The sequence below is a fragment of the Mariniflexile sp. HMF6888 genome, from assembly GCF_044335535.1.
Classification (GTDB): Bacteria; Bacteroidota; Bacteroidia; order Flavobacteriales; family Flavobacteriaceae; genus Mariniflexile.
In genome coordinates this window covers 633,908-864,593 of sequence record NZ_JBIQVZ010000001.1, presented here as the reverse complement: position 1 = coordinate 864,593, position 230,686 = coordinate 633,908, and the positions used below count along the sequence as shown (strand labels likewise).

At 34.7% G+C, this 230,686-nt stretch carries 185 protein-coding genes, 3 tRNA genes, 2 pseudogenes and 1 riboswitch (2 of these 191 cut by a window edge); of the genes and pseudogenes, 128 read left to right on the top strand and 62 right to left on the bottom strand.

Translation table 11 applies throughout. From position 1 onward, the window contains the following. The 4 genes from rpsB to polA form a co-directional block, all read right to left on the bottom strand. On the bottom strand, positions 1-270 hold the start of the coding sequence (rpsB, locus tag ACGLWY_RS03975) for a 30S ribosomal protein S2 (RefSeq protein ID WP_396618361.1). The gene continues 510 nt to the left of window position 1, outside the view; 270 of the gene's 780 nt are visible here — the first part of the coding sequence; it begins with the start codon at positions 268-270; its stop codon lies off the left edge, out of view. Between the two features lie 210 nt (positions 271-480). Beyond that, the gene (gene rpsI, locus ACGLWY_RS03970) at positions 481-867 is read right to left on the bottom strand and encodes a 30S ribosomal protein S9 (RefSeq protein ID WP_117174698.1); all 387 of its coding nucleotides are present in this window, start codon (positions 865-867) and stop codon (positions 481-483) included. After that, positions 867-1,322 carry a 50S ribosomal protein L13 gene (rplM, locus tag ACGLWY_RS03965; RefSeq protein ID WP_117178882.1) on the bottom strand — a complete coding sequence of 152 codons (456 nt, stop codon included), beginning with the start codon at positions 1,320-1,322 and terminating at the stop codon, positions 867-869. Before rplM ends, rpsI begins: the two co-directional genes overlap by 1 nt. 723 nt (positions 1,323-2,045) lie before the next feature. Next, positions 2,046-4,895 (bottom strand): DNA polymerase I, encoded by a 2,850-nt coding sequence (polA, locus tag ACGLWY_RS03960; protein ID WP_396618360.1) that lies wholly within the window; start codon positions 4,893-4,895, stop codon positions 2,046-2,048. A gap of 424 nt (positions 4,896-5,319) precedes the next feature. Between polA and ACGLWY_RS03955 the strand changes: the two genes are divergently transcribed. Together ACGLWY_RS03955 and ACGLWY_RS03950 are read left to right on the top strand one after the other, a co-directional pair. Then, positions 5,320-6,555, top strand: coding sequence for a metallophosphoesterase (locus tag ACGLWY_RS03955; protein ID WP_396618359.1), 1,236 nt, complete (start codon positions 5,320-5,322; stop codon positions 6,553-6,555). Between the two features lie 130 nt (positions 6,556-6,685). Further along, positions 6,686-6,982 carry a thioredoxin family protein gene (locus ACGLWY_RS03950; protein WP_396618358.1) on the top strand — a complete coding sequence of 99 codons (297 nt, stop codon included), beginning with the start codon at positions 6,686-6,688 and terminating at the stop codon, positions 6,980-6,982. A 246-nt stretch (positions 6,983-7,228) separates the two neighbouring features. On the opposite strand, the gene ACGLWY_RS03945 is transcribed toward ACGLWY_RS03950, so the two are convergent. Both ACGLWY_RS03945 and ACGLWY_RS03940 read right to left on the bottom strand, forming a co-directional pair. After that, a complete protein-coding gene (locus ACGLWY_RS03945) occupies positions 7,229-7,882 on the bottom strand; it encodes a polysaccharide deacetylase family protein (protein ID WP_396618357.1) in 654 nt (217 codons plus the stop codon). A 3-nt stretch (positions 7,883-7,885) separates the two neighbouring features. Next, positions 7,886-11,197 carry a protein O-mannosyl-transferase family gene (locus tag ACGLWY_RS03940; RefSeq protein ID WP_396618356.1) on the bottom strand — a complete coding sequence of 1,104 codons (3,312 nt, stop codon included), beginning with the start codon at positions 11,195-11,197 and terminating at the stop codon, positions 7,886-7,888. A gap of 156 nt (positions 11,198-11,353) precedes the next feature. On the opposite strand from ACGLWY_RS03940, the gene ACGLWY_RS03935 reads away from it, so the two are divergent. Beyond that, positions 11,354-11,426: transfer RNA gene (locus ACGLWY_RS03935), tRNA-Gln, on the top strand. 71 nt (positions 11,427-11,497) lie between these two features. Here the strand turns inward: ACGLWY_RS03935 and ACGLWY_RS03930 are convergent. Further along, positions 11,498-12,322: a universal stress protein gene (locus tag ACGLWY_RS03930; protein ID WP_396618355.1), complete on the bottom strand. Its 825-nt coding sequence runs from the start codon at positions 12,320-12,322 to the stop codon at positions 11,498-11,500. Between the two features lie 134 nt (positions 12,323-12,456). Here ACGLWY_RS03930 and rimP point away from each other — a divergent pair, with 134 nt between their 5' ends. The 3 genes from rimP to infB are packed head-to-tail and all read left to right on the top strand — an operon-like array spanning position 12,457 to position 16,997. Beyond that, a complete protein-coding gene (gene rimP, locus ACGLWY_RS03925) occupies positions 12,457-12,918 on the top strand; it encodes a ribosome assembly cofactor RimP (RefSeq protein ID WP_396618354.1) in 462 nt (153 codons plus the stop codon). A gap of 13 nt (positions 12,919-12,931) precedes the next feature. Continuing rightward, entirely contained in the window at positions 12,932-14,164 is a 1,233-nt protein-coding gene (gene nusA, locus ACGLWY_RS03920) for a transcription termination factor NusA (protein WP_117174726.1), read from the top strand. A 28-nt stretch (positions 14,165-14,192) separates the two neighbouring features. Further along, the gene (infB, locus tag ACGLWY_RS03915) at positions 14,193-16,997 is read left to right on the top strand and encodes a translation initiation factor IF-2 (RefSeq protein ID WP_396618353.1); all 2,805 of its coding nucleotides are present in this window, start codon (positions 14,193-14,195) and stop codon (positions 16,995-16,997) included. A 525-nt stretch (positions 16,998-17,522) separates the two neighbouring features. Here infB and ACGLWY_RS03910 read toward each other — a convergent pair. Next, entirely contained in the window at positions 17,523-17,915 is a 393-nt protein-coding gene (locus tag ACGLWY_RS03910; RefSeq protein WP_396618352.1) for an SPOR domain-containing protein, read from the bottom strand. A 216-nt stretch (positions 17,916-18,131) separates the two neighbouring features. Between ACGLWY_RS03910 and ACGLWY_RS03905 the strand changes: the two genes are divergently transcribed. The 10 genes and pseudogenes from ACGLWY_RS03905 (at position 18,132) to queG (ending at position 31,622) form a co-directional block, all read left to right on the top strand. Continuing rightward, positions 18,132-19,424 carry a cytochrome c3 family protein gene (locus tag ACGLWY_RS03905; RefSeq protein WP_396618628.1) on the top strand — a complete coding sequence of 431 codons (1,293 nt, stop codon included), beginning with the start codon at positions 18,132-18,134 and terminating at the stop codon, positions 19,422-19,424. Positions 19,425-19,456: 32 nt separating this feature from the next. Further along, on the top strand, positions 19,457-22,549 hold the full coding sequence (locus ACGLWY_RS03900; RefSeq protein ID WP_396618351.1) for a TAT-variant-translocated molybdopterin oxidoreductase: 3,093 nt from the start codon (positions 19,457-19,459) through the stop codon (positions 22,547-22,549). Positions 22,550-22,576: 27 nt separating this feature from the next. Next, positions 22,577-23,998 (top strand): annotated as a pseudogene (gene nrfD / locus ACGLWY_RS03895) (NrfD/PsrC family molybdoenzyme membrane anchor subunit); the annotation flags it as partial. Between the two features lie 39 nt (positions 23,999-24,037). Further along, positions 24,038-24,568 (top strand): DUF3341 domain-containing protein, encoded by a 531-nt coding sequence (locus ACGLWY_RS03890; protein ID WP_396618350.1) that lies wholly within the window; start codon positions 24,038-24,040, stop codon positions 24,566-24,568. A 5-nt stretch (positions 24,569-24,573) separates the two neighbouring features. Then, on the top strand, positions 24,574-25,125 hold the full coding sequence (locus ACGLWY_RS03885) for a c-type cytochrome (protein WP_396618627.1): 552 nt from the start codon (positions 24,574-24,576) through the stop codon (positions 25,123-25,125). Between the two features lie 22 nt (positions 25,126-25,147). Then, on the top strand, positions 25,148-26,503 hold the full coding sequence (locus ACGLWY_RS03880; RefSeq protein ID WP_396618349.1) for a quinol:cytochrome C oxidoreductase: 1,356 nt from the start codon (positions 25,148-25,150) through the stop codon (positions 26,501-26,503). A gap of 30 nt (positions 26,504-26,533) precedes the next feature. Further along, complete coding sequence (locus ACGLWY_RS03875; RefSeq protein ID WP_396618348.1) at positions 26,534-27,601, top strand: cytochrome c oxidase subunit II; 1,068 nt, start codon at positions 26,534-26,536, stop codon at positions 27,599-27,601. Between the two features lie 28 nt (positions 27,602-27,629). Then, a complete protein-coding gene (locus ACGLWY_RS03870; protein WP_396618347.1) occupies positions 27,630-29,429 on the top strand; it encodes a cbb3-type cytochrome c oxidase subunit I in 1,800 nt (599 codons plus the stop codon). 154 nt (positions 29,430-29,583) lie between these two features. Continuing rightward, the gene (ruvB, locus tag ACGLWY_RS03865) at positions 29,584-30,609 is read left to right on the top strand and encodes a Holliday junction branch migration DNA helicase RuvB (protein WP_396618346.1); all 1,026 of its coding nucleotides are present in this window, start codon (positions 29,584-29,586) and stop codon (positions 30,607-30,609) included. Positions 30,610-30,659: 50 nt separating this feature from the next. Then, positions 30,660-31,622 (top strand): tRNA epoxyqueuosine(34) reductase QueG, encoded by a 963-nt coding sequence (queG, locus tag ACGLWY_RS03860; protein WP_396618345.1) that lies wholly within the window; start codon positions 30,660-30,662, stop codon positions 31,620-31,622. 9 nt (positions 31,623-31,631) lie between these two features. On the opposite strand, the gene ACGLWY_RS03855 is transcribed toward queG, so the two are convergent. Beyond that, the gene (locus ACGLWY_RS03855) at positions 31,632-32,648 is read right to left on the bottom strand and encodes a LacI family DNA-binding transcriptional regulator (protein WP_396618344.1); all 1,017 of its coding nucleotides are present in this window, start codon (positions 32,646-32,648) and stop codon (positions 31,632-31,634) included. 196 nt (positions 32,649-32,844) lie between these two features. On the opposite strand from ACGLWY_RS03855, the gene ACGLWY_RS03850 reads away from it, so the two are divergent. The 25 genes from ACGLWY_RS03850 (at position 32,845) to tsaB (ending at position 66,499) form a co-directional block, all read left to right on the top strand. Then, positions 32,845-35,469, top strand: a complete 2,625-nt coding sequence (locus ACGLWY_RS03850; RefSeq protein ID WP_396618343.1) for a TonB-dependent receptor — start codon at positions 32,845-32,847, stop codon at positions 35,467-35,469. A gap of 101 nt (positions 35,470-35,570) precedes the next feature. Continuing rightward, the gene (locus tag ACGLWY_RS03845) at positions 35,571-36,800 is read left to right on the top strand and encodes an MFS transporter (protein WP_396618342.1); all 1,230 of its coding nucleotides are present in this window, start codon (positions 35,571-35,573) and stop codon (positions 36,798-36,800) included. Next, positions 36,781-38,631, top strand: a complete 1,851-nt coding sequence (locus ACGLWY_RS03840; protein ID WP_396618341.1) for a trehalase family glycosidase — start codon at positions 36,781-36,783, stop codon at positions 38,629-38,631. The genes ACGLWY_RS03845 and ACGLWY_RS03840 overlap by 20 nt, the downstream gene beginning before the upstream one ends. Before the next feature lie 164 nt (positions 38,632-38,795). Next, a complete protein-coding gene (locus ACGLWY_RS03835; protein ID WP_396618340.1) occupies positions 38,796-41,096 on the top strand; it encodes an NADP-dependent malic enzyme in 2,301 nt (766 codons plus the stop codon). Positions 41,097-41,147: 51 nt separating this feature from the next. After that, positions 41,148-41,729: a Holliday junction branch migration protein RuvA gene (gene ruvA, locus ACGLWY_RS03830; protein ID WP_396618339.1), complete on the top strand. Its 582-nt coding sequence runs from the start codon at positions 41,148-41,150 to the stop codon at positions 41,727-41,729. A gap of 6 nt (positions 41,730-41,735) precedes the next feature. Beyond that, positions 41,736-49,100, top strand: a complete 7,365-nt coding sequence (sprA, locus tag ACGLWY_RS03825) for a cell surface protein SprA (RefSeq protein ID WP_396618338.1) — start codon at positions 41,736-41,738, stop codon at positions 49,098-49,100. 67 nt (positions 49,101-49,167) lie between these two features. After that, positions 49,168-49,548, top strand: coding sequence for a glycine cleavage system protein GcvH (gcvH, locus tag ACGLWY_RS03820; RefSeq protein ID WP_396618337.1), 381 nt, complete (start codon positions 49,168-49,170; stop codon positions 49,546-49,548). After that, positions 49,541-49,915: a VanZ family protein gene (locus tag ACGLWY_RS03815; protein ID WP_396618336.1), complete on the top strand. Its 375-nt coding sequence runs from the start codon at positions 49,541-49,543 to the stop codon at positions 49,913-49,915. The genes gcvH and ACGLWY_RS03815 overlap by 8 nt, the downstream gene beginning before the upstream one ends. Before the next feature lie 62 nt (positions 49,916-49,977). Beyond that, on the top strand, positions 49,978-50,700 hold the full coding sequence (locus ACGLWY_RS03810; protein ID WP_396618335.1) for an energy transducer TonB: 723 nt from the start codon (positions 49,978-49,980) through the stop codon (positions 50,698-50,700). A 125-nt stretch (positions 50,701-50,825) separates the two neighbouring features. Next, positions 50,826-51,611, top strand: coding sequence for an energy transducer TonB (locus ACGLWY_RS03805; RefSeq protein ID WP_396618334.1), 786 nt, complete (start codon positions 50,826-50,828; stop codon positions 51,609-51,611). Positions 51,612-51,729: 118 nt separating this feature from the next. Then, on the top strand, positions 51,730-53,829 hold the full coding sequence (locus ACGLWY_RS03800) for a gliding motility protein RemB (protein ID WP_396618333.1): 2,100 nt from the start codon (positions 51,730-51,732) through the stop codon (positions 53,827-53,829). 569 nt (positions 53,830-54,398) lie between these two features. Further along, positions 54,399-55,292, top strand: coding sequence for a heme o synthase (gene cyoE / locus ACGLWY_RS03795; RefSeq protein WP_396618332.1), 894 nt, complete (start codon positions 54,399-54,401; stop codon positions 55,290-55,292). A gap of 2 nt (positions 55,293-55,294) precedes the next feature. Then, positions 55,295-55,876, top strand: coding sequence for a heme-copper oxidase subunit III (locus ACGLWY_RS03790; protein ID WP_396618331.1), 582 nt, complete (start codon positions 55,295-55,297; stop codon positions 55,874-55,876). Between the two features lie 46 nt (positions 55,877-55,922). Continuing rightward, a complete protein-coding gene (locus tag ACGLWY_RS03785) occupies positions 55,923-56,903 on the top strand; it encodes a cytochrome c oxidase subunit 3 (RefSeq protein WP_396618330.1) in 981 nt (326 codons plus the stop codon). Positions 56,904-56,925: 22 nt separating this feature from the next. After that, positions 56,926-57,306, top strand: coding sequence for a cytochrome C oxidase subunit IV family protein (locus ACGLWY_RS03780; RefSeq protein ID WP_396618329.1), 381 nt, complete (start codon positions 56,926-56,928; stop codon positions 57,304-57,306). Positions 57,307-57,488: 182 nt separating this feature from the next. Further along, the gene (locus tag ACGLWY_RS03775) at positions 57,489-58,205 is read left to right on the top strand and encodes a hypothetical protein (RefSeq protein ID WP_396618328.1); all 717 of its coding nucleotides are present in this window, start codon (positions 57,489-57,491) and stop codon (positions 58,203-58,205) included. Positions 58,206-58,385: 180 nt separating this feature from the next. Beyond that, complete coding sequence (locus tag ACGLWY_RS03770) at positions 58,386-59,132, top strand: SCO family protein (protein WP_396618327.1); 747 nt, start codon at positions 58,386-58,388, stop codon at positions 59,130-59,132. After that, the gene (locus tag ACGLWY_RS03765; RefSeq protein ID WP_396618326.1) at positions 59,125-59,661 is read left to right on the top strand and encodes a DUF420 domain-containing protein; all 537 of its coding nucleotides are present in this window, start codon (positions 59,125-59,127) and stop codon (positions 59,659-59,661) included. Before ACGLWY_RS03770 ends, ACGLWY_RS03765 begins: the two co-directional genes overlap by 8 nt. A 1-nt stretch (position 59,662) precedes the next feature. Further along, entirely contained in the window at positions 59,663-59,881 is a 219-nt protein-coding gene (locus tag ACGLWY_RS03760) for a hypothetical protein (protein ID WP_396618325.1), read from the top strand. An 84-nt stretch (positions 59,882-59,965) separates the two neighbouring features. After that, the gene (locus ACGLWY_RS03755) at positions 59,966-60,667 is read left to right on the top strand and encodes an ABC transporter ATP-binding protein (protein WP_396618324.1); all 702 of its coding nucleotides are present in this window, start codon (positions 59,966-59,968) and stop codon (positions 60,665-60,667) included. Then, entirely contained in the window at positions 60,660-61,889 is a 1,230-nt protein-coding gene (locus ACGLWY_RS03750) for an ABC transporter permease (protein WP_396618323.1), read from the top strand. The genes ACGLWY_RS03755 and ACGLWY_RS03750 overlap by 8 nt, the downstream gene beginning before the upstream one ends. A gap of 2 nt (positions 61,890-61,891) precedes the next feature. Beyond that, a complete protein-coding gene (locus ACGLWY_RS03745; protein ID WP_396618322.1) occupies positions 61,892-63,136 on the top strand; it encodes an ABC transporter permease in 1,245 nt (414 codons plus the stop codon). Positions 63,137-63,243: 107 nt separating this feature from the next. Further along, the gene (locus ACGLWY_RS03740; RefSeq protein WP_396618321.1) at positions 63,244-64,365 is read left to right on the top strand and encodes an efflux RND transporter periplasmic adaptor subunit; all 1,122 of its coding nucleotides are present in this window, start codon (positions 63,244-63,246) and stop codon (positions 64,363-64,365) included. Continuing rightward, positions 64,346-65,821 (top strand): TolC family protein, encoded by a 1,476-nt coding sequence (locus tag ACGLWY_RS03735; RefSeq protein ID WP_396618320.1) that lies wholly within the window; start codon positions 64,346-64,348, stop codon positions 65,819-65,821. The genes ACGLWY_RS03740 and ACGLWY_RS03735 overlap by 20 nt, the downstream gene beginning before the upstream one ends. Before the next feature lie 3 nt (positions 65,822-65,824). Continuing rightward, positions 65,825-66,499, top strand: a complete 675-nt coding sequence (gene tsaB / locus ACGLWY_RS03730) for a tRNA (adenosine(37)-N6)-threonylcarbamoyltransferase complex dimerization subunit type 1 TsaB (RefSeq protein WP_396618319.1) — start codon at positions 65,825-65,827, stop codon at positions 66,497-66,499. Between the two features lie 141 nt (positions 66,500-66,640). On the opposite strand, the gene ACGLWY_RS03725 is transcribed toward tsaB, so the two are convergent. From ACGLWY_RS03725 to ACGLWY_RS03710, 4 genes are all read right to left on the bottom strand, one after another. Next, the gene (locus tag ACGLWY_RS03725) at positions 66,641-67,456 is read right to left on the bottom strand and encodes a mechanosensitive ion channel family protein (protein WP_396618318.1); all 816 of its coding nucleotides are present in this window, start codon (positions 67,454-67,456) and stop codon (positions 66,641-66,643) included. Positions 67,457-67,540: 84 nt separating this feature from the next. Beyond that, complete coding sequence (locus ACGLWY_RS03720) at positions 67,541-67,894, bottom strand: DUF1304 domain-containing protein (RefSeq protein WP_396618317.1); 354 nt, start codon at positions 67,892-67,894, stop codon at positions 67,541-67,543. A gap of 14 nt (positions 67,895-67,908) precedes the next feature. Next, positions 67,909-68,109: a dodecin family protein gene (locus ACGLWY_RS03715; protein WP_396618316.1), complete on the bottom strand. Its 201-nt coding sequence runs from the start codon at positions 68,107-68,109 to the stop codon at positions 67,909-67,911. Between the two features lie 49 nt (positions 68,110-68,158). Then, positions 68,159-69,061, bottom strand: coding sequence for a NifU family protein (locus ACGLWY_RS03710; RefSeq protein ID WP_396618315.1), 903 nt, complete (start codon positions 69,059-69,061; stop codon positions 68,159-68,161). A gap of 331 nt (positions 69,062-69,392) precedes the next feature. Between ACGLWY_RS03710 and ACGLWY_RS03705 the strand changes: the two genes are divergently transcribed. Beyond that, on the top strand, positions 69,393-70,394 hold the full coding sequence (locus tag ACGLWY_RS03705; RefSeq protein WP_396618314.1) for a type IX secretion system membrane protein PorP/SprF: 1,002 nt from the start codon (positions 69,393-69,395) through the stop codon (positions 70,392-70,394). A gap of 161 nt (positions 70,395-70,555) precedes the next feature. Here the strand turns inward: ACGLWY_RS03705 and ACGLWY_RS03700 are convergent, their stop codons facing one another. Further along, positions 70,556-71,713 (bottom strand): VWA domain-containing protein, encoded by a 1,158-nt coding sequence (locus tag ACGLWY_RS03700; RefSeq protein ID WP_396618313.1) that lies wholly within the window; start codon positions 71,711-71,713, stop codon positions 70,556-70,558. Between the two features lie 234 nt (positions 71,714-71,947). Between ACGLWY_RS03700 and ACGLWY_RS03695 the strand changes: the two genes are divergently transcribed. The 3 genes from ACGLWY_RS03695 (at position 71,948) to ACGLWY_RS03685 (ending at position 75,478) form a co-directional block, all read left to right on the top strand. Beyond that, the gene (locus ACGLWY_RS03695; protein ID WP_396618312.1) at positions 71,948-74,086 is read left to right on the top strand and encodes a histidine kinase; all 2,139 of its coding nucleotides are present in this window, start codon (positions 71,948-71,950) and stop codon (positions 74,084-74,086) included. A gap of 109 nt (positions 74,087-74,195) precedes the next feature. Beyond that, positions 74,196-74,930, top strand: a complete 735-nt coding sequence (locus ACGLWY_RS03690; RefSeq protein ID WP_396618311.1) for a LytR/AlgR family response regulator transcription factor — start codon at positions 74,196-74,198, stop codon at positions 74,928-74,930. A gap of 32 nt (positions 74,931-74,962) precedes the next feature. After that, positions 74,963-75,478 carry a gamma carbonic anhydrase family protein gene (locus ACGLWY_RS03685; protein ID WP_396618310.1) on the top strand — a complete coding sequence of 172 codons (516 nt, stop codon included), beginning with the start codon at positions 74,963-74,965 and terminating at the stop codon, positions 75,476-75,478. 126 nt (positions 75,479-75,604) lie between these two features. Here the strand turns inward: ACGLWY_RS03685 and ACGLWY_RS03680 are convergent, their stop codons facing one another. From ACGLWY_RS03680 to ACGLWY_RS03635, 10 genes are all read right to left on the bottom strand, one after another. After that, on the bottom strand, positions 75,605-76,696 hold the full coding sequence (locus ACGLWY_RS03680) for a hypothetical protein (RefSeq protein ID WP_396618309.1): 1,092 nt from the start codon (positions 76,694-76,696) through the stop codon (positions 75,605-75,607). 54 nt (positions 76,697-76,750) lie between these two features. Beyond that, complete coding sequence (murI, locus tag ACGLWY_RS03675) at positions 76,751-77,530, bottom strand: glutamate racemase (protein WP_396618308.1); 780 nt, start codon at positions 77,528-77,530, stop codon at positions 76,751-76,753. Between the two features lie 170 nt (positions 77,531-77,700). Further along, positions 77,701-78,489, bottom strand: a complete 789-nt coding sequence (locus tag ACGLWY_RS03670; RefSeq protein ID WP_396618307.1) for a hypothetical protein — start codon at positions 78,487-78,489, stop codon at positions 77,701-77,703. A gap of 168 nt (positions 78,490-78,657) precedes the next feature. After that, on the bottom strand, positions 78,658-79,164 hold the full coding sequence (locus tag ACGLWY_RS03665) for an OmpH family outer membrane protein (RefSeq protein ID WP_396618306.1): 507 nt from the start codon (positions 79,162-79,164) through the stop codon (positions 78,658-78,660). A gap of 30 nt (positions 79,165-79,194) precedes the next feature. After that, a complete protein-coding gene (locus ACGLWY_RS03660) occupies positions 79,195-80,202 on the bottom strand; it encodes an OmpH family outer membrane protein (RefSeq protein WP_396618305.1) in 1,008 nt (335 codons plus the stop codon). Between the two features lie 262 nt (positions 80,203-80,464). Further along, the gene (gene bamA / locus ACGLWY_RS03655; protein ID WP_396618304.1) at positions 80,465-83,128 is read right to left on the bottom strand and encodes an outer membrane protein assembly factor BamA; all 2,664 of its coding nucleotides are present in this window, start codon (positions 83,126-83,128) and stop codon (positions 80,465-80,467) included. Continuing rightward, positions 83,061-83,801, bottom strand: a complete 741-nt coding sequence (locus tag ACGLWY_RS03650; RefSeq protein ID WP_396618303.1) for an isoprenyl transferase — start codon at positions 83,799-83,801, stop codon at positions 83,061-83,063. The genes bamA and ACGLWY_RS03650 overlap by 68 nt, the downstream gene beginning before the upstream one ends. A 1-nt stretch (position 83,802) precedes the next feature. Then, on the bottom strand, positions 83,803-84,489 hold the full coding sequence (locus ACGLWY_RS03645) for a DUF6089 family protein (protein ID WP_396618302.1): 687 nt from the start codon (positions 84,487-84,489) through the stop codon (positions 83,803-83,805). Between the two features lie 99 nt (positions 84,490-84,588). Then, a complete protein-coding gene (locus ACGLWY_RS03640) occupies positions 84,589-85,473 on the bottom strand; it encodes an NAD kinase (protein ID WP_396618301.1) in 885 nt (294 codons plus the stop codon). Positions 85,474-85,637: 164 nt separating this feature from the next. Further along, positions 85,638-86,297, bottom strand: a complete 660-nt coding sequence (locus tag ACGLWY_RS03635) for an acetoin utilization protein acuB (RefSeq protein WP_396618300.1) — start codon at positions 86,295-86,297, stop codon at positions 85,638-85,640. Between the two features lie 180 nt (positions 86,298-86,477). On the opposite strand from ACGLWY_RS03635, the gene ACGLWY_RS03630 reads away from it, so the two are divergent. From ACGLWY_RS03630 to clpX, 6 genes are all read left to right on the top strand, one after another. Further along, on the top strand, positions 86,478-87,191 hold the full coding sequence (locus tag ACGLWY_RS03630; RefSeq protein WP_396618299.1) for a pyridoxine 5'-phosphate synthase: 714 nt from the start codon (positions 86,478-86,480) through the stop codon (positions 87,189-87,191). A gap of 78 nt (positions 87,192-87,269) precedes the next feature. Beyond that, positions 87,270-88,034 carry an alpha/beta fold hydrolase gene (locus ACGLWY_RS03625; protein WP_396618298.1) on the top strand — a complete coding sequence of 255 codons (765 nt, stop codon included), beginning with the start codon at positions 87,270-87,272 and terminating at the stop codon, positions 88,032-88,034. A gap of 121 nt (positions 88,035-88,155) precedes the next feature. After that, a complete protein-coding gene (locus ACGLWY_RS03620; protein WP_396618297.1) occupies positions 88,156-88,515 on the top strand; it encodes a phage holin family protein in 360 nt (119 codons plus the stop codon). A gap of 133 nt (positions 88,516-88,648) precedes the next feature. Continuing rightward, the gene (tig, locus tag ACGLWY_RS03615; RefSeq protein WP_396618296.1) at positions 88,649-89,977 is read left to right on the top strand and encodes a trigger factor; all 1,329 of its coding nucleotides are present in this window, start codon (positions 88,649-88,651) and stop codon (positions 89,975-89,977) included. 178 nt (positions 89,978-90,155) lie between these two features. Then, positions 90,156-90,830 (top strand): ATP-dependent Clp endopeptidase proteolytic subunit ClpP, encoded by a 675-nt coding sequence (clpP, locus tag ACGLWY_RS03610; protein WP_396618295.1) that lies wholly within the window; start codon positions 90,156-90,158, stop codon positions 90,828-90,830. Positions 90,831-90,903: 73 nt separating this feature from the next. Next, positions 90,904-92,136 carry an ATP-dependent Clp protease ATP-binding subunit ClpX gene (gene clpX / locus ACGLWY_RS03605; RefSeq protein WP_396618294.1) on the top strand — a complete coding sequence of 411 codons (1,233 nt, stop codon included), beginning with the start codon at positions 90,904-90,906 and terminating at the stop codon, positions 92,134-92,136. A gap of 354 nt (positions 92,137-92,490) precedes the next feature. Here clpX and ACGLWY_RS03600 read toward each other — a convergent pair whose 3' ends face one another. Beyond that, complete coding sequence (locus tag ACGLWY_RS03600; RefSeq protein ID WP_396618293.1) at positions 92,491-94,005, bottom strand: GH3 auxin-responsive promoter family protein; 1,515 nt, start codon at positions 94,003-94,005, stop codon at positions 92,491-92,493. A gap of 160 nt (positions 94,006-94,165) precedes the next feature. On the opposite strand from ACGLWY_RS03600, the gene ACGLWY_RS03595 reads away from it, so the two are divergent. Beyond that, a complete protein-coding gene (locus tag ACGLWY_RS03595) occupies positions 94,166-94,957 on the top strand; it encodes a DUF2797 domain-containing protein (RefSeq protein WP_396618292.1) in 792 nt (263 codons plus the stop codon). Positions 94,958-95,116: 159 nt separating this feature from the next. Here the strand turns inward: ACGLWY_RS03595 and rpsU are convergent, their stop codons facing one another. From rpsU to ACGLWY_RS03575, 4 genes are all read right to left on the bottom strand, one after another. Continuing rightward, positions 95,117-95,311, bottom strand: coding sequence for a 30S ribosomal protein S21 (gene rpsU, locus ACGLWY_RS03590; protein WP_117174857.1), 195 nt, complete (start codon positions 95,309-95,311; stop codon positions 95,117-95,119). 30 nt (positions 95,312-95,341) lie between these two features. Next, a complete protein-coding gene (locus tag ACGLWY_RS03585; RefSeq protein ID WP_396618291.1) occupies positions 95,342-96,205 on the bottom strand; it encodes an RNA polymerase sigma factor RpoD/SigA in 864 nt (287 codons plus the stop codon). Positions 96,206-96,597: 392 nt separating this feature from the next. Beyond that, positions 96,598-99,276, bottom strand: coding sequence for an AsmA-like C-terminal region-containing protein (locus tag ACGLWY_RS03580; RefSeq protein ID WP_396618290.1), 2,679 nt, complete (start codon positions 99,274-99,276; stop codon positions 96,598-96,600). Positions 99,277-99,357: 81 nt separating this feature from the next. After that, positions 99,358-100,062 carry a queuosine precursor transporter gene (locus ACGLWY_RS03575; RefSeq protein WP_396618289.1) on the bottom strand — a complete coding sequence of 235 codons (705 nt, stop codon included), beginning with the start codon at positions 100,060-100,062 and terminating at the stop codon, positions 99,358-99,360. 72 nt (positions 100,063-100,134) lie between these two features. Here ACGLWY_RS03575 and folK point away from each other — a divergent pair, with 72 nt between their 5' ends. Continuing rightward, entirely contained in the window at positions 100,135-101,262 is a 1,128-nt protein-coding gene (folK, locus tag ACGLWY_RS03570; RefSeq protein WP_396618288.1) for a 2-amino-4-hydroxy-6-hydroxymethyldihydropteridine diphosphokinase, read from the top strand. A gap of 153 nt (positions 101,263-101,415) precedes the next feature. Here folK and ACGLWY_RS03565 read toward each other — a convergent pair whose 3' ends face one another. From ACGLWY_RS03565 to ACGLWY_RS03555, 3 genes and pseudogenes are all read right to left on the bottom strand, one after another. Continuing rightward, positions 101,416-101,871: a VOC family protein gene (locus ACGLWY_RS03565; RefSeq protein WP_396618287.1), complete on the bottom strand. Its 456-nt coding sequence runs from the start codon at positions 101,869-101,871 to the stop codon at positions 101,416-101,418. A 175-nt stretch (positions 101,872-102,046) separates the two neighbouring features. Next, positions 102,047-102,553, bottom strand: coding sequence for an OsmC family protein (locus tag ACGLWY_RS03560; protein ID WP_396618286.1), 507 nt, complete (start codon positions 102,551-102,553; stop codon positions 102,047-102,049). Between the two features lie 198 nt (positions 102,554-102,751). Next, positions 102,752-102,863: pseudogene (locus ACGLWY_RS03555) on the bottom strand (TrmH family RNA methyltransferase); the annotation flags it as partial. 310 nt (positions 102,864-103,173) lie between these two features. Here ACGLWY_RS03555 and ACGLWY_RS03550 point away from each other — a divergent pair. Then, the gene (locus tag ACGLWY_RS03550; RefSeq protein WP_396618285.1) at positions 103,174-104,049 is read left to right on the top strand and encodes a hypothetical protein; all 876 of its coding nucleotides are present in this window, start codon (positions 103,174-103,176) and stop codon (positions 104,047-104,049) included. Between the two features lie 50 nt (positions 104,050-104,099). Next, positions 104,100-105,401, top strand: coding sequence for a hypothetical protein (locus ACGLWY_RS03545; RefSeq protein ID WP_396618284.1), 1,302 nt, complete (start codon positions 104,100-104,102; stop codon positions 105,399-105,401). A gap of 65 nt (positions 105,402-105,466) precedes the next feature. Here the strand turns inward: ACGLWY_RS03545 and ACGLWY_RS03540 are convergent, their stop codons facing one another. After that, on the bottom strand, positions 105,467-105,997 hold the full coding sequence (locus ACGLWY_RS03540; RefSeq protein WP_396618283.1) for an RNA methyltransferase: 531 nt from the start codon (positions 105,995-105,997) through the stop codon (positions 105,467-105,469). 180 nt (positions 105,998-106,177) lie between these two features. Here ACGLWY_RS03540 and mutS point away from each other — a divergent pair, with 180 nt between their 5' ends. From mutS to ACGLWY_RS03470, 14 genes are all read left to right on the top strand, one after another. After that, positions 106,178-108,757, top strand: a complete 2,580-nt coding sequence (mutS, locus tag ACGLWY_RS03535; protein WP_396618626.1) for a DNA mismatch repair protein MutS — start codon at positions 106,178-106,180, stop codon at positions 108,755-108,757. Between the two features lie 96 nt (positions 108,758-108,853). Continuing rightward, positions 108,854-108,925: transfer RNA gene (locus tag ACGLWY_RS03530), tRNA-Gly, on the top strand. A gap of 55 nt (positions 108,926-108,980) precedes the next feature. After that, positions 108,981-109,064: transfer RNA gene (locus ACGLWY_RS03525), tRNA-Leu, on the top strand. A gap of 309 nt (positions 109,065-109,373) precedes the next feature. Continuing rightward, positions 109,374-112,121: a substrate-binding domain-containing protein gene (locus ACGLWY_RS03520; protein ID WP_396618282.1), complete on the top strand. Its 2,748-nt coding sequence runs from the start codon at positions 109,374-109,376 to the stop codon at positions 112,119-112,121. 358 nt (positions 112,122-112,479) lie between these two features. After that, positions 112,480-113,796 carry a sugar porter family MFS transporter gene (locus ACGLWY_RS03515; RefSeq protein WP_396618281.1) on the top strand — a complete coding sequence of 439 codons (1,317 nt, stop codon included), beginning with the start codon at positions 112,480-112,482 and terminating at the stop codon, positions 113,794-113,796. Positions 113,797-113,806: 10 nt separating this feature from the next. Next, positions 113,807-115,420 carry a glycoside hydrolase family 32 protein gene (locus ACGLWY_RS03510; RefSeq protein ID WP_396618280.1) on the top strand — a complete coding sequence of 538 codons (1,614 nt, stop codon included), beginning with the start codon at positions 113,807-113,809 and terminating at the stop codon, positions 115,418-115,420. Positions 115,421-115,431: 11 nt separating this feature from the next. Then, entirely contained in the window at positions 115,432-118,593 is a 3,162-nt protein-coding gene (locus tag ACGLWY_RS03505) for a SusC/RagA family TonB-linked outer membrane protein (protein ID WP_396618279.1), read from the top strand. 11 nt (positions 118,594-118,604) lie between these two features. After that, positions 118,605-120,353 carry a RagB/SusD family nutrient uptake outer membrane protein gene (locus ACGLWY_RS03500; RefSeq protein ID WP_396618278.1) on the top strand — a complete coding sequence of 583 codons (1,749 nt, stop codon included), beginning with the start codon at positions 118,605-118,607 and terminating at the stop codon, positions 120,351-120,353. Positions 120,354-120,454: 101 nt separating this feature from the next. Further along, positions 120,455-121,339 carry a carbohydrate kinase family protein gene (locus tag ACGLWY_RS03495; protein WP_396618277.1) on the top strand — a complete coding sequence of 295 codons (885 nt, stop codon included), beginning with the start codon at positions 120,455-120,457 and terminating at the stop codon, positions 121,337-121,339. A 92-nt stretch (positions 121,340-121,431) separates the two neighbouring features. Beyond that, a complete protein-coding gene (locus tag ACGLWY_RS03490; RefSeq protein WP_396618276.1) occupies positions 121,432-123,624 on the top strand; it encodes an alpha-galactosidase in 2,193 nt (730 codons plus the stop codon). A gap of 709 nt (positions 123,625-124,333) precedes the next feature. Then, positions 124,334-125,320: a GntR family transcriptional regulator gene (locus tag ACGLWY_RS03485; RefSeq protein WP_396618275.1), complete on the top strand. Its 987-nt coding sequence runs from the start codon at positions 124,334-124,336 to the stop codon at positions 125,318-125,320. Positions 125,321-125,323: 3 nt separating this feature from the next. Then, positions 125,324-126,814, top strand: coding sequence for a xylulokinase (locus ACGLWY_RS03480; RefSeq protein ID WP_396618274.1), 1,491 nt, complete (start codon positions 125,324-125,326; stop codon positions 126,812-126,814). A 108-nt stretch (positions 126,815-126,922) separates the two neighbouring features. After that, entirely contained in the window at positions 126,923-128,248 is a 1,326-nt protein-coding gene (gene xylA, locus ACGLWY_RS03475) for a xylose isomerase (protein ID WP_394466007.1), read from the top strand. Between the two features lie 353 nt (positions 128,249-128,601). Next, the gene (locus ACGLWY_RS03470; RefSeq protein ID WP_396618273.1) at positions 128,602-130,275 is read left to right on the top strand and encodes a sodium:solute symporter; all 1,674 of its coding nucleotides are present in this window, start codon (positions 128,602-128,604) and stop codon (positions 130,273-130,275) included. A 96-nt stretch (positions 130,276-130,371) separates the two neighbouring features. Here the strand turns inward: ACGLWY_RS03470 and ACGLWY_RS03465 are convergent, their stop codons facing one another. Genes ACGLWY_RS03465 through ACGLWY_RS03455 form a run of 3 tightly spaced genes read right to left on the bottom strand, consistent with a single transcriptional unit; the run spans position 130,372 to position 130,981 of the window. Next, positions 130,372-130,536 carry a hypothetical protein gene (locus ACGLWY_RS03465; RefSeq protein WP_396618272.1) on the bottom strand — a complete coding sequence of 55 codons (165 nt, stop codon included), beginning with the start codon at positions 130,534-130,536 and terminating at the stop codon, positions 130,372-130,374. Between the two features lie 24 nt (positions 130,537-130,560). Beyond that, positions 130,561-130,761: a hypothetical protein gene (locus ACGLWY_RS03460; protein ID WP_396618271.1), complete on the bottom strand. Its 201-nt coding sequence runs from the start codon at positions 130,759-130,761 to the stop codon at positions 130,561-130,563. Then, positions 130,676-130,981 (bottom strand): family 43 glycosylhydrolase, encoded by a 306-nt coding sequence (locus ACGLWY_RS03455; RefSeq protein ID WP_396618625.1) that lies wholly within the window; start codon positions 130,979-130,981, stop codon positions 130,676-130,678. Before ACGLWY_RS03455 ends, ACGLWY_RS03460 begins: the two co-directional genes overlap by 86 nt. Positions 130,982-131,091: 110 nt before the next feature. Here ACGLWY_RS03455 and ACGLWY_RS03450 point away from each other — a divergent pair, with 110 nt between their 5' ends. Continuing rightward, positions 131,092-132,120, top strand: a complete 1,029-nt coding sequence (locus ACGLWY_RS03450) for a LacI family DNA-binding transcriptional regulator (protein ID WP_396618270.1) — start codon at positions 131,092-131,094, stop codon at positions 132,118-132,120. A gap of 1 nt (position 132,121) precedes the next feature. Here the strand turns inward: ACGLWY_RS03450 and ACGLWY_RS03445 are convergent, their stop codons facing one another. After that, entirely contained in the window at positions 132,122-134,059 is a 1,938-nt protein-coding gene (locus ACGLWY_RS03445) for a sialate O-acetylesterase (RefSeq protein WP_396618269.1), read from the bottom strand. A 2-nt stretch (positions 134,060-134,061) separates the two neighbouring features. Next, entirely contained in the window at positions 134,062-136,335 is a 2,274-nt protein-coding gene (locus tag ACGLWY_RS03440) for a glycoside hydrolase family 3 C-terminal domain-containing protein (protein ID WP_396618268.1), read from the bottom strand. A gap of 252 nt (positions 136,336-136,587) precedes the next feature. Between ACGLWY_RS03440 and ACGLWY_RS03435 the strand changes: the two genes are divergently transcribed. The 4 genes from ACGLWY_RS03435 (at position 136,588) to ACGLWY_RS03420 (ending at position 142,546) form a co-directional block, all read left to right on the top strand. Continuing rightward, entirely contained in the window at positions 136,588-138,744 is a 2,157-nt protein-coding gene (locus ACGLWY_RS03435) for an alpha-glucuronidase family glycosyl hydrolase (protein WP_396618267.1), read from the top strand. 185 nt (positions 138,745-138,929) lie between these two features. Then, positions 138,930-140,048 carry an endo-1,4-beta-xylanase gene (locus tag ACGLWY_RS03430; protein ID WP_396618266.1) on the top strand — a complete coding sequence of 373 codons (1,119 nt, stop codon included), beginning with the start codon at positions 138,930-138,932 and terminating at the stop codon, positions 140,046-140,048. 16 nt (positions 140,049-140,064) lie between these two features. Then, entirely contained in the window at positions 140,065-141,510 is a 1,446-nt protein-coding gene (locus ACGLWY_RS03425) for an MFS transporter (protein WP_396618265.1), read from the top strand. Between the two features lie 19 nt (positions 141,511-141,529). Beyond that, positions 141,530-142,546: a glycoside hydrolase family 43 protein gene (locus ACGLWY_RS03420; RefSeq protein WP_396618264.1), complete on the top strand. Its 1,017-nt coding sequence runs from the start codon at positions 141,530-141,532 to the stop codon at positions 142,544-142,546. Positions 142,547-142,635: 89 nt separating this feature from the next. On the opposite strand, the gene ACGLWY_RS03415 is transcribed toward ACGLWY_RS03420, so the two are convergent. Continuing rightward, entirely contained in the window at positions 142,636-143,256 is a 621-nt protein-coding gene (locus ACGLWY_RS03415) for an endo-1,4-beta-xylanase (protein WP_396618263.1), read from the bottom strand. A gap of 91 nt (positions 143,257-143,347) precedes the next feature. Next, positions 143,348-144,583 carry a 3-deoxy-D-manno-octulosonic acid transferase gene (locus ACGLWY_RS03410; RefSeq protein WP_396618262.1) on the bottom strand — a complete coding sequence of 412 codons (1,236 nt, stop codon included), beginning with the start codon at positions 144,581-144,583 and terminating at the stop codon, positions 143,348-143,350. 153 nt (positions 144,584-144,736) lie between these two features. Between ACGLWY_RS03410 and ACGLWY_RS03405 the strand changes: the two genes are divergently transcribed. Both ACGLWY_RS03405 and galE read left to right on the top strand, forming a co-directional pair. After that, entirely contained in the window at positions 144,737-145,870 is a 1,134-nt protein-coding gene (locus tag ACGLWY_RS03405) for a DegT/DnrJ/EryC1/StrS family aminotransferase (RefSeq protein ID WP_396618261.1), read from the top strand. Beyond that, the gene (galE, locus tag ACGLWY_RS03400) at positions 145,863-146,888 is read left to right on the top strand and encodes a UDP-glucose 4-epimerase GalE (RefSeq protein ID WP_396618260.1); all 1,026 of its coding nucleotides are present in this window, start codon (positions 145,863-145,865) and stop codon (positions 146,886-146,888) included. Before ACGLWY_RS03405 ends, galE begins: the two co-directional genes overlap by 8 nt. Before the next feature lie 157 nt (positions 146,889-147,045). Here galE and lspA read toward each other — a convergent pair whose 3' ends face one another. From lspA to ACGLWY_RS03370, 6 genes are all read right to left on the bottom strand, one after another. Beyond that, positions 147,046-147,576, bottom strand: coding sequence for a signal peptidase II (gene lspA, locus ACGLWY_RS03395; RefSeq protein WP_396618259.1), 531 nt, complete (start codon positions 147,574-147,576; stop codon positions 147,046-147,048). Beyond that, positions 147,576-148,457: an ACP S-malonyltransferase gene (gene fabD / locus ACGLWY_RS03390; RefSeq protein WP_396618258.1), complete on the bottom strand. Its 882-nt coding sequence runs from the start codon at positions 148,455-148,457 to the stop codon at positions 147,576-147,578. The genes lspA and fabD overlap by 1 nt, the downstream gene beginning before the upstream one ends. A gap of 48 nt (positions 148,458-148,505) precedes the next feature. After that, positions 148,506-150,062, bottom strand: coding sequence for an NAD(P)/FAD-dependent oxidoreductase (locus ACGLWY_RS03385; protein WP_396618257.1), 1,557 nt, complete (start codon positions 150,060-150,062; stop codon positions 148,506-148,508). Positions 150,063-150,559: 497 nt separating this feature from the next. Further along, positions 150,560-150,937 carry a hypothetical protein gene (locus tag ACGLWY_RS03380; RefSeq protein WP_396618256.1) on the bottom strand — a complete coding sequence of 126 codons (378 nt, stop codon included), beginning with the start codon at positions 150,935-150,937 and terminating at the stop codon, positions 150,560-150,562. Between the two features lie 209 nt (positions 150,938-151,146). Continuing rightward, complete coding sequence (locus ACGLWY_RS03375) at positions 151,147-151,458, bottom strand: hypothetical protein (protein WP_396618255.1); 312 nt, start codon at positions 151,456-151,458, stop codon at positions 151,147-151,149. 189 nt (positions 151,459-151,647) lie between these two features. Next, positions 151,648-152,544: a dihydrofolate reductase gene (locus tag ACGLWY_RS03370; RefSeq protein ID WP_396618254.1), complete on the bottom strand. Its 897-nt coding sequence runs from the start codon at positions 152,542-152,544 to the stop codon at positions 151,648-151,650. 301 nt (positions 152,545-152,845) lie between these two features. On the opposite strand from ACGLWY_RS03370, the gene ACGLWY_RS03365 reads away from it, so the two are divergent. After that, positions 152,846-153,145, top strand: a complete 300-nt coding sequence (locus ACGLWY_RS03365) for an isoamylase early set domain-containing protein (protein ID WP_396618253.1) — start codon at positions 152,846-152,848, stop codon at positions 153,143-153,145. 140 nt (positions 153,146-153,285) lie between these two features. On the opposite strand, the gene ACGLWY_RS03360 is transcribed toward ACGLWY_RS03365, so the two are convergent. From ACGLWY_RS03360 to ACGLWY_RS03335, 6 genes are all read right to left on the bottom strand, one after another. Further along, a complete protein-coding gene (locus tag ACGLWY_RS03360; protein ID WP_396618252.1) occupies positions 153,286-153,777 on the bottom strand; it encodes an energy transducer TonB in 492 nt (163 codons plus the stop codon). Positions 153,778-153,786: 9 nt separating this feature from the next. Further along, complete coding sequence (locus tag ACGLWY_RS03355; RefSeq protein WP_396618251.1) at positions 153,787-154,641, bottom strand: thymidylate synthase; 855 nt, start codon at positions 154,639-154,641, stop codon at positions 153,787-153,789. 380 nt (positions 154,642-155,021) lie between these two features. Beyond that, a complete protein-coding gene (locus ACGLWY_RS03350; RefSeq protein WP_396618624.1) occupies positions 155,022-156,350 on the bottom strand; it encodes a NupC/NupG family nucleoside CNT transporter in 1,329 nt (442 codons plus the stop codon). A gap of 218 nt (positions 156,351-156,568) precedes the next feature. After that, on the bottom strand, positions 156,569-157,192 hold the full coding sequence (locus tag ACGLWY_RS03345; protein ID WP_117174977.1) for a bifunctional nuclease family protein: 624 nt from the start codon (positions 157,190-157,192) through the stop codon (positions 156,569-156,571). Positions 157,193-157,312: 120 nt separating this feature from the next. Continuing rightward, entirely contained in the window at positions 157,313-158,272 is a 960-nt protein-coding gene (locus ACGLWY_RS03340) for an electron transfer flavoprotein subunit alpha/FixB family protein (RefSeq protein WP_396618250.1), read from the bottom strand. 121 nt (positions 158,273-158,393) lie between these two features. Continuing rightward, the gene (locus ACGLWY_RS03335; RefSeq protein WP_396618249.1) at positions 158,394-159,140 is read right to left on the bottom strand and encodes an electron transfer flavoprotein subunit beta/FixA family protein; all 747 of its coding nucleotides are present in this window, start codon (positions 159,138-159,140) and stop codon (positions 158,394-158,396) included. A 158-nt stretch (positions 159,141-159,298) separates the two neighbouring features. On the opposite strand from ACGLWY_RS03335, the gene ACGLWY_RS03330 reads away from it, so the two are divergent. Next, the gene (locus tag ACGLWY_RS03330) at positions 159,299-160,276 is read left to right on the top strand and encodes a pyruvate dehydrogenase complex E1 component subunit beta (RefSeq protein ID WP_396618248.1); all 978 of its coding nucleotides are present in this window, start codon (positions 159,299-159,301) and stop codon (positions 160,274-160,276) included. A gap of 62 nt (positions 160,277-160,338) precedes the next feature. Further along, positions 160,339-162,831, top strand: a complete 2,493-nt coding sequence (locus tag ACGLWY_RS03325; protein ID WP_396618247.1) for a DUF5686 family protein — start codon at positions 160,339-160,341, stop codon at positions 162,829-162,831. 73 nt (positions 162,832-162,904) lie between these two features. Here ACGLWY_RS03325 and metK read toward each other — a convergent pair whose 3' ends face one another. Then, entirely contained in the window at positions 162,905-164,158 is a 1,254-nt protein-coding gene (gene metK, locus ACGLWY_RS03320) for a methionine adenosyltransferase (RefSeq protein WP_396618246.1), read from the bottom strand. Between the two features lie 632 nt (positions 164,159-164,790). Here metK and ilvD point away from each other — a divergent pair. From ilvD to azu, 7 genes are all read left to right on the top strand, one after another. Further along, entirely contained in the window at positions 164,791-166,476 is a 1,686-nt protein-coding gene (gene ilvD, locus ACGLWY_RS03315; RefSeq protein ID WP_396618245.1) for a dihydroxy-acid dehydratase, read from the top strand. 109 nt (positions 166,477-166,585) lie between these two features. Then, the gene (gene ilvB / locus ACGLWY_RS03310) at positions 166,586-168,319 is read left to right on the top strand and encodes a biosynthetic-type acetolactate synthase large subunit (protein ID WP_396618244.1); all 1,734 of its coding nucleotides are present in this window, start codon (positions 166,586-166,588) and stop codon (positions 168,317-168,319) included. A 188-nt stretch (positions 168,320-168,507) separates the two neighbouring features. Then, positions 168,508-169,041: an acetolactate synthase small subunit gene (gene ilvN, locus ACGLWY_RS03305; RefSeq protein WP_396618243.1), complete on the top strand. Its 534-nt coding sequence runs from the start codon at positions 168,508-168,510 to the stop codon at positions 169,039-169,041. A gap of 15 nt (positions 169,042-169,056) precedes the next feature. Beyond that, the gene (gene ilvC, locus ACGLWY_RS03300) at positions 169,057-170,532 is read left to right on the top strand and encodes a ketol-acid reductoisomerase (protein WP_396618242.1); all 1,476 of its coding nucleotides are present in this window, start codon (positions 169,057-169,059) and stop codon (positions 170,530-170,532) included. A gap of 147 nt (positions 170,533-170,679) precedes the next feature. After that, complete coding sequence (gene ilvA, locus ACGLWY_RS03295; protein ID WP_396618241.1) at positions 170,680-171,945, top strand: threonine ammonia-lyase IlvA; 1,266 nt, start codon at positions 170,680-170,682, stop codon at positions 171,943-171,945. A gap of 341 nt (positions 171,946-172,286) precedes the next feature. Next, on the top strand, positions 172,287-173,879 hold the full coding sequence (locus ACGLWY_RS03290; protein ID WP_396618240.1) for an NADP-dependent glyceraldehyde-3-phosphate dehydrogenase: 1,593 nt from the start codon (positions 172,287-172,289) through the stop codon (positions 173,877-173,879). Between the two features lie 147 nt (positions 173,880-174,026). After that, entirely contained in the window at positions 174,027-174,548 is a 522-nt protein-coding gene (gene azu, locus ACGLWY_RS03285) for an azurin (RefSeq protein WP_396618239.1), read from the top strand. Positions 174,549-174,570: 22 nt separating this feature from the next. Here azu and ACGLWY_RS03280 read toward each other — a convergent pair whose 3' ends face one another. From ACGLWY_RS03280 to ACGLWY_RS03250, 7 genes are read right to left on the bottom strand one after another with little or no spacing between them, the layout of a single operon-like run. Further along, positions 174,571-175,368 carry a hypothetical protein gene (locus ACGLWY_RS03280; RefSeq protein ID WP_396618238.1) on the bottom strand — a complete coding sequence of 266 codons (798 nt, stop codon included), beginning with the start codon at positions 175,366-175,368 and terminating at the stop codon, positions 174,571-174,573. Between the two features lie 53 nt (positions 175,369-175,421). Further along, the gene (locus ACGLWY_RS03275) at positions 175,422-175,850 is read right to left on the bottom strand and encodes a Gfo/Idh/MocA family protein (protein WP_396618237.1); all 429 of its coding nucleotides are present in this window, start codon (positions 175,848-175,850) and stop codon (positions 175,422-175,424) included. Next, on the bottom strand, positions 175,813-175,998 hold the full coding sequence (locus tag ACGLWY_RS03270; protein ID WP_396618236.1) for a twin-arginine translocation signal domain-containing protein: 186 nt from the start codon (positions 175,996-175,998) through the stop codon (positions 175,813-175,815). Before ACGLWY_RS03270 ends, ACGLWY_RS03275 begins: the two co-directional genes overlap by 38 nt. Positions 175,999-176,016: 18 nt before the next feature. Then, complete coding sequence (locus ACGLWY_RS03265; protein ID WP_396618235.1) at positions 176,017-176,799, bottom strand: DUF1080 domain-containing protein; 783 nt, start codon at positions 176,797-176,799, stop codon at positions 176,017-176,019. Positions 176,800-176,823: 24 nt separating this feature from the next. Then, the gene (locus ACGLWY_RS03260; RefSeq protein WP_396618234.1) at positions 176,824-177,420 is read right to left on the bottom strand and encodes a gluconate 2-dehydrogenase subunit 3 family protein; all 597 of its coding nucleotides are present in this window, start codon (positions 177,418-177,420) and stop codon (positions 176,824-176,826) included. 10 nt (positions 177,421-177,430) lie between these two features. Continuing rightward, complete coding sequence (locus tag ACGLWY_RS03255; RefSeq protein WP_396618233.1) at positions 177,431-179,146, bottom strand: GMC oxidoreductase; 1,716 nt, start codon at positions 179,144-179,146, stop codon at positions 177,431-177,433. 34 nt (positions 179,147-179,180) lie between these two features. Next, the gene (locus tag ACGLWY_RS03250) at positions 179,181-180,905 is read right to left on the bottom strand and encodes a GMC oxidoreductase (RefSeq protein WP_396618232.1); all 1,725 of its coding nucleotides are present in this window, start codon (positions 180,903-180,905) and stop codon (positions 179,181-179,183) included. Between the two features lie 104 nt (positions 180,906-181,009). Here ACGLWY_RS03250 and ACGLWY_RS03245 point away from each other — a divergent pair, with 104 nt between their 5' ends. The 18 genes from ACGLWY_RS03245 (at position 181,010) to ACGLWY_RS03160 (ending at position 199,699) form a co-directional block, all read left to right on the top strand. Beyond that, complete coding sequence (locus ACGLWY_RS03245; protein ID WP_396618231.1) at positions 181,010-182,032, top strand: helix-turn-helix transcriptional regulator; 1,023 nt, start codon at positions 181,010-181,012, stop codon at positions 182,030-182,032. Positions 182,033-182,142: 110 nt separating this feature from the next. Continuing rightward, positions 182,143-183,141, top strand: coding sequence for a sugar phosphate isomerase/epimerase family protein (locus tag ACGLWY_RS03240; protein ID WP_396618230.1), 999 nt, complete (start codon positions 182,143-182,145; stop codon positions 183,139-183,141). A gap of 23 nt (positions 183,142-183,164) precedes the next feature. Continuing rightward, positions 183,165-184,394, top strand: coding sequence for a nucleoside permease (locus ACGLWY_RS03235; protein ID WP_396618229.1), 1,230 nt, complete (start codon positions 183,165-183,167; stop codon positions 184,392-184,394). A gap of 9 nt (positions 184,395-184,403) precedes the next feature. Then, positions 184,404-185,549: a Gfo/Idh/MocA family protein gene (locus tag ACGLWY_RS03230; RefSeq protein WP_396618228.1), complete on the top strand. Its 1,146-nt coding sequence runs from the start codon at positions 184,404-184,406 to the stop codon at positions 185,547-185,549. Beyond that, positions 185,549-186,604: a sugar phosphate isomerase/epimerase family protein gene (locus ACGLWY_RS03225; protein ID WP_396618227.1), complete on the top strand. Its 1,056-nt coding sequence runs from the start codon at positions 185,549-185,551 to the stop codon at positions 186,602-186,604. Before ACGLWY_RS03230 ends, ACGLWY_RS03225 begins: the two co-directional genes overlap by 1 nt. A gap of 21 nt (positions 186,605-186,625) precedes the next feature. Further along, positions 186,626-187,387: a DUF1080 domain-containing protein gene (locus tag ACGLWY_RS03220; RefSeq protein ID WP_396618226.1), complete on the top strand. Its 762-nt coding sequence runs from the start codon at positions 186,626-186,628 to the stop codon at positions 187,385-187,387. 425 nt (positions 187,388-187,812) lie between these two features. Continuing rightward, positions 187,813-188,430 carry a GNAT family N-acetyltransferase gene (locus ACGLWY_RS03215; protein ID WP_396618225.1) on the top strand — a complete coding sequence of 206 codons (618 nt, stop codon included), beginning with the start codon at positions 187,813-187,815 and terminating at the stop codon, positions 188,428-188,430. Positions 188,431-188,466: 36 nt separating this feature from the next. Beyond that, positions 188,467-189,642 carry an argininosuccinate synthase gene (locus ACGLWY_RS03210; RefSeq protein WP_396618224.1) on the top strand — a complete coding sequence of 392 codons (1,176 nt, stop codon included), beginning with the start codon at positions 188,467-188,469 and terminating at the stop codon, positions 189,640-189,642. A 3-nt stretch (positions 189,643-189,645) separates the two neighbouring features. After that, on the top strand, positions 189,646-190,623 hold the full coding sequence (gene argC / locus ACGLWY_RS03205; RefSeq protein ID WP_396618223.1) for an N-acetyl-gamma-glutamyl-phosphate reductase: 978 nt from the start codon (positions 189,646-189,648) through the stop codon (positions 190,621-190,623). Positions 190,624-190,736: 113 nt separating this feature from the next. Then, the gene (gene proC / locus ACGLWY_RS03200; protein WP_396618222.1) at positions 190,737-191,531 is read left to right on the top strand and encodes a pyrroline-5-carboxylate reductase; all 795 of its coding nucleotides are present in this window, start codon (positions 190,737-190,739) and stop codon (positions 191,529-191,531) included. Position 191,532: 1 nt separating this feature from the next. After that, positions 191,533-192,678, top strand: a complete 1,146-nt coding sequence (locus ACGLWY_RS03195) for an aspartate aminotransferase family protein (protein WP_396618221.1) — start codon at positions 191,533-191,535, stop codon at positions 192,676-192,678. Between the two features lie 153 nt (positions 192,679-192,831). After that, entirely contained in the window at positions 192,832-194,064 is a 1,233-nt protein-coding gene (locus tag ACGLWY_RS03190) for a glutamate-5-semialdehyde dehydrogenase (RefSeq protein WP_396618220.1), read from the top strand. Between the two features lie 2 nt (positions 194,065-194,066). Further along, positions 194,067-194,831, top strand: coding sequence for a glutamate 5-kinase (gene proB, locus ACGLWY_RS03185; protein ID WP_396618219.1), 765 nt, complete (start codon positions 194,067-194,069; stop codon positions 194,829-194,831). An 87-nt stretch (positions 194,832-194,918) separates the two neighbouring features. Then, entirely contained in the window at positions 194,919-195,857 is a 939-nt protein-coding gene (locus tag ACGLWY_RS03180; RefSeq protein ID WP_396618218.1) for an N-acetylornithine carbamoyltransferase, read from the top strand. A gap of 44 nt (positions 195,858-195,901) precedes the next feature. After that, positions 195,902-196,681 carry an acetylglutamate kinase gene (argB, locus tag ACGLWY_RS03175; RefSeq protein ID WP_396618217.1) on the top strand — a complete coding sequence of 260 codons (780 nt, stop codon included), beginning with the start codon at positions 195,902-195,904 and terminating at the stop codon, positions 196,679-196,681. A gap of 1 nt (position 196,682) precedes the next feature. Then, positions 196,683-197,756, top strand: a complete 1,074-nt coding sequence (locus tag ACGLWY_RS03170; RefSeq protein WP_396618216.1) for a M20 family metallo-hydrolase — start codon at positions 196,683-196,685, stop codon at positions 197,754-197,756. Positions 197,757-198,034: 278 nt separating this feature from the next. Next, positions 198,035-199,309 carry an argininosuccinate lyase gene (argH, locus tag ACGLWY_RS03165; protein ID WP_396618215.1) on the top strand — a complete coding sequence of 425 codons (1,275 nt, stop codon included), beginning with the start codon at positions 198,035-198,037 and terminating at the stop codon, positions 199,307-199,309. A gap of 24 nt (positions 199,310-199,333) precedes the next feature. Further along, positions 199,334-199,699, top strand: coding sequence for an SET domain-containing protein (locus ACGLWY_RS03160; RefSeq protein WP_396618214.1), 366 nt, complete (start codon positions 199,334-199,336; stop codon positions 199,697-199,699). A gap of 459 nt (positions 199,700-200,158) precedes the next feature. On the opposite strand, the gene leuB is transcribed toward ACGLWY_RS03160, so the two are convergent. Then, entirely contained in the window at positions 200,159-201,277 is a 1,119-nt protein-coding gene (leuB, locus tag ACGLWY_RS03155; RefSeq protein WP_396618213.1) for a 3-isopropylmalate dehydrogenase, read from the bottom strand. Positions 201,278-201,283: 6 nt separating this feature from the next. Next, a complete protein-coding gene (locus ACGLWY_RS03150) occupies positions 201,284-202,459 on the bottom strand; it encodes a 2-isopropylmalate synthase (RefSeq protein ID WP_396618212.1) in 1,176 nt (391 codons plus the stop codon). A gap of 148 nt (positions 202,460-202,607) precedes the next feature. On the opposite strand from ACGLWY_RS03150, the gene ACGLWY_RS03145 reads away from it, so the two are divergent. The 24 genes from ACGLWY_RS03145 to cysM form a co-directional block, all read left to right on the top strand. Beyond that, the gene (locus tag ACGLWY_RS03145) at positions 202,608-204,158 is read left to right on the top strand and encodes a hypothetical protein (RefSeq protein ID WP_396618211.1); all 1,551 of its coding nucleotides are present in this window, start codon (positions 202,608-202,610) and stop codon (positions 204,156-204,158) included. Positions 204,159-204,275: 117 nt separating this feature from the next. Further along, positions 204,276-204,375, top strand: a riboswitch (SAM riboswitch). A gap of 188 nt (positions 204,376-204,563) precedes the next feature. Beyond that, a complete protein-coding gene (locus ACGLWY_RS03140; RefSeq protein WP_396618210.1) occupies positions 204,564-205,841 on the top strand; it encodes an O-acetylhomoserine aminocarboxypropyltransferase/cysteine synthase family protein in 1,278 nt (425 codons plus the stop codon). Positions 205,842-205,850: 9 nt separating this feature from the next. Beyond that, on the top strand, positions 205,851-209,252 hold the full coding sequence (thrA, locus tag ACGLWY_RS03135) for a bifunctional aspartate kinase/homoserine dehydrogenase I (protein WP_396618209.1): 3,402 nt from the start codon (positions 205,851-205,853) through the stop codon (positions 209,250-209,252). A gap of 208 nt (positions 209,253-209,460) precedes the next feature. Next, positions 209,461-210,633: a trans-sulfuration enzyme family protein gene (locus tag ACGLWY_RS03130; RefSeq protein WP_396618208.1), complete on the top strand. Its 1,173-nt coding sequence runs from the start codon at positions 209,461-209,463 to the stop codon at positions 210,631-210,633. Between the two features lie 5 nt (positions 210,634-210,638). After that, entirely contained in the window at positions 210,639-211,439 is an 801-nt protein-coding gene (locus tag ACGLWY_RS03125; protein WP_396618207.1) for a PhzF family phenazine biosynthesis protein, read from the top strand. Positions 211,440-212,044: 605 nt separating this feature from the next. Further along, positions 212,045-212,722, top strand: a complete 678-nt coding sequence (locus ACGLWY_RS03120) for a response regulator (RefSeq protein ID WP_396618206.1) — start codon at positions 212,045-212,047, stop codon at positions 212,720-212,722. Between the two features lie 148 nt (positions 212,723-212,870). Next, positions 212,871-213,041: a hypothetical protein gene (locus ACGLWY_RS03115; RefSeq protein WP_396618205.1), complete on the top strand. Its 171-nt coding sequence runs from the start codon at positions 212,871-212,873 to the stop codon at positions 213,039-213,041. A gap of 53 nt (positions 213,042-213,094) precedes the next feature. After that, a complete protein-coding gene (locus tag ACGLWY_RS03110) occupies positions 213,095-213,754 on the top strand; it encodes a type II CAAX prenyl endopeptidase Rce1 family protein (RefSeq protein ID WP_396618204.1) in 660 nt (219 codons plus the stop codon). A 74-nt stretch (positions 213,755-213,828) separates the two neighbouring features. Next, positions 213,829-214,881, top strand: a complete 1,053-nt coding sequence (locus ACGLWY_RS03105) for a hypothetical protein (RefSeq protein WP_396618203.1) — start codon at positions 213,829-213,831, stop codon at positions 214,879-214,881. A 41-nt stretch (positions 214,882-214,922) separates the two neighbouring features. After that, a complete protein-coding gene (locus ACGLWY_RS03100; RefSeq protein ID WP_396618202.1) occupies positions 214,923-215,732 on the top strand; it encodes a tetratricopeptide repeat protein in 810 nt (269 codons plus the stop codon). Between the two features lie 43 nt (positions 215,733-215,775). Next, the gene (locus ACGLWY_RS03095) at positions 215,776-217,098 is read left to right on the top strand and encodes an amidohydrolase family protein (RefSeq protein WP_396618201.1); all 1,323 of its coding nucleotides are present in this window, start codon (positions 215,776-215,778) and stop codon (positions 217,096-217,098) included. Between the two features lies 1 nt (position 217,099). Then, a complete protein-coding gene (locus ACGLWY_RS03090; RefSeq protein ID WP_396618200.1) occupies positions 217,100-219,295 on the top strand; it encodes a peptidase domain-containing ABC transporter in 2,196 nt (731 codons plus the stop codon). Between the two features lie 11 nt (positions 219,296-219,306). Then, positions 219,307-220,590, top strand: coding sequence for an HlyD family secretion protein (locus ACGLWY_RS03085; RefSeq protein WP_396618199.1), 1,284 nt, complete (start codon positions 219,307-219,309; stop codon positions 220,588-220,590). Positions 220,591-220,644: 54 nt separating this feature from the next. After that, a complete protein-coding gene (locus tag ACGLWY_RS03080; RefSeq protein ID WP_396618623.1) occupies positions 220,645-221,058 on the top strand; it encodes an RrF2 family transcriptional regulator in 414 nt (137 codons plus the stop codon). 97 nt (positions 221,059-221,155) lie between these two features. After that, the gene (locus ACGLWY_RS03075; RefSeq protein ID WP_396618198.1) at positions 221,156-221,419 is read left to right on the top strand and encodes a DUF2061 domain-containing protein; all 264 of its coding nucleotides are present in this window, start codon (positions 221,156-221,158) and stop codon (positions 221,417-221,419) included. Positions 221,420-221,429: 10 nt separating this feature from the next. Next, positions 221,430-222,050: a phosphoadenosine phosphosulfate reductase family protein gene (locus ACGLWY_RS03070; RefSeq protein ID WP_396618197.1), complete on the top strand. Its 621-nt coding sequence runs from the start codon at positions 221,430-221,432 to the stop codon at positions 222,048-222,050. A gap of 144 nt (positions 222,051-222,194) precedes the next feature. Next, a complete protein-coding gene (cysD, locus tag ACGLWY_RS03065) occupies positions 222,195-223,100 on the top strand; it encodes a sulfate adenylyltransferase subunit CysD (RefSeq protein ID WP_117175043.1) in 906 nt (301 codons plus the stop codon). A 97-nt stretch (positions 223,101-223,197) separates the two neighbouring features. After that, positions 223,198-224,445, top strand: a complete 1,248-nt coding sequence (locus ACGLWY_RS03060) for a sulfate adenylyltransferase subunit 1 (RefSeq protein WP_396618196.1) — start codon at positions 223,198-223,200, stop codon at positions 224,443-224,445. 154 nt (positions 224,446-224,599) lie between these two features. Then, positions 224,600-226,702, top strand: coding sequence for a HEPN domain-containing protein (locus ACGLWY_RS03055; protein ID WP_396618195.1), 2,103 nt, complete (start codon positions 224,600-224,602; stop codon positions 226,700-226,702). Between the two features lie 62 nt (positions 226,703-226,764). Then, entirely contained in the window at positions 226,765-227,577 is an 813-nt protein-coding gene (cobA, locus tag ACGLWY_RS03050) for a uroporphyrinogen-III C-methyltransferase (RefSeq protein WP_396618194.1), read from the top strand. Between the two features lie 110 nt (positions 227,578-227,687). Beyond that, positions 227,688-228,335 (top strand): bifunctional precorrin-2 dehydrogenase/sirohydrochlorin ferrochelatase, encoded by a 648-nt coding sequence (locus ACGLWY_RS03045; protein WP_396618193.1) that lies wholly within the window; start codon positions 227,688-227,690, stop codon positions 228,333-228,335. Between the two features lie 13 nt (positions 228,336-228,348). Continuing rightward, positions 228,349-229,401: an NAD(P)/FAD-dependent oxidoreductase gene (locus tag ACGLWY_RS03040; protein WP_396618192.1), complete on the top strand. Its 1,053-nt coding sequence runs from the start codon at positions 228,349-228,351 to the stop codon at positions 229,399-229,401. A gap of 84 nt (positions 229,402-229,485) precedes the next feature. Further along, positions 229,486-230,256 carry a serine O-acetyltransferase EpsC gene (gene epsC / locus ACGLWY_RS03035; protein ID WP_396618191.1) on the top strand — a complete coding sequence of 257 codons (771 nt, stop codon included), beginning with the start codon at positions 229,486-229,488 and terminating at the stop codon, positions 230,254-230,256. Further along, on the top strand, positions 230,243-230,686 hold the beginning of the coding sequence (gene cysM / locus ACGLWY_RS03030; RefSeq protein ID WP_396618190.1) for a cysteine synthase CysM. Its footprint extends 444 nt past the window's final position; 444 of the gene's 888 nt are visible here — the first part of the coding sequence; it begins with the start codon at positions 230,243-230,245; the stop codon falls past the right edge of the window. Before epsC ends, cysM begins: the two co-directional genes overlap by 14 nt.

The window sequence follows — 230,686 nt, the reverse complement described above, 5'->3', positions numbered from 1 at the left end:
GTAAGGCATGTTAATAGTACCCGCTTTTTCAGCTACAATATCTTTTGCTTGTTTTTTTGTTGCAACGAATAAAATTTTACGACCTGATGCTGCAATTTTAGCTAATGCTTCTCCTGCTTCATCAATTTTTGCCGCTGTTTTATAAAGGTTTATAATATGGATGCCGTTGCGCTCCATATATACGTAAGGTGCCATGTTTGGATCCCACTTACGTGTAAGGTGACCGAAGTGTACACCTGCTTCAAGTAATTCTTTTACTTCTACTGCCATTTTGTAATAGTTTACGTTCTGTTGAATTAGCAATGTTCCTTTGGGCTTTAGGCTTTAGGCTTCATTTAGATGCTAAACTAAATCCTGTCTTTTGGACTAGGACAACAATAACTGAGTTAATTTTTAATAATGCTGAATTTATTTCAGCATCTGTTTAATTGAATTTGATAAAGGCATCTGATTGAAAGATCCTGTATCAAGTTCAGGATATTAACGTTTAGAGAACTGGAATTTCTTACGCGCTTTTTTCTGACCGAATTTTTTACGCTCTACCATTCTTGGGTCTCTTGTTAATAAGCCTTCTGGTTTAAGTGTTAGTCTGTTTTCTGCATCTACTTCGCACATAGCACGAGAGATAGCTAAACGAACAGCTTCTGCTTGACCAGTAATACCGCCACCTAATACATTTACTGTAATATCAAAGTTACCTTCGTTATTAGTCATAGCTAATGGTTGGTTTACTTTGTATTGTAACGTAGATGTAGTAAAGTAAGCGTTTAATTCTTTTTTGTTTACTGTGATGTTCCCTTTTCCTGGGGCAACATATACACGAGCAACTGCCGTTTTTCTACGGCCAATTTTGTGAATTACTTCCATTACTTGAATTCGTTTAAGTTAATTGTTTTTGGTTTTTGAGCTGCATGCGTATGCTCTGAACCAACAACAACGTTTAAATTACGGAATAAATCTGCACCTAATTTGTTTTTAGGTAACATTCCTTTTACTGATTTTTCTACTACTCTTGCAGGATCTTTTCCAAACAATTCGGTAGCAGTTAAACTTCTTTGACCACCTGGATACCCTGTGTGACGAATGTACGTTTTATCGTTCCACTTGTTTCCTGTTAAGTTGATTTTTTCTGAGTTGATAACAATTACGTTATCACCACAATCAACGTGTGGTGTGAAGCTAGGTTTATGTTTGCCTCTTAAAAGTTTTGCAACTTTTGAAGCTAAACGACCCAAAGATTGACCTTCAGCGTCAACTAAAACCCACTGCTTATCTACAGTTGCTTTGTTAGCTGAAATGGTTTTGTAGCTTAATGTGTCCACGTTATTAATTATTTTTATTAAACATTCCTCTCTCAAAAAGAGTTTGCAAATGTACGACAATCTATGTGATTACCAAATAGTAAACGGGAAATTTTATTTACCAAGTGTTCTGTTGAAAATTAGAGTCCTGTAGAACCCCTATTAGGAACACTCATACAGTTTATGGGTCTAAATAAAGTCAATACCATTGGAATTGATCAGGCCAATAAGTGCATGCAGCTTTCTGCTATTGCCTATAAACCTTAAAAAGTACCTGAAATTCATTGAGAAACACAGTAAGAGTGGCGTGGCAAGTCTACGTTCTCTATTTTATCGTTTTAAGGCTATTATAGACGCCATTATAAGCCCATATAGTCATCTTGAATTTAATTGTAATACCTATTTAAAAACAACAACCCCCCTTAAAATGGGCGTTTTAGTATTCTGTTTTTATGAAATTATGGGCTTGTGCAACAGTTACCGGCTTAAGTTTACAATCCACTATTTTAGAGGTGTTAACCAGAAAGAACAAAAAGAGAGAATTAAGGTTATTTTGTGTAAAGAGACTTTGATCTCGATTTTCTTGACAATCCCCTCTCTTTTCTACTATTATGGACTAGACACGCTTCAATTTTTGTCATGTACTAAAACAAAATTCAGGGGATTAGTATAGCTCTCCAACAAATTATTTGTTACGGATATACTTCTGCATTGTTCTTCTTAAAGAGCTTTTTTAGGGACTAATTAATGCGCCTCCAACCAATCATTACCAACACCCAAATCCACATCTAATGGCACTTCCAGTTTATAGGCATTTTCCATTTCGGTCTTAACCAACGTTTTGATGGTTTCCAATTCAGGTTTATACACATCAAAAACCAACTCATCATGCACCTGCAACAACATTTTTGTTTTAAAATTTCCAGTTTGGAGTTTCTCGTAAATCTTGATCATGGCTATTTTTATAATATCGGCAGCACTACCTTGTATAGGCGCATTTACCGCATTACGTTCGGCAGCACCTCTAACCACGGCGTTTCTGGAATTGATGTCGTTTAAATAGCGGCGTCTGCCCAAAACCGTTTGAACATAGCCGTTTTCACGTGCAAAATCGATTTGCTCACTTATAAAACTTCTAAGCTTTGGATAGGTCATATAATAAGTATCAATCAATTCTTTTGATTCGCTTCTGCTTAAATTGGTTTGGTTGCTTAACCCAAAAGCGGAAACGCCATATATAATTCCGAAATTCACGGTTTTAGCATTGCTACGTTGTTCGCGGGTGACTTCTTCAATAGGAACATTAAATACTTTTGAAGCGGTACTGGCATGAATATCTTCTCCATTTTTAAAGGCGTTAATCATGGTTTCTTCCTTGCTTAAAGCAGCAATAATGCGAAGTTCTATTTGCGAATAATCGGCAGCTAATAAGACATAGTCTTCGCTTCGCGGAATGAATGCTTTGCGTACTTGACGCCCGCGTTCGGTACGAATTGGAATGTTTTGAAGATTCGGGTTATTACTTGAAAGTCGCCCGGTAGCAGCTACAGTTTGCATATAATCGGTGTGGACACGCCCTGTTGAAGGTTCTACCTGTGTTGGTAAAGCATCCACATAAGTGCTTTTTAGTTTTGATAGCCCTCTAAAATCTAAGATATGCTGAATAATGGCATGGTCTTTTGCCAAATAGCTTAAAATATCTTCGGAAGTGGCATACTGTCCGGTTTTGGTTTTCTTTGGTTTATCGACCAATTTTAATTTGTCAAACAAGATATCGCCTAATTGTTTTGGTGATGCAATGTTGAATTCCTCACCTGCTTCTGCGTAAATTTTGGTTTCTAAAGATTTTATATCATTTTCAAGTTGTTCTGAAAGTGAATTCAAGAATTTTTCATCCAAATTAATGCCTTCCAATTCCATAGCGGCCAGCACACGAAGCAACGGAATTTCAATATCATCAAACAGTTTTTGGGTGTTGGCTTCACCTAATTCTTTTTCAAAATGTTCTTTAAGTTGCAGGGTGATATCGGCATCTTCAACAGCGTATTCGGTTTGTTTCTCTAATGGAACGTCGCGCATCGAAAGTTGGTTTTTGCCTTTTTTACCAATGAGTACTTCAATAGAAATTGGCGAATAATTTAAATAGGTTTCTGCCAACACGTCCATATTATGACGCATATCTGGATTAATTAAATAATGTGCCAACATGGTATCGAAGAGTTTTCCTTTTACTTCAATATTGTATTTGGCTAAAACCTTGATATCGTATTTTAAATTCTGCCCAATTTTCTCAATGTTTTCACTTTCAAAAAACGGACGTAATTGCTCTATAAGTTCTTGGGCTTCGTTTTGGTCTTCAGGAAACGGAAGATAAAACCCTTTTCCAACTTCCCACGAAAAAGCAATACCTACCAATTGTGCTGTTATGGGGTTTATATTGGTTGTTTCGGTGTCAAAGCAAACTGACGTTTGGTTCATTAAATTTTTAATGAATAGTTTGGTTGCCATACCAGAGGCTACACTTTGGTAAAAATGTGAGGTGGTTGCGGCTGTTTTCCGAGTGAATTCTGAAACAGTTTCTGTCTTTTCTGAAGTAGATATGTCGCCACCGAATAACGAAAACTGCCCAGCACCTGCAGAAGATGTCTCTTTGGGTGTCACTCTTGTTTCTATTTTATTTGAAGTTGAAGTTGTTTCGGTTGACGCTGCTTCCACAGCAAACGTTTTTTCAAAATTTGCAAGTAATTGACGAAACTCCAACTCTTGAAAAATTTCGGTAACTTTTGGAAGATCCGGTTGATCCAATTCAAAATCCTTGGCATGAAAAGTTACTGGAACATCTAGCATGATGGTTGCCAGCTTTTTTGAAAGTAAGCCCAATTCTTTAGCGCCTTCAATGTTTTCTTTCATTTTACCTTTTAGCTCGTGGGTATTGGCTAGTAGGTTTTCCATACTGCCATACTGCGCTAAAAATTTCTTAGCTGTTTTTTCGCCAACACCAGGTAACCCAGGAATGTTATCGCTAGAGTCGCCCATCATTCCAAGAAAATCAATCACTTGTAGAGGGTCGGTTACCTCGAATTTTTTTTGTACTTCGGGGATCCCCCAAGTTTCATAACCACCTCCAAAAACAGGGCGGTACATAAAAATGTTTTCGGACACCAATTGAGCAAAATCTTTATCGGGCGTTACCATAAAGGTTTTATAGCCTTCTTTTTCGGCTTGTTTAGAAAGGGTTCCTATGACATCGTCGGCTTCAAATCCTTCTTTTGTCATAATGGGTATGTGCATGGCCTTTAAAATGTCTTGAATATAAGGAATGGCAATTTTTATAGCTTCAGGTGTTGCGTCCCTATTGGCTTTATAGGCTTCAAATAGTTCAACTCTATCAACGCTTCCACCATTATCAAAGCATACGGCTAAATGGTCGGGGCGTTCGCGTTTAATGACATCTAAAAGGGAGTTCATAAAACCCATAATAGCAGACGTGTCAACACCTTTAGAATTGACTCTTGGGTTTTTTATAAAGGCATAATACCCACGGAAAATTAAAGCATAAGCATCAACTAAAAAAAGACGTTTTTGATCGGACATTGTTATTGAATATATTAAGAAACTGTTTAAATTTTATCTAAAAGCCATTTTTTGTTTCTTTTTAACCCATATTTCGTTGAATTTTTTTTCTAATAGCTCTGCTATTTGAAAAAAATCCGCCTCATTTGATCCAAAAATAATTCAAAAAAGCATCAATAAACAAAACTTAAACAGTTTCTAAGGTGAAACCATCTTGTCACCTCGAGCGCAGTCGAGAGGTTTTTTAATATTTTAAGGTGTTAAATGAGTTCTCGACTGCGCTCGAACAGACAAGAAACCAAAACTACGAAAAGTATTTTTGATTTAGGGTTTGCGATGTTACGATTGATGAAATTTTAACTTAGAAATTGAAATCAAACGTTTAACAGTTTCATAAGAAAATCAAAATACGAAATGAGTAACTTTACAACCTAATTTTGTAGTTATGCTTCGTTGGATTATTTTTCTTGTTATTTTCTTTATTCTGGATTTATATGCTTTTCAGGTATTTAAAACAATCTCAAAGAATAACTGGTTCCATTTATCGTATTGGGTTATTTCTATATTAGTTATTGGAAATTTTGTTTTTAACTATTATGGTTTTAACAGAAGTGATGGCTTTTCTCATGCTCATGCCTATGCTTTTGGATTTTTTATAGCGATTTTAATTCCCAAAATGATTCTTTTTTTAGGCATGTTTGCCGAAGATGTTTTTAGAGTGCCACAAGCTATTTATCGTTATTTTACCGAGGGAGATACTGCTAAAGGGAATTATTTTGCATCACGCAGGCAGTTTGTTAGTCAGATTGTATTTGGTATAGCGGCCATTCCGTTGGCATCTGTTTTATATGGTATTTATAAGGGCAAGTATAATTTTAAAGTTTTAAAATACACCTTAACTTTTGAAGATTTACCCAGTGCATTCGATGGCTATAAAATAACCCAGTTAAGCGATATCCATTCGGGAAGTTTTGATGATGTAGAGAAAGTTGAATATGCCGTGAGTTTGGTTAATGACCAACAAAGTGATGTCATTCTGTTTACGGGCGATATGGTAAACAATAAAGCTGAAGAAATGCATCCCTATCTAGACATTTTTAATAAGCTACATGCTAAAGACGGTAAGTTTTCGGTATTGGGAAACCATGATTATGGCGATTATGTGACTTGGAGTTCTGAAGCTGCTAAACATCAAAACTTGGAAGATTTAAAAGCCATTCAAAAGCAAATTGGTTTCGATTTATTATTGAATGAAAGCCGTTTTTTAGAAAAAGATGGCGAACGTATTGCTTTGGTTGGTGTTGAGAATTGGGGCACAGGTGGTTTTAAACAAGCGGGTGATTTACAGCAAGCTGCTTCTGGAATTAAAAAAGACGATTTTAAAATTTTAATGAGTCACGATCCAACCCATTGGGAAAAAGTTGTGATAGATGATGATTATCATTACCACTTAACACTAAGTGGTCATACCCATGGTATGCAGTTTGGTATTGAAATACCGGGTTGGTTTAAGTGGAGCCCCGTAAAATGGCGTTACAAATATTGGGCAGGCATTTACGAAGAAATGGGGCAGTACATCAATGTGAATAGAGGGTTTGGCTATTTGGCATTTCCAGGACGTGTGGGGATATGGCCCGAGATTACGGTAATTGAACTTAAAAAGGGGGCAAGTACGACCTAATATTTTAGGTTTTTATTATACAAAGTAATTGCTTAATTTTATAATAATGCATTATAAATACCGTGTTTATTGATATTTTCGAAAAATTGCGTAGGTTTGTATAGTACATTTGACTAATAAACAATAGAGTATGTCAAAATTTGGGGAACTAATTGATGTAGAAATTCCTGTTTTGTTAGAATTTTTCACGGATTGGAATGATCAATCTACAGCAATGCATGCCGTTTTAAGGGATGTGGCTGCTGCACTTGGCGATAAGGCTAAAGTGATTAAAATTGATGTTGAAAAAAACCAAGAGCTTGCCGAAGCGTTGCGTGTAAAAACATTACCAACATTAATTATTTATAAAGATGGCGAAATGAAATGGCGCCAAAGCGGTGAGCAAGATGCGAATACGCTTATTGGTATCATTCAAAAGTATGTTTAATTCCTGCGAAGGCAGGAATCTCTTTTTTTATATTTTTTAGGGCGTTCCCTAAAGGTCGGGCTTGTAGTTTACACTGAGCGCAGACGAAGGGCTACAAGTCCTCGCTCGTACCTCGCTGTGGGCTTTCCACTTCAAATGCATAGCATTCACGATTTCATCAATTTAAAATAATATGCATGAGTAATCCCTAACGCAAAACCAATTAGCATTAATTAGTTGCTTCTTTATTATATAAAAAACGAATAATCAAAATTCTAAAGATTTAAATACAAATCCTTTTTCACTATAATATTCCATTACTTTTGGTAATGCATATTGCATGTTTTTTGAGGCTTTTATACTATCATGAAATACTACGATACTTCCGTTGGTTGCATTTGAAGTCACATTTTTTAAGCACGTTTCTTTCGATACGTCTTTATCCCAATCAAAAGAGAGTACATCCCACATAATTATTTTGTAGTTTAATTCTAGGAGTTTTTTCCCTTGTTTGGGTGTTATCTGTCCGTAAGGTGGACGGAAAAAATTCTTAATTCTGAATTTCGAATCCTGAATTTGATTCGTTATAACATTTTCAGCTTCTAAAGTGTTTTCAAGGTAGTCTTTCGCCTTTGTTTTCCAGCCTTTAATATGGTTATTTGTGTGGTTGCCAATGGCATGTCCTTCGTTTAGAATATTTTGAAAGATTTCGGGATGTTTTTCAATATTGTTTCCAATGCAAAAAAAAGTAGCTTTTGCGTTGTATTCCTTTAAGGTATTTAATGTCCAATTGGTGATTTCCGGGGTGGGACCATCATCAAATGTAAGATACAAAACCTTATCATTAGTTGGGATGTCCCAAACATAGTTTGGGAACATCTTTTTGGCAACTAACGGTGTTTTTACTGGCGTTAAGGTCATCCCTTATTCAGTAGTTAAATCGATACTGCTATCGGAAATTGGTAAATCTATTTCAGTTTTTGGAACAGTATTTTGTTTTTCAGGTTGACCTCCGTAAAAGTGCTTAAATAGCATTAAATGATTGTTGAATACATCGCCTTCTTTTTCTGCAAAGGAGGGGTCGTATTTCACTAAAATATTTAATAGCCCTTTATAGCGCTCAATGTCTGTATAAATATCTTCAAAGAATCGCTCTTGATTAGCCCTTTTTAATGTACTATAATAGTATAAATTCTCTTGATATTTTTTAGCTACCTCTTTAAAGAGCTTTTGTGCTTTTTCTTTGTTGCCTACTTCGTAATAGGCACTAACATAAGGCTCTAACAGCGTGTAGTATCCAAAATACTCAACAGGCATGTTGGTCATGGCGATGTCTGCAATTTTTTCTGCCTTATCTAATTTTTTCTCAGTAAGCAATTGTTCAATTAATCGGGCTAAATTACCTCTGTAGGAAATGGAATTTTTGCGTGTTTCAGGGTCATGATATATATCTGGACTACCGCTATTGCCCCAATCCCATTTTTTTACTTTGTTATACATCAGGTCACTGTCAACGCGTCCCATATCAAACGGGTTTGATTTATTTATAGGGGTCTTTATAGGAACCAGTTTATAGCACATACCATCTAGTTGCAAGTAGTCTTTCATCCAAAGATAATCATCATCGCCAAAGCTTCCGCCGGTAAAGTAAATAGGGCGTTTCCAATTATTGTTAGCGACAATATCGAGCATTAATAATCGGTTTTTGTATAAAGCACCTCCACTTATTTTTATGTCAATATGCGGTACTATTTTATCGGCGTCTTTAGGGCTTACAATGCCAGATTTTAAGGCGTTTTCTTTATTTACCGGAATTCTTAAAAACTCGGTTGGTAAATAGCTCGCATCCAAATCTTGCTGTCTAACTTGCGAAATATCAACGCCTTTTTGTTCTAATATATATTTATATTTGGTTTTAGGGTTGTTACTTGCAATAAAATCTAAAAACTGTTTTAATTGTAAAGTGTCTTTCACAACGGGTTCAATAATAATATAATCATTGGTGCCGTATTTGTATAAATCGTGTGTTAGTTGTGAAGGAATCGGTTTGCTTTCATAGGCTTTACGTTTCATTTGGTCTATGTACCAATCCGTTTGAAACAAGCTGGTATTTACGACGCGAACATCGGTCCTGTAGCCTTCAATTTCCTGGGCGTACCAAAGCGCAAAGGTGTCGTTATCACCAATGGTGAATAGAATACCGTTTTCTTCACAAGAATCCAAATACATTTTTGCCATAGATCTGGCAGTGTATTTGTCTGATCGGTCATGGTCGTCCCAATTGTTTGCGGCTAAAATACCAGGGACTAATATTAAACAGATAACAGATATTATGGGAGCCAAAAGTTTAGGTGAAGCGTATTTCTTTAAGGCATCAAATAAGGCATATACCCCAAAGCCAATCCAAATGGCGAACACATAAAACGAGCCAACTACCGAGTAATCGCGCTCACGTGGTTCAAAAGGGCGTACGTTGGTATAAACCTGTATGGCGACTCCTGTAAAAAGAAAAAACACTAATAAGATCCAAAATAGTTTTTTGTCTATGTTGAATAAAAAGAAGAAGCCTATTAGACCCAAAATGAGCGGTAATAGGTAATATGTGTTTCTTGCCTTGTTATTTTTAACATCACTTGGCAAATTGTCTTGAGACAGCCCTAAAAGCTTTTCATCTAATGGTTTTATGCCCGTTATCCAATTTCCGTGATTGTCATACTTTCCTTGAATATCGTCTTGTCGTCCTGAAAAATTCCACATAAAATAACGCCAGTACATATAGCCTAATTGGTATTCGAACATGTAGGTTATGTTTTCCCAAAGACCCGGTTTTTCAATATCGATATAACTTTTAAAACGCTTTAAAAAGTTGTTGTAATCTTCATAATCGACCGCACCTTTAGCAGCTTCATTTTTAAAATTAGTGACAGTAGTTCGCAATTCGTTTTCCATTTGGTATTCTGGTTTTAGCTTAAAGTCTAAAAACCCAGAAAACATCATGTAGTTTTCGGCATGTTCTGCACTCCACATACGCGGAAGAATGGAAGCATGTTTGGAATTGTAGTTTTGCTTTGCATTTTTATAATTGTTTACAATAACGTATTTGCCTTTAGCTTCATCTTTTTCGTATTTAGGTTTGTCATCTACATACGGATTGTTTTCATCCAAATAAGCATATTGGTCGGTAAACTGTGGTCCGTAAAACAAGTGTGTTTCAGGATATTGTTCTAAATTATAATAGGCTAATAATTCCCTGGCACTCGATGGGTTGTTTTCATTAATAACCACGTTGGCATTGGCGCGTATGGGAAGTAATAACCATGTTGAGAACCCAACAATAATAAAGGTAACGCATAAAATGCCCGTATTGACATGCACCATGCCTTTTTTATGCGTATAATTTAATCCGTAATAAATAATGCCTACCAATAAAATACCCGCAATAATAGACCCCGAATTGAAAGGAAGCCCAATAGAGTTAACAAAGAAGATTTCAAAAACACTAAATATTTTAAGAATATTTGGTGCCAATAGTTTAAAAATGAATAATAATATAGCAACTGAAACCACATTGGCAACAATGAAGTTTTTAATGGTAATGGTTTTGTAATTTTTAAAGTAGTAAATAAGTCCGATAGCAGGTATGGTTAATAAGCCCATAAAATGCACCCCAAAAGAAAGTCCAATAATAAAGGCAATTAAAATAAGCCAACGGTTTCCTCTGGGTTTGTGCATGTCTTGTTCCCAACGTAGCCCAAGCCAAAACATAACTGCCATAATTAATGTAGCCATGGCATACACCTCAGTTTCTACAGCGTTAAACCAAAAGGAATCGGTAAATGTAAAAGCCAAACTTCCCACAACACCACTACCTAAAATAGCTATGGCTTTCTCTTTAGTGATGTCATTTTTATGTTCAATTATTTTTTTTAAAAGGAGGGTAATAGTCCAAAACATAAAAAGAATGGTGAAGGCACTAGATACGGCACTCATCATATTCATCATAAAACCAACTTGCGAGGGCTCTAAAGCAAACATAGAGAAAAAGGCGCCTAGCATTTGAAAGAAAGGTGCACCAGGTGGGTGTCCTACTTGTAATTTAGCCGAAGTTAAAATATATTCGCCAGCATCCCAAAAACTTACAGTGGGTTCTACTGTTAATCCGTATGTTACAAGAGCTATTAAAAAAGTGAACCATCCTAAATAGGTATTCCATTTTTTAAAATTAAAATTGGTCATAAAAAATTATTTGTATTTATTTACTGAGGCGAATTTAATAATAAATATGGTATTTAGTACGTTTTTTAGTAAACGTTAAGTATTGGTAATTATTTTTTCAAAAAAATGCTTGTGAAAATAAAACTTTGTACTAAATTTGCACCCTCAATTACACATTGGCTTATGGTGTAACTGGCAACACGTCTGGTTTTGGTCCAGAAGAGTCTAGGTTCGAGCCCTAGTAAGCCAACATAATTGTAAATCCTGATTCTGTTTTGAGTCAGGATTTTTTTTGTGGCGAAAGTTTAAAAATGATTGTTTTTAAATTTTGAATGTCATCACGGGTCGTTTGGCGTGGTTTACTAAATCCTCGCTAATGCTGCCGTTAAAGAAATGGGAAATGCCCCGTCTGCCATGGGTACTCATGCCAATAAAGTCTGCATTAATAGATTGCGAAAAGTTCATAATGCCCGTTTCAATAGTCACGTCATTGTAAATGTTAATAGAGTAATTGGGCATTTTGATATCTTTAATAAAATTTTGTATTCTACTTTGGGCATCGTGGGATGTAATAAAATGATTAGGCGTGTTCACCATAAGTAAGTGCATTTTAGAGCCAAAAAGATTGGCAAATGCCATGGCTTTTTTAAAAGGTGCTATGCTTTCCTCGTCAAAATCAGATGCAAAAACAAAGTGTTTGGTTTGGAATGTTTTATGCTCATTTTTAATAACAAGTACAGGTGTTTCAGAGGTACGAACCACTTTTTCGGTATTACTGCCAATAAGCATTTCCTTTAAACCACTTGCGCCGTTAGAACCCATAACAATCAAGTCTATTTGGTTTTTTTTACAAACATGAAAAACCCCCTTGAATATTTCATGAAACTCTACATGCTCGTGTATTACCAGGCCTTTTAAGTAGTCTTTCTCTTTTAATTCTTCAAATTGCTTGTGTGCTATTTTCATAAAAAACATGGCTTCAGGCAAGTCGTTATAAGAACTCATAGGGTCTACGGTTTGCAGTGGCGCTTCAAGAATATGCAGTAAATAAAGTTCACAATCATGCTTTTTGGCTAATTGTGCGGCTACCTTTAATGCGTTTTCAGCTTGAGTAGAAAAGTCGGTGGGGACAAGTATTTTTTTCATAATTTTATAAGTAAGATACTCCTAAATTTATGAAATATTACTTTAAAAATCAATAAAATATTATATATTTGCACCGTTGAAAGGCTAAAACTAAAGAAAGAGGGGACGGAAAGTCCCCTCTTTTCATAAAAAAAATGTTTAAAACTAACGTTAAAAATTTATTAGACGCTGCGTTAATAGAACGACCAGATTTGTTTTTAATTGATTTCTCAATTCAAGGGGATAATCATATTAATATTGTTATTGATGGCGATAACGGCGTTTTAGTTGAAGATTGCATGTTTATTAGCAGAGCTATAGAGCATAATTTGGATAGAGAAGAACACGATTTTTCTTTAGAAGTGATGTCGGCAGGAGCTGCATCACCCTTAATAAATAAAAGACAATATAGTAAGAATTTGAAAAGAGAGCTAACGGTAAGGACGGCTTCAGAAAAATTTGAAGGCGTACTTGCAAAAGCAACCGATACAAATATTACATTAGAGTGGAAAGTTAGAGAACCAAAGCCGATAGGTAAAGGGAAGGTAACAGTAAAGAAGCAAGCGGATATCGCTTACGAAGATATTGTAGAAGCAAAAGTTATGATTAAATTTTAATTCAATAGGAGTTATGGAGAATATCGCGTTAATTGAATCTTTTTCAGAATTCAAAGACGATAAGCTAATTGACAGAGTAACGTTAATGGCGATTTTAGAGGATGTGTTTAGAAGTGCCTTAAAAAAGAAGTATGGCGACGACGATAATTTCGATATTATTGTAAACCCTGATAAAGGTGATTTAGAAATTTGGAGAAATAGAGTTGTTGTTGCAGATGGTGAGGTTGAAGAACCAAACCAAGAAATTTCCTTGTCGGAAGCGCGTAAAATCGAGCCAGATTTTGAAGTAGGAGAAGAGGTGTCTGAAGAAGTGAAGCTTATTCATTTAGGAAGACGAGCTATTTTAGCATTACGTCAAAACCTTATTTCTAAAATTCATGAACACGATAACACCATCGTTTTTAAGCAATTTAAAGATTTAATTGGCGAAATTTACACAGCAGAGGTGCATCATATTCGTCACAGAGCTGTTATTTTATTGGATGATGAAGGTAACGAAATTGTGCTTCCTAAAGAAAAACAAATACCATCAGATTTCTTTAGAAAAGGAGATAATGTAAGAGGTGTTGTTGATAGCGTTGAGTTAAAAGGTGCTAAGCCAACCATCATCATGTCTAGAACCTCTCCCGCTTTCTTAGAAAAGCTTTTCGAACAAGAAATACCAGAGGTTTTCGACGGTTTAATCACTATTAAAAACGTCGTTAGAATACCTGGTGAAAAAGCAAAAGTAGCGGTAGATTCGTATGATGATAGAATTGACCCTGTGGGAGCATGTGTTGGTATGAAAGGTTCAAGAATTCATGGGATTGTACGTGAATTGGGTAACGAAAATATTGATGTAATTAATTATACAAATAATTTACAATTATACATAACAAGAGCGTTAAGTCCAGCTAGAGTTACTTCAATAAAAATTAACGAAGAGACAAAACGTGCTGAAGTTATTTTAAAACCAGAAGAAGTAAGTAAAGCCATTGGTAGAGGTGGTCATAACATTCGTTTGGCAGGTCAATTAACTGGTTATGAAATAGATGTATTTAGAGAAGGTGCAGAAGAAGATGTAGAGTTAAGAGAATTCTCTGACGAAATAGAGGGATGGATTATTGAAGAGTTTAGTAAAGCTGGATTGGATACTGCAAAAAGTATTTTAGAGCAAGATGTAAACGATTTAGTGAAAAGAACAGATTTAGAAGAAGAAACAATTAAAGACGTTATTAGAATTCTTAGGGAAGAATTTGAAGAATAACTATATTTGAGTATTTTAAAGGCAATTTATGGCTGACACAATTAGATTAAATAAAGTATTACGGGAACTCAATATTTCTATTGACCGCGCAGTTGATTTTTTAGAATCAAAAGGGGTTGATATTGAAAAAAGTCCGAATACTAAAATTTCAGAAGAAGTACATGTAATTCTTTCAAACGAATTTCAGACAGATGCTAATAAAAAAGTAGCATCTAAAGAAGTTGGTGAAGCAAAATTGAAAGAAAAAGAGGTGCTACGTGAGCAAAGAGAACGTGAAATTGAAGAAAAGCAAAAAGAATCAGCCAGAAAAGAAGAAATAATAAAAGCCTCTAAAATACTTTCTGGACCAAAACAGGTTGGGAAAATTGATTTAGATCCTAAAAAAACTGAAGAAACACCTGTTGCCGCAAAGCAAGAGGAGAAAGCGGTTGAGGTTCCTAAAGAAGAGGTTGTAGAAAAACCTGTTGAAAAAGAACCTGTAAAAGAAGAAGTTAAGCCTCAAGTTCCTGATGAGGCAAAGAAAGAAGTTAAACCAGAAACTTCTAAGCCTAAAGAGGAAGCTACACCTGAACCTAAAAAAGATGTTGAGCCCAAAAAACAGATAACGAACTCTGAAGGTGAATTAATTACTGAAGAAAGGGTAAAAACTAAATACCAAATACTTAGTGGTCCTAAAATAGCAGGTGATAAAATTGACTTATCTCAATTTAATAAGCCTAAGAAAAAGAAAGAAGAAAAGAAAGCCGACGCGAAACCTGGCGATGCTGGTGCTTCAGCTAATAAGAAAAAGCGAAGACGTATCAGTAAAGTTGGAGGTCCGCAACAAGGTGGTGACAATAGGGGTGGCGATGCTAGCAAACCAGGTAACGACCGCTTTAAAGGTAACAAACCAGGACAAGCAAGACGTCCTATTGTTAAAGAAGATCCTAGTGAAGAGGATGTTAAAAAACAAGTCCGTGAAACTTTAGAAAAACTTCAAGGAAAATCATCTAAAGGTAAAGGCGCTAAATATAGAAGAGACAAAAGAGATCTACATAGAGATCAAACGGAAAGAAATTTAGAGCAAGAAGCAGCAGAAAGTAAAATTCTTAAGGTTACTGAGTTTGTTACGGCAAGCGAAGTGGCAACCATGATGGATGTACCAGTTACCCAAATTATTTCGGCGTGTATGTCACTTGGAATGATGGTAACCATGAATCAGCGTTTAGATGCTGAAACACTATCAATTGTGGCAGAAGAATTCGGATATGAAGTAGAATTTGTAACCGCAGACATTGAAGAATCCATTGAGGTTTTTGAAGATAGCGAAGAAGATTTAAAACCAAGAGCGCCCATTGTAACCGTAATGGGTCACGTAGATCATGGTAAAACATCACTTTTAGATTACATTCGTAAAGAAAATGTGATTGCTGGAGAATCTGGAGGCATTACACAACATATTGGAGCCTATGGTGTTGAATTGGATAATGGACAGAAAATAGCCTTCTTAGATACACCGGGTCACGAAGCGTTTACCGCGATGCGTGCTCGTGGTGCACAAGTAACCGATATTGCGATTATTGTAGCAGCGGCAGATGATGATATCATGCCACAAACAAGAGAAGCTATTGCCCATGCACAAGCAGCAGGAGTTCCTATTGTTTTCGCCATAAATAAAATTGATAAACCAGCTGCAAATCCTGAAAAAATTAAAGAAGGATTGGCACAAATGAATTTGTTGGTAGAAGATTGGGGAGGAAAAATCCAATCGCACGATATTTCTGCAAAAGTAGGAACAGGTGTTAAAGAATTATTGGAAAAAGTATTGCTTGAAGCCGAATTATTAGAGCTTAGGGCAAACCCAAATAGACCGGCTTTAGGTACTGTTGTAGAAGCGTTTTTAGATAAAGGACGTGGTTATGTTGCAACTATTTTAGTGCAAGCAGGGACACTTAAAGTGGGAGACTATGTGTTGGCAGGAAAAAATAGTGGTAAAGTTAAAGCCATGCAGGACGAACGCGGTAATAGTGTAGTTGCTGCAGGACCTTCAACACCAGTGTCTATATTAGGTTTAGATGGCGCGCCACAAGCAGGTGATAAATTTAATGTATTTGAAGATGAGCGTGAAGCAAAACAAATTGCTTCAAAACGTGCACAATTACAACGCGAGCAATCGGTTAGAACACAACGTCATATTACCTTAGATGAAATTGGTCGTCGTATTGCATTAGGTGATTTCCAAGAATTGAATATCATTCTTAAAGGTGATGTGGATGGTTCTGTGGAAGCATTAACCGATTCGTTCCAAAAACTATCAACTGAAGAGATTCAAGTAAATATTTTACATAAAGGTGTTGGAGCCATTACTGAAAGTGATGTGTTATTAGCATCTGCTTCCGATGCGATTATTATTGGATTTAATGTACGTCCCGTTGGAAATGCAAGAAGTATTGCCGATAAAGAAGAAATTGATATCAGAACATACTCTATTATATATGATGCCATAAACGATCTTAAAGACGCTATGGAAGGTATGTTATCTCCAGAATTTAAAGAAGAGATTACAGGTACAGCAGAAATTAGGGAAATCTTTAAAGTTACTAAAATTGGTAGTATTGCAGGTTGTATGGTAACTAATGGAAAAATCCTAAGAAATTCTAAGGTTAGATTAATTAGAGATGGGGTTGTTGTGTTTACTGGAGAATTAGCGTCGTTAAAACGATTTAAAGATGATGCTAAAGAAGTAACCAAAGGTTTTGATTGTGGTATGCAAATTAAAAACTACAATGACATACAGGAAGGCGATATTATTGAAGCATTCCATGAGGTTGAGGTTAAAAAGAAACTTAAATAAGCAACTTTCATATTCCTATAAAATATAAAAAGCGACCAAATTGGTCGCTTTTTTGTTTTATAAATCATTGCTGTCAGACGAAACTTTTACAATTCATTGTAAACAAAGTGATAATGGCTTTTTTAAAGAGTTTACTAGTTTGTGGTCTAGCTTTTTGTAATAATTAACGTGAGTTTCGATATAATTCGATATAAATTTTAACGAAGTTAGATGTTTAAAGTTCAAAATTCAGAGTTTGTACCGAAGAAGTTTGTGATACACGATTCAACAATTACACGGTTAAACTGTTAAAAGTTACGTTTATCAACCTGAACTAAGGTTTAGTAATGATATCGCATTTTTATTTATTTAACTATTTAAACACTTGAATGTCAAATTGAATTTTAGCTAGTACTAAAACAGAAAAGTAAATCAGTTTGTCGTCTTTAGTCTATCTTTCTCTTGTCTCTTTTCTTTATTCTATTTTCTTTTAGCAAAGCGGTCTTGAATCTTTAATTGAACACGAATGTTTTTAAATATGTAAGGTTATTTTTTAGGCTTGAAAATAAAGGCATTTGGAAATTTACTTTTAATTTTTTTCAAGGCTCTATCAGCTTCTAAACGCGTTCTATAATTGCCTGCCCAAATTTTGAAATTTGGTGTTTCGTATTCAATGGAAGCTTTCCAATCGGCAAAATTTGAGTTAAATTCTCTTTGCGCAGCCTCGGCACTAGGACGATGATTTCCTGAGTATATCTGTATTTTATATCTGTCAGAATCGCTCTCGTTTTTATTCATTTCCTTTTTAACCTCTAGTAAAGTGGTTATTTTTTTGTCCTGATTTACAACAACAGTTCCTTGTTGTGCCAAACAATAGTTTGAAGCTGTAATAAAAGCTAAAATACTTAAAGCGCTAATTTTTAAATTCAATAATTTCATTTTCAAATATATTTATACAAATGTATACGTTATAAACTTAAATTAAGTTGTTTTTATTATTTAGAATCCCTCTAAATTACCAATTAACAGTTCTCTAACATTTCGCAAATCGACTTTAAGTATTACTTTTGCCAGAGATTTTTTTAACTGTATTTTTTTTCAATTTGTTAAATGAAAAAATCATACCAAAGTTTAGAAGTTAATTTGACCAACAATATGAGAAAGGTGATTCACCGTAGATTAAGCGTAAACATTCTTCGTGTTAGCTTAGTTTTATTATTAGCGTTTACAACCTCGCTTTCTGCTCAAGGAGATCCAGCAAAAGGGAAATCATTATTTAATGCCAATTGTGCAGCCTGTCATCAACTTGATAAGAAAATGACAGGGCCTGCTTTACGTAATGTAGAAGTGCGTTTAGCTGATGAGCAAGGTTTGGATAAGGAATGGATTTATAACTGGGTTCATAATAGTTCAGGACTTATCAAATCTGGAGACGCTTATGCAAACAAGGTGTATAATGAGTTTGGAGGAGCTGCTATGACAGCGTTTCCACAATTATCAAATGAAGATATTGATAATATTCTTGCTTATACTGCCGAGGTGAAAACCGAAGAACCTGCCAATGCTACAGGAGCTGCTGTACCTACAGAAACTACTTCTTCAACAGGAGGTATTTCAAACGAAATTATATTAGGTGCTTTAGCAATCCTATTCATATTATTAGCTGCTGGACTCTATTTAGTAAACAAAACATTGCGTCGTTTTGCTTCGGCACAGAATATTGAATTGCCAGAAGAAGCAAAGAGAACACCACTTTGGAAAGCATTTGTTCAGAACCAATTTTTAATGTTGGTTGTTGCCATATTCTTTTTATTGTCTAGTGCCTATTTTGTATATGGATATTTCATGCAAGTAGGAGTTGATCAAGGTTACCAACCGGTACAGCCTATTCATTTTTCACATAAAATTCATGCCGGGGATAATGGTATCGATTGTAAATACTGCCACTCCTCTGCAAGAACAAGTAAAACTTCAGGTATTCCGTCTTTAAATGTTTGTATGAACTGTCATAAATCAATTTATGAATACAATGGAGAAACAACTCCAGAACATTCCAAGGAATTTTATGATGGTGAGATTAAAAAACTGTACAAAGCAGCAGGTTGGGATGATGCTGAACAAAAATATACTGGGAATTCACAACCTGTGAAATGGGTTCGTATTCATAACTTGCCGGATTTTGTTTACTTTAACCACTCACAACACGTTACGGTTGCTGGTTTAGAGTGTCAAACCTGTCATGGTCCTATCCAAGAAATGGAAGTTGCTAGTCAATTTGCTCCGTTAACTATGGGATGGTGTATAGAATGCCACAGAACTACTAATGTTAATATGAAAGACAATGCTTATTATGAAAAAATTCATGAGCAATTGGCTAAGAAATATGGGGTTAAAGAAGTTACTGAGGCTCAAATGGGTGGTTTAGAATGTGGTAAATGCCACTATTAATAAATTAATAAGAAGTAATTCAATTATATAATATGTCATCAAACAAGAAATACTGGAAAAGTGTTGAAGAGCTAAACGAGAATAGTTCTATTGTTGAGACGCTAAAACAAAACGAGTTTGTAGAACAAATTCCTACTGATGAATTTTTAGGAGATAAAGATACATTGGAAGCAACCTCTACAACACGTCGCGATTTCTTAAAATATGTAGGTTTTAGTACAGCTGCTGCATCTTTAGCGGCTTGCGAAGGTCCTGTTGTTAAATCTATTCCTTACGTAGTTCAACCTCAAGAGATTATTCCTGGTGTAGCTAACTATTACGCAACAACGATTGCAGATGGATTTGATTTTGCTAGTGTTTTAGTAAAAACGCGTGAAGGTCGTCCCATTAAAATTGAAAACAACGCTTTAGCAGTTACCAATGGTAGTGCAAATGCTAGAGTAAATGCTTCGGTTTTAGGCTTGTACGATAGTTTAAGAGTTCAAGGCCCTAAAAAAGGAGATGCTTCTATTTCTTGGAGTACGTTTGATAAAGAAACCAATCAAAAATTAACCGATATAAAGGCAGCTGGTAAAGAAATTGTGTTACTAACACAAACTTTTGCGAGCCCTTCTACAAGTAAGTTAATTTCAGAATTTAAAGAAAAATATGGTAATGTTCGTCATGTAGTGTACGATGCTGTTTCTGAATCGGCTGCATTAGATGCGTACCAAGCTAAATATGGAGAACGCGGTTTAGCTAATTACGATTTATCTAAAGTGATGACCATTGTTTCTGTTGGTGCCGATTTCTTAGGTGATTGGCAAGGCGGTGGTTTTGATGCGGGATATTCAAAAAACAGAATTCCTCAAAACGGTAAGATGTCACGTCATATCCAGTTTGAGTCTAATATGTCTTTAACTGGAGCAAACGCTGATAAACGTGTGCCATTAACACCAAGTGAACAAAAAATAGCTTTAGCTAAATTATATAGTTATGTCGTTGGTGGTTCTGTTTCAGGAAGTTTACCAGCACATATAGAAGATGCCGTTAAAAAAGCAGCATCTCAATTAAAGAAAGCAGGTAGTGAAGGTGTTGTAGTTACAGGAATTCAAGATGTCAATGCACAAACTGTTGCTTTAGAAATAAATGCGTTTTTGGCGAGTAAAGCATTCGACCCAAAAACACCTATAAAAACAAGACAAGGTAGTGATCAAGCCGTTTTAGGTTTGGTTGCCGATATGAAAGCAGGCAAGGTTGGCGCCATCATCATGAGTGGTGTTAATCCAATCTACACGTTACCTAATGCGTCAGATTTTGCTGAAGGATTAAAGAAAACAGAATTATCAATTGCGTTTTCTCTTAAAGTTGATGAAACGTCTTCAGAAACGCAATACCTAGCAGCAGCTCCTCACTATTTAGAATCTTGGGGTGATGTTGAAATCAAAAAAGGGCATTACGCTTTAACGCAACCAGCTATTCGTCCGTTATTCAATACCAGACAATTTCAAGAGGCTTTATTAAAATGGACAGGAAACGATGTTTCTTACCATGATTATATTAAAGAAGCTTGGGGAACAACCATATTAGGAGGTAGCTCATTCAACCAAGCATTGCACGATGGTGTTTATGTTGGAACCATCGCTACTGAAATTGAAAATACTTCGGACGCTGAAACTTCAGCAGAAATGCCTTCAGGAAATGCTGCTAGTGCATTAGCTGCTTCAGCAAAAAAATCGGGTTTAGAATTAACATTATATACCAAAGTAGGTATGGGTGATGGACAACAAGCCAATAACCCATGGTTACAAGAGTTTCCAGATCCTATTACCAGAACGTCTTGGGATAACTATTTAACCATTTCAAAAGCCGATGCTGATGTATTAGGTTTAATGAACAAGCACGTAGCAAACGGTGCTTTAAATGGTAGTTATGCTAAAGTAACTGTAAACGGAACAGCCATAATTGCTCCAGTTATGATTCAACCAGGACAAGCTAAGGGTTCTGTTGGGTTAGCACTTGGTTACGGAAAAACAAAAGGTTTAAAAGAAGAAATGCAAACAGGTGTAAATGCCTATGCATTATATAAAAACTTTAATACGGTACAAAACGTGACTATTGAAGCTGCAGCTGGTGAGCATGAATTTGCATCAGTACAGTTACACAATACCTTAATGGGTCGTGGCGATATTATTAAAGAAACTTCTTTGGAAATCTTCAACACCAAAGATAAAAAACACTGGAATGCGGTTCCTGTTGTCTCTTTAAATCATAAAGAAACTCCAGTAACGTCGCCAGATGTAGATTTATGGGATGAATTTGACCGTTCTATTGGGCATCATTTCAACTTATCAATCGATTTAAATGCCTGTACAGGATGTGGCGCATGCGTTATTGCTTGTCACGCTGAAAATAATGTACCAGTAGTTGGAAAAACAGAAGTACGTCGTAGCCGTGACATGCACTGGTTACGTATCGATAGATATTACTCATCTGAAGAATCATTTGAAGGTGATAATGAGAAAAAAGAACATATTTCTGGTTTAGGAAGTTCGTTAAGTGAATTTGGTGAAATGGAGCATGCTTCTGTGAACCCACAAGTTGCTTTCCAACCGGTAATGTGCCAACATTGCAACCATGCACCTTGTGAAACGGTTTGTCCTGTGGCAGCAACATCACACGGTCGTCAAGGTCAAAACCATATGGCTTACAACCGTTGTGTTGGAACGAGATACTGTGCAAACAACTGCCCTTATAAAGTACGTCGTTTCAACTGGTTCTTATACAATGGTAATGATGAGTTTGATTATCATATGAATGATGATTTAGGTCGTATGGTATTAAATCCAGATGTTGTGGTTCGTTCTCGTGGTGTTATGGAAAAATGTTCTATGTGTATTCAAAAAACACAAAAAACCATTTTGGATGCAAAACGTGACGGACGAGAAATTAAAGATGGTGAATTCCAAACAGCATGTTCTGCAGCTTGTAGCAGTGGCGCCATGGTTTTTGGAGATATTAACGATAAAGAAAGTCAAGTTGCAAAACTTAAAGAAGATAACCGTATGTACCACTTGTTAGAGCACGTAGGCGTAAAACCAAACGTGATGTATCAAACAAAAGTGAGAAATACAACTGAAGCATAACCTAATTAAAGAATCAATTATATAATTATGGCGTCTCATTACGAAGCACCTATTAGAAGACCCTTAGTTACAGGCGAGAAATCATATCACGATGTTACTGTAGATGTGGCTAAACCAGTAGAAGGAAAAGCAAATAAACAATGGTGGATAGTTTTCTCTATAGCACTAGTAGCCTTTCTTTGGGGAATTGGATGTATTTTATATACCATATCAACAGGTATTGGAACTTGGGGTTTAAATAAAACTGTAGGTTGGGCTTGGGATATTACTAACTTCGTTTGGTGGGTTGGTATTGGTCACGCAGGAACACTTATCTCTGCGGTACTTTTATTATTCCGTCAAAAATGGAGAATGGCCATTAACCGTTCTGCAGAAGCGATGACCATCTTCTCGGTAGTTCAAGCAGGTTTATTTCCAATCATTCACATGGGTCGTCCTTGGTTAGGATACTGGGTGTTACCAATACCAAACCAATTTGGTTCGTTATGGGTAAACTTTAACTCACCATTACTTTGGGACGTGTTTGCGATTTCTACATACTTATCGGTATCATTAGTATTCTGGTGGACAGGTTTATTACCAGATTTTGCTATGCTACGTGATAGAGCTATAAAACCTTTTCAAAAGAAAATATATTCTTTGTTAAGTTTTGGTTGGTCTGGCCGTGCTAAAGATTGGCAACGTTTTGAAGAAGTATCTTTGGTACTTGCAGGTTTAGCAACGCCACTTGTACTTTCTGTACATACTATCGTATCGTTTGACTTCGCAACTTCGGTAATTCCAGGTTGGCATACGACCATATTCCCTCCGTACTTCGTTGCTGGAGCGGTATTCTCAGGATTTGCGATGGTAAATACACTTCTTATTATTATGAGAAAAGTGTGTAACCTTGAAGATTATATTACAGTACAGCACATCGAGTTAATGAACATTGTAATCATGATTACGGGTTCTATAGTAGGTGTAGCATATATAACTGAGTTATTTATTGCATGGTATTCTGGTGTTGAATACGAACAATATGCATTCTTAAACAGAGCAACAGGTCCTTACTGGTGGGCATATTGGGCGATGATGACCTGTAATGTATTCTCTCCACAATTTATGTGGTTTAAGAAATTAAGAACAAGTATCATGTTCTCATTCTTTATCTCAATCGTAGTAAATATAGGTATGTGGTTTGAGCGTTTTGTAATTATAGTAACCTCGTTACACCGCGATTACTTACCATCATCATGGACGATGTTCTCTCCAACATTTGTAGATATTGGAATTTTTATTGGAACTATAGGATTCTTCTTTGTATTATTCTTATTATACTCTAGAACATTCCCTGTAATTGCACAAGCAGAGGTGAAAACTATTTTAAAATCTTCAGGAGAACGATATAAAAAGATTAGAGAAGCAGGTGATAGTTTGGTAGGGACAGGAGCAGATGCAAGAACCTCTGGAGATAAAGTAACTAACAATAAAAACGAAGCGTAGGCAATGGAAGCATCTAAAGTAATTCACGCTATTTATACAGATGATGATGTATTGATGTCTGCTGTTAAAAAGGTTAAGGCAGAAAGATACCACATTGAAGAAATATATACACCATTTCCAGTTCACGGACTAGACAAAGCTATGGGGTTAGCACCAACACGTATAGCTATTACAGCTTTTATGTATGGTTTAGTAGGTTTAACGGTTGCAATTGTTATGATGAATTATATAATGATTGAAGATTGGCCTCAAAACATTGGTGGTAAACCAAGTTTTAGCTACATAGAGAATATGCCGGCATTCGTGCCAATTATGTTTGAGTTAACCGTATTTTTTGCGGCGCATTTAATGGTAATTACTTTTTACTTACGTAGTAGAATGTGGCCATTTAAAAATGCCGAAAATCCTGATCCAAGAACTACAGATGATCATTTTTTAATTGAAATTGCTGTAGATGGAAATGAGGAAGAGCTTGAGAGTTTGCTTAAAGAAACTGGAGCAGTTGAGATTAATTTAATTGATAAAGCGCATTAATAATGATGAAGAGCTTAATTAAAATATTAGTATTAGCAGTTATTTTAGTGGCTGTATCATGTAAAAAGGATACAGCACCAAACTACCAATTCATGCCAAACATGTATGAATCTGCTGGTTACGAAACCTATGGAGAAGCCGCATTTAAAGATGGTGTTGAAGCACAATTACCTGCCGAAGGATCTATAGCAAGAGGTTTTATTCCTTTTGATATTGAAAACTCTACAGAGGGTTACATGTTAGCTAAAGAAACTTTAAAAAGCCCATTAGATTCTACCAGCGTAGATTTAGAAAGAGGTAAAGCACTATACGATATATACTGTGGAATTTGTCATGGTAATAAAGGAGACGGACAAGGAAATTTAGTGAAACGCGAAAAAATTCTTGGTATTCCTAGTTATGATGATGCAGGAAGAGCTATAAACGAAGGCAGTATTTACCATACTATATATTACGGAAAAAATGCTATGGGTTCGTATGCTAACCAATTGAAAGAAGAAGAGCGTTGGCAAGTAGTTTCGTACGTACTGGAATTAAAGGCTAATTTAGAAAAGTAAGATAGACAAGATTATTATAGATATGTATACATTTTCAAATAAATTAAAGACATTTTCTTTCATTCTAATGATATTAGGAGCATTAGGTGTAGGATATGGTTTTATGACATCTCATAAATCTTTTGAAGAAGTTGAAACCTTACTTGCAGAAGAATCCCATCACGGTGGCGGTCATGCAGTAGAAGCTTCCCATGAGGCTCCAAGTCATGATGCACATGCCACTGAAAATATGCATGGAGAAGAAGCTCATGCTCAAGTAGATGAACACAAAGAACACATCGAGCATGTACAGCATCAAATAGCTAACAGACCATGGTCTGCACTATATGTCGCTGCATTTTTCTTTATGATGATTGCCTTAGGGATTTTAGCTTTTTATGCGATCCAAATTGCATCCCAAGCTGGATGGTCTCCAGTACTATTTAGAGTGATGGAAGGCATGACGGCTTATGTATTGCCTGGTGCTTTAATAGTTTTAGCTATCGCTGTAGCGTCTGGTACTATTGGTCATTACAATTTATTTGTTTGGATGGATCCAGAAGTAGTAGCCCACGATAAATTAATCCAAGGTAAATCGGGATGGTTAAGTATAGGATGGTTTGCATTTAGAGGTTTGGTATTTATTGCCGGTTGGAGTTTATACCGTCATTTTGCCCGTAAATTTTCTATTGCTCAAGATACGGCGGAAGATAAAAGTAACTTTAAAAAGTCTTTTAGAATTGCAGCAGGATTCTTAGTATTCTTTATTTATACAGAATCTATGATGTCTTGGGATTGGATTATGAGTGTAGATCCACACTGGTTCTCAACCTTATTTGGATGGTATGTATTTGCTAGTATGTTTGTAAGTGGTATTACTGTTTTAGCATTAATTACTATCTACTTAAAATCTAGAAATTATTTGGAGTTTGTTAACGAAAATCATTTACATGATGTTGCTAAATTCATGTTTGCTTTCAGTATTTTCTGGACTTACTTATGGTTCTCACAATTCATGCTTATTTGGTATTCAAACATTCCAGAAGAGGTCACTTATTTTATAGCGCGTTTTAACGATTACAAATTACCATTCTTAGGTATGGTGGTTATGAACTTTGTATTCCCAATTTTAATGTTGATGAATGCAGACTATAAACGTATTCCTTGGTTTGTTGTTATGGCAGGTCTTGTAATATTGGCGGGTCATTATATAGATATTTTCAATATGATAATGCCAGCTACAGTAGGGGACAGATGGTTTATTGGTATTCCTGAAATTAGTTCGATAGTGCTTTTTGCTGGATTATTCATATTTGTAGTATTTACAGCTTTAACAAAAGCACCATTGCTAGTAAAAGGATATCCTTTTAGAAAAGAAAGTGAAGATTTTCATTATTAATTAAGATACATATAAAGACGAACGATAACAATGACTGCTTTATTAACAATTATAGTTTTAGTATTTATTTTAGTTGCCATTTGGCAAATGGTAAAGATTTTCGATTTGGCTCAAGCTAAAAACGAAAATTCTCAAGTTGCCAACGACAAGGATAATACAATCAATGGATACTTAATGATGGGCTTCTTAGCGTTCATTTATGTAATTACCATTGTGTGTTTTGCAAAATGGGGCGATTTGCCATTATTGTCAAACTCTGCTTCAGAACATGGTCCAACTATTGATAATTTAATGATTGTATCATTAGTTATCATCTTTTTTGTACAGACCATTACGCAATTCCTATTACACTACTTTGCTTTTAAATATAAAGGAGAAAAGGGTAAAAAAGCGTTGTTTTTTGCAGATAACAATAAGTTGGAAGCAATTTGGACAATCATTCCAGTTATCGTTTTAGCGGGTTTAATTATTTACGGATTAAATACCTGGATAAATATCATGGGTGTTGATGAAAGTGACGACCCATTAGTTATAGAGTTATATGCTCAACAATTTAACTGGAAAGCGAGATATGCCGGTGCAGATAATACATTAGGAAAGGCTAACGTTCGTTTAATTGATATCGATCGCGCTAATATTTTAGGTTTAGATGAAGCTGACCCAAATGCACAAGATGATGTTATTACTACCGAATTGCATTTGCCGGTTGGTAAGCCAGTATTATTCAAAATGCGTTCACAAGATGTATTACATTCTGCTTACATGCCACATTTTAGAGCGCAGATGAACTGTGTACCAGGTATGATAACCCAATTTGGATTTACACCAAAAGTTACTACTTCAGAGATGAGACAAACACCAGAGATGGTTGAGAAAGTTGCAAACATTAATAATATAAGAGTTGAAAAAAGTCAGAAGTTAATTGCTGAAGGCGGTGAGGCTTTAGATAGATACGAATTTGATTATTTATTATTATGTAATAAAATTTGTGGAAAATCCCATTACAACATGCAAATGAAGATTGTAGTGGAAACTCAAGAAGAATATGATGCTTGGATGAAAGAGCAAAAAGAATTCAAAAACTCTCTAGTTAATTAATTAAAAAAGATAAATACGCTATAAGATTATGTCAGCACACGAAGATACTCACGCTCACGACGCTCATGACGACCACGGACATCATCATAAAGAGACCTTTGTAACTAAATATATATTTAGTCAGGATCATAAAATGATTGCTAAGCAGTACTTAGTTACTGGTACTATTATGGGGGTAATAGGTGTTTTAATGTCTATGATGTTCCGTATGCAAATTGCATGGCCAGAGGAACCTAACGTATTGTTTGAAGCATTATTAGGCAAATGGGCTCCAGAAGGTGTTATGGATGCCGATATTTATTTAGCGTTGGTAACCATTCATGGTACCATCATGGTATTCTTTGTACTAACTGCTGGATTAAGTGGAACATTTAGTAACTTATTAATTCCGTTGCAAATTGGAGCACGCGATATGGCTTCAGGATTTTTAAATATGATTTCTTATTGGTTATTCTTCCTTTCTAGTATAATCATGGTGACATCATTATTTGTTGAAGCTGGACCTGCTGCTGCTGGATGGACTATCTATCCACCATTAAGTGCTTTACCAATGGCTCAAGGAGGGTCTGGAATGGGTATGACACTATGGTTGGTGTCTATGGCTATCTTTATTGCGTCATCATTAATGGGATCGCTTAACTATGTAGTTACGGTAATTAACTTGCGTACTAAAGGGATGTCTATGACAAGATTACCTTTGACTATTTGGGCATTTTTTATTACTGCGGTTATTGGTATTATATCATTCCCAGTATTGTTATCTGCAGCATTATTATTAATAATGGATAGAAGTTTTGGAACGTCATTCTTTTTATCAGATATATTTATCCAAGGAGAAGTTTTACATTACCAAGGAGGGTCTCCTGTATTGTTTGAGCATTTATTTTGGTTCTTAGGCCACCCAGAGGTATATATCGTTATATTGCCAGCCATGGGATTAGTTTCCGAGATTATGGCATCAAATTCACGTAAACCTATTTTTGGTTACCGGGCTATGATAGCATCTATTTTGGCAATTGCATTCTTATCAACTATAGTTTGGGGACATCATATGTTTGTTTCTGGTATGAATCCTTTCTTAGGTTCTGTATTTACATTTACAACCTTATTAATAGCAATTCCTTCAGCAGTAAAAGCCTTTAACTGGATTACGACACTTTGGAAGGGTAATTTACAAATGAACCCGGCCATGTTATTTTCCATTGGATTTGTATCAACATTCATTACAGGAGGTTTAACAGGTATTATTCTTGGAGATAGTGCTTTAGATATTAATGTACACGATACGTACTTTGTAGTAGCCCACTTCCACTTAGTAATGGGTATATCGGCTCTTTACGGTATGTTTGCAGGTATTTACCATTGGTATCCAAAAATGTTTGGTCGTATGTTAAATAAAAACTTAGGATATATCCACTTCTGGATTACAGCAGTCTGTGCTTACGGGGTGTTTTTCCCAATGCATTTTATAGGTATGGCAGGTTTACCACGTCGTTATTATACAAATACTAATTTTCCATTATTTGATGATTTAGCAAACGTAAATGTTATCATTACCATATTTGCTTTAATTGGTGGTGTGGTTCAAATAGTATATCTATATAACTTTTTTAGTAGTATTTTCTATGGAAAGAAAGCCACTCAAAATCCATGGAAATCAACTACGCTTGAATGGACAACACCAGTGGAGCATATGCACGGTAACTGGCCAGGAGACATTCCACACGTATACCGTTGGGCGTATGATTATAGTAAACCAGGACATGATGTAGATTTTGTGCCTCAAAATATTCCATTAAAAGAAGGCGAAGAAGAACTTCAGCATTAACTTTATTGAATATAAAAATACAAAGGAGCCTTTCTGTTATCAGAGAGGCTTTTTCTTTATATTTGCTTTTATTGTTATTCCTGCAAATACAGGAATCCACTTTGTCGATATCTATAAGTAATAAAAAAGATTCCTGAGAAGACAGGAAATTGCTATGAACGAAAGCCTAGATCCAACAAACGAAAACTTTTCTCCAGAAGAATTAGACGTCGAAAAAAAGTTAAGACCCCTGTCTTTTGATGATTTTACGGGTCAAGACCAAGTGCTGGAAAACCTTCAGATATTTGTTCAAGCAGCCAATTTGCGTGATGAAGCATTAGACCATACCCTATTTCACGGCCCTCCGGGACTAGGTAAAACGACGCTTGCACACATTCTTGCAAATGAGCTAAATGTTGGTATAAAAATCACTTCGGGCCCTGTATTGGACAAACCTGGTGATTTAGCAGGGTTGCTCACGAATCTTGAAGAACGCGATGTGTTGTTTATTGATGAAATCCATCGGTTAAGTCCCATTGTAGAAGAGTATTTGTACTCCGCCATGGAAGATTACAAGATTGATATTATGATCGAATCAGGCCCGAATGCACGTTCTGTTCAAATCAATTTAAATCCGTTTACCTTGGTTGGTGCAACGACGCGTTCAGGCTTGTTAACTGCGCCTATGCGTGCACGTTTTGGCATTCAAAGCAGATTACAATATTATAACACCGAACTTTTAACAACGATTGTTCAACGTAGTGCTTCCATATTAAATGTTGCCATTACCATGGAGGCTGCCATAGAAATTGCCAGTAGAAGTAGAGGAACACCACGTATTGCCAATGCTTTGTTACGTCGTGTTCGAGATTTTGCCCAAATAAAAGGAAATGGTAGCATCGATATAAAAATCGCAAAATATGCATTAGAAGCATTGCATGTAGATGCTTTTGGTTTAGATGAAATGGACAACAAAATCTTAACCACGATAATTGATAAATTTAAAGGCGGACCAGTAGGAATTTCTACGTTGGCAACGGCAGTTAGTGAAAGTGCTGAAACTATAGAGGAAGTTTACGAACCCTTTTTAATACAACAAGGTTTTATTATGCGTACCCCGCGTGGGCGTGAAGTTACCGAATTAGCCTATAAACATTTAGGGAAAATAAAAGGATCCATTCAAGGTGGATTGTTCCCCTAAATCCCCAAAGGGGACTTTTACTAATAATTCCTTTAAGGGATAAAGTAAATATGGATAACAAGAGTAAAAGCAAGCTGAGTTCTCCCTCCCTTGGTGAGCGAGTTAGAGAGAGGGCTAATCTCATAAAAACCGAAGCCAAACGCCTCGGTTTTTTGTCTTGTGGCATTAGTAAAGCACAATTTTTAGAAGCAGAAGCACCACGACTGGAAAAATGGTTAAACAACAACATGCATGGGCAAATGCAGTACATGGAAAACCATTTTGACAAACGTTTAGATCCAACAAAACTGGTTGAAGCATCAAAATCCGTTATTTCTTTATTATTGAATTATTATCCTAAAGAAACCCAAACAAAAAATAGTTTTAAGATTTCTAAATATGCCTATGGAACCGATTATCATTTCGTTATAAAAGAAAAGCTTAAATCACTTCTAAATTTTATTCAAGAGGAAATTGGCGACGTTCACGGGCGTGCTTTTGTAGATTCCGCTCCCGTTTTAGATAAAGCTTGGGCAGCAAAATCGGGCTTGGGTTGGATTGGAAAGCATAGTAATTTACTAACCCAGCAAGTTGGATCGTTTTATTTTATTGCAGAATTGATTGTCGATTTAGAGTTGGAGTACGATTCGCAAACAACAGATCATTGTGGCACATGTACGGCATGTATTGATGCTTGCCCAACACAAGCCATCACCGAACCATATGTAGTTGATGGAAGCAAATGCATTTCATATTTCACCATCGAATTAAAAGAAAACATACCAACGGAATTTAAGGGAAAATTTGATGATTGGATGTTTGGTTGTGATGTATGTCAAGATGTATGTCCATGGAATCGATTTTCAAAACCGCATAACGAACCATTATTCAATCCACATCCAGAACTATTATCTATGTCAAAAAAAGATTGGGAAGAGATTACGGAAGATGTTTTTAAAAAAGTATTTAAAAATTCGGCAGTAAAACGAACCAAATTTTCAGGGTTGAAACGCAATATTGATTTTTTGAAATAATAGAAATTATTAGGTTGAGTTTCTTATTATAAGCCTAGTCTCTAATTCAATAGTTTTATGAACTATTTTTTTGTCTTTATGCTTTATTTCTTCGTATAAAAGTTTAAACGCTTTTTTTCCCATTTCAAAACCAGGTTGATCAACGGTAGTTAAAGATGGTGTGATAACTGAAGACATGAACCAATTACTAAAACCAATTATTGCAACATCATCAGGTATTTTAATATTATTATCGTTAAAATATTTTAATGCGCCAATAGCAACCATGTCAGTTATGGCAAAAATAGCATCAACATTGCTTTTGTGGATTTCTATTAGTTTTTTTGCGGATTCATACCCATCATTAAAATCGTCATTATTGTTACAGATATAAACTAATGAAGGGTCAAACTCTATATTGTTGTCTAAAAGTGCTTTTTTGTAACCCAAAAACCGGTCTATTGATACTTGTGGGTTTAAATCACCTCTAAAATGCGCAATACGTTTGTATCCTTTTTGTATTAAATAAGCGACAGCATCGTAAGCCGCTTTTTGGTCATTAATAACAACTTTTGAGCATTTTGTTATTTTAGAGATTTTATCAAATAGTACTAAAGGAATATCATGATTTTTAATTTTTTCAAGATGATTAAAATCTCTTGTGTTGTTTGATAATGAAATAAGAATACCATCTACACCTTTGCTAAGAAGTAAATCAACCGATTTTTTTTCTTGCATATCATCTTCTTCAGATTGCATTAAAATAACTAAATAGTTCTTCTTTTTTGCCGCTTTTATAATACCCTTTATTACTGTTGCAAAAAAATGATGAACAGTTGTAGGTACAATAACACCAATAATTTTAGTTTGTTGTGTTCTTAAATTTACTGCTGATGAGTTTGGTATATAGTTCAAATTTTCAGCTAGTGCCAATACTTTTTGTTTGGTATCCTTGCTAACATCAGGATAATCTTTAAGGGCTTTGGAAACTGTTGTTATAGAAATGTTTAGTGCTTCGGCTATTTGTTTTAGGGTTACATTTTTCATAAAATCTCAAAAACAACAACATTAAAATGCTAAAGTAATAATAATTAATACAAAATAATTAACAATTAAAAATTTACCTTTATAAGAAATCGAAAACGTTTTCGGTAAAATCGAAAACGTTTTCGATAAAACTTTTGATCTTTAAATTAGTTGAAAAATTACTTTTGAGTAACTAAACAAATAAAAACATTAAATTATGTTACAACAAATTACAACTTTTAAAAGGCTTTGTTTCGCCATTTTGCTTTTTATTTCAGGTATAGCAATGGCCCAAAACGGAAGCATATCAGGAACTGTGACCGATACTAATGGCGCACCTTTGCCTGGAGTGAATGTTTTAATTCAAAACACAAGCAAAGGATCAGTTACCGATTTTGATGGGAATTATAGCATTAGTGAGTTAGCTAATGGAAATTATGTGATTGAAGTATCTTACATAGGATTTAAAAAACAGCAGTTACCTTTTATAATTAAAGGTGGTGGTGTAAAACTAAATGTAGTACTTCAAGAAGATTTAATGTCATTAAGCGAGGTGGTTGTTACAGGTTCAGGGAATCCTAGGAAAAAGATAGAATCAAGTGTTGCCATTACAACCTTGGGATCAAAACAAATAGAAGATCAAGCACCACAAAGTACGGCAGATTTATTACAAGCTATACCAGGGTTTTTGGTTGAAACATCTGGTGGTGAAACAGGGAATAATTTATTTGCCAGAGGTATACCAACTGCTGGGGCTTATGAGTATGTTCAATTTCAGGAAGATGGTATGCCAGTTTTTGAAGATGGTGCATTACAGTTTGCTAACATCGATAACTTTCAAAGAGTAGATAAAACTGTAAAAACATTAGAAGCTGTAAAAGGTGGCACGGCAGCTATTTATGCTTCTGGTGCTCCAGGTGGTATTATTAACTTTATCTCAAATACAGGTCAGAATGAATTTAAAGGGACTACTAAATTAACCGTTGGAGATTATGGTTTGTTTAGAACAGATTTTAACTTAGGTGGAGCTTTTGTAGAAGATAAAATATTTTATAATGTAGGTGGTTTTTACAGAGTAGATGATGGTATTAGAGACCCAGGATATAAAGCCAACAACGGTGGTCAAGTTAAATTCAACATGACTTATAAGTTTGACAAAGGATATGCGCGTATTTATTTTAAAAATTTAAATGATAGAACCATTTTTTACCAATCTACCCCGTTTGTTAAAGATGGCAATAAAGTAAAAGAATACAAAGGCTTCGATGCTAATTATGGTACGTTTGCCAATAAAGAAATGGCATACATTAATGTGCCTCAAGGTGGTGGTGGATTTTTTACTGCTAACTTGGAAGATGGTATTCATCCAAAAACGACGGCTATTGGCGGTGAATTTAAGTATGATTTATCTGATGTTGTTACAGTGAAAAACAGTTTTAAAAATACAGATATAGATTTAGATTACAACGCCATTTTCGCAGCTGCTTGGATGGGAGATGTAACAAGCCAAAACGATTACGCAACTGGTTTAGGAATTGATCCTGCTGACGCTGTTTTTACTTACAATAATGGTGGTTCAGCTTTACCATCAAACAGAAACCTAAAAAGAGCCGATTTTTGGAATATCAGAAAGCAAATGAACAATTTTGCTAATAATTTAACTTTCAACTTCAACTGGGACAAAGTTAATTTGAATCTTGGCTATTACTATTCAAACTGGAAATCGCATCAAAATTGGAACTGGAGTAGTTTTTTAACAAGTGTTGAAGATGAAGGACGCTTAGTAAATTTAACAGATACTAATTCAGGTACAGATTACACATACCATGGTATTTCTGGCATCTCTTGGTTACAGCGTGAATCTCAAATTACAGGAACTGTAAACGCTATTTTTGTTGATACCGAAATTAAAGCAAGTGATGATTTAACATTAAATCTTGGTTTTAGATACGATAATGATAAATATGAAGGCATTGGAGATCACGGAACTTGGGGAAATGATATAGGTGTGTTGCCTAATAATAATGCAGACAATGGCGTAAATATTTTAACAGGAAACTACATTAATTGGGATTATAAAGTAAGCGAATTATCATATTCTGCCGCAGGAAACTATAAGTTTAATGATAATATGGCAACCTATTTAAGATACAGTAAAAGTTTTAGAGCTCCTATTGAAGAAGCGTTTTATGTAGCAGTTGAGTCTGGTTTAGGAAACGCAGCGCTTGATGAATTAGAACCAACAAAAGTGAATCAAACAGAATTAGGCTTTAAATATTCAGCTGATAAAATAGCGGTGTTCGCCAACTTGTTCCATATGAAATTAGACAACGTAACATACCAAGATATAGGTGTAGGTGGAGTGTCTGAAAGAAAATTTGCAAACGTAAAAAATACAGGTATTGAACTTGAAACTATTTTAAAATTAGGAAAATTAAATGCAACAGTAAACGGTACACTTCAAAACCCAGAGTATAGTGGTTATGAAGGCTCTCAAGCCGCTTTAAATGGAAATTTAGCAAGACGTATTTCTAAATTCTATTTCAATGTCAGACCAGATTATAACATTACTGATAAGTTAAATGTATACGCTAAGTACTCCTATTTTGGAAAAAAATACCACGATATAGAGAATACATTTGAATTGCCAGCATTTGGTGTGGTAAACGCAGGTGCTTCTTATAAAGTGAATAACTTAAGATTCGGATTAGATGCTTCAAACATATTTAACACTATTGGTCTAACAGAAGGTGATGGTGCAGCACCAGCAAATGGAGATGTGTTCTTAGGAAGATCAATTTTGGGGAGTGCTGTAAAATTATCGGTTGCAATTAACTTTTAGTTATCGCCATAAAAATTAGGATTGTTTAATTAGTAGTAAGTTTGGTTTTAATGCCGCTAAATAATTACTATTGGGCGGCATTTTTTTAACATTGTTTAGATATGAATAATTCAGGAATTAAAATTGCTTTATATATAAACTATTTTGTATTTGCAATACTGCTAAATAGTGTAGGTATTGTAATTAAACAATCTATTGATAATTATAACGTAGCCGAAACGAGTGCCAGTATTTTAGAAGCTTTTAAAGATTTGCCAATTGCTTTTGTTTCTTTTTTTGTAGCCTCTTTTTTACCAAAAATTGGTTATAAAAAAAGCATGCTATTTGCACTTGCTTTAGTGTTTTTTGGATGCCTGTATATGTACTATGGTAATACATTTGCAAGTACAAAAGTGCTGTTTTTAACTATAGGTGTTGCTTTTGCTTTTATAAAAGTATCGGTCTATTCCATGATAGGTTTGTTAACCAACACACCGCAAGAGCACAGTAGTTTTATGAGCTCTATTGAAGGGTTTTTTATGGTTGGCATAGCTGCAGCTTATTTTATTTTCCCAGTATTTTTTGATGAGTCTAATCCCGATGCTTGGTTACGTGTTTATTTATTTTTGTCAGGATTAATAGCGGTTTCGTTTGTTATACTTCTGTTTTCCAAAATTAATGTAAAAGCAGAAGTTTCAAATAAACCAATATCTAGGGATTTTATAGATATGATAAAATTAATAGCTTCACCATTAGTTATCTTTTTCATTTTAAGTGCATTCTTGTTTGTTATGGTAGAACAAGGTATCATGACATGGTTGCCTACCTTCAATAAAACCGTACTGTCTTTAAACAATTCACTAAGTGTTCAAATGGCAAGTATTCTAGCCATTTCATTAGCTGTAGGCAGGTTAGTTGCTGGTTTTGTTGTCAAAAAAGTTTCTTGGTTAGTTATTGCAATAGTTTGTATCACAATATCTATGAGTATTGTGGGTTTTGTGCTGCCTTCTGTATTCAATTTAGAATCTGTTACAATCGAAAAAGTTACCGATATTCCTTTTATTGGTTTTATATTCCCTATAATTGGGCTGTTTATTGCGCCTATTTATCCACTAATTAACTCTGTAGTATTATCGTCTTTACCAAAAAGAATGCATAGTTCTATGACGGGGTTAATAGTTATTTTCTCAGCACTTGGTGGTACTTTTGGGTCTAGAATTATTGGCTATCTTTTTGAACATATTGGTGGGCAAAAAGCTTTTTTCTTTATGCTAATACCTATGTTAATCCTAATTCTTTCCCTTTTTATGTTGAATAAAAATATTAAAAAAGATGAAGTTTATAGTTCATAAGTCCCAATTATTAGAACAATTAATTAAACAGGAAGATACTACGGGTAGCTATACTATTACAACTGAGGATGCTGGTAAAAAGGAGTTTAATATTGAAAATGAAAACGGGAACACCATAAAAATTGAAGGCACTTATTTTTTGTCAAATTTATTGCAAGAAGTAGCACTTTTAAAAACAGAAACAGGAATCATAGAATTACATCATATTCAAGAAGAACCTGTAACCAGAATTTCTAGAGTTATTAAAGATTATTATTGGGAAAAGCTAACAAGAAGTTTTGATGATGAAACTTTATTGGAAGTTTTGGAGGATGAAAAAATGCAAGGTGATGTTTTAAGACTATATGTTCCAGAATCTGATACCGAAGCATTCGAATTTTATAAGCAAAAAGAAATAGTGTTTAAAAATGTAAAGGTAGAAACCATACAAGAGCATATTTCAAACGAAGCTATTATAGCTTTAAACAAAAAGCCAGGTATTTTGGCATTAGGCTATTCCAAAGAAAAAGGAAAAAGTGTTCCGTTTGTAGTGCCAGGAGGTCGATTTAACGAAATGTATGGGTGGGATAGCTATTTTATTGGATTAGGTTTGATAATTGATGATAAGTTTGAACTTGCACGAGGCATGATTGATAATTTAGAATATCAAATTATTCATTACGGAAAAATTTTAAATGCCAACAGAAGTTATTATTTAACAAGGTCGCAACCCCCATTTTTTACATCGTTTGTTAAAGAGTTTTATGAGACCTATTCAAGCAAATTATCTATAAAATGGTTACAGCAAAAACTCACCACTGCTATTACAGAGTATTTTGATGTTTGGATGACCGAAGGCATAAGGCTAACCAACAATGGTTTAAATCGTTATTTTGGTGAAGGTACTGGTGTGCCAAATGAAACAGAACCCGAACATTTTGATGCTATTTTTGAAGCATTTGCAAAAAAGCACCACATGACACTTTCGGAATTTAAACAGAAGTATAAAAATGGGTTGCTAAAAGATGCTGCATTAGATGATTATTTTATTCACGATAGGAGTATGCGCGAAAGTGGGCATGATACTACAAACCGATTGGATAATTGTTCAGCAAACCTTAATACAGTCGATTTAAATAGTTTGCTTTTTAAATTTGAAAACGACATAGCGTATTTTATAGCCACCCATTTTAATGATGAGTTTACATATAGTGGTAACGTGTATACTTCAGCAAATTGGACAGAAAGAGCAAACAATCGTAAAAAAAGCATGTTTGAACTCATGTGGAATGAAACTGCAGGTTCATTTTTTGACTATAATTTTAAAACACAACAACAACAACCTTATGTGGCGGCATCAAACCTGTATCCGTTGTGGGCAAAATTATGTACACAGTCCCAGGCAGAAATAATGCTTAAAAAACAGTTACCGTTAATACTTTGTAAAGGAGGTGTAGCATCAACATCAAGCTTAGAATCTACAGATGAAAACGGACCTGATCGCCAATGGGATTTTCCGTATGGTTGGGCGCCCCATCAAATGTTACTTTGGGAAGGTGTTTCAAATTATGGGTTTAAAGAAAAAAGTCAAGAGCTTATTTATAGATGGTTATGGCTAATAGTTAAAACCGTGGTAAATTATAATGGTTTAATACCCGAAAAATTTGATGTAAATAATTGTACCCATATTTTGGATGTTGAATATGGTAATGTAGGAGCTAATTTTAAGTATGTTACCGATGGTGGTTTTGGCTGGACAAATGCTTCATTTAAATTAGGTATCAAGCTTTTGGATGAGAAATTTATAAACAAGTTAAATACACTCACCAGTCCAGAAGAACTCTTTCATTAACTTACTCAAAAAACATCATCTGTATACAAGGTTTGTACAGATGATGTCTTTTGAGCAATTTAATACATGTTTTGGTTAAAAAAGTACCATCAAAAACTTTAAAGATTAAGACATTCATTCAATAGGTTTATTATCTTTGTTCGATTAGTTAACTAATTATTCCTATGAGCGAAGAAAGTAAACGTAGAGAAGCCCTTATATACCACGCAAAGCCTACTCCAGGTAAAATTAAAGTGGTTCCAACCAAAAAATATTCAACCCAACGCGATTTAGCACTAGCCTATTCACCAGGTGTAGCGGCACCATGCTTGGAAATTGAAAAAGATAAAAACAATGCCTATAAATACACGGCCAAAGGTAATCTGGTTGCCGTAATATCAAACGGTACGGCTGTTTTGGGTTTGGGAAATATTGGACCAGAAGCCTCAAAGCCAGTAATGGAAGGTAAAGGTTTATTATTTAAAATTTTTGCCGATATCGATGTGTTTGATATTGAGGTTGATACCGAAAATGTTGAAGAATTTATTGCCACTGTAAAAAATATAGCACCCACTTTTGGAGGTATTAATCTAGAAGATATCAAAGCGCCAGAAGCATTCGAAATAGAAAGACGTTTAAAAGAAGAGCTTGATATTCCTGTAATGCACGACGACCAGCATGGTACAGCTATTATATCGGCGGCAGCTTTAATTAATGCGGTTGAAATTGCAAAGAAGAAACTAGATGAAGTTAAGATCGTAATAAGTGGTGCAGGTGCTGCAGCGATATCTTGTTCGCGTTTGTACCAGGCATGTGGTGCCAAACGAGAAAACATGGTGATGCTAGATAGCAAAGGCGTTATTAGGGACGATAGGGAAAATTTGTCATCTGAAAAAGCCGAATACGCTACCCATAGAAGAATAGATACGCTTGATGAAGCCATGGTAGATGCCGATGTGTTTATTGGCTTGTCTATGGCAAACATCGTGTCTCCAGAAATGTTACTGTCAATGGCTAAAAACCCAATCGTGTTTGCTATGGCAAACCCAGATCCAGAGATAAAATATGACATAGCCATTGCTACACGTAAAGATATTATTATGGCTACGGGTAGAAGTGACCATCCTAATCAAGTAAACAATGTCCTTGGATTTCCATTTATATTTCGTGGTGCACTAGATGTGCGTGCAACCAAAATTAATGAGGAAATGAAAATGGCGGCAGTAAAAGCATTGGCAAGATTGGCTAAAGAATCTGTGCCAGAGCAAGTCAATATTGCCTATGGAGAAACTAGGTTAACATTTGGTAAAGAATATATCATACCAAAACCTTTCGATCCCCGTTTAATTGCCGAAGTACCACCAGCTGTAGCAAAAGCGGCTATGGAAAGTGGTGTTGCCCAAGAACCCATTCTAGATTGGGAAAAATATAAAGACGAATTAAGAGAGCGCTTAGGGAATGATAACAAACTTATAAGGTTGTTGTTTAACCGTGCAAAACTGGATCCTAAACGTGTTGTTTTTGCCGAAGCAGACCAGCTTGCAGTTATAAAAGCAGCTCAGATAGTTTATGAAGAAGGCATTGCGATTCCCATTTTATTAGGGAGAGTTGAAACCATTAAAGAATTGATGGCCGAAATTGAATTTGATGCTGAAGACATACTTATAATAGATCCAAAAACCGAAGAAGAAAACGATAGGAAGAACAAGTATGCCAAAGTGTATTGGGAACAGCGCAAACGTCGTGGTGTAACTTATTATTCGGCACAACGTTTAATGCGGGAGCGTAACTATTTTGCGGCGATGATGGTAAATGAAGGCGATGCAGATGCCTTAATATCAGGATATTCCAGAAATTACCCATCGGTTGTAAAGCCTATGTTAGAGCTTATAGGTATGGCAAAAGGCACATCACGTGTGGCAACTACCAATGTCATGATGACCAAGCGAGGCCCCATGTTTTTAAGTGATACGTCTATAAATATAAACCCAACTTCTAGAGAATTAACCAAGATTGCACAAATGACCTCTCAAGTAGTTAAAATGTTTGGGATGGATCCAGTTATGGCAATGATTTCTTATTCAAATTTTGGTTCATCTTCCTACGAAAATGCAACAAAAGTACGTGATGCCGTTGCACATTTGCACCGTTATTATCCCGATATGGTTGTAGATGGCGAATTACAAACAGACTTTGCTTTAAATGCTGAAATGCTTCAAGAAAAGTTTCCGTTTTCAAAATTGGTTGGTAAAAAAGTAAATACCTTAATATTCCCAAATTTAGATTCGGCAAATATCACCTATAAATTATTAAAAGAACTAAACGAAGCGGTATCTATTGGACCCATCATGATGGGTATGCGTAAACCAGTGCACATTCTTCAATTGGGTGCTAATGTAGATGAAATAGTGAACATGACAGCCATTGCAGTAATTGATGCACAGCAAAAGGAAAAGTTAGAATTGGAAAAGGGAAACTCTAAGTAATTCTGTTGAAAATAAATTTATTACATTTGGTCGATTAACGAATTGCTATAGATGATCACACATATTCAAGGAAAACTTGTAGAGAAAAATCCAACAGATGTTGTTATCGATTGTAATGGTGTTGGCTACATGCTAAATATTTCGTTGCATACTTACTCTCAAATTACTGATAATGAACATTTAAAATTATTTACACATCTTCAGGTTAAAGAAGATTCACACACGCTTTATGGTTTTTCATCATTAGCAGAACGTGAAATTTTCAGGTTATTAATTTCAGTCAGTGGTATTGGCGCTAGTATTGCACGCACCATGCTATCTTCATTAACGCCAAAACAAGTTATAGAAGGTATTGCTAGTAGTGATGTGGCTTTAATACAGGGTATTAAAGGTATTGGCGCAAAAACAGCACAGCGAGTTATTATAGATTTAAAAGATAAAGTTTTGAAGATTTATGATATTGATGAAGTTTCTGTTTCTAAAGGCAATACGAATAAAGATGAAGCGTTATCTGCTTTAGAAGTGCTTGGTTTTGTGAGAAAACAAGCAGAACGGGCTGTGGAAAAAATCATTGTGGCACAACCAGACGCCACTGTAGAGACCATTATAAAACAAGCATTAAAAAATTTATAATAGATTTTGAATATAACCAACCTTAATTTTTATAAATCCATTAAAAAATGTCATGCTGAGCGCAGTCGAAGCACGTTTTTAATTCTTGTGTTTTTATTTTCTGTAGCAGCTTGGTCACAAGAACCTACAGCCCAAGATTCGGTTAAAACAGGGTTTGATTTAGGAAGTATTAAAACACCGGATCCTAATAGTATTGAGTCTAAATATACGTATGACGCTACAACAAATCGTTATATTTATACCGAAAAAATAGGTAGTTTTAATATCAATTATCCCGTTATTTTGACGCCTAAAGAATATTACGAATTAGTAGCAAGAGAAAGTGTAAAAGAATATTATAAAGAAAAAATAAGTGCTTTTGATGGCAAAAAGGATGGCGCCGATGATGCTCAAAAAAACCTATTGCCCGAGTTTTATGTAAAATCTGATTTTTTTGAATCTATTTTTGGAGGCAATACCATTGAAGTCGTGCCACAAGGATCTGTGGAAATGGATTTAGGGATGCTGTTTTCAAAGCAAGACAACCCATCATTTTCACCAAGGAACCGAAGCAATTTTACCTTCGATTTTGACCAACGTATCAGTTTAAGTTTATTAGGTAAAGTAGGTACACGACTGCAAGTAACAGCCAACTACGACACGCAATCTACCTTCGATTTTCAAAATCTTATAAAGTTAGAATACACACCAACTGAAGACGATATCATTCAAAAAATAGAAGTTGGTAACGTAAGCATGCCGTTAAACAGCAGTTTAATTACAGGTGCGCAAAGTTTATTTGGTGTAAAAGCCCAATTACAATTTGGTAAAACAACCGTAACAGGCGTATTTTCCGAACAAAAATCACAAGCCAATACCGTAGTGGCGCAAGGTGGTGGTACTTTAGAAGAATTTGAATTGTTTATTAGGGATTATGATGAAAATCGCCATTTCTTCCTAGCGCAATATTTTAGGGATACTTATGATAAAGCCTTATCGACCTATCCGTATCTTAATAATGGTGGACTTCAAATAACAAGACTTGAAGTTTGGGTTACCAACAGAAGCAACAAAACCGAAAATGTTAGAAACGTAGTGGCGTTGCAAGATATAGGTGAGTCCAACCCAGAAAAAGTAGGTTCTGCTGTTGCCATTTTTGCAGCACCAACAGCATATCCCAACAATAAAAATAATGCCTTCGACCCCACCAATATAGGAGGTGCAGGGTCTCAACTTACAGATGCTATTAGAGATGTGGCTACCGTACAAAATGGTATAACCGTACCAAATGTGCGAGAAGGCTTTGATTATGCCAAGTTAGAAAACGCCCGAAAATTAATAAACGGACAAGAATATATTTTAAACACCCAATTAGGGTATATTTCGTTAAACCAACGATTGAATAACGACGAGGTTTTAGCCGTGGCATTTCAATATACCTTAGGCGGGCAGGTGTACCAAGTAGGTGAGTTTGCCAATGATGGCGTTGATGCAACCAATGTAACAACCAATGGGTCGGGGCAAGTAACCAATGTAGTTAATAGCAATTTAATCTTAAAGTTATTGAAAAGTAGTATCACAAATGTGACACAGCCTGTTTGGGATTTGATGATGAAAAACATTTACGATACAGGTGCATACAACTTGAGTTCAGATGATTTTAAGCTGAATATTTTTTACAACGAAGCATCGCCTTTAAATTATATAAAGCCTGTAGGTTCTACAGCGTTTCCAACGCCAGGACCTAATGAAGACCCGTTACAAGAAACACCTTTATTAAGAGTGTTTAGTTTAGATAAATTAAATTTCAACAACGACCCACAATCTAACGGAGATGGTTTTTTTGATTATGTAGAAGGCATTACGGTACTATCGCAAAGCGGAAAAATTATATTCCCAAGTGCAGAACCTTTTGGTGAATACTTATTTAATAAATTATCACTTAATGCCAGTGAAGATTATGATAACAATGCCACATACAACGAAAACCAAGTAAAGTATGTGTACGATGTGCTTTATAGCAGTACCAAAACGGCCGCTTTAGAAGCCGTTGAAAAAAACAAATTCAAACTAAAAGGGCGTTATAAGTCCAGTGGAAGTGATGGCATTCCTATTGGGTCGTTTAATGTACCTCGAGGTTCAGTTCGTGTTACTGCGGGTGGTCGCGTGTTGGTAGAAGGCATTGATTACACCGTAAATTACCAATTAGGGCGTGTTCAAATTTTGGATGAAGCATTAAAAGCGTCCAATACCCCTATTGAAGTTTCAACCGAAAATAATGCGGTATTTGGTCAGCAAACAAGACGCTTCACAGGTATTAATGTAGAACATAAGTTTAACGAGAACTTTGTATTGGGCGGAACGCTTTTAAATTTAAATGAACGTCCGATTACACAAAAAGCAAATTATGGCACCGAACCTATTAATAACACCATTTTTGGAATAAATGGTAATTACTCAACCAAAGTACCATTCTTAACCCGATTAGCTAACGCATTACCCAATATTGATACCGATGCAGAATCGAATGTATCATTACGAGGGGAGTTCGCCTATTTAGCACCGGGATCTCCAAAAGGCACCAGCTTAAAAGGTGAAGCTACTTCCTATGTGGATGATTTTGAAGGCACTCAAAATGCCATCGATTTAAAATCGCAACAGTCTTGGTTTTTATCAAGCAGACCGATAGAATTAGGAAAAACATATGCAGGTTTTGATAATGAAGATGAAAATGGAATTCAAAATGGTTTTGGTAGAGCCATGTTAAACTGGTACAATATTGACCCCATTTTTTATACGAGCCAAAGACCAAACGGTATATCTGATAACGATTTATCCAGTTTATATACCAGTCGTGTTTTTATAAAAGAATTATTTCCCGATAGAGATTTGGTGCAAGGACAAAATACGGTTTTAAATACCTTAGATTTAGCTTACTACCCAACTGAAAGAGGGCCTTATAATTTTGATCCTACAGCCGCCGATGGCATTAGTTCAACAGAAGCTTTTAATAATTGGGCAGGTATCACACGCCAATTAACTTCAACCGATTTTGAACAACAAAATGTGGAGTACATCGAGTTTTGGTTACAAGATCCGTTTCAAGAAAACCCATCAAATAATGGAGGAAAGTTAGTATTTAATTTAGGTAATATTTCAGAAGACATTATTAAGGACGGTAAAAAACTATATGAAAATGGCTTGCCTAAAGACGGTGATATAAGCATTTTACAAGCACAACAAACAGATGCTTCAATTAGAACGGTGGTGCCTTTAAATCAATCTTTGGTGTATGCATTTGATTCAACTGGACAAGAACGCACCAACCAAGATGTTGGATATGATGGGTATGACGATTCTGAAGAAGGTTTCATTTCTACTGATTATGCTGGATTGTCTGATCCTTCAAATGATAACTATACTTATTTTTTAAACGCCGACGGCAATATTTTCGATCGCTATAAAAAATATAATGGTGTAGAAGGCAATACGCCCGACACTTTTTCAAATACCGATCGAGGTGCTAACACCCAACCCGATGTAGAAGATATTAATCGTGATAATACCATGAACACGATTGACAGTTATTACGAATATGAATTGCCAATTACGAGACAAAATTTACCAACATCAAAATCGGATTTTGATAATCTTCCTGACAGCAATCCTTTAAAAGAATTCTTAGTAGATTTTAAAGACCGACCTCGTGCACTTCCTAACGGGCAGAATCCAAATGTAAGATGGTATTTATTTAGAATTCCAGTACAAGGTAGTCTTGCAAAGCCTGTTGGAGGGATTACCGATTTACGTTCGGTGCGTTTTACACGTATGTTTCTTAAAGAGTTTACAGAATCCACCGTTTTCCGTTTTGGAACCTTGGATTTAGTACGTAGCGAATGGAGACGTTATACACAAACCTTACAAGTTGATAAAGATAATCCTGCCGATGACAATACAGAGTTTTCAGTAGGTGTTATTGGTACGCTGGAAAACGAAGGTAGTTATCAAAGACCACCAGGTATTGACCCTGAAGAATTATATAATAATAATACAGTGGTTGAACAAAACGAACAATCATTGCTGGTTAATGTATGTAATTTAGAATCGCAAGATTCCAGAGGGGTTTATAAAAACATTAATTTAGATATGCGCCAGTATAAGCGTATGCGTATGTTTATGCACCTTCAAGAAGAAGGTACAGGCATACCTACTAACAGTACAGTTGTTGGTTTTGTACGTATGGGTAACGACCTTACTGAGAATTACTATCAAATAGAAATTCCATTAAAAGTATCTGAATCTGCATCAAGAGAAGGACTTTGGCCAGAAGAAAACGAAATTAATTTACCCATAGACATTCTAGGGAAAATTAAAGCCTTGGAAATCGCCAACCCAACTTTGCCTTCAGAATCTCAAAAGTTTTATGATGTTATTGACGGTAAATTGGTAGACACACCAGTTGATGAGTTTTCTACCTATACCATTGGTCAACATCGTGTGACTATAAAAGGTAATCCTAATTTTGGAGATATTAGAACCTTAATGGTGGGGGTGAAAAATCGTGTTCAAAATGGTTTAAATGATATGCCCCCACCTACATCACCGGTTTGTGCCGAGGTTTGGTTTAACGAACTTCGCTTATCCGATATGGATAACGAAGGTGGTTGGGCAGCCGTGGTAAGTTTAGATACCAATATTGCCGACTTTATGAACATCAGTGCTACAGGTAGACAAAGTACCTCTGGTTTTGGTAGCCTTGAGCAAGGCCCTAGCCAACGTAGTTTGGAAGATGTAAAACAATACGATGTGGTGACCAATATTAATGTTGGGCAATTGTTACCAAAAAAATGGGGCATTCAAGTACCATTTAATTATGGACAAAGTGAAGAATTGATTACCCCAAAGTATGATGCGTATTATAAGGATTTGACTTTGGAGTCTCGTTTAGATGCAGCCGATACCAATGCCGATCGTGAAACTATAAAAGAACAATCTGAAGATTATACAAAACGACAAAGCATCAACTTTATAGGTGTTAGAAAAACCAGAACTACCGAAGCAAAACCTCGTTTTTATGATGTGGAGAATGTTACTTTAAACTATTCGTACAACAAAGTAGAACACCGGGATTTTGAAATTGAAAACGCGGTTAACAAAACAGTACGTGTTGGGGCAAATTATGCGTTCAATTTTAACCCTCTAAAAGTAGAACCTTTTAAAAAGAACGACTCCTTATTTACGGGCAAGTACTGGAAGCTTTTAAAAGATTTGAACTTTAATTTATTACCATCAAGCTTTACTGTAAACTCGGATATTAACAGACAATTCAACAGACAGAAGTTTAGGGAAGTAGAACTTGGCGGCGGCAATATTGGTATTGAAGAATTATTTAGAAGAAATTATACCTTCGATTTTCAATACACCATTAATTATAATTTAACAGAATCGTTGAGTTTAAACTTTACAGCGGCAAACAATAATATTGTTAGAAATTATTTTAAGGACAATATTATTAATGGCGAGCAAGATGAAACCTTAGACGTTTGGGACGGCTTTTTCGATTTTGGAGACCCTAACAGACAATCGCAAGACTTAGGTATTAACTACCAGTTGCCAATTAATAAAATTCCAACCTTTAGTTTTGTGAATGCTACGTATCAATATAGTGGCAATTTCCAATGGCAAAAAGGCTCTGATTTATATGGTGAATTAGTGTTTGAAGATGAAAATGGCATCGAAAGTGGTCCTTACGATTTAGGAAATACCATTCAAAATGCCAACACCCACAATATCAATACAACCTTAGATATGAATAGGTTCTATAGGTACATAGGGTTGGTTAAAAAGCCAATTTCAAGAGCAAGAGCAAGAACCGCACCAACAACACCAAATGCGAATCAAAATAATACCAATCAACCAAAAGTTAAAAACCAGTCGGTGACTAAGTTGTTAAACGCAGGGGTTGATATTTTGACGAGTATTAAAAGAATTCAGCTTAATTACTCAGAAAATAATGGTACATTTTTACCGGGTTATTTACAAACGCCTGGGTTTATTGGTACTTTAAAACCAACAACTGGTTTTACGTTTGGTAGCCAAAGTGATATACGTGATTTAGCTGCAAGACGTGGTTGGTTAACTTTGTTCCCGGATTTTAATCAGCAGTACACAACAACAAACACGAAACAATTGGACGTGTCGGCTAGTTTGGAACCTGTAAGTGATTTGAAAATTGATATTGTTGGAAACAGAACCTACTATGAAAATTATACAGAAAATTTTAGAGTTGAAGACTACAAAGATGCTGATGGGAATTTAGTTTCAGATGGATTTTCACCAGATGGAGTATTAGATTATAATAGGTTAACCCCCAATACCTTTGGTAATTTCAATATTTCAACACTTTTAATTAAAACCGCTTTTAGTAAAAGTGACGAAACGGCTTCGGGTGCGTTTAACGATTTTAGAGCTAACAGATTAAAGATTGCTGATAGACTTGCCGAAGATTTTTACGGAAACACAACCTATGCTAGAGATGCCGAAGGCTATCCATTAGGTTTTGGAAAAAACAATCAAAAAGTATTGTTGCCAGCGTTTTTAGCGGCCTACTCAGGGCAGGACGCCAATAAAATTAAAACAAGTGCCTTTAGAGATGTACCCATTCCAAACTGGGATTTAAAATATACAGGCTTTATGAAATATGCTTGGTTTAAAAAGAACTTTAAACGTTTTTCATTAACACACGGCTATCGTTCAACCTATACTATCAATCAGTTTAACACTAATTTAAATCTAAATTTAAAACCAGAAGATAATGAAGCACCTGTCCCTGGTTTAGATTATGCAAGTCAGCCACAAGAAGCATTAGACCAATCAGGGAACTATAAAAACAAAACCTTGTTCAGTAATATTAACTTAACTGAAATGTTCAGTCCGTTAGTTAGAATAGATTTCGAAATGCAGAATTCGGTTAAAATATTAACGGAAATTAAAAAAGACCGTCTGTTGTCACTTAGTTTCGATAATAATTTAATGACCGAAGTACAAGGTATGGAATATATATTGGGCTTGGGTTATAGAATTAAAGATTTACGTATCAATTCCAATTTGGCAGGACCAAGTAAGCGTATTGTAAGCGATTTGAATATGAAAGCTGATATATCCATTAGAGATAATAAAACCATTATCAGATATTTAGATTTAGAAAACAATCAAGTAACTTCGGGTCAAACCATTTGGGGTATAAAATATACGGCCGATTATGCCTTTAGTAAAAACCTAACAGGCATCTTTTATTTCGATTATACGTTCTCAGAATATGCTATTTCAACAGCATTTCCACAAACAACCATTAGATCTGGTTTTACTATTAGATATAATTTTGGGAATTAACATATAATCTATTTGAATTTAACGTTTGAATAAATACATTTGCCCAATACTAACTTAAAATAATAAAATGAATATTCCATCAGAATTAAAATACACAAAAGATCACGAATGGGTGCGTATTGAAGGCGATATAGCAACCGTTGGTATTACAGATTTTGCACAAAGTGAATTAGGTGATATTGTATATGTTGAAGTAGAAACGGTTGACGAAACATTAGACGCCGAGGAGATTTTCGGAACCGTTGAAGCCGTAAAAACAGTATCCGATTTGTTTTTGCCATTAACAGGTGAGATCATTGAGTTTAATAGCGCTTTAGAAGATGAGCCAGAAAAAGTAAACTCCGACCCTTATGGTGACGGTTGGATGATAAAGTTGAAGTGTTCAGATTTGTCGCAAGTAGAACATCTCTTGTCTGCTGATGCATACAAAACCTTGATAGGTGCGTAAAAAGCTATTTCTTTTAATAGGCATACTTTATACAGTGGTATTGGCTACGGTATGCTTAATTAAAATTAAAAAGCTTCCAGAGATAGGCGTGTCTTTTGGTGATAAAGTATTTCATTTTTTAGCATATATGGTGTTAGCCTTTTTATGGTTTAACATTTTTGTAGATACATTTAAACTTAAAGAAAAGAAGGCTTTAATCTATGCTGCGCTTTTTTCAATAGTATTTGGTATAATTATTGAGGTATTACAAGGAACAATTACAACATCACGATCATCTGATGTTTATGATGTTATGGCAAATACAATGGGGGTGTTTCTTACGGTAATAATCGTATTCATTAGAAATTTGATTACTATTAAAAAATAATAAACACTTGCTTATTTGATAAATAAATAGTTATTTTAGCAATCTTGAAAAACAATAAAATTATGGAACCTAAAAAAAATCCTAAAGCAAATGTTGGACGTAACAGTTCACTTTATTTCGCTATTGGTTTAGCGTTAATGTTATTTCTAACAAATTTCGCTATCAATTTCAAAACATACGATAAAGCAAATGTCGATATAGGTATGGTAAGTATGGAAGAAGAATTAGAAGAAGAAATTCCATTAACTCAGCAATTACAAACTCCGCCACCACCGCCACCGCCACCAGCAGCTCCAGAAGTTATTGAGATTGTAGAAGATGAAGTTGAAGTTGAAGAAACAGTTATAGAATCTACAGAATCTAATCAAGAACAAAAAATTGTAAAGGTAGAAGCTGTAAAAGTAGCACCTGCAATTGAAGAAGATGTTGAGGTTCCTTTTGCTGTTATTGAAAACGTACCGGTATTTCCAGGTTGTGAAGGAGGCGATAACGCTGCTAAAAGAGACTGTATGTCTAAAAAAATACAGGAGTTTGTAAACAAAAAATTCAACACCGATTTGGCTGGAGAATTAGGTTTGTCAGGAAGACAACGTATTAATGTGATCTTTAAAATCGACAAGACGGGAACTGTAACAGGTATTCGTGCAAGAGCACCACACCCAGGTTTAGAAAAAGAAGCTGCTCGTGTGATTGGATTACTTCCAAAAATGCAACCAGGAAAACAACGTGGTAAAGCGGTAACTGTACCCTATTCATTACCAATCGTTTTTCAAGTACAAGATTAATTTTCTTAATATAAAAGAAGGCATTTTAAAATATAAAATCCCGTTACAAATTTTGTAACGGGATTTCTTTTTTGGTACGCTTATTGAGACTTTATCATAATATTAACATTTAAACTATAATTATTATGAGCAATTCAAAGAAAACTCACGAACCCATTCGGCAAAATGGGGAAATCGTGAAAAAGTCACAAAAGCATGATGCAAATTTACGAAAAAACTCGAGCCTTTATTTTCAAATTGGCTTAATTGTTTGTTTACTCACAGCCTATGGGCTGTTAGAGATGAAGTTTGAAAAAGCCATTCCTCAGGTTGTTGAGATGCTGCCACCAGACGAAATATTTATTGAGCATGTTCCAGTTTTTAGACCCGAAGTTACTGCTTCAGAAGAACCTGTTAAGCAAAAACCAAATGAGTCAACAGATAATTATAAGGAGGTTCCCGATACAGCTTCCGATGATTTTATTGATAAACCAGAAAAACCAACGATATCAGTTGTGCAACCTCTTGATCCTGGAGATATGACTGTGGCAGATAAACCAGTAGATGATGAACCTGTCTCTTTTGAGGTTATAGAACACGTACCAGTTTATCCAGGATGTGAAAAGAAAAAAACAAATGACGAAAAACGTAAATGTATGTCCGATAAAATTACCCAATTAATTCAGAAAAAGTTTAATACTAATTTGGGGAGTGAATTAGGTTTATCTGGCAAACAAGTCATTCGAACACAATTTAAAATTGATAAAACAGGGCATGTTAACGATATTCAAGTTAGGGGAACGCATCCCGATTTAGAAAAAGAAGCAGAACGTGTTATCAATATCATCCCAGAAATGACTCCAGGTAAACAACGCGATAAAAATGTTGGGGTTATTTATACCTTACCAATCGTATTTCAAGTTCAAGATTAGATTAGTTATAACTTAAAAATACCAAAAGCCGTTATCAAATCCTCGATAATGGCTTTTTTAATAAGCGATTATTAAAAATATAGTATCTTTCGATTCTAAATCCAAGTTAACAAAAACCATGAAGCAATTCGTTGTTCTATTCCTACTTTTTACAAGCCTTACAATGTATTCCCAAAACAAGGCTTATAATGAAAAACCTCCTGTATTTCCTAGTTGCGATAGCTTAACCATAGATAAACTGCAAACATGTTTTGATACGAATGTTTACAATCATGTTTTCGATAATTTTAAAGTGCCTGAACAAGTTACAAAAGAGCATTATAAAGGGGATGTCATTGTACTTTTTGAGGTTGATACGACGGGACAATTTAAAGTGCTTTATGTCGAGGCGATGTACGATGAGTTGAAAACCGAAGTAAAACGGGTGTTTTCGTTATTTCCTAAGGTAACACCGGCAACGTACAATGGTCGAAAAACCTATAAGCAATATACCATTCCCATCCGCATACCTTTGGTTGATCAAACAGCAATACCCCAAGATATAACCAAAGAAAAAGAGCTGTCTAAACTAGAGCAACAGGCCAAAGCAGAATTTGATAGTGTGAATACGTCTTTAAAAGCATTCGAAAATAAAGCGTATTCCAGTCAGTTAAACATACCGTTTACGCATAGTGATTATGCGAGGTTTGACAGGAATATGAATATAGTTGGCACCAACAGTCATACCGCATCCAAACCATTTATTTACGAAGACGTTTCGAGATATTACGATTTTAAAGCTGAAAAAGGCAAGTTGCTAAAGGAAACTGATACTTGGGTAGGAAGAAAACTTTGGAACGAACATTTGGTGCAATTACAAGGGAATGATTATTGGTTTACCATCGATCCTATTTTTGATTTGGAAACAGGAACAGATGCCAATGCCGATTTTAATTCCACTTATAATAATACGCGTGGGTTTTTAGTGCAAGGAGGTTTAGGTGATAAGTTAAGTTTTTATGCTTCGGTTTTTGAAAGCCAAGGCAGATTTGCCCAATATGTAAACGAGTATGCCGAAAGTTTAAAAGCCTTTGGTCCAGATCCGGCTATTATTCCGGGACGTGGTATTGCAAAGCTTTTTAAAACGGATTCTTATGATTATCCCGTGGCGGAAGCCTATTTGTCGTATAAGCCAGCTAAGTTTATTAACATCCAATTCGGGCATGGTAAAAACTTTATAGGTGATGGCTATCGTTCGTTATTATTGAGTGATGTGGCGAGTCCTCACCCATTTTTAAAATTAAACACGTCTTTTTGGAAAATAAAGTACACCAATACGTGGATGTGGTTAAAAGATGTGCGTCCAGAAGTAGAAAATGACAAAGCGTTTTTAAGCAAATACATCGCTAATCACTATTTAAGTTGGAACGTTTCCAAAAAATTGAATATCGGATTGTTTGAATCGGTGTTGTGGACCAATAGTAACGATAGAGGTTTTGATGTGAATTATTTAAACCCGATTATATTCTACAGAGCTATTGAATTTGAAACGGGCCAAGGTGCCGGAAATGCATTGCTTGGAGCTTCGGCTAAATATAAGTTTAATGATAACGTTAATGTTTATAGTCAGTTTATTTTAGACGAGTTTTCATTAAGTGATATAAAAGGAGGCGAAAAAAGTTGGAAAAACAAATATGGCTATCAACTTGGTCTTAAGTATTACAATGCCTTTAAAGTTGAAAATTTATTGTTACAGTTTGAATACAACCGCATGCGTCCATATACCTATTCGCATAATACTATTGTGCTTAATTATGGACATAACAACCAATCAATGGCGCATCTATGGGGAGCCAACTTTAGTGAAGCTATTTTAATTGGGCGTTACCATTATAAACGCTGGTTTGCTGATGCTAAACTTATTTTTGGAGTTCGCGGATTGGATTTTAATGATGGAACGGATGATTTTAGTTATGGTGGCGCTATTTATAGAGATTATAACGACCGGCCTTTTGATACCGGTGTAGAAGTAGGGCAAGGCAACAAAACAAAAACCTTTAATGGCAATTTACAAGCGGGTTATGTCATAAACCCAGCATCAAACTTGAAGATTTTCACCGATATAACCGTTAGAAATTTTAATCCTGAAGCGGAAACAGTCACTACATTTAAAAACAATACCGTTTGGTTTAACTTTGGAATTAGAACCGATTTGTTTAATTGGTATTTTGATTTTTAACACAGCTTGTTTTAGTTCGTTTTATTTCCTTTCTCTTTCTTAAATTTATGAAAACAAATCTAAAGGAACTTGTCGAAGCTGTATGTCGGGGTGTTAGGGATTGGACTTCGACAGGCTCAGTCTGACAAGGGAATTGTAAAAGTAAGTGGGTGAAAAAGTTTGTCACACTGAGCTTGTCGAAGTGCTTTTAGAAGAAGGTTTCGACAAGCTCCTGACAAATTAAATGTAAAGGACTTTTAAACTGTTTCCACTTGATTAATATAGAGAATGTTAGAATGTTAATCGGTTGGAAATTTTATGCTAAGGAATCTTAAGTTTTTAATATAAGCTTTCATTTGAATCTCCCCCTGCGTGAGGGATGGCAGTGAAAATCCTTTTTGTGAGGCACGAGCAAAAAGATTGTAATGAACAGCCCGACCTAGTTCCTGAACTTGTTTCAGGATATAGGGCACGCCCAAATAAATCAAAAGGTTTTTTTCAAAATAAATTACCAATAAAAAGCATTGCTAAAAATGCTTTAATAAAGTATCTTTGCACTCGCTATATTAAGCGGTTAAGTAAATATACTATTGGGCAATTCAAAAACGTCGGTAACAGCACCTTCTATAATTTCAGATTTTAAGGAAATCACTAAAATGCGATTGGCATTAAGTGTGGTGTTTTCATCGCTTGCAGGTTATTTATTGGGTGTTGAAACAGTCGATTTTAAAACCTTGGTTTTATTGGCACTTGGTGGCTATTTTATGGTAGGTGCGTCCAATGCATTCAATCAAATTATTGAAAAAGATTTGGATGCTTTAATGGAGCGTACCAAGAATAGACCCATTCCTGCGGGTCGGATGTCGGTAACCACCGCATTTATAATTGCATCTATTTTTACGATATTGGGTATTATTATTTTATACACCATCAATAAGCAAACGGCTATGTTTGGTGCGATATCCATTTTTTTATACACCTGTGTTTATACACCCTTAAAAACGAAAACTCCTTTGTCGGTTTTTGTTGGAGCGATACCGGGTGCGATTCCTTTTATGCTAGGTTGGGTAGCGGCAACCGATGATTTTGGTATAGAACCAGGTACATTGTTTGCCTTACAGTTTTTTTGGCAGTTTCCCCATTTTTGGGCTATTGGTTGGTTTTTGTTTGAAGATTATAAAAAAGGCGGGTTCTTTATGTTGCCAACAGGCAAACAAGATAAAGGCACTGCGGTACAAACCATTATGTACACTATTTGGACGCTTTTGGTGTCTATTATCCCGGTTTTTGGTTTTACAGGTAGTTTAGAACTTTCTATCGTAGCAGCCATTTTGGTTTTTATATTAGGTTTGGGAATGTTATATTTTGCCATTCGATTATTTAAAGAAATGACCGAAAAAGCAGCTAAACAGCTGATGCTGGCAAGTGTTTCATATATAACATTGGTGCAAATAGTTTACGTCATAGATAAATTTATAAGATAACCATGGATTTAACACAAGGTACTTTAGAAGAAAAAAATAACAGAGCAAAAAAAATGATGCTTTGGTTTGGTATCATTTCGCTTATCATGTCGTTTGCAGGGTGGACGAGCGCCTTTGTAGTAAGCAGTTCCAGACCCGATTGGTTAAAAGATTTTCAATTGCCTAATGCTTTTATAATCAGTACGATTATAATTATGTTGAGTAGTGTGTCGTTCATTTTAGCCAAAAGGGCTTTAAAAAGCAACCATAGTAAGACCACCATGCTTTGGTTATTTATCACGCTTATTTTAGGTGTTGTCTTTGTTTTTTATCAATTTTTGGGCTTTCAACAAATTATTGATTTAGGTTACAATTTCACGGGTCCAACTAGTAATGTCACCATGTCTTACATCTATTTAATAGCAATTGTGCATATTTTGCACGTTGTTGTAGGGCTAGTTTGTTTATTGGTGGTAATTTATAATCATTTTAAACAAAAGTATAAACCAACAAAAATGCTTGGTTTTGAACTTGCAGCAACCTTTTGGCATTTTATAGACATCCTATGGGTGTATCTCTTTTTATTTTTATATTTTATAAGATAAATAAATTGATTATTTTTGTCCAACTTTTAAAAAACAACCAACATATATGAGTACTACAGTTGCAAACGCTGGAACAGAAGTTAAAACTTGGGGAGGAGGTAACGAGCCTTTAAAAGCAAGTTATGGTAAAATGATGATGTGGTTTTTCATCGTTTCAGATGCTTTGACCTTTTCAGGTTTTTTAGCAGCCTACGGATTTTCAAGATTTAAATTTATTGATGCATGGCCAATTGCCGATGAGGTGTTTACACACGTACCATTTTTACACGGGCAAGAGTTGCCAATGATTTATGTGGCGTTTATGACGTTCATACTTATCATGTCGTCTGTAACCATGGTGTTGGCGGTAGATGCTGGTCATCATTTAAATAAAGCGAAAGTAACCCTATATATGTTTTTAACCATTATTGGTGGTTTGATATTCGTTGGATCTCAAGCTTGGGAATGGGCAACATTTATAAAAGGCGATTTTGGTGCTGTTCAAACAAAAGGAGGAAACATTCTTCAGTTTGTTGATGCAGAAGGTCATCGTGTAGCATTACGCGACTTTGTGGTTGCAGGAGAGCATGAACGTGTACAACAAGAGCGTAAAGATGGTATTTGGTTTGTAAATGAAGGAACTTTGCCAACATATACCGTCGAAGAGGTTATGCATGGTTTAGAGACACATGATAATGTTTTGGTAAGAACGCAGTTGTTAGATGCACATGGTCATAAAACAGTTTTATCTAGAGAAGAATCTTTAAAACAGTTAAAGCAAAATGGTAAAGTAGTGGTTGAGGGTGCTAATTTACATGTTAACGAATATGGTTCGCCTTTATTTGCTGATTTCTTTTTCTTTATAACAGGGTTTCATGGATTTCACGTATTTTCTGGAGTGATAATTAATATCATTATTTTCTTCAATGTGGTATTGGGAACTTACGAAAGACGTAAAAGCTACGAAATGGTTGAAAAAGTTGGTTTATACTGGCACTTTGTAGATTTGGTTTGGGTATTTGTATTTACATTCTTCTACCTAGTTTAATAAGTAAAAATATTAGTTTAAAATGGCACACGCACATAAATTAGAAATATTTAGAGGTTTAATTAAGTTTAAATCGAACACCCAAAAAATTTGGGGAGTTTTAATCTTCTTAACGATAGTTACCACTATAGAGGTAGTATTAGGTATTTACAAACCAGAATCTTTAAAGGGCCAAGTATTAGGAATGAAAGGTCTTAACTGGATATTTATTATACTTACTTTAGTAAAAGCATATTATATTACTTGGGATTTTATGCACATGCGAGATGAAACCAAAGCATTAAGGCGTATGGTTGTATGGACGGCTATTTTTTTAATTCTGTATTTAATATTTATTTTATTGCAAGAAGGTGGCTACGTTTTTAATGTATACGATAAAGGTTATATAAAAAGGGATTTTTAACTAATTAAAATTTAAAATAGTTAAATAGATATATAAAGGCGGTTTTTAAACCGCCTTTTTTTATTTTTGCGTTTTGAATTGAAACATTCATAACGATATTTCGAAACACAAGGGAACAATTATATGAATGTTCTATGTGCCATTAAGAAAATAAAAAGGCACACATAAAAAACAGGTTTTTGATGAATTATAAAAAAGCAGGACGGTATTTGATTTTAGGAATTTTATTCTTTCTTCCTGTTACTTTTTTGCTGTTTTTATATCCAGCAACCCATAACTATACGCCGCTTGATATCATAAACCAATCGGTTTTGGAAATTAATCAATTTCATTCAAATTCCGAAGAAAACATTGTTTTGGAAGACCACATTACCATACTTGGGTTTTTAGGGTCAAACCCTATAGATAATAGTATTGTGGCGTCTAATTTAAAGGAATTGGTTTACGATAAATTTAAAGGTTTTAAAAAGTTTCAAATAGTTATTTTGATGCCTAAAGGCACTGAAACAGCTGTTGAAAAACTAAAAGCTGAAATTAGTGGTTATGAAGATTTAAGATTTTGGCATTTTGCTTTTGGTGAACCTGATGCTATTAAAAATGTATTTACTAGTTTAAAAAGTAAAACAGGTTTAACTGGTGATTTAGCTACGAACGATGTGTTTATAATTGATAAAGATTTAAACCAAAGAGGTCGATTGGATGACAGAACGGATAACGAAATATCAAAGAAAGTGCCTTCTTACATATTGAGTACTTACAATTGCATTGAAGTAGCCGAAATAAAAAATAAGATGAGCGACGATTTACGTATATTGTTTACAGAATACAGACAAATAAGAAAAGGCGAATTTGATTCTTCAACAAGAAGAGCAAACGATTTAAACCCTGAAAATAACTAGCATGTGTCAGTTTGATGTATCATTTTTATTCTAAAAAAAGCAAGATAAAATGACGTTTAGTTTGTCAGATTGAGCTTGTCGAAGTCCTAATTTTAAAACACACCATTGGTAGCCTTTCGAATAGGCTCAAGATAAACTAAAGTCGAAACCTTACGGGTTAATGAATTGAATATAAAAACAATGAGCAAAAAAACTAATTATTCATATATAGGTATAGCATTTATTATTCTCGTTTTTGGTATTATTTTCATTCCAAAAATTATAGATAGAATTTCTAATAATGATATCATCAGAAACGAAAGCAGAAGTGATTTTTCCAAGGAAAATAAAGTAACACTTTCCGATTTGGCTTTTATGGAAATTAATGGAGAAGCAAAAAAAGTTCCATCATTTTCTTTTACAAATCAAGATGGAAAAACCATAACCAATAAGGATTATGAAGGCAAGGTGTATGTCATTGAATTTTTCTTTACTACTTGCCCAACCATTTGCCCAAGAATGAATGCCAATCTTATTCAGATTCAAAATGCATTTAAAGGATTTGAAAATTTTGGAGTGGCATCTTTCACTATAAATCCAGACTATGATACCCCAGAAATTCTTAAAGCCTATGCAGCGCATTATGGCGTAACCAATCCTAATTGGCATTTAATGACAGGTGATAAAGAGGCTATTTATAAACTGTCAAACGAAGGGTTTAATCTTTACACAGCACAAGATGAAGATGCTATAGGAGGTTTTGAACATTCCGGAAATTTTGCTTTAATCGATAAAAACGGATTTATTCGTTCTAGAAAAGATGCGTTTGGCAACCCAATTATTTACTACAAAGGGATTGTTTCAGAATCTGAAAAAGTAGATGATGATGGTACACCTGAAGAAATTAGTGCATTAAAAGAAGACATTAAAAAATTGCTTAATGAATAACGAACAAGAAATTTTAGACGATAAAAAATACAATAAATTAATTGTAGTATTATCGATAGTGATACCAATAGCAGTCGCTATTTTATTTGGTGTAAGAATACCTAATGTAGAACCTTTATCTTTTTTACCACCTATCTATGCTACTATAAATGGATTGACAGCTGTTATTTTAGTAATTGCTTTTTTTGCCATTAAAAACAAAAATGTAGTACTTCATGAAAATTTAATGACAACCGCCATTTGGTGTTCGGCTTTATTTTTGGTTATGTACGTAGCCTACCACATGACGAGTGATTCTACAGAGTTTGGAGGCGAAGGCACTATTAAATATGTGTATTATTTCATCTTATTAACTCATATTTTACTGTCTATTGTTATTATTCCGTTTGTGTTAATCACGTACGTTAGAGCGATAACCAATAACATAGAAAAGCATAAAAAAATAGCAAAAATCACCTTTCCGTTATGGTTATATGTTGCGGTAACAGGGGTTATTGTTTATATTATGATTTCACCATATTACGCTTAAAATGAAACGAAAAGTTGTCTTAATTCTTTTATCTCTTTTCTTTTTTCTAGAAACCAATGCCCAATGTGCTATGTGTCGCGCTGTTTTAGAAAGTGAAGAAGGACAAACAGCAGCAGAAGGCATTAACGATGGGATTGTTTATTTAATGGCCATCCCATACATCTTGATTGGAGGTATTGGCTTCTTTATTTATAAGAAATACAAGACGTTAAAAAAGTAATAAAAAGTTTTTAGTCTGTAATATGTAACATTACTTTGTATTGATAGTCTAATTATAAAGCTTCGCGCCTAATCAATCAAAAAAATGTTAGAAATACGTCAATTACACAAATCCTACCCTATAGGAGATTCCAGTTTACATGTATTAAAAGGTATTGATCTTGCTGTTGAACAAGGCGAAATGGTTGCCATTATGGGGTCTTCGGGCTCTGGAAAATCCACTTTATTAAATATCATAGGGATGTTGGACGAAGCAGATTCTGGAGATTATATTCTAGACGGATTACCTATTAAGGATCTTACCGAAAAGAAAGCAGCTGTTTACAGAAACAAGTTTTTAGGATTCATTTTCCAATCGTTCAATCTTATTAATTATAAAAATGCCCTTGAAAATGTAGCGTTGCCTTTGTACTATCAAGGCATGAAACGTAAAGAACGTCAAGAGTTGGCCATGTTTCATCTAGAAAAAGTAGGGTTGGCTAATTGGGCAAACCATTTACCGAAAGAATTATCGGGAGGTCAGAACCAACGTGTTGCCATCGCCAGAGCCTTAGCTGCAAATCCTAAATTATTATTGGCCGATGAGCCAACAGGTGCTTTAGATTCGTCGACTTCACACGAAATTATGGCGTTTATTCAGCAATTAAACGATGAAGGTAAAACCATTTTAATGGTAACGCATGAAGAAGATATTGCCAATATGTGTAAACGAATTGTACGCCTACGCGATGGCGTCATTATGGAAGACAAAAAAGTAACACAGGTAAGAGCCCAACAGTATGTTTGATTTAGACCTTTGGCGAGAAATATTTCAAAGTATCAATAAAAATAGAACCAGAAGTTTATTGTCTGGGTTTACCGTCGCATTTGCTATTTTGTTATTCACCATTCTTTTTGGTATCGCCAACGGGCTACAAAACACTTTTTCCGAAGCTTTTGTCGATGATGCTACCAATTCTATATTTATAAATTCCGGTCGTACAACAAAGGCAAATAAAGGGTTTCAGGCAGGTAGGCAAATTCAATTCAAGAACGAAGATTTCAATTATATAAAAGAAGAATTTGGAAACAAGGTAGAATACATTACCGCCAGAATCTATAACAACATACAGGCCTCTTTTAGAAACGAACAAGGGAGTTACAGTTTAAGGGGTGTTCATCCAGACCATCAGTTTTTAGAAAAAACCCAAGTACAGGAAGGACGTTACATAAACCAAAACGATTTAATTAATAGAACCAAAGTTGTGGTTATTGGAAAGAAAATCGAAGAAGATTTATTTTTAAAAACAACAGCTTTAGGAAAGTATATAAATCTTAGTGGTATCCCATATAAAGTCATTGGTATTTTTACCGACGATGGAGGCGATTATGAAGAAAGGATCATATATATGCCCGTTACAACTTCGCAACAGGTATACGGAAATAATGATTATATAGATCAAATAAACCTAACCTACAATCCAGAATTGAATTATGACGAAGCTTTAGCGTTTAGTAATACACTTAGCAAAAAACTTAAAGAACGGTTTTCGGTAGCAAGTAGCGATCAACGTGCGGTAAGGGTTCAAAACATGGCAGAAGGCACCAAAGCAGTTAGCCAAATGACGTTTGGCTTAACGGTTATTATACTTGTAATAGGATTTGGAACCTTAATAGCTGGTATTGTTGGTATAAGCAATATCATGATTTTTATAGTAAAAGAACGCACCAAAGAAATAGGTATTCGTAAAGCATTAGGGGCATCTCCAAAATCAATTATATCCATTATTTTAATAGAATCTATAATAATAACCGCCATTGCAGGTTATGTTGGCTTGCTAATAGGTGTTGGGGTTGTTGAGTTAGCAGAACCTGTTTTAAAAGATTATTTTATTAAAGACCCAGGAGTTAGTAACAGTTTGGTAATAGGCGCTACTATTACACTGATATCCGCAGGTGCTATAGCGGGCTATTTACCAGCAAAAAAAGCATCACAAATTAAACCAATTGTAGCATTAAGAAACGACTAAGCATGTTTAAATTTTTATTTGAAAGAGATACGTGGCAAGAAGTTTTTGATAGCTTTAGTAAAAACAAGCTAAGGTCAATACTTACTATGGTAGGTGTTTGGTGGGGTATTTTATTATTAATAGGATTGTTAGGTTCTGCAAGGGGATTGGAAAATTCATTTAACCGATTATTTGGTAGTTTTGCAACCAATAGTGTATTTGTTTGGGGCCAAAATACCAGCAAACCTTTCAAAGGGTTTCAAGAAGGAAAGCAAGTAAGGTTAACATTGTCCGATGCCAAAAAAGTTAAAAAAAACGTAGAAGGCATCGAGTTCGTCCTTCCAAGGAGCCAACAATCAGCAAATGTTACAAGAAACTTTCTTTCAGGAAGTTTTCAAATGGCTGGCGATTATCCGTTGCTAGACCAATTGCAAAAGAAAAAACTTATTCATGGAAGATTTATCAATCAAAATGATATTGATGATAATAAAAAAACAGCCGTCATATCTGAAGATGCCTACAAGCAATTGTTTGATAAAGGTGAAGATGCCATTGGCAACTATATAGATATTAATGGTATAAACTTTACGGTTATTGGCATTTTTGAAGTTAGTAATATGAATATGGGACCATCGCAAGACATTCACATTCCATTTACAACGTTTCAACAAATATACAATCAAGGCGATAGAATTGGTTGGATGATGATTACCGGAAAGCCAGAATACGATATCAAACAAATTGAAGAAGACACAAAATTATTGCTTAAAAACTTAAATAATATCCACCCAGAAGACACACGTGCCTTTGGAAGTTTTAACCTAGGAAAAGAATTTGCGAAAGTTACGGGGTTTTTAATAGGTATGCAGTTTTTAACATGGTTTGTGGGCATCGCTACCCTCATAGCTGGGGTTTTTGCCATTGGGAATATATTATTAATAACGGTAAGGGAACGTACCAAAGAAATTGGGGTACGTCGTGCCTTGGGCGCCACACCGTTTGAAATTAAAAGGCAAATAGTAGTTGAAGCCATTTTTTTAACATTGGTGGCAGGTGTTTTTGGAATAATTTCCGGAGGTTGGATTCTAATTGGATTGGATGCCGCTTTTGGTCAAGGACCCGATGCCGCCATAGTTAACGCATCGGTATCTATAGCGGTGGTGTTTATTGCCCTTGTTATATTAGTAGCATTAGGCACTTTAATAGGGTTGATTCCAGCATTTAAAGCAACCAGTATAAAACCAATAGAAGCATTAAGAGAAGAATAAATAATAACAATAACCAAATGAACCTTCTATAACGTTAATATTATTTTTTATACCAAACTTGATATAGAAGCACCATTTGACAAATCAGAAACAATAATAAAAACCAAATGAACAAAACATTAAAAATCAGTTTAATATTAGTTGTCATCATACTATTAGCATTTGTATTAAAGTATTTTAAAGACGCGAACTCTAAGACCATTGAAGATTTTAAAGTTGAAGAACCTTTTTATACATCCATAAGCACCAAGGCGGTAGCAACAGGAAAACTAAATCCTGAAGAAGAAATTGAGCTAAAACCTCAGATTTCAGGTATTGTTGATGACATTCTTATTGAAGAAGGCGATGTGGTTAAAAAAGGCGATTTAATAGCAAAGATTCGAGTCGTTCCCAACGAGCAAAGTTTGGTAAGTGCCAACAGCCGCATTTCTTCAACTAAGTTGTCGTATGATAATGCGAAAGTATTATATGAAAGAAACAAATCACTTTTTGAAAAAGGCGTCATTTCAAAACAAGATTTTGAAAACAGCGAATTGGCATTTAATCAAGCTAAGGAAACGCTCCACCAAGCACAAAACGATTATCAAATTATAAAACGCGGATCTATTTCTGGCGGAAGTTCGGCAAATACCAATATTATAGCGCAAATTGCAGGAACTATTTTAGAAATTCCTGTGCGTGAAGGCGACCAAGTAATTCAAAGTAACAATTTCAATGCAGGAACAACCATTGCCATAATTGCCGATATGAGTCACATGATTTTTGAAGGTAAAGTTGATGAAGCCGAAGTTGGTAAATTAAAAGAAGGCAAAGAGATAAAAGTTATTTTAGGAGCCATCAACGAAAAAGAATTTCCTGCAAAACTAACTTTTGTTGCTCCCAGAGGTGTTGAAGAAAATGGTGCTGTTCAATTTACTGTTAAAGCCAATGTCACTTTAGATAAAACCACCAATATTAGAGCAGGATACAGCGCCAATGCCGAGATTGATATAGAAAGCAAAGACAGTGTTTTAGCTATAAGAGAAGCGTTATTACAATACAACCGAATTACCGAAAAGCCTTTTGTTGAAATATTGGAAAGTGAAGGTAAGTATAAAAAGCAAAATGTCACCTTGGGATTGTCCGATGGCATCAACGTAGAGATTACCGAAGGCGTTAAAAAAGGCGATAAAATTAAAGTGTGGAACAAAGCTTCAAAAGATAATGAAGATGAAGGACAAGGAAGATAAAATGATGCCTATTTATACATTTAAAATGAAAAACAGATTTCTTATACTAGCACTTTTGGTTTTTACAGCCTCTTTTTCACAAAGTAAAAAATGGACATTAGAAGATTGTGTAAACCATGCGCTAGAAAATAATATTACGATACAACAAGGTGAATTGGATTTACAACAAAGTGAACTTAATAAAAGTGATGCCATTGGTAATTTTATACCTTCATTAAATGGTTCGGCTTCGCATTCTTGGAACATAGGTCTCAATCAAAATATTACAACAGGTTTACTAGAAAGCCAAACAACGCAATTTTCATCTTTAGGTTTGTCTTCAAATGTAATTATTTATGGAGGTTTAAAAAACATTAATCAGTTGCATAAATCGAATCTAGAAATTTTAGCAAGTCAATATAAACTTTCAAATATGAAAGATGACATTTCTTTATTTGTTGCCAACTCTTTTCTACAAATATTATTCAACAAAGAACAATTAAAGATTCAGAAGGCTCAGTTTGAGGTAGCAAAACAAGATTTGAATAGAGCAATTGAGTTAATTGATGCTGGAGTTATTCCCGAAGGTGATGCTTTGGAACTAAAAGCTACACTTGCTTCTCAAGAACAACAAATTGTGAATATTGAAAATTCGATATTGTTATCGAAGATAAGTCTAGCTCAAACATTGCTTATTGATGATTATCAAAATTTTGATATTGTTGATGTGCAATATGATGTGCCATTGACCGATATATTAAACGAGTCCCCAAAAAGGATCATAGAGAAGGCAAAAGAAACTAGATATGATATTAAAATTGCTGAAACAAATATAGAATTAGCCGAATATGATTTAAAATTAGCAAAAGGAAGTTTCCAGCCGACGCTTTCAGGTTTCTACGGTTATAATACCAGAGCTTCTTATAGTGATCGAGTTATTGGGGTAAATCGTGTTCCAGATGGCACCAATACGACCATTGGTTTTGTTGAAAATACAGGAGAAACGGTAGTGACACCTAATTTTACTTCTACACCTATCATTGGTGGGCCAGATTCAGTATTTGACCAATTTAGTTTAAATGATGGTCATTCATTTGGATTTAATTTAAGAGTGCCCATATTCAATGGTTTTTCGGTCAAGAACAATGTTAAAAGGAGCCGTATAAACTTGCAGCGCTCTAAAATTCAGTTAGCACAGGCAAGTTTAGATCTTGAAACCAAAGTGTACCAAGCTTTGAACGATGCAAAGGGTGCGTTAAAAGCTTACGAAGCAGCGTTAAAAACTATGGAGTCTAGACAACAAGCTTTTGATTATTCCAAAGAACGCTATAATATTGGATTGTTAAATTCGTTCGATTACAGTCAATCTCAAGCTAGATATGAACAAGCACAAAGTGAAGTAATTCGTACTAAATACGACTATATTTTCAAATTGAAAGTCCTTGAATTTTATTTTGGGATTCCAATAATGAATTAAATTATGAATTATATATTAAGCATAGAAACAGCAACAACCAATTGTTCGGTTTCACTTTCTAAAGAAGGAAAAACAATATTTTTAAAGGAAGATAACAGTAAAAACTATTCGCATGCCGAAAGTTTGCATGTGTTCATTGATGCTGTTTTAAAAGAATCAGGCATCACTTCAAAAGCGTTGGATGCGATAGCTATTAGTAAAGGTCCTGGTTCTTATACGGGATTGCGTATCGGTGTATCGGCAGCTAAAGGACTTTGTTTTGCCTTAGATATACCCTTGATTGCTGTACCAACTTTAGAAGCCTTAGCACATCAAGTAGACTGTAATGATGGCGTTATAGTCCCCATGTTAGATGCCAGACGTTTGGAAGTATATGCAGCTATTTTTAATTCAGATTATAAAGAAATTAGAGAAACCGAAGCGCAAATTTTAGATGAAAACGCTTTCGCAGAATATTTAGATAAAAGCAACGTGTATTTTGTCGGCAATGGCGTTGAAAAAACAAAAGCCTTAATCAATCACCCCAATGCTGTTTTTATTGAAAATAAGTTACCAACGGCGAGGGAGATGGGTATGTTGGCTTATAATAAATACAAAATAAGCGACTTTGAAGATGTCGCTTATTTTGAGCCTTATTATTTAAAAGATTTTGTGGCTTTAAAATCCAGTAAGAGCTAAAGAGTCATAAAAGTCCTTTAAATTTAATTTGTCAGGTTGAGCTTATCGAAACCGATGTGGATTACCGGTAAGTCAAAATACTTCAACAAGTTCAATATAAACATAGAACTAGGCTTTTTAGACAATCTCTTTAGAGATGGATTAAGCATTCTTTTTAATTTCGACTTGATGTGGGTACGGAATTTCAATACCAGCAGCATCAAGGGCTCCTTTTACGTTTTCGGTCACTTCAAAGTAAACGGTCCAATAGTCTTCGGCATTGCACCAAGGTCTTACAGCGAAATTTACCGAGCTATCAGCCAGAGCTAATACATTTACAGTAGGTTCTGGGGTTTGTAATACTTTAGGATGTGACGTTAAAACAGTCATTAAAACCTCTTTGGTTATCTTAATATTGGACTCATAACCAACACCAAAAACTAGATCGACACGACGTGTTCCTTCAGTAGTATAATTAATAATATTGCCGTTAGAAAGTGCACCATTAGGTATTATAATTTCTCTATTTGATAAGCCAGTTAATTTAGTTGTGAAAATTTCTATTTGTTTAACGGTGCCCATTTCTCCTTGTGCTTCAATTAAATCGCCAATTTTGAAAGGTTTGAAAATCATAATTAAAACACCACCAGCAAAATTTCCTAAAGAACCTTGAAGCGCCAAACCAACAGCCAAACCTGCTGCGGCAATAATGGCAGCAAACGAGGTTGTTGGCACACCTAAAGTACCTAGAAGGGTTATGATTAGCAATATTTTTAATCCCCAACTAAGAAGGTTTATTAAAAATTTCTGAAGGCTTTCCTCATAACTGCTTTTTGTCATTACTTTTCGGGTGGCCTTCAGGATTTTTTTAATAATCCACGAGCCAATAACCCAAATAGCAATGGCGCCAACTATTTTGAGTCCGTATTCAGTTGCTAATTCAATCCACTTTTCAGTCTCAATGTTTTCAAATTTCATAATTGTATTTATAATTTATTTAAAATGTAAAGTTTAAAGTTAAAAACTTTACATGCAAACAGGCGTAAAGTCAAGATGAGTTCCTTATATAAAACAGCTAATTAAAGCGATGATGGCAGGAACTGCTTGCGCATAAAATAGTTTTATTTGCTTTGTAGAATAAGACCCATAAATGCCTGCGATAGTCACGCAAATTAGAAAAAAAATAGCTATTTGGATGTCTTTTTGAATGATTGAAAATACTAAACCAGCGGACAAAAAACCATTGTATAAACCTTGGTTGGCTGCCAATACTTTGGTGTCATTGGCAAAATTTTTAGATTTTAATCCGAAGGTTTTAATGCCTTTTGGTGTAGTCCATAAAAACATTTCCAATATTAAAAAATAGAAGTGTTCTAAAGCTACGAAAACAATTAAAAGGATTGTTAAAAGTGTCATTTTTTTATTAAAATTTAACTTACTTCAAAAGTAATTTTTAGGGTTACTCTAAACTCTGTTATTTCACCATTTGAAACACTAGCGCTTTGGTCCTGAACATATACAGAACGAATATTTTTAACGCTTTTAGAGGCATGTTTTACAGCTTTTCTAGCTGCATCTTCCCAACTTTCGGTGGAGTTGGATAAAATTTCAATAACTTTCAATACAGACATAATTTTAAAAATTTAAGTGAAAAACCTAAAGTTAATAAAATTTATGCAATTAACCGTTTATGGCATCGACTGTTTCAACCTTACCTTTTAGCATTTCCTTTAGCATATTTTCAATACCACTTTTTAGGGTATAAGTTGAAGATGGACAACCACTACAAGCACCTTGCAGCATTACACTTACGTTTTTACTTTCGGCATCATACGATATGAATTGAATATTGCCACCATCACTCGCAACAGCGGGTTTAACATATTCTTCTAAAATATTAATGATTTCTTTAGAAGTGTCATCCAACGATTCATATTGCGTATCTAATTGTGTAGTCGATTTTTTTAAAGTTTCTGCAGCATTTGGTAATACGACATCTTTGCCGTTTTCAATATAACTTCTAATAAACTCACGTAGTTCGATAGTAATATCTTGCCATTCCGCCATATCATATTTAGTTATAGACACATAATTTTCGTCAATAAAAACACTTTTTACAAACGGAAAATGAAATAGCTCTGTAGCCAATGGCGATAATTTGGCTTCATCTATAGATGTGAATTCAAAAAGAGCCGTTACTATCTTTTTATTAGCCACAAACTTCATTACCGAAGGGTTTGGTGTACTTTCGGCATAAACGGTAACGGGTACTTTCTTAGCTTGGGCAGTTTCTTCAATCACAATGCCACCATCGTTTAAGTAGGCTTCAATTTGTTCGGCCACTTCGTCTTGAACATCGCTCCATTCTACAATGCCGTAGCGCTCTACTGCAATAAAATTTCCAGAGATATATACCTTTTTTACAAAAGGCAGGTAAAATAATTGTTGCGCTAAAGGTGATGCTTTAGCTTCATCTATGTTGTTAAATTCAAAACTTTGATGCTTGGTTATAAAAGCATTTAGTTCAAATTTAATTATGGCGTTATTTGATGTTTCCCGCACAGAAACCTTGAAAGTATTCATTTCAGCTAATTTTTTACAAAAATACTAAAAGAAAACTTTAGATATCCATATATTTGAGTTTTGTTGCCTCTTTTTAAGAGATTGAAGTGCAAAGTTTACGCTTTGTTTTTTTATGATTTTTTAGAGATTGTTTAAATTTTGTTTTTGGAATGTTTTATAGGGTAATTTTTTGTCAGACGAAGGTATTTTGAGATTTATAGCCGTAGCTATGGATCGAAAAATAGCTGAAGTATGGCAGAAAAAGGCACATGAAAGAGCCAAAGGATAAAACTTAAACAGTCTCTTTATAACCAAAGCGTTTGTACAATAGCAAATCAACTTGAGTGAACTTATGAAGTTAAAGAATATTTTCATGGTAGCAGTTAGCGTTTTGTTCGCTCATATTGCAAATTCGCAAGAAGGCTTACCGATATATACCGATTACCTTACCGACAATTATTATTTAATTCATCCGTCGATGGCGGGTATTGCTAACTGTTCTAAAGTTAGACTAACGGCACGCCAGCAATGGTTTGGACATGAAGATGCGCCCAAGCTTTTAACATTAAGTATGAATGGACGCATTGGAGATTCGCCCTCTGCCATTGGAGGTATTTTGTATACCGATAACAACGGGTACCATTCGCAATCTGGTGCTTATGCAACCTATGCACATCACATTATGTTTTCTAGAACGGAAACCGATTTGAATATGCTCTCTTTTGGGTTGAGTGCCGGGTTTATTCAGTATAAATTAGATGAAACTTCTTTTTTGTTTGATGGACCAGACCCTATAATAGATGGCGTTGTGCAGAACGAGACTAACTTCAATATAGACTTAGGAGTGTCATACCATTTTTTAGATTTTTATGTACATGGTACCGTGAAAAATGTGTTGAAGAATGCTGGAATAAATAAAGATGTTAATATTACCAGTAATTTAAGACGCTATTTAATATCTACTGGTTATGTGTTTAGTAAATACGGAAGCGAATGGAGTTACGAACCTTCGTTGATGTTTCAGTACAGAGATGAAACTAAAGAGCCTTCTCTTGATGTAAATGCGAAAGTATATAAGGATGTAGAATTTGGTAAAATTTGGGGTGGCTTATCATATAGAAATAGTTTTGACGGTGCAGAATATACCCAATCTGATGCTGTAAATAGTCAACGCTTACAACAAATAACCCCAATTTTAGGAGTGAATTATAGTGACTTTATGTTTGCTTATACTTATACCTATCAATCTAATTCGGTGGTGTTTGCCAATGGCGGTTTTCATCAATTAACATTAGGCTACAATTTTAATTGCAGGCGCGAACGTTACGATTGTAAATGTCCTGCGGTGAATTAAAAGTGGTAGATTTAGTTGAGGATTCGTCAAACTGAACTTGTTTATTCATTTATATTTATTTTTTATTGGTATTTATGAATCTTTGATTTCAGTTTCTCATTATAATTGAAAAACTTCATCCTGTGATTCTGAAATAAATTCAGAATGACGCCTCAATCTCGTTAATTCCAAGTATATTTCTTCTTTTTTGCCTGTTCTTTAATAGCGTTGGTCATGGCATTTTCCAACCCATTTTTGGTATCTGTTTTTTGTTCTGAAATATAGATTTTGCGTTTTGCGTTTAATTCTTGAATTTTATTTTGAATTTGTTCGCGCTCTTTCTTTTTTTCTGAAACATATTTTTTGATTTCAGCAGCCGATTTCCCCTTTAATTCTTCAGGTAAAGCATCATCTTTTAAGGTTTCAACCGAAACTTCTTTTAATTCAACAGCATCCACCAAATCCCAAGTTTCATTTTTATATAAATGCGAACTTTTGCTAACGGTTCTGCTAACGGCATTGGCTTTACTGTAACCTTGTGCATTGCTGTCCTGCTCAGCTTGTAATGCTATTTTTTGTTTTCCTATTTTGCCGTAAATCACGTAGGTTTTGTTTAATTTCTGATTGAGTATAAGAATCTCATCATCATAAGGTGACACAATATGAACTGTAGTTTTATTTTGATTAATAGCCATATAATCACCATTTGTTAATGCTGCGCCATCTTTCCATGATGTTGAAATGCCCTGGTTGTAATCACCACAAAAAATAGTATTTATGGTGATGCCTTTTTCTTTAGCATTAACCGAAACATCTTTATAATTTACTTTTCCTTGTGTGAAGGGTTCGTTGCCCGCAATAAAAATGAGTTTTAAATCATCTGGATTTTTACCCCAGTTTAGTTGATTTAAAGAGGTTTGAATTACTTGTCCGCAGTATTCCTCACCGCCATTTGTGGTTAACGAAAAAAGCTCTTTCGAGATTTCATCTAAATCAGTACTAAATGCCAAAACCTGCCGTATATAACCTTCAGCACTGTTCAATCCATCATTGCCATATTCGTATAAAGCGATTTCTAGATTAGGTTTGTTACTGCCACATTTTGCGTATGATAGTTCATTTACAATATCCCAAAGTTGTGCTTTCGCTTGGTCTATTAATCCGTCCATGCTATTGCTGGTATCTAATAAAAGGGCGACTTTAATAAATTGTTTATTGATTTCATGTTTTGCTATTTCAGTTTGAGCATAGTTAGCAGGTTGTTTTTTGTTATTGGCGTTACAAGCTGTAAATCCAATTAGAGCAATGCTGAATACGAGTGTTTTAAAATGTGTTTTCATAATTTTTTGTTTTTTGATTAACACCATAAATCTATAATCAACTTTTTTCTTAAAAAACTAAGAATGAGTAAGGGCAAGCGATGAATGAGCCAGTTTAGTATATAAATGCGTAAACACATCCATTCTGAATAATAATTACATCTTTTTGTAAAATCTTCATTTTATTTTATCAAGTAAAGTGCGTAAGTTTATCTCATAATGAAGTCGTCACTAAAATATATATGGTTTGTATGCATGATGTTGTGCACAACGGTTTTGTTGGCTCAAGAAAATGACAAAAGCTTAAATAATCAACCAACATTTACGGTTCGAGGTTCTGTGATTGAAAGTGATACTAAAAACCCGATTCCGAATGTCAATATTGAAGTGAATGGGGGTTCTTATACAACGACCGATTTAGGAGGTAATTTTAGAATTGAAGCTAGAAAAGGCGATGAACTCACCATAAAACATAAAGATTTTGAAACGGTTTATTATAGTATCCAAAGCAATGAACGTATTAAAGTGGAGGTACAGCCTAGTATTGAAGATGTTCAATATTCTAAAAAAAAGTATTCAAGAATCAACCCCGAATTGTTTAAATCTCTTATAGATTCTGCTGAAACGCATTTAAAAAAAGATGCTAAAAAGAGTATCCAATTTATTGAGAAAGCACTGGGAGCTAGTAATTCTTCAAAAGAAAACAGCGAAGCCTATGAGGTTTTAGGTGATATTTATTTGTATTGGAAACAGTATGATTTAGCGGTTTCAAACTACCGAATTAGCATTCAGAGCATCAATACGAATGTCGTTAAGTTAAAATTGGCTTCCGCCTATAAACAAAACAAGAACTATCAAGAAAGTCTTCAAATTTATAATGGCATTAACAAAAAGGAATTGTCTAATTGGCAATTGGTAGAATTATACGAAGGACTTGGTGATGTCTATCTGCTGACAAAATCGTATCAATCGGCCATTAATGCATATAACGATGGTTTAAAAGTAGCACAAAAGCATTTAATATCTCCAAAAGTAACCGATTTAAACTCTAAAATAGCACAGGTTTATAATGCTAAAGGTGAAATCCAAAAAGCAGAAGGGTTTTTTAATGAATCTTTAAAGCTCGCCAATACTCAAAACAAAAAGCGTGCTGTTGAAGAAAAAATTAAAGTCGCCGATTTTAAAAATGAGACAAACAATTATTCAAGTGAAATTCAACTTAGAAAAGAAGCCTTAAAACAAATAAAAGATATCCAAAAAGATTCTATTTTAAATAATGAAAGTGCGTTAACCCCGCAAAAACAAAATTATAAAATAGGGAATGCCTATGCTTCTCAAAGAGATTATGTTAATGCGATACCTTATTTGAAGAAAAGTATAGAGGAAGCTGATGATAAAGAAGATTTAATCGTTCAAAAAGATGCTACCAGAAAACTTTCGGAAGTGTATAGAGAAGCCGGGGAATTTGATAAAGCACTTGTAGCCTACCAAAGTTATGTAGATTTAGTAGATCAATTATATTCATTAAAAGAACAGGAAATATCGCAAGCCGCTAGGTTTAGTAAAGAAATTGTTGCAAAACAAAATAGAATTTTAAGTTTAGAAAGCGATAGAGCATTATCCGAAAGTAAATACGAGCTTAATTTAGAACAAGCCAAACGCCAAAAGGTTATTATTTACTCATTAATAGGTGGTGTTATATTATTGTTGGTAGCTGGTTTTTTAATGTTTAAGTACATCAAACAACAGCGGTTGGCAAACAATTTGTTAGCGTTAAAAAGTTTACGAAGTCAAATGAATCCGCACTTTATTTTTAATGCCCTAAATTCGGTAAATAGTTTTATAGCATCAAATGATGAAAGAACAGCTAACAAATACCTGACAGACTTTTCATTATTAATGCGAGCCGTTTTAGAAAATAGTGAAGAGGATTTTATTCCTCTGGAAAAAGAGATTGAGCTTTTAGAACTATACACCAAGTTGGAACATTTTAGGTTTCAAGATAAGTTCGATTATAACATAACAATCGATGAAAATATTAATACAAGCGAGTTTGTTATTCCGCCCATGTTGTTGCAACCCTACATTGAAAATGCTGTTTGGCACGGATTGCGGTACAAAAAAACAAAAGGGAGGCTGGACATTAGCATTTCACAAAGTAATCCTGAAGAAATTAAAATAACCATTACAGATGATGGTATTGGACGCCAAAAATCGAAAGCCCTAAAAACCGAAAATCAGAAAAAACAAAATTCAAAAGGCATGGGTAATATTCAAAAGCGTGTGTCTATTTTAAATGCCATGTATAAAGATAAAGTCGATGTGTTTGTAAATGATTTTACAGATGAAGAGGATAGAGGAACCAAAGTGGTTGTAACTTTGAAAAAAGATTAACAATTAACAATTAACAATTTTGAACTTAGTCCACAAGCCAATTAAAAGTTAAAATGTCACGCTGAGCTTGTCGAAGCGCAAATAATAATAAAGAATAAAAAATATTTTGATGAAACTAACGGCCATAATCGTAGAAGACGAAGAAACAAGCAGAGACATTCTTAAAAATTATCTCAAAAAATACTGTCCTAACGTAATCGTTTTAGGCGAAGCTGCAAATGTAGAAGAGGCTTTGGTATTAATCCGAAATAACGATTTAGACTTAGTGTTTTTAGATGTAGAAATGCCCTATGGAAACGCTTTTGATTTACTCGACAGGGTTGGCGATATTAATTTCGAAACCATCTTTGTAACCGCCTATAATCACTATGCTATTGATGCCTTAAACGCCCATGCGTCATATTATTTAATGAAACCCATTTCCATAGACGAACTTATTAAAGCAGTCGATTATGTAACCGAAATCAAAACCAAAGAAAACGCACTTCAAGACCAAGTGCTTGTTCCTAAAACCAATAATGTTCATGGTAAAATAACCATTCCGCAATTAGATGGTTTCGAGGTTCTGAATACTTCGGATATTTTATATTGTAAAGCCGATGACAATTACACCGAGATTCATTTAAACACCAACAAGAAAAAAATAGTAAGTAAAACATTGAAATATTTTGAAGATATATTGATTGATGGTAGCTTTGCTAGAGTACATAAATCGTATTTAGTAAACGTTAATGAAGTCGTAAAATATGTAAAAGGAAAGGGCGGAAGCGTCGTGTTAAGCAACGGAAAGGAAATTATGGTTTCTGCCTCTAGAAAGTCCGAACTTTTATCGTATTTTCAATAGTAAATAATAAATAGACAATAATCAATATCCAAATGCCAATAATAAAATCAGTAAACGGAAAGTCACCACAATTCCCAAACGATTGCTACATAGCCGAAAACGCCACCATTGTAGGAGATGTCGTAGCAGGTTCTCAATGCAGTATTTGGTTTAATGCCGTGGTTCGTGGTGATGTCAATTACATAAAAATGGGCAATAAAGTCAATGTGCAAGACGGTGCTGTTATACACGCTACTTATCTAACCGCTCCAACCAATATAGGCAACAACGTATCTATTGGGCATAACGCTATAGTACACGGTTGCACCATACATGACAATGTTTTGGTGGGTATGGGAAGCATTATTATGGACAATTGCGTGATTGAAAGCAACAGCATTATTGCAGCAGGCGCTGTAGTAACCCAGAACACCAGAGTGGAATCGGGGAGTATTTATGCAGGTGTACCGGCCGTAAAAATAAAAGATATAAGCCAAGAGTTAATTTCTGGACAAATAGACCGCATAGCTAATAATTATATAAAGTATTCCAGTTGGTTTAAAGAGTGAATGCCTTTGAAGAAAGGAATCTTATTAAGTGTTTGGGCGTTACCACAAGGGTCGGGCTATACGTTGCAATCTTTTTTGCTCGTGCCTCACAAAAAGGATTTCCACTACTATCCCTAACGCAAACCCCTACTTCAATTCAAATACAGATTTTAATTGACTTTTATTGATTTTTTTCAATTGGATAGATTGTGTTGAGTTTTTACTAACTCTAACAGACTTTTTATAAATGTAAAACGTTTCATCTTTTATGGCAAATGAAATAATATAAAAACTTCTGTTTATAGGTATTTCTACCTCATTGGTGTAAACGTTTAAGATAGTATTGTCTTTTTCATCAGCTATATAGGTTTGTATGGCATCAAAATTATCAGGATAATCAAATTTAAGAGTTGCTTTTGGCAATTCTGGAGCAAATTTGTCAATATTTACCCAACCCAATTTAGAAGTTTCAATGGTGTTATAATAAGTGTCATATAGTTTTGAATTATAAGTATTTCGGGCTAAATGGTCGTAATTTTTCCAAGATTTTAAATTGGATAAGGTGTCATTTTCTATATAAAGACTGTCTTCTTTAGGATATTTTAATTTGTATTCATTTAGAGTTTTGAACCCAAGTATGTCTGCGATAAAATAGTCTTCATAAATATCAATACCAAATCTTCTGGCTGATTCTGTATCCATCCTACTAGCTAACGTATAATAAATCGAGAAATATTTCCTTTCTTCTAAATTGATGTTAGACTCTTTCCAGTCCATAAAATTATTTTCATCTCTTTTCCCATAAAATAGTTGCATATTATTTACATCAGAAGTTTTAGGAAACGTTATAGAAATGTTTTTGCCACTTTTCAACTTTAAAGCTTCACCATTGCTATATATTTCAATTTTAAAAGCACCACCAGAAATCAACCATTTATTATCTGATTTTGTTTGAGCATTTGCCATTAATAAATCTTGTTTTGAGGTTAGCTCTATAAGATTTATATAAATCGAATCCTTTATGTTTGGACCATTTAAAATACCTTCTAGGTCTTCAATTTTAAAAGTAATTTTAGTCCCTTTTTTTCCAGTTATGCTAATAATTGAATCTGGGGCTAAATGAAATTGTTGTGTTAGGTCATTTTCAAAATTCAATTCATTTTTCAATCGAATTAATTGTGTGTCATCTTTACAACCAAATGTAAATACCAAGATAGAAATTATAATAATGCGATACATGCTTATAGATTTAATTTAAGAAAGGACTTGATTTTTACAGATATTTACACGTTGTTAAAAATCTAAAAATTCAACTTCAAAATTCGTGCCTAAAAGCGATGCCAAAACTTCGGTTTTTCCGTTCGTAAAAAATTGACAGTTCCCTTTTGCTACACTTGTGTTCAGTAAATCGTTTTTCTCTAAAATAGCTTTTGTTTGTCTAGCCACAGCTTCACCGGAATCTATAATTTTAACATGGTTTGGAAGCAATTCAATCAATAAAGGCATCAAATAAGAGTAGTGTGTACAACCCAACACCAAATAATCAATATTGGCATCAATCATAGGTTGTAAATACAGTTTCAGCAAGTTTCTCATGGCATCCGAATACAGCTGTCCACTTTCAATAAGTTCTACAATGCCTTCGCCAATACGCTCAATAACGGTAATGTTGCTGGCAAACAAATCGGTTGTTTTATGAAACAACTCGCTAGAAAGTGTGCCTTTGGTAGCCAAAATACCCACGGCCTTGGTTTGGGTATTAAGTGCCGCTGGTTTTATAGCGGGTTCTATGCCAATAATGGGAATGTTATAAATTTCTCTAAGTAGGTAAATGGCATTGGTTGTAGCAGTGTTGCAGGCGACCACTATAATTTTACAACCTTGGTCGATAAGGTACTCAACATTTTTAATGCTTAAACTTATAATGGTTTCTTTGGTTTTTAAACCATAAGGCGCATTAGCACTATCGGCTAAATAGATGGTATTCTCATTTGGTAAAAGCATGTTGATTTCTTTCCAAATAGAAGTACCACCAACACCAGAATCGAAAATACCAATAGGTTGTTTGCTCATAAATAAAACTCTAAACTTTGATTAGTAAAACTATTGAGTATTTTGTTTTGGTATTAATTTTAATTAAAACAATTTATATAAAAAAATGTTTACTAATTTAAGCAAAAATACACTAATCTGCCTGGTTAAAAAGCAACTTAGTGTATTTTCAATATATGATTAAAATTTATTTAGAAATTGAAATTTTTAATACCATCTCCTCTTGCTTTTACAGAAGATATTCTATCATTCCAACTTTTACTGCAAAGCCACCCACAATAATAAGAGCTACTACTGGAGCCATTATAAATCGTAAATGAAGTCAATTTGGCATCTCTTAAATTTGATATTACAGTGTTATAATTATAACTGTCAATTATTAATAAATAACCACTAAAGTCAAATCCATGCCAAAAACCTACATATGCATTTGTCACTTCTATAGACGACACAGTGTTATCACCCACAGGTGTATTGCTAAAATTAGAATTCTTATAAATAGATAGGCTGTTTAGGAAAGAGAACGATGTACCTCCTTTATTACTGTCTTTATAAACCGTAACATTTGGAGTTGCTCCATACACAGGGCCTTCGTTAGTCTTAGATTGATATGTATTTTGAAATGGAGTAATATCAGATTTATATTTATCTTTTAAAGATTTTACTCTAGCTTTGTCATTTATGAATGTTGAATAGCTGTTATAATCCTCAAATAATACTAAATCTTCTATTTCTGGATTATAATAGAAGACTGATTTTTCATTTTCAAAAATTGATTGAATTATTTTTGATTCGTCAGTTTCAATAACAATTGGGTCATCCTCATTAGTAATGTCTATTGTTATACTGTATTTTTCATCATTAACTATGTAAGATAATTTTTCATAAACTTTTTCTTTAGAATTTTCATTTGGAGTTGTGTTTTCACTGGTACAGGATAAAATTAGAGCAAATATGCTCAGTGTAAGTAATTTTCTCATTTAAATTTAAATTTATAGGTTCATAGCTACAAATATAAGATTTAAATTTAATTAACAAAGATTTTTCTTATTTATATTGTCAAATATAAAACAGTTTATGTAGTAAAAATTATAAAAAAAATAAGCTGTTTTAAAAAAACAGCTTATTAGAAATTAAAAAAATAATAGTTATATACCTAATTCTTTTTTAACATCGTCTAATAAGTTTTTACCATCAGCTAAAATAGTAACGCCTTGAGACGAATCTAAAACGTAATCAAAACCTTGGGTGCGACCAACTTTTAAAATAGCTGCTTTTGCTTTTTCGGTAATTGGTTGTAACAAATCCATTTCTTTTTTCTGTAAATCTTTTTGAGCATCGGCTTGAAATTGTTGGATACGTTGTTGTTTTTCTTGGATCTCTTGCCCTCTTTTAGCGTTTTCTTCTTCTGTTTTAGTAGCAGCTTCTGCTTCGTATTGTTTTAACAACGTTTGAAACTCGGTAACAGAACTTTGAATATCTGTTTGATAGGTTTTACTTAATGTTTCCAGTTGCTTTTGGGCTTCTTTCATTTCTGGCATAGCCGTAATTAATTCTTGGGTGTTTATATGAGCAATTTTGCTTTGGGCGTTAGAGAAACTAACAGTTCCAATGCATAATAAAGTTGCTAATAAAAGGGTTTTTAATTGTTTCATTTTTAAATAGTGTTAATGTGTTATAAATTGTTATTTGTTGTTTATACTGTCTTTAGCTTTTTGACGTTCTTCAAGAATTTTCTTTTTTCTTTCTTCCAATTCTTTTTTTCTGGCTTCTCTTTCTGCTAATTTTTTTTGTCTGTTTTCCTCAATAAGTTGCGCCTGTGTTTTAGTTTCTTCAACTTTTGGTTTTTCTTCGGTTTTTGTTTCAACCGATTTAGAGGTTTCTTCTGCTTTCACTTCTGGCTCGCCGGTCGCTTTTCTATCATCTAACTTTTCTTGTTTTGCTTTTTCGCGTTCCTCTAATATCTTTTGACGTCTTTCTTCTGCTTCTTTTACTTTTGCAGCACGTGCGTCTAATTTTTCTTGTCTAGCTTTTTCAATAGCACTTTCACGTTCGACTTTTTTCTCTTCCAACGCTTTTTCGCGTGCTTCCAATTCATAATTGATTTCTGGTACTAATTCTTCAGCTTCTGCAGCTTTTCGTTCTGCTTTCGATTCTGCTTGTGTGCGTTTAGCGGTTCTTGTAATACTCCTTATTACTATATCGCTTAAATCGTATTGTTTTGCTGAATATAACATCACAGTTTCAGATTTATCCAAAATAATATCGTACTTTTTTGTTGCTGCCATATCTTGAACTGCTGCAAAAATTTGGTCTTGTATAGGCTGCATCAATTGTTTTTTTTGAATAAACAAATCACCATTGGGTCCAAAACGTTTTTGCTGATAGTCTAAAATTTCCTTTTCTTCAAAAGCAATGTCTTCTTCGCGCTCGTCAATAAGTTCTTTTGTTAAAAGTGCTTTTTCGTTGCTTAAATCTTTTCGCTTTTGTTCAATGGCACTTAATTTGGCGTCAATTTCGTTTTTCCATTTATTAGCCTTTTCGTTTAATTGTGTGGTAGCTTCTTGGTATTCAGGTATATTTTCTAAAATAAATTCCGTATCAATATATCCAATTCTTACACCACGTTGCGCATTAACTGAAAAGGGTATCATAAAAACCAATATCAGTAAAAAAAGAACGTTATTTTTCATCTGTTTGTTTTTTTAATATTTTAATTGCTTATAAATTCTAAAAACCGACAGATGATTTATTGCTACTTCTGCCATCTTTTGAATTATCCATTCATCTGATTGTTTTAATTGTTTTTTATTGTCAGATGCAATTCGCAAAATAAACATTTTCATTGATTATAAAAATTTTAGATTGCTCATTTCAAAATTAACGAAATATAATCTTAAAAATTTTAATTCTCATTTAAATCATCAAAGTGTTATTAGAAAAAACCATGCCAAATTAAAATTGTTGTCCAATTATGAAGTGTGTTTCCCATCCATGTTTTTTAGTTTCACCTAAAGATTCTAAAGGATCAAACCCATGTCCAAAGTCAATTCCTAACAAACCAAACGCTGGCATAAAGATGCGAATGCCCAAACCTGCAGAGCGTTTAATGTCAAATGGGTTGTAATCTCTAAATTTAGTAAATGATGCACCACCTTCTATAAAGCCTAAGGCATAAATTTTTGCAGATGCTTTTAATGTAATGGGGTAACGAAGCTCTAATGAGAATTTATTATAAATAGTACCGCCATCATTATCGGATAATGATTGGTTTGGATAGCCACGTAATGCAATAGCTTCTCTACCATCTAAACTATAGGTGCCTAAACCATCGCCTCCCAAGTAGTAACGTTCGAAAGGAATCACGCCTCTATCGTTATTATAGGCGCCTAAAAAACCAAATTCTGTGCTTGGTCTCAATACTAAATCTTTTGCTATTTGAGTGTACCACTCGCCTTTAAAGCTTACTTTATAGAATTCCAGCCATTTAAAACGTTCTTGGTCTATCTTACCTATTTCTTCATTGGCTGCAATATAAACAGGATCTGTTATACTTGCAGCACTTGATCTTTTTAATACCTCCGCATTACGCTTATCTTTTAGTGCATTATAATCAACACCATCAAATAAGGAGTAAGGAATCGTTAATTTGGCATTAACTCCAAAACTCGAACCGGCGGTTGGGTAAATAGGGTCTACACTGGTGTTGTTCCTACTCAAACCTACAGAATAATATAAGTTATTTGAATAACCATCACCAAAAGTAAACAATCCTGTATTGTAATTATTTAAATCGTAACGTTGATAACCAATGGCTTGTGATAACACAAAGAAATCATCCGGAACCTGCAAGCGTTTTGCTAAACCAAAAGTAATACCTGTAATGTTAAAACTTTTGGATTTATCTGCGTTTCCAGTTATCCGATTATACTGAAATTGTTTTGTATGTGATATCGATGTTGAAAATTGTACAGGACGTTTACCACCCAACCAAGGCTCGGAAAATGAAAAGCTATACGTTTGGTAAAAACGGCTGGCCTGTAAACGCAATGCCAGTTTTTGGCCATCACCCATAGGGATTGGTTTGTATGCACCTTTTTTGAAAATGTCTTTAATAGAGAAGTTGTTAAACGATAATCCTAAAGTACCTATAAAGCCACCACCACCGTAACCACCTTGTAATTCTATTTGACTAGACCCTGTTTCTTTAACCGAGTACTCCATATCTATGGTGCCTTCGTTAGGGTTTGGATTAATAAAGTTAGGCGATATTTCTTGGGCATCGAAAAAGCCCAATTGACCAAGCTCTCTAACAGTACGTACCACATTGGCTTTACTATATAATTGTCCTGGGCGTGTTCTAATTTCGCGGTAAATTACGTGGTCGTTTGTTTTGTCGTTTCCAACCACCGAAACATTATTGAAATAAGCAGGCTTCCCTTCCGATATTCTAATTTCCAAATCAATAACATTGTTGGCAGCACTTACTTCAACAGGGTTTATGCTTGAAAATAAATAACCGTTGTTTTGATATAAGTTTGTTATATCGTCACCATCTGGTTTGGAATTGTCTGCTATACGCTTTTGTAATAGTACACCATTATAAGTGTCGCCCTTTCTAATGCGTAACATTCTTGTTAACTGCTCGTTTGAGTAAACGGTGTTACCTATAAATGTAATGTCTCCAAAGGTGTATTGAGTGCCTTCGTTAACCCCTATTTGTAAAGAAACGGTTTTGTCGTCGTTATAAATAATGCTGTCCGATACAATACGGGCATCTCTATAACCATTTTCTTTGTACTTTTCTACAACATTTGATAAGTCGGCTTGATATGCAGAATCAATAAATTTCGAGCGTTTTAATATGCGAAGGCGATTTATTTTTTTTGTGCCTTTCATGCTTTTGCGAAGATGTTTATCGCTTAATACTTCGTTGCCTGTAAATACAATATCTTTTATTTTTACCTTTTCGCCTTTATCAATATTAACAACCATGTTAACTCTGGCAGTTGGTGTGGAATCTTTAACTTCAATAGTATTGATATGTACTTTTGTGTTTAAATAACCTTCCTTTTTGTATTTTTTAGTTAGGAAATTTTTTGTGGTAGTAATAAGGTTTTCGGTAACTTTTACACCTTTATTTAATTTGGTGTCTTTAACAATGCCTTCAACTTTTCCTTTTTTTATACCATTAATTTTTAATTCGTTAAGTTGTGGTAGGTCAGACAGTCTAATTTGTAAGTAAGCAACATTACCTTCTATATGGGTTATATAAACTTCTATATCGCTAAATAATTTGGAGTTCCAAAGTTTTTTTATAGCATCGCCAATATCTTCGCCAGGGATAGACATTTCTTTTCCTTTGCTTAATCCGGAATAGGTAATTATGGTTTGTTCGCTAAATGAGGTGTTTCCAGATACAGAAACCTCTCCTAAAATGTATTTTTTACCATTACTGTATGGTAAATCTTGAGCTTGAATGCTATTAATGCCACTTATAAAAAGTAATAAAGCAAAACAGTTTTTTAAAAATGTTGTCAAATGTAAATTATTAGCTAAGTTGTTCACTTGTTTTCCCAAATCGTCGTTCTCTTTTTTGATATTCAATAATAGCTTCATACAAATGCTGCTTTGTAAAATCTGGCCATAATACGCTAGTAAAATACAATTCGGCATAAGCAATTTGCCAAAGTAAAAAGTTGCTTATACGTTGTTCCCCACTGGTTCTAATAAGCAAATCTACGTCTGGTAAATTTCGCGTGTAAAGATGCTCATTTATAATTGATTCATCAATTTTTTCGAGCGAAATTATATTATTTTTAACTTTAATACTAATCTCTTTAACAGTATTTAGCAATTCTTCGCGAGAACCATAGCTTAAAGCTAAGGTTAAAGTCATTCGGGTATTGACTTTTGTTTGTTCTATAACTTCGTGAAGTTCTTTGAAAACTTTTTTAGGTAAGCTGTTTAAATTGCCTATGGCAGAGAGTTTTATGTTGTTGTCTTGAAGCGTTTTAATTTCTTTTTTTAATGAAGTTACTAAAAGCTTCATAAGCGTTTGAACCTCAAGTTTTGGACGGTTCCAGTTTTCGGTAGAAAAAGCATAAAGCGTTAAATTTTCGACACCAAGTTCGGCGCAAGCTTCAACGGTTTGTTTAACAGCTTTTGTGCCATTTTCATGACCAAAAACCCGCACCATACCTTGTTGTTTAGCCCAACGCCCATTGCCATCCATAATAATAGCAATGTGTTTTGGTAAGTTTTTGCTTTGTACTGTTTCCTTTAAATTCATTTTAATTTACACAATAACATGGGTTTTCGCCAAATGTATAGGTTAAGGTAATGCCCGAAAACACATACCAGTCGTTATTATTAATGTTGCCAAATCGGTTTTGAAAATGGTTTGCATCGTCAGGAAGGCTTCCATCCAACTCATCTGAAAATGTATAACGGGCGCCAACTTCAATACCTAAAATAAGATTGCCCAGAAAATTTGTTTTAAATCCTAATGCCATAGGAATCCCGTATGCCCAACTAGAATTGTTTTCGTCGGTTTGCACACCGTTTAAAAAATAAGAATTATCGTGGTGTGCCACACTTATTCCAGTATATAAATAAGGTGTTGCTATTTTTCGGCCTGAATGAAGGTTGAAATCGATAAAGGTAAATTCCATTCCTGCCGAAATTTCGGTTATTTTAGTTGAAAACTCATAGCCTCTTTGGATACGTCTTGGGTCATCTGAATTTATATCGATACCTTCTAAATCACTAAAAATTAAAGAAACACGGTATGAGTGTCTTTTACTTCTGTTCCATTTATAAATACCCCCAATGGCAAATTGATTGGGTGAAATATAGTCGGTAGCACCTACGTCGCCAATAAAATTACTGCCTCCTACAAAAACACCTAATTCGTTAATTTGGGAATGGCTTAGTTGAGCGATTAAAATGCTTAATATCAATATGGTTAAATGCCTCATAAATATTCAAAAGTTTGCAAATATAATAAATAAGAAATGTCTATTACAATTTGAGCTAAATTGTATTAGTGTAAAACAGCATTTCTTTAAAAATATTGCCTAATTTCGTTTGTCTTCGCCCCAAAGTAGTTTTTTTCGAAGCGTGTCTAAAAAGCTTTCATCTAAAAGATCAATCATTTTAATTTTAAAATCGGCTTTTTTAATTTTAATGATAGTGCCATTTTCTAAAGTAGCGATTCTGGAATCCAAAGATATTAAATGGCTTTCTTCTCTGCCTGAAACTTTTAGTTGAATTTCAGTAGAATCTGGGATGATGAGTGGGCGTGCACTTAAATTATGAGGTGCAATGGGTGCTAAAACAAAACTATTGGTATCTGGTGTTATTACGGGACCACCACAACTTAATGAGTAGCCTGTTGAACCTGTTGGTGTTGAAACTATGAGACCATCGCTCCAATACGAGGTTAAGAATTCACCGTTTAAATAGGTTTCAACGGTAATCATGGAGGTGGTATTTTTTCGGCTTACCGCTATTTCGTTCAATGCGAAGTTTAGCGATTTTATATCCTTGTTTTCAGGTGATGTTTCAATAGATAATAAACTACGTTCTGAAATTCTGTACTTACCATCTATAATATTTTGAATGGCTGTTTCTATTTGGTTAACTTGTATCGTGGCTAAAAAACCTAAACGTCCTGTGTTGATTCCTATAATTGGAATGTCCATATCTTTTACAAAAATAATGGCGCGTAAAATAGTACCATCACCACCAACACTTACTAGAAAATCAAACGATTTGTCTAAAGTATCAAATGTTTTAAAAGATTTATAAGCATCAAAATTAGGGTATTCACTTTTTATAAGATTGAAAAACTCGGTTTCAATGTAGGCATCGGCGTTTTTCTTTAGTAAATAATCAAATAAGCGTTCTACGGAAGTTGTAGTGGTTTCGTTGTAAAATCGTCCAAAAACGGCAACTTTCATATGTTAATTTTTTTATTGTTTTTATAGGTCATGCTTCGATAAGCTTCACTTGCTACCTTCGCTGCAAAATATACTTTGTATCTCGCTAATGTTCAGCACAGGCTTGCTGTATCCATATAATCATTTTGTTATGAAACCAACTTTGGTAATAGGTGGTTCTTGTATTATATATTTAAATATTTATTCAAATAGTTCGATCGTTCTTTTAAACTTTCCAGATAACTGTCTTCTTCATGCCCAGATATAATATTATAACTGTAGCGACGAAAGGTTTGAATAATTTCATTAAGCCCTGTGTTGCTTATTTTTAGGGTGACTTGAACCAAATCGGGTTTCATTTTGGACATAAAAGCTCCTAGTAATTTACCGTTGTTAGATTCTACTATTTGGCTAATTTCGCTAAAGGAATAATCGTTTATGCCTTTTTCAATCACTAAAATGCCGCCAGGTTCAGAGAAAAATGGAGACTCTTTAAATAAACTAATAACCTCTTTTAATTCATAATAGCCCAAATACATGTTTTGGTGATTCAAAACAGGCATAATATTAGTAGAATTTACAGCAAAAGCTTCTAATACATCGAGCCAAAGTGTCGAGTCGCGCACAAAAAAATTTTCAATAGCATATTTGTAGTCGTTAACCGTTTTGTCGCTTTCAAAACAGTGTGCGTCGTTTTCAGAAAAGCTTCCTAAATAGATTTTATTATCATCTTGAATAGGAATATGCGAATAAGTTAACTGATTAAATAGGTGCTGCAAATCGCTTATTTTGCTATTGCTATTTAACGGTTTTATATCGTTTATAATAAATTCTGATAGTTTCATCTGTTCGTTTTTATTCTTAAATTTTGTCAGATGCAATTTGCTAATTGTTTGTTTGGGTTATTCTCAAATTTATATTTAACGCTCATTTCATTATCCTAAATAATAGGAATGCAAATTAATCAAAAAAAAAGTATATAAGCCTGTTCTACTTTGTATTTTTGTCTTTAAAAATAGTGATACATGACAAAGTTAAGTGTAAATATTAACAAGATAGCAACTTTAAGGAATTCTAGAGGAGGCGATGTACCTAATGTGGTTCAGTTTGCAAAAGATGTACAGCGTTTTGGTGCTGAAGGTGTAACTATACATCCCAGACCTGACGAACGCCACATTCGCTATCAAGATGCACGTGATTTAAAACCGATAGTGTATACCGAATATAATATTGAAGGCAACCCTGTAGAGTCGTTTTTAAAATTAGTTTTAGAAGTAAAGCCAACTCAAGTTACGTTAGTGCCAGATGCCGAAGACGCCATTACCAGTAATGCTGGTTGGGACACCATAAAGCATAAGGGTTTTTTAGTTGATGTCATTAAGGAATTCCAACAAAATGGTATTAGAACCTCTATTTTTGTCGACCCCATTTTAAAACAGATTGAAGGTGCTAAAGCTACAGGAACCGATAGAATAGAGTTGTACACTGAAGCCTTTGCGCACCAATACGGTTTAGGAAATAAAGAGGCTATAAAACCGTATGTCGAAAGTGCTGAATTGGCTCATAATTTAGGTTTAGGTGTTAATGCAGGTCATGATTTATCGTTAGACAACATCAAGTTTTTTAAAGAAAACATGCCTAATTTATTAGAGGTATCCATAGGGCATGCCTTAATTGCCGAAAGTTTATATTTGGGTATTGAAAATGTTATTCAAATGTATCTTCAGAAGCTTAAGTGAATCGTGGGTCGTGAAACGGGAGTCGTAAATCGTGAAACGGAAGTCGTAAATCAAAAATCGTAAATCGTAAATCAAAAAATGCTTTTACATTCAAATATAGTAGGCGAAGGCCAGCCATTTGTTATCCTTCATGGGTTTTTAGGAATGAGTGATAATTGGAAAACACTCGGAATTCAATTTAGTGAACAAAATTTTCAGGTGCATTTGGTCGATCAACGCAATCATGGACATAGCTTTCAGGACAATCAATTTAACTATGAAGTTTTAGTTGAAGATTTAAAGCATTACTGTGATGAGCATCAACTTGAAAATATTATATTATTAGGGCATTCCATGGGAGGAAAAACAGCCATGTTGTTCGCTGCAAAATATCCTGAATTGGTTTCAAAATTAATAGTAGCCGATATTTCACCACGTTTTTACCCTGTGCATCACGATGGTATTTTAAATGGCTTGAGTGCTTTAAATTTTGATGTTTTAAAAAGCAGAGGTGAAGCCGATAAGGTTTTAAGTGGCTATGTGTCCGATTTAGGAACGCGTCAATTTTTACTAAAAAACCTATACTGGGTTGAAAAAGGAAAATTGGGGTTGCGAATGAATTTGGAAGTTTTAAAAGAAGAAGTAGCCGAAGTGGGTGAGCCGTTGCCATCTCAAGCAACTTTTGAAAAAGACACTCTGTTTTTGCGTGGCGATCGTTCGGAATATATAGGTGTTGAGGATGAAGCTATTATTTTAAATCACTTTCCAAAAGCAAAAATCATTACCATTTCTAACGCAGGGCATTGGTTGCATGCCGAAAACCCAAAAGACTTTTTTGATGCTGTGATGGCGTTTGTTAAGTAATTTATTTTGTATTTTTATTGAAAATAATAACTTATGAAATCGCCATCAACAACAAGTTTGTTGCAAACACCAATAAGAATAAGGCGATTCCATATGGACTAAAAAACAATACCATATACCTATGAATCTAATCCTAAAACTTCTGTTATCGGCACTAGCCGTATTTATTTTGGCCTATTTTTTGCCAGGGGTCACATTATCGGGCGATGCCTTTGTTAGTGCTATTATTGTAGCCATAGTTTTGTCTGTTCTTAACCTATTGGTAAAACCTGTTTTGGTTATTTTAACCTTGCCCATTACCATTGTTACTTTAGGACTGTTTTTATTAATAATAAATGCCCTAATAATCTTGCTGGCCGATAAATTAATAGATGGGTTTTCGGTAAGTGGTATCTGGACCGCTATACTATTTAGTATCCTACTTTCCTTGCTTCAATCCTTTCTACATTCGCTTTTAAAAGAAGATAAAAAACCGCTTTAAATCAAGCGGTTAAAAACTTTGTCGGGTTGCAAAAATGTTATATTTTTGCAACCCGATTTTGATTAAATAAATTTGGTTAAAAAAATTAATAGTATTTGTTAAATGCCTATTAGAAGGCTTCATATCATTTAAAATGAATATTACAAGAGAAAACGTTGATGCATTAAATGCTGTAGTAAAAGTAGATATCGCTAAAGAAGATTATAGCGCTAAAGTGGAAAAAATCTTAACAGATTACCGTAAAACAGCTAACATTCCTGGTTTTAGAAAAGGGCACGTGCCAATGGGAATGGTTAAAAAACAATACGGAAAAGCAGTGTTGGTTGATGAAGTAAATAAGTTATTGCAAGATGCATTAAACAAATATCTTACTGAAGAAAAGTTGGATGTTTTAGGACAACCATTGCCTAAACCACAAGATACTATAAATTGGGATGCCGATACGCTTTCATTTGAATTTGAATTAGGTTTAGCACCAGAGTTTGAAGTTGATTTAAAAGCCAAAGATGCTATTACGCAATACCATATTATTGCCGATGATAAAATGATTAACGAGCAAATAGAGCGTATTCAAAAGCAATACGGGAAATTAATTTCTCAAACGGCAGTAGAAAAAAATAGCGAAATTACTGGCACATTTAAAAATGAAGAGCGCGATATTGAAAATAAAGTGACTTTAACATTAGATAAATTTAAAGGAAAAGCAACCGAGAAACAATTCATTGGTGCTAAAGTTGGTGATGTCATTACATTACAAACCAAAGGTCTTTATGACGATGACCATGAATTAATGCACGCTTTAAAATTAGGGCATGACGATGTACATGGTTTAGATATTGAAGTAAGTTTTACAATTGCTGAAATTAATACTCGTGAACTTGCCGATTTAGACCAAGAGTTGTTTGATAAACTATTTGGTAAAGATGCTGTAACATCGGTTACTGAATTAAAAGATAAAATTAAAGAAGATGCCGAAAAACAATTTGCACAACAGGCCGACCAAAAACTTTTAAACGATGTTACCGAATATTTGGTTGAAAATACAAAATTCGATTTGCCTGCAGATTTTTTACAAAAATGGATGCAAACTGCTGGTGAGCAGCCATTAGATAGAGATCAAGCTAAAGAAGAATATGAAAAATCTGAAAAAAGCTTACGCTACCAATTGATTGAAGGAAAATTAATTACAGATAACAACATTCAGGTAACTATGGATGATATTAAAAATCATTCAAGAGAAATGATAAAAGCACAAATGGCACAATTTGGACAAATGAACCCTTCCGATAAAGAATTGGATGATATTGCTGCACGTATTTTATCAAACCAAGACGAAGCGCGTCGTATTTCAGAGCAGTTAATCAGTCAAAAATTATTGGCTCTTTACAAAGAAAAAGTGAATCTTAAAGTAAAAGAATTAAGTTACGAAAACTTTGTTAAAGAAGTTTACGGACATAAATAATAAGGTGCCTTTAAAGAATAATTCATTATATTTAGGCGCTATAATTAACAAGTTATAGCGCCTAATTTGTTGAGTACGTTTAGCATTATAAAGATTGAAAATTAGTTTTTAATTTTTATTTATAGATCACTCAATTGATAATTAAGGATTTAACCTAAAATAACAACAAGAAACAACTATGGATTACGCAAAAGAATTTGAAAAATTCGCGATAAAAGATCAAGGCATAAGCAGTACATATTACAACAAAATTATCAGTAGTATGTATCCAACAAGCTTAACACCCAATATTATTGAAGAGCGTCAAATGAACATCGCCATTTTCGATGTGTTTTCTCGTTTAATGATGGATCGTATCATTTTTATGGGAACAGCCATTAATGACCAAGTAGCAAATATTATTCAGGCGCAACTATTATTTTTAGAAAGTACCGATTCATCAAAAGATATTCAAATCTATATTAATTCACCAGGTGGAGGTGTGTATGCAGGTTTAGGTATTTACGATACTATGCAGTTTATAAAACCAGATGTAGCTACTATTTGTACAGGTATGGCAGCCTCTATGGGCGCTGTATTATTATGTGCTGGTACTAAAGGAAAACGTAGTGGTTTAACGCATTCCCGTGTTATGATTCATCAGCCGTTAGGCGGTGCTCAAGGTCAAGCAAGTGATATTGAAATTACGGCAAGAGAAATACTTATTTTAAAAGAAGAACTTTATAAAATTATTAGTAAGCATACTGGACAAGATTACGACAAAGTGTATGCTGACAGTGATAGAGATTATTGGATGAAATCCGATAAGGCTAAGGAATATGGTATGATTGATGAAATTTTAGCTCGTAATTAAATAAAAATTTGTAATTTTAAAGAATTGTTATAGAGGGATTTATAATGATTTTTTCCTGAAAACATAAGGATTAATGGCAAAAGAAGAATTGGAATGTTCGTTTTGTGGTCGTAAAAAACCCGAAACAAATTTATTAATAGCAGGCTTAGATGCTCATATATGCGACAGATGTATTGAGCAAGCGCACGGTATTGTGCTAGAAGAATCTAAGCAAAGTGACAGTGGTGATTTATCGACAGAATTAAAACTACGCAAACCACAACAAATTAAAGCATTTTTAGACGAATATATTATAGGGCAAAGCATGACCAAAAAAGTCATGTCGGTAGCTGTATACAATCATTATAAACGTTTATTGCAACCGGTAACAAAAGATGATATTGATATTCAGAAAAGTAATATCATTATGGTTGGACAAACAGGTACAGGTAAAACCTTAGTAGCAAAAACAATAGCAAGAATGCTTAATGTGCCTTTGGCAATTGTTGATGCAACCGTTTTAACCGAAGCTGGTTATGTAGGTGAAGACGTAGAAAGCATTTTAACGCGTTTATTGCAAGCAGCCGATTATAATCTGGAAAAGGCAGAAAAAGGCATTGTTTTTATTGATGAAATTGATAAGATTGCTCGTAAAAGTGATAATCCATCCATTACCAGAGATGTGTCTGGCGAAGGTGTGCAACAAGCACTTTTAAAACTTTTAGAAGGTACCGTTGTAAATGTACCACCAAAAGGAGGACGTAAGCACCCGGATCAAAAATTCATTGAAGTGAATACCGAAAATATTTTATTCATTGCTGGTGGTGCTTTTGATGGTATTGAGCGTCATATTTCAAAGCGATTAAATATGCAAGCCGTAGGTTACAGTGCATCTATTTCAGATAATGTAGTCGATCAAAATAATTTACTTCAGTATATCATCCCAAAAGATTTAAAAGATTTTGGTTTAATTCCTGAAATTATTGGCAGATTACCAGTGCTGACTTATATGGATCCTTTAGATGCCGAAACTCTTAGGGCTATACTTACCGAACCAAAAAATGCCATTATAAAACAGTATCAAAAATTGTTCTCAATGGATGATGTTGATTTTACCATTACCGATGGTGCTTTAGATTATATAGTAGATAAAGCTATTGAATATAAATTAGGAGCTAGAGGATTGCGTTCGCTTTGTGAAGAAATCCTAACTGATGCTATGTTTGAATTACCTAGTAGCAACGATAAAAAGTTGAATGTAACTAAAACGTATGTTGAAGATAAATTGGTCAAAACCACTTTAAAGAAACTAAAGGCCGTTTCATAAAAAGACAACGCATAATTATAAAAAAAACCACGCTAATTAGCGTGGTTTTTTATTTTTTTATGGATGTTAATTAATAAAGGACATTATGGGGATTTTCATATGGTTTTTAAAAACTTTGTTAAAAGTATATTTATTTTAATTTCTCACAATGCTTTCTTTGTAGCTTTTAGATGATAAGACGAAATACTCGTTTAAAGTACTTTTTGACATGCATTTAATCGATATTGTTAATTTAAGACAGTAAACCCAACATGTCTTTTGGTCTGTAGGTTATCATTAGTATAATTGCTTGTACAATCAACTAATACCATTTAAGCTTTGGAATGACTACAGAAAAGCATGCAAAATGACCTATTAAGAGTTTAATTTTATTAAGTCGTCTAAATACAAGCGTGTATTAGAAAGTCTAGGGACTTTATGTTGCCCGCCTAATTTATTGTTCTGTTTTAACCAATCGTAAAACAAATTTTTACGTGCTATATTAATTTTAGGTTTATTAAGTGTGATGTTGTTGTAACGTTTGGCTTCGTAATCGGAGTTTAGGGCTTTTAGGGCATTGTCCAACAATTCATTAAAGTAATGAATATCTTTAGGAGGTGTTTTAAATTCAATCAGCCATTCATGAGCGCCTTTTTCTTTGCCTTCCATAAAAATAGGAGCAGCGGTGTATTCTACAATTTCGGATTTTGTTTTTTTACATACTTTTTTTAGGGCTTCTTCGGCATTTTCTATAATAAGTTCTTCGCCAAAAACATTTATAAAATGCTTAGTTCTACCAGAAACCTTAATTCTGTAGGGACTTAACGAAGTGAACTTAACAGTATCTCCAATTTTGTAGCGCCATAAACCAGCATTGGTGGTAATAATAACGGCATAATTTTGATTCAATTTTACCTCGCTTAAAGGAATGGCTTTTTCAGCGTCGGTGGCATAAATATCCATAGGGATGAATTCGTAGAAAATGCCATAATCTAACATTAATAATAATTCGTTAGAATTGTTTTGATCTTGAATTGCAAAAAAGCCTTCGGAAGCATTATAGATCTCATAATATTTAAAATCTTTTTTAGGCAATATTTTTTTGTACTGGTCTTTGTATGGTGTAAAGCTTACTCCACCATGAAAGTAGACTTCCAAATTTGGCCAAACATCATGCAGGTTTTGTTTTCCTGTGGTTTCTAAAACGTTATTAAGTAGTACAAGCATCCATGATGGTACACCCGCAAGACTCGTTACGTTTTCGTTCATGGTTTCATTTACAATGGCTTGCATTTTGTGTTCCCAATCGCACATTAAAGATACTTTATTGCTGGGTGTGCTACTAAATTCTGCCCAAAAGGGCATATTGTCAATTAAAATAGCCGATAAATCGCCAAACACGGTGCCGTTTTCTTTATATAACTGCTTGCTTCCGCCTAAGCGTAAACTTTTGCCTATAAATAATTGCGATTCTTCGTTGTTGTTAAGGTACATGCACAATAAATCTTTGCTGGCGGCATAATGGCAATCTTCAAGAGAATCTTCGCTTACGGGAATAAATTTACTTTTGGCACGTGTGGTACCACTAGATTTTGCAAACCATTTTATGGGTGTTGGCCAAAACAGGTTGGTTTCCCCTTTCATAGCACGCTCTATTACATCTTGCCAACCATCATAATTTTTTATAGGGATGCGCTCGGCAAACATTCTATAGTTTTTTATAGAAGCAAAATCGTATTCTTTACCAATTTCTGTGTCTTTAGCGATGTCTAAAAGCTGTAACAGTAATTCGTTTTGAACTTCGTTGGGGTATTTTAAGAACAATTCAATTTGATGGAACCGCTTTTTTAAGAACCAAGAAGCAATGGAATTTACTATAGTGATTGGCATATTTGTTTTATATTTATTCCTTAAAAATAATACTTTTTTTTATGAAATGAGTTTCAAAATTTAACATTTACATTTAGTGTTTAAATGCTTATAATTTTGGAACGAATTACTTAATATGGTGAATTTTTTATTGCATTTTAACAATTAAAATTTTAAACAGATGACCTATCAAGGTGTTTTAACAAAAATGGAAACAGAGTTTTCAAGTCCTATTTCATACTATTTGGTATTTGAAAACGATTTTTTAAACATGAATCAATTATTGGGAAAAACCATTACCATGCAATTTGTTAAATACCAATGTCTAAACTGCGGATTGGATAAACCAATTTACCGCCAAGGGTTTTGTAAAAGTTGTTTTTTTGAAATACCTCAAGCAGCCGATTGGATTATGCGTCCAGAACTCAGTACGGCACATTTAGATAAAGAAGATCGTGATTTAGAATACGAAAAGAAAGTACAGCTGCAACCGCATATTGTGTATTTGGCAAATTCCAGTAACGTCAAAGTGGGCGTAACCAGAAAAAGCCAAGTACCAACACGTTGGATAGACCAAGGGGCGCATGAAGCTATAGAAATTGTTGAAGTGCCAAACCGCTATTTAGCAGGCATTACTGAGGTCGCTTTAAAAGACCATGTGAGTGACAAAACCAATTGGCGTACCATGTTAAAAAATGATATAGTAGATGAAGATTTGGTAGTATGGCGTGAGCGTTTGAAACCATACATTCCAGATGAAGCAAAAGATTATTTTATAGAAACCAATACCGAAACCAATATGGAGTTTCCTGTTGAGAAATATCCAAAAAAGCCAAATAGTTTAAACCTAATTAAAGCACAAGCTTATACAGGAAAACTCACGGGTATAAAAGGGCAGTACCTTATTTTTGAAGACGATACCGTTTTTAATGTACGTGCGAATGAAGGTTTGGTGGTTGCTATTAGTTTGTAAATGGTTGATTTATATATTGTTCAAGAATAACACAAAAAAATCCCATCAACACTTTTTGTGGTCAATGGGATTTTTTTTCTTTCTAACGTCTAACGTCTAACGTCTAACGTCTAACGTCTAACGTCTAACGTCTAACGTCTAACGTCTAACGTCTAACGTCTAAATATCCTCTTGATCTCTTAAGTTTTGAATGTATGATGCTTTTTGTACTTGGCGTCTTCTTTTAACAGATGGTTTTGTAAAAAACTGCGCCTCTCTTAAATTTTGCATGACTTTAATATTACGGTGTTTTCTTTTATAACGTTTTAAGGCACGTTCTATATTTTCGCCATCTTTGATAATAATTTTTAACATGTATAGTTTTTAATTGTTTGTGTTTTAGGATTATCCTAAATACGTTTTTAATACTTTGCTTTTTGATGTATGTCTTAATCGACGAATGCCTTTTTCCTTTATTTGCCTAACGCGTTCGCGTGTTAATCCAAAAGCTACACCTATTTCTTCAAGGCTCATGGGTTGTCTGTCACTAATGCCGTAGAAATTCCGAATCACTTCGGCTTCTTTGTCAGAAAGCATGTTTAGGGCGCGATTAATTTCGGTGGTTAAAGAATCCTTCATCAAATTAGAATCAGGTCTGGGCGATTCTTGAAAATTTACAACATCATAAAGTGTTGAAGTTTCACCATCTTTTAAAGGGGCATCCATAGACACATGCCTGCCCGAAATTTTCATAGATTGCTTTACATCGTTAATTGTTAGTTCAAGGTTAGATGCAATTTCTTCGACACTTGGTGGTCGTTCATGTGTTTGTTCTAAAAAAGAATAGGCTTTGTTTATTTTATTAATAGACCCAATTTTGTTTAAGGGCAACCTAACTATTCGAGATTGTTCAGCCAACGCCTGAAGAATGGCTTGTCGAATCCACCAAACAGCATACGATATAAATTTAAAACCTCGGGTTTCGTCAAAACGTTTTGCAGCCTTAACCAAACCAGCATTACCTTCGTTTATTAAATCGGGCAATGTTAAACCTTGGTTTTGATACTGTTTTGATACTGAAACTACAAAACGTAAGTTAGCAGTGGTGAGTTTATCTAAAGCCTTTTGATCGCCTTGTCGTATGCGTTGTGCTAATTCTACCTCTTCTTCAGCAGTTATTAATTGTATTTTGCTAATGTCCTGAAGGTATTTGTCAAGCGACTTTGATTCTCGGTTGGTAACTTGTTTCGTGATTTTTAATTGCCTCATTATTATTTTTAAGTTATAGACTATTTATAACCCACAACTTAACTTTTTTATTGAGATAACCTAATGAACTTGTTTAAACTTTTCACAATTGGCTAAAAAATTGTCCTTTTGCGTTCTCTTTTTGCCTTTTCTTCCTTCCATAGCTTTTCCAACGCGACAAGCTGGCTCCTTCTCTAAAAAGGTTTACTAAACCTTTTCTTTACGCTCGGCCCTAACTCAAAAAAGCCTTCAACCGAACAAAGGACAGAGCGTAAAAAAATAACCCAGTGGGTTATTTTAGCGAACGAGCCAGCTAGCGTAGGGTTAAATTTTCACTTCAATCAAAAAAGTTTAAACGAGTTCAATAATTACGGTATTTTATTAATAGAATGCCCAAAAAAGAAAAGATATGACTACTTAACCGTGTCTTTTTGTTTTTTCTTGTTTAATAAGCCGCCCAAAACATTTTTAACGGCGTCTTTGGTTGTGTTGGTTTTGGTAGAATCGGTGGTGGTTGTTTTGTCACCTCCAACAATACCGCCAAGCACCTCTTTAACGGCGTTATTTTGGCTTGTAGTAGCTGAGTCTTTTTTTGTTTTATTACCCGCTATCAAATCACCAAGCATGCCGCTTACTTTGTCTTTGCCTTGGTTAAGCAGTTTTTGTTTTTGGATTTCAACCAACTGTTTGGTTAAGTTGGAAACGCCACTTGTTAAATCGGTTTTTACGGTAGGGTTTGTATAAGAGCCCCCAATAGTTGCTGTAATTGGAACAGTAATATTTTTTGCTGAAGCATCGTCAATTTTAGCAATAAGACTAGTAACCTCACTGCCTAAATATTTTGCAGGTACATTAAATACTGCATTATAAGCCATGGTTTTATCAAAACTATGCGAACCAGCGATTTCAATTTCAATATCTTCATAAGATACTTTAAATGGTTTAACGCTTACTTTACCATTGTTAAAGTCAAACCTTGTTTTTAAGTCATTTAAATTTAGCTTTTTGAAATCGATGAAATTTAAAGAACTCCCTAATTTATTTAAAACTTCGGCATTGGAAGGATTGATGGTTGACGATAGTATTTCGGCTAAAGCATCACCCGATAAGCTGCTTAAGTTTGGCGTAAAATCGTCGGTTAAATTACCTTTTAAATTAAGTGTCGTGTTTAATTTACCTTGTATGACTTTCATTAACGGCGCTAATTTTTGAAACAGCTCCATACCTTGAAACGATTTAGCAATATCAAAACTATTAATGCCCAAATCCATATTAAAAGTTGGCGTATCGGTTTTTGTTGAAACAAATCCCGATAAAGCTAGTTGACCATCAAATAAATTGGTAGTGAAATTTTGTAATTGTACTTGTTCGTCTTTAATAATTAAAGCGCCTTTTGCATTTTTAAGCTGTAAATTATCGTAAATAACGGTGTTGGCTTGGGCGTTTATAGTACAGTCCAAAAACGCTGGGATTTTTATAGACTCTGTTTTACTTGCTGGTTTTTTATCGCTTTCTGTTGAGGTTGGTACGTCATCACTCATAAAATCGTTTACCGCAAAGGTGTTGGAATTCAAATTAAAATTGCCCTGTAAGGTTTTGTTGCTAAGCATAAACCCTAACAGATTTTTAATGGTTCCTGTGGCGTTTAAATCGGTTTTGCCAGTTTGTGCTTTAAAAGTGTTTAATGAAACCGTTTCTGGGTTGAACGTCATGGTAGCATCCGAAATTTGAAGCGGATTTTTAAAATCTTCCGAGGCGTATTTAAAATTGCTTAAGCTCATGCTTCCACTGTTTTTTATACGTTCGTAAGCATTTTTTTCAATGGCATCCATATCAAAAGCTGTGTTTAGCTTAGCTTTTAAAATACCGCTTAAATCCATTTTAAAATCTACCGGATATACTTTTGCAATGTTTCCTAAGTTTATAACGCCATCTATATTGGCATCAACAAGCATATTGCCCGTAATGTTTTTTATGGTAGCAGACGATTTAAAAACATCCTGGTCTATTTTAAAATTTAGGGTTTTTATAGCAACATAGGTATCTTCGGTTTTGCCTGTGGTGTTTTTAATTTCGGTATCAATAATAATATTTTCAACACGTTTTGGCAAGTCAGGATATTTAAATGAGGCGTTGTTCGATTTAATGCTAATATCTAATGTTGGAATGGTTTCATCGGTTACCAAGCCTTTTATGATGCCTTTAATTTTGAAATCACCTGTAGTTTCAACAGTTTCTATGTTTTTGGAATACGCTTCAGGGATGACCGCCAAAAAGTTTTTAAAGGACGATTCGGGGTTTTCAAAGGTAATGTCAACATCTTGTCCTGCTTCAAGTAATTGCACAAACCCGTGAAACTCAATAGGTAATTTATTGATAAACCCTTTGTTTTCTTTAAAGGTGTATTTGCTGTTTTCTAAATCCAATCCAATTAAGGCGTCCAGTTTTATTGGGTTGTTGTTTAGGTAATTCGTACTATCCATAGTAAAGCTTATTTTGGCTTCACTTTTGGTGTCTAACTCCGATTTTTCAGAAGAAAACGTTCCTTTACCTTCATGGTTAAGTTCGGAAATACTTAACGCTATTTTAGATTCGTCATTGACGCTTAAATAATTGATCGTGCTGTTTTTAATTTGATAGTCTTGAATATCGAAAGCAAAACTGCTGCTTTCGGTAGATGCATTTTCTTTTTCTTTGGTAATATCGTAATTGGCAGCACCCGATGCGTTGGTTTTTAAATTCAACAAAACAGTGTCTGCATTTATGGATTTTACAATAATGGATTCGTCGGCTTTTTTAAACAGCTCTTTGATAGACATGGTAAACGCTATTTTTTTTGCACTAACCAGCGTATCACCTTTAAAAGGTTCGAAATTGGTAATAGCCAAATCGTCTACACTGACGTGCGCTTGCGGAAAACTTTTTATAAAACTTAAGCTGATGTCGCTAAATTCTACTTTGGCATTTAGGTTTTCGTTAATAAAACGCTTCACCATGTCTTTTATTTGCGATTGAAATATAAATGGGCTAGCAATTAAAAGTGCTATAATGATAAGTAGGGAAATTCCGGTGATTTTTAGAGCTTTTTTCATTGGGAGATTTTATGAAATATACGAACAAAAGTAACCAAAAGCTTAGCGAAAACCGAAAATTTAACAACCATTTATATTTTTTTAAAGAAGTTGGATCTCTTCATACGCTTTAAGTTTGAAACGTTTTTTGAATAAAAACACACCCAAATACAAAAAAGGAGTATCACAAATAGCAATTAATACTTTAAATAAAAACCCACTAATTAGCAAGCCTTTAAACATATGCCAAGGGAGCACCTCAAAAAAGCATAGTAAGAGAACGACCGAAAAAGTATCCACAAATTGCGATAAAAAGGTTGAAAAATTATTACGTAGCCATAAGTGTTTCCCTTTGGTTGCCCGTTTCCAGAAATGATAGATTTGAATGTCTACAAACTGTGCAAAGAGGTAGGCAGTCATACTCGCTCCAACAGCTAAAATGGTGCGTCCAAAAACATTATTAAACACCGAATTGTCAACAGGTGAATTTGAAACCGCAGGGACTATATCGGCAACATAAACAATTAAAACAGAAAACAGCGAGGCAAAAATACCAGTCACCACGACTTGGTTGGCACGTTTTTTTCCGTAAATTTCGCTAATTAAATCGGTTATTAAGAACGTAATGGGGTAAGGCAAAATACCCACCGAAACAATAAACAGTTTGGTTCCAAAAACCTCCATATCTAAAGGGTGCCAATAGAAAAATTTTTGAAATATAAGATTTGAAACTACCAACGATGTTATAAAAAGTGCACCTAAAAGCATGTATATTTGTTGGGCAGCAAGTTTGTCTTTTGAAGTCATTTATAATTGTGAATAAATAGGTCTTGTAAATATAAAGGAATAAAATTTGTTTTACTTATTTTGCCGTTACTTATGATACAACCAACAACGTTTTACATAGCATTGGGCAGTAATAAAGGGGATAAATTTAAAAACCTTCAAGATGCCATTGATTTAATTCATGTCAAAATCGGGAATATTATCCGCATTTCAAAAGTTTATAAATCGTCGGCATTTGGTTTTGAAAGTGACGATTTTTTTAATGCCTGTTTGGTTTTGGAAAGTCATTTAGAACCCGAAACCCTGCTTCAGGAACTGTTGGGTATTGAAATCAGTTTGGGGCGTATAAGAACCCAATTAAATAAATACGAAGCCCGAACTATAGATTTAGATATTATTTTGGTTGAAGATGCTGTTGTAAACACAAAAACACTGCAAGTACCACACCCCGAAATGCAAAAGCGTAAGTTTGTATTGTTGCCGTTACACGATGTGGCAGCTAAAGTAAAACACCCCATATTGCATAAAGACGTTGCTGTTTTATTAGCTGAATGCGAGGATGATAGCGTTTTGGAACCCATTAATATTTGGTTGAAAAACCCCAGTAAAGACTACTCTTTTTCAAAGTATAATTTCATAGCCATTGAAGGCAATATAGGTGCAGGAAAAACCAGTTTGGCGACCAAAATTGCACACGATTTTAATGCCAAACTTATTTTGGAACGCTTTGCCGACAACCCATTTTTACCCAAATTTTATAGCGATACACAGCGGTACGCCTTTCCTTTGGAAATGAGTTTTTTGGCAGACCGTTACCAACAAATTAGCGACGATTTATCGCAGCTCGATTTGTTTAAGGATTTTATTGTAAGCGATTACGATGTGTTTAAATCGCTAATATTTTCTAAAATAACCTTGCAAGAAGATGAGTTTAAGCTCTACCGCAAACTTTTTTACTTAATGTACAAAGACTTGCGTAAACCCGATTTGTATGTGTATTTATATCAAAATACCGCACAATTGCAAGAGAACATTAAAAAACGCGGGCGTGATTATGAACAACAGATTACCAACGATTATCTTGAAAAAATAAATACGGGTTATTTAGAGTTTTTAAAAAGCCAAACCGACTTTAATGTCAAAATCATTGATATTTCCGATAGGGATTTTATTGAAAATAGAAGTGATTATTTGTGGGTTTTGGGAGAGGTTTGTGGGTGAAAATGAGTTAAAAGTGCCAAGCTAGAAGTGGAGGTCTTTTGATGTGTACCGCCACTAAGCGGAGCTTAGCGGGAACAGGGAATTTAAATATTTAAAGCTTAAAAAACTAGCAAAACTATAAGCTAAATTTATCCCTTCGAATAAGATTATTTTTCAAGAATTATTGCCGAGTTCTTCCGCTAGTCCGATAAGGATGCCTTCGATTCCGCGGATATAGCATAACCGATACACGTTTTCATATTGAACTATTTCGCCAACGAGTTGAGCACCATGCTTGTTAAGTCTTGAGAGCGCCTCATCAAGATCGTCTACGGTAAACATAACACGTAGATAGCCGAGAGCGTTCACAGGTGCCATGCGGTGATCTGAGATGGTAGGTGGGGTGAGAAATCGCGAAATCTCGAGTCGGCTATGGCCATCCGGTGTAACCATCATAGCGATCTCTACGTTCTGAGTGCCGAGTCCCGTAACACGACCAGCCCATGCGCCTTCAACCATGGCGCGCCCTTCGAGCTTCAAACCTAGCTCGGTAAAAAAAGAGATGGCGTCATCGAGGGATTCTACAACGATGCCTACATTGTGCATTGTGGGTAAATTAGTCTTTGTCATAGTTTTATCTTTTTATGAATAAAAAATTATGATTACGATATAAAGCTTTATCAATTAAGTAGCGCATAAAGATTTGGATGAATTATCGTTTTTTACATTTAGAATCAAGCTGACATATATTTTACAACGTTATACCATTTACTGCGGGGTTTGTCGTGCTTTATGTTGGTGATATTCAAAGTTTATTAAATGATGTTTCAACCTGAACGCCCTTTGCCAATGTTTGATAAACGACACAATACCTTTCTGTAAGTTTAGTAAGTGATTGCATTTGTTCTTCGGTTGCATTTGTTTCAAGAATAAAAGAAAGGCGAATGTTTTTGAAGCCCACAGGAACTTCTTTTGAAACACCTAAAGTCCCACGAAAATCTAAATCACCTTCGGCTTTTACTGTTCCATTCTTTATATCAACTTCAATGGCTGTCGCAACGGCAGTGAGTGTAACCCCAGCACAAGCAACCAATGCTTCTAAAAGTAAATCGCCCGAACAAGCTAACATTCCAGTACCGCCTGTTGCTTTGTGAAGCCCCGCTTCAACTATGGCTTTTCCCGTTTCCACTTTGCACGAAATGCCTTTGCCAATTTTCCCGTGAGCTTCCAAAGTGATGATTGCGGCATCGGGCTGTTCACGATACTTTTCTTTAATTGGTGCTTGAATATTTTTTAGCTGTTCTGAATTCATTTTCAATATGTTTATGAGGTGGATGCGCTATTTTACTTGACGCTACAACACTCGTTTTTAGTATTTTTTTTATCTGTAAAATTTTTTCAACATCTGATATTTCTTGGTTTTTAAGGTGGAACAAGTGGAAATCAGTAACAATAAATTTAAAAATAATTTTTTTGTTTTAGGTGATTTAAATGTTAATAATCAGGACTACTATTTGGTTGTTTTCAACTTCGGAAATACATCCCAAATAACCACTCCGGCACTTACCGAAATGTTTAACGAATGCTTGGTGCCATTGAGGGATTTCAACCATCACATCACTTATTGCTAAACCAATTTAAATAGCTCCTATTAATTTATTGTCAACAAGAAAGTGTAGGTTTTTGCTGTTAAAGTGTACAGTTGTTTGGTTTGATAGTTTACCACCATTAATTAAATATTATGGTATCGTTTTAGTTCTTCCTAGAATATGTGAATTCATATTATTTAGTCGATTTATAATGTCTAAATATGTGATTATGAGCTATTAAAACTATTAAAACTGTACTTAATCGAATTTTTTTGAGTGTATAATAGGTTGGTATTTACATTTGATAACCCTCATTTACTTTATTGAACCTAATTTATTAATTATGAAGACTACATTCTTATTGCCAATTCTTGCATTCTTAGCAGTGTATAATACACATTCTCAAGAAAAGGATTTTGAATTTAACAGGCTTAATACTAGAAAACAAACAATTAAAGGACAATCTGCTTCGGAAATCTATAGCGTTTCTTACGCTGAAATAGAGGAATCAATAAATCCTGAATACATTAAATTAAAAAGTGAGTTAGAAAAGATAATAGCCGATAGTATTTCTAAAAAGGCAAATTACTACAAGGCTCTTGCTAGAATTAATGATATATCGACTATTAAAAATAAAGTCATAGCTTTTAATAACTCAAGTAAACCTTTTGGAAATAAAGTAATACTATTAAAAGAAGCACAAATTCTAGCTTCAAAGCATAACATTACAGACCTTTTTTATTCAGACAACGAAATAAATAAAAAAATGAAGGCTGGATTTTTGCTTTTAACTTTAAATTTTGAGGATTTGAAAGTTCATTTAGATAAGATCTTATTGAAATTAGATAATAAAATCAAAGTTCCAGAGACACCTACGTATATCTCTACTATTGCTTTAAGAGAGAAAATATCTAATACAAAGAAAAAACAGGCTAAAGATCCAAAGGGTGAAAACGGTTATATGTTACAGAATAGCATAGTGCCCCCAGAGGATTTAGCAGGAAATTTTGTGGTTGTAAATAGCTATTATGTGTTAAGCATGCCAACTGATGGGTTTTTAAAAAATCAATTAGTATCAAAAAAAGCTGTTTTAAATTTAGGTATAACTAGTGAAGAATTATACTCCAATAAAGAAAAAATGCTAATTCAAAATAAACGAACTAAAGAAATGTACTTAGTTGATAATAGTTTTTTAAACAATTTTTCTGTAAAAAGTTAAAAGGTTCAATTCGGTTTAATAAAGTTTGTTTAAATAATAAATATACTATCATGAAAAATTTTACTAAAATATTATGGTTGCTAGTAGTTGTTTCAGGAAGTGTTAGCGCCCAACAAGAAAGAGGTATAATAGGAACCAATAACTGGCTAAATATCTGGACAGAATTTATGCCGAATAGAGTCGATTATGGAGAAAACACCCATATATTATCTGGCAATATAACAGAAGATACTATACTGTATAAAAAATATACTTATTTGTTATTAGGGAATGTTTTTGTTACAAATAACGCCATTCTTAGTATAGAGCCAGGAACAGTAATTAAGGGAGATTACGAATCTAAAGCAACACTTACTATTACTGTAGGTGCTGCTATAATTGCCGAAGGGACTGTAACCGATCCTATCGTTTTCACTTCAAATAAAACCACCAAAAGAGCTGGAGACTGGGGAGGCGTAATTATACTTGGAGATGGTCATACTAATAAATTCGGAAAAAATTCTGTAGCTTCTTTTTATACAGATCTTAAAACTTCAGACTCTATAAACACTAATTTTGGTGGAGAAAAACTAAAAGACAATTCTGGATTTATATCGTATGTGAGAATAGAATATGCAGGAGGGAAATTGAAAAAATCGGATATTTCCAATGCTTTATTATTAGCAGGAGTAGGTGCGAAAACAACAATAAATAATGTCATGGTAAGCTATTCGGCTGGCAATTCCTTTAACGTTATTGGTGGAGAAGTTGATATGGACCAAATGGTTTCATATAAAGCTAAAGGGAATGATTATAATTTTAATTATGGGGCAGCTTGTAATATATACAACTCATTGGCTGTTCGCTCCCCTTATATATCATCAAGTGAATCTAGATGTATTGACGTGGTCTCTTATGATAATGCTAGTGAAGTTGCTCTTGCTAGAAAAGGAACAACAGTAGTAGCAGAAAACATGACACTTTTAACAGATACTGAAAACTTAGATTATGATATTAAAGTGGGTTTAATAGAGGAATCTATATACATCGGTGAAAATACAGATTTTAGTATCAACAGAAGTGTAATATCTGGTTTTAATAAAGCAGTACTACTTGATGAAAATATAAAAATTAATGCTGCTAGTTTGGCTAGGATAGATTTTAAAAATGTATATTTTAACAATTGTAATGAAAATATCTCTTCAAAATTTAAAGAAGATAATGAAGATTTAGAAAATTGGTATGGAAACTCTTATTTTTTCAACGTCTATTCTAAAACTAATCATTCAGAATTGTTCATTGATTTAAACTCAAGTAAAAAACCAGATTACAGATTAAGCATAAACAAAATATTAGCCATGAATAAAGGTTGAAAAACAGCTAATAATCAATTTGTTGTAATTTTTCAATGTGTAATCAAAACTGAAATCTCGCGAGATTATTTATTCAGCTTAGAAAACAAATCCCAAATAACGACCCCGCAACTTACCGAAATATTTAATGAATGTTTGGTGCCGTATTGCGGAATTTCAATCACCAAATCACTAGCACTCACCACCTCTTGGGCAACGCCTTTTACTTCATTGCCAAAAACCAAGGCATAAGTTGTGTGTGGATTGGGTGTGAAGTCGTTTAACATAGTGGCGTTTTCTGCCTGTTCGATGGAACAGATTTTTATGCCTTCAGCTTTTAACTTGTCCACCAATGCTTTTGTGTTTTCAACATACTCCCAAGCAACGGTTTCGGTACTTCCCAAGGCGGTTTTATGAATGTCTTTATGCGGTGGTGTAGCGGTGATGCCACACAAATAAATCTTTTCAATTAAAAACGCATCGCTGGTACGGAATACCGAGCCAATATTGTTCAAACTTCTTATATTATCGAGAATGATGATAAGTGGTGTTTTTTCGACCTGCTTAAAGTCGTTGACACTCAATCGGTCTAATTCGCTGTTTTTAAGTTTTCGCATAAAAAAGGATATTCGTATTCGTACCTATTCCAAAATCAATAGATTGTTAATAATTGTAAATAACTTCTATTATTTCAATTTCAAAAAAAATCAAAATAATGCTACATTAGCATTCTTGCATTTTTAGCAAAAATAACACTAAAAAATCACTTGACCTTGGCAAAAAAAGAAACCCCGTTAATGAAACAATACAATGCTATTAAAGCAAAGTACCCGGATGCTTTACTGTTGTTTCGTGTGGGCGATTTTTACGAAACCTTTGGGGAAGACGCTGTGAAGGCAGCTGGTATTTTGGGCATTATTTTAACCAAGCGCGGTGCTGGTAGCGAGAGTGAAATTGAGTTGGCAGGTTTTCCGCACCACTCTATAAACACCTATTTGCCAAAACTGGTTAAAGCGGGTGCGCGTGTTGCTATTTGCGACCAATTGGAAGACCCGAAACAAACAAAAACCATTGTAAAACGTGGGGTTACCGAATTGGTGACACCTGGGGTAGCGTTTAATGATGAGGTGTTGGTGTCAAAATCCAATAACTTTTTATGTTCGGTTTATTTTGATAAAAAACACATAGGTATTTCATTTTTGGATATTTCTACAGGCGAGTTTTTGACGTCGCAAGGGAATGCCGAATATATTGATAAGTTACTGCAGAATTTCAACCCGAGTGAGGTGTTGGTTTCCAAACAAAAACGAACGCTTTTTAACGATACCTTTGGAAAAGATTTCCATACGTTCTATATGGAAGATTGGGTGTATCAAACCGATTATGCTTATGAAACGCTTATAAAACATTTCAATACAAAAACGCTTAAAGGCTTTGGTATTGAAGATTTGTACGAGGGCATTATTGCATCGGGCTCCATTCTTCATTATTTAGGGGAAACGCAGCATAATAAACTTCAGCATATAACCTCAATATCTAGAATTTCTGAAGAAGCTTATGTGTGGATGGATAAATTCACCATTAGGAATTTAGAACTTTATAATTCTACCAATAACAATGCGGTAACGCTATTAAATATTATCGATAGAACCATATCTCCTATGGGTGGGCGCTTACTAAAACGTTGGTTGGCATTGCCTCTAAAAAGTATCGATAAAATAAAGCAGCGTCACGAAGTGGTTCATTTTTTAACGAAAGAAAATAGCACGCTTCAAAAAGTCCAAAACCATATCAAGCATATTGGTGATTTGGAACGGTTGATTTCTAAAGTAGCGACGGCTAAAGTAAATCCACGTGAGGTTATTCAGCTTAAAAATTCGTTGGAAGCTATTGTGCCCATAAAGTCTTTGGCGAGCCATTGTGATAATGAATCCTTAAAAAGGATTGGCGATACGCTTCAAGGTTGTGATGAGCTAAGGGCGAAAATTAAAGAAATGCTTAATGAGGATGCACCTGTTAATGTGTTAAAAGGACATACCATTGCAGCGGGGTTTTCTTCAGAATTGGATGAATTAAGAGGCTTGTCAAAATCCGGAAAAGAGTATCTAGATAAGATGCTACAACGGGAAAGCGAACGCACGGGCATCACCTCTTTAAAAATAGATTCCAATAATGTATTTGGTTATTATATTGAAGTGCGCAATACGCATAAAGATAAAGTGCCTGAAAGCTGGATACGAAAGCAAACACTGGTTAGTGCAGAACGTTATATTACCGAAGAACTTAAAGAATACGAAACTAAAATTCTAGGCGCCGAAGATAAAATATTGGCGATAGAGCAGCAGTTGTTTGCAGAATTGGTTACTTGGATGAACCAATACATAAAACCAGTGCAACAAAATGCCTATTTAATTGGGCAGCTAGATTGCTTGTGTGGGTTTGCCCAGTTGGCGACAGATAATAATTATGTGTATCCTGTTATTGATGAATCGCACGATTTAGAGATAAAAGACGGACGCCATCCCGTCATAGAGAAACAATTACCTATTGGCGAAGCGTATATAGCCAATGATGTATTTTTAGATAGAACCCATCAGCAAATCATCATGATTACGGGGCCAAATATGTCTGGTAAATCGGCTATATTACGTCAAACCGCTCTTATTGTGTTGTTGGCTCAAATGGGAAGTTTTGTACCGGCAAGAGAAGCTAGAATAGGTTTGGTTGATAAAATTTTCACTAGAGTAGGAGCCAGTGATAATATTTCGATGGGCGAATCGACTTTTATGGTGGAAATGAATGAAACCGCTTCTATTTTGAATAATATTTCCGATAGAAGTTTGGTGCTGCTTGATGAAATTGGCCGTGGCACCAGTACCTATGATGGTATTTCCATTGCGTGGGCCATAAGCGAGTATTTGCACGAGCATCCGGCAAAACCAAAAACATTGTTTGCGACCCATTACCACGAACTTAATGAAATGACCGAAACGTTTGGCCGTATTAAAAACTATAATGTTTCGGTAAAAGAACTGAAAGATAATGTGCTTTTTATTAGAAAATTGGTTGAAGGTGGCAGTGCGCATAGTTTTGGTATCCATGTCGCAAAAATGGCAGGCATGCCACAGCAAGTTCTGCATCGTGCCTATGCTATTTTGAAGAAATTAGAGAAATCACATTCCAGTGAAGAACTTACCGATAAGGTGAAAACACTCACTGATGACATGCAGCTAAGCTTTTTTAACTTAGACGATCCGCTGCTTGAAAACATAAAAGATGAGATCTTGCATATTGATATTGATACACTTACGCCTGTTGAAGCTTTAATGAAGCTGAACGAAATTAAACGTATGCTGGTAAAGAAAAAACGAGCTTAAAAATAATTTTATTTATTTTAATAAAAGGCTTTGGTTTTAGAAGAAATATTTTAAATTTGCATCCGCAATAGCGATATTGCACGTTCTTAAAAAATTGCGAAAGTAGCTCAGGGGTAGAGCATCACCTTGCCAAGGTGAGGGTCGCGGGTTCAAATCCCGTCTTTCGCTCTGAAACTTTCTTAAAAATATACCAAGTAGATGTGCTTAGCGCCATCGAAAGTATGCTGAGGTGGTGGAATTGGTAGACACGTTGGACTTAAAATCCAATGGCCATTAGGCTGTACGGGTTCAAGTCCCGTCCTCAGTACAAAGCCTTTACAAGATTTCTTGTAGAGGCTTTTTTTATTATGTTACATGCTCTTTTTGAGAGTGATAATCTACACAGCACATTAATTCCACAATTAAATCAAGCTCTGTTTTTTTAAATTAAAATCTTATAGGGATATCGAGCGAAGTCATTTTGTTTGTGTTTATCAAATAAAAAACTCCAATGGTCATTCTGCCAAAACGCTTATAAATATGCCATTAACGAAATCTGGATCATAAATATTCTAGGTAAAATCCGCTATGTATTTAAAAAAATTATAACTTCGAAAATTGTCCAATAATATAAGAAATGATAAAGGTTAATATTATAGATATCTTTAAGTGTATTGTTATAATAAACTTATTTTTTGTTTTTGGATGCTCAAATGTTTCTGAAACAAAAAAATACACTATAGGATTTTCCCAAACAGGAATTAATGATGAATGGCGGAGGTCTATGAACCAAGCCATGGAAATCCAAGTAGGATTTTATCCTGAAATAACGCTTAAGATTCTTGATAGTGAAGATGATATAGGCAACCAGATTGAAGATATAGAGCAACTGATCTCTGAAAAAGTTGATCTATTAATAGTTTCTCCAATAAAATCCAAACCCATTACACCCATTGTTGAAAAAGCATTCAAAAGTGGTATTCCTGTTTTAATAGTTGATAGAAAAACGGACGGTGAAAATTACACAGCCTATTTAGGAGGTGATAATTATGAAGTTGGCACCAATGCGGCCAATTATTTAGCCTCTTTATCTACGGAGCCCAAAAAAATAATCGAAATTAAAGGGTTGTCAGGTTCTTCACCTGCTTTAGAACGTAGCCTAGGCTTTAATGATGTGATCAATTCAACTAAAAATTTGGAAGTTGTTAAAGCCATTGAAGGAAATTGGGAAAGTTATTCCATAAAAGACAGCTTGCGAGACGTATTGAATGGTATAAAAAACGTCGATTATATATTTGTTCATAATGATAGAATGGCTTTAGGCGCTTGGGAAATTGTTAAAGAGAAAAGACTTCAAAATCAGATTAAAATTATTGGTGTTGATGGCTTAAATGGCCCAAATGGAGGTGTGCAATTGGTTAAAGAAGGCAAATTAATGGCGACCATATTATATCCAACTGGAGGTGATGAAGCCATTCGGTTAGCATTAAAAATATTGAATGGCGAACGTGTTGCTAAAAACAATGGATTAAGCACAACGGTAATAGATTCTCGTAACGCCGATATTATGAGTAAACAATTTGATAAAATATACCAACAACAACAAGATATTGATTCTCAACAAATCAAGCTAAAGAAACAGGAAGAGAGATATACGACGCAAAAAAACACATTACAGTTGCTTTTGGTATTATTAATTATTAGTGTCGTTTTAGTAGTCTATAGTATTTATACCAGTAATAAAGTTAGAAAGAAAAAGCGTGAACTTGAATTACGAAATAAAAAAATTACTATTCAACGAAATCAAATTAAAAAAATAGCCGAAGAAGTTAAAGTTAGTAACGAAGCCAAGGTTAATTTTTTTACAGGCTTGTCACATGAGTTTAAAACACCCATAACGCTTATTCTATCATCAATCGAATCGTTAACGGAAAACAAAGTCATACGAGATAATAAATTATTGAATGAAGTGGGGTTGATTTATAACAACTCTAAACGGTTATTACGGTTAATTAATCAGCTACTTGATTTTAGAAAAGTTGAAGATCGTAAGTTTATCTTGAAAGCGTCAAAAACTAATTTATACCAGTTTTCTGTTTTAATATTTAAGGATTTTGAACGAGAAGCACAAAAAAGGAATATCAATTTTACCATTACGACCAATAACGAAGACCTATCGCTTTTTTTAGATAGAAATTTAATGGATAAAGTATATTTTAATTTGCTATCAAACGCTTTTAAGTTTACTCCAAACAATGGAGCCATTTCAATAGATATTGTAGATGAAGCAGAAAGCAATTTTGTAAAAATCCATTTTAAGGATTCAGGAATCGGCATCCCGAAAAAAGAGATAGATAATGTTTTTCAAGCTTTTTTTCAAGGATCAAATAACAATAAAGCAAGTTCAGGAATCGGGTTGCATCTCACTAAGGAATTTATTGAAATGCACAAAGGAAGCATTGAAGTTTATTCAAAATATGGTACGGAATTTATAATTACACTGTACAAGGATAAGGTTCATTTAAATTCGGATGAGATAATATATGAACCAGATATTATTGATGGCACCATTTTACATACTAGTTTGGAGTATGAAGACGATACGTTTTACAAACCATTAGTTCTAAATGATGATGAGCATTATTCTGTTTTGATGATTGAAGACAATCTCGATTTGGTGAACTATTTAAAAGGTAAACTAGCTTCAGAATATAGTGTGCATGTATCAGACGGTAGTGATGGTATAGAAAGGGCATTAGAACTTATTCCGGATATCATTATTTGTGATATAAGCCTCCCTAATAAAACAGGTTTCGAAATATGTAACACTTTAAAGAAGGACTTAAGAACTTCCCACATTCCCATAATTATTTTAACTGCTTTAAACAATAAAGAAAGTTATATTAAGGGCTTGGAATCAGGGGCAGATATATTCTTAACGAAACCATTTAGTTTCGCCATTTTATCACAATCAATAAAAACCCTTATCTATAATAGAGAAAAACTACGCTATTATTTTATTAATAATGTTCATAATATAGATGCTACTAACAATTTTGGATCTCTGGAACAAGAGTTTATTTCGAATGTGAATGAAATAATTAATGATAATCTTGATAACTCTAAATTTTCTGTTGAAAATTTAGCCAGTCAGCTTAATATCTCCAGAATTCAACTTTATAGAAAAATGAAGGCAATTATGGATGTAAACGTTAGTGATTATATTCAAAACACCCGACTTGATAAAGCTAAAATCTTGTTGCAGGATTCGCATTTAACAATTTCTGAAATAGCTTATGCTACTGGCTTTTCATCACCAAATTATTTTTCTACCAGTTTTAAAGGGAAATTCAATAAATCGCCTAAAGCTTTTAGAGAGGAGTAAATTTACACCTAAAAGCATCTTTTTTGATTGATGTTTTCGTAAATTTTAGCTGTCTTTTTTACTAAATAATCTTTTTCATGCCTAATTTTTTGCTTAGTTAAGCAATTTAATAACTTTTTTTTTGTCAATTCAATAAATTGAGCGCTTCTTCTATGTAACAATTTTGAACAAATCTTGTTACAATTTTGAAACATCTTTATTTTTATTAAATGAATTATTCTTCTAAATGATTGATATATAGGTAATTATATATTAATTAACATACGCTTAACAATTTTGTAGTCATTTGATACAAATCGAAAATACCGCAGCGGATGTTTAAGGTAACTTGGCAAGACTAAACTAAATACACCACCACATGAACAGAAAGATACTTATCTGGTCCATTACTGCTGCTTTGGCAGGTTTCCTATTTGGCTTTGACACCGTAGTTATCTCGGGCGCTGAAAAAAAACTACAACTATTATGGGGCTCTTCCGATATGTTTCATGGCGTTGTCGTTATAGGTATGGCACTTTGGGGCACGGTCGTAGGTGCCTTTTTCGGTGGAATCCCTACCAATAGAATAGGACGGAAAAAAACTCTGGTATGGATAGGCGTACTATATACCATATCCGCAGTAGGATCCGCTTTTGCCAATGACCCCATAATATTTGCGTTCTTTAGGTTCATTGGGGGATTAGGAGTTGGCGCATCAACAATCGCAGCTCCTGCATATATTTCAGAAATTGCTCCTGCAAAAGACAGAGGTAAGCTAGTTGGTCTTTACCAGTTCAACATCGTATTTGGAATCCTTATAGCCTTTTTATCAAACTACCTGTTAAATGACATAGGAGAGAACGCATGGCGCTGGATGGTAGGCGTGGAGGCCTTTCCTGCCGCTATTTATACCGTGTTCGCATTGACCATTCCAAAAAGCCCGAGATGGCTGCTTACCAAATTTAGAAACAGTGAGGCCAAAGGGGTGCTCCAAATTATAAGCCCAGATGAAGATCCGGAAAAACTCATGCTGGAGATCAAGGACGAAATGGAAAACACGGTACCCAATGAAAACATATTCCTAAAAAAATATAGATTTCCTCTGATTTTGGCATTCCTAATGGCATTTTTCAATCAGTTATCGGGGATAAATGCATTACTTTATTATGCACCCAGGATTTTAACGGAAGCGGGGCTAGCGGAAAGCTCAGCACTATTGAGCAGTATAGGCGTTGGGGTCACCAACATGCTCTTTACGCTTTTGGGCATTTTCCTGATCGACAGGTTGGGAAGAAAACAACTGATGTATATCTGTTCCTTTGGTTACATCATATCCCTATCATTGGTTTCGGCAGCATTTTTCTTTCATTGGGAAGGAAGCTCCATGCCCATATTCCTGTTCATGTTCATAGCCGCACATGCCATTGGGCAGGGCACCGTTATATGGGTGTTCATTTCAGAGATTTTCCCAAACCATTTACGGGGCTATGGGCAATCATTTGGTAGCTCGGTGCATTGGGTATTGGCAGCCGTCGTACCTTCTTTAGTTCCTATATTATTTTCCACAATAGGAGCAGGTATGGTATTTCTATTCTTTACCATAATGATGGTGCTCCAATTGCTGTTTGTGATTTTTATGATGCCGGAAACCAAGGGCATACCCCTAGAAGAATTAAGCAAAAAACTAATCAAATAAGACAACCAAAATGAAAACCTTAAGAAAAACCAATTCCATTCTAATGTTTATGCTTATGGTCCTGTTCTTACTTACTGGATGTAAGGATAAAGTCCAAAACAATCAAAATACGGATAGTACTGTAAATGTATCCTATTCGGAAGAAGATCTGTACCGTCCAAACTTTCATTTTACACCTAAAGAGGCATGGATGAACGATCCAAACGGTATGTTTTACTACAATGGGTATTACCACTTATATTTTCAGTACCATCCAGAAAGTAATGTTTGGGGCCCCATGCATTGGGGGCATGCTATAAGTGCCGATATGATTACTTGGAAGGAACAGCCCATAGCCATTTACCCAGATGAATTAGGTACCATATTTTCAGGAAGCGCAGTCGTTGATATTACCAATAGTTCTGGTTTTGGTGAAGTTAGTAATGCAGTGCCAATTGTAGCCATATATACCAATTCAAAAAAATTGGAAGGTGACGATAACTGGAAGCAAACACAAAGTATTGCATATAGCAATGACGAAGGGAAAACCTTTACTAAATATGAGAATAATCCAGTTATAGATAATGATAAATTAAAAGATTTTAGAGACCCAAAAGTAACGTGGGATGAAAAAAGAAATAAGTGGGTCATGGTACTTGCTGCAGGCGATAAAATCATGTTTTATGATTCCAAAGACTTGAAAAAATGGAATTTGCTTTCAGATTTCGGACAAGGTATTGGTGGTCATGGTGGTGTTTGGGAGTGTCCGGATTTATTTCAACTACCCGTTTTAGGGACTGACGAATCTAAGTGGGTACTTTTTGTAAGTATCAACCCAGGTGGTCCAAATGGAGGAAGTGCTACCCAATATTTTATAGGGGATTTTGATGGTACGACATTTAAAATGGATCAGGACTTTTCATTAGCACTCAATAAAGAACACAATTACTGGATTGATTTTGGCAGGGATAATTATGCTGGTGTGTCATGGTCTAATGCTAGAACAAAAGATGGAAGTATCCTTATGTTGGGATGGATGTCCAATTGGGATTATGCCCAAAAAGTTCCAACCGAAGCTTGGAGAAGTTCAATGACTATCGCTAGGAAAGTACAGCTCCAAAAAAACGATAATGGGTATAGGTTATTAATTAACCCTGTAAAGGAACTTGCTGGTTATAGAAGTACAAAATATAAGAAGGAAAATATAGCAATTAAAGGGGGGACAAAAATTATAGATTCTGATGCTATTGATTTAGCTAGCGCTGAAGTAAACTTTAATATTTCAGATTTAAAAGATAAAGGCTTCACTTTTAAACTTACCAATAAACAAGGCGACACTTTAGCCTTTGGATATAATAACAGCGATAAAAACTTTTTTGTAGATAGAAGAAAGTCTGGTAAAACAGCATTTTCGGAAAAATTTGCCAGTCATGTTTCCAAGGCTAAAAGAACATCATTAAGCCCAGATTTGACAGGTACTATTATTCTCGATAAAACATCCATCGAACTATTTTTTGATAATGGCGAAACCGTCATGACAGAAATATTTTTTCCGAACGCACCATTCGATAAACTAAGTATTGAACCTAAAGACCAAGAACTCGTTCTTGGTAACATTGAAATCCACAAACTAAATATTAACTAAATTAAATTAAAATGAAATTAAAACAACTTTTATTTCTGCCCGTATTTGCTTTTGTAAGCATTTGGGCGCAAGCACAGGTAAGAGGTACAGTTACCTCCCAAGAAGATGGGATGCCTTTACCTGGTGTATCTGTAATTGTATCGGGCACAACCCAGGGTACTGCAACAGATTTTGACGGTAACTATGTACTGGAAAATGTTGGTAAAAATGCCACATTGGTATTTAGCTACATTGGTTTCAAAACCCAACAAACACAAATTAATGGGCGTTCAGTAGTAGACGTCGTTTTGGTAGTAGATGCCGCTGCACTTGATGAAATTGTAGTTACAGGATATTCTAGAGAAAGAAAAGTAGACGTAACTGGAGCGATTACGGTTGTTGAATTAGGACCGACAGAAGGTACTAGTTTAAGTTCTGGTAGTGCGGTTCAAGGATTGCAAGGGCGTGTGCCGGGGTTATTTATAGAGAAAAATGGTGACCCAACAGGAACAAGTAATAACGTTTTAATTCGTGGGGCAACTACTTTAGGTAATAATGATCCTTTGTATGTTATAGATGGTGTGCCAACGGTTAGACAAGAGGTCTTCGCAAGTATGAACCCTAGCACCATAGAATCTGTTCAAGTACTAAAAGATGCTTCTGCTTCTTCACTTTATGGAGCACGTGCAGGTAACGGTGTTATTATTGTTACAACAAAAAATAGTGCCAAAGCTGCTGGTGGTGAAAAGTTTAATGTTAGCATAAACTCCAATATTTCAGTGCTTTCTGAAAAAAAACAGCGCTATGATATGTTAAACGCCCAACAAAGAGGTGAAGTATTATGGCAAGCTTCTGTTAACGATGGTGCAGACCCTAATGGAGGCTATGGAGAAATCTATGATTTTGACTGGAATGGTGATTTTAATAATCCGGTTTTGAATAGCGTAACTGTTCAGCCTTTTGTGGGTGGTGATACCAATGTGCCAGCAGGAGACACCGATTGGCAAGACGAAACTTATGATACTGGTTACGTATACAACAATGAAGTATCTGTGTCTGGAGGTACCGATAATTCATTTCATTTATTTAATATCGGACATTTAAGAAATACGGGTATTTTAAAATATACCGGTTACGAAAGAATTACCGCAAAATTAAACTCTAATTTTAATTTATTTGATAATAGACTGAGAATAGGTGTTAATACACAAATGTCGACATCTGATGAGACCTTGGCTTCAAGAGATGTTGGTAGCGCTTGGATACCAAGTTTAGCAATTACGATGGTCCCAACTATACCGGTTTACGATGCCAACGGAGAATTTGCCGGACCATTGGGCTCTGGGTATTCCGATAGAAATAACCCATTACTCATGCAGTATTTAAACCGTTGGGATAATATAGACAGAACCACCATTTTTGGTAATGTTTATGGTGAATTTGATATCATGGAAAACTTAACATTCAGAACCAGTTTAGGTTTGGATTTTGGGGATTATAAAAGAAAAGATATTGAAAGGAAAGTTAGTAATGGATCTGTTAATAGAGATAATAATAGGTTGATTATAGGGACCAATAAATTTACTAGTGTGGTGTTTACCAATACTTTAAATTACCAATTAGAAATAAACGAGAAGCACAAAATAGGTGTCTTATTGGGGACAGAATCAATAAAAGATGATTTTGATACCGTATTATCACAAGCAAATGGGTTTTCAATTGAAACTGAAGAATATTTTGTACTAAAAGAAGCAACGGGTGCTAGAAGCAATACTGGGTCATCAACTGGTAGCAGATTGTTATCTCAATTTGGAAAAATTAATTACGGATTTGATGATCGCTATTTAGCATCATTTACCCTACGTCGTGATGGATCGTCTAGATTTGGTGCGGAAAACAGATATGGTATATTCCCTGCAGGTACTGTTGGTTGGAGACTTAGTAATGAAGATTTTTGGAAAGACAATGATATTGTAAGCTCATTGAAATTAAGGGCTGGTTATGGTGAAGTAGGTAATCAATCTATTGGAGATGTGGCGCGTTTTGGTTTGTTTGAATCTAGATATGGAGCTAACCAGTTACAAGCTACAGGAGATAATAATTTCTTTAATACCTATTGGAATGTAGGTACAGCATACGATTTAGAAGGTGTCAATACAGGTAATTTGCCATCAGGCTTTGCGTCTATACAAGCAGGAAACTCTGGGTTGAAATGGGAAACTACAAAAGAAATAAATGTGGGGGTCGATTTTAGCATGTTTAATAATGATTTAGTTGGTTCGTTTGATTATTTCACAAGAAAAACCAGTGATATCTTAACGACTCCTCCAATTGCTTCGGTAAATGGTGAAGGACAACAACAGGTATTAAATGGTGCGACCACAAAAACTAAGGGTTGGGAGTTGGCTTTAGCATATTCAAAAACTTTAGACAATGGGCTGTCATTTTCAGTAACAACAAACTTTGGGTCATTTAAAGATGAAATTACGGCATTACCAGAAGAGGTTGTGTCTTCGTATCCTGGAACCTTAGATAATTCTATTATTGGACACTCTCAATTTTCGATTTTTGGTTACAAAACAGACGGATTGTTCCAAAGTCAAGCAGATATAGATGCAAGTCCGACTCAAGTTGGTGCGAGACCTGGAGGTTTAAAATTCCAAGATTTAGATGGCAATGGAAGTATTGGTGCTGAGGACAGGGATTTCATAGGAACTACATTACCAGACTTAGAATATGGTATTAGAATCGATTTGAACTATAAGAATTTTGATTTTTCAGTGTTTGGGTCAGGGGTGACCGGAAGAATAGGGCAAGACCCTTATATTTTCTGGAATAACTTTGTACAAGGTAGAGAAAATGCGGGGCTTGGTGTGTTAGATGCATGGACCCCTAATAACACAGGGTCTTCTATTCCATCGTTGTCACTAGCTTTTAACGATCAGAGAATTTCAGATTATCTATATAGAAAGAATTCATATTTCAAATTAAGAAATCTTCAATTTGGTTATTCATTGCCAGAAGAGATGATTAGTAAATGGGCAGGTATGACAGGTTTTAGAATTTACTTTCAAGGCGAGAATTTATTTTGGATAACACCCAACGATTATATTGGTTCAGATCCAGAGAGAACAAACGTTGATAATATTCCAGTGCCTACCATCCTTTCTATTGGACTTAACATAAACTTTTAAAATTTGTAAAGATGAAAAATATTAAAACACTCTTAATAGGAATGATGGCTACAGTTTTTGTAGTAGGATGTTCCAAAGACTTTTTAGAATATGAACCAGAAGGGTTCTTGTCTGCAGAAGATGCGGCAACGGCAGAAAACGCAGAAGCTCTAGTCGTCGCTGCATATGCTGGAATAGCAAATGACGATATGATTGGGCCTTTAACACATATGTGGGTATTTGGTAGTGTGCGTTCCGATGATGCCTACAAAGGCGGTGGCGGACGTAGTGACGTTGATATTGTTGATCGCTACGAGCAATACAACTTAACCATTGCAGATGATCCATCAGATTGGATGGGACCAAGAACTTGGACAAACTATTACAAAGCCATATCAAGAGCTAATTTTGCATTATCAGTAATCAATGATATTCCTGATGCAGATTATGCAAACAAAACTTTAAGACAAGCTGAACTACGTTTTTTAAGAGCACATTCTCATTTCATGCTTAAATTATTGTTCAAAAAAATACCTTACATCACTGAAGGGCTGTCTAAAGAAGAGCTTTTGCAAATTTCGAATGATGTAGATAATGACGCTTTATGGAATACTATTGCTGATGATTTCTTATTTGCATACAACAACTTGCCACAAGCGCAAGGACAAGTTGGTAGAGCCGATAAAAATGCGGCGGCGGCATACTTGGCTAAATTACGTTTGTATCAAGCTTATGAGCAAAACGATACGCATCAGGTAACCAATATCAATGCAGCAAGATTACAAGAAGTGATTGATTATGCCGATGATGTTACAGGAGCTTTGGAAGCAGACTATGGGAACAACTTTTTAGACGGATTTGATAATGGTGCAGAGTCTATTTGGGCGGCACAGTTTTCAATAAATGATGGAACAACAGTAAGTAGAGTAAGTTTTGTTACAGGATTAAATTCGCCTCACGGAACAGGGCTTTATGGCTGTTGTGGTTTCCACTTAGCAAGTCATAATATGGTGAATGCATTTAAAACCGATGTGGTTACTGGGTTGCCTCTATTAGATACATTTAATGATAGTAATATTTTTAATATTGTTGACGGGAATGGGGAAACGCCATTGGCAGTAGGCATCACTTTAGATCCGAGAATTGACCATACGGTTGGTATTCCCGGTCGCCCATTTAAATATCGCAATACAGTTAAAGCTGAGGGTGACATGATTTACAATTTTAGTTGGGCAAGAGACCCAGGAGTGTATGGGTATTTTGGAAACATGAAAGAGCAACAAGCGCCAGATTGTTCATGCTACGTAAAAGAAGGGCCCTTTATAGGTACTTCTAAAAATGTTGATTTTATACGTTATGCCGATGTGTTATTATTTAAAGCAGAAGCATTAATTCAATTAAATCAAATTGACGAAGGTGTCACAATTATTAATCAAATTAGAGCACGTGCAGCAGCAAGTACCCAAAGACAAATTAGTGCAGGAGCTTCAGACGTTTATAATGTTGGCATGTACCCCATGGGAATGTCTAAGGCAGATGCGTTTAAAGCGTTAATGTTTGAAAGACGATTGGAGTTTGGTATGGAAGGACCAAGATTCTTTGATTTAGTAAGATGGGGCATGGCAGAATCTGTACTTAATGCGTATTTGGCGGTTGAAAGAACAAGGAAAGATTTTCTTGCTAATGCTCAGTTTACTGCAGGACGCGATGAGTATTATCCAATACCACAAAGAGAGATTGATTTTACAGGAGGTTTATATGAACAAAACCCTGGATATTAATTTTAATCATAAAATTGTTTAGTTTTTTGAGTTGGTTTTTTTAAATTAAGAGGGTGTTTATGTTTGATTAAACACCCTTTTAAACTTTTAAATCGAATAATATGTCTAAAATAACATGTTTTGGAGAAGTCTTATGGGATGTCTTTCCTACCCATAAGAAAATTGGTGGCGCCCCTTTAAATGTTGCCAGCAGATTACAATCATTTAATCATGATGTAACGATGGTAAGTGCTATTGGGCAAGGAGAAAGTGGATCTAAAATTATGCAATACCTTAAAGACTGTGGTATAGATACAAGTTGTGTTCAAGTACATAATGAGTATAAAACCGGGAAGGTTAAAGTCATGCTAAATGAGAAAGGATCTGCATCTTACGATATTAAATACCCTAGAGCTTGGGACAAAATAAGGTTGACGGAAATAAATAAAAAGGCTGTGGAAAACTCAGATGCTTTTATTTTTGGGAGTTTGGTGGCAAGAGACGACAGTTCTAGAAAGACCTTATATGAATTAATAGAACGTGCCAAATACAAGATTTTTGATCTCAATTTAAGACCGCCTTACTACACTAAAGACGTTTTGTTCTATTTAATGGATAAAGCAGATTTTATAAAATTTAACGATGTTGAGCTTTATGAAGTAAGTAAATATATGGGCTCTAAATATCATTCGTTGGAGCAAAACCTCATGTTTGTTGCTGAAAAAACAAACACAAAACAGATATGTGTCACCAAAGGGGAACATGGCGCTGTTTTATTATACAATGGCAAACTTTTTTATAATAGTGGGTTTCTTATAAAAGTGATTGATACCGTAGGTGCTGGAGATTCTTTCTTAGGGGCTTTAATTAGTCAATTGCTCAATAAAGTCGAACCACAGGAAGCCATTGATTTTGCATGTGCTGTGGGCGCTTTAGTTGCCCAAAGCGAAGGTGCAAATCCAAAAATAACACCATCTGAAATAGATGCTTTTATGAACCCGTATTAGTAATGAAGATTTTTTTTTTTTTTTGAATGAGTTATCCATAAAGCCTTAATAAAATAGCCTGGCGGCATCAATATTAACATAAAAATAAAGTAATGAAAATTAGATATACAGCATCAATAATTTTGTTCTTGGTAATTTCTTATTGTAGGGCACAAACTATAATTCCTATAGAAACTAAAGATTTTGCAATGGTTTTTCAGACGGACAGCCAGAACCGGCTATGGAATGTTTACTTCGGAAAAAAATTAGATAATAAATCAGATTATCAACAAATTGATAAACACTATTATTTTCCCAGTTCAAACGCGGGTATGTATAATGCAGCGTACACGCCGTCAGGAACTTGGAACTTGTCAGAACCTGCCTTACAGGTAAAGCATTTTGATGGAAATTTATCTACCGAATTACATTTTGTCAACGTTGAGACCCAAATAAAGAATGAAGAAACCATCACAAAAATTGAGTTAACCGATCCGGTTTATAAATTAACAGTGGTTTTAAACTATAAAGTTTGGTCGAACCTAAATGTGGTAGAACAATGGACAGACATTACCAATAATGAAAATGGCACTATTGAACTTGGCAAATACGCTTCTGCAAATTTATATTTTACTAATAAAGATTTTTATTTGACCCATTTTCAAGGCGAGTATTTAAAAGAAATGCAGCCTACTGAAGAAAAGCTCACGCAAGGTATCAAAACAATCGAGTCTAAGTTAGGTACTCGTGCCATGTTACTGGGAACTCCTAATTTTATTGTTTCATTTGAAAGTCCTCAAGACGAAGATAATGGATTGGTATTGCTAGGTCAATTGGCGTGGAGCGGAAATTATAAAATAGATTTTGAAATTGATTCATATAAAAATCTAAGATTAATAGCGGGCATTAACCCTTATGAATCCAATTATTCATTAAAAAAGGAAGAAACGTTTAAAACACCTTCTCTTATATATTCCATTTCCAATAAAGGTACGGGGCTTGCATCTAGGCAATTACAATCTTGGGCAAAAAAATATAGAGTATTAGATGGCGAAGGCGATAGATTGACTCTTTTAAATAATTGGGAAGCGACCTATTTTGATTTTAATGAAAGTAAACTTTCTAAATTATTTAAAGATACAAAAGATTTAGGGTTGGATTTATTTCTGCTAGATGATGGTTGGTTCGGAAATAAATATCCTAGAAATAATGATGATGCCGGTTTGGGTGATTGGCAAGAAAACAGAAAAAAATTACCTAATGGTTTAGGCTATTTGGTAAAAGAAGCTAAAAAAAACAAAGTTAAATTTGGAATTTGGATTGAGCCGGAAATGGTTAATCCGGAAAGTGAATTATTTAAAAACCATCCAGAATGGGTTATTAAACAACCAGAGCGTCCTGCGAAATTATACCGTAATCAGATGGTGTTGGATTTAACAAATCCCGAAGTGCAAAATTTTGTGTTTAATATTGTAGATACTTTGTTTACTCAAAATCCTGAAATAGCTTTTATAAAATGGGATTGTAATGCGGTAATTTATAATGCATATTCTGTCTACCAGCAACAGAACGGTATTCCACAAACACATCTTTATGTAGACTATGTATTGGGATTGTATAAAGTACTTGAAAGAATTCGTGAAAAATACCCTAAAGTTCCTATGATGCTATGTTCTGGCGGTGGTGGTAGAGCCGATTATGAATTTTTGAAATATTTTACTGAATTTTGGCCAAGTGATGATACCGATCCTATTGAACGGATTTTTCTTCAATGGAATTATTCATATTTCTTTCCAGCTATAACCATGGATTGTCATGTAACGAATTGGGGGAACCAACCCGTCAAACTTAAGGTCGATGTAGCTAGTATGGGTAAATTAGGGTTTGATGTAGATGTGAGCCATATGGATGGGAAAGATTTGGACTTTACCAAACGCGCCATTAAAAATTATAACGGCTTTAAACATATGGTACTTCACGGCGAACAATACCGTTTGGCTAGTCCGTATGAAAACCCGTTTGCTGCTTTAATGTATGTAGAAGAAAATCAATCTCAAGCCATAATGTTTAATTATCTCAGTTCAAATAGGTTCATGGAAAGGGTAACCAAAAGACCTATTAAATTGAAGGGCTTGCATAACGATAAAAAGTATAGGGTTAAAGAAATAAATCTATATCCAGACACAAAATCAACTATAGATGAAACGGCTGTTTATTCCGGGAATTTTTTAATGACGGTCGGTATAAATCCAGAGATAGACGTTAAACGAACAAGTGTCGTGCTATTGATCAATGAGGTGGAATAACATGTTTTAACCTGAGTTATAAATTTTAACGAAGTTAGATGTTAAAAGTACAATGTTAGAAGGACAAAGTTCAGAGTTAAAAGTCAGGTCAAACACATTAAAAATCTAAGCGTCTGATTATCAATAATTTTTAATGTTATTTTATAACTCTGTGTTGCTCTGTGTTTCTCCGTGAAACTCTGTGTAACAGCTATAACACGGAGAAGCGCAGAGATTTACACAGAGATACACGGAGATGTTGAATTGCGTATTATTTTTTAGTGCGTTTGCCTAGTTAAAAGCTTGATGTACCGATGAAGTTTGTGATATACGATTCAACGATTACACGGTTAAACAATTAAAAATTATAGAATATGTTTATCAACCTGAATCAAAACTTTTGTAACGATATCGTTTTTTGTTTATTCGACTATTTAAATATTTGAATATCAGGATTCATCACATCGAACTCACGTTATTTTAAATCCATTCTGAGAAACTTTCCACATTGAATTAAATTACCTAATACCGCTTTATGAAACAGGATTTTTATAGACTTCTTAAAAAGTAAAGCAACTTTATTTTTCATTCTATAGTTTCCCGTTCTTCTTTCTGTTTATTTTTTATGCTATAAGAGTAATAAACAAATGTTTATAAAAAAAGCAAAGACCAATTCTTGCTATTAAAAAGAATTGCTATATTTGCAAACCAGAACAGAACAGAACGGTTAATGTTTTTTGATTTAAATTTTAATAGCGAGATACCTAAGTATCAACAATTAGTGAATGCTATCAATGATGCGCTTGCTAATAATACGCTGTCTAGTGGCGATGCATTGCCTTCGGTTAATGCTATTTGCAGCGACTATAAATTATCTAGAGATACCGTTTTTAAAGCCTATTCTATTTTAAAAGAAAATGGAGTTGTGGAATCTGTGCCTAATAAAGGGTATTTTGTAGCTAATGATACCAGAAAGGTGCTTTTGGTTTTAGATACATTTAAAGCCTATAAAGAGGTTTTGTACCATGCATTTGTTAATAATTTACCCAAAAAGGTTATTGTAGATGTGCAATTCCATCATTATAACATCAACAATTTCAAAACCATTTTAAATAACAGCAAAGGGAAGTATTTTAAGTATGTAGTGATGACTTTCGACCATAAAGAGGTGCCAAGTGTATTGTCAGATTTTGATAACGACAAGCTGTTGTTAATCGATTGGAATGTCTATTCGAAAGCATCCAACAATTATGTGTTTCAAGATTTTGGAAGTGCATTTTACGATGCCTTAAAAGAAGCTGTTGAATCTTTTAAAAAATATAAAAAACTGGTTTTTGTATATCCAACATTCACCAAGCATCCAACAGAATCGGTTACTTACTTTAAACAATTTTGTGAAACCAAAAAGTTTAAATATAAAATAGTCACAGATCCTGCTGATTTTAATGTTGTAAAAGGAGAGGCCTACATAAGTGTGAGTGATAGAATACTCGGAACTTTTTTAGAACAATGCAGAGCCAACAATTTTGAACCAGGTACCGATGTAGGCTTCTTATCTTATAACGAAACCCCGATGAAAAAATTCATTTATAAAGGCATTTCGGTAGTTTCAACCGATTTTAAGGCACTGGGAGCTAAAGCAGCAGAGTTTATTAACCAAGAAACTTCAATACAAACATATATACCAACTAAATTAATATTAAGAGAATCATTATAAATCATGTACTATTTAGGATTAGACATAGGAAGTTCTTCTATAAAAGCAGCACTTGTTGAGGTGGCATCAGGCAAAAGCTTGGGAGTTGTGCAAGAACCCGAACAAGAAATGAGTATGTTCGCCCAAAAAAATGGGTGGGCAGAACAAAAGCCAGACGATTGGTGGCAACACGCCTGTAAAGCCATAGCCAAATTAAAAAAGCAGCATAACGTCACCAGAACCCAAATAAAAGGTATTGGTATTTCATACCAAATGCATGGTTTGGTTATTGTTGATAAAGATGGAAGTCCACTTCGCAAAAGTATTATTTGGTGCGATAGTAGGGCCGTAGAAACAGGAAATAAAGCTTTTCAAGAATTAGGAGAAGACACATGTGCTTCAAACCTATTAAATTCTCCCGCCAATTTTACAGCTTCAAAATTAAAATGGGTCAAAGATAACGAACCGGATATTTATAAAAACATTTATAAGTTCATGCTACCCGGCGATTATATTGCTTATAAATTTTCAAATAAAATAAACACCACCATTTCAGGACTGTCAGAAGGCATTTTTTGGGATTTCAAAAAAGATAATATTGCAGATTTCCTTTTAGAATATTACGGTATCGATAAAACCTTAGTGCCCGATATTGTAGATACATTCGGCGTACAATCGGTAGTCGATGCAAAAGGTGAAGAAGAAAGTGGCGTAGCGGCAGGAACACCTATTTATTATAGGGCAGGCGACCAGCCGAACAATGCGCTGTCGTTAAACGTGTTTAACCCAGGTGAAGTAGCCGCAACAGGTGGTACATCAGGTGTGTTTTATGCTGTAACCAATAGCTTATCGGCTAAAGAAAGTGCGCGTGTAAACAATTTTGCTCATGTAAATTATACCAAAGGAGCCGATGCAAGAATAGGGAAATTGCTATGTATCAATGGCGCAGGTATCCAATACCGTTGGTTGCTCAATAATTTAGCGGTTAGTTCTTATGAAGAAATGAATTCGTTGGCTTCAGAAATTCCTATTGGATCAGATGGTGTTTGTTTAATTCCATTCGGAAATGGTGCCGAACGCATGCTTAACAACAAAGAGGTTGGCACTAGAATAGTTAATCTCAATCTAAACAACCACCACAAAGGACATATGTGTCGAGCTGCTTTAGAAGGTATTGCTTTTTCGTTTGTATATGGTATGGAAATTTTGAAATCCGATGGCATCAAACCTACCGTTATTCGTGCAGGAAACGACAATTTGTTCCGTTCAGAAATATTCGCCAATACTGTGGCAACCCTTATAGAGCAAGAGATTGAAATTTATAACACCACAGGAGCCATTGGTGCAGCACGTGCCGCCAATTTGCACAAGGGCGATTTCGAAAACTTTGGAAAGGCAATTATTGATAACGATCATGTGATGACTTTTATGCCGTTTAAAGATAAAACAGCTTATCAAGAAGCCTATAACAACTGGAAAACTGAATTGCAAATCATTCTATTTAATAGGCAATAGACAATAGACAATAGACAATAGATAATAGATAATGAGTAATCCCTAATGCAAAAAGTAACACCAAATAAACAAATCAACGAATCAACAGATTAACAAAAAATAAAAACAATGGCATTAATAGGAAACAAAGAATACTACAAAGGTATTGGAGAAATCAAGTTTGAAGGCAAAGAATCAGACAACCCATTAGCATTTAAATACTACAACCCAGACCAAGTGGTTGCAGGTAAAACCATGAGCGAATGGTTTAAATTTTCGGTAGCGTATTGGCATACGTTCTGCGGACAAGGAAGCGACCCATTTGGGCCAGGAACTCAAAGTTTTGAATGGGACAAATCTTCAGACGCAGTTCAAGCAGCAAAAGACAAAGCCGATGCCGCGTTCGAATTCATTACAAAAATGGGATTTGGATACTACTGCTTCCACGATTTCGATTTGATAAGAGAAGGTGCAACATTTGCTGAATCAGAATCTAGATTGGCAACCATAACAGATTATTTAAAGCAAAAACAAGCAGACTCTGGTGTAAAATTACTTTGGGGAACAGCAAATTGTTTTTCAAACCCACGCTACATGAACGGTGCTTCAACCAATCCAGATTTTAATGTGGTTGCAAGAGCAGGAGGGCAAATAAAATTAGCGTTAGATGCTACGATGGCATTAAACGGGGAAAACTATGTATTCTGGGGTGGTCGTGAAGGTTATATGACGCTTTTAAATACCGATATGGGTCGTGAGTTAGACCACATGGGACAGTTTTTAGCTATGTGTAGAGATTATGCACGTGCAAATGGGTTTAAAGGAAACTTCTTTATCGAGCCAAAACCCATGGAACCATCAAAACACCAATATGATTTTGATACAGCTACAGCAATCGGTTTCTTAAAAGAATATGGTTTAGATAAAGACTTTAAAATAAATATTGAAGTAAATCACGCTACATTGGCACAACACACTTTTCAGCATGAAATTGAAACTGCAGCAAAAGCAGGTATGTTAGGAAGTTTGGATGCCAACCGTGGCGATTACCAAAACGGATGGGATACCGACCAGTTTCCTAACAACATCCAAGAAACTACCGAAGCGATGTTAGTGTTTCTTAAAGCAGGTGGATTACAAGGTGGCGGTGTTAATTTTGATGCTAAAATCAGAAGAAATTCTACCGATTTAGAAGATGTGTTTTTAGCACATATTGGCGGTGCAGATACATTTGCTAGAGCGTTGTTAATTGCAGATAAAATCATCACATCTTCACCTTATGAAAAATTAAGAACAGCACGTTATGCATCATTCGATTCTGGTAAAGGAAAAGATTTTGAAAATGGTAAGTTAAGCTTACAGGATTTATATAAAATAGCACAAGAAAATGGCGAGTTGCCATTAACAAGTGGGAAACAAGAGTTATTTGAAAATATAATTAACCAATATATTTAATAACCTGTTGTGCATTTTGGTTTATGTTTAATCACGCAAATTTAAAATGCACAATATTTTTTCAATGAACTCATCTTGACTTTTTTGATTGAAGCGAAAAATGGAGATTTTGGTTCCAGATTTTAGCTTTTTAGCACTTCATAGCAGCGCTACGGAGTAAAAAAAATAGGTGAAATATGGGGCGAAAAGATTATTTTACAGCCAATTGAAAAAAGTCAAGATGAGTTCAATACTTGATTATTACCAACTAAACTAAATATTTATGAAACACCCATGAGAATGGCATTCATACACACAAGGATGATTATTCAGGGTGTTCCATTTGACCAAATTAAAACAATAAATATTAACAGATGAAACATTACTTTTTAGCTATGCAACAATCGGTTTTGGAAAACCTGGATTGGGCTGTTTTAGGAATTTATTTCCTTGCACTTATTGCGGTGGCCGTTTGGGTTGTTCTTCAAAAAAACAAAAACACCGAAGATTATTTTTTAGCAGGTAGAAACGTAGGATGGTTTGTAATTGGGGCATCGATTTTCGCTTCCAATATCGGGTCCGAACATGTTGTAGGACTTGCAGGAACTGGTTTCGAATCGGGTACACCTATGGCTCATTACGAACTACATGCTTGGATAGTTTTGCTTTTAGGATGGCTGTTTTTGCCATTTTATATTAGAAGTGGTGCTTTTACCATGCCTGAGTTTTTAGAAAAACGATTTGATAGCCGGTCTCGATGGTTCTTATCATTGTTCTCATTAGTAGCTTATGTACTTACAAAAGTATCGGTAACTATTTATGCAGGTGGTATTGTGGTTTCAGAGCTTTTAGGCATTCCGTTTTGGTACGGTGCTATTGGAATCGTAATTTTTACAGGTATTTATACCGTTATAGGAGGGATGAAAGCCGTAATTTATACCGAAACGCTTCAAACTGTTATTTTAATTTTTGGTTCGGTTGTTATTACCTATTTAGGATTGCAAGAAGTGGGAGGTTGGGCACAATTAAGAGACACTGTTACTGCGGTAAGTCCGGAACATTTTAATATGTGGCGTCCTATGAACGATCCGCAATTTCCATGGACAGGCTTGCTAATAGGCGGAACGATTGTAGGTATTTGGTATTGGTGTACCGACCAATATATTGTACAACGTACATTGGCAGCCAATAATATTAAAATAGGCAGGCGTGGAGCCATTTTTGGCGCTTATTTAAAATTACTTCCTATATTAATTTTCTTGGTACCTGGTATTATTGCATTTGCTTTAACCATACAAAATCCAGAGGTGTTTTCAGTTGAAAAAGCCGATAGAGCTTTCCCCATGTTAGTTAAAACACTATTACCTGTTGGTCTAAAAGGTTTGGTAGCTGGCGGATTAATGGCAGCTTTAATGAGTTCTTTGGCCTCGGTTTTCAACTCATGTTCAACTATTTTTACTATTGATATTTATAAAAAACTGTATCCAGAAAAAACTGAAAACGTGTTGGTAAGAACAGGTAAAATAGCAACTGGTTTTATTGTGGTTTTAGGTATTATTTGGATACCAATTATGGAAAAAATTGGTGGTGGTGTTATGTACCAGTACCTTCAAAATGTACAATCGTATATCGCGCCTCCTGTAACAGCGGTATTTTTGTTGGGTATTATTTGGAAACGCGTTAATTCAACAGCGGCAATTACCACTTTGTTAACAGGGTTGGTGCTTTTAATTTTAAGGTTAGGAAGTGAAATATACTATCAACCTCAAATTGTAGCAGGTGAATCGGTAGAAGGTATTGCCTATGCATTTGCAACCATTAATTTTGCGCATATGGCTATATTTATGTTTGTTTTTTCGGTGTTTATTTGTATTTCAGTTAGTATGATGTCGCAAGCACCTAATTATGAAACTATAAAAGGATTAGCATTTGGAACGCTTTCTGAAGAACAAAAAGCAGCTAATAAAGGTAGTTATGATACTATAGATGTTGTTTTGTCTATACTACTGGTTCTTATAGTTGTTGGCGTCCTAACATACTTTACATAGAATATATTAAGCCTGGTAGGGTTCCAAACCTACATCCTTAAAATAAATAGCTCTGGCAGGGTTTTAAACCCTGCCAGAGTTAACCTTAAAAATGATTTAGTGAGGCAATATGTCCAAATAAGTACCAACAAAACCTTTGGCTTCTTTGGTGCTTAAAACAGAAGCATCAACTTTGTCTACTAAAAGAATCCATTCCGATTTTTCTGAAGTTTTATAATAAAAATTATATAAACCTTTGTAGCTTCCTATTCTTAAAAACAAATCGGAATATTTTGTGCTTAAAATCTATCTAGCTATAATAGTTGGCTGACTTTCGTTTAGAGATGTGTTACTTTTTTTAACAAAAATATCTTCTTTTTTATCTTTATTTAATCGTTTGCCAATTAATAAATAATTTTTTTCATTTTGAAAAGCGACCAAACCTACTGTGTGTAATGTATCTATAAAATTGCCAGTTATTGGCACTATTTTTTCTTTTGAAGCCATTAGTACAAATAACATAGAATGTACCATTGTTATATCGAATAGTTGGTGCAAATATGCCTTTAGAAACACCTTGACTAAAAAAAACTCCTTGTTTTTTTCTTGTTATACCATGCCCAATTTGTTTCCGGCTTATTAGATCTGTACTTTCAAACACAGGTATTCCTGAAAAGTAGGTAAATAAAGATGTGATTAAGTGAAATTTCCCGTTTACTGTACATATACTTGGATCTGGATAAAAGCCTGCTAGAATTGGGTTTAAATTGGTGTATTAAATATAAAATATAATTTGTTTAAAAAATGTATATTTGATTTAATTATTTTGATAAAAGGATGAAAGAGTACACCGAAGTTACTATCTACGACATAGCAGATAAGTTAAATTTAGCAACTTCAACTATTTCCAGAGCGTTAAAAGACCATCATAGTATTAGTAAAAAAACGATTGAAAAGGTTAAGAAAACGGCTAAGGAAATGGGGTATCGCCCCAATAATTTAGCGGCTAGCTTACGAAGTAAAAAAACAAAAACCATAGGTGTTTTATTGCCAACTATTACGCAACCCTTCTTATCTTCCTTAATTAGTGGTATAGAAATAGCAGCTCAAAAAGCAGGTTACAATGTAGTTATTATGCAATCTCACGATTCTTACGAGCAAGAAGTGAGTATGACCCAATCTTTATATAATAACAGGGTAAGTGGTGTTATCTGCTCGTTGGCTATGGAAACCCAGGACACCTCTCATTTTCAGTTATTTATGGATAGTAATACACCATTGGTTTTTGTAGATAGGGTGCCAAAAACCTTTAATACGTTTCGTGTGGTAATTGATAACTATGCAGCAGGCTATAAAGCAACAAAGCATCTTATTTCACAGGGATGTAAACGAATAGCCCATCTTACGGCTGGTTCTGAGTTTAGCATCTATTATGAAAGAAAAAAGGGGTATTTAGACGCTTTAAAGGAAGCTAACCTTCCTATTGAAGACGACCTAATTATTAAACTTAAAGCAGTAACATACGAAGAAGCAGAAAAAGCAACCAATAAACTTCTTGATTTAAAGAATCCGCCCGATGGTATTTTTGCTCCAGGTGATATTTTAGGAGTGAGTGCCATTCAATGTGCTAAAAAAAGAGGTATTAAAGTACCTGAAGAATTGGCGGTAATAGGTTTTAACAACGACCCAATTTCACATATTATTGACCCTAATTTATCAACCATTACACATCCTGCTGAAAAAATGGGACAAGCTTCTGCCGAAATTATTTTGAAAAATTTAAAGTCTTCTAAAAGGGATGAGGTTAAAGAAATTACCTTTTTAAATACCGAAGTGTTGGTTCGGGAATCTTCAAAAAGAAATTAGATTACCTAGTTGTCTTTTTTATTTCAAAAGGTGTAGATGGCAATCCCGCTTTTGAATATAAATTAGCATTATCAGGATTGTCTGCCCAAGCATATCTAACAACCGTTGGGTTTTTTACGTTTTCGTTCCAAACTTCAACCTTATTGTTTTTAATAATAGCTTTTGCCCAAACAAAGTTCGCACCATCATCTGAAATTGAAAAGCCTTTTAAATCATCTTCACCTTTAATTATTAAGTCACTTCCTTTGTTTTCAAATGAAATAATCACCTTGTGTTCATTAAATGTCGCTTTATATGGTAACGGACTGGATGCCTGAATGGTTTTTTCGTCATAAACCATTTTTCGTGCCAATAGTGCTAAACGCTTACCAACATCTTCTTTATTTAAAGGATGGATATCGTTCCATTCACCTAAGTCTATTGTGACGGCCATACCTGTATTTGGAACTTTCAATGATTCTAGTTGCGATTGTCTTAATTGTGCCCAATTACTTTCTGTTGGTTCTGGGTTAGTTTCCATGAAGTTTGTTAGTTGCACAAAAAGAAAAGGGAATTTTCCTTGATGCCATTTATTTCTCCAATCGGCTATAAGTGCAGGAAGCGTTTTTGCATAGTGTTCCGGATTATGGGTATTTGACTCACCTTGATACCACAGAACGCCTTTTATTTTTAAGTTAATTAGAGGGGCTATCATGGCGTTGTATAAACCTTCTGGTTTCCAACGGATAAATGTCGGTTCTAGTAATGGTTGCATCGTGGTTCCTAATTTATATTTCCATGTGCCTTTTAAATCGATGGTATCATTATCTACAGCTAAATAATAAGGTTTATCCAAAACAAATCCACCTCTTCCCATATTATTAATAACCCGAATTGAAATAGTGTTTTTCCCTTCTTTTAAAATAGTTGGTTTTACCTCATATCTCCGCGGTGGATATTGGTAGCCTGTGGTTCCAACAAATTCACCATTTATATAAGCATAATCTTGGTCAACAATCCGACCTAAAAATAGTTTTGCAGATTTTCCAAGCATCGATTTTGGTACAATTATATCTTTGCTAAACCAAACAACACCATTGACGTTTCCAAGAGCGGAATCTGCCCAATAACCGGGTATTTCCATGTCATCCCAATCACTAAAATCGATACCTGAAGGTAAATCCCAGTGATTGTAAAGACCTTTGTCTTTTGAATTTAAAAGCGTATACCAATCATCACTTCTTTTTTTATCGCTAGTCTCAATATATTCTATAAAGGTGTCATTTTTATATTTTTGTACTTCTTCATAAGACTCAGGGAAAGCCTTAAGCGCATCATCACTCAACCAAGATTCAATTGGGGAACCACCTAAAGCAGAATTGATTATTCCAATAGGAATTTGGTGCTTTTCATAAATTTCCTTAGCAAAAAAATAGGCGACACCAGAAAATTCAAGAACTGTACTTGGTGTTGCTGAAACCCAACTACCATCTTTAAAATCTTTTTGAGGTTTTTTAAAATTATAAGTGTCTGGAACTAAAAATTGACGAATATAGGTATTGGCAGCATTTTTTATTATAGCGTCATATTTTTCTTTTAAACGTTCCATAGGCAGTTCCATATTTGATTGTCCGGAACAGACCCAAACATCGCCAAATAAAATATCTTGAATTGTTATTTCGTTGCTTGCTATAAAAACCATTTCAAATGGTCCGCCAGCTTTTTGCTCAGGTAACATTATATGCCAGTTGCCACTATTATCTGCTTCTGTATTATAGGTTTTGGTTTTGAAAATCAACTTGATTTTTTCATTTGGAGCGGCCCAACCCCAAACCTTTACTTTTTCGTCTCTCTGTAGAATAACACCATCGCTTATTAACTTAGGAAGCTTTATTTGCCCAATTAAATTTGTGGATTGAATAATAAGGAAAATGCTAATTAAAATTTTTAGTTTTTTCATTTTTATTTAACTGCAATTATAGTTTCAGACATATTTTGTGCTCCCAATTCAAAGCTTCGTTTCATGGGGCTAGAACCACCAACGTAAATTTTAAATTCGCCAGCTTCAATGGTTCTTGTGCCATCGTTTTTAACAATTTCGAAATCTTTGGGAGTTAATTCGAATTCTAAAGTTTTAGATTCATTGGACTTTAAGTTGATTCGTTCTGTTTTAATAAGCTGAAAATTAGGGACTATAACAGATGCTTCTATATCTGAAATATACATTTGAACCACTTCATCTGAAGTTGTTTTCCCCGAATTGGTAATGGTAACTTTTAGTTTTAAGTTGTCTTTTTTTGAAATAGTTGGCGTTGTGGTTTGAATTTTTCCATAAGAGAAAGTAGTGTAACTTAAACCAAAACCAAAAGGGTACATAGGGTCTAGATTCATGTATTTATAGGTTCTTCCTTTCATAGAGTAATCATTGTAATCGGGTAATTGATCTAACGACTTTGGAAACGTAATTGGTAAACGACCTGAAGGTGATACATTGCCAAAAAGAATATCGGCTACGGCTGTTCCACCTTCTTCACCAGGATACCAAACAAGTAAAACAGCATCGGCAAGTTCATGCACTTCGGCTAAGTTCATGGGGCTGCCACCCGTAATAATGGCTACAATTGGTTTTTTGTCTTCGGGGTTTTTATCTGCGGCTTTTCGTAATTTTCTTAAATAATCCAATTGGCTTTCAGGTAAATTGTAATCCAGTCTATCACCCGCAGTTGCTGATGCTAAAGATTCGCCTTCTTCGCCTTCCAATAAACTGGAAATTCCTAATACAGCCAACGTAACATCGCTATTACCTGCGTTTCCACTAGCCCAATCTATGGGATTTTTAGGCATTTCGCTTAGCATACAACCCAATCTATATTGTATTTGGCTAGCAGGATTTATAGCGTTTGCAATGCCTTCTAAAATGGTAACAAGTTTAGGATTAACACCATAATAATTTCCTAAAAGAATATCAATATTTGCTGCATTTGGACCTGTAACGAAATACTTTGACAGGTCGTTTTTAAGAGGTAAAACACCATTATTTTTTAGTAAAACCATGCTTTTAACAGCAACTTCTTTTGCTAAGGCTCTATGGGTTTCACTATTTACAACATCTATTGAAATAGCATCATAAGGATTACTGCCCTTGGGGTCAAAAAGACCTAATTTAAAGCGTGTGCGTAATAATTTAGCTAGTTGCGAGTCTATCTCTTTTTCAGTAATTAAACCTGTTTTAATGGCTTCGGGTAAGTAGCTGTAAATACTTCCGCAATTTAAACTTATGCCACTTTTAACCGCCAAAGCAGCTGCCTCGGCTGGAGTTTTTACAATACCGTGACCGCCTTCGCTGGGTTGTTTGTAAAAGTCTTCCAAGGCACCACAATCGGTTAGAACATGTCCTTTAAATTGCCATTTATCTAACAGTACTTCCGAAATTAAAAATTTGTTAGCACAACAAGGTTCGCCATTTGTACTATTGTAGGCACACATAATAGATTCTACTTTGGCATCAACTAACGCCTCAAATGCGGGTAAATAGGTTTCCCATAAATCTTTTTGATTAGACTCGGCATTAAATTCGTGTCTTAGTTTTTCAGGGCCACTATGTACAGCATAGTGTTTGGCACAAGCAGCAGTTTTTAAATAGTTTGGATGGTCACCCTGTAAACCTTTAACAAAAGAAGCTCCAATAATGCTTATTAAATAAGGGTCTTCGCCATAAGTTTCCTGTCCGCGTCCCCAACGAGGGTCTCTAAAAATATTAATGTTAGGAGTCCAAAATGTTAAGCCACCATATTTTTTATAATATCCTTTTTCACTAGCAGTATTGTATAAAGCCCTTGCTTCATCTGAAATAGCCGAAGATATCCTGTATGTTAAATTGGTGTCAAAAGTAGCTCCTATACCTATTGCTTGCGGAAAAACGGTAGCAACACAAGATCGACCAACCCCATGCAGTGCTTCGTTCCAATAATCGTAAGGAGGGATTTTTAGGCGATCAATTTTAGAAGTAGAATTCATCATTTGGTTTGTCTTTTCTTCTAATGTTAATCTAGACATTAAATCTTGTACACGTTCATCAATAGAAAGTGAGGGATTATAAAAAGGAAACTCAAAATTTGTTGTTGGAAATTTATTGTCAACAGTGCTTATTGTCTCTGAATTGTCATTTTTACATGATACTAAAATTAGTAAAATGAAAACTGACTTATTAATAAAATTGAAAACTGTCTTTATCATGGTCGTTGGCTATTTAATTAAGTTTAAGTCGCGAGATTCAATAAAAGTACTTAAAATTATTTTTTATAAGATTATCCATTTAATTTACGCAACCGGTTGCAAATTAAAAAAAATATTTATCTTTACACTAAATTAGTGTAGATATTATGAATTGTACATTTATAGGAATTGTGAAAAGTTTAAATAAATTCTATATTAATTAAGACTAGTGATATGTTTAGAATGAATAATTTTTGCTTCATAATAAAGTCAATGTTAAAAAAGTATGGTCTAATACTGGTGTTGCAATTTCTGGTTTGTTTTAAATCTTATTCGAACAATGGATATCGGTTATGGTTACAATACAGTTATATTGAAAATGAACAAATACGATCAAGTTATCAATCAAATATTAAAAGAATAATTCCTTTAGGAGATTCTGAAACAATAAAAGTTGGCTTAAAAGAACTTGAATTGGGATTGAATGGCATGCTTGGTTCTGGATTTTTAGCTGATACAGAAAATATGGTAGCTAACTCCTTAATGTTTGGATCTAGAACATCTTTAAATGAGGATATTACACGCCAATTTGGAAATGCTTTTAATGAAATAAATAATGAAGGTTTCATAATTAAAACCATTTTAATTAATGGTGAAAAGCATATCGTTATTACCGGAAAAACGGATGTTGGTGTACTGTATGGTGTTTATAATTTTTTACAATTGCTACAAGCCAATAAATCCATAGAAAAGTTAAACATTATCGATTCACCAAAACTAAAAATCCGTATACTAAACCACTGGGATAATTTAGATAGAACTGTAGAAAGAGGTTATGCAGGTTCCTCCATTTGGGATTGGCATCGTTTGCCGGATTATATAGACCAACGGTATATAGATTATGCCCGAGCCAATGCATCCATAGGGATTAATGGAACAGTTTTAAATAATGTAAATGCCAATGCTCTTATTCTAGCGCCACAATATTTAGAAAAAGTAGAAGCATTAGCGACTATTTTTAGACCTTACGGAATAAAAGTATATCTAACAGCACGTTTTTCGGCACCTATTGAAATTGGTGGATTAGAAACAGCCGATCCTTATGCTCCAGAAGTCATTAAATGGTGGAGTAATAAAACCAAGGAAATTTACAATCGGATTCCTGATTTTGGGGGTTTTTTGGTTAAAGCAAATTCTGAAGGACAACCAGGGCCGCAAAATTACAATAGAAACCATGTAGATGGTGCCAATATGCTAGCAGCTGCGTTGGAACCATTTGGAGGTATTGTTATGTGGCGTGCCTTTGTGTATTCAGAACACGATGCTACAGATAGGGCTAAACAGGCTTTTTCTGAGTTTGTGCCTTATGATGGACAGTTTAAAGACAATGTGCTTATTCAAGTTAAAAACGGTGCGATAGATTTTCAACCTCGCGAACCATTTCATCCTATGTTTGGTTCAATGCCCAAAACACCATTAATGATGGAGTTTCAAATTACCCAAGAATATTTAGGTTTTAGTACCCATTCTATATTTCTAACAAAATTATTTGAAGAAGTTTTAAAATCAGATACCTATAGAAAAGGCAAAGGATCTACTGTTGCCAAGGATATTGATGGATCGCTTCATAACAAAAAATTAACCGGCATTGCTGGGGTTAGCAATATTGGTAATGCTATTAATTGGACAGGGAATCCAATGCTTCAGGCCAATTGGTATGGCTTTGGAAGACTTGCCTGGAATCCTTATTTAACTTCAGAAGCCATAGCCGACTCATGGTTACGATTAACATTTTCTAACAACGAGAATTTTGTGAACCCTGTTAAAAATATGATGCTAAACTCTAGAGAAGCTGTAGTGAATTACATGACGCCTTTGGGCTTGCACCATATTATGGATACTGGACATCATTATGGTCCTGGGCCTTGGGTATCCAATCTTTCGCGCCCCGAATGGAATCCGGTATATTATCATAAAGCGGATTCTTTAGGAATTGGTTTTGATCGCACATCTACAGGAAGTAATGCAACCGCACAATATGCACCCGAAGTGGCTTCAAAATTTAATAATATTAAAACCTGTCCAGAAGAAGATCTACTCTGGTTTCATCATGTGTCATGGGATTATAAACTAAAAAACGGAGAAACACTTTGGAATGGTATGGCATTAAAATATCAAGAAGGTGTTAATCAAGTAGCAGCCATGATAAACACTTGGGAAGATATGGAATCGTATGTTGATGAAGGACGATTTAATGATGTTAAAATGTTGTTACATATTCAATATAAAGAAGCGAAATGGTGGCGAGATGCTTGTTTGTTGTATTTCCAGCAGTTTTCGGGTAAAGAATTGCCAGAAGGTGTTGAAAAACCAACGGAAACTTTAGACTATTTTCAATCATTAAAATTCCCCTTTGCACCGGGAAACTAATTAGTGAAATAAAATAAATAAATATGAAACACCCATGAGAATTGTATTCACACACATAAGGATGATTAGTTAGGGTGTTCCAAGTCTGTGCTGAGCATTGGCGAGATGCAAAATATATTTTGTAGCGAAGTTAGCAAGTGAAGCTTGTCGAAGCATGACCAAATTAAAACAATAAATTAAAACAGATGAAAAACTATGCATATGTTATGGCTATATTACTTTTAATAGTAAACTGTAAAGATATAAATGAGATTAAGCCGGTAAATTCTCTTAAAAGTACTTTAAAAGACAATTTCTATATAGGAACCGCAATGAACGAAAGTCAAATAGAGGAGGAAAACCCTGTTGTTACTGCATTAATTTCAAAAGAATTTAATAGCATAACCGCCGAAAACATCATGAAATCAATGTTTATTCATCCAGCAAAAGCCAGCTTTGATTTTAAATTAACCGACAAGTTTGTCGCTTTAGGAGAAAAAAATAACATGTTCATTCACGGCCATACCTTAATATGGCACAGTCAATTAGCTCCTTGGTTTACAGAAATAAAAGATAGTACAGAACTAGCCAATGCTATAGAACATCATATAAAAACTATTGTAGGTAGGTACAAAGGGAAAATAAATTCTTGGGATGTTGTAAATGAAGCTTTAAATGAAGATGGCACTTTAAGAAAAACTGTTTTTTTGGATGTTTTAGGTGAAGACTATTTACCAATGGCATTCAAATTTGCGTTTGAAGCAGATGCGAATACAGAGTTGTATTATAACGATTATAATATGACCCATGAAGAAAAGAGAAATGGGGCTATTAGAATGATAAAACGTATACAAGAAAAAGGAATAAAAGTAGATGGCATAGGGATGCAAGGTCACTGGGGTTTAGAAAAACCAAGTATTGAAGACATTGAAAAAAGCATTTTAGACTATGCCTCTTTAGGTGTCAAAGTGGCTATTACAGAACTGGATATAAATGTATTGCCAAGTCCATGGGATTTGGTTGGTGCCGATGTGAACCAAAACTTTGAAAGTAGCAAAAAAATGAATCCTTATCCTGAAAATTTACCGGATTCCATTCAAACAAAATTCGCAAAACGATATCAAGATATATTTAAACTATTCTTAAAGCATCAAGATAAAATTGGTAGAGTAACCTTTTGGGGTGTAAACGATGGGCAATCTTGGCTTAACGATTGGCCAATAAAAGGAAGAACAAACTACCCGTTACTTTTCGATAGGGAATTGAAGCCTAAAGCAGCTTATGATAGCATTATTGCTTTAAAATTAAAACAAAGATCCAACTAAAAATATATAATAACTAATGAATTTCATTTCGCAAAAATTATCCATCAAGGAAAAGATAGGATATAGTTTAGGTGACCTTGCTGCAAACTTGGTATTTCAAACGTTGATAACGTATTTGGCTTATTTTTATACAGACATATATGGATTATCTCCGACACATTCATCCATAATTATGCTAGTCGTTGGATTGGTGGCAGCCTTTATCTTTAACCCAATTGTAGGAGCCATTGCCGATAGAACAAATACAAGATGGGGAAAGTTTCGTCCTTGGATTTTGTGGACAGCAGTACCACTTGGCATTGTTGCTATTTTGGCATTTTCTACACCTGATTTTTCGTATAAAGGTAAAGTTATATATGCCGTAGTAACTTATACACTATTATTGATATTGTATGCTGCAAACAACCTCCCTTATTCGGCACTTAGTGGTGTTATTACAGGTAATATGGCAGAAAGAAACAGTTTGTCATCTTATAGATTTGTAGCTGTTATGTTTGCTCAATTTTTTGTGCAAGTATTTATGCTAGGGATTATAAAAAGTGCAGGAGGTGGCGATAAAGCCATAGGAATAGAAAAAGTAATGACTGTATTGGCCATTGTTGGTACTATTATGCTAATTATAACCTTTTTAACAACAAAAGAACGTGTTGTTCCAAAACCTGAACAAAAATCAAGTATTAAAGAAGATTTAAGCGATTTAGTCAAAAATAAACCGTGGCTAATTATGCTATCACTTACTATGCTTGTGTTTGTGACACTAGCCATGAAAGGTGGTGCTTATGTTTATTATTTTGAGAACTATGTAGACAGAAAACAACTAGCCATGGTTATTCAGCCCATTTTAGATTTTCTATTATCAATAGGGATGGATCATTTTGGAGAAGACCCAATTTCTGCGGGATTTGGATTATTTAATGCTGGTGGCATCATTTTTATGATAGTAGGAATTACGTTGTCTAAAAAACTCGCTGATACATATGGCAAAAGAGACGTGTTTGCAACATTCCTTTTTATTTCAACTTTGTTTATTCTTGCCTTTTATTTTTTTCCATCAACATCAATAACACTCATGTTCGTATCTCAAATATTTCATGGGTTTTTCTACGGAATCACTATCCCAATTCTTTGGGCCATGATTGCTGATGTAGCCGATTATTCGGAATGGAAAAATAACCGTCGAGCAACAGCCATCATATTTTCTGCCATGATGGTAGGTTTAAAAGCGGGTTTAAGTATTGGGGGTGCTTTAACTACATGGTTTTTAGGTTTTTTTAAGTATGTACCCAATTCACTAGAACAGCCTGATTCCGCCATTAACGGCATTAAATTATTGGTCAGTGTTTTTCCTTCTATCCCATTTTTGATTGGTGTTGGGTTATTGTTTTTCTATGAAATTAATAAAAAAATGGAGATTGAATTAGAATCTGATTTAAAGGAAAGAAGATTAATTGTCGTTAAATAACAAATATAAAAATATTATAATGCCAGATAAAAGTACAGAACATATTGATTTTGAAAGTTTAAGTAAAAATGCCATCTCTCAGCCTTTGGTATCCCATATATATACTGCCGATCCATCTGCCCATGTTTTTAATAACAAGATATATATATATCCTTCTCATGACATAGATGCGGGTGTTCCTTTTAATGATAACGGAGACCATTTTGGAATGGAAGATTATCATGTGATATCCATGGATACTATAAATGCCAAAGCAGTTGATAACGGTGTTGCATTACACGTAGATGATGTGCCTTGGGCAGAAAGACAAATGTGGGCACCTGATGCCGCTCATAAAAACGGGAAATACTATTTGTTTTTTCCTGCTAAGAATAAAGAAGGGATTTTTCAAATAGGCGTTGCAATAAGTGATTTTCCTATGGGGCCATTTAAAGCAGAACCAAACCCTATAGTAGGCAGTTATAGTATAGATCCAGCCGTTTTTGAAGATGAAGATGGTAGTTATTACATATATTTTGGGGGAATTTGGGGCGGACAACTTCAAAAGTACCGGAACAATATTTATAACGAAGCTAATGAACTTCCTAAGCCAAATGAGCCTGCTTTATTACCTATTGTAGCAAAACTTACAGAGGATATGTTACAGTTTTCTGAAGCACCTAAGGAAATTAAAATCCTTGATGAAAAAGGAAATCTTCTTTTAGAGGGTGATAATGAACGTCGTTTTTTTGAGGCGTCATGGGTGCATAAATATAAAGGTAAATATTATTTTTCCTATTCTACTGGAGATACGCATTTTATCTGTTATGCCATAGGCGATTGTCCTTATGGACCATTTATGTATAAAGGACGCATTTTAAACCCTGTAATAGGTTGGACGTCCCATCACTCAATTTGTGAGGTAGAAGGCAAGTGGTATTTGTTTTACCATGATTCTAGCTTATCTCAAGGTGTGACGCATTTAAGGTCTATTAAGGTTTCTGAGATAACTTATAATGAAGATGGCACTATAAATACGTTAAATCCTTATAATTAAAATCCGTTTATAGGTAAGCAAAAAGTTATATTATAAAAAACTCCCAATTACAAAGTAGTTGGGAGTTTTTAATTTGTTATTGAAAAAAGTTAATCTATAATAAGTTCTCCAGAGAAATCTTCACTTACATCGCGTCCTGCTAACCCATCAGCTACACCCTTGTAAGCATGTTTACGTTGGTAGTTTGCATTCCACAGGTTAGGAGATTCATCAGGCAACCAAAACTCGTGTTCTTTTTCATTATCTGAAATACCCCAAATAGTAATACCATACTGTTGAATAGCAGGTATGATTTCTTTGTATTTGTCAATCACAAATTGATATATCTCCGATTGTTGTGCCATTTGTTCGTTTGTAGGTGCGTTAGTACCCAATCTAACATCTAATTCGGAAATTTTGATTAGTTTTCCACTAGCTGCTAACTTTTGGAACATTTCAACAATTTTATCTTTGTCGTTATTTAGCGAAATATGCATTTGTGTTCCAATACCATCAACAGTAGCACCTTGGTTTTCAATATAGGTTACATACTCTATTAAGCCATCGCACTTAGCTAGGCTGGATTCTAGATTATAATCATTAATAAACAGTTTGTCTATTGCATTGCCATACTGTCTAGCTAATTCGGATTTTATATAGAAAGAAACTTCATAGTTATATATTTTTAGTATGTAGTTTGTTAATAGAAGTTGGCTTGTATTATGAAACATCCATGAGAACCACATTCACACATACGAGGATGATTATAAAGGGAGTTCCATCTGACAATTAAAAAATAATTGTAAACAGAAGAAAATAAAACTAAAAACCCAAATACCGTACTATTGTAGTAACGGCTCCCTTGTTCTTTTTAATGTATTGTAAATTGTTGTTTCCCGAAAGTGTACGTTTTTCGGTGTTTTGAATTAGTTCCTTTAGAATAGAATCAAATGCTTCTTGGGTTGCTATAGAAAACATCCCAGCATTATCAATCATTTCTTTGGCCTCTGGAAATTTTTCATGGTGGTTTCCAATAATAATAGGGACTCCAAAAACAGCAGGTTCTAAAGTATTATGTAATCCTGTGTTTCCCATAGCGCCACCAACATAGGCAATATCTGCATAACTGTAAATTTTTGAAAGAATGCCAATGATGTCAATAATAAAAACCTGTGCGGTTTCAAGTTGTTTGTTATCTTTTTCAGAAAATAGAACACTTTCAGCCCTTAGTTTTTCTTGAATGTTTTTTATTTGATTCGACTTAATATTATGAGGCGCAATAATAAATTTCACATCTTTTGAAGCTTCCGAATTAATGAAGTTTATAAGCAATGTGTCGTCTTCTGGCCAAGTGCTACCCGCAACCACGCAAAGTTTGTCCTGTTTAAAAATTTCAACAAAATCTAAAGTATTATCAATTTCCAATTGGCTGGAAACACGATCAAAACGCGTGTCGCCTGTTACGGTAACGTTTTTATAGTTTATGGATTCAAGTAAATTTTTAGAACGCTCGTTTTGGGTAAAAATATGTTCGAAAGCAAATAAAGCCTTTCTTAATTGGTTTCCATAAAACTTAAAGAACGATTGATTTTCTCTAAATGCAGCCGAAATTAAAATAGCCCGTAATTGTCTTCTTTTTAGTTCATCTAAAAAATTTGGCCAAATATCGTACTTAACAAAAATGGTTAGCTCTGGGTTTATAATATCTAAAAAACGTTTCGCATTTGCTTTGGTGTCCAACGGCAAATAAACCACTATATCTGCAATGGGTGTGTTTTTTCGAATGTCATAACCCGATGGCGAAAAAAAGCTAAGTACAATCTTATGATTTTTATAATGACTTCTTAAAACTTTAAAAACGGGAAGTCCTTGTTCATATTCGCCTAAAGAAGCACAATGAAACCAAAGCGTTTGGTCGTTTGGATTTAAATTGTCATGTAGAGTTTTAAAAGTGTTTTGTCTGCCAATAACACCAGTTTTGATTTTTTCGTTAAATAACGATACGCATTTCAAACCAAAATGTGCTGCATGAATGCCAATATTGTAAATAAAACCCAAATCTTTTTTATTTGACGCTAAAATACATTTCTTTAAAATAATTTCATTGGTTACCGTGTACTAATTTTGTAATTTCGTGGCTCATTAAATTATAGTATAGAAGATTTTTCCATACATGTTTATAAATACTATAATAGTTATATTTTTTTTTAGATGAAAAAAATTCAAATGGTTGACCTTAAAGGTCAATATGACGACATTAAAGACCTTGTAAATACGTCTATTCAAGAAGTTTTAGAAACCACCACATTTATAAACGGCCCAAAAGTTCATCAATTTCAAAAGAATTTAGAACATTATTTAGGCGTAAAACATGTCATTCCATGTGCCAATGGAACCGATGCGTTACAGATTGCTATGATGGGATTGGGTTTAAAACCCGGTGATGAGGTTATTACTGCCGATTTCACCTTTGCTGCAACCGTTGAAGTTATTGCTTTATTGCAACTAACACCCGTTTTGGTTGATGTGAATGAAGATGACTTCAATATTAATATTGAAGCCATTAAAAAGGCTATTACACCAAAAACCAAAGCCATTGTGCCCGTTCATTTATTTGGACAATGTGCTAATATGGAGGCTATTATGGAAATTGCCAAAGCGTATAATCTATATGTAATTGAAGATAATGCCCAAGCTATTGGGGCAAATTACACGTTTAAAGATGGTAAAAAAGCACAGGCAGGCACCATAGGACATGTAGCATCCACGTCATTTTTCCCATCAAAAAATTTAGGCTGCTATGGTGATGGTGGTGCTATTTTTACAAACGATGACGCTTTAGCTCATACCATTCGAGGTATTGTAAACCATGGCATGTACGAGCGTTACCATCATGATGTGGTTGGTGTAAATTCGCGTTTGGATAGTGTTCAAGCTGCGGTTTTAGATGCTAAATTGCCACACTTGGATATTTACAACAAAAAAAGACGTGAAGCGGCCAATAAGTATGACAACGCTTTTAAAAATATTTCAAGTATCGTAACTCCCCATAGAAATGGAGGTGAAGACGCTCATGTTTTCCACCAATATACATTACGGGTAAAAGGTGTAGATAGAGACGCTTTGGTGAAACATTTAAATGAAAAATCGATTCCTTGTGGTGTGTATTACCCAATTCCGCTTCATAAACAAAAGGCATATTCAGATTCAAGATATAAAGAAGCCGATTTTCCTGTTACCAATCAATTGGTGAAAGACGTTATTTCATTGCCAATGCATACAGAACTGGATGATGAACAAATAGAATTTATTACATCAACAATTATAAACTTTATAAATGGATAAAATATTAGTTACTGGCGGTTTGGGCTTTATTGGCTCGCATACCGTTGTAGAATTACAAAACGAAGGTTACGAAGTTGTTATTATTGACGACTTATCAAACTCATCAATAAGCGTATTAGACGGTATTACAGCCATTACTGGAAAAAAACCACTTTTTGAAAAACTTGATTTAAAAGATAAAGCAGGTGTAGAAGCGTTTTTTGCAAAGCATAACGATATAAAAGGTGTTATTCATTTTGCTGCCAGTAAAGCGGTAGGTGAAAGTGTAAAAGAACCATTATTATATTATGAAAACAATATTAGCACTCTGGTTTATATTCTTAAAGAATTAAAAAAACTACCAGAAACTAGTTTTATTTTTAGCTCGTCTTGTACGGTTTACGGGCAAGCAGACGAATTGCCAATCACCGAAAACGCACCAGTAAAACAAGCAGAATCGCCTTATGGAAATACCAAACAAATTGGTGAGGAAATTATTAGCGACACCTGCAAAGTAACACCAAGTCTTAAAGCGATTGCGTTACGTTATTTTAATCCGGTAGGGGCACACGAGTCGGTTAATATTGGTGAATTACCAATTGGCGTTCCGCAAAATTTAGTGCCATTTATTACGCAAACAGCGATAGGCTTACGCCAAGAACTTTCTATTTTTGGAGACGATTATCCAACGCCAGATGGTACTTGCATTCGCGATTACATTCATGTGGTCGATTTAGCCAAAGCCCACGTAGTAGCTCTGGGTCGTTTGTTGAAAAACAAAAACAAATCTAATTATGAAACGTTTAATCTTGGAACAGGAAAAGGAAGCTCGGTGCTGGAAGTTGTGAAATCTTTTGAAAAAGTTTCAGGCAAAAAGCTGAATTATAAAATTGTAGGCAGAAGAGAAGGTGATATCATTTCAGCTTATGCCGATACTACAAAGGCAAACGATGAATTGGGTTGGAAAACAAAATTATCGTTAGATGATGCGATGCGTTCTGCATGGAATTGGGAACAAAAAGTAAGGGGAAATAAATAGTTTATACGATTTAATCTTTGGAATTATAAAGAGAAAAGGCTGCAAATTTAATTTTGCAGCCTTTTTATTTTTAACAATATGAAGTTTAAAATTAAAAACGTTTAAAATACTGTTATAGACCTCAACAGGTTTTTAAAACCTGTGAGGTCTGGTTTTTTTAAGCAGCCTTTTCTATGTTTTCATTTTTCTTTTTCTTTCTAAAACTAACAAATACCAATATAATCATACCAGTTGTTACCGACAGATCTGCCATATTAAAAATACCGGTTCTAAAAATACCACCTAAATCAATAAAGAAAAAATCGGTTACAGAACCATAAACAATGCGGTCATAAACATTCGCAATACCACCACCAATAATACTGGCAAAAGCAAAAAGCGACCATTTATCAATGGAGGTGTCTTTTAAAATATGACGCAAAACAAATCCTAAAACAAGTATGGGTAAAATAAGTAATAAGATGATTCTAAGCGTTGGGTTTAAATCACTACCCATCCCTAAAAAAGCACCCGTATTTTCAACATTCATCATAACAAAAGCATCACCAATTAACGAAATGCGTTTACCAGGATGTATGTCGGTGTGTTCTTGAATATGTGTTCTGACCAGTATTTTTGAAATTTGGTCGATTGCAATTGTAACAACAATTACTAATATAATGTATATAGTGCGTTTAGTTAACTTCATTATAAACTTGCTGAGGCTGTTTGCGCTTCTCTATTGATCTTTTTGACCAAACCTTGTAAAACATTTCCAGGACCCACCTCGGTGAATAAGGTAGCACCATCTGTAATCATTTGTTGAACAGATTGCGTCCAACGAACAGGCGCCGTTAATTGTGATATTAAATTTGCTTTTATAACAGCTTCATCAATTACAGCTTTTGCGGTTACATTTTGATAAATAGGGCAGTTGGGTTTGCTAAAAGTGGTGTTTTCAATAGCAGCTGCTAGTTCCTCACGAGCAGGTTCCATTAAAGGGGAGTGAAATGCACCTCCAACAGGTAATACCAAAGCACGTTTGGCACCTGCTGCTTTCATAGCTTCACAAGCTCTATTAATAGCATCTACCTCACCGGAAATCACTAATTGCCCAGGACAATTATAATTAGCAGCAACCACAACACCTTCAGTTTCGTTGCAAACTTTTTCTACAATAGCGTCATCTAACCCTAAAACGGCAGCCATGGTGCTTGGTTGCAATTCACAAGCTTTTTGCATAGCTAAAGCACGTTGCGACACTAATTTCAAACCATCTTCGAAATTTAAAGTACCATTAGCGACTAATGCCGAAAATTCACCTAACGAGTGGCCAGCAACCATATCGGGTTTAAAACTAGTACCTAGGGTTTTAGCTAAAATTACCGAGTGTAAAAATATGGCAGGCTGTGTTACTTTGGTTTCTTTTAAAGCTTCAGGAGTTCCTTCAAACATAATGTCTGTAATGTTGAAGCCTAAAATAGTATTTGCTTTTTTGAATAATTCTTGAGCCAAAGGCGCGTTCTCGTAAAGGTTTAAACCCATTCCTGTAAATTGTGCGCCCTGACCAGGGAATATATATGCATTCATAGTTAGTTCATTTTTTTAGTGATGCAAAAATAGGAATAATATTAATATTTATAAGTCTTTAATAGCAGCTTCGGCACAACGCTCGCCATCCATAGCTGCAGAAACAATACCACCTGCATAACCGCCGCCTTCACCACAAGGGAATAAACCTTTAATTTGTGGGTGTTCTAATTGGGCGTTTCTAGGGATGCAAACGGGCGATGAGGTTCTTGATTCTACGCCAACAATATTAGCTTCGGACGTATAATAACCCTTCATTTTTTGTCCGAAAGCCTCAAAACCTTTTCGCAATCTGCTACCAATTAATTTAGGTAAAAGGGAATGTAATGGTGCTGAATTTAAACCCGGTTGGTAGGACGTAGGATTCAAATTAGGAGATAATCGCCCTTCAACAAAATCGGTTAGGCGTTGTGCAGGCGCTACCTGACTTCGACCACCAGCAGTATATGCCATACGTTCCAAGTTTTTTTGGTATTCCAAACCTTTTAGTGCGCCAAAGTGTTCGTATTTAGGTAAATCCCTATGGACATCGATTTCAACGACAATACCCGAATTCGCAAATAAGTTATTTCGTTTTGAAGGTGACATACCGTTCACAACGACTTCACCATTGGCTGTTGCTGCAGGGACAATAAATCCGCCTGGGCACATACAAAACGAATACACACCACGTTCGTTCACTTGCTGCACCAAACTATAGGAAGCTGCGGGTAACAACTCATGGCGTTCCCCACTGCAGTGGTATTGAATGGCATCGATAATATGTTGCGGATGTTCCACACGAACCCCCATAGCAAACGATTTGGCTTCTAAAGCGATTTCTTTTTTATGAAGTAGGTAAAAGATATCACGAGCTGAATGACCAGTTGCTAAAATAACACGGTTAGCTGGCATGTCATCGCTATTGTTTAATTGAATGGCTTGAATTTTATTGTTTTTTATAATGAAATCGGTAACACGTGTTTCAAAATGAATCTCGCCACCATATTTTAAAATAGTCTCTCTTATATTTTGAACAACTTTAGGCAATTTATTGGTACCGATATGTGGATGGGCATCAACCAAAATTTGGTCGGTAGCGCCATGAAACACCAAGTTTTCAAAAATTCGGCGTACATCGCCACGTTTTAAACTTCGGGTGTATAACTTTCCATCGCTGTACGTGCCTGCTCCTCCTTCGCCAAAGCAATAATTAGAATCTTCATTAACAAAGTGGTCTTGATTGATGGCTCTTAAATCTCGACGGCGGTCTTTTACATTTTTGCCCCTTTCCAAAACAATGGGTTTAAAACCAAGTTCAATACAGCGTAAAGCGGCGTACATACCCGCAGGTCCGAAACCAATAATGTGGACAGCTTTTGATTTTGAAACATCTTTATAGTCGAATTGGTATTCGGATGTTTTGGGTAATACTTCTCGAATGTAAACAGCTACTTTATAGTTAAAGATGATTTTAGGCTTTCGTGCATCAATAGATTTACGAAGTACTTTAACCCCTGTAATATCTTCTTTGTCAATATCAAGGATATGAGATGCTTTTTGTACCAAAATATCGCTGCGTTCTTCTTCTTTAAGTGAAATACGAAGCTGAAGTTCTTTTATCATGTGGCAAAATTAGTGAAATTTGAGGCACTAGATAAAAAGAATTTATCAGTAATATTTTGTTGGCTCTTAGAGATTGTTTAAGTTTTACCCTTTGGTTCTTTTATGTGCCTTTTTCTAAAAAACAGAAAAAGGCAAGATGAGTTCTATGTTTAATTCAACATTATATTCTTGCACAACAATTGTGTTATTAGTTCCTGATTTTGAAAATGACTCTGAAACAAAAGATTTATTTATTCTTTTAACTGCAATTCAATAGTAACAAGGATGATTTTTAGTGCTTTTATGATACAAGTCTAAAAAAGACTTAATCAAGGTTTTTCCCTCTTTAAAGCCATTATAGGCCATGCTTTATTGTGCTATAATCGCCTTGAACTTAGATTGCAATAACTTCCATAAAAAACAAACGTCTTTAAAAGGGCGCATTTATATCCTGCTTTTATAAAATTATGGGCTAGTGCAGCTGTTGTTATACACAGGCTTTTTTCTACGTGTAGTTATTATTCAATTCGCTTAGCAGTTTTACCTATTTTTATTATTTTGTATAAGGACAAATTTTGAGTAGGATCCGATGGGTTTGGGTCTTTAATCATTTTAATATCTCCATTTTTATCAAGAGCTAGATTATACTGTCCATCCCAATACCAAAGATTTAGAATTCCTCTTGCTAATTGCCCTTCATGGCTTTCTCGGTCTTGTGTTTTTATAATAAAAAATGGATAATCTTTATCTGGTATTTCATTTTTAAATTCAATTGTCATTATTCCGTATGGTTTTTCAGGATTTTCCCATTTTCCAACAAATCTGTCTCCGATATTAGTTTTTTTTGCGCAGGAAAGGAAAATTGTAAACAAAATTAAAGTGGTGAATCTTCTCATGGTTGTCAGTTTAATCTTGTGTATGACTATCTATAACAGTCAGTTATGGGTTTAGTTAATGTTTTCTGTTAAGCACTGACGTTAGCAATTACGGCGGATTCGGACGTAGTCGAATCCACCGTAATTGCGGTTATCCCCAACAATTTTTCTGCGTATTTTATTCAATTCCGCTATTTTCTGTTCGTCCGATTTGTCCGTGAAAAAGATAACTATTTCTCGATTCTGTCCGTTATACTCAACTTTTGCCTTAAATATTTATGTTCGCCATTAGTTCCAGTCGATTGTATTTTGAATTCAGTCAATTCGGTTTCAAAGTCAGTTGTTTTCCCAAATAAACTCCAATGGTTTTCAAAACTGTCTCGACTTATTTCTATTGTCTCGAAATGACCTTTAAAATCCGCCAATAACAAATTGTTATCAGTCCAATAGCCATAGTTATTTTTGAATGGCATTTTTACAATTATTCGCCCGTCTTTATCCATTCCGATTTCACGTTCTGGAATTCCAGTTTCGTCGTCCAATTCTACCAGCCAAGTTTCTACAGAATCAATTTTGTTTTCAAAATCAGGATTTGCTTTAGGGATTAGTGAATTTAAAATTCCAACAATTGCTTTTTTAATATTCCGTTTTACAACTCCGTCTGATTTAGAATTGTGTTCGTTTTTTGGAACTTTAAATTGTATGTATGTCGTTTTTTTTAAAATAATAGTTTATGCTCTTACATACGTTAAAAATGTAAAATCGAATTCATTTTTGTCATCTTTTTTATGAAAAACTGAATTTGTTTTTTTCCAAATCGTGGCGTCTATTTCAGGGAAAAAGGTGTCGGCAGGAAATGATTCATGAACGCGAGTTAGTTCAATTTTATCAGCAACTAAAATAGCTTGCTTGTAAATTTCACCACCGCCAATAACATATGGTTGCGGGTCGTTTGCGGAAACTTTAATAGCCTCTTCCAACGTATGGACCAATACAACGCCTTCTGGAACTTTGTAATTTGAATTTCTGGTTATTACAACATGTGTTCTATTTGGTAATGGATTAGGGAAGCTTTCAAATGTTTTACGCCCCATAATAATATGATGCCCACTGGTTAGGTTCTTAAACCGTTTTAAATCGTCACTTATGTGCCAAATTAATTTATTGTGCTTGCCAATGGCATCGTTTTCGGCGGCTGCCACAATTATTGTCAGTTCTTGTTTTGGAACATTAGAAATTTCTTTTTTTTGTACTGAAGGTATGTCTTTAGGGAGTTCTTGTTTAAGTTTTTCAATACGATCTTGTTGTTTGGCAACTAATTTATTAAGTTGTTGTTGTTCCCAAGCCTTACCCATAAATTTATGGGTAATAAAGACACTAAATAAGTGATAAACAAATAAAAATAGCCAAATAAGAATGGCATAAACAAACCAATTTAGGTCAAATAACTTGAAATTCTCACCAATACCTAAAAGGGTATTCGCAATTATTAAAAATACGGAGCCTATTAAAAACACAACAAAATGAATGTATAACCGCTTTTTTTGTTTGATGCGTTTTTGCGCATTTTGAATAAGTTCTAACTGGTCTTTATCTATTTGTGGGATGTCTTTCTTTTTACCGAACATAATACTTGAAAATATTTGTAAAGTTAATGCTTTTTCATGATTCTTAAATGATATATTCAGAATCTTAATAGGACTGAATTATATAAAACGTTTTTGGTTAAAAGTAGCTGAAAATCAACAATAAACAGGTATTTTGTATTGATAATAATACAATTAATGTGCTTTGAATATTGTTAACTTTAAATTTTTATGAATTGATATTATTAAATTGATAATTCTTTGTTGTTTAGTGTATTAAAAGCCCTTACCTGAGTAATTGTTTTATAAATTTGCAGTATAAACAACACAAAAAATATTAATTATGGCTATTACAAAACAATATTTAAAAAGTAAACCAGTTTGCAAAGTAACGTTTTCTATACTGGCAGAAGATGCTGAAAAGGTATCGGTTGTAGGAAGTTTTAATGAATGGGATGCAGAAGCAACACCGTTAAAAAAACTAAAAAATGGAATTTTTAAAACTACTTTAGATTTAGATAAAGATAGTTCTTATGAATTTAAATATTTAATAGACGAAACAGTATACGCTAACGATGATGCTGCTGATGCTTACGTGTGGAACGATTTTGCTTCTGCCGATAACAGCGTAATAAATGTTTAGTTAAATCCCTAAATCAAATAAAAGAGGCAGTCTAAAAAATCTAGTTCTATGCCATATTGAGCTTGTTGGATATTTTAACTTACTGGTAATCAATATTAACCTGACAAATTAAATTTAAAGAACTTTTTAGACAGCCTCTTTTATTTTCTTGCTTTTGGTACTCTTTTTGGGTTTTTAATATTGAAAACAATAGGTAATGAATAAGGTACAGTTACAGGTTTTCCTCTTTGATAACCAGGTTTGTCCATTTTAGGAATTAATTGAATAACTCTTGTGGCTTCTTCTTCTAATACGGGATGCATTGCTCTTGATCTAATATCAACAATATTGCCTTCCTTATTTATTTTGAAAATCACGTTAATTCTAACTTTGCCATCCGGTATGCCTAAACCGTTAGTAATTTTAGTGTTAAAATTTCTTGCGATATGTTTTGATATTGATGTTGACATGCAGTTTCTAAGTTCTGTATTGGTCATAGAATCATCACAACCTTTATAAACAGGAACATGTTCAATGACACTAAAAGCTACTGTGCCAGAATTGTTGTCTTTATTTAAACTATCAATTTCCTTTTCTTGAGAAAGTGAAGTTGCGCTTACGATTAGTGCAAACAGAACTAAAGTTTTCTTCATAAATGATAGTTAAATAGCAACAATGCCTTTTATATGTGGGTGTGGGTTATAATCAACCAAAGTAAAATCTTCAAAAGTAAAATCAAAAATGTCCTTAACGTTTGGGTTTAATATCATTTTAGGAAGTGGTCTTATATCTCTAGAGAGTTGCAATTCCAATTGCTGATAGTGATTACTATAAATATGGGCATCTCCGAAAGTATGAATAAATTCTCCTGCTTCATAGCCGCAAACCTGTGCCACCATCATGGTGAATAAAGCATACGATGCAATATTAAAAGGCACTCCAAGAAAAATGTCGGCACTACGTTGATAGAGTTGCAAAGATAATTTTGGTTTAGCATTTGCACCTGCCTCGGGAGCTGGAGGGCTTACATAAAACTGAAAAAATGCATGGCATGGGGGTAATGCTGCTTTGCCATTAGCTACATTTTCACTAAACGATTTAGACGTATCTGGCAATACCGATGGATTCCAAGCCGAAACCAACATGCGCCGGCTGTTTGGGTTTTTCTTTAAAGTGTCGATGACCTCTTTAATCTGGTCAATCTCATCACTATTCCAATTACGCCATTGGTGACCGTAAACGGGTCCTAAATTACCATGTTCATCAGCCCATTCATTCCAAATACGTACACCATTTTCGGTTAAATATTTAATGTTCGTATCGCCTTTTAAAAACCAAAGTAGTTCGTAAACGATCGATTTTAAATGCAGTTTTTTGGTAGTAACCATGGGGAACCCTTCACTTAAATCAAATCGCATTTGGTATCCAAAAACACTTTTAGTACCAGTACCTGTGCGGTCTCCTTTTTCATTGCCGTTCTCTAAAACGTGTTTTACTAAGTCATGATATTGCTTCATAATACTTCCTGCGAAAGCAGGAATCTTTTTTAAAATTCAACTAAATTATACAAAAAATAAAAATATAAAAAAGCTTCAAATCAAAATAATTGAAGTCCCATTATATATAAAAAGTTATTAACTAAGATTGAACTCATTTAAAGTTTTTCAATTTGCTAAAAAATTGCTGATTTCAGCTCTGTTTTTGCCTTTTTTTCCATCCGTAGCTTTTCCAACGCGACAAGCTGGCTCCTTCTCTAAAAAGGTTTACTAAACTTTTTCTTTACGCTCGGCCCTAACTCAAAAAAGCCTTCAACAGAACTAAACCCCTAATTTTCGCTTAATTTCAAAAACTTTAAATGAGTTTCATTAATAAGATTCCTGCCTCCGCAGGAATTAGGCTATCCAATAATCATGCCTGCAATAGTGGCCGAAACTAAAGACGCAATGGTACCACCAAGCAATGCTTTCATGCCAAATTGCGATAAGGTTTTGCGTTGTCCTGGTGCTAAGGAACCAATACCGCCAATTTGAATGCCTATAGAAGCAAAGTTAGCAAAGCCACATAGCATATAAGTAGCCATGATTACAGATTTTTCGTAGTTTAAATGTGTGGCATTAGCAATGTCTTTTAAATCTCGAAGTTGAATGTAGCCTATAAATTCACTAGCAGCTATTTTTATGCCAAGTAGTTGTCCCATCATCATCATATCTTCTTTGGCTACTCCTATAAGCCACATTAATGGAGCAAAAGCATAACCTAAAATAAGTTCTATCGAAAGATTTTGATATCCCGTATTATTTAGGATCCATTCATTTATGGTAGAAATATCACCTATCCAACCTAGAATACCATTGAACATGGCTATAAATGCAACAAAAACCAAAAGCATGGCACCAACATTTACAGCTAGTTTTAAACCTTCGGTAGTTCCATTAGCAATGGCGTCTAAAAAGTTAGAGCCAATTTTTTCTTGAGAAACTGTTACATCAGTATTTATATCTTCTGTTTGGGGATATAATATTTTAGAAACAATAATAGCTCCAGGTGCCGCCATAACCGATGCTGCTAAAAGATGTTTAGCGTAAAAAAGTCTTAGTAAAGGGTCGTCCCCACCTAAAAAGCCTATATATGCAGCCAATACAGCTCCAGCAACAGTTGCCATACCGCCAATCATGACCAAAAGCATTTCCGATTTGTTCATTTTTTCTAAATAGGCCTTAATTAAAAGCGGTGCTTCGGTTTGACCTAAAAAGATATTTCCAGCAACGCTTAAACTTTCGGCACCAGAAACTTTTAAGGCTTTTGAAAGTAACCAAGCCATAGCTTTTACTACTTTTTGGATGATTCCTAAATAAAACAAAACAGAGGTTAAAGCTGAGAAAAATATGATAGTAGGCAATACTTGAAAAGCAAAAATAAATCCGAAAGTATCCATGTCGACTACCAATCCTTCGAATAGAAATTTGCTGCCTGCTCGCGTAAAATCTAATACACTTACAAAAAGTCCTCCCACAAATTCGAAAATAGATTTAATAAATTCAACTTTTAAAACACCAATAGCTATTAGAAGTTGAAAAGCGAGCCCAATACCAACAATTTTCCAATTGATGGCTTTGCGGTTACTGCTAAATAAAAAGGCAATAAAAATTAAAGAAACCATGCCTAAAGCGCCCCGCCAAAGACTGCTTGTTGAAAAACCTTGACTTGGTATAATGGAAGCAATCATTAAAGTGGTCGTTCCTGTTTTGGTTTCCGCTGTATTAACTTTTAAGGAATCAACAGTGTTGTGTTGTGATGAGAGTACCTCTGTTTTTGTGTTTAAAACTGTATTTTGGAAGGTGGTCTTATCTTTGTCTTGTGCTGCTATTGATGATGTTAATACTAATAAAATAAGCGCAATAGACAAAAATATTTTTTTCATATAGATATGAGTAATTTTATGATTTATTCTCGTTTTGAAATTTCGTCACGAATATGTGCTGCCCTTTCGTAATCTTCATTTGCAACGGCTTCGTCTAATAAAATATGTAATTCTTGGAGTGTTTTTCCTTTGAAATTTTCGCGTGGTGCGTTGGGTTCAAGTTCATTCGCAATTAACTCGTCCATTAAAACACTGTCTTGAGCATCTTCCTCTTCATTCTCTTTTTTCGGATTAACCTTTAAATAAATACCAGCTTTATCAAGTATGTTTTTATAAGTAAAAATAGGCGCATCAAAACGAAGAGCCAAAGCAATGGCATCACTGGTTCTGGCATCTATAATTTCTTCTATTTTATCACGTTCGCAAATTAAACTCGAGTAAAAAACGCCATCAACCAATTTATGAATAATCACTTGTTTGACCACTATGTCGAATCTGTCGGCAAAATTTTTAAATAAATCGTGTGTTAATGGTCTTGGTGGTCGAATTTCTTTTTCTAGAGCAATAGCAATGGATTGTGCTTCAAAAGCACCAATAACAATGGGTAATTTTCGGTCGCCATCTACTTCGTTTAAAATCAATGCGTAAGCGCCGTTTTGGGTTTGGCTATAGGATATTCCTTTTATATTTAATCTTACTAAACTCATAAATTTATGAAAACGCAAAGAACTGTTTAAATTAGGACTTTACCAACTGCAAAAGCAGATTTAAAAATATAATGCTAATTTAAGCAGTTCTTTAAACAATACAAGTTATAAAAAAATAATTTATTGTTGCGCTTTAAAAGCTTTTAATTTATCAATAAGCTCAGGAATAACCGTAAAAGCATCACCAACAACGCCATAATCGGCAGCTTTAAAAAATGGTGCTTCAGCATCGGAGTTTATTACAACTTTCACTTTTGAAGCGTTAATACCTGCTAAATGTTGAATAGCACCTGAAATTCCAATGGCAATATATAAATTGGAAGCCACAGGTTTTCCAGTTTGCCCAACGTGCTCACCATGAGGCCTCCAACCTAAGTCAGAAACCGGTTTAGAGCATGCTGTTGCAGCACCTAAAACAGAAGCTAATTCTTCAATCATGCCCCAGTTTTCTGGGCCTTTTAAACCACGACCACCAGAAACAACTATTTCGGCATCAGCGATACTTACTTTGTTCGATGCTTTATCAATCGATTCTACTTTAATGCCTAAGTCTGAAATTACAGGCGAGAAATCTTCTGCGGAAGCGTTACCACTTTTTTCAACCAACCCAAATGAGTTATTGGAAACACCAACAATTTTTACATCGGTATTTATGGTGGTCATTTCAAAAGCTTTATTAGTAAAAGCAGTACGTTTTACTGTAAAAGGCGATGTACTTGAAGGAGCATTAATAACGTTTGAGGCATAGCCTGCATTTAACCTAACAGCTAAAAGAGGTGCTAAATACTTGCTATTAGCGCTAGAACTTAAAATAATGATTTTTGTAGCTTCTTTTTCTGCCGCTTGTTGTATAGCTTCGGCATAGCCTTTTGCATTAAAAGCATCTAGTTGTGTATTCGATACGTTTAAAACTTTATCAACACCATAATTTCCTAATTCCGACGTGTCATTGGCATTTATAGCGATAGCTGTAACAGTAGTGCCTAATTGGTCGGCAACGGCTTTGGCATAAGAAGCCACTTCAAAAGCTACTTTTTTAAATTTTCCTTGTTCTGATTCTGTATATACTAAAACTGACATATATCTATTATTTTTTCATTCCCACGAAAGTGGGAATCCCATGATTTTATATTAAATTTATAATTTATCAAGCAGCAAATTCCAATTACTCAGTCTTGGATTTGAAGTTTGTCTATCGGCTTTAAATAACTTTAGCTTCGTTGTGAAGTAAGTTTATTAATTCATCTAAATTATCTGGAGACACTAATTTTACTGCACCCTTTGGAGCTGGTTTTTCAAATTTCACAGAAGCTGTTTTGTTATTTGCGTCAACAGGTTCTAAAACCGTCAAAGGTTTTTGGCGTGCCATCATAATTCCTCTCATATTTGGGATGCGTAAATCGCTTTCTTCAACCAAGCCTTTTTGACCACCAATGACTAATGGCAGGGACGTTGATAAGGTTTCTTTTCCTCCATCAATTTCTCTAATTGCTTTTGCTGTGTTTCCATCAACTTCTAAGCTAATACAGTTGTTCACAAAATTAGCATCAATTAATCCTGCAATCATGCCAGGTACCATACCGCCGTTATAATCGATAGATTCACGACCAGCAATGACTAAATCGTATCCACCATCTTTTACCACATGAGCTAATTGCTTAGCCACCGAAAATCCGTCAGTAGCAGCAGTGTTTACACGTATCGCTCCATCGGCACCAATAGCCAGGGCTTTGCGTAGGGTAGGTTCGGTTTCTGCGCCCCCTACATTAACAACAGTAACATGAGCGCCTTGTTTTTCTTTAAACCACATGGCACGTGTTAAACCAAATTCGTCGTTTGGGTTGATTACAAATTGCACGCCATTGGTGTCAAATTTTGTGTCGCCTTCGGTAAAATTAATTTTGGATGTAGTGTCTGGTACATGACTAATGCACACTAATATTTTCATAGTTATGATGTATTTAATAGATGTAAATTTATTCAGGCTACGAAGTTAATTATTTTATTCTGAATATTTGCTATGCGTGCATAATAAATTTTAAATAATTCTTTTAAAAAGGTAAATCATTTATTGCTATTTTTGCAACTTGAATTAAAATAAATTTAATGAAGACAATTCAATTTAGAGAAGCTATTTGTGAAGCTATGAGTGAAGAAATGCGTAGAGATGAAAGCATTTACTTGATGGGTGAAGAAGTAGCAGAGTACAATGGTGCCTACAAAGCATCAAAAGGGATGTTAGATGAATTTGGACCAAAGCGTGTAATCGATACACCGATTGCTGAGCTAGGTTTTGCAGGAATAGCGGTAGGGTCAACCATGACGGGAAACAGACCAATAGTAGAGTATATGACCTTTAACTTTTCTCTTGTTGGTATTGACCAAATAATAAATAATGCTGCAAAAATCAGACAAATGTCTGGTGGACAGTTTAAATGTCCTATTGTTTTTCGTGGACCAACAGCATCTGCAGGGCAATTAGGAGCAACGCATTCGCAAGCTTTTGAAAGTTGGTTTGCTAATACACCTGGTTTAAAAGTAGTGGTGCCATCAAATCCATACGATGCAAAAGGCTTGTTAAAAGCAGCGATTCGTGATGATGACCCTGTTATTTTCATGGAAAGTGAGCAAATGTATGGTGATAAAGGCGAAGTGCCAGAAGGTGAGTATATATTGCCTTTAGGTGTTGCTGATATTAAACGCGAAGGAACGGATGTGACTATTGTTTCTTTCGGAAAAATCATCAAGGAAGCCTACAAAGCAGCTGATGAATTAGAAAAAGAAGGCATTTCATGTGAGATTATCGATTTGCGTACAGTGCGCCCTTTAGATAAGGAAACAATTTTAAAATCGGTTAAGAAAACCAATAGATTGGTAGTTTTAGAAGAAGCATGGCCTTTTGGAAACGTTTCAACAGAAATTACATATATTGTACAATCGGAAGCATTCGATTATTTAGATGCACCAATTGTAAAAATTAATACAGCTGATACACCAGCACCATATTCACCAGTTTTGTTAGCAGAATGGTTGCCAAACAGTGATGAGGTTGTTAAAGCTGTAAAAAAAGTATTGTATAAATAAAACAACAATTTTTACGTTATATAAACTTCATTAGCGCAATTGTTAATGAAGTTTTTTGTATTATGAACCCAAAGCTACTCTTTACATTTTTTCTCTTCGGAATTATTTCCACATTCGCACAAACCAAAGTAAGTGGTTATGTGTTTGATGAGGACAATCAACCTATTTCATTTGCCAACGTTATATTTAAAGGCTCAACACAAGGTACCATAACCGATGAAAATGGTAAATTCTATATGGAATCTACCGATACTTGGAATGCATTAATAGTGTCTTTTTTAGGTTACGAAACTTTAGATGTTCCTTTGACGAAAAAGGTTAATTACGAATTAAAATTCATACTTAAAGAAGCGGCATCAGAATTGAGCCAAGTGTTTATTGTGGCTGGAAAACAATCTAAAAAGAACAATCCAGCGATTGATTTGCTTCGGAAAATATGGGAACACAAACGTAAGAATGGTTTAAAACATTTCAAGCAGTACGAATACAACAAATACGAAAAAGTGGAATTCGATATCAATACCATCGATAGTGCGCTTATAAAAAGCAAACTATTTAGAGGTATGGAATTTGTTTTTAATGAAGTAGATACTTCGCGGGTTACTGGTAAAACTTACTTGCCTATGTTTATTAACGAAGCTGTTTCAACAGTTTATGGCGATAATCTTATTAGTAAAGAAAAGGAAGTTTTGAAGGGAAATAAAAATTCCGGATTTAACGATAACCAAGTAATTATTGACTTTGTTGATGATTTATATTCAGATTATGATGTGTATGATAATTACCTGAGGTTTTTCGACAAGAGTTTTGTAAGTCCGTTGTCAAGAACAGGAATAAACACCTATAATTATGTGTTAAAAGACAGTACATTTATAGATAGTAAATGGTGTTACAATATTATTTATTATCCACGTCGTAAAAACGAGCTTACTTTTAAAGGCGATTTTTGGGTAGCCGATACCACCTTTGCTATTAAAGAAATAAAGCTTCAAGCCTCGAAAAGCGCAAATATTAACTGGGTAAAAGAAATTTATATTGAACAGGAATTTGAAGTTTTAAACGATTCTATTTTCCTTGTAAAGCGCGATTATATGATGAGTGATTTTGCTTTTAATAAAAAGGAAAAATCAAGAGGTGTCTATGGCAAGCGAACAACTTTATACGATAATTATAAATTTGATATTGAAAAGAACAGGAAGTTTTACGATACGGAAGTTTATAATTACGACAAAGATGTGTACGACCGCGATGATAGCTTTTGGTCAGAAAACCGTTTGGAAGCTTTAAATAAAGACGAAAAAGGTGTTTACAAAATGTTAGACACTTTAAAAACCGTAAAAAAATTTAAAAGACTTTATAATTTAGGAAGCATTTTAGCATCGGGATATATAGAGTTTAATGAATTGCCTTTAGATTATGGACCTATTTTCTCTACTTTTGGCTTTAATGAAGTTGAAGGTATGCGTTTGCGTGCAGGAGGACGTACTTACTTTGGGAAAAATGACTTGTGGCGTTTGGAAGGATTTTTGGCCTATGGATTTAAAGACGATAAATTTAAATATGGCATTTCAGGAAAATGGCTATTAGATAAAAAAAACCGCTTAATTATTTCTGGAGGAAATAGGCGTGATGTAGAGCAAACAGGTGCCAGTTTAACAACCAGTACCGATGTTTTAGGCAGAAGTTTAGCCTCCTCATCGGTTGTTGGAACGGGATCAAACGATAAATTAACCTCTATAAATTTAACCAGTTTAGCGGTTGAATTAGAACCTTGGAGAAATCTTGTTTTTAGATTTGGTGCAAATTACAGAACCTTAGCATCGGCATCGCCAACCTTTAGTTTAGATTATAATACACCAACAGGTATTGAATCTGAAGTCAAGCAATACGAATCTACTTTTTCAGTATCCTATTTTCCAAAACGAAAAATGACAGGCTTTGGTGTCGAACGTCTTCATGCCAACGATGATTATGCTAGTGTTTTTGCGCAAGTAAGTCGTGGCGATAAAAGTTTGTTCAGTAGCGATTTTAATTATACAAAAGTTCAGTTTTCATACATACAACCTATGCAAGTAGGCGGTTTTGGAAGGTTAACAACGACCATAGAAGCAGGCAAGACTTTTGGAGAGGTGCCTCTTGGATTATTAAATGCTATTCCAGGAAATCAGTCGTATTTCTCAATATATAATACATTCTCTCAGTTGGATTATTACGAGTTTGTTTCCGATACCTATACGTCACTGCAATTAGAGCATAATTTTAACGGACGTTTCTTCTCTAGAATTCCGTTTTTAAGAAAATTGAACCTACGTGAAATTGTAGGCATTCGAGGCGTTTGGGGTGAAGTATCCCAAGAAAATAAAGACTTAAACGCTTCAGGTTTAATTTATCAATCGCCAAGTGATAAAATGTATTACGAGTACAGTTTTGGGGTTGGTAACATTTTTAAAGTGTTTAGAATAGATTTTAACTTTAGAGGCAATTATTTAGATGAAGTTAAGAATCCCGATGCTCGCAAATTTGGTATTACAGGGTCTTTCGGTTTTCATTTTTAACAATGGTATAAAGCAAAAAAAAAAGACTGTGCTATAAACAAGGACAGTCTTTTTTTTATCTTCAAAGAAAGGTTTACAAGCCAAAAGCTTTTTTTACTTTATCTACATAGTCTAATTTTTCCCAAGTAAATAGTTCAACATCCAACGTGATGCTTTCGCCATTTGGTTGACTAAATGTTTTGGTAACCGTTTCGTTTTTACGTCCCATATGTCCGTAAGCAGCGGTTTCGCTATAAATTGGTGCGCGTAGTTTTAAGCGCTCTTCAATAGCATACGGGCGCATATCAAAGATGTTAGAAACTATTTCGGCAATTTCGCCATCGGTCATGTTAAAAGGGCATGTGCCATACGTGTTAATAAAAATACCCATAGGCTCTACCACGCCAATAGCATAACTCACCTGTACCAAAACTTCATCGGCAACCCCTGCAGCTACTAAGTTTTTGGCAATGTGTCGTGTAGCATAGGCTGCACTACGATCTACTTTACTTGGGTCTTTTCCAGAAAAAGCACCGCCACCATGAGCTCCTTTTCCACCGTAGGTATCAACAATAATTTTGCGTCCTGTAAGTCCAGTATCTCCGTGTGGACCACCAATTACAAATTTACCCGTTGGATTTATGTGATATTTGATGTCGTTGTTAAATAACGCTTGTATGCTTTCTGGTAATTTAGAAACCACACGAGGAATTAAAATAGCAACGATGTCTTTTCTAATTTTAGCAAGCATGGTATCATCATCAGCAAAATCATCGTGTTGTGTGGAAATCACAATGGCATCGATACGCTGCGGAATGTTGTCATCGCTATACTCAATAGTTACCTGACTTTTAGAATCGGGTCTTAAATAGGCAATGTCTTTGCTTTCGCGGCGTAAATCGGCTAGTTCTTTTAAAATTCTATGTGATAAATCCAAAGCCAATGGCATGAAATTTTCGGTTTCATTGGTAGCGTAACCAAACATCATACCTTGGTCGCCCGCACCTTGCTGCTCTTTGGTAGCTCTGTCCACACCACGGTTTATATCATCCGATTGTTCATGTATAGCCGAAAGTACCCCACACGAATTGCCATCGAACATATATTCGCCTTTAGTGTAACCAATACTGTTTATGGTATCTCTAGCAATTTTTTGAACATCTAAATAGGTATGTGATTTCACCTCGCCAGCAAGAATTACTTGCCCCGTTGTAACAAGCGTTTCGCAAGCTACTTTCGAGTCTTTATCAAATGCTAAAAAGTTATCAATTAAAGCATCACTAATTTGATCTGCTACTTTGTCTGGGTGTCCTTCAGAAACACTTTCAGAAGTAAATAAATACGCCATTTTTATATTTATGCAGGAGATTTGACGATAACGTCGAAGGAAGTTTACACTGCCTTTAGCATTTTTACTTGTGCTGAACTTGTTTCAATATCTCCATAGATGAGGAAGAAATAAGTTTAGTACAAAGAGGTTGCAATCAGTCAAATCTTTCCTCTATTATTGTGGTGCAAAAGTAAAAAAATAAAAGTAAAAGCAAATTCTTTTTTACTTTTTTAACTAATAAGTTGGCTATTAGATTTTAATTTTAAATATTTGCTTTTTAAAAATGAATAAACAAATATTAAATAGCATTTCTGTCAATGTCGTTGTGATTATTTCGCATCGATAGGAAGGCTTATTTATAAACGATAGTAATTATTAAGAGCCTTCTGTAAAACGGAAGGTTTTTTTATGGATTATTTTTCAATTTTGAACATCATAGAAATAATGTATTAAGTTATTGTAATACAGTTATTTAAATTATTTTTAAAGCTTATGGATTTAACCTTGGAATATAAAAAACATGCTATATAAAAAGCTAATAAATTATTTTCGGAGCTTATTTATAGATTGTAGAGTTTTTAATAAAAATCTTAAATCAATAATAGAATAAATAAGTAAAAAGACAAAACGTAAAATTATCTGCAATAAAGATGAAAGAACTTAATAAATATAGTAGTAGATTAACGCAAGATGTGTCTCAACCAGCATCCCAAGCCATGTTATACGCCGTAGGTCTGACAGATGAAGACATGCAAAAAGCCCAAGTAGGTATTGCAAGTACCGGGTATGATGGCAACCCATGTAACATGCACTTAAACCATTTAGCTTCAGAAGTGAAAATCGAGTGTAAAATAGCTGGTTTAGTTGGTTTAGGATTTAATACTATTGGGGTTAGTGATGGGATATCTATGGGAACTTCTGGTATGAACTATTCTTTGGCCTCAAGAGATATTATTGCAGATTCGATAGAAACCGTTATGAATGCACAAAGTTATGATGCTCTTATATCGGTGGTTGGTTGTGATAAAAATATGCCGGGAGCGGTCATCGCTATGTTGCGTTTAAATCGTCCATCAATAATGATGTATGGTGGTACCATCGCATCAGGAAAATATAAAGGAAGAAAACTTAATATTGTTTCGGCTTTTGAAGCTCTAGGTCAAAAAGTTGCGGGTGAAATTGATGAAGAAGAATATAGGGAAATTATAAAAAGAGCTATCCCAGGAGCTGGAGCATGTGGTGGTATGTACACGGCAAATACGATGGCTTCCGCAATAGAGTGTATGGGCTTTTCTTTGCCATATAATTCTTCTATTCCAGCAGAAAACCCTAATAAATTGTCAGAAAGCGAAAGAACGGCCATAGCCATTAAAAATCTTTTAGAACTGGATTTAAAACCTTTAGATATTATTTCCAAAAAGTCTATTGAAAATGCCATTGCACTAGTAAATGCACTTGGAGGTTCTACAAATGCTGTTTTACATTTCTTGGCAATTGCCCATGCTGCTGATATTGAATTTACTTTAGAAGATTTTCAACGTGTTAGTGATAGAACACCTTTAATAGCAGATTTAAAACCTAGCGGTAAGTATTTAATGGAAGATGTTCATGGTATTGGAGGGACTCCTGCTGTCATGAAATATTTACTAGATAATGGCTATCTACATGGCGACTGTTTAACAGTAACAGGAAAAACGTTGGCAGAAAATTTAAAAGATGTTGAACCGCTTAAGTTTGAAAACGACCAGGATGTTATTTATCCAAAAGATAAAGCATTAAAATCTTCTGGTAACCTTCAAATTCTTTATGGAAACCTTGCAGAAGAAGGCGCCGTAGCTAAAATTTCCGGTAATGAAGGGTTGTTATTTGAAGGTAAAGCCGTGGTATATGATGGTGAACAAGCTGCTAATACAGGTATCTCTAACGGTGAGGTAGAAAAAGGTGATGTGGTAGTCATTCGTTATGTAGGTCCTAAAGGAGGTCCAGGAATGCCGGAAATGTTAAAACCAACATCTCTAATTATGGGAGCAGGTTTAGGGAAATCTGTAGCTTTAATTACAGATGGACGTTTTTCTGGAGGTACCCATGGATTTGTTGTAGGTCACATCACGCCTGAAGCTCAAGAAGGAGGAACTATAGGGTTGCTAAAGACCGGAGACAGCATTAGAATTAGTGCGGAAGACAATTCAATTAATGTGCTTCTTTCAGACGAAGAGTTAGCCAAAAGAAGATCACAATGGACTGCCCCAGAGTTAAAACATAAAAAAGGAATTTTATATAAATATGCAAGATCGGTATCATCAGCTTCAAAAGGCTGTGTTACTGATGCATTTTAATTCCTGCGAAGGCAGGATCTCATGTCGCCCCGGGAATACCTGAAAATAAAATATTTTTTATTACAAAGGAACAAGTGAAAACTTGTCGAAGGGTTAAAATAAGATAAACATGGACACACAAACAGTAAATAAAAAACAAGAAGTGGCACAAGAAACCATACGTATTACAGGAAGTGAAGCCATTATAAGATGCTTAATAGCAGAAGGAGTTGATATTCTTTATGGATATCCAGGCGGTGCTATCATGCCGGTTTATGATGAGTTATATAAATTTAGAGATCAAATTCATCACGTATTAACACGTCATGAGCAAGGTGCTACACATGCGGCACAAGGTTTTGCACGTATTTCTGGTAGAGTTGGTGTTGCCATGGCGACCTCGGGACCAGGAGCTACTAACCTTATTACAGGAATTGCCGATGCGCAAATAGATTCAACGCCGTTGGTGTGTATTACAGGACAAGTGTTTTCGCATTTATTAGGAACAGATGCTTTTCAAGAAACCGATATTATTGGTATCTCTACGCCTGTTACTAAGTGGAATCATCAAATTACTAAATCTTCCGAAATTCCAGAGGTTTTAGCAAAAGCTTTTTATATAGCCAAAAGCGGCCGTCCAGGACCAGTGTTAATTGATATTACAAAAGATGCGCAGGTAGGCGAACTGGATTTTAAATATGAGAAATGTACAGGTGTAAGAAGTTATACGCCCGTTCCTAAAACAAATCCTGAATCGCTTTCTGCAGCAGCTGAATTAATTAATTCTGCAAAGAAACCATTCATAGTTTGGGGTCAAGGTGTTATTTTAGGTCAAGCAGAAAACGAATTAAAAGCTATTATAGAAAAGGCTGGTATTCCTGCTGCGTGGACCATTTTGGGGGCTTCGGCGTTACCTACGTCCCATCCATTAAATGTAGGTATGGTAGGGATGCACGGTAATTATGCGCCAAATATGTTAACAAACGAGTGCGATGTGCTTATTGCTATTGGGATGCGTTTTGACGACCGTGTAACAGGAAGTTTAAATACCTATGCCAAACAAGCTAAAATTATTCATTTTGATATTGACCCAGCTGAGATTGACAAAAATGTAAAAACAGATGTAGCAGTTTTAGGTGATTCAAAAGATAGTTTAGCTAGATTGCTGCCTTTGTTAAACGCAAACAAACATACAACATGGCTGCAAAAATTTAAGGATTTGTATGCTATTGAATTTGAAAAAGTTATAAAAGACGATATTTCTCCAGTTAAAGAAGGTTTAACCATGGGAGAAGTCTTAAAACAAATAAATATAGAAACTAAGGGAAATGCAGCTATTGTGTCCGACGTAGGGCAACATCAAATGATTGCGTGCCGCTATTCTGAATTTAATGTGACTAAAAGTAATATTACTTCGGGCGGCTTAGGAACTATGGGCTTTGCACTACCAGCGGCCATTGGTGCTAAAATGGCGGCTCCAGATAGAGAAGTGGTGGCTATTATTGGTGATGGTGGTTACCAAATGAATATTCAGGAATTAGGTACTATTTTTCAGCAAAAAGTACCTGTAAAGATTGTGGTGTTAAACAATGAATTCTTAGGAATGGTACGCCAATGGCAACAATTGTTTTTCGACAAACGTTATGCGTCTACTGAAATGACGAACCCCGATTTCGTAACCATTGCTAAAGGCTATTATATTGAAGGAAAACGTGTAAAAAAACGTGAAGAACTTGCTGCTGCGGTTAAAGAGATGATTGCTTCTAAAGAGTCATATTTCCTTGAGGTTTGTGTAGAAAAAGAAGATAATGTATTTCCAATGATACCTTCAGGAGCATCGGTTTCAGATATCCGTTTAAGTTAGGGTAAATATTAGAAAATAGACAAAAGAATAAAGAATATAGAGTCAAGAACCAAGAGAGCAGAATATGTCTTTTCTCTTTTTTCTCTACTCTTTTATCTTAAAAATAAAGAATGAAGAACCAAGAATAAAGAACTAAGAGAACAGAATACATCTTTTCTCTTTTTCTCTAATCTTTTATCTTTTTAAAAATGAACGAAGAAATAAAAACATTCACGATTTCAATTTATACCGAAAATAACATTGGTTTATTAAATCGGATATCAGCTATTTTTCAACGCAGACATATTAATATTGAAAGCTTAACAACCTCGCAATCAGAAATTGAAGGTGTAAACCGTTTTGTAATCGTTGTAAATATTACAGAATCCCAAGCCAAAAAAATTATTGGTCAGTTTGAAAAACAAGTAGAAGTCATAAGAGCTTATTACCATAAAGACGAAGAAACTATTTATACCGAGTCTTGTATGTTCAAAATAAAGTCGGCTTTATTATTTGAAGAGCCTCAAATTCAAAATATAATTAAAGAAAGCAATGCCAGAATTGTTACCGTAAACAAAGCGTTTTTTGTACTGGAAAAATCAGGAAGAAGAAACGAAATTGAATCTTTACGTAGGGATTTAAATGTTTTTGGCATTATGCAATTTGTTCGAGCAGGACGTATTGCCGTAACAAAAGATGAAATGAAAGTAACTGAAGCGCTATTGGCCTTCAATAATCAATAATAACTAAAATTAAAAATGGGAAATTATTTTAACACACTATCGTTAAGAGATAAATTAACTCAATTGTCTAAATGTAGATTTATGGACGCTTCAGAGTTTGAAGATGGTGTAAACGCTTTAAAAGGTAAAAAAATTGTTATCGTAGGGTGTGGTGCTCAAGGTTTAAACCAAGGGTTGAACATGAGGGATTCTGGATTGGATATTTCTTATGCATTACGTGCTGAAGCCATTGCAGAAAAACGTAAATCATTTGTAAATGCATCAGAAAACGGATTTAAGGTTGGAACTTACGAAGAGTTAATTCCAACAGCAGATTTAGTGTTAAACTTAACACCAGATAAGCAACATACAAGTGTCGTAAAAGCGGTCATGCCTTTAATGAAAAAGGGCGCAACATTATCGTATTCTCACGGTTTTAATATTGTTGAGGAAGGCACGCAAATACGTGAAGATTTAACGGTTATTATGGTGGCGCCAAAATGTCCAGGAACTGAAGTAAGAGAAGAATATAAAAGAGGTTTTGGTGTGCCAACACTTATAGCCGTACACGAAGAAAACGATCCAGAAGGAAAAGGTTGGGCGCAAGCAAAAGCTTATGCTGCTGCAACAGGTGGTGATAGAGCTGGTGTATTGGCATCGTCTTTTGTTGCTGAGGTGAAATCAGATTTAATGGGAGAGCAAACGATTCTTTGTGGGTTGTTACAAACAGGATCTATTCTTTGTTTCGATAAAATGATTGAAAAAGGAATTGATGCTGGATATGCTTCAAAATTAATTCAGTATGGTTGGGAGACTGTTACAGAAGGTCTTAAATATGGTGGTATTACCAATATGATGGATAGACTTTCTAACCCAGCAAAAATTAAAGCTTTTGAATTATCTGAAGAATTAAAAGACATCATGCGTCCATTATTCCAAAAACATATGGATGACATTATGGAAGGAAGATTTTCTAGTGGTATGATGGCAGATTGGGCTAATAATGATAAAGATTTATTAGGATGGAGAGCTGCAACAGCCGAAACGGCGTTTGAAAAAACACCTGCCGGAAATGTTGAAATTTCAGAACAAGAATACTACGATAACGGTGTGTTAATGGTCGCTATGGTAAGAGCAGGTGTTGAATTAGCTTTTGAGGCTATGACAGATTCTGGTATAATCGATGCATCTGCTTACTACGAGTCGTTACACGAAACGCCACTTATTGCTAATACGATTGCAAGACGTAAATTATACGAAATGAACAGTGTTATTTCTGATACTGCTGAATACGGTTGTTATTTGTTCGATCATGCTTGTAAGCCATTATTGGCAGATTTTATGAAGAAAATCGATACCGATGTTATTGGTAAAGCGTATGCTAAAGACAATGGTAAAGCAGTAGATAATGCAAAATTAATTGCTGTAAACAAAGCATTAAGAGAACACCCAGTTGAAAAAATAGGGTCTTTCTTAAGAGCTTCTATGACGGCTATGAAGCCTATAGTATAGTAATAGTAAATAAAATTAATTTTTTAGACCTGCAAGGTTTCAAAAACCTTGTAGGTTTAAAAAAAAAGAAAACCTTGTAGGTTTAAAAAAGAAAACCAGACCTCACAGGTTTTTAAAACCTGTGAGGTCTTTTATAAAAATTCATTAATGGACAAGGAGAAACAGACATATTTTCCTAGTATTAAAGATATAAAAGTAGCTGCCGATATCATTCAAAAAGTATCGGCAGTTACGCCTTTAAGCCCTAGCTTTAGATATTCAAAACGGTTTGAAGCAAATATTTTATTGAAACGGGAAGACCTTCAACAGGTGCGTTCATATAAAATAAGAGGGGCGTATAATAAAATAAGTTCGCTTACTGCGGAAGCGTCCCAAAATGGCGTAGTTTGTGCCAGTGCGGGTAACCATGCCCAAGGTGTTGCGTTATCATGCAAACTATTAAAAATTAAGGGATCTATTTATATGCCTGCACCAACACCCAATCAAAAAGTGGAGCAGGTTAAAATGTTTGGAGAAGATTTTATAGAGATTAAACTTATTGGCGATACCTACGACGATGCATATCACGCAGCCATGTTGGAATGCGAACAGCAGCAAAAAATATTTATCCATCCTTTCGATGATAAAAAGGTTATTGAAGGGCAGGCAACGATAGGTCTGGAAATTTTAGAGCAAACAAATGTCCCTATCGACTATGTGTTTATTGCTGTTGGTGGTGGCGGATTAGCTGCAGGTTTATCAACTGTTTTTAAAGAATTATCACCAAACACAAAAATTATTGGCGTGGAGCCAGAGGGTGCACCGTCTATGCTAACTTCAATAAAGAATAACAGAAACACTACTTTAAAACATATTGAAAGATTTATTGATGGTGCAGCTGTTAAGCGTGTTGGAGATTTAACATTCAATATCTGCAAAGAAAATCTTCATGATATGATTACGGTTCCAGAAGGTAAGGTATGTGAAACTATTTTGGAACTTTATAATAAAGATGCTATTGTAGTTGAACCTGCTGGTGCATTAAGTATTGCAGCTTTAGATTTTTATGCTGAAGCTATTAAAGGCAAGAATGTCGTTTGCGTAGTAAGTGGTAGTAATAATGATATTACACGTACCGCGGAAATAAAAGAACGTGCCTTGTTATATGCCAATTTAAAACATTATTTCATTGTGCTGTTTCCACAGCGTGCTGGTGCCTTAAAAGAATTTGTGGTCGATATTTTAGGACCCAATGATGATATTACCCACTTTCAATACACCAAGAAAACGAATCGTGAAAATGGTTCAGCGGTAGTGGGGATTCAATTAAAATCGGCTGCCGATTTAGAACCATTAATTACTAAAATGAAACAACGTAATTTTTATGGAGACTATCTAAACAATAAACCCGATTTATTTCAATTCTTGGTTTAAACCTTGTTTTTTTCTTTTTGGATTCAATGGTCGAAAACGTTTGAGTTTTATACATTTTCTTTGCATGTAAATAATACGTTAAGAATTTGATATTTTTTTAAGAGGGCTTCCTTTTTTAAAAGTGATTGTACCAAATTATAGGTATATTAGCATTAGAAACTGTTTAAGTTTTGTTTATTGATGTTTTTTTGAATTATTTTTGAGTCAGATGAGGTGTATTTTTTTTAATAGCAGAGCTATTAGAAAAAAATTCAACGAAATATGGGTCAAAAAGAAACAAAAAATGGCTTTTAGATAAAATTTAAACAGTTTCTTAGCTTTTAATGATATAATTTTAAAAAATGAGTACGACTTTATTTGAAATTCCAGAACCATATAAAATACATACATTACTTCATCAAACAACCTATTTAACCAATGGTGAATTAATTGAATGGAAAGGTGAAACCGCTGAAGTGTATTCAACAATATCTTCAACACCAGACTACAAACCAACGTTGTTGGGAACCATTCCGCAATTAGGTGAAAAAGAAGCTTTGGAGGTGCTAAACTCGGCATTAACAGCTTATGGTAAAGGTCAAGGTTTGTGGCCAACGATGAAAGTAGTTGATAGAATTGCTTGCATGGAGAAGTTTGTGGAGCAAATGAAAACCAAAAGAGATGTTGTCGTAAAACTTTTAATGTGGGAAATTGGGAAAAACCTACCCGATTCACAAAAAGAATTTGATAGAACGGTCGATTATATTTACGATACTATTGAAGCCTACAAACAAATTGATAGAGATTCTGCTAAATTTGAAAAAAATGATGGTGTATACGCACACATTCGCAGAGGACCATTAGGCGTTGTCTTATGTTTAGGGCCTTACAATTACCCGCTAAACGAAACATTTACCTTGCTTATTCCTGCATTAATTATGGGGAATCCTGTCATTTTTAAACCAGCAAAATTAGGGGTTTTATTAATTTCACCACTTTTGGAAGCCTTTCAAAATAGCTTCCCAAAAGGCGTTGTTAACGTTATTTATGGGCGTGGACGTGTATTGGCAACCCCAATTATGAAATCTGGTAAAATAGATGTGTTGGCGTTAATTGGTAACAGTAAATCTGCAAATGCCTTGCAAGCGCAACATCCTAAAGGAAATAGGTTACGTATGGTTTTAGGTTTAGAAGCTAAAAACCCTGCTATTGTATTGCCCGATGCTGATTTGGATTTAACAGTTGAAGAATGTATTGCAGGAACATTGTCTTTTAATGGACAGCGCTGTACGGCACTTAAAGTAGTATATGTGCACAATTCTGTTGTAGATGAATTTAACAAACGTTTTACGGCAAAAGTTGATGCACTTAAATTTGGAAATCCTTGGGAATCCGGAGTGAAATTAACACCACTTCCAGAAGTTGAAAAACCAGGGTATATTAAAGAATTAATTGCCGATGCTTTGGAAAAAGGGGCTACTATATTAAATGAAAAAGGTGGCATATTAACCGAGAATTTTATTTTTCCAGCGGTTTTGTACCCTGTTAATACAGATATGAAAGTGTATAGTGAAGAACAATTTGGACCTGTAATTCCTGTAATTCCATTTTCAGATATTGAAGAGCCTTTGCACGATATGGCAGAATCTAATTATGGGCAACAAGTAAGCTTGTTTGGGAAAAACATCGAAACCTTATCACCTTTAATTGATACATTGGTTAATTTAGTGTGTCGTGTTAATTTAAACAGTTCTTGCCAGCGCGGACCCGATGTGTATCCATTCACTGGTAGAAAAGATTCTGCATTTGGTACATTGAGTGTTCATGATGCATTACGCTCATTCTCAATTAGAACCTTTGTGGCATCAAAAGATAACGATTATAATAATGCAATTTTAAATGAATTGTTAGATAAAAAAGCGTCAAACTTTATAAGTACGGATTATATTTTATAGTTATAATATTAGTTAATCAAGTTTGATTTTTTTATTTTAGTCAGTGTAAAAACTAACATATGGAATGTCCATTAACAAGTTGCAAACCACCCGACATGATAAACATGCATTCTATCTGACCATTAAAAAACAAATAAATTTAAACAGATGAAAAGTATTAAAATTCAATTATTGACTCTTTTATCAGTAATATTAATGTTTAATTGTGGAGGTAAAGAAGAAAAAAAGAATGAAGGATTTACCTACGAAAAATCAAGCGCCCAAGAAAAATCTGAGACTAAAGCAGATGACAACGTTGCAAATATTGTTTTAACTGCTAATGATATGATGCAGTACAACACTAAAGAGATTAAAGTTAAAGCTGGTCAAAAGATAAAGCTTACATTAAGACACTTAGGGAAACTTGATGTTAATGTGATGGGACATAACTTTGTGTTATTGAAACAAGGAGCAGATTTGGTAGAATTTGCAACGAAAGCAGCAACTCAAAAAGACAATAAATATATTCCAAAAGAAGCTCAAGACGATATTATAGCTTACACCGATTTAATTGGTGGTGGTCAAGTTACCGCCATTGAATTTGAAGCGCCCACACCAGGAACTTATGAGTTTTTATGTAGTTTCCCAGGGCATTACGCTATGATGCGTGGTCATTTTATTGTGGAGTAATTAAAAGAGTGATAAAGACGGATCAATCTAATTTCCAACCTTCTCTGTATGTTCTTTTTACAAACTGATTGTCTGGTTCAAAATTGGTTATTTTCATGTTGACACCATCCCAAAGCAATTTTTTACGACCAGAGTATTCAAAACCATCCTCGATGTTTTCTCTTAAATTATAACTTCTAATGGCCAAATTTCCCATTAAAATAGACTCTGTAAGTGGACCAGCAAAATCAAATGAAGAGGTTAAAACCCTATGTTTCTTGCTACCATAGCCATCTTTACAGGCTTCAACCCATTTTGCCTGATGGCCGTTTTCTGGTAATACATCTGTGTTCTCTTCTTCTAAAGGAAGTGTTATGATTTCTCCGGAATTAAGATATACTTTCGGATTCAAACCATAAGTACCACATGTCATAATACCTTTTTTACCAATCATGATTACACCATTGGCATTATCTTCATCTCCAATGGGATGATCTGCCGGAATAAGATCTGGATGGAACGGGCGCAAGCCACCATCGGTCCAGTTTAATTTGACTTCTGAAGGATTTTTTTCAGTAGCAGCAAATTTTAATTGGGTTCTTGAAGAAGGCGGACAGGATTCTGGATAATAGTCAGGTAACCAATCTTGTGTAAAAACTGTACCCACACTGCTTTCAACTTCAGTTGGATAACCTAAACCTAAAACTCTGTATGGAGGATCAACTAAATGACAGCCCATATCGCCAAGGGCTCCTGTTCCAAAATTCCACCAACCACGCCATTTGAAGGGGTGGTACAACGGATGGTAATCAACCCATTTTGCAGGCCCTATCCATGTCAATCTAAACCACTCAATAAAGTGGGTTTGTCTGTTGGTGTTTTAATCCCTTGGGGTCAAACAGGTCTGTTGGTCCACACGTGTACTTGGCTCACTGTGCCAATCATTCCAGAATCAAACCAATCTATCATGGTTTGAACACCTTTACCTGAAGCTCCCTGGTTACCCATTTGGGAGACTATTTTATATTTATTGGCAGCTTCTGTAAGTTTACGTGCTTCATAAATATTGTGGGTCAATGGTTTTTGCACATAAACATGTTTGTTTAATTGCATGCCAGCCAAAGCAATCACGGCATGGGTGTGATCTGGTGTTGATACCGTAATAGCATCAATATCTTTCATCACATCTAAAAGGTTTCTGTAATCTTTAAATTTTTTGGCATTTGGAAATAGTTCAAAAGCTTGAGTGGCTCTATTCCAGTCTACATCACATATAGCTGCAATATTAGATGCACCATACGGCGTCACTAAAACCTTTTCCACCACCACCTATTATAGCAATATTCAATTTGTCACTTGGAGGAATGAAGCATTTACCCATAACATGTCTTGGTATGATTGATATGCCAAGTGCTGTTAGCGATGATTTTTTTATAAAAGATCGTCTGCTAGTTTGGTGGTTGGTTTTCATTTACAAATATTTAAAATACTATGGTTTTAGCTCTAACAATTCAATATTTTTAAATTCAATGGGATGACTTTCACTTTGTAATGAAATATATCCGCTTTTAACGGCTTCTCCTTCTTTAAAAGTAGTATTGTATTCACCACCAAATACTGGTTTTGAATATGAAATCACGTCTTTTCCATTTATTCTGTGCGTGATAAGGGAATCATTATGGACTTCAACTTCAACATCAATCCATTCATCTCCATAAAAAGTTGGAGAAGTAGAAGAGATGCAATGTTCTGTGATTAATTTTCCATTCATGGTTACATGCATACCAGGAGTACATAAATTACCGGTAGGTCGTTCTACACCTTCTTCAAGACCGCCTAACAGTTGAACTTCTAATGAAACAGGAAAAGCTTGATTTAATTCCATACTTTCTGGGGATTGTGAGTGAATCATAATGCCGCTGTTTTTGGTGGCCCATGGACTTCCCCCTTTTGCCTGTTCACCTTTAAACCTATATTGTAATCTTAATATATAATTTGAAAACGGTTTTTCATAAAACATATGCCCAAAGGATGTTCCAAAATCATCATACCCATCATAGGAAACCTTTAAAATACTATCTTCAACCCTAAAGGTATTATGTATATTTTCATGTAACGGGTCCCCATTTATTTTAACAGCCCATCCGGTTAAATCCTTTCCGTTAAAAAGTTGTATCCAATTTTCAGTTTCTTTTTTTTCTCTCTTTTGACAATTTGAAGAAAGTGATAGACATAAAATAAAAATAAATAATTTACCTAAAAGACGTACCATAATTAAAAGAGTTATTAAGTTATTTTATAGTGACCAGGATTTTCCGCCTGTCAATTCTTGCAGGTCACCACAGTAATAGGCGCTAGGAACAGGATCGTAGGCTAAAACATGTTCACCTATTTCTTCAGTAGTAACATAAGCTTTTATGGTCATCCATTTTAAATTATTTAAGAATTCAGATTTTGTCATTTCCAAGGACTCTGGATTATCTTCTCTTTCTTGGTCAATGTCATCTTCCCCCAACATATATGTATCCAAAAGGGATTTATAATCATCTTCTGAAATCTTTTCAACAGATTCATCGCCATCTTTTTTTAGAATGGACAAAACATTGTTAAACGCATTTCTAAATTGTTCTTGTTGTTCGTCTTCTAAAACTTCATTAAAATACTTGTCAATAAACTGTGGAACATTCATTTCTGTTGCTGATGGAATGTCGGTTTTTGGTAAGATAACGTCAACCAAGTTTGTTAGTACAATGCCTTGTTCTGGGCTTAAAAATTCAGGAGTCCATATTTTAACATCACTGGTGCAACTTTGCAACAAACTGATAATGGAGGGTGTGGCTACAAAAAAGCCAGCTGTAAATCCTATATTTTTTAATACGTCTCTACGTTTCATAATGTGGTATTTATAAGTTGTTGTTTTTTAATTCGTTTGCTGCGTGATTAGCAGCTCTAGCCGTAAAAGCCATATAGCTAAGTGACGGGTTTTGACAGGCAGAAGAAGCCATAAAAGCACCATCAGTGACATATATATTTTTACAGGTATGTACTTGGTTGTATTTATTAAGGACGGATGTTTTGGGATCTTTTCCCATACGGGCAAATCCCATTTCGCGAATACCCAAGCCCATGCCTCCAATATCGTCATAAGCTTCAATGTTTTTAAAGCCTCCTGCTTCTAGCATTTTAACGACCTGTTCTTTCATGTCTTTACGCATGGCATGTTCATTGTCACCAAAATTAGCATCGAAAGTTATGGTTGGTAAACCCCATTCATTTTTCTTTTCATAATTTAAATACATTCGGTTATTGTGATTTGGAAGCGTTTCTCCAAAGGCAGTTATTCCCAGACGCCATTCACCGGGCTTTAAGATGGCTTCTTTTAAATCAGGACCATATTTAAGCTCAGTGACGATATCTGACAAACGGCCTCTTCCAGCACCACCTTCATAACCATAACCTCTTATAAAGTCTTTTTGGTCGGTATCACCACCTAAATTTCTAAATCTTGGAATATATATAGCTGCAGGTGGTCTCCCTTTATAATATTTGTCATCAAATCCTACTGCGGTACCATGAGCGCCCACACTAAAGTGATGGTCCATAAGATTGTGTCCCAATTCACCACTATCATTACCAAGCCCATTAGGGAATCGATTGGATTTTGATTGTAATAAAATGGAGGCAGATGCCATTGATGAGGCACATAAGAAAATCACTTTAGCCTTAAATTCAAAAGATTCTTTGGTTTCAGTATCAATAACTTTAACACCTGTCGCTTTGCCAAGATGTTCATCATAGACAACTTCGTGAACAATTGAAAAAGGCCTTAAGGCCATATTTCCTGTAGCTTCGGCTGCTGGGAGCGTGGATGAATTACTGCTAAAATAAGCACCAAACGGACAGCCACGCATACATCTATCCCTATACTGGCAAGTAGATCTTCCTAAACCTGGTTTTGTGCCCTCTGTAGTATAGGCAACTCTACCATGTGTAACAACCCGGTTGTTAAAATTTTCGACGACTTTACTTCTAAAATATTCCTCAACACAATTCAAATTCATTGGCTTTAAAAGCTTTTGGTCTGGAAGTTGTTTGATACCCAGATTTTCACCACATACACCAATATATTCCTCAACATGGTCATGCCAAGATTCAATTTCTTTATATCTCACGGGCCAATCTACACCAATGCCATCTTTTAAATTGGCCTCAAAATCTATATCGCTCCACCGATAACTATGTCTTCCCCACACAATGGAGCGTCCTCCAACATGATATCCTCTAATCCAATCAAAACGGTGGTCTTCATTATAGGGATGTTTTAAATCGTCAACAAAGAAATGTTGATGTGCTTCATCAGTGACAAACCCCGTACGGTGTTGCTTAGGTTTACGTTCTTTGGTTTCTCTGGAAGGAGCTCCACCATTGGGCATGTCCCATGGATCGAGGTTTGTGGTAGGATAGTCTTTAACATGCCTGACCATTCTTCCACGATCAAGAACCAAGGTTTTTAATCCATTCTCACAAAGTTCCTTGGCCGCCCAACCACCAGAAATACCTGTGCCAACAACAATGGCATCATATGTATAATCAATTGAATTTAAAGCTAAACGCCCCATTTGTTTGTTGTTAGAATTTGATTCTTTTAACCATTTAAAGGTTTCCTTTTTTCAATTGTTCAGCAGCATGATTTGCGGCTCTGGCTGTAAATGCCATATAGGTCAATGATGGATTTTGGCAAGCTGAAGATGTCATAAATGAGCCATCGGTTACATATACATTAGGACAGGAATGTATTTGATTGTGTTTATTTAATACAGACGTTTTGGGGTCTCTACCCATTCTGGCTGTTCCCATTTCATGGATTCCTAATCCCATGGCTCTTCCTTCAACTTGATCAAATCCTTCAACATCTTTAAATCCTGCTGCTTCTAACATTTTCACGGCTTGTTCTTGCATGTCTTTACGCATCGCGAGTTCGTTTTCACCAAAATCGGCATCAAACGTTACTGTGGGTAAACCCCATTCATCAAGTTTTTTATAATCTAGGTACATTCTGTTTTTATGGTCAGGAAGCGTTTCACCAAATGCCGTAATTTTAATGTTCCATTCGCCTGGTTTTAAAATGGCTTCTTTTAGTTTTGGGCCATATTTTAATTCGGCTACCAGTTCAGAAACACTTTCTCTTGATGCACCACCTTGATAACCATAGCCCCTTTTGAATTCTTTTGTGTCGGTTTTGCCTCCAAGATTTCTAAACCTTGGAATATAAATTCCATTGGCTCTCCTTCCTTTGGTGTATTTATCATTAAACAAGTCAGTTTTTGCAGATGCCCCGACATGAAAATGATGATCCATAATATTATGCCCTAATTCACCACTGTCATTTCCCAGTCCGTTAGGGAAACGTTCTGATTTTGATTGAAGTAGAATAGATGCCGATGCCATGGTTGAAGCACATAAGAAAATAACTTTTGCATTATAAACAATGGTTTCCTTGGTTTCTACATCAATCACTTTGACCCCTGTGGCTTTTTTTGTGGTGTCATCATAAATAACCTCACTTACTATAGAATTGGGCCTTAAGGTCATATTTCCTGTGGCTTCGGCGGTAGGTAATGTTGATGAATTACTGCTAAAATAGGCGCCAAAAGGACAGCCTCTTGCACATCTGTTTCTGTATTGGCAAGTGCTCCTGCCTAAACCAGGTTTGGTGCCTTCGGTAACATGTGCTGTTCTGCCTATGGTTAGTAGTCTGCCATCATCAAACGATTCTGAGATTTTACTTTTTAAATGCTCTTCAACACAATTAAGGTTCATGGGTTTTAATAACTTTTGGTCTGGGAGTTGTTTGAGGCCTAAATTTTCACCACTAACCCCTATAAATTCTTCAACATAATCATACCATGGAGCAATATCTTTATAACGTACGGGCCAATCTATACCAATACCTTCTTTTTTATTTGCTTCAAAATCAATGTCACTAAGCCTATAACTTTGTCTTCCCCACATTAATGAACGTCCTCCCACATGATATCCTCTTATCCAGTCAAAACGGCGGTCTTCATTATAAGGATGTTTAATATCATCAACAAAAAAGTGCTCAGTAGCTTGCTCAGTTACTGATCCGGTACGATGCTGTTTTGGTTTGCGCATAATGGTTTCCCTGGTTGCGTCACCACCATCAGGAAAATCCCAAGGATCCATGTTTGCTGTTGGGTAATCTACAACATGTTTAACCATTCTGCCACGTTCAAGAACCAATGTTTTTAATCCTTTTTCGCAAAGCTCTTTGGCAGCCCATCCGCCAGAAATACCAGTGCCAACAACAATTGCATCGTACTCTTCTTCTGAAACTTTGATTTCAATATTGCTCATTTAAATGTAAATTTTTTAATAATTTGATAATTAAATGTGTATAATATTATACATTTCTCGCCAAATTAAGTATTTTGCGTGTTAATTGTGTTTAATTTTTTTCAGTGAAGATAAATGTACAAAGAATAACGCCCTTTGAAGCGGACGGGATTGTCTATCAGGCTGACACCTGTTTGCCGCTTGTTGATGCTGTAAACAGAAAGAAACTAAAGTTTAAGGCCCTGGCAAGATACACCTATCCAGGAGATAGGTTGACCGATGACACCAAAGGGTTGAACAGCGTTGGGTATTGGGATGCCAATGAGCCACAAGATTGGGGTTTAGATTGGCATAGAAATGAAGGTATTGAAATACATTTTTTAGAGTCGGGTACCATGCCTTATGCCCAGCAGAATAAAGATATGGTGCTTTTACCCAATTACTTAACAATCACTAGGCCTTGGGAAGTGCATAAAGTAGGGAATCCTTCCATTGGGATGGGAAAATTCTACTGGGTTATTTTGGATTTGGAAGTTAGAAGGCCACATCAAAACTGGGTTTGGCCAGACTGGATTATGTTGGCACCCAATGATCTTGAAAAGCTTACAATCATATTAAGGCAAAACGAAAAGATTTTATGGAAAGCAGATAAACGTATACGGGATTGCTTTCAAAGAATAGGAAAGGCAGTAGATACAGATGTAGAAGGGAGTAATTCATCAAGAATAAGGTTGTTAATCAATTATTTATTGATTTTGATTTTAGATTTATTGCTAGAGGAGGAAGTTGAACTTAATGAACAACTAACCGATAGTTCTAGAAGTGTCAAATTATTTTTAAGTGAGTTAAACAATAATTTATCAGAAGCATGGACCATTGAAGATATGGCCAAATCAGCTGGGGTTGGGTTGACAAGATTTACCCATCACTGCAAACAGCTAACCAATTTAACACCAATGCGTTATTTAATGATGAAACGCATTGAAATGTCAAAAGAGATTTTAATTAAAGACGAATTTATCACAGTATCTGAAGTGGCATTTGCTTGTGGATTTTCAACCAGTCAATATTTTTCAACCGTTTTCAAAAAGCAAGAAAAATGCACCCCTTTGGAATATCGACAAAAAAAACTTGAACCGGTTTTTTGAAAGGCTTTGTTTGTTTAAATTCTTTCACTGAATAAATATACACAAAATTGGTAAATGGATTTTATAATTTTCAACTTCTAAATTTTTTTAAACAAACTAGACTAATGAAAATGAACACCCTTAACAGAAAAGTGCTTTCAATTTTTGTTTTACTTTTTTTGCTCATCCTTTTGGGCTGCGTAAACAATAAAAAAAAGAAAAGCACTGAAAGTTCAGTAACCGAAGAAACCCAAGCAATTTCAAAACCGTTTTTTAAATTATCGTTGGCCGAATGGTCCATACATAATATGATTATGGATAAAACATTTAATCCAATAGATTTTGCCGATAAAGCTAAAGAAATGGGATTTGAAGGTTTAGAGTATGTGAGCCAGCTTTATAAACCACTTTATAAGGATAGTGCCGATTCTAAAGCCGCCTTGCAAGAAGTTTTGGATTCCTTGAAAATGAAAAGCGAAGCCAATGGTTTAAAAAATGTCGGGATTATGGTTGACAATGAAGGCGACTTGGCATCACCAGATGAAAAGGAAAGGCTTCAGGGTGTAGGGAATCATAAAAAATGGATTGATGCCGCTGCTTTTTTAGGATGCTATTATGTGCGTGTTAATTTGTTTGGAAGTGAAGACCCAACGGTTTGGGTGCAACAATCCGTTAAGAGTTTAACAGATTTGGCCATTTATGCCAAAACAAAAGGTATTGATGTGATCGTAGAAAATCATGGATATTTATCTTCAAATGCACCTTTACTTGTAGAAGTTATGAAAGGTGTAAATATGCACAATTGTGGTGTGCTACCCGATTTTGGCAACTTTTGTTTAAAACGTGAAGGTGGTGAACAAGGGGGTGCCAAATGTATAGAAGAATACGACCGATACGGCGGTGTGCAACAAATGATGCCTTACGCAAAAGCAGTTAGCGCTAAATCCTATGATTTTGATAAAGATGGCAACGAAACTATCATTGATTATGGGAAAATGATGCAAATTGTTAAAGACGGTGGTTATAAAGGTTATGTAGGTGTAGAATACGAGGGTACAAGATTAAGTGAGGAAGATGGTATTAATGCAACAAAAAAATTACTTTTAAAGGTTGCGAATGAACTGAAATAAAAATTTAACTAACTAAACTCTTTATGAAAAAATCAACGCAATTTCAATTGTCCTTTATGATGTTCCTCGAGTTTTTTATTTGGGGAGGATGGTTTGTGACTTTAGGTTCTTTTCTGGGGAATAATTTAAATGCTACAGGAGCAGAAACAGGAATGGCATTTTCAACCCAATCTTGGGGTGCTATCATTGCGCCTTTTATTATTGGATTGATAGCCGATAGATTTTTTAATGCTGAAAAGATACTTGGGGTTTTGCATCTTATAGGGGCTGTTTTAATGTATCAAATGTCTCAATCAACTGAGTTCGCAAACTTTTATTTTTATGTATTGAGTTATATGGTTGCTTATATGCCTACGTTGGCCTTGGTCAATTCAGTATCATTTAACCAGATGAAAAACCCTGCCAAGGATTTTCCCATGATTAGGGTTTTTGGTACTATTGGCTGGATTATTGCTGGGCTGATAATAAGTTTTGTTTTTAAGTGGGATTCTGAAAGCAATATTGCATCTGGCATGCTGTCAAATACCTTTACTATGGTGGCTATTGCGTCAGCGGTATTGGGTGTTTTCAGTTTTACGCTACCAAAAACGCCGCCAAAAACAGTGAAAGGAGAAAAAGTGTCTTTATCAGAAACACTTGGTTTGGATGCGTTGAAATTATTGAAAGACAAAAACTTTTTGGTGTTCTTTGTTTCTTCTGTATTGATCTGTATACCATTGGCATTCTACTATCAAAACATCAGTCTTTTTTTAACGGAATATAAAGTTGAGGATTCTACAGCTTGGGCAGCTTTGGGGCAAATTTCCGAAGTAGGTTTTATGCTGTTGTTGCCGTTCTTTTTTAAAAGATTCGGATTTAAAAAAACCATCCTTTTTGGCATGCTCGCTTGGGGGATTAGATATGCCCTATTTGCTTACGGAAATGCTGGAGATTTATTTTTTATGCTAGCCATTGGTATTGCTTTACATGGGATTTGCTATGATTTTTTCTTTGTGTCCGGTCAAATTTATACCGATGCTAAAGCAGGTGAAAAAGTAAAAAGTGCCGCCCAGGGATTGATAACATTGGCAACCTATGGCGTTGGAATGTTAGTTGGCTTTTGGGTTGCAGGACAAATAGCTGACAAAAACGTGCTGGCAGATGGGACTCATAGTTGGAGTGATCTATGGACATTTCCGGCATTGTTTGCAGTAGGTGTATTGCTGTTTTTCGCCATTTTATTCAAAAACGAAAAAGTAGAATATAAAGTTTAAACACAATTGATGGGCTCAAAGATCAGATTAGGTATTTTAGGTGGTGGAGGCGATTCTTTAATAGGGGTACTGCATCGGATAGCATCGGCAATGTATGATAAATATCAAATAGTTGGTGGTGTTTTTAATCCTTTATGGGAGGAAAATATTGGTTTTGCTGAAAAGATAGGCTTGCCAACCAATAGGGTTTATAAAGACTTTGATGCCTTAATTGAAGAGGAATTAAAACTTCCTTTGAATGAAAGAATGCAAGTGGTGTCCATTCTTACACCAAACTTTCTTCATTTTCCCATGGCGAAAAAATTATTGGAGAATGGGTTTAATGTCATCTGTGAAAAACCGATGACCACCACTTTTGAAGAAGCCAAGGTTTTAAACGATACCTTAAAAATAGCGAGGACCGTTTTTGCCGTTACCTATACGTATACAGGGTATCCCATGATTAGGCAAATGCGTGAGATGATTAAAAATGGTGAATTGGGCACAATTCAAAAAGTGGATGCGCAATATTATCAAGGTTGGATAAACCCAATCATTCACAATAAGGAAAAGCGTTTAACCACATGGCGATTGAATCCTGAAAAATCAGGAATCAGTTGTTGTGTTGGTGATATTGGTACACACGCATTCGATATGTTAGAATATGTTTCAGGAATAAAAATTGAATCTGTTTTGGCAGATTTGAATTATCTGTACTCAGACAATAAAATGGATATAGATGGAACGGTTTTGTTGCGCTGTAGCAATAACGTTAAGGGTGTTATATGTGCTAGCCAAATTGCAACAGGTGAGGAAAACAATTTTATTGTAAAAGTGTATGGAGATAAAGCTGGGCTAAAGTGGGAACAAGAAAACCCCAATTATCTATATTTAATGAAAGATGGAAAGCCACTTAGGGTATTGAAACCCGGACACACTTACAATTCCAAACTATCCTTGGATGGCACTAAATTACCACCAGGACATCCTGAAGGTATTTTTGACTCTATGGGGAACATTTATAAAGGTGTAGCAAAAGCCATTAATAAAGAACCTTATGACCATGGTGAATTTCCTACCATGATTGATGGCGTAAGAGGTATGAGTTTTATTGAAAAAGTGGTTGAATCCCATCAAAACGGAAATATTTGGGTGAACATTGAAAACGTAGATTAATGAAGACTATAAAAGGACCTGCCATATTTTTAGCGCAATTTATGGATGACAAAGCACCATTCAATTCTTTGGATGGGTTATGTAAATGGGCAAGTGATTTAGGGTATAAAGGCATTCAAATGCCAACGCTTGACGAACGACTTATTGATTTGTCAAAAGCGGCAGAAAGCCAAACCTATTGTGATGAGTTGCTAGGAAAAATAAACTCTTATGGTTTAGAATTAACAGAACTTTCCACCCATATCCAAGGGCAGTTAGTGGCAGTGCATCCGGCATATGACATCCTGTTTGATGCATTTGCCCCAGCCCATTTAAAAGGAAAACCAAAAGAAAGAACAGCTTGGGCCATTCAAGAAATGAAACATGCGGCCATTGCAAGTAGGCGATTGAAATTAAAAGCGCATGCTACATTTTCAGGGTCTTTGTTATGGCCCATGGTGCATCCATGGCCTCAACAACCAAAAGGGTTAGTGGATATGGGATTTAGAGAACTTGCTGACCGCTGGAAGCCAATTTTAAATGCATTTGAGGACAATGGCGTGGATGTATGTTATGAAGTGCATCCGGTAGAGGATATCCATGACGGAGATACGTTTGAGCGTTTTTTGGCAGCAACAGGAAATCATAAAAGGGTTAATATTTTATACGATCCATCACATTTTGTGCTTCAGCAACTTGATTACATGGCCTACATAGATCATTACCATCAATTTATTAAAGCGTTCCATGTGAAGGACTCAGAATTTAATCCAACAGGAAAAAAGGGAACGTTTGGAGGGTATAATGACTGGAAAGATAGAGCAGGACGTTATCGTTCGCCTGGAGATGGTCAGGTGGATTTTAAAAAGGTGTTCTCAAAACTTACAGAATATGGATGTGATGTTTGGGCGGTTCTGGAATGGGAATGCGTTATTAAAAGCCCGGAACAAGGCGCAAAAGAGGGTGTTTCATTTATAACAAACCATATTATTGAAGCCACCAATAAGGCGTTCGATGATTTTGCCGGTGGAGGTAATACAGATGAAGATCAATTAAGAAGAATACTTGGTATTTAATAAAAAATAAAACTCTTAGCAATGAAAAGAATAATAACAATTGGAATTTTAGGCTTACTTTTTTTTGCGTCCAATGTAACCGTAACTGTTGCTCAAGAACCAACAAAACCAGAAGAGACTGAAATTTGGGAGCCAAAACCTAAAGTAGTGATCGTAGATCCAGAAACAAAAATACCATCAGATGCCATTGTGCTCTTTGATGGGGCCAATTTTGATGAATGGATTTCAGTGATTGATTCCACTGAAGTGAAGTGGGTTTTAAATAATGATGGTAGTATGACAGTTAAAGACAAAACGGGAGATATTCAAACAAAAAGGAATTTCGGTAGTGTTCAATTGCATATAGAATGGCGTTCTTCACTTGAAAACACAGGTTCTAATCAAAGCAAAAGCAATAGTGGTGTATTTCTTCAAAAGCGCTATGAAGTTCAGGTGTTGGACAATAATAATAATGATACTTATGTTAATGGGCAAGTGGGGTCTATTTACAAACAGTCCATTCCATTAGCAAAAGCATCTGCGCCAACAGGAGATTGGAATGTGTATGATATTATTTACCATGCCCCTGAGTTTGATTCCAAAGGAAATAAAACAAAATCGGCTACCATTACAGTACTCCATAATAACGTGTTGATTCAAGACCACGTAACGATTAAAGGAACTACCGAATATATTGGCTGGCCAAAAAACACCCCACACGGTAAGGCGCCATTAATGCTGCAAGACCACGGAGATAACAGTGGTGTTAGCTATCGGAATATTTGGGTCAGGGAACTGAACTAATAAAAAATAAAGATTTGTCCTCGTTTGTTTGATGGCGTAGATTCTATTTTAGGTACTTAAGGGATGGTTAGGATACTTTTTAAATAGTGTTGTTAAAAAAAACACAATTAATGGGTTTATTTTTAGAAAATCCCACGTTAATGGCTTAGTTCTGTTAATAATTCGTAATATTCAACAAAAACCCTACATTTCGTTTTTATCATAAAAAATAAAATAATACTTTTACGCCTCTAAAAAGAAAAATGTTTAAAGATATTTCAAACATATCGTTTTATTACACTTCAACTACAATAATTACTTGTGGTGAGCGTCGCTTTTTTCCCCGTCGCCCGTAAGGGTGAGCTTCTTTTTATGAACCTAGGTGAGTCCGGTTCTTATATCAATAAAAAAAACATTTTTATAACAGTTAATTCAAAATCAAGACAATGAAAATTGTTATTGCCGATATATCACATTCTAAATACGCAGAAATTATTTGCGAAACTATTGCAGAATCTGCCGCTGTTAGAGGCACGGGTATTGCCAGAAGAACACCCGAATATATAACAAAGAAAATGGTAAACGGAAATGCCGTTATTGCTTTAGATGGTGATACGTTTGCAGGCTTTTGTTATATTGAGCTTTGGGGTCATGGTAAGTTTGTAGCCAATTCCGGTTTAATTGTTCATCCCGATTATAGAGGTGCTGGTTTAGCAAAAAAAATAAAGCATAAAGTATTTAAACATTCAAGAACCAAGTTTCCCGATGCGAAAGTGTTTAGTATTACAACGGGTTTAGCTGTAATGAAAATGAATACGGATTTAGGCTATAAGCCCGTACCGTTTTCAGAATTAACCGACGATCCAACCTTTTGGGATGGCTGCCAAACCTGTAAAAATTATGATGTTTTAACACGTACCAACAGAAAAATGTGTTTGTGTACAGGAATGTTGTATGACCCAAAGGATAAAGATAAAAGTGAACCCAAAAAAATAAAAGAGAAGGTTTTTAATAGATTAAAACATATTAAAGAAACCATGTTTTTAAAAAAAGATAAAAAATGATTTCCGCCTTCGCGGAAATAAAAAAAATGATTTTCAATGAAAAAATTAGTAATAGCATATAGTGGCGGATTAGACACATCATATTGTGCCGTAAGTTTATCTAAAAAGTTTGATGTACATGCGGTGAGCGTAAATACAGGTGGATTTACAAAAGCCGAAATTGAGCATATAGAATCGAACGCCTACAAAATGGGTGTTTCAACCTATAAGAATATTGATGCTGTAGCGACATTTTATCAAAAAGTAGTGAAGTATTTAATTTTTGGTAATGTGTTAAAAAACAACACCTATCCGCTTTCTGTTAGTGCCGAACGTATTATTCAGGCTATCGAAATTGTTGAGTATGCTAAAAGTATAGGTGCCGAATATATTGCACATGGTAGTACAGGCGCAGGAAACGACCAAGTGCGTTTCGATATGATTTTTCAAACATTGGCTCCGGAAATCCAAATCATTACGCCAATTAGAGACGAGAAATTAACCAGACAAGAAGAAATTGACTATTTAAAAGCCAATGGGATTGATATGTCTTGGGAAAAAGCAAAATACTCGGTTAACAAAGGACTTTGGGGAACCAGTGTTGGCGGCTCTGAAACCTTAACCTCAGATAAACCATTGCCAGATAGCGCCTACCCTTCGCAATTAAAGCATGCTGAAGAAGAAAAAGTAAAATTAACTTTTGAAAAAGGCGAGTTGGTTGCTGTAAACGGTATTGAAAACGATCCTGAAATTAATATTGAAACCCTAAATAATTTGGCTAAAGCTTATGCTATTGGTAGAGATATTCATGTGGGTGATACGATTGTAGGTATTAAAGGGCGTGTTGGTTTTGAAGCACCTGCGGCATTAATTACCATTAAAGCACATCACCTGTTAGAAAAACACACGCTTACTAAATGGCAATTACAACACAAAGAATATTTAGCGAGTTTCTATGGCATGCATTTACACGAAGGGCAATATTTAGATCCAGTGATGCGTAATATTGAAGCTTTTTTACAGAGCAGTCAAGAAATGGTAACTGGCGATGTGTTTGTAACATTAAAGCCATATCATTTTAACTTAGATGGCATTAGTTCTGAACACGATTTAATGAATGCTAAGTTTGGTAGCTATGGTGAAGAAAATAGAGGTTGGACAGCAGATGAAGCTAAAGGATTTATAAAAATCTTTGGAAATCAAAATAAAATATATCATCAAGTAAATTCTTAAAAAATGATTCAAGTAGGTATTATTGGAGGTGCTGGTTATACAGCTGGTGAACTAATTAGATTGTTAATTAATCATCCAGAAGCTGCTATTGACTTTGTGTACAGTACATCCAATGCTGGAAATAACATTAGCAGTGTGCACCAAGATTTATTTGGTGACCTAGATTTAAAATTTACCAACACCATCAATCCACATGTAGATGTACTATTTTTATGTTTGGGTCATGGAAACTCTGTGAAATTTTTATCGGCTAATGCATTTTCTGAAAATACAAAGATTATTGATTTAGGAAACGATTTCCGTCTTGAAAAAGATAAAGTGTTTCATGATAAAACCTTTGTTTACGGCTTACCGGAATTACAAAGAGACGCCATTAAAAAAGCAAATTATATAGCAAATCCAGGATGTTTTGCAACAGCTATTCAATTGGCGTTATTGCCACTTGCTGAAAAAGGATTGCTAAATAACGATGTGCACATCAATGCAGTAACAGGCGCTACTGGTGCGGGAACATCATTATCTGAAACCTCACATTTTCCATGGAGAGATAATAACTTTTCGTATTACAAACCGTTTACACATCAGCATTTAGGTGAGATTAATCAATCGGTTAATCAATTGCAAAGCAGTTTTGATTCTGAAATTTTATTTATGCCAAATAGAGGGAATTTTTCAAGAGGTATTTTTGCAACAGTTTACACTAATTTTGAAGGCAGTTTAGAAGAGGCAAAAGATGTATTTAAAACATTTTATAATGATGCTAAATTCACGTTTGTTTCAGATGAGGTGTTGCATTTAAAACAAGTGGTTAACACAAATAAGTGTTTAATCCATTTACATAAACACAATAATAAATTATTGGTAACAAGTATTATTGATAATTTATTGAAAGGAGCTTCAGGCCAAGCAATTCAGAATATGAATTTAATGTTTGGTTTGGATGAAACCACAGGGTTGCAGTTAAAAGCGACCTATTTTTAAACCCCAGCTAACCTTCCCAAAAGGAAGGGATTTATGTGGGTTTTTCCCTTTTTTCGGAGGAATTAGGGGAGGAAAATAATTAAAAATAATGACTAACAACCAATAACGACACTATGAAAATAGCTATTATAGGAACAGGAAACTTAGGAAGCTCTATTGCAAAAGGGCTGATTAAAAATAAAACGTTTACGTCTTTATACTTAAGCGATAAGAATACGACGGCTGTAAATAGTTTTAATTCGGTAGATAATGTTACTGTTACCAGTGATAATATATTAGCTGTAGAACAATCGGATATGGTAATATTCGCTTTGCAACCAAAACATATCAATGCGGTGTTAGAAAGTGTTGCTTCTAAGATTACCGCTAATCATGTGGTTATTTCGGTGGCTGCAGGTGTTGATATTGCTAGAATTGAAGGTATTCTAGGGAAAGATAAAAACATCATTCGTGTGATGCCAAATACGGCTATTTCTATTGGTAAATCCATGACTTGTATTGCAGCCAATGACAAAGCGCAAGATAAGGTGGCTTTAGCTCAAAATATATTTAACCAATTAGGAACAACCATGGTAATTCCTGAAGATTTGGTGCAAGCAGCAACCGTTATTTGTGCCAGTGGTATTGCATTTTGGATGCGCCTTGTGCGTGCTACAACGCAAGGTGCCATACAATTAGGTTTTGAAGCAGAACAGGCACATGAATTAGCTACACAAACGTGTTTTGGGGCCGCCAGTTTGTTACTGGAATCAGGAAGACATCCAGAGCAGGAAATAGACCGCGTAACAACTCCAAGTGGTTGTACTATTGAAGGTTTAAATGCCATGGAGCACCAAGGATTGAGTTCCGCCTTAATACAAGGTATTGTGGCTTCGTTTGAAAAAATTAATCAAATTAAAAAGAATTAAAATGCCATTATTTGACGTTTATCCATTATATAATGTAACTCCAGTTTCTGGAAAAGATATGCACGTTTACGACGATGCAGGAGTTGAATATTTAGACCTTTACGGAGGTCATGCCGTAATTTCTATAGGGCATTCGCATCCCAATTATGTAGAAGCCGTTACCAATCAAGTTTCTAAACTTGGATTTTATTCCAATGCGATTCAAAATCCGTTGCAGGTTGCATTAGCTGATAAAATTGAAAAATTATCAGGTTGTAAAGATTATGAATTGTTTTTGTGCAATTCGGGTGCTGAAGCCAATGAAAATGCTTTAAAGCTAGCTTCGTTTAAAACAGGTAAAGCACGAGTTATCGCTTTTAATAATGGGTTTCATGGGCGTACATCGGCAGCGGTGGCAGTAACTGATAATAAAAACATTGTAGCCCCCATCAATGCACAACAACAAGTCACTTTTTTGGCTTTGAATGATGTTGAAGGTGTTAAAAGAGAATTAGAAAAAGGTGATGTTTGTGCGGTTATTGTAGAATTTATTCAAGGGGTTGGCGGATTAGACCAAGGAACTGCCGAGTTTTTTGAGCAAGTAGACGCACTTTGTAAAGCGAACAATACCTATTTTATTGCTGATGAGGTGCAATCGGGTTACGGACGTTCCGGGAAATTCTTTGCGTTTCAGTATTACAATGTAACACCGGAAATTATTTCAATTGCTAAAGGTATGGGGAATGGTTTTCCGATAGGAGGCATTTTAATACATCCAAGTATTGAAGCAAAACACGGTATGTTGGGTACCACATTTGGCGGAAATCATTTAGCCTGTGCGGCAGGGTTAGCGGTTTTAAATACGATTGAAGATGAGAAATTGATAGATAATGTCAATGACATTTCAGCATATTTTATTAGCATCGCTAAAACAATTCCGCAGATAAAAACTATTAAAGGAAAAGGATTAATGATTGGATTGGAATTCGATTTTGAAGTTGGAGAGCTAAGGAAAAAGCTTATTTATGAGCATCATGTTTTCACCGGTGGCGCTTCAAACAAAAAGTTAATTAGAATTTTACCACCATTAACCATTAAAAAAGCACATGTAAATCAATTTTTTGAAGCACTTAAGAAAACTCTAGAGCCAATAGAAGTTGAGAAATAGAAAGAAGTTTCAAAGTAACAGAGTTTCAAAGTATCAAAGTTTCAAAGTTTCAAAGTAACTGAGAAACAGAGTGCCTAAGAGTAAAAGTATCAAAATCTAACAGGCAGACAATTTTACAGCTAAGCAGCTCACTAACTTTGTAACTTTGCAGCTTTGAAACTTTGTAACTCAAAACAAAAAAACAAAAAAATGAATACTTTATTAAACATAGAAACAAGAAACGACGTATTACTTAAAATGGCAACACTTTTAGATTCTGAAAGAGCCGCTATTATTAAGATTAACAAAGCCGATTTAGATGCTTATGATGGTGCTGATATTTCTATGTACGACCGTTTAAAAGTAGATGATTCCAAAGTGGATGAAATGATTGCTTCGGTAACACATTTAGCAGCACAAAGAGATCCTGTAGGTATTGAACGCTTTAGTTTTAAGCATGATAACGGGATGCAAGTTTACAATAAAACAGCTTCTTTTGGAACGGTGTTGATTATTTATGAATCGAGACCAGATGTGACAGTCGAGGCCGCAGGAATCGCTTTTAAATCGGGAAATAAAATTCTATTAAAAGGAGGGAAAGAGTCTTTAAAATCTAATTTAAAAATAGTTGAATTGTGGCATCAAGCATTGAAAGAACATGGTGCTTCAACCGATTGGGTTGAATATCTACAATTCAACAGAACGGAGACACAGGCTTTTTTAGAAAATCCAACCCAAAAAGTGGATTTAATAGTACCTCGTGGAGGCGAGCGTTTAATTGCTTTTGTTAAGCAACATGCTACATGTCCGGTAATTATCAGTGGACGAGGAAATAACTTTGTGTATGTTCACAAAGACGCAGACCAACAAATTGCTTTAAACGTGATTATCAATGCGAAAACAGCTAAAATTTCAGCATGTAATGCTTTAGATAAGGTGTTGATTGATGAAAATCTACCAAATAAAGAAGCTTTTATTAAAGCTTTGATTTCTAAATTAAAAGAATTTAAAGTACAGATTTTAGGTGATGAAGCCATTTCAAAATTTGAAGGTGTTGAAGCCATTGAGTCTGATGATATCTGGTATGAGGAATTTTTAGATTATAAAATTGCTATGGCTGAAATAGATTCTAATGAAGCTACGATCGCTATGATTAATAAATATTCTGGTGGTCATTCATCTTCTATTATCACAACAAATAACGATGTTGCTGAAACTTTTATGGCCAATGTAGATACAGCGGCGGTTTATCATAATGCATCTACTCGTTTTACCGATGGTAGCCAATTAGGTTTAGGTGGTGAGCTGGCAATCAGTACCGATAAATTACACCAAAGAGGCCCTATCGGGTTGGAACATTTGGTAACCAATAAATGGTATGTTCATGGCAATGGACAAATAAGATAAGCATGCAAAAGAAAAAAAGAATATTGCTAAAAGTAGGTTCTAATACCCTTACTAAAGAAACGGATAACATCTCTAGAGGTAAGATTGAAGATATGGCGAATCAAATCGCTCATTTACAAGATACTTGCGAGTTCATTATTGTAAGTTCGGGAGCTATTGCCGTGGCAAAACAGTTTGTGAAACTGGAAAGCAAAGGCAAAGATATTAATGTGAAGCAAGCATTGGCATCTATTGGCCAGCCACATTTAATTCGCATCTATCAAGAAATTTTTAGAGAAGCGGGGTTGTTGACGTCGCAGTGTTTGTTGTCGTATTCCGATTTTGAAAGGGAACAAAGCCGAACAAATATTGTAAACACTATTAATGTTTTGGTCAATAATAATTATATTCCAATCATTAATGAAAATGATACCGTTGCCACCGACGAGATTAAGTTTGGAGATAACGATAAATTAGGGGCATTAACAGCGTCTCTTTTAAAAGCAGATTTGTTTATTATTGCTACCAATACAAACGGTATTTATACCAAGGAATCTATGGAGAATGGCACACCAAAAACCATTGAAGTAGTTGAAGATTTTGAGGAGTTGTTAAAGCAGGTAGTAAGTTCAAAATCGTCGCACGGAAGCGGCGGTATGCAATCTAAAATTGAAGCCGCTGAAGTAACAAAAAAAGCAAATATAGAAACATGGATAGTAAACGGATTGGAAGATAATTTCATAGTAAATGCTATGAATAACAAAGCACCGTTTACTAAAATAAAATAATCCTGCAAGGTTTAAGATAGTCCAGCAAGGTTTTATAAACCTTGTAGGTATAAAAACTTTGTAGGTGTAAAAAGAAACAACAGCAAGATGAAACATTATACCTCCATACACGATATAGATAATATCCATTCATGGATTGAGGAAGCTAAAGCATTAAAAGCAAATCCGCTTAAGCATATTGATTTAGGAAAACATAAAACCATTGGATTATTGTTTTTTAATTCTAGTTTGCGTACGCGTTTAAGTACCCAAAAAGCAGCGTTAAATTTAGGCATGAATCCTATTGTGATGAATGTTTCCGGTGATGCTTGGGGTATTGAGTTTGGAGATGGCACCATTATGAATGGAAACACCGCAGAGCATATTAAAGAAGCCGCTGCTGTAGTATCCCAATACTGCGATGTTATTGCGGTAAGAGCGTTCCCAACGTTAACAGATAAAGCAAAAGACGAAAGTGAGCATGTACTTAAATCGTTTGTAAAATATGCCACTGTGCCCATTGTGAATATGGAAAGCGCTACGGGTCATCCGCTTCAAGGGCTTACCGATGCCATTACTATTTCAGAACATGCCAAAACAGCCAAGCCTAAAGTAGTTTTAAGTTGGGCGCCACATATAAAATCATTACCGCACGCTGTAGCGAATAGTTTTGTACAAGCCATGCAAAAAATGGATGTGGAGTTTGTAATAACACATCCAGAAGGGTATGAGTTAAATCCGGAAATCACAGGAAAAACCCCAATAATTCACAGTCAAGAGGACGCTTTTAAAAATGCCGATTTTGTATATGTAAAAAACTGGAGCAGTTATAACGATTATGGAAAAGTATTGAACACCGATCCCAATTGGATGATTACAAAAGCAAAATTGGGCCATGCTAAATTTATGCACTGTTTACCTGTAAGACGAAATGTCATTGTTGAAGACGCTGTTTTAGATAGTGATAGCTCTATTGTTATCCAACAAGCCAACAATAGAACCTATGCTGCGCAATTGGTACTTAAAAAGATACTTGAAAATTTGTAAATGAATTGTCAGGTTGAGCGCAGTCGAAACCTATTAAAATAAAGATGAAAGAAAAACTATCCATAGTAAAAATAGGAGGAAATATTATTGAAGACGATGTGTCTTTAAGCGCATTTCTAAAACTATTTGCTAATTTAAAAGGAAAGAAGATTTTAGTACATGGTGGTGGAAAACGAGCTACCAGTATGGCATCAAAATTAGGTATCGAATCTAAAATGGTCAATGGCAGACGCATCACCGATGCCGAAACTTTAGAAGTAATTACCATGGTTTATGGTGGATTGGTGAATAAAAATATCGTAGCACAGTTACAGGCATTACAAGTAGATGCCATTGGGTTAACGGGTGCCGATATCAACAGTATCTCATCAGAAAAAAGACCCGTAAAAGAGGTGGATTTTGGTTTTGTGGGCGATGTTAAAAAAGTAGCTCATAAGTCTATCGACAAACTAATTCAGGCAGATTTCACCCCTGTGTTTTGTGCCATAACGCATGATGGTAACGGACAATTATTAAACACCAATGCAGATACCATTACCTCCCAAGTAGCTGTTGGTATGAGCAAACTTTACGAAACATCTATTTATTATTGTTTTGAATTGGATGGTGTTTTAAAAGATATCAACGATAAAAATTCAGTTATAAAGCATATCGATTCTAAGGTGTATTCAGAATTATTGGAGCAAGGCATCATTGCAGATGGCATGCTGCCAAAGTTAGAAAACTGTTTCGATGCTTTAAACCATGGTGTAAAAACCATAAATATGGGAAACACAGCTATGTTAACCCAAGAAAATGATAATTTTACAAGAATAACTCTATAATATGGCGTTACAAGAATTAACAAACAATGCGATTGCACTATTAAAACAATTAATAGAAACACCGTCTTTTTCTTCAGAAGAAGATCAAACCGCATTGCATATTGAAACTTGGTTTAAGCGATATAACATCGATTATAAACGAACAAAAAACAATGTTTGGGCTGTTAACAAGCACTTTGATGCTAGCAAACCAAATATGTTGCTTAATTCGCACCACGACACTGTAAAACCTAATACAGCTTATACAAAAGATCCCTTTAAAGCCATTGTAGAGGACGGTAAACTATATGGTTTAGGAAGTAACGATGCGGGTGGTTGTTTGGTGTCGTTAATAGCTACATTTACATATTTTTACAATCATAAAGATTTAAAATATAATTTAATTTTAGTTGCTTCAGCAGAAGAAGAAAGCAGTGGTCCGGATGGATTAAATAGTATGCTGAAAATTATTCCTAAGATTGATGTGGCGATTGTGGGCGAACCAACTCAAATGAATTTAGCTGTTGCTGAAAAAGGCTTGGTTGTTTTTGATGCCAAAGTAAAAGGAACGGCGAGTCATGCAGCACACCCAAATGACGATAATCCCATTTATAAAACCATTGAAACATTGCAATGGTTTAAAGATTTGAAGTTTGAAAAAAGTACGGAAGCATTGGGTGATGTGAAATTAACGGTTACCCAAATCAATGCCGGAAAGCAGCATAATGTAGTGCCAGCCGACGTGGAATTGGTCATTGATGTTCGTGTTAATGATGCCTATACGAATGCCGAAATTGCAGAATTTTTACAGAAAAATGCACCATGTTCCAGTATTGTACCTCGTAGTTTGCATTTAAACTCCTCGTCTATACCCGTTGAACACCCATTGGTGCAAGCAGGAATCGCCATGGGTAGAACGATGTATGGCTCACCAACATTATCAGATCAGGCCTGGTTGTCATGTAAATCTTTAAAATTAGGACCTGGTGATAGTCCACGTTCACATTCAGCAGACGAATTTATTTATTTGCATGAAATTGAAGAAGGGATTAAAATTTATGTTGAATTGTTGAATCGAGTGATAATTCCTGCGTAGGCAGGAATCTCTTTTTGTAAGGCAATTAAGAAATGAATGTCACCCTGAGCGGAGTCGAAGGGTCAACAAAATGAATAATAACTGTCAGGTTTTAAAAATTGGCAGTTGGGAAATAAAATGATAATTCCTGCGTAGGAAGGAATCTATAAGAGAGAACATTTCAATTTTTTAAGTAGAGAAAACTCAAAATCTAATGAAATAAAAAAAGCCGAAACGGTTTTTAAATTAAAGTATTAACAAAAAAATGAAGGTGGAGATTTCTGCCTTCGCAGAAATTTATGAAACTCTGGGATAAAGGTATATCAATAGATAAAAAAATAGAGCAATTTACTGTTGGAAACGATAGGGAAATTGATATTCATATAGCTAAATACGATGTAATTGCATCAAGAGCTCATGCTAAAATGCTTCAAAAGATTGGCATTCTTACTGCCAATGAATTGATCGAGTTATTAGGAGGTTTGAAAAAATTAGAAACCCAAATAGATAATGGCACTTTTGTAATCGATCCACAGTTTGAAGATGTGCATTCTAAAATAGAATTTGAATTGACTAAATCGTTAGGAGAAGTCGGTAAAAAAATCCACACGGCGCGCTCTAGAAATGACCAAGTTTTAGTGGCGTTGCAATTATATTACAAAGAGAATTTAGGCATTGTGAAACAGAAAACACAAACCCTTTTTGAAACTCTTTTAGGTTTAGCAGATACCTACAAAGACAAAGTACTTCCTGGATATACACACCTTCAAGTGGCCATGCCATCATCTTTTGGGTTGTGGTTTTCGGCATATGCTGAGGTTTTAATAGACGATGTGTATTTGCTGAATGCAGCTTTAAAAACCGTCGATCAAAATCCGTTGGGTTCTGCTGCGGGATACGGAAGTTCATTTCCAATAGATAGGGAGTTTACCACTAAAGAGATGAATTTTGCAACCCTAAAATACAATGTGGTTGCGGCGCAAATGAGTCGTGGTAAAAGCGAACGGACCATTGCGGCTAGTTTAGGAAGTTTATGCAACACCATGGGGCGTTTTGCTATGGATGTGTGTTTGTATATGAGTCAGAATTTTGGTTTTATTTCCTTTCCAGATGAATTAACAACGGGTAGTAGCATCATGCCACACAAAAAGAATCCAGATGTTTTTGAATTGATTCGTGGTAAATGCAATAAAATCCAAGCGTTACAAACCGAGATGCTTTTAATAACCAATAATTTACCAAGTGGTTACCACCGCGATTTTCAGTTGTTAAAAGAAAATATGATCGCTGCTTTTGAAGATATTAAAGACATTTTGGATATTTTCAATTTCTCGATTCAGCAAGTTATTGTAAAAGATGTTGATGTCAATAACGATTTGTACAAATATCTTTTTACGGTTGATAACATTAACACGCTTGTTGTAGAAGGGCAAAGTTTTAGAGAAGCATATCAAAAAATTGGTGGTGAAGTACAAAATGGAACATACAAACCTGATACGTCTAAAAAACACACCCATGTAGGGAGTATTCATAATTTGTGTTTAGATAAAATTAGAAACAAATTTCCTGAATAAATACTTCCTATTTATATACAATAAATGCACACCTCAGTAGAAATAAAGCAATCGCCATTACACGGAAAAGGCGTTTTTGCAACGCGAAATATTGCTAAAGGCGAACTATTAGTTGCGAGCCACATGGCACTTATTCATGTAAATGAAAACTTGCCAGAAGTTTTGGCAACCCTTCAGTTTCCTTGGACGGAGGAATATGATGCTATTTGTATAAGCGATGCAGGGAGTTTTTTTAATCATAGTAGTCAGCCAAATGCCAATGTTGACGGGCGTGATTTTGATAACTTAATCCAAACATTTGTAGCAAAAACAGATATTGTGAAGGGGGCTGAAATTACCATTTACTACAACGATGCTTTTGAAGATTTTGTTAAGGGTTTACCTAGATAATCAATTGCAATAGTGTGAATCTTTCTCCGAAAATCTTTTGGTAAACGATAAGTCGATTGCCGCAGTAAATAAATTTGCTTCGAAATGGCGTAAAAAACTAGTAAAGATGCAAAGATATTGCGTTAGAGATTATACTCATGCCCGCTCCCGCTAAGCTCCGGCTTAGTGGCGGTAAGAGTAAGCGATAAAAAAATAAAAAGCTTTTATAGCAATATGGCGGCTTTTTCATGCATTAAAGCAAGGTTTTTACTACAAATTAATGCTTGCTTTATGTTTATTCGCTTCGTTAGTGGATTATTGGGATGGAGGGGTGCGAAGTCGGGAGACTTCGCACAGCAACTACACAGCAACTACGCACAGCAACTACCAAATAATACACATTAAAAAAGCGCACTTGTTAAAATGCGCTTTTATGGACTATCCCGAAAGTTTTTAAATTTTGGTGACTAACTCAAATAATTAAATGATTGTGGACTGCCCTAAATGTATATTGGTAAAGTTTAAATTGGTTTCATCTGGATTGTTTATAAAATCTTCAATGAAATCGCCAACTTTTGTGGTGGTAATGTTATCGTACTTTGTGTTTAAATCGGGTGTGGTAATATGTAATTTTAATGATTTATCGACACCTTCTCTTACTAATGCTGCTTCGTCATCCAATCCAAAATGATCTAATAGCATGGCTGCTGCCAAAATGGATGCTATAGGGTTTGCGATGCCTTTGTTGGCTACTTTTGAGTAAGCTCCATGTATGGGCTCAAACATAGCGTGCTTGTCTCCTAGAGACGCTGAAGCCAGTAAACCAATGGAACCTACAATGACGCTGGCTTCTTCCGATAGGATGTCGCCAAACATGTTTTCGGTTAAAATAACATCAAATTGTCTTGGGTTCATGATGAGTTCCATAGCGGCATTGTCGATATACATAAAATGCAATCGAACATTTGGGTATTGTGGTGCTAATTCTTGCACGACTCTACGCCATAATCTGGAGCTTTCTAGAGCATTGGCTTTATCAACCAAGGTTAATTTGCGTTTTCTGGATTGAGCTGCTTTAAATGCTAAATGGGCAATGCGTTCAATTTCAAAACGGGTATATTCGCAAATATCGGATGCCGTATTGCCGTCGTCGCTTAATTTTTTCTCACCAAAATAAATGCCTCCAGTAAGCTCGCGGTAAATAAGAATATTGGTATTGCTTATTTGTTTTTTCTTTAAAGAAGATTTGTTAAGTAAGTCTTCGTAAGCAATTACAGGTCTTATATTGGTATATAGTCCTAAGGATTTACGCAATCGTAAAAGCCCTTGTTCGGGTCTTATTTTGGCGTAAGGGTCTAAATCGAACGCTGCATTTCCTATGGCACCGAATAAGATAGCATCGGCATTTTCACAAATGCTAATGGTTTCTTCTGGTAATGGGTTTCCTGTTTTTTCTATAGCGCTAGCACCAACTAAAGCATGTTGAAATATAAATACATGGTTAAACTCCATAGCAATAGCTTTCAAGACCTTTTCGGCTTGTGCTATAACTTCTGGACCTATGCCATCGCCTGGTAAAACGGCTATATTTAATTTCATAATCTATTAAGCAGAAATAATTTCCTTATATAATTTACTGTTCTCTATAATGTAATGAATATCGTTATCATCAACTTCTTTCTTATTATCGGCAAAATCCAAGAAATTTAAATAGATTTCATCCAATTGAAGTTTTGTTAATTCGTATCCAACATTCTTTGCTCTATATGCTAATGCAGCACGCCCACTTCTTGCAGTTAACACAATAGCGGATTCGGTGACGCCAACATCTTTTGGGTCTATAATTTCGTAAGTTTCACGGTTTTTAATCACACCATCTTGATGGATTCCAGAGCTATGGGCAAAGGCGTTAGCCCCAACAATAGCTTTGTTTGGTTGTGTATAAATACCCATACTTTCCGATACCAATTGGCTAATGCCGTAAAGCATTTCTGTTTTGATATGGGTATCTAAATTTAAATACGGGTGTTGTTTTAAAATCATGACGACTTCTTCCAAGGCAGTATTTCCTGCACGCTCACCAATACCGTTTATGGTACATTCAATTTGGCGGGCACCATTAATAACGCCTTCTATGGAGTTGGCTGTAGCCAATCCTAGATCGTTATGGCAGTGACATGATAAAATAGCCTTTTCAATACCTTTTACGTTTTCTTTTAGATACTTAATTTTAGCACCATACTCGTGTGGTAAACAGTAACCAGTAGTATCTGGAATGTTTAAAACGGTAGCACCGGCTTTAATAACAGTTTCGCAAACGCGTGCTAAATATTCATTATCGGTTCTTCCAGCATCTTCAGCATAAAATTCTACATCTTCAACAAAAGATTTTGCGTAACTTACCGCCTTAAAAGCACGGTCAAGAATGGCATCTCTATTTGAGTTGAATTTGAATTTTATATGAGAATCAGAAGTTCCAATTCCAGTATGGATTCGTGGCGTTTTAGCGTATTTTAATGCTTCGGCAGCTACTTTTATATCGTTTTCAACAGAACGGGTTAAACCACAGACTGTTGCATGCTTAACAATTTTAGAAATGGCTTCAACCGATTTAAAATCGCCAGGACTTGATACAGGGAAACCGGCCTCAATAATATCAACACCTAACAAATCAAGCTGTTCAGCAATGATTAATTTTTGTTCAGTGTTTAGTTTGCAGCCTGGGACTTGCTCGCCATCGCGAAGCGTTGTGTCAAAAATTTGGACGTTAGTATTAGACATTTAATAAAATAAATTTTTCTTTTGTATTACGAATGTATATTTTGGTTTCCTTAAATGATAATGCAACTCACTTTTTTTACGATGTTTAACTTGAATATAGTTTAGTTAAATAATTGAAAATCAAATTATTAACAAGGTTTTTATAACTATGACAAAAGAGCAAAAAGATAATTTGTTTGTATTGGTAAAGTCGCTTTCTAAGTCTGAAAAGCGCCAATTTAAACTTTATGTTGGACGATTAGGGGTTAATGAAGATTCAAAATTTTTGACGCTTTTTAATATTTTAGAAAAACTTTCGACTTACGATGAAGCTGCAATTCTTAAAAAAGGAATTGTAAAAAAAGAGCAGCTATCTAATTTAAAAGCACATTTGTACAAGCAAATATTAATTAGTTTACGGTTAAACCCGTCACATCAAAATGTGAGGATTCAAATCCGTGAACAGTTAGATTTTGCAACCATTTTATACCACAAAGGCTTATATAAACAAAGCTTAAAAATATTAGATAAGGCTAAGAATTTAGCTATTGCCAACGAAGAAAAAAATGTGGCATATGAAATTGTTGAACTGGAAAAAGTTATTGAATCCCAGTATATTACAAGGAGTTTAAGTAATAGAGCCGATGAGTTATCTATACAAGCCAAAGAGCTAAGCCAACAAAATGTATTGGCAAGCAAATTATCTAATTTATCGCTTCAATTGTACGGTTTGTTTTTAAAAACAGGCTATGTAAAAAACGATAAAGAAAGTAAACGTGTTATCAAATATTTTAACGCAAGACTTCCAAAATATGATATAAATACCTTGGGTTTCCGAGAAAAATTGTGGTTATACAAAGCCTATTTATGGTATAGTTTTTTAACGGTTGATTTTTTGTCTTGTTATAAATATGCCACAAAATGGGTGGAGCTTTTTTATGAGAACAAGGATCAAATTATCCTAAATCCAGTCTTTTTTTTAAGAGGAAATCATTATTTATTGGAAGCATTATTTTATTTAAGACATTACGAAAAATTTAAAGAGTCGTTAATACGATTGGAAACCATTACCAAAGAGAAATGGTTCCCTTTTGATGATAATATTGATGGTTTAACGTTTCTCTATGTTTATAATAATAAATTCAATCTTCATTTTATTGAAGGCAGCTTTAAGGAAGGTTTGCCACTAGTTGATGAAGTTTTACATCGGTTAAAAGATTATAGCGACAGGATTGATGAACATCATATTATGGTGTTTTATTACAAAATAGCGAGTATGTATTTTGGTGCTGGCGAAAATAAAAAGTGTATTCAATATTTAGAAAAAATAATAAGTAACAAAACCCTGCAAATGCGAGAGGATTTATTATGTTTTTCAAGAATATTGAATCTGGTTGCGCATTACGAAGCAGGAATGGACTATAATTTAGATGTGCTAATTCGTAGTACCTATAAGTTTTTGATTAAAATGGAAGACCTATATGATGTACAAAAGGAGTTTATTAAATTCTTAAGAGGTTTGGGTGATATTTATCCAAATGAAGTTAGAAACGAGTTCATTAAACTTCATAAGAAACTTAAGGAATTTGAACACGATCCATACCAAAGCCGTGCCTTTTTGTACTTAGATATTATATCGTGGTTAGAGTCTAAAATTGAAAATAAACCAATTGCTTTAGTCATTCAAAGCAAGTTTCATGGCATGCGTTCTAACAAGTAAAACTTAAACAAAATAGCTAAAAGCTCAAAAGTTTTTAAAAAATTTATTGAAAAAAATTAGGATTTTAACTTTTTCTAACTGAATATTTGCACTCACAAAGTTCAATAACTTACTGAAATGTTATCAAGAAAGGCGGAGGGATTAGACCCTGTGAAGCCTTAGCAACCCTTTACCTGTAAAGAAGGTGCTACATTCTACCCGAAAGGATAGATAACCAAAAAAAAATTACTTGTCCGTAATTTAGTTTTCTTTTTAACATTTTTCTATTAAGTACATCAAGTTTTGATGCATTTGGCTTTTGGTTTAATCGTGAATAAATCCATAAATGCATAGCATTTAGGGTTCTTTTGAAATTGTCATTCTTGCAAAAGCGGAAGACTTAAATTAACTCAAAAAATTAGAAAAATGAGTACATTAAAATTAGCAACCAACGTATTACATGCAGGGCATGATGTTACTGCAAACGCTGGAACTAGAGCAGTTCCTATTTATCAAACAACATCGTATGTTTTTAATGATTCCGATCATGCAGCGAATTTATTTTCGTTAAAAGAGTTAGGCTTTATTTACACAAGACTTAACAATCCAACGAACCAAATTTTACAAGAACGTTTAGCTGCTGTAGAAGGTGGTATTGGAGCTGTTGTTTTTGCTTCTGGAACGGCAGCCATTTCAACAGGTTTATTAACGTTGTTAAAAGCGGGCGACCATATTGTGGCATCTAGCAGTTTATATGGCGGAACTTATAATTTATTAAAAGTTACCTTGCCTAGATTAGGTATAACAACCACGTTTGTTGATGCTGATAATCCAGATAATTTTGCAACAGCAGTGCAAGATAATACCCGAGCTTTTTTTGTAGAATCTTTAGGAAATCCAAAATTGGATGTGTTGGATTTGGAAGCTATTGCAAAACATTCAAAAGCAGCTGGAGTCCCATTTATTGTAGACAATACAGTGGCAACACCAGCATTATTAAATCCAATAAAACATGGAGCGAATATTGTTATCCATTCATTAACAAAATATATTGGTGGACAAGGAACATCGTTAGGAGGTGCTATTATTGACGCTGGAACTTTTGATTGGACGAATGGTAAATTCCCGGAATTTACACAACCTTCAGCTGGTTATCACGGTTTGGTATATAGTGAAGCGCTAGGTGCTGCAGCTTATACGTTCAAATTAATATTAGAAGGTTTAAGAGATTTTGGTGGAGCTTTAAGTCCGTTTAATGCGTTTCAAATCATTCAAGGTTTAGAAACCTTACCAGTTAGAATAAAACAGCATAGTGAAAATGCATTGGAATTAGCCAAATGGTTAGAAGAACAAGACGAAGTAGCTTGGGTAAATTATCCAGGCTTAGAATCAAGTAAATACAAAGCCTTATCAGATAAATATTTGTCAAAAGGACAAAGCGGAATTGTTACCTTTGGGGCAAAAGGAGGTTTTGATGCTGCCAAAGCGATAGCCGATAATTCAAAATTATTTTCATTATTGGCAAATATTGGTGATACAAAATCACTTATTATTCACCCAGCAAGTACAACACATCAACAATTAACTGAAGCAGAGCAGGATGCTGCAGGAGCACCAAAAGATTTAATACGTTTGTCTGTGGGTATTGAAGATATAGACGATTTAAAAGCCGATTTAAAAGAAGCGTTTAAAACAATTAAATAATTAGTTCTGTTGAAAAAAGCATTGCAACATATCATTATCAAGGATTACATTACGGAAAGTAAAATATCTATTTCTGAAATCAAATTAAGCTATCAGCTATTTGGTAAGGCTTTAGGGACTGCACCTGTGGTATTGGTTAACCATGCGTTAACAGGGAATAGTAATGTAGCTGGCAAAAATGGCTGGTGGACAGATTTGGTAGGCGATGATAAAGTCATCGATACCAAGCTCTACTCGGTTTTGGCTTTTAACATTCCGGGCAATGGATTTGATGGTTTTGTTATTGAAAACTATAAAGATTTTGTGGCGAGAGACATTGCTAAATTATTTTTAATTGGTTTAAAAGAATTAAAAGTAGAAAAGCTATTTGCTCTTATTGGTGGTTCATTAGGTGGGGGTATTGCTTGGGAAATGGCCGTTTTAAATCCAGATATTACCGAAAATTTGATACCTGTTGCAACCGATTGGAAATCGACGGATTGGCTTATAGCCAATTGCCAAATTCAAGAACAATTTTTATTAAATTCCAGAAATCCGGTGCACGATGCCAGAATGCATGCCATGTTATGTTACCGTACGCCAGAATCATTTAATAAGCGTTTTCAGCGTTCCAAAAATGTAGAGTTGGAAATTTTTAATGTGGAGAGTTGGTTGCTGCATCATGGTAATAAATTACAGGAACGTTTTCAGCTTTCAGCTTATAAGTTGATGAATCAGTTGTTAAAAACGATTGATGTTACTAAAAACAGACCAACCGATTTTAATGTATTGGAAAACATACACGGTAACATTCATATTATTGGGGTTGACTCCGATTTGTTTTTTACAGCCGAGGAAAACAGGCAAACACATAAGCAATTGGCAGTGTCAAATCCCAATGTGACTTACAATGAGATACATTCGGTTCATGGGCATGATGCCTTTTTAATGGAATACGAGCAATTAGAAAAAATAGTAGAAGGCATTTTTGTGCCAAGTTCTAAAAAAAGACGCATGAAAGTATTAAAGTTTGGAGGGAAATCGTTAGCAAACGGCGAAGGGTTGAACACCGTTATTTCAATTATTGAAAATAAGGTAAAAGAAGGTGAAAAAATTACGGTAGTGGTTTCGGCAAGAAGCTCTGCAACCGACGATTTAGAAGATATTTTAAATAAAGCAGCCAAAGGACATCCTTATAAAGAAATCTTACAGGTATTTAAAAATTATCAAACGGAACCTTTAAAAGAGATTGATTTTTCAAAAGAATTTTCAGTTTTAGATAAACTTTTTGAAGGCGTTAGTTTATTAGGTGATTATAGTGAAAAAACCAAAGATGAAATTTTAGCACAAGGCGAATTGCTTTCAGTGAAACTTATTTCAGCTTTATTAAATAAGAAAGGCATAAAAGCGTCTTCGGTTGATTCTAGAGAGTTAATTAAAACTGATGGATCTTTTGGTAATGCACAACCTATTTTACAATTATCGAAAGATAACGTCAAGACCTTTTATAAAAATAGTGGTAAAGATGTTGTAAATGTTGTAACAGGGTTTATTGCTTCAAACGCTAAAAATGAAACCACGACGTTGGGTAGAAACGGTAGTAATTATACGGCTGCTTTACTGGCTAATTATCTAGATGCAGAAGAATTGCAAAATTACACCCATGTAAATGGTATTTATACGGCCAATCCCGATTTGGTTGAAGATGCTAAAAAAATAAGGGAATTATCATTCAGTGAAGCCAATGAGTTAGCAAACTTTGGAACCACCGTTTTACATGCTAAAACCATCATTCCATTGGTTGAGAAAAATATCAATCTTCGTATTTTAAATACTTTTAACCCTGAAGATGAAGGGACTTTGATTACGGCGAAACCAAATTCAAAAGAAGTCACCTCTTTATCTGTTTTAGATAATGTGGCGTTATTGAATTTAGAAGGTCGTGGTTTGTTAGGGAAAAGTGGTGTAGATGCTCGAATTTTTGGTGCATTGGCGAAACATAATATTAGTGTTAGCATTATTTCCCAAGGATCTTCAGAACGTGGTATAGGATTAATAATTAATGCCGACGAAGCCACCCAAGCGGTTATTGCCTTAGAGCGTGAGTTTGAAAATGATTTCTATTCGCAAGATGTCAATAAAATTGGTGTAGTTGACGATGTGTCGGTTATTTCCATTATTGGTATTGAATTAAGTTCATTCCATAAACCATTCAACGCCCTTATAAAAAACCAAATAACACCATTATTATTTAATAATACGGTTACAGGAAAAAATGTGAGTTTGGTTGTTAAAAAGAATCAATTACATAAAGCCATGAATGTGATTCATGGTGAGATTTTTGGGATTTCAAAAAAAATAAACATTGCCATTTTTGGACACGGTGGTGTGGGTAGTGCCTTAATTAATCAGATTTTAAAATCGAAAGGCGATATTGAAAAGCGAAAAGGAATTAATTTAAACGTGTTTGCTATTGGTAACTCTAAAAAACTGCTTTTAAACAAAAAAGGTGTTGATGGAAATTGGAAAGAAGCTATAAAAGCATCGCAGTTAAAAAGTTCTATAGAAGATGTTATTGCTTTTGCAAAAACACATCATTTAGAAAATTTAATAGCTGTAGATAATACAGCAAGCCCAAGTTTTCATAATAATTATGTGCCGTTGGTAGAAGCTGGTTTCGATTTGGTGTCATCAAACAAAATAGCCAATACGATTTCGTATCAGTTTTATGACGATTTACGAACCCAATTAAAAGCACATAATAAACAGTATTTATACGAAACCACCGTTGGTGCAGGCTTGCCTTTAATTGATACTATTAAATTGTTACACGAATCGGGTGAAAATATTACCAGAATTCGAGGTGTGTTTTCAGGAACTTTAAGCTATTTGTTTAATAATTTCTCTGTACAGGACAAACCATTTAGTGCCATTGTACAAGAAACTATTGATAAAGGTTTTACCGAACCCGATCCAAGAGAAGACTTTTCAGGAAATGACGTTGCTAGAAAATTATTAATTTTGGCAAGAGAGCTGGATTTGCAAAATGAGTTTGAAGATGTTTCGGTTCAAAATTTAATCCCTGAAGCTTATAGAAATATTTCAGTAACCGAATTTTTAAGTCAACTGAATGTTTTGGATGAAGAATTTCAAAAGATAAAAGAAGCTCAAAAACCGGGTTATGTATTGAGGTATATTGGTGATTTGTCGGGCGATTTATCAAAAGACAAAGGTAATTTAGAAGTGAAATTAGTATCTATTCCGGGTGATAGTACTTTAGGTCAGATAAAAGGAAGTGATGCTATTTTTGAAATATTTACAGAGTCGTATGGTGAGCAACCTATAGTCATTCAAGGTGCTGGAGCAGGAGCAGAAGTTACTGCCAGAGGCGTTTTTGGAGACATTTTAAGGTTGTCTAAACATATTAATTAATTCCCGCGCAGGCGGGAATCTGTCAACAGCCACTAATACACTAATTTATTCAATAAATTAATTATTAGTGTCCCGATAGGTATCGAGAAGAATTCATAAAAATTATTAACTGTCATACTGAGCGCAGTCGAAGTGATATTTTAATCTAAAAAATTAGCTACCAATTTCACTTATTAAATTCGTGTATTAGTGGCAAAAAAGAGAAAACATGAGCAAGGAAAGAAAACAATTTGAAACTTTGGCCATAAGAACGCAGTCTGAAACCACCCAGTTTTCAGAGCATTCGGTACCTTTATATATAACATCAGGATTTATTTTTGACGATGCTGAGGAAATGAGGGCGTCTTTTGCTGAAGAAAAACAGCGCGATTTGTACAGCCGTTATAGCAATCCGAATGTAAACGAATTTGTAGATAAAGTTTGTTTAATGGAAGGAGCAGAAGCTGGTTTTGCTTTTGCAAGTGGAATGGCTGCTGTATTTTCAACATTTGCAACGTTATTAGATGCAGGCGATCATGTGGTGTCATGTAGTTCTGTATTTGGAGCGACCCATGGTCTGTTTACAAAATACTTTCCAAAATGGAACATTGAGTACTCTTATTTTAATGTCAATGAGGTTGAAACCATAGAAGGATTAATTAAACCAAATACCAAGTTTCTTTATGCAGAAACACCAACCAACCCAGGGGTTGATGTGTTGGATTTAGAATATTTGAGCGCCATTTGTAAAAAGCACAATATATTGTTGGTAGTTGACAATTGCTTTGCGACACCATATTTACAAAATCCTATAAAGTTTGGAGCTGATTTAGTGATTCATTCAGCCACCAAATTAATGGATGGACAGGGGCGTGTGTTAGGAGGAATTACAGTTGGTAAAAAAGAATTGATTCGAGACATATATCTGTTCTCAAGACTCACAGGTCCTGCAATGAGTCCTTTTAATGCATGGGTATTGTCAAAATCTTTAGAAACGTTGGCTGTTAGAACTGAAAAGCATTGTGAAAATGCCTTAAAATTGGCAACATATTTAGATGAACATCCTAAAGTAAAATGGGTGAAATATCCATTTTTAAAGTCCCATCCTAAGCACGACATTGCAAAGAAACAAATGCGATTAGGCGGGAATATTATAGCGTTTGAGGTAGAAGGTGGTCTAGAAGGTGGGAGATCTTTTTTTGATGCTATTAAAATGTGTTCGCTATCCGCCAATTTAGGAGATACAAGAACTATTGTAACGCATCCGGCAAGTACGACACACGCAAAGGTTGAACCAGAAGTGAAAGCTGCATCAGGTATTACGGATGGTATGGTGCGTGTCTCTGTAGGATTGGAACATATCGATGATATTATTGCAGATTTAAAGCAAGCTTTGAATTAATTAAAATGAGGATTTTTACAGTAGATTCATTTACAGATAAGGCTTTTAAAGGAAATCCTGCGGCTGTTTGTGTTTTGGATAAACCGCTTACTGAAGCCGCTTACATTGATATAGCACAGGAGATGAATCTTTCTGAAACGGCTTTTGTGTATGAAGAAAAAGGGCGCTACCGACTTAGATGGTTCACGCCAACCCAAGAAGTAGACCTTTGTGGACATGCTACACTTGCAACGGCCAGAATTCTTTTCGAGAAATTCAACGTATCTAAAGACGTTCTTGAATTCAATACTAAAAGTGGACTGTTGACGGTGAAAAAAAAGGGTAATCAGCTGGAAATGGATTTTCCTTTGGGCAAAACACAAGCTATTGAACCAGAAGATGCTTTATTGGAAACATTTTTAAGGGAAAAACCATTAGCTATTGAAACAAATGACGATTGGTGTTTGGTTGAGGTCAACCACAGCGATACTGTTAGGGATTTATCCCCTAAATTTGAACTACTGCTAAAGCACCAAAAAAAGAAATTTATCATCACAGCCAAATCTTCTGAGGTGGAGTACGATTTTATTTCACGATTTTTTACACCAGATTTTGGCATTGACGAAGATCCTGTTACAGGTTCTGCACATTGTTATTTGGCAAATTATTGGAGTGGGAAACTGTCTAAAAGCACACTCATAGGTTATCAAGCTTCAAAACGTGGCGGTGTGGTAGCATGTGAGGTTTTAAATAATGATAGGGTGCTTTTAAGAGGGGATTGTGTTATCATGGCAGAGCTTTTAGTGATGGGGGATTGGAGTAAGTAGATGGTGTTATTGCGGATTTGGAATAATATTTAGGAAGCTTTATTTACTGTCGAAAAGTAAAAATATATTGATTTGACTCTTTTCTGGAACAATCTAAAGGTATTAAAGCGTTTGAAAAGTTACTTTATAAATAGGACTTTTAAATGTTTGTGATAGAATTCGTTTAAACTTTTTACAATTGACCATTGGCTTGTCTTTATTCGTTTAATTGTTGAATTGGTTCTTGACCATAAACTATTGGTTAGTGACTATTTTTATTGTTTATTTAGGTCTTCGACAAGCCACCTAATATTCCTTCCCTTAACTTAATGACATTCCCATATCCTTGCTATACAACTCAAAAAGCCTTTAGCCGAGCATAGGGAGGAGTGTAAAAATAACCTAGCGGCTTATTTTAGCGAACGAGCCAGCTTGTTCAAGGATGTTTTTCGTTTCAATCAAAAAAAATGCAGATGAGTTCATTGTATTGCAGATTTTGAGTAAATCCTAAATAACTAGACATAATTATTTTTTTGTAAGTAAAAAGCACTTATATTTGCGTATTAATTCTCCTTGAAGAATTATTAATAGCAAAAAATACTTATTATTTTTGTGCTATAAAGCTTATGAACAAAACCTACAATGTTTTAATTATTGACGATCATCAAATAATTATTAATGCTTTCAAAAATGCTTTAGCATTAGTTGAAAAAGATTCAGAGAATATTAAATTTAAGATTGATGAAGCAAAATGCTGTCAATCTGCTTTTGAAAAAATTAGATGTGCTTCAAAATCAAAGGATATTGACTTATTCTTTTTAGACCTTAGTTTACCGCCTTCACCGACAGATGGAATGTTTTCGGGTGAAGATTTAGGGGTCGCCATCCTTAAATATTTTCCCGATGCAAAAATAATTGTATGTACAAGTTATAATGATAATTTAAGATTAAACAATATAATAAAAACTATTAATCCTAATAGCTTACTTGTAAAAGGGGATATTGATTCTAAAGATATAATTAAATCCATTAAAGACACTTTAGACAATCAAATATCTTATAGCCAAACAGTTCTTGATTTTTTAAGAAATAAAGTATCTAGTCCAGTTGTTCTTTGTGATTATGATATTCAAATATTATATGAAATTTCTAATGGAGCTAGAATGAAAGATTTAGTTAAATTAATACCCCTATCTAAAGCTGCGATAGAAAAAAGAAAGAGAAAAATAAAACTTTTGTTTAATATAGATGATGATAGTGATAGAAAGCTTATACTGGCGGCACGTGAAAAGGGATTTATTTGAACATTTCTTTTAGTTGAGATGTATTCATTTTGCTTACTTTTTTTATGGTTTTTAATTTCATGTATTGTTGACTAATAAATAGTTTGCCGTTTTTAAAAGCGGAAGCCGAAAAGCTAGTAGAGTAGGCAAACATTTAAAATTTATAATTATGAGTAAATTATCATTAGACGCTCTTAAAGAAAGAGCAGAAGCTGTAGCTTCGGAAGATTTATTAAACTCCATTTCTGGTGGAACGGAAAATGCTTGTCATGATGAGGGTGGAGGATTCTGGGCTGCTGTTGGTAGTGCTATTTTTGGCTATATGTCAACACCTCATTAATCTTATTATCTTAAATCTTGGAGGTAAAACTCCAAGGTTTTAAATTTAAAAATATGAAAACATTTTTATTAGATTTTAAAAATATATTGGTTAATCCAACATTATTTATAAATTTTTTTTTTAGTTGGAAACAAATAGCTAGTATTTTTAGTTATATCTTTTTAGGTTTAATTTTTTTTCTGTTACTAGGTTTTTTTTCTGTTTTTATTCATAGGATTTGGAATGTTCCTTTACCATATAAAAACATTAATATTTCTTTTTTTAACGCTGTTTTGTTAGCACCTATAATAGAAGAATTAAGTTTTAGGGCAATATTAAAAAAAAGCAAGATAAACTTCCTTTTTTTTATTAGTAGTTTCTCTTATTTAATTTTTGGTTATCTTTTAAAATATGATTTATTTGTTTATTACATAGTTTTATTGATAATAACACTTTTCTATGTATTTGTGAAAAAAAAGGTCGATTTCTTAGAGCCTTATAGTAAAAAGCAAGTTTTATATTTAGTTTATATTAGTTGTTTCTTTTTTGGTTTTGCTCATATCATAAATTATGATATTTCATTAAATATACTAATACCTCTATTAGCAATTCTTTTGTTTAAAGTGTTAGGTGCATTCTTTTTATCATTGTTGAGATTGAAATTTGGATTGATGGTTTCAATATTATTTCATTTTATTATTAATTTATCAGCTTTCATTATTTATAATAAATAAAATTTATGATTCTAACTAAGATAGGACTAATTAATACAATAAAATTACTCATATATAAAGAAAGTCCAGCTTTAATGAGAAAATTAAATTTTGAAGATGATAATTCTTTTTTAGAACCCTTGTTATTTTCATATTTCAATAGCAAAAAAGAGAATTTATTTCCAAAAGAAACTTTAAAAGAAATCCTTCAAGGTTATTTTCTAGTAAAAGAAAGAATAAAAGTCAAATACTCTTTCAATAAAAATGATATCGCATTTATCCCTGAAGTTGGATATTTTAAAAAAGGAGAAAACACTCCTTATGAATCTATTTTAAAAGAAGGTGATTTTGAAATTGTAAAAGAAATACACCCTACTCAAGAAAAATATTTTGTAGAATTTTATAAAGGTCACATTGAAAATCAAACCCCAGAGCAGAACTCTGTATGGGAAGCATATTCTAAAGAAGTATTTAAAGCAATAGAGATAATAAAAAAGCAGCTTCCTGATTTTTATAAGGAACTAACATTCGCTAACAAAAAAATATACCTTCATGATAACCCTAAAATATTAAATTTCACTTCAGTTGAAACATTAGGAATGCTTTATTTCTACGTGATTGGTAGCAGTAACTTGGTATATTTTATTGAAGAACTTATACATCAAGGGTCTCATAATTATTTATACTACGTACTACATAATAGGAAAGACTATTTTAAAATTGATGTAGATAATTTGGTCATGCGAGATTTTTCAAAACAACAATGGGATTATAGAAGTATTTATGGTGCTTTTCATGGCTTGTTTACAGTAACACAACGTGTTGAATGCTTTGATAAATTACTTATTAAAAATGTGTTTTCTGGAAGAGAAAAACATGAACTAATAGGGAGATTAATAGATCAATTTTCTCGTTTTAGAACAGGATTAGAGTTGTTAAATTTCAATGAGGTTTATACAGAAAAAGGGATTGCATTTTATAATCAGTTAGACAAAAAATGTGAATCTATATTAAAGAAGTATTCAAAATTTAAAAGCGAATTTGATTTAAGCAACAGAGATTTGGATTTTAGATATGATGATTTTTGTAAACTAAATCCGTTTGAAGATTTCTTAAAGAAAGACCAAAACAATTATTACCAATTTTAAGCACTACAAAAAAATGATTATAAAAATCAACCCTATAAATAATGCCTAATTTAATAATATTTATTATTTCTGTTTTTTTTCTGCAATGCAAAGGAGAAGACAATTCAGATCAAGAATCTGCTGAAGCCAAAAGAATAAGACAAGATTTACTTATAGAGAAGTATGTTGGAAATTGTGCTGAAAAATTCAGTTACAGGTACCAAATGAGCGAATGGCAACATTGTCTTGATGAAGGTTTAAAAGAAGATAGTACTGTTGCCTATCTGTGGCAGCAAAAAGCAATGCCATATTTTAAAGCCCGTAAGTATGAAGTTGGCATGAAATATTTAGATAAAGCTGTTTTATATAATGAAAGAAGTTGGTTAAGCTATAGGGCTTTCATCAAATGTGTTTTTGCAAAAACTTATAGGGAAGCCATAAAGGATTTTGAAAAATGCATCCAAAATGAAGGTAATACTTATGTGATGGATCATACTTATCAGTTTCATATTGCCTTGTGCAATTTGCAACTCAATGAATTTGAAAAGGCTGAGACGATTTTTAAAAAGGACATTGAAGAACAAGAGCAAGAATGGGGTGAAGCCCATTATATTGACCTATTTTATTATGGTATTAGTAAATATGAACAGGGTAAATGGGAAGAAGCTATTTTTGAATTTGATAAATCATTAAAACAATATACCCAATTTTCGGATGCAAAATATTATAAGGCCATATGTTTGGGGCGCTTAAATAGAACAGAAGAATTTAAGTCGCTAATGATAGAGGCAAAAACTGATAAAAATGAGGGATATTCAATAAATGAAGATAATAGTATTTATGAAACTTACCCATATCAAATAATATGGTAGAAAAACCAAAACAATTATTACCGATTTTAAACACTACAAAAAAATGAAAAAATACTTTTTAGTACTCATAATAACTATTCAAGCCTTAGTTTCTTGTGGACAAACTAAGGAACAATCAATTACTTATAAAGAAAATATTGTTAAAGATTTGGTGATTAAAAACGTTTCGGTCGTTACCATGAAATCAAATGAGGTGCTTAAAAACCAAGATGTTGTTATTAAAGATGGTAAGATTGTATCTATTTTGGATTCTGAAAAAACAGTACATCAAAATATAGTTGAGATAGATGGCACTGATAAATATATAATGCCTTCACTTACCGATGCCCATGTACATTTTCCAGAAACTGAAACAGAAATGGAACATGTGATGCAGCTTTACTTAATTAATGGGGTTACCAAATTACGCTCCATGCGTGGCGATTGGAAACATGTTGATTGGAGAAATAAATACAATGCGGAATCTTCAATATATCCTAAGCTATATCTTTCAGCACCACCAATTAGTAGAAATTACGATTTAACGCCTACTCAAATAGAAGGTTTGGTAAAAAATGCCAAAGAAAAAGGATTTGATTTTATAAAAATTTTAAGTGTCAAAAATCAGGATATCTTTACGCAATTGGATGCTGCATGCAAAAAATACAATTTGCCTATTGGCGGACATTTTCCTAGTAATATTCCAGATAGTTTAATTTTTAAATCAATGTACACTTCTTTTGAGCATTTAGGAGGTTTAGCTGGTGTCTCGCCTGAGGTTTTAGAAAATAGATTGCAAAAAATAAAAGCAAATGATATTTTTATTTGTCCAACATTGAGTTGGTACAGTATAGGTTCTGGCAGGTATTCGTATGAAGAATTACGCAATCAACCAGGTATGGAATTCGTTCCAAAAGAAACCATTGAAGATTGGATTGAAAAAACAAAACAGTACAGGGAAAAATTGGGTGACCAAGCCTATAGAGATGAAGTTGCCAATGAGCTGAAATCTTTAGAAGAAAAATATCAAATCATTAAAAAGGCGCATGATTTGGGTATTAGTATGTTGCTAAGCCCAGATAGTTCCTCAAAATATATGATTTCGGGTTTTAGTGTTTTAGGCGAAATGGAATTATTAAAGAATGCACAGTTAGGCAATTATGACATATTAAAAATGGCAACAACTAATTTTGCTGCTTTTTTTAAAGAAGATTATGGTACTATTGAAGTAGGGAAATCTGCCGATTTTATTTTATTGAACCAAAACCCATTAGAGGATTTGAATACGTTTAATAAAATTGAGGGATTGTATTACAATAACCATTTTTTAGATGCAAAAAAATTGGAGGCTATGCGTTTAAAACTGTCGGCAACTTCTCAAAATTAGAATGCTTAAAAAAGATAAATTCCCCTTCTTTAGGCAATTAGATTACCGTGATTGTGGACCAACTTGTTTAAGAATGATTGCCAAATTTCATGGCAAAAACTTTTCCAGAGAATTTTTAAGGGACAAAGCTAGTATTACACGGGAAGGCGTTACCATGGCAGGAATTGCTGATGCTGCCGAAATAATAGAAATGCGAACATTAGGGATGCGGATTTCTTTGCAGAGTTTAGTTAATGAAGCCCCCACGCCTTTTATTGTGCCTTGGCGTCAGAAACATTTTGTTGTTGTTTATAAAACAACTAAAGCAAAAATTTATGTAGCAGATCCAGCCCAAGGACTTTTAGAATACTCGCACGAAGATTTTTTAAAAGCATGGACAAACACTATTGATGGTACAGGCTTTGTCTTGTTATTAGAACCCAATACGAACTTTCTCAATTTAGAAGAAGATACATCTAAAAAGCAAGGATTTTCATTTTTATACCCTTATGTAAAACCATATAAAAAGTTAATTTATCAGTTGTTTATCGGACTGATTGTAGGTACTACTATACAGTTTATTACGCCTTTTTTAATGCAATCTATTGTAGATACAGGGGTGAATACACAAAACATTCCATTCATCTACTTAATACTAATTGCGCAATTGATTTTGTTTATATCTCAAACATTGGTTAGCGTATTTAGAGAATGGCTACTAATACATATTACAAGTCGGTTTCAAATAAAAATGATTTCAGATTTTTTGTATAAAATGCTCAAGCTACCTATTACGTTTTTTGAAACTAGAAATACCGGAGAACATTTACAACGCATACAAGACCATACAAGAATTCAAAATTTTGTATCCTCCTCTTCATTCAATATGGTTTATTCACTGGTTTTGTTTTTGGTTTTTAATTTTGTGTTAGCTTTTTATAACTTAAAAATATTTTTAGTTTTTATTGTTGGAGCAGTGCTTTATGTGGGTTGGACATTCTTTTTTTTAAAAAAAAGAGCGGAACTTGATTTTAAACGTTTTGACGAAAATTCCCAAAGTCAAACGTCCTTAGTTCAGATTATTAATGGTGTTAAGGAAATTAAAATTAATAACTCTCAAAGAAAAAATCGTTGGAAATGGGAACAAATACAAATAAGTCTTTTTAAAACATCTTTAAGCTCCCTTACCTTGGCACAATACCAATCCATTGGTTCAGGGTTTATCAATGAATTAAAGAATATCTTCATTACGTTTTTATCAGCAACTGCTGTAGTAAATGGGGATATTACTTTGGGTATGATGCTTTCTATACAATATATTGTTGGTCAATTAAATCTGCCTTTAAGCAATTTTATTGGATTTATTCAAGTATGGCAAGACGCAAAAATTAGTATTGAGCGTCTTTTACAAGTACACACTAAAAAAGATGAAGATGAATTAAAGGATAATAAGGTTAAAGAGCTTCCAAAAAAGAAAGATATTATCATTAAAGATTTATCATTTCGCTATGGAGGTAAATCAAAACCTTTCGTATTAAAAAACATCAATTGTATTCTTCCAGAAGGAAAAACAACTGCTATTGTAGGCGCGAGTGGAAGTGGTAAAACGACGCTTGTAAAATTACTTTTAAAATTTCACGAACCGACTAAAGGAGATATTTTTATTAATTCGGATAATTTGAACCACATAAATAATAATTATTGGCGAATGAATTGTGGGGCAGTCATGCAAGATACCTTTATATTTAATGATACTATTGCTGGAAATATTTCTGAGTCAGAACAAAATGAAATTATTGACAGAGAAAAACTAAAAAAAGCTTCCTTCATATCCAATATTGAGGAATTTATAGAAAAATTGCCTAATAAGTATAATACAGAATTAGGAACTTCTGGGATTAGGTTAAGTGGAGGGCAAGAACAGCGTATCATGATTGCAAGAGCTGTTTATAAAGATCCATTTTTTGTCTTTTTCGATGAAGCCACAAGCGCATTAGATGCCAATAATGAGAAAGTCATTATGGAAAATCTTAATGAATTTATCAAAAATAGAACCTCAGTAATAGTTGCACATCGTTTAAGTACTGTTAAAAATGCTGATAATATAATTGTTTTGGAAAATGGGGAAATAGTAGAACAAGGAAATCATAAAGAGTTAACTATAAGCAAAGGGAAATATTATGAGTTAGTAAAAAACCAATTAGAACTTGGTAAATAATTATGGAAGGGATGAATGAGGAATTAAATATCTATAGTGAAGAAGTAAAGGATGTTTTGGCAAACCCTCCAAAAGCGATTTTTAGATGGGGTAATACGTTGTTGTTAGTGTTTATTGTTATAATTCTTTTCCTTTCGTGGTTAATAAAATATCCCGATATTGTTGTTGGACAAGCTATTTTAACAACTGAAATTCCACCACAAAAAGAATTTGCTAGAGCTTCAGGAAAAATATCTTTTTTATTTGTTAAAAATAACCAAGAGGTAAAAGAAAATACACCTTTAGCACTTATAGAAAATACTGCTAATTATAATGATGTTATTTATTTAAAATCTATTTTAGATACTCTAAATATTAACCAATCTTCATTTAATTTTCCATTAGATGATATACCTATACTTTTTTTAGGAGACATTGAAAATCAATTTTCTTTGTTTGAGAATAGCTATATTCAATATATTTTAAATAAAGAATCACATTCTTATTTAAATAATGATTTAGCTAATAAATATGCCTTATCTCAACTTAAATATAGATTACAAACTTCAATAAATCAAGAGGAAATAAATGAAGAAGAGCTTATCTATAAAAGAAAAGATTTGGAAAGAACAGAAAAATTATTTGCTAAAGGCGTTGTGTCTGCTCAAGAATATGAAAATAAAAAGTTAGAATTTCTTCAAGCTGAAAGAGGTTTAAAAAATATGAGCGTATCTATATCTCAAATTAAAGAAAATATTAGCAACACAAATAATCTTAAAAAACAAACAACAATAGCTAACACTAGGGAAGAAATCAATTTGCTTAAAGCTGTAATACAGTCTTTAGATCAATTGAAATCATCTATAAAGGAATGGGAATTAAAGTATTTGTTTAAATCCAATATTGAAGGAAAAGTATCCTTCATGAAAGTTTGGAATAAAAACCAATCTATAAATAGTGGTGATTTTGTTTTTACAATTATTCCTAAAAATCATTCTTCATATATATGTAAAGTTCAAGCACCTATTTTGAATTCAGGGAAAATAAAAATTGGGCAAGACGTAAATATTAAATTAAGTGGTTACCCTGATAATGAATATGGTGTTCTTAAAGGAAAAGTTCAAGACATTTCATTAATACCAAATAATGAAGGTTTATATTTATTGGATGTTACTTTGCCAAAAAAACTAATTACAACTCATGATAAAAACATAGAGTTTAAGCAGGAAATGCAAGGTTCAGCAGAAATTATTACGGAAGATTTACGTTTAATAGAGCGTTTCTTTTATCAATTTAAAGATATTTTAAGAAGGTAGGGTATATTTCAAAAGTAGTATAAACATTTTTGTTAAAATATGTATCTTAGCAGCATGCTATCTAAAAAAACAAAATACGGATTAAAAGCCCTCACTTTCATTGCAAGAAGTGGTAGTGATGTGCCAGTACAGGTTGGAGAAATTGCTAAAGGCGAACACATACCGCAAAAATTTTTAGAAAGCATTTTGCTTACCTTACGTAAATCGGGTATTCTGGGCTCGAAAAAGGGAAAACATGGCGGTTATTATTTAAGGAAAGATCCTTCGGAAGTTTTAATGACCGAGGTCATGCGAGTCCTTGAAGGTCCTATCGCCATGGTGCCGTGTGTGAGCTTAAACTTTTATGAAAAGTGTGACGATTGTCCAGACGAGCATTTATGCAGTGTCAATAAGCTCATGATCCGAGTGCGGGATAGTACACTTGAAGTATTTAAAAATACGACATTAAAGGATTTGTCCGTAAGGTAAAAATGAAAAAAAATAAAAATAAAGTTTGATAATTTATAAAAAGTATTAAATTTGCAATTCCTATTAAATCGATAGGATTAATATAATACTAAGTAAAATGATTGATCAAGTGTTAACAAATTCAGGTCAAAACGACAAAACTACTTATAAAACGGATGCAGCTAAAGAGAAGCCTCTTAGAAGTGTTGTGAAGTCTATTAGTTGGAGATTAATAGGGACTTTGGATACTATTTTGATTTCTTGGTTAATAACAGGACAATTAAAATTAGCATTTTCAATAGGTTCAATAGAGTTGGTCACTAAGATGGTATTGTACTTTTTTCATGAACGTATTTGGAATAGGATTAAATGGGGAAAATAAGTTGATATAGATGATAACGCAAGACAAAATAAACGAATTAAATACGCTTTTTAAAGACGCTAAGCCATCTGAGATTATTCAGAAGGCTTTTGAGCTTAATAAAGAAGCCGTAGTAACAACAAATTTTAGACCTTACGAAGCAGCTATTTTACATGCTGTAAGTTTGGTGGAGGCTAATATACCAGTGGTTTGGTGTGATACAGGTTATAATACACCACAAACCTACAGGCATGCCGAAAAAGTAATAAAGGATTTAAACTTAAACGTTTTTTTATACGTGCCTAAACAAACATCTTCGCACAGGGATGTTGTTATGGGAATTCCAAGTGTAGATGCACCAGAACACGCTTTGTTTACAGAGCAGGTTAAGTTAGAGCCTTTTAGACGTGCTATGGAAGAGCATAAACCTAAAGTATGGTTTACAAACTTGCGTCAAGGGCAAACAGCATTTAGGGATAGTATTGGTATTTTTAGCTTAAGTAAAGATGGGGTTTTAAAAGTAAGTCCGTTTTACTATTGGTCTGATGTCGATTTAGACAAATACTTGGAAGAAAATAAATTGCCAAACGAGTTTAAATATTTCGACCCAACAAAAGCATTAGAAAACAGAGAGTGTGGTTTGCATACATAGTAAACAGTCACAGTAAGCAGTTGTCAGTTGTCAGTTGGCGGTAAGCGGTCACAGTAAAGTAAATAGTATATAAAAGTAATAATAACAAAACTCTTAACCCTGCCCAAGTAAGAGTTCCCCCTTTGGGGGCTAGGGGGCTTAATTATGAACAAAGACACATACCATATTAATTCGCTAGAAAACGAAGCGATATACATTATAAGGGAAGTAGCAGCGCAGTTTGAAAAGCCTGTATTGTTATTTTCTGGAGGAAAAGATTCTATTACTTTGGTAAGATTAGCCGTTAAAGCATTTTATCCAGCTAAAATTCCGTTTCCATTAATGCATATTGATACGGGTCATAATTTCCCTGAAACGATTGAATTTAGAGATCGATTGGTTAAGGAATTAGGCTTGGAATTAATTGTTAGAAATGTACAGGATTCTATTGATGAAGGTAAAGTGAAAGAAGAAACAGGTAGGTACGCCAGTAGAAACCAACTTCAAACTACAACGCTTTTAGATGCTATTGAAGAATTTAAATTTGATGCTTGTATAGGTGGTGCGCGTCGTGATGAAGAAAAAGCAAGAGCTAAAGAACGTATTTTTTCTGTACGTGATGATTTTGGTCAGTGGGATGAAAAAAACCAACGTCCAGAGTTATTCGATATGTTAAATGGTCAAATTAATTTAGGTCAAAATGTGCGTTGTTTTCCTATTTCTAATTGGACTGAGCTAGACGTTTGGTCTTATATAGAACAAGAAAATATCGAAATACCTTCTATTTATTTTGCTCACAAACGTAAAGTATTCTTAAGAGACGGTATGATTTGGTCTGCCGAAGATGATGTGGTTTATAGAGATGATAATGAAGAAGTGATTGAAGAATTGGTGCGTTTTAGAACCGTAGGCGATATGAGTTGTACAGCAGCAGTCCTTTCAGATGCAACAACAATTACTAAAGTAGTTGAGGAAATCAGAGAAAGTACCATTTCAGAACGTGGAGCACGAATTGATGATAAACGTTCGGAAGCGGCCATGGAAAAACGCAAACAACAAGGATACTTTTAGCAATGGGCTATATGCCATAAGCTATGAGCTAAAATGAATTAAGATTTAAAGTAGGTTGCTTTAAGCGTAAAGCCTAAAGCATAAAGCAAAAAATAAAATGGAAGTATTAAAAATTGCAACAGCAGGAAGTGTAGATGACGGTAAAAGCACCTTAATAGGGCGCATACTTTACGATACAAAATCATTAACTACCGATAAATTGGCAGCTATTGAAAAAACAAGTAAACAAAAAGGGTATGATTACTTGGATTTTTCGTTGGCAACCGACGGGTTAGTGGCAGAAAGAGAACAAGGTATTACCATTGATGTAGCGCACATATATTTTTCAACAGGGAAGAAAAGTTACATTATAGCTGATACTCCTGGGCATGTTGAGTATACCCGTAACATGGTTACCGGGGCTTCAACATCGCAAGCATCCATTATCTTAATAGATGCCAGAAAAGGCGTTATCGAGCAAACCAATCGTCATTTTTTCATCAATAATTTATTAAGAATTAAAGATGTAGTGGTTACTATTAATAAAATGGATTTGGTTGATTATTCTGAAGAGGTTTATAACAAAATCAAAGCAGATTTCTCTGAGTTAATGAGTAAAAGAGACTACCAAGACCAAAAAATCACTTTCATTCCTGTGAGTGCATTAAAAGGTGACAATGTTGTAAACAGGTCTAAAAACATGCCTTGGTATAAAGGAGAATCTTTGTTAGAGCATTTAGAAGGCTTGGATAAAAAAGATATTTATAATGTTGGGACGCCACGTTTCCCAGTGCAATACGTTATACGTCCTAAAACTGAAGAATTTCATGATTTTAGAGGCTATGCCGGTAAAGTATATGGTGGCGAATTAAGTGTTGGCGACAATATTTTGGTATTACCATCAAAAACGCGATCTAAAATTAAAGATATTTATTTCTATAATGAAAAATATCAAACAGCTTCAAGACGTTCGTCGGTTACTATCACTTTAGAAAATGATATTAATGTAAGCAGGGGTGATATGATTGTTTTGGAAAACGATTTACCAACCATCGATAAACAATTTACGGCAAATATTTGTTGGATGGATTCAACACCTCTAGAAGCTGGTTCAAAATACGTGTTGCAGCATGGTGTAAACAAAGTGTTGGCTAGAGTAGAAACTATCAACCATAAAATACATCCGGATTATTCAGGTATAGAGAAAAATGTAAAAGGGTTGGGTGTTAACGATATTGCTTCAGTAACCTTTAAATTCAATAAACCACTTTTCTTTGATCAATTTAAAAATCATAGAACCAATGGGTCGTTTATTTTAATCGATACGCAATCAAATAACACGGTAGGAGCAGGTTTCATCCAATAATCCCCTAACCCCAAAGGGGAATTAGCAAGTTTGTTAATAAAAAATAAGATTTAAAAATCTTAATAGGGAAACAGGAAATTAAAATATAAATTAAGTTAAACTAAAAATGACCCAGTAAAGAGCTCCTCCCTTTTGGGGAGGTCGGGTGGGGAAAATGCAAACTTTTAGAACAGAAATAGAAAATCCAGTTGTTGAAAACGAGATTTTAGAATTATCTAAGAAAATTGAGTTATTCAACACAGGGAAGATTGATGAAGAAAAATTTAGAAGCCTTCGTTTAGCTCGTGGTATTTACGGTCAGCGTCAAGAAGGCGTGCAAATGATTCGTATTAAATTACCTTACGGAAAGGTGAAGAGTAATCAATTGCGAAGAATATCAGACGTATCTGATGAATATTCTCGTGGTCGTTTACATATCACTACCCGTCAAGATATTCAAATTCACTATGTCGATTTAAATAGGACACCAGAACTTTGGTCGGAGTTAGATAAAGACGATATTACATTAAGGGAAGCTTGTGGAAACACAGTTCGTAACGTAACCGCTTCAGAATTGGCTGGGATTGATGTTAACGAACCTTTCGATGTGTCGCCGTATGCCGATGCCTTATTTCGTTTCTTCTTAAGAAATCCTATTTGTCAGGAAATGGGACGTAAGTTTAAAGTGTCTTTTTCATCTTCCGATGAAGATACGGGGCTTTCATACATGCACGATTTAGGTTTTATAGCTAAAGTTGAAAATGGTGTTCGTGGATTTAAAGTGATGATTGGTGGTGGCTTAGGCTCGCAACCACGTCATGCAGACGAATTATATAGCTTTTTGCCTTCAGATAAAATTATTCCATTAATGGAAGGTGTGGTGCGTGTTTTCGATCGTTATGGTGAACGTAAAAGCCGTGCGAAGGCAAGAATGAAATTCTTAATAAAAGACATTGGTTTAGATGCTTTTAAAGAATTGGTAGAAGCAGAACAAAAAGCCATTGAATTTAAAACAGTAGCTATTGATGCGGATGCATATGTGGCTTCAAAACCAGTTTCAGTTGAAGTACCTCAAGTAGAAATTAAAGATCAAACTGCTTTTGAATTATGGAAAGCTACAAACCTGATTCCTCAAAAGCAGGAAGGTTATGTTGCTATTGGTATTAAAGTGCTGTTAGGAGATTTTTACACAGATAAAGCACGTTTGTTGGCTGATTTAGTTGAAAAATATGCCGCAGGAGAAATTCGTTTATCGTTGCGTCAAAATATAGTCATTCCGTTTGTAAAAGAGGATTTAGTGCCGTTTTTTTACACTGAATTGGAAAAATTAGGTTTTACGGAAGCAGGATATAACAAAGCAGTAGATATCACAGCATGTCCAGGAACAGATACGTGTAATTTAGGTATTGCAAGTAGTACTGGTATTGCCGATGAGTTGGAACGCGTTATCAAAGCAGAGTACCCACAGTATTTGAAAAATGACGATGTTGTTATAAAAATTAGTGGTTGTATGAATGCTTGTGGACAACACAATATGGCAAATATTGGTTTTCAAGGTATGTCGGTTCGTACACCAGATAAATTAGTAGCACCAGCTTTACAAGTGTTATTAGGAGGTGGGAATTTAGGTGATGGAAACGGTTTGTTTGCCGATAAAGTAGTAAAAGTGCCAAGTAGAAGAGGTCCAGAAGCATTACGCAGAATTTTAAATGATTATGAAGCAAATGCCAAGGGAAAATCGTTTGTAGAATACTATAAAGTAACTGGTGACAGATATTTTTATGATTTATTAAACGACCTTCAAGATGTTTCAAACTTAACCCAAGAAGATTTTATAGATTGGGGTACTGAAGAGAAATATGAGAAAGAGATTGGGATTGGCGAATGTGCGGGTGTTGTTATTGATTTAATTGCTACTTTATTTTTAGAGAGTGAAGAAAAAATTGAAAACGCACAAAACTCATTTAATGATAAAGTGTATTCAAGTGCTATTTATCATGCCTATAGCTCGTTGGTAAACTCAGCAAAAGCGATGCTATTGGCAGAAAACAAAAGTACTAATACACATGCAGGTATTGTAAGTCAGTTTGATGAATTGTTTGTTGCAAGTGGTAAGCTAAATTTAGGCACCTCTTTTTCAGAATTAATCTATCAAATTAATAAAAATGCTCCTACCGAAGCGTTTGCAGCTGAATATATAAACAGTGCAAACCAGTTTTTAGAAAAAGTAAGGACCTTTAGGGAAGCAGATACAACGCTTGAGAATAAAGCGGTTTAAATCCCCTAGTCCCCAAAGGGGAAGTATAGCGGTGTAATAGTCGGTTATATATGACAATTTAAATGAGCAAAGAAAAAAATAAACATATTAACAGTTCAGCTTATATTCCTCCTTCGGGGGTTAGGGGGAAACTAACGGTAGTAGGTGCAGGTCCAGGTGATGTGGAATTAATTACGCTTAAAGCAATTAAGGCCATTGAATCCGCACATGTCATTTTGTACGATGCGCTTATAAACGAAGCGCTTCTTAAGTACGCTTCGCAAGATGCAGAGCTTATTTTTGTGGGGAAACGTAAAGGGTGTTATGCCTTTCAACAAGAGCAAATTAACGAACTCATTGTATCGAAAGCCAAAGAAAAAGGGCATGTAGTTCGCTTAAAAGGGGGGGATCCTTTTGTTTTCGGTCGTGGTGCTGAAGAGATAGATTATGTAAGACAATTTGGTTTGGAAACCTTTGTGGTGCCGGGAATCTCATCATCCATTGCAGTGCCAGCATACCAAGGCATTCCGTTGACAAAACGTGGCGCTTCAGAAAGTTTTTGGGTAATAACAGGAACTACTAAAGCACATCAATTGTCTGGTGATGTAGCTATTGCGGCAAAATCAACAGCAACAGTTGTTATCTTGATGGGAATGGGTAAATTAGATGAAATTGTTCAGATTTTTTCAGCAGAAAACAAACAAGATACACCAATAGCTATCATTCAGGAAGGTACTACCGAAAATGAAAAGTTTGGTTTTGGTACTATCAGTACGATTAGAAAAATAGTTGAAGAAAAGCAATTGGCAAACCCAGCAATTATTATTATTGGCGATGTTGTAAAAGAACGTGTTCAATTAACATCCATTTATAAAGAAGTAGCTAATAATTCATGAAATCGCCATGCTTTGGAAACGTAAGCACCAATGAAAAATATAGCGATTGCTTCGCCAGTTCGCTATCGCTCGTGTCCATATGACCATTAAAAAACAAATAATATTTGGATATGAAAAAATCAGCTATAAAAATCAACAATTTGAGTGAGCAAATTTCTCCTTTGGGGAAGGAAGGGGCTGAAAGGAATAATTTATATCCTGTTTTTTTAAAGCTGAACAGTCTTAATGTGCTTATTGTTGGTGGAGGCCATGTAGCTGAGGAAAAATTAACCTTTTTGTTAAAATCCAGTCCAGATGCTAAAGTAACTATGGTGTCGCCTATGTTTAGAGAAGGTACTGTAGAGCTAGCAAAAAAAGGAAATGTTAAGTTGATAAAAAGACGCTATAGTAAACGCTATTTAGAAGGAAAACACATAGTTGTAGCAACTACCAATGTGCCTAGTGTGAATGTAAAAGTTCATAAGCATTGCCGTAAGCGTAGTATTTTAGTAAATGTTGCCGATAACCCACCGTATTGCGATTTTTATATGGGTGGTATTGTAACAAAAGGGCATGTGAAAGTAGCGATTTCAACCAATGGAAAATCGCCAACAACTGCCAAACGTTTGCGTCAGTTTTTTGAAGATGTCATTCCAGAAAATGTAGACGATTTGGTTAAAAATTTAAATGAATATAGAAAAACAATAAAAGGTGATTTTGAACAAAAGGTGGAAACACTTAATGAATTTACCAAAGGATTAATTGAGAAAAAAGAGTAAAAAGAGTTGTAAAATGATTAAAACAGATATACTTATAATAGGTGCTGGACCAACAGGGTTATTCACGGTTTTTGAAGCAGGATTGTTAAAACTTAAATGCCATTTAATTGATGCATTACCACAACCAGGCGGGCAATGTTCAGAAATTTACCCTAAAAAACCTATTTACGATATACCAGGATTTCCTGAAATACTAGCTGGCGATTTAACTAGAAACTTGTTAGAACAAGGAAAACAATTTGAGCCAGGATTTACTTTAGGTGAGCGTGCAGAAACTATAGAGAAACTTGAAGATGGTACTTTTATTGTAACGACCAATAAAGGCACCAAACATCATGCGCCTGTGGTAGCTATTGCCGGTGGATTGGGCTCTTTTGAACCGAGAAAACCAGGATTAGACAAACTAGATATTTATGAAGATAATGGTTTGGAATACTTTATTAAAGACCCAGAAGTATATAGAGATAAACGAGTAGTGATTTCTGGTGGAGGAGACTCTGCTTTAGATTGGAGTATCTTTCTAGCCGATATAGCTTCGGAAGTAACCTTAATTCACAGAAGAAATGAGTTTAGAGGTGCTTTAGATTCTGTTGAAAAAGTAGGCGAATTAAAAGATTTAGGAAAAATCAATTTGGTAACGCCTGCCGAAGTTACAGAACTACATGGCAATGGTAAGATTGAAGCGTTAACCGTAAGTAGAGATGGTGAAGAGTTCCGTTTAGAAACCGACCATTTTATTCCATTATTTGGATTATCTCCAAAATTAGGACCTATTGCCGACTGGGGATTGGAAATTGAAAAAAACGCCATAAAAGTTGATAACTCATTAAATTATCAAACTAACATACCAGGTATTTTTGCCATAGGAGACGTTAATACCTATCCAGAAAAATTAAAACTAATTCTTTGTGGATTCCATGAAGCAACTTTAATGTGCCAAGCAGCATACAGAATTATCAATCCAGGTAAAAAGTATGTGTTGAAATATACAACGGTGAGTGGTATTGATGGTTTTGATGGTACTCGAAAAGAAGCACCTAAAGCCGTAGTGCAATCTATTCAGTAAAAAAAGTTTTTTTAAAAAGGCTTTTATTGTTGTAAATTTCAACATTGAATAACGACAACCATTAGACAGTTAAAAGTATTTGATATGGATACATACCAAGGGTTAAATGATAAATTGATTCAAAAGAAATATAATGTTCGTTTAAAAGATGTTGTAAAAACATTTACAAAACGATTATTTTATTATGTATTTGATGAACATGAAAATGAGCTTCAATCTTTAAAGAAAACCTTTTTAGACATATCCAATAATTTGGATATAAACGATGGTGAAACCATCTGGAATGAATTTCAAGGTAAGTTTCAAGACATTAGAGCTAAACTAGATTTAGATGCTATTGCTGTGGTTAATTTCGACCCAGCTACCAAAAGTTTAGAAGAGGTTTATTTGGCATGTCCAGGATTTTACGCTATTTCTATTTATCGTTTAAGTCACGAGTTGTATGTGCAGAACGTACCAATTATTCCTAGAATGATGAGTGAATATGTGCATGGTATTACAGGTATCGATATTCATCCGGGAGCTACCATTGGCGATTCGTTTTTTGTGGATCACGGAACAGGAATTGTTATTGGTGAAACATCTATAATAAAAAATAACGTAAAAATTTTCCAAGGCGTTACTTTGGGCGGTATTCAGGTTAAAAAAAGTTTAGAATCTACCAAACGTCACCCAACTATTGAAGATAATGTGACTATTTACGCCAATGCGACCATTTTAGGTGGTGATATCGTAATAGGAGCAAATAGTACCATTGGAGCCAATGTTTGGATTACTCAATCGGTTCCAGAAAACTCATTGGTTACATATCAAACGGAAATTAAAATTAGGCCAAAGAAAAATGGAATACGCTAGTATTACAGACCAAATAGGCAATACACCTTTGGTTGAAGCAAGTCATATCATTCAAAATAAAAAGGTAAAGCTATTATTAAAACTTGAAGGCGATAATCCAGGTGGAAGTGTTAAAGATCGTGCGGCTTTTAATATGATATCTGAAGCTTTAAAACGCGGAGACATTAGTCAAGGTGGAACTTTAGTTGAAGCAACAAGTGGCAATACAGGCATTGCATTGGCATTTATAGCAAAATTATTAGGTTTGAATATGGTTTTGGTGATGCCCGAAAACTCAACCGAAGAGCGGGTTAAAACCATGCGAGCGTATGGTGCTGAGGTTATTTTAACACCTGCTGATATTGGGATTGAAGGCTCTAGAGATGTTGCTTTTCAACTACGGGACGAGAAAGGATATTTTCTTTTAAATCAGTTTGAAAATGATGACAAC

What these genes read in the sequence shown, in the direction of transcription:
- rpsI (WP_117174698.1), bottom strand. Translation starts at nt 867, where the DNA reads ATGGAAGTAATTCACAAAATTGGCCGTAGAAAAACGGCAGTTGCTCGT.
- polA (WP_396618360.1), bottom strand. Translation starts at nt 4,895, where the DNA reads ATGTCCGATCAAAAACGTCTTTTTTTAGTTGATGCTTATGCTTTAATT.
- ACGLWY_RS03955 (WP_396618359.1), top strand. Translation starts at nt 5,320, where the DNA reads ATGCTTCGTTGGATTATTTTTCTTGTTATTTTCTTTATTCTGGATTTA.
- ACGLWY_RS03950 (WP_396618358.1), top strand. Translation starts at nt 6,686, where the DNA reads ATGTCAAAATTTGGGGAACTAATTGATGTAGAAATTCCTGTTTTGTTA.
- ACGLWY_RS03945 (WP_396618357.1), bottom strand. Translation starts at nt 7,882, where the DNA reads ATGACCTTAACGCCAGTAAAAACACCGTTAGTTGCCAAAAAGATGTTC.
- ACGLWY_RS03940 (WP_396618356.1), bottom strand. Translation starts at nt 11,197, where the DNA reads ATGACCAATTTTAATTTTAAAAAATGGAATACCTATTTAGGATGGTTC.
- ACGLWY_RS03930 (WP_396618355.1), bottom strand. Translation starts at nt 12,322, where the DNA reads ATGAAAAAAATACTTGTCCCCACCGACTTTTCTACTCAAGCTGAAAAC.
- rimP (WP_396618354.1), top strand. Translation starts at nt 12,457, where the DNA reads ATGTTTAAAACTAACGTTAAAAATTTATTAGACGCTGCGTTAATAGAA.
- nusA (WP_117174726.1), top strand. Translation starts at nt 12,932, where the DNA reads ATGGAGAATATCGCGTTAATTGAATCTTTTTCAGAATTCAAAGACGAT.
- infB (WP_396618353.1), top strand. Translation starts at nt 14,193, where the DNA reads ATGGCTGACACAATTAGATTAAATAAAGTATTACGGGAACTCAATATT.
- ACGLWY_RS03910 (WP_396618352.1), bottom strand. Translation starts at nt 17,915, where the DNA reads ATGAAATTATTGAATTTAAAAATTAGCGCTTTAAGTATTTTAGCTTTT.
- ACGLWY_RS03905 (WP_396618628.1), top strand. Translation starts at nt 18,132, where the DNA reads ATGAGAAAGGTGATTCACCGTAGATTAAGCGTAAACATTCTTCGTGTT.
- ACGLWY_RS03900 (WP_396618351.1), top strand. Translation starts at nt 19,457, where the DNA reads ATGTCATCAAACAAGAAATACTGGAAAAGTGTTGAAGAGCTAAACGAG.
- ACGLWY_RS03890 (WP_396618350.1), top strand. Translation starts at nt 24,038, where the DNA reads ATGGAAGCATCTAAAGTAATTCACGCTATTTATACAGATGATGATGTA.
- ACGLWY_RS03885 (WP_396618627.1), top strand. Translation starts at nt 24,574, where the DNA reads ATGAAGAGCTTAATTAAAATATTAGTATTAGCAGTTATTTTAGTGGCT.
- ACGLWY_RS03880 (WP_396618349.1), top strand. Translation starts at nt 25,148, where the DNA reads ATGTATACATTTTCAAATAAATTAAAGACATTTTCTTTCATTCTAATG.
- ACGLWY_RS03875 (WP_396618348.1), top strand. Translation starts at nt 26,534, where the DNA reads ATGACTGCTTTATTAACAATTATAGTTTTAGTATTTATTTTAGTTGCC.
- ACGLWY_RS03870 (WP_396618347.1), top strand. Translation starts at nt 27,630, where the DNA reads ATGTCAGCACACGAAGATACTCACGCTCACGACGCTCATGACGACCAC.
- ruvB (WP_396618346.1), top strand. Translation starts at nt 29,584, where the DNA reads ATGAACGAAAGCCTAGATCCAACAAACGAAAACTTTTCTCCAGAAGAA.
- queG (WP_396618345.1), top strand. Translation starts at nt 30,660, where the DNA reads ATGGATAACAAGAGTAAAAGCAAGCTGAGTTCTCCCTCCCTTGGTGAG.
- ACGLWY_RS03855 (WP_396618344.1), bottom strand. Translation starts at nt 32,648, where the DNA reads ATGAAAAATGTAACCCTAAAACAAATAGCCGAAGCACTAAACATTTCT.
- ACGLWY_RS03850 (WP_396618343.1), top strand. Translation starts at nt 32,845, where the DNA reads ATGTTACAACAAATTACAACTTTTAAAAGGCTTTGTTTCGCCATTTTG.
- ACGLWY_RS03845 (WP_396618342.1), top strand. Translation starts at nt 35,571, where the DNA reads ATGAATAATTCAGGAATTAAAATTGCTTTATATATAAACTATTTTGTA.
- ACGLWY_RS03840 (WP_396618341.1), top strand. Translation starts at nt 36,781, where the DNA reads ATGAAGTTTATAGTTCATAAGTCCCAATTATTAGAACAATTAATTAAA.
- ACGLWY_RS03835 (WP_396618340.1), top strand. Translation starts at nt 38,796, where the DNA reads ATGAGCGAAGAAAGTAAACGTAGAGAAGCCCTTATATACCACGCAAAG.
- ruvA (WP_396618339.1), top strand. Translation starts at nt 41,148, where the DNA reads ATGATCACACATATTCAAGGAAAACTTGTAGAGAAAAATCCAACAGAT.
- gcvH (WP_396618337.1), top strand. Translation starts at nt 49,168, where the DNA reads ATGAATATTCCATCAGAATTAAAATACACAAAAGATCACGAATGGGTG.
- ACGLWY_RS03810 (WP_396618335.1), top strand. Translation starts at nt 49,978, where the DNA reads ATGGAACCTAAAAAAAATCCTAAAGCAAATGTTGGACGTAACAGTTCA.
- ACGLWY_RS03805 (WP_396618334.1), top strand. Translation starts at nt 50,826, where the DNA reads ATGAGCAATTCAAAGAAAACTCACGAACCCATTCGGCAAAATGGGGAA.
- ACGLWY_RS03800 (WP_396618333.1), top strand. Translation starts at nt 51,730, where the DNA reads ATGAAGCAATTCGTTGTTCTATTCCTACTTTTTACAAGCCTTACAATG.
- ACGLWY_RS03790 (WP_396618331.1), top strand. Translation starts at nt 55,295, where the DNA reads ATGGATTTAACACAAGGTACTTTAGAAGAAAAAAATAACAGAGCAAAA.
- ACGLWY_RS03785 (WP_396618330.1), top strand. Translation starts at nt 55,923, where the DNA reads ATGAGTACTACAGTTGCAAACGCTGGAACAGAAGTTAAAACTTGGGGA.
- ACGLWY_RS03780 (WP_396618329.1), top strand. Translation starts at nt 56,926, where the DNA reads ATGGCACACGCACATAAATTAGAAATATTTAGAGGTTTAATTAAGTTT.
- ACGLWY_RS03775 (WP_396618328.1), top strand. Translation starts at nt 57,489, where the DNA reads ATGAATTATAAAAAAGCAGGACGGTATTTGATTTTAGGAATTTTATTC.
- ACGLWY_RS03770 (WP_396618327.1), top strand. Translation starts at nt 58,386, where the DNA reads ATGAGCAAAAAAACTAATTATTCATATATAGGTATAGCATTTATTATT.
- ACGLWY_RS03765 (WP_396618326.1), top strand. Translation starts at nt 59,125, where the DNA reads ATGAATAACGAACAAGAAATTTTAGACGATAAAAAATACAATAAATTA.
- ACGLWY_RS03760 (WP_396618325.1), top strand. Translation starts at nt 59,663, where the DNA reads ATGAAACGAAAAGTTGTCTTAATTCTTTTATCTCTTTTCTTTTTTCTA.
- ACGLWY_RS03755 (WP_396618324.1), top strand. Translation starts at nt 59,966, where the DNA reads ATGTTAGAAATACGTCAATTACACAAATCCTACCCTATAGGAGATTCC.
- ACGLWY_RS03750 (WP_396618323.1), top strand. Translation starts at nt 60,660, where the DNA reads ATGTTTGATTTAGACCTTTGGCGAGAAATATTTCAAAGTATCAATAAA.
- ACGLWY_RS03745 (WP_396618322.1), top strand. Translation starts at nt 61,892, where the DNA reads ATGTTTAAATTTTTATTTGAAAGAGATACGTGGCAAGAAGTTTTTGAT.
- ACGLWY_RS03740 (WP_396618321.1), top strand. Translation starts at nt 63,244, where the DNA reads ATGAACAAAACATTAAAAATCAGTTTAATATTAGTTGTCATCATACTA.
- ACGLWY_RS03735 (WP_396618320.1), top strand. Translation starts at nt 64,346, where the DNA reads ATGAAGGACAAGGAAGATAAAATGATGCCTATTTATACATTTAAAATG.
- tsaB (WP_396618319.1), top strand. Translation starts at nt 65,825, where the DNA reads ATGAATTATATATTAAGCATAGAAACAGCAACAACCAATTGTTCGGTT.
- ACGLWY_RS03725 (WP_396618318.1), bottom strand. Translation starts at nt 67,456, where the DNA reads ATGAAATTTGAAAACATTGAGACTGAAAAGTGGATTGAATTAGCAACT.
- ACGLWY_RS03720 (WP_396618317.1), bottom strand. Translation starts at nt 67,894, where the DNA reads ATGACACTTTTAACAATCCTTTTAATTGTTTTCGTAGCTTTAGAACAC.
- ACGLWY_RS03715 (WP_396618316.1), bottom strand. Translation starts at nt 68,109, where the DNA reads ATGTCTGTATTGAAAGTTATTGAAATTTTATCCAACTCCACCGAAAGT.
- ACGLWY_RS03710 (WP_396618315.1), bottom strand. Translation starts at nt 69,061, where the DNA reads ATGAATACTTTCAAGGTTTCTGTGCGGGAAACATCAAATAACGCCATA.
- ACGLWY_RS03705 (WP_396618314.1), top strand. Translation starts at nt 69,393, where the DNA reads ATGAAGTTAAAGAATATTTTCATGGTAGCAGTTAGCGTTTTGTTCGCT.
- ACGLWY_RS03700 (WP_396618313.1), bottom strand. Translation starts at nt 71,713, where the DNA reads ATGAAAACACATTTTAAAACACTCGTATTCAGCATTGCTCTAATTGGA.
- ACGLWY_RS03695 (WP_396618312.1), top strand. Translation starts at nt 71,948, where the DNA reads ATGATGTTGTGCACAACGGTTTTGTTGGCTCAAGAAAATGACAAAAGC.
- ACGLWY_RS03690 (WP_396618311.1), top strand. Translation starts at nt 74,196, where the DNA reads ATGAAACTAACGGCCATAATCGTAGAAGACGAAGAAACAAGCAGAGAC.
- ACGLWY_RS03685 (WP_396618310.1), top strand. Translation starts at nt 74,963, where the DNA reads ATGCCAATAATAAAATCAGTAAACGGAAAGTCACCACAATTCCCAAAC.
- ACGLWY_RS03680 (WP_396618309.1), bottom strand. Translation starts at nt 76,696, where the DNA reads ATGTATCGCATTATTATAATTTCTATCTTGGTATTTACATTTGGTTGT.
- murI (WP_396618308.1), bottom strand. Translation starts at nt 77,530, where the DNA reads ATGAGCAAACAACCTATTGGTATTTTCGATTCTGGTGTTGGTGGTACT.
- ACGLWY_RS03670 (WP_396618307.1), bottom strand. Translation starts at nt 78,489, where the DNA reads ATGAGAAAATTACTTACACTGAGCATATTTGCTCTAATTTTATCCTGT.
- ACGLWY_RS03665 (WP_396618306.1), bottom strand. Translation starts at nt 79,164, where the DNA reads ATGAAACAATTAAAAACCCTTTTATTAGCAACTTTATTATGCATTGGA.
- ACGLWY_RS03660 (WP_396618305.1), bottom strand. Translation starts at nt 80,202, where the DNA reads ATGAAAAATAACGTTCTTTTTTTACTGATATTGGTTTTTATGATACCC.
- bamA (WP_396618304.1), bottom strand. Translation starts at nt 83,128, where the DNA reads ATGAAGCTATTATTGAATATCAAAAAAGAGAACGACGATTTGGGAAAA.
- ACGLWY_RS03650 (WP_396618303.1), bottom strand. Translation starts at nt 83,801, where the DNA reads ATGAATTTAAAGGAAACAGTACAAAGCAAAAACTTACCAAAACACATT.
- ACGLWY_RS03645 (WP_396618302.1), bottom strand. Translation starts at nt 84,489, where the DNA reads ATGAGGCATTTAACCATATTGATATTAAGCATTTTAATCGCTCAACTA.
- ACGLWY_RS03640 (WP_396618301.1), bottom strand. Translation starts at nt 85,473, where the DNA reads ATGAAAGTTGCCGTTTTTGGACGATTTTACAACGAAACCACTACAACT.
- ACGLWY_RS03635 (WP_396618300.1), bottom strand. Translation starts at nt 86,297, where the DNA reads ATGAAACTATCAGAATTTATTATAAACGATATAAAACCGTTAAATAGC.
- ACGLWY_RS03630 (WP_396618299.1), top strand. Translation starts at nt 86,478, where the DNA reads ATGACAAAGTTAAGTGTAAATATTAACAAGATAGCAACTTTAAGGAAT.
- ACGLWY_RS03625 (WP_396618298.1), top strand. Translation starts at nt 87,270, where the DNA reads ATGCTTTTACATTCAAATATAGTAGGCGAAGGCCAGCCATTTGTTATC.
- ACGLWY_RS03620 (WP_396618297.1), top strand. Translation starts at nt 88,156, where the DNA reads ATGAATCTAATCCTAAAACTTCTGTTATCGGCACTAGCCGTATTTATT.
- tig (WP_396618296.1), top strand. Translation starts at nt 88,649, where the DNA reads ATGAATATTACAAGAGAAAACGTTGATGCATTAAATGCTGTAGTAAAA.
- clpP (WP_396618295.1), top strand. Translation starts at nt 90,156, where the DNA reads ATGGATTACGCAAAAGAATTTGAAAAATTCGCGATAAAAGATCAAGGC.
- clpX (WP_396618294.1), top strand. Translation starts at nt 90,904, where the DNA reads ATGGCAAAAGAAGAATTGGAATGTTCGTTTTGTGGTCGTAAAAAACCC.
- ACGLWY_RS03600 (WP_396618293.1), bottom strand. Translation starts at nt 94,005, where the DNA reads ATGCCAATCACTATAGTAAATTCCATTGCTTCTTGGTTCTTAAAAAAG.
- ACGLWY_RS03595 (WP_396618292.1), top strand. Translation starts at nt 94,166, where the DNA reads ATGACCTATCAAGGTGTTTTAACAAAAATGGAAACAGAGTTTTCAAGT.
- rpsU (WP_117174857.1), bottom strand. Translation starts at nt 95,311, where the DNA reads ATGTTAAAAATTATTATCAAAGATGGCGAAAATATAGAACGTGCCTTA.
- ACGLWY_RS03585 (WP_396618291.1), bottom strand. Translation starts at nt 96,205, where the DNA reads ATGAGGCAATTAAAAATCACGAAACAAGTTACCAACCGAGAATCAAAG.
- ACGLWY_RS03580 (WP_396618290.1), bottom strand. Translation starts at nt 99,276, where the DNA reads ATGAAAAAAGCTCTAAAAATCACCGGAATTTCCCTACTTATCATTATA.
- ACGLWY_RS03575 (WP_396618289.1), bottom strand. Translation starts at nt 100,062, where the DNA reads ATGACTTCAAAAGACAAACTTGCTGCCCAACAAATATACATGCTTTTA.
- folK (WP_396618288.1), top strand. Translation starts at nt 100,135, where the DNA reads ATGATACAACCAACAACGTTTTACATAGCATTGGGCAGTAATAAAGGG.
- ACGLWY_RS03565 (WP_396618287.1), bottom strand. Translation starts at nt 101,871, where the DNA reads ATGACAAAGACTAATTTACCCACAATGCACAATGTAGGCATCGTTGTA.
- ACGLWY_RS03560 (WP_396618286.1), bottom strand. Translation starts at nt 102,553, where the DNA reads ATGAATTCAGAACAGCTAAAAAATATTCAAGCACCAATTAAAGAAAAG.
- ACGLWY_RS03550 (WP_396618285.1), top strand. Translation starts at nt 103,174, where the DNA reads ATGAAGACTACATTCTTATTGCCAATTCTTGCATTCTTAGCAGTGTAT.
- ACGLWY_RS03545 (WP_396618284.1), top strand. Translation starts at nt 104,100, where the DNA reads ATGAAAAATTTTACTAAAATATTATGGTTGCTAGTAGTTGTTTCAGGA.
- ACGLWY_RS03540 (WP_396618283.1), bottom strand. Translation starts at nt 105,997, where the DNA reads ATGCGAAAACTTAAAAACAGCGAATTAGACCGATTGAGTGTCAACGAC.
- mutS (WP_396618626.1), top strand. Translation starts at nt 106,178, where the DNA reads ATGAAACAATACAATGCTATTAAAGCAAAGTACCCGGATGCTTTACTG.
- ACGLWY_RS03520 (WP_396618282.1), top strand. Translation starts at nt 109,374, where the DNA reads ATGATAAAGGTTAATATTATAGATATCTTTAAGTGTATTGTTATAATA.
- ACGLWY_RS03515 (WP_396618281.1), top strand. Translation starts at nt 112,480, where the DNA reads ATGAACAGAAAGATACTTATCTGGTCCATTACTGCTGCTTTGGCAGGT.
- ACGLWY_RS03510 (WP_396618280.1), top strand. Translation starts at nt 113,807, where the DNA reads ATGAAAACCTTAAGAAAAACCAATTCCATTCTAATGTTTATGCTTATG.
- ACGLWY_RS03505 (WP_396618279.1), top strand. Translation starts at nt 115,432, where the DNA reads ATGAAATTAAAACAACTTTTATTTCTGCCCGTATTTGCTTTTGTAAGC.
- ACGLWY_RS03500 (WP_396618278.1), top strand. Translation starts at nt 118,605, where the DNA reads ATGAAAAATATTAAAACACTCTTAATAGGAATGATGGCTACAGTTTTT.
- ACGLWY_RS03495 (WP_396618277.1), top strand. Translation starts at nt 120,455, where the DNA reads ATGTCTAAAATAACATGTTTTGGAGAAGTCTTATGGGATGTCTTTCCT.
- ACGLWY_RS03490 (WP_396618276.1), top strand. Translation starts at nt 121,432, where the DNA reads ATGAAAATTAGATATACAGCATCAATAATTTTGTTCTTGGTAATTTCT.
- ACGLWY_RS03485 (WP_396618275.1), top strand. Translation starts at nt 124,334, where the DNA reads ATGTTTTTTGATTTAAATTTTAATAGCGAGATACCTAAGTATCAACAA.
- ACGLWY_RS03480 (WP_396618274.1), top strand. Translation starts at nt 125,324, where the DNA reads ATGTACTATTTAGGATTAGACATAGGAAGTTCTTCTATAAAAGCAGCA.
- xylA (WP_394466007.1), top strand. Translation starts at nt 126,923, where the DNA reads ATGGCATTAATAGGAAACAAAGAATACTACAAAGGTATTGGAGAAATC.
- ACGLWY_RS03470 (WP_396618273.1), top strand. Translation starts at nt 128,602, where the DNA reads ATGAAACATTACTTTTTAGCTATGCAACAATCGGTTTTGGAAAACCTG.
- ACGLWY_RS03460 (WP_396618271.1), bottom strand. Translation starts at nt 130,761, where the DNA reads ATGGCTTCAAAAGAAAAAATAGTGCCAATAACTGGCAATTTTATAGAT.
- ACGLWY_RS03450 (WP_396618270.1), top strand. Translation starts at nt 131,092, where the DNA reads ATGAAAGAGTACACCGAAGTTACTATCTACGACATAGCAGATAAGTTA.
- ACGLWY_RS03445 (WP_396618269.1), bottom strand. Translation starts at nt 134,059, where the DNA reads ATGAAAAAACTAAAAATTTTAATTAGCATTTTCCTTATTATTCAATCC.
- ACGLWY_RS03440 (WP_396618268.1), bottom strand. Translation starts at nt 136,335, where the DNA reads ATGATAAAGACAGTTTTCAATTTTATTAATAAGTCAGTTTTCATTTTA.
- ACGLWY_RS03435 (WP_396618267.1), top strand. Translation starts at nt 136,588, where the DNA reads ATGTTAAAAAAGTATGGTCTAATACTGGTGTTGCAATTTCTGGTTTGT.
- ACGLWY_RS03430 (WP_396618266.1), top strand. Translation starts at nt 138,930, where the DNA reads ATGAAAAACTATGCATATGTTATGGCTATATTACTTTTAATAGTAAAC.
- ACGLWY_RS03425 (WP_396618265.1), top strand. Translation starts at nt 140,065, where the DNA reads ATGAATTTCATTTCGCAAAAATTATCCATCAAGGAAAAGATAGGATAT.
- ACGLWY_RS03420 (WP_396618264.1), top strand. Translation starts at nt 141,530, where the DNA reads ATGCCAGATAAAAGTACAGAACATATTGATTTTGAAAGTTTAAGTAAA.
- ACGLWY_RS03415 (WP_396618263.1), bottom strand. Translation starts at nt 143,256, where the DNA reads ATGTTTCATAATACAAGCCAACTTCTATTAACAAACTACATACTAAAA.
- ACGLWY_RS03405 (WP_396618261.1), top strand. Translation starts at nt 144,737, where the DNA reads ATGAAAAAAATTCAAATGGTTGACCTTAAAGGTCAATATGACGACATT.
- galE (WP_396618260.1), top strand. Translation starts at nt 145,863, where the DNA reads ATGGATAAAATATTAGTTACTGGCGGTTTGGGCTTTATTGGCTCGCAT.
- lspA (WP_396618259.1), bottom strand. Translation starts at nt 147,576, where the DNA reads ATGAAGTTAACTAAACGCACTATATACATTATATTAGTAATTGTTGTT.
- fabD (WP_396618258.1), bottom strand. Translation starts at nt 148,457, where the DNA reads ATGAATGCATATATATTCCCTGGTCAGGGCGCACAATTTACAGGAATG.
- ACGLWY_RS03385 (WP_396618257.1), bottom strand. Translation starts at nt 150,062, where the DNA reads ATGATAAAAGAACTTCAGCTTCGTATTTCACTTAAAGAAGAAGAACGC.
- ACGLWY_RS03380 (WP_396618256.1), bottom strand. Translation starts at nt 150,937, where the DNA reads ATGAGAAGATTCACCACTTTAATTTTGTTTACAATTTTCCTTTCCTGC.
- ACGLWY_RS03370 (WP_396618254.1), bottom strand. Translation starts at nt 152,544, where the DNA reads ATGTTCGGTAAAAAGAAAGACATCCCACAAATAGATAAAGACCAGTTA.
- ACGLWY_RS03365 (WP_396618253.1), top strand. Translation starts at nt 152,846, where the DNA reads ATGGCTATTACAAAACAATATTTAAAAAGTAAACCAGTTTGCAAAGTA.
- ACGLWY_RS03360 (WP_396618252.1), bottom strand. Translation starts at nt 153,777, where the DNA reads ATGAAGAAAACTTTAGTTCTGTTTGCACTAATCGTAAGCGCAACTTCA.
- ACGLWY_RS03355 (WP_396618251.1), bottom strand. Translation starts at nt 154,641, where the DNA reads ATGAAGCAATATCATGACTTAGTAAAACACGTTTTAGAGAACGGCAAT.
- ACGLWY_RS03350 (WP_396618624.1), bottom strand. Translation starts at nt 156,350, where the DNA reads ATGATTGCTTCCATTATACCAAGTCAAGGTTTTTCAACAAGCAGTCTT.
- ACGLWY_RS03345 (WP_117174977.1), bottom strand. Translation starts at nt 157,192, where the DNA reads ATGAGTTTAGTAAGATTAAATATAAAAGGAATATCCTATAGCCAAACC.
- ACGLWY_RS03340 (WP_396618250.1), bottom strand. Translation starts at nt 158,272, where the DNA reads ATGTCAGTTTTAGTATATACAGAATCAGAACAAGGAAAATTTAAAAAA.
- ACGLWY_RS03335 (WP_396618249.1), bottom strand. Translation starts at nt 159,140, where the DNA reads ATGAAAATATTAGTGTGCATTAGTCATGTACCAGACACTACATCCAAA.
- ACGLWY_RS03330 (WP_396618248.1), top strand. Translation starts at nt 159,299, where the DNA reads ATGAAGACAATTCAATTTAGAGAAGCTATTTGTGAAGCTATGAGTGAA.
- ACGLWY_RS03325 (WP_396618247.1), top strand. Translation starts at nt 160,339, where the DNA reads ATGAACCCAAAGCTACTCTTTACATTTTTTCTCTTCGGAATTATTTCC.
- metK (WP_396618246.1), bottom strand. Translation starts at nt 164,158, where the DNA reads ATGGCGTATTTATTTACTTCTGAAAGTGTTTCTGAAGGACACCCAGAC.
- ilvD (WP_396618245.1), top strand. Translation starts at nt 164,791, where the DNA reads ATGAAAGAACTTAATAAATATAGTAGTAGATTAACGCAAGATGTGTCT.
- ilvB (WP_396618244.1), top strand. Translation starts at nt 166,586, where the DNA reads ATGGACACACAAACAGTAAATAAAAAACAAGAAGTGGCACAAGAAACC.
- ilvN (WP_396618243.1), top strand. Translation starts at nt 168,508, where the DNA reads ATGAACGAAGAAATAAAAACATTCACGATTTCAATTTATACCGAAAAT.
- ilvC (WP_396618242.1), top strand. Translation starts at nt 169,057, where the DNA reads ATGGGAAATTATTTTAACACACTATCGTTAAGAGATAAATTAACTCAA.
- ilvA (WP_396618241.1), top strand. Translation starts at nt 170,680, where the DNA reads ATGGACAAGGAGAAACAGACATATTTTCCTAGTATTAAAGATATAAAA.
- ACGLWY_RS03290 (WP_396618240.1), top strand. Translation starts at nt 172,287, where the DNA reads ATGAGTACGACTTTATTTGAAATTCCAGAACCATATAAAATACATACA.
- azu (WP_396618239.1), top strand. Translation starts at nt 174,027, where the DNA reads ATGAAAAGTATTAAAATTCAATTATTGACTCTTTTATCAGTAATATTA.
- ACGLWY_RS03270 (WP_396618236.1), bottom strand. Translation starts at nt 175,998, where the DNA reads ATGAAAACCAACCACCAAACTAGCAGACGATCTTTTATAAAAAAATCA.
- ACGLWY_RS03265 (WP_396618235.1), bottom strand. Translation starts at nt 176,799, where the DNA reads ATGGTACGTCTTTTAGGTAAATTATTTATTTTTATTTTATGTCTATCA.
- ACGLWY_RS03260 (WP_396618234.1), bottom strand. Translation starts at nt 177,420, where the DNA reads ATGAAACGTAGAGACGTATTAAAAAATATAGGATTTACAGCTGGCTTT.
- ACGLWY_RS03255 (WP_396618233.1), bottom strand. Translation starts at nt 179,146, where the DNA reads ATGGGGCGTTTAGCTTTAAATTCAATTGATTATACATATGATGCCATT.
- ACGLWY_RS03250 (WP_396618232.1), bottom strand. Translation starts at nt 180,905, where the DNA reads ATGAGCAATATTGAAATCAAAGTTTCAGAAGAAGAGTACGATGCAATT.
- ACGLWY_RS03240 (WP_396618230.1), top strand. Translation starts at nt 182,143, where the DNA reads ATGAACACCCTTAACAGAAAAGTGCTTTCAATTTTTGTTTTACTTTTT.
- ACGLWY_RS03235 (WP_396618229.1), top strand. Translation starts at nt 183,165, where the DNA reads ATGAAAAAATCAACGCAATTTCAATTGTCCTTTATGATGTTCCTCGAG.
- ACGLWY_RS03230 (WP_396618228.1), top strand. Translation starts at nt 184,404, where the DNA reads ATGGGCTCAAAGATCAGATTAGGTATTTTAGGTGGTGGAGGCGATTCT.
- ACGLWY_RS03225 (WP_396618227.1), top strand. Translation starts at nt 185,549, where the DNA reads ATGAAGACTATAAAAGGACCTGCCATATTTTTAGCGCAATTTATGGAT.
- ACGLWY_RS03220 (WP_396618226.1), top strand. Translation starts at nt 186,626, where the DNA reads ATGAAAAGAATAATAACAATTGGAATTTTAGGCTTACTTTTTTTTGCG.
- ACGLWY_RS03215 (WP_396618225.1), top strand. Translation starts at nt 187,813, where the DNA reads ATGAAAATTGTTATTGCCGATATATCACATTCTAAATACGCAGAAATT.
- ACGLWY_RS03210 (WP_396618224.1), top strand. Translation starts at nt 188,467, where the DNA reads ATGAAAAAATTAGTAATAGCATATAGTGGCGGATTAGACACATCATAT.
- argC (WP_396618223.1), top strand. Translation starts at nt 189,646, where the DNA reads ATGATTCAAGTAGGTATTATTGGAGGTGCTGGTTATACAGCTGGTGAA.
- proC (WP_396618222.1), top strand. Translation starts at nt 190,737, where the DNA reads ATGAAAATAGCTATTATAGGAACAGGAAACTTAGGAAGCTCTATTGCA.
- ACGLWY_RS03195 (WP_396618221.1), top strand. Translation starts at nt 191,533, where the DNA reads ATGCCATTATTTGACGTTTATCCATTATATAATGTAACTCCAGTTTCT.
- proB (WP_396618219.1), top strand. Translation starts at nt 194,067, where the DNA reads ATGCAAAAGAAAAAAAGAATATTGCTAAAAGTAGGTTCTAATACCCTT.
- ACGLWY_RS03180 (WP_396618218.1), top strand. Translation starts at nt 194,919, where the DNA reads ATGAAACATTATACCTCCATACACGATATAGATAATATCCATTCATGG.
- argB (WP_396618217.1), top strand. Translation starts at nt 195,902, where the DNA reads ATGAAAGAAAAACTATCCATAGTAAAAATAGGAGGAAATATTATTGAA.
- ACGLWY_RS03170 (WP_396618216.1), top strand. Translation starts at nt 196,683, where the DNA reads ATGGCGTTACAAGAATTAACAAACAATGCGATTGCACTATTAAAACAA.
- argH (WP_396618215.1), top strand. Translation starts at nt 198,035, where the DNA reads ATGAAACTCTGGGATAAAGGTATATCAATAGATAAAAAAATAGAGCAA.
- ACGLWY_RS03160 (WP_396618214.1), top strand. Translation starts at nt 199,334, where the DNA reads ATGCACACCTCAGTAGAAATAAAGCAATCGCCATTACACGGAAAAGGC.
- leuB (WP_396618213.1), bottom strand. Translation starts at nt 201,277, where the DNA reads ATGAAATTAAATATAGCCGTTTTACCAGGCGATGGCATAGGTCCAGAA.
- ACGLWY_RS03150 (WP_396618212.1), bottom strand. Translation starts at nt 202,459, where the DNA reads ATGTCTAATACTAACGTCCAAATTTTTGACACAACGCTTCGCGATGGC.
- ACGLWY_RS03145 (WP_396618211.1), top strand. Translation starts at nt 202,608, where the DNA reads ATGACAAAAGAGCAAAAAGATAATTTGTTTGTATTGGTAAAGTCGCTT.
- ACGLWY_RS03140 (WP_396618210.1), top strand. Translation starts at nt 204,564, where the DNA reads ATGAGTACATTAAAATTAGCAACCAACGTATTACATGCAGGGCATGAT.
- ACGLWY_RS03130 (WP_396618208.1), top strand. Translation starts at nt 209,461, where the DNA reads ATGAGCAAGGAAAGAAAACAATTTGAAACTTTGGCCATAAGAACGCAG.
- ACGLWY_RS03125 (WP_396618207.1), top strand. Translation starts at nt 210,639, where the DNA reads ATGAGGATTTTTACAGTAGATTCATTTACAGATAAGGCTTTTAAAGGA.
- ACGLWY_RS03120 (WP_396618206.1), top strand. Translation starts at nt 212,045, where the DNA reads ATGAACAAAACCTACAATGTTTTAATTATTGACGATCATCAAATAATT.
- ACGLWY_RS03115 (WP_396618205.1), top strand. Translation starts at nt 212,871, where the DNA reads ATGAGTAAATTATCATTAGACGCTCTTAAAGAAAGAGCAGAAGCTGTA.
- ACGLWY_RS03110 (WP_396618204.1), top strand. Translation starts at nt 213,095, where the DNA reads ATGAAAACATTTTTATTAGATTTTAAAAATATATTGGTTAATCCAACA.
- ACGLWY_RS03105 (WP_396618203.1), top strand. Translation starts at nt 213,829, where the DNA reads ATGAGAAAATTAAATTTTGAAGATGATAATTCTTTTTTAGAACCCTTG.
- ACGLWY_RS03100 (WP_396618202.1), top strand. Translation starts at nt 214,923, where the DNA reads ATGCCTAATTTAATAATATTTATTATTTCTGTTTTTTTTCTGCAATGC.
- ACGLWY_RS03095 (WP_396618201.1), top strand. Translation starts at nt 215,776, where the DNA reads ATGAAAAAATACTTTTTAGTACTCATAATAACTATTCAAGCCTTAGTT.
- ACGLWY_RS03090 (WP_396618200.1), top strand. Translation starts at nt 217,100, where the DNA reads ATGCTTAAAAAAGATAAATTCCCCTTCTTTAGGCAATTAGATTACCGT.
- ACGLWY_RS03085 (WP_396618199.1), top strand. Translation starts at nt 219,307, where the DNA reads ATGAATGAGGAATTAAATATCTATAGTGAAGAAGTAAAGGATGTTTTG.
- ACGLWY_RS03080 (WP_396618623.1), top strand. Translation starts at nt 220,645, where the DNA reads ATGCTATCTAAAAAAACAAAATACGGATTAAAAGCCCTCACTTTCATT.
- ACGLWY_RS03075 (WP_396618198.1), top strand. Translation starts at nt 221,156, where the DNA reads ATGATTGATCAAGTGTTAACAAATTCAGGTCAAAACGACAAAACTACT.
- ACGLWY_RS03070 (WP_396618197.1), top strand. Translation starts at nt 221,430, where the DNA reads ATGATAACGCAAGACAAAATAAACGAATTAAATACGCTTTTTAAAGAC.
- cysD (WP_117175043.1), top strand. Translation starts at nt 222,195, where the DNA reads ATGAACAAAGACACATACCATATTAATTCGCTAGAAAACGAAGCGATA.
- ACGLWY_RS03060 (WP_396618196.1), top strand. Translation starts at nt 223,198, where the DNA reads ATGGAAGTATTAAAAATTGCAACAGCAGGAAGTGTAGATGACGGTAAA.
- ACGLWY_RS03055 (WP_396618195.1), top strand. Translation starts at nt 224,600, where the DNA reads ATGCAAACTTTTAGAACAGAAATAGAAAATCCAGTTGTTGAAAACGAG.
- cobA (WP_396618194.1), top strand. Translation starts at nt 226,765, where the DNA reads ATGAGCAAAGAAAAAAATAAACATATTAACAGTTCAGCTTATATTCCT.
- ACGLWY_RS03045 (WP_396618193.1), top strand. Translation starts at nt 227,688, where the DNA reads ATGAAAAAATCAGCTATAAAAATCAACAATTTGAGTGAGCAAATTTCT.
- ACGLWY_RS03040 (WP_396618192.1), top strand. Translation starts at nt 228,349, where the DNA reads ATGATTAAAACAGATATACTTATAATAGGTGCTGGACCAACAGGGTTA.
- epsC (WP_396618191.1), top strand. Translation starts at nt 229,486, where the DNA reads ATGGATACATACCAAGGGTTAAATGATAAATTGATTCAAAAGAAATAT.